Origin of the sequence: Shewanella inventionis, from assembly GCF_019931735.1 — a bacterium.
In the GTDB taxonomy this organism is placed as follows: Bacteria; Pseudomonadota; Gammaproteobacteria; order Enterobacterales; family Shewanellaceae; genus Shewanella; species Shewanella inventionis.
Window position 1 is genome coordinate 230,685 of sequence record NZ_CP082926.1, and the last position, 230,686, is coordinate 461,370.

Annotated in this window: 199 protein-coding genes, 1 tRNA gene, 3 rRNA genes and 5 pseudogenes (2 of these 208 only partly in view); 96 read left to right on the forward strand and 112 right to left on the reverse strand. The window is 42.6% G+C overall.

Annotated features, from left to right (window positions below):
- From K8B83_RS01110 to gorA, 3 genes are all read left to right on the forward strand, one after another.
- Window positions 1–3, forward strand: partial view of a hypothetical protein gene (locus K8B83_RS01110; RefSeq protein WP_188739067.1) — the end only. The gene continues 759 nt to the left of window position 1, outside the view; the window shows 3 of its 762 coding nt (coding positions 760–762); its start codon lies off the left edge, out of view; it ends in the stop codon at window positions 1–3.
- Window positions 4–61: 58 nt separating this feature from the next.
- Window positions 62–586, forward strand: a complete 525-nt coding sequence (locus K8B83_RS01115; RefSeq protein ID WP_188739066.1) for a hypothetical protein — start codon at window positions 62–64, stop codon at window positions 584–586.
- Between the two features lie 371 nt (window positions 587–957).
- Window positions 958–2,313 (forward strand): glutathione-disulfide reductase, encoded by a 1,356-nt coding sequence (gene gorA, locus K8B83_RS01120; protein WP_188739065.1) that lies wholly within the window; start codon window positions 958–960, stop codon window positions 2,311–2,313.
- Window positions 2,314–2,394: 81 nt separating this feature from the next.
- Here gorA and K8B83_RS01125 read toward each other — a convergent pair whose 3' ends face one another.
- Window positions 2,395–3,045: a TetR/AcrR family transcriptional regulator gene (locus K8B83_RS01125; RefSeq protein WP_188739064.1), complete on the reverse strand. Its 651-nt coding sequence runs from the start codon at window positions 3,043–3,045 to the stop codon at window positions 2,395–2,397.
- Window positions 3,046–3,164: 119 nt separating this feature from the next.
- On the opposite strand from K8B83_RS01125, the gene K8B83_RS01130 reads away from it, so the two are divergent.
- Window positions 3,165–4,031 carry a LysR family transcriptional regulator gene (locus K8B83_RS01130; protein WP_188739063.1) on the forward strand — a complete coding sequence of 289 codons (867 nt, stop codon included), beginning with the start codon at window positions 3,165–3,167 and terminating at the stop codon, window positions 4,029–4,031.
- 359 nt (window positions 4,032–4,390) lie between these two features.
- Here the strand turns inward: K8B83_RS01130 and K8B83_RS01135 are convergent, their stop codons facing one another.
- Entirely contained in the window at window positions 4,391–5,692 is a 1,302-nt protein-coding gene (locus K8B83_RS01135; protein ID WP_188739062.1) for an anaerobic C4-dicarboxylate transporter, read from the reverse strand.
- A 41-nt stretch (window positions 5,693–5,733) separates the two neighbouring features.
- Between K8B83_RS01135 and K8B83_RS01140 the strand changes: the two genes are divergently transcribed.
- Window positions 5,734–5,952: a hypothetical protein gene (locus tag K8B83_RS01140; RefSeq protein WP_223418981.1), complete on the forward strand. Its 219-nt coding sequence runs from the start codon at window positions 5,734–5,736 to the stop codon at window positions 5,950–5,952.
- On the opposite strand, the pseudogene K8B83_RS01145 reads toward K8B83_RS01140, so the two are convergent.
- Window positions 5,930–6,709: pseudogene (locus tag K8B83_RS01145) on the reverse strand (hypothetical protein); the annotation flags it as partial. The gene K8B83_RS01140 and the pseudogene K8B83_RS01145 overlap by 23 nt on opposite strands.
- A 114-nt stretch (window positions 6,710–6,823) precedes the next feature.
- On the opposite strand from K8B83_RS01145, the gene K8B83_RS01150 reads away from it, so the two are divergent.
- Window positions 6,824–7,945, forward strand: coding sequence for an ISAs1 family transposase (locus tag K8B83_RS01150; RefSeq protein WP_223418983.1), 1,122 nt, complete (start codon window positions 6,824–6,826; stop codon window positions 7,943–7,945).
- Here the strand turns inward: K8B83_RS01150 and K8B83_RS01155 are convergent.
- The 4 genes from K8B83_RS01155 to K8B83_RS01170 all read right to left on the reverse strand — a co-directional run bounded on the left by K8B83_RS01155 (window position 7,942) and on the right by K8B83_RS01170 (window position 11,730).
- Window positions 7,942–8,316, reverse strand: coding sequence for a hypothetical protein (locus K8B83_RS01155; protein WP_223418984.1), 375 nt, complete (start codon window positions 8,314–8,316; stop codon window positions 7,942–7,944). The genes K8B83_RS01150 and K8B83_RS01155 overlap by 4 nt on opposite strands.
- A 47-nt stretch (window positions 8,317–8,363) precedes the next feature.
- Entirely contained in the window at window positions 8,364–9,608 is a 1,245-nt protein-coding gene (locus K8B83_RS01160) for a cupin domain-containing protein (RefSeq protein WP_188739060.1), read from the reverse strand.
- Between the two features lie 219 nt (window positions 9,609–9,827).
- Entirely contained in the window at window positions 9,828–10,181 is a 354-nt protein-coding gene (locus K8B83_RS01165; RefSeq protein WP_188739059.1) for a cytochrome c3 family protein, read from the reverse strand.
- Between the two features lie 28 nt (window positions 10,182–10,209).
- Window positions 10,210–11,730: a flavocytochrome c gene (locus K8B83_RS01170; protein ID WP_188739058.1), complete on the reverse strand. Its 1,521-nt coding sequence runs from the start codon at window positions 11,728–11,730 to the stop codon at window positions 10,210–10,212.
- A 304-nt stretch (window positions 11,731–12,034) separates the two neighbouring features.
- Between K8B83_RS01170 and K8B83_RS01175 the strand changes: the two genes are divergently transcribed.
- Together K8B83_RS01175 and K8B83_RS01180 are read left to right on the forward strand one after the other, a co-directional pair.
- Window positions 12,035–12,859 carry a hypothetical protein gene (locus K8B83_RS01175; protein ID WP_223418986.1) on the forward strand — a complete coding sequence of 275 codons (825 nt, stop codon included), beginning with the start codon at window positions 12,035–12,037 and terminating at the stop codon, window positions 12,857–12,859.
- Window positions 12,856–13,506: a type 1 glutamine amidotransferase gene (locus K8B83_RS01180; protein WP_188739056.1), complete on the forward strand. Its 651-nt coding sequence runs from the start codon at window positions 12,856–12,858 to the stop codon at window positions 13,504–13,506. Before K8B83_RS01175 ends, K8B83_RS01180 begins: the two co-directional genes overlap by 4 nt.
- A 61-nt stretch (window positions 13,507–13,567) precedes the next feature.
- On the opposite strand, the gene K8B83_RS01185 is transcribed toward K8B83_RS01180, so the two are convergent.
- Complete coding sequence (locus K8B83_RS01185) at window positions 13,568–15,097, reverse strand: DUF3612 domain-containing protein (RefSeq protein ID WP_188739055.1); 1,530 nt, start codon at window positions 15,095–15,097, stop codon at window positions 13,568–13,570.
- Between the two features lie 151 nt (window positions 15,098–15,248).
- Here K8B83_RS01185 and K8B83_RS01190 point away from each other — a divergent pair, with 151 nt between their 5' ends.
- Window positions 15,249–15,761, forward strand: a complete 513-nt coding sequence (locus K8B83_RS01190) for an aldolase/citrate lyase/malate synthase family protein (RefSeq protein WP_223418988.1) — start codon at window positions 15,249–15,251, stop codon at window positions 15,759–15,761.
- Between the two features lie 93 nt (window positions 15,762–15,854).
- Here the strand turns inward: K8B83_RS01190 and ccoG (K8B83_RS01195) are convergent, their stop codons facing one another.
- From ccoG (K8B83_RS01195) to K8B83_RS01205, 3 genes are all read right to left on the reverse strand, one after another.
- On the reverse strand, window positions 15,855–17,312 hold the full coding sequence (gene ccoG, locus K8B83_RS01195; protein ID WP_188739053.1) for a cytochrome c oxidase accessory protein CcoG: 1,458 nt from the start codon (window positions 17,310–17,312) through the stop codon (window positions 15,855–15,857).
- A 172-nt stretch (window positions 17,313–17,484) separates the two neighbouring features.
- A complete protein-coding gene (locus tag K8B83_RS01200) occupies window positions 17,485–18,927 on the reverse strand; it encodes a sigma-54 interaction domain-containing protein (RefSeq protein ID WP_188739052.1) in 1,443 nt (480 codons plus the stop codon).
- A 414-nt stretch (window positions 18,928–19,341) separates the two neighbouring features.
- On the reverse strand, window positions 19,342–19,605 hold the full coding sequence (locus tag K8B83_RS01205; protein WP_223418192.1) for a LexA family protein: 264 nt from the start codon (window positions 19,603–19,605) through the stop codon (window positions 19,342–19,344).
- Window positions 19,606–19,657: 52 nt separating this feature from the next.
- Between K8B83_RS01205 and K8B83_RS01210 the strand changes: the two genes are divergently transcribed.
- From K8B83_RS01210 to K8B83_RS01230, 5 genes are all read left to right on the forward strand, one after another.
- Window positions 19,658–20,782 (forward strand): IS630 family transposase, encoded by a 1,125-nt coding sequence (locus K8B83_RS01210; RefSeq protein WP_223418185.1) that lies wholly within the window; start codon window positions 19,658–19,660, stop codon window positions 20,780–20,782.
- A 148-nt stretch (window positions 20,783–20,930) separates the two neighbouring features.
- Complete coding sequence (locus K8B83_RS01215; protein ID WP_188739051.1) at window positions 20,931–21,614, forward strand: cupredoxin domain-containing protein; 684 nt, start codon at window positions 20,931–20,933, stop codon at window positions 21,612–21,614.
- On the forward strand, window positions 21,604–23,931 hold the full coding sequence (locus K8B83_RS01220; protein ID WP_188739050.1) for a bifunctional diguanylate cyclase/phosphodiesterase: 2,328 nt from the start codon (window positions 21,604–21,606) through the stop codon (window positions 23,929–23,931). The genes K8B83_RS01215 and K8B83_RS01220 overlap by 11 nt, the downstream gene beginning before the upstream one ends.
- A 35-nt stretch (window positions 23,932–23,966) precedes the next feature.
- Window positions 23,967–24,767: a DUF3034 family protein gene (locus K8B83_RS01225; protein WP_373284899.1), complete on the forward strand. Its 801-nt coding sequence runs from the start codon at window positions 23,967–23,969 to the stop codon at window positions 24,765–24,767.
- On the forward strand, window positions 24,767–25,198 hold the full coding sequence (locus K8B83_RS01230) for a group I truncated hemoglobin (protein ID WP_188739048.1): 432 nt from the start codon (window positions 24,767–24,769) through the stop codon (window positions 25,196–25,198). Before K8B83_RS01225 ends, K8B83_RS01230 begins: the two co-directional genes overlap by 1 nt.
- Window positions 25,199–25,227: 29 nt before the next feature.
- On the opposite strand, the gene K8B83_RS01235 is transcribed toward K8B83_RS01230, so the two are convergent.
- Window positions 25,228–26,421: an HD-GYP domain-containing protein gene (locus K8B83_RS01235; RefSeq protein ID WP_188739047.1), complete on the reverse strand. Its 1,194-nt coding sequence runs from the start codon at window positions 26,419–26,421 to the stop codon at window positions 25,228–25,230.
- Between the two features lie 394 nt (window positions 26,422–26,815).
- Between K8B83_RS01235 and K8B83_RS01240 the strand changes: the two genes are divergently transcribed.
- The gene (locus K8B83_RS01240; protein WP_188739046.1) at window positions 26,816–28,171 is read left to right on the forward strand and encodes an isochorismate synthase; all 1,356 of its coding nucleotides are present in this window, start codon (window positions 26,816–26,818) and stop codon (window positions 28,169–28,171) included.
- 305 nt (window positions 28,172–28,476) lie between these two features.
- On the forward strand, window positions 28,477–29,157 hold the full coding sequence (locus K8B83_RS01245) for a 7-cyano-7-deazaguanine/7-aminomethyl-7-deazaguanine transporter (protein ID WP_188739045.1): 681 nt from the start codon (window positions 28,477–28,479) through the stop codon (window positions 29,155–29,157).
- Window positions 29,158–29,570: 413 nt separating this feature from the next.
- Here the strand turns inward: K8B83_RS01245 and K8B83_RS01250 are convergent, their stop codons facing one another.
- Window positions 29,571–31,706 carry a sensor histidine kinase gene (locus tag K8B83_RS01250; RefSeq protein ID WP_188739072.1) on the reverse strand — a complete coding sequence of 712 codons (2,136 nt, stop codon included), beginning with the start codon at window positions 31,704–31,706 and terminating at the stop codon, window positions 29,571–29,573.
- A gap of 5 nt (window positions 31,707–31,711) precedes the next feature.
- On the reverse strand, window positions 31,712–33,100 hold the full coding sequence (locus K8B83_RS01255; RefSeq protein WP_188739044.1) for a sigma-54-dependent transcriptional regulator: 1,389 nt from the start codon (window positions 33,098–33,100) through the stop codon (window positions 31,712–31,714).
- 286 nt (window positions 33,101–33,386) lie between these two features.
- On the opposite strand from K8B83_RS01255, the gene K8B83_RS01260 reads away from it, so the two are divergent.
- The 7 genes from K8B83_RS01260 to mutM all read left to right on the forward strand — a co-directional run bounded on the left by K8B83_RS01260 (window position 33,387) and on the right by mutM (window position 39,820).
- Entirely contained in the window at window positions 33,387–34,184 is a 798-nt protein-coding gene (locus tag K8B83_RS01260; protein ID WP_373284898.1) for a substrate-binding domain-containing protein, read from the forward strand.
- Window positions 34,181–34,888 carry an ABC transporter permease gene (locus K8B83_RS01265; RefSeq protein WP_188739042.1) on the forward strand — a complete coding sequence of 236 codons (708 nt, stop codon included), beginning with the start codon at window positions 34,181–34,183 and terminating at the stop codon, window positions 34,886–34,888. Before K8B83_RS01260 ends, K8B83_RS01265 begins: the two co-directional genes overlap by 4 nt.
- A gap of 1 nt (window position 34,889) precedes the next feature.
- Entirely contained in the window at window positions 34,890–35,642 is a 753-nt protein-coding gene (locus K8B83_RS01270; protein ID WP_373284897.1) for an energy-coupling factor ABC transporter ATP-binding protein, read from the forward strand.
- Complete coding sequence (mobA, locus tag K8B83_RS01275) at window positions 35,626–36,216, forward strand: molybdenum cofactor guanylyltransferase MobA (protein WP_188739041.1); 591 nt, start codon at window positions 35,626–35,628, stop codon at window positions 36,214–36,216. Before K8B83_RS01270 ends, mobA begins: the two co-directional genes overlap by 17 nt.
- 17 nt (window positions 36,217–36,233) lie before the next feature.
- Window positions 36,234–38,048: a bifunctional molybdopterin-guanine dinucleotide biosynthesis adaptor protein MobB/molybdopterin molybdotransferase MoeA gene (locus tag K8B83_RS01280; RefSeq protein WP_188739040.1), complete on the forward strand. Its 1,815-nt coding sequence runs from the start codon at window positions 36,234–36,236 to the stop codon at window positions 38,046–38,048.
- Between the two features lie 488 nt (window positions 38,049–38,536).
- Window positions 38,537–38,995, forward strand: a complete 459-nt coding sequence (locus K8B83_RS01285) for a hypothetical protein (RefSeq protein WP_188739039.1) — start codon at window positions 38,537–38,539, stop codon at window positions 38,993–38,995.
- Window positions 38,996–39,004: 9 nt separating this feature from the next.
- Window positions 39,005–39,820 (forward strand): bifunctional DNA-formamidopyrimidine glycosylase/DNA-(apurinic or apyrimidinic site) lyase, encoded by an 816-nt coding sequence (gene mutM / locus K8B83_RS01290; RefSeq protein WP_188739038.1) that lies wholly within the window; start codon window positions 39,005–39,007, stop codon window positions 39,818–39,820.
- A 55-nt stretch (window positions 39,821–39,875) separates the two neighbouring features.
- Here the strand turns inward: mutM and K8B83_RS01295 are convergent, their stop codons facing one another.
- Window positions 39,876–41,354 carry a capsule assembly Wzi family protein gene (locus tag K8B83_RS01295; protein WP_188739037.1) on the reverse strand — a complete coding sequence of 493 codons (1,479 nt, stop codon included), beginning with the start codon at window positions 41,352–41,354 and terminating at the stop codon, window positions 39,876–39,878.
- An 8-nt stretch (window positions 41,355–41,362) separates the two neighbouring features.
- The gene (gene coaD, locus K8B83_RS01300; protein WP_188739036.1) at window positions 41,363–41,857 is read right to left on the reverse strand and encodes a pantetheine-phosphate adenylyltransferase; all 495 of its coding nucleotides are present in this window, start codon (window positions 41,855–41,857) and stop codon (window positions 41,363–41,365) included.
- Between the two features lie 244 nt (window positions 41,858–42,101).
- Here coaD and K8B83_RS01305 point away from each other — a divergent pair, with 244 nt between their 5' ends.
- The 4 genes from K8B83_RS01305 to K8B83_RS01320 all read left to right on the forward strand — a co-directional run bounded on the left by K8B83_RS01305 (window position 42,102) and on the right by K8B83_RS01320 (window position 46,217).
- Window positions 42,102–42,434, forward strand: coding sequence for a hypothetical protein (locus tag K8B83_RS01305; protein ID WP_188739035.1), 333 nt, complete (start codon window positions 42,102–42,104; stop codon window positions 42,432–42,434).
- 92 nt (window positions 42,435–42,526) lie between these two features.
- On the forward strand, window positions 42,527–43,246 hold the full coding sequence (locus tag K8B83_RS01310; RefSeq protein ID WP_188739034.1) for a YjbF family lipoprotein: 720 nt from the start codon (window positions 42,527–42,529) through the stop codon (window positions 43,244–43,246).
- Entirely contained in the window at window positions 43,243–44,025 is a 783-nt protein-coding gene (locus K8B83_RS01315; protein WP_188739033.1) for a capsule biosynthesis GfcC family protein, read from the forward strand. Before K8B83_RS01310 ends, K8B83_RS01315 begins: the two co-directional genes overlap by 4 nt.
- Before the next feature lie 2 nt (window positions 44,026–44,027).
- Window positions 44,028–46,217: a YjbH domain-containing protein gene (locus tag K8B83_RS01320; protein WP_188739032.1), complete on the forward strand. Its 2,190-nt coding sequence runs from the start codon at window positions 44,028–44,030 to the stop codon at window positions 46,215–46,217.
- A gap of 411 nt (window positions 46,218–46,628) precedes the next feature.
- Here the strand turns inward: K8B83_RS01320 and K8B83_RS01325 are convergent, their stop codons facing one another.
- The 3 genes from K8B83_RS01325 to K8B83_RS01335 form a co-directional block, all read right to left on the reverse strand.
- Complete coding sequence (locus K8B83_RS01325; protein ID WP_188739031.1) at window positions 46,629–47,789, reverse strand: capsular polysaccharide export protein, LipB/KpsS family; 1,161 nt, start codon at window positions 47,787–47,789, stop codon at window positions 46,629–46,631.
- Window positions 47,790–48,009: 220 nt separating this feature from the next.
- Complete coding sequence (locus K8B83_RS01330) at window positions 48,010–49,062, reverse strand: CDP-glycerol glycerophosphotransferase family protein (RefSeq protein WP_188739030.1); 1,053 nt, start codon at window positions 49,060–49,062, stop codon at window positions 48,010–48,012.
- 108 nt (window positions 49,063–49,170) lie between these two features.
- On the reverse strand, window positions 49,171–50,214 hold the full coding sequence (locus K8B83_RS01335; protein ID WP_188739029.1) for a glycosyltransferase family 9 protein: 1,044 nt from the start codon (window positions 50,212–50,214) through the stop codon (window positions 49,171–49,173).
- A gap of 108 nt (window positions 50,215–50,322) precedes the next feature.
- On the opposite strand from K8B83_RS01335, the gene K8B83_RS01340 reads away from it, so the two are divergent.
- A complete protein-coding gene (locus K8B83_RS01340) occupies window positions 50,323–51,042 on the forward strand; it encodes a 3-deoxy-D-manno-octulosonic acid kinase (RefSeq protein WP_188739028.1) in 720 nt (239 codons plus the stop codon).
- On the opposite strand, the gene waaA is transcribed toward K8B83_RS01340, so the two are convergent.
- Window positions 51,037–52,311 carry a lipid IV(A) 3-deoxy-D-manno-octulosonic acid transferase gene (gene waaA, locus K8B83_RS01345; protein WP_188739027.1) on the reverse strand — a complete coding sequence of 425 codons (1,275 nt, stop codon included), beginning with the start codon at window positions 52,309–52,311 and terminating at the stop codon, window positions 51,037–51,039. The two genes, K8B83_RS01340 and waaA, sit on opposite strands and share 6 nt — an antisense overlap.
- 130 nt (window positions 52,312–52,441) lie before the next feature.
- Between waaA and K8B83_RS01350 the strand changes: the two genes are divergently transcribed.
- The 5 genes from K8B83_RS01350 (at window position 52,442) to glpG (ending at window position 57,009) form a co-directional block, all read left to right on the forward strand.
- Window positions 52,442–53,098, forward strand: coding sequence for a TetR/AcrR family transcriptional regulator (locus K8B83_RS01350; RefSeq protein WP_188739026.1), 657 nt, complete (start codon window positions 52,442–52,444; stop codon window positions 53,096–53,098).
- A gap of 333 nt (window positions 53,099–53,431) precedes the next feature.
- A complete protein-coding gene (locus K8B83_RS01355) occupies window positions 53,432–54,625 on the forward strand; it encodes a glycine C-acetyltransferase (RefSeq protein ID WP_188739025.1) in 1,194 nt (397 codons plus the stop codon).
- 42 nt (window positions 54,626–54,667) lie between these two features.
- On the forward strand, window positions 54,668–55,693 hold the full coding sequence (gene tdh, locus K8B83_RS01360) for an L-threonine 3-dehydrogenase (protein ID WP_188739024.1): 1,026 nt from the start codon (window positions 54,668–54,670) through the stop codon (window positions 55,691–55,693).
- A 168-nt stretch (window positions 55,694–55,861) separates the two neighbouring features.
- Window positions 55,862–56,170, forward strand: coding sequence for a thiosulfate sulfurtransferase GlpE (glpE, locus tag K8B83_RS01365; protein WP_188739023.1), 309 nt, complete (start codon window positions 55,862–55,864; stop codon window positions 56,168–56,170).
- A complete protein-coding gene (glpG, locus tag K8B83_RS01370) occupies window positions 56,167–57,009 on the forward strand; it encodes a rhomboid family intramembrane serine protease GlpG (RefSeq protein WP_188739022.1) in 843 nt (280 codons plus the stop codon). The genes glpE and glpG overlap by 4 nt, the downstream gene beginning before the upstream one ends.
- A gap of 34 nt (window positions 57,010–57,043) precedes the next feature.
- Here glpG and elbB read toward each other — a convergent pair whose 3' ends face one another.
- The gene (elbB, locus tag K8B83_RS01375) at window positions 57,044–57,700 is read right to left on the reverse strand and encodes an isoprenoid biosynthesis glyoxalase ElbB (protein WP_223418990.1); all 657 of its coding nucleotides are present in this window, start codon (window positions 57,698–57,700) and stop codon (window positions 57,044–57,046) included.
- Window positions 57,701–58,304: 604 nt separating this feature from the next.
- Between elbB and polA the strand changes: the two genes are divergently transcribed.
- The gene (gene polA / locus K8B83_RS01380) at window positions 58,305–61,061 is read left to right on the forward strand and encodes a DNA polymerase I (protein WP_188739020.1); all 2,757 of its coding nucleotides are present in this window, start codon (window positions 58,305–58,307) and stop codon (window positions 61,059–61,061) included.
- Between the two features lie 733 nt (window positions 61,062–61,794).
- On the opposite strand, the gene yihA is transcribed toward polA, so the two are convergent.
- Window positions 61,795–62,460, reverse strand: a complete 666-nt coding sequence (yihA, locus tag K8B83_RS01385; RefSeq protein WP_188739019.1) for a ribosome biogenesis GTP-binding protein YihA/YsxC — start codon at window positions 62,458–62,460, stop codon at window positions 61,795–61,797.
- A gap of 265 nt (window positions 62,461–62,725) precedes the next feature.
- Between yihA and K8B83_RS01390 the strand changes: the two genes are divergently transcribed.
- From K8B83_RS01390 to K8B83_RS01410, 5 genes are all read left to right on the forward strand, one after another.
- Window positions 62,726–63,349 carry a c-type cytochrome gene (locus tag K8B83_RS01390; protein WP_188739018.1) on the forward strand — a complete coding sequence of 208 codons (624 nt, stop codon included), beginning with the start codon at window positions 62,726–62,728 and terminating at the stop codon, window positions 63,347–63,349.
- An 853-nt stretch (window positions 63,350–64,202) separates the two neighbouring features.
- Window positions 64,203–64,865, forward strand: a complete 663-nt coding sequence (locus tag K8B83_RS01395) for a class I SAM-dependent methyltransferase (protein ID WP_188739017.1) — start codon at window positions 64,203–64,205, stop codon at window positions 64,863–64,865.
- Window positions 64,866–64,920: 55 nt separating this feature from the next.
- The gene (gene yihI / locus K8B83_RS01400; protein ID WP_188739016.1) at window positions 64,921–65,469 is read left to right on the forward strand and encodes a Der GTPase-activating protein YihI; all 549 of its coding nucleotides are present in this window, start codon (window positions 64,921–64,923) and stop codon (window positions 65,467–65,469) included.
- A 94-nt stretch (window positions 65,470–65,563) separates the two neighbouring features.
- Window positions 65,564–66,031, forward strand: a complete 468-nt coding sequence (locus K8B83_RS01405) for a DUF2489 domain-containing protein (RefSeq protein ID WP_188739015.1) — start codon at window positions 65,564–65,566, stop codon at window positions 66,029–66,031.
- A 184-nt stretch (window positions 66,032–66,215) separates the two neighbouring features.
- Window positions 66,216–66,788 (forward strand): lysophospholipid acyltransferase family protein, encoded by a 573-nt coding sequence (locus K8B83_RS01410; RefSeq protein ID WP_188739014.1) that lies wholly within the window; start codon window positions 66,216–66,218, stop codon window positions 66,786–66,788.
- A gap of 2 nt (window positions 66,789–66,790) precedes the next feature.
- On the opposite strand, the gene K8B83_RS01415 is transcribed toward K8B83_RS01410, so the two are convergent.
- The 5 genes from K8B83_RS01415 to hutC all read right to left on the reverse strand — a co-directional run bounded on the left by K8B83_RS01415 (window position 66,791) and on the right by hutC (window position 73,772).
- Window positions 66,791–68,236, reverse strand: coding sequence for an alpha/beta fold hydrolase (locus tag K8B83_RS01415; RefSeq protein WP_188739013.1), 1,446 nt, complete (start codon window positions 68,234–68,236; stop codon window positions 66,791–66,793).
- Between the two features lie 13 nt (window positions 68,237–68,249).
- Window positions 68,250–69,518 (reverse strand): mechanosensitive ion channel family protein, encoded by a 1,269-nt coding sequence (locus K8B83_RS01420; RefSeq protein WP_188739012.1) that lies wholly within the window; start codon window positions 69,516–69,518, stop codon window positions 68,250–68,252.
- A 237-nt stretch (window positions 69,519–69,755) separates the two neighbouring features.
- Window positions 69,756–71,294 carry a histidine ammonia-lyase gene (gene hutH / locus K8B83_RS01425; RefSeq protein ID WP_223418992.1) on the reverse strand — a complete coding sequence of 513 codons (1,539 nt, stop codon included), beginning with the start codon at window positions 71,292–71,294 and terminating at the stop codon, window positions 69,756–69,758.
- A 3-nt stretch (window positions 71,295–71,297) separates the two neighbouring features.
- Window positions 71,298–72,968 carry a urocanate hydratase gene (hutU, locus tag K8B83_RS01430; protein WP_223418994.1) on the reverse strand — a complete coding sequence of 557 codons (1,671 nt, stop codon included), beginning with the start codon at window positions 72,966–72,968 and terminating at the stop codon, window positions 71,298–71,300.
- Between the two features lie 99 nt (window positions 72,969–73,067).
- The gene (gene hutC / locus K8B83_RS01435) at window positions 73,068–73,772 is read right to left on the reverse strand and encodes a histidine utilization repressor (protein WP_223418996.1); all 705 of its coding nucleotides are present in this window, start codon (window positions 73,770–73,772) and stop codon (window positions 73,068–73,070) included.
- A 134-nt stretch (window positions 73,773–73,906) separates the two neighbouring features.
- Between hutC and hutI the strand changes: the two genes are divergently transcribed.
- The 5 genes from hutI to K8B83_RS01460 all read left to right on the forward strand — a co-directional run bounded on the left by hutI (window position 73,907) and on the right by K8B83_RS01460 (window position 78,792).
- Window positions 73,907–75,139: an imidazolonepropionase gene (gene hutI, locus K8B83_RS01440; protein WP_223418998.1), complete on the forward strand. Its 1,233-nt coding sequence runs from the start codon at window positions 73,907–73,909 to the stop codon at window positions 75,137–75,139.
- Between the two features lie 201 nt (window positions 75,140–75,340).
- Window positions 75,341–76,117: a haloacid dehalogenase type II gene (locus K8B83_RS01445; RefSeq protein WP_223419000.1), complete on the forward strand. Its 777-nt coding sequence runs from the start codon at window positions 75,341–75,343 to the stop codon at window positions 76,115–76,117.
- Window positions 76,118–76,248: 131 nt separating this feature from the next.
- Complete coding sequence (locus tag K8B83_RS01450; RefSeq protein ID WP_223419002.1) at window positions 76,249–77,916, forward strand: amidohydrolase; 1,668 nt, start codon at window positions 76,249–76,251, stop codon at window positions 77,914–77,916.
- A 109-nt stretch (window positions 77,917–78,025) separates the two neighbouring features.
- The gene (locus tag K8B83_RS01455) at window positions 78,026–78,298 is read left to right on the forward strand and encodes a type II toxin-antitoxin system TacA family antitoxin (RefSeq protein WP_223419003.1); all 273 of its coding nucleotides are present in this window, start codon (window positions 78,026–78,028) and stop codon (window positions 78,296–78,298) included.
- A complete protein-coding gene (locus K8B83_RS01460) occupies window positions 78,295–78,792 on the forward strand; it encodes a GNAT family N-acetyltransferase (protein ID WP_223419986.1) in 498 nt (165 codons plus the stop codon). The genes K8B83_RS01455 and K8B83_RS01460 overlap by 4 nt, the downstream gene beginning before the upstream one ends.
- A 374-nt stretch (window positions 78,793–79,166) precedes the next feature.
- Here K8B83_RS01460 and K8B83_RS01465 read toward each other — a convergent pair whose 3' ends face one another.
- Window positions 79,167–79,406: a YdcH family protein gene (locus K8B83_RS01465; protein ID WP_188739003.1), complete on the reverse strand. Its 240-nt coding sequence runs from the start codon at window positions 79,404–79,406 to the stop codon at window positions 79,167–79,169.
- Window positions 79,407–79,540: 134 nt separating this feature from the next.
- Window positions 79,541–80,752, reverse strand: a complete 1,212-nt coding sequence (locus tag K8B83_RS01470; protein ID WP_223419005.1) for an alpha/beta hydrolase-fold protein — start codon at window positions 80,750–80,752, stop codon at window positions 79,541–79,543.
- A gap of 201 nt (window positions 80,753–80,953) precedes the next feature.
- Here K8B83_RS01470 and mtnC point away from each other — a divergent pair, with 201 nt between their 5' ends.
- From mtnC to K8B83_RS01485, 3 genes are all read left to right on the forward strand, one after another.
- The gene (mtnC, locus tag K8B83_RS01475) at window positions 80,954–81,634 is read left to right on the forward strand and encodes an acireductone synthase (RefSeq protein ID WP_223419007.1); all 681 of its coding nucleotides are present in this window, start codon (window positions 80,954–80,956) and stop codon (window positions 81,632–81,634) included.
- 260 nt (window positions 81,635–81,894) lie between these two features.
- Entirely contained in the window at window positions 81,895–82,317 is a 423-nt protein-coding gene (locus K8B83_RS01480) for an acyl-CoA thioesterase (protein ID WP_223419009.1), read from the forward strand.
- A 45-nt stretch (window positions 82,318–82,362) separates the two neighbouring features.
- Window positions 82,363–82,620 (forward strand): GNAT family N-acetyltransferase, encoded by a 258-nt coding sequence (locus K8B83_RS01485; RefSeq protein ID WP_188739000.1) that lies wholly within the window; start codon window positions 82,363–82,365, stop codon window positions 82,618–82,620.
- Between the two features lie 19 nt (window positions 82,621–82,639).
- On the opposite strand, the gene K8B83_RS01490 is transcribed toward K8B83_RS01485, so the two are convergent.
- The 6 genes from K8B83_RS01490 to K8B83_RS01515 form a co-directional block, all read right to left on the reverse strand.
- Entirely contained in the window at window positions 82,640–83,047 is a 408-nt protein-coding gene (locus K8B83_RS01490) for an acyl-CoA thioesterase (protein WP_223419011.1), read from the reverse strand.
- A gap of 58 nt (window positions 83,048–83,105) precedes the next feature.
- Entirely contained in the window at window positions 83,106–83,894 is a 789-nt protein-coding gene (locus tag K8B83_RS01495) for a lipase family protein (protein WP_188738998.1), read from the reverse strand.
- Between the two features lie 114 nt (window positions 83,895–84,008).
- Complete coding sequence (locus tag K8B83_RS01500) at window positions 84,009–85,802, reverse strand: AMP-dependent synthetase/ligase (RefSeq protein WP_223419013.1); 1,794 nt, start codon at window positions 85,800–85,802, stop codon at window positions 84,009–84,011.
- A gap of 151 nt (window positions 85,803–85,953) precedes the next feature.
- A complete protein-coding gene (locus K8B83_RS01505; RefSeq protein WP_223419015.1) occupies window positions 85,954–87,246 on the reverse strand; it encodes an ABC transporter permease in 1,293 nt (430 codons plus the stop codon).
- Entirely contained in the window at window positions 87,243–88,112 is an 870-nt protein-coding gene (locus tag K8B83_RS01510) for an ABC transporter ATP-binding protein (RefSeq protein ID WP_223419017.1), read from the reverse strand. The genes K8B83_RS01505 and K8B83_RS01510 overlap by 4 nt, the downstream gene beginning before the upstream one ends.
- A gap of 37 nt (window positions 88,113–88,149) precedes the next feature.
- Complete coding sequence (locus tag K8B83_RS01515; RefSeq protein ID WP_188738994.1) at window positions 88,150–88,527, reverse strand: GntR family transcriptional regulator; 378 nt, start codon at window positions 88,525–88,527, stop codon at window positions 88,150–88,152.
- A 94-nt stretch (window positions 88,528–88,621) separates the two neighbouring features.
- Here K8B83_RS01515 and K8B83_RS01520 point away from each other — a divergent pair, with 94 nt between their 5' ends.
- From K8B83_RS01520 to K8B83_RS01535, 4 genes are all read left to right on the forward strand, one after another.
- Entirely contained in the window at window positions 88,622–90,226 is a 1,605-nt protein-coding gene (locus K8B83_RS01520) for an alpha/beta hydrolase (RefSeq protein WP_223419019.1), read from the forward strand.
- A 2-nt stretch (window positions 90,227–90,228) separates the two neighbouring features.
- A complete protein-coding gene (locus K8B83_RS01525; RefSeq protein WP_188738992.1) occupies window positions 90,229–90,963 on the forward strand; it encodes an ABC transporter ATP-binding protein in 735 nt (244 codons plus the stop codon).
- Window positions 90,963–92,096: an ABC transporter permease gene (locus tag K8B83_RS01530; RefSeq protein WP_188738991.1), complete on the forward strand. Its 1,134-nt coding sequence runs from the start codon at window positions 90,963–90,965 to the stop codon at window positions 92,094–92,096. The genes K8B83_RS01525 and K8B83_RS01530 overlap by 1 nt, the downstream gene beginning before the upstream one ends.
- A 104-nt stretch (window positions 92,097–92,200) precedes the next feature.
- Window positions 92,201–92,425: a hypothetical protein gene (locus K8B83_RS01535; RefSeq protein ID WP_188738990.1), complete on the forward strand. Its 225-nt coding sequence runs from the start codon at window positions 92,201–92,203 to the stop codon at window positions 92,423–92,425.
- A gap of 65 nt (window positions 92,426–92,490) precedes the next feature.
- Here K8B83_RS01535 and K8B83_RS01540 read toward each other — a convergent pair whose 3' ends face one another.
- Window positions 92,491–93,924, reverse strand: a complete 1,434-nt coding sequence (locus K8B83_RS01540) for a diguanylate cyclase (protein WP_223419021.1) — start codon at window positions 93,922–93,924, stop codon at window positions 92,491–92,493.
- A 315-nt stretch (window positions 93,925–94,239) separates the two neighbouring features.
- On the reverse strand, window positions 94,240–94,773 hold the full coding sequence (gene mog / locus K8B83_RS01545) for a molybdopterin adenylyltransferase (RefSeq protein WP_188738988.1): 534 nt from the start codon (window positions 94,771–94,773) through the stop codon (window positions 94,240–94,242).
- A gap of 122 nt (window positions 94,774–94,895) precedes the next feature.
- Between mog and K8B83_RS21685 the strand changes: the two genes are divergently transcribed.
- Entirely contained in the window at window positions 94,896–95,174 is a 279-nt protein-coding gene (locus K8B83_RS21685; protein WP_398410034.1) for a type II secretion system protein, read from the forward strand.
- Between the two features lie 39 nt (window positions 95,175–95,213).
- A complete protein-coding gene (locus tag K8B83_RS01555; RefSeq protein WP_223419023.1) occupies window positions 95,214–95,468 on the forward strand; it encodes a hypothetical protein in 255 nt (84 codons plus the stop codon).
- A gap of 165 nt (window positions 95,469–95,633) precedes the next feature.
- Here K8B83_RS01555 and K8B83_RS01560 read toward each other — a convergent pair whose 3' ends face one another.
- Entirely contained in the window at window positions 95,634–96,254 is a 621-nt protein-coding gene (locus K8B83_RS01560) for a TetR/AcrR family transcriptional regulator (protein WP_223419025.1), read from the reverse strand.
- 397 nt (window positions 96,255–96,651) lie between these two features.
- Here K8B83_RS01560 and K8B83_RS01565 point away from each other — a divergent pair.
- A pseudogene (locus tag K8B83_RS01565) lies at window positions 96,652–97,890 on the forward strand (efflux RND transporter periplasmic adaptor subunit).
- A gap of 11 nt (window positions 97,891–97,901) precedes the next feature.
- Window positions 97,902–101,042, forward strand: coding sequence for an efflux RND transporter permease subunit (locus K8B83_RS01570; protein WP_188739068.1), 3,141 nt, complete (start codon window positions 97,902–97,904; stop codon window positions 101,040–101,042).
- A 90-nt stretch (window positions 101,043–101,132) separates the two neighbouring features.
- Here the strand turns inward: K8B83_RS01570 and K8B83_RS01575 are convergent, their stop codons facing one another.
- The 3 genes from K8B83_RS01575 to K8B83_RS01585 all read right to left on the reverse strand — a co-directional run bounded on the left by K8B83_RS01575 (window position 101,133) and on the right by K8B83_RS01585 (window position 106,170).
- On the reverse strand, window positions 101,133–102,110 hold the full coding sequence (locus K8B83_RS01575; protein ID WP_188738985.1) for a carbohydrate kinase family protein: 978 nt from the start codon (window positions 102,108–102,110) through the stop codon (window positions 101,133–101,135).
- Window positions 102,111–102,191: 81 nt separating this feature from the next.
- Window positions 102,192–104,588 (reverse strand): TonB-dependent receptor domain-containing protein, encoded by a 2,397-nt coding sequence (locus tag K8B83_RS01580; protein WP_188738984.1) that lies wholly within the window; start codon window positions 104,586–104,588, stop codon window positions 102,192–102,194.
- A gap of 361 nt (window positions 104,589–104,949) precedes the next feature.
- Window positions 104,950–106,170, reverse strand: a complete 1,221-nt coding sequence (locus K8B83_RS01585; RefSeq protein WP_188738983.1) for an MFS transporter — start codon at window positions 106,168–106,170, stop codon at window positions 104,950–104,952.
- A gap of 188 nt (window positions 106,171–106,358) precedes the next feature.
- Here K8B83_RS01585 and gtfA point away from each other — a divergent pair, with 188 nt between their 5' ends.
- On the forward strand, window positions 106,359–107,840 hold the full coding sequence (gtfA, locus tag K8B83_RS01590; protein ID WP_188738982.1) for a sucrose phosphorylase: 1,482 nt from the start codon (window positions 106,359–106,361) through the stop codon (window positions 107,838–107,840).
- A gap of 56 nt (window positions 107,841–107,896) precedes the next feature.
- Here gtfA and K8B83_RS01595 read toward each other — a convergent pair whose 3' ends face one another.
- The 6 genes from K8B83_RS01595 to K8B83_RS01620 all read right to left on the reverse strand — a co-directional run bounded on the left by K8B83_RS01595 (window position 107,897) and on the right by K8B83_RS01620 (window position 112,186).
- Window positions 107,897–108,928: a LacI family DNA-binding transcriptional regulator gene (locus K8B83_RS01595; RefSeq protein ID WP_188738981.1), complete on the reverse strand. Its 1,032-nt coding sequence runs from the start codon at window positions 108,926–108,928 to the stop codon at window positions 107,897–107,899.
- Between the two features lie 154 nt (window positions 108,929–109,082).
- On the reverse strand, window positions 109,083–109,646 hold the full coding sequence (locus tag K8B83_RS01600) for an NlpC/P60 family protein (RefSeq protein ID WP_188738980.1): 564 nt from the start codon (window positions 109,644–109,646) through the stop codon (window positions 109,083–109,085).
- 110 nt (window positions 109,647–109,756) lie between these two features.
- The gene (locus tag K8B83_RS01605; RefSeq protein ID WP_223419027.1) at window positions 109,757–110,341 is read right to left on the reverse strand and encodes a TetR/AcrR family transcriptional regulator; all 585 of its coding nucleotides are present in this window, start codon (window positions 110,339–110,341) and stop codon (window positions 109,757–109,759) included.
- Window positions 110,342–110,612: 271 nt separating this feature from the next.
- Window positions 110,613–110,954, reverse strand: a complete 342-nt coding sequence (locus tag K8B83_RS01610) for a hypothetical protein (protein WP_223419028.1) — start codon at window positions 110,952–110,954, stop codon at window positions 110,613–110,615.
- Between the two features lie 6 nt (window positions 110,955–110,960).
- Window positions 110,961–111,518, reverse strand: coding sequence for a BON domain-containing protein (locus tag K8B83_RS01615; RefSeq protein ID WP_188738977.1), 558 nt, complete (start codon window positions 111,516–111,518; stop codon window positions 110,961–110,963).
- Window positions 111,519–111,691: 173 nt separating this feature from the next.
- Window positions 111,692–112,186: a ferritin family protein gene (locus K8B83_RS01620; RefSeq protein ID WP_223419030.1), complete on the reverse strand. Its 495-nt coding sequence runs from the start codon at window positions 112,184–112,186 to the stop codon at window positions 111,692–111,694.
- A 260-nt stretch (window positions 112,187–112,446) separates the two neighbouring features.
- Between K8B83_RS01620 and K8B83_RS01625 the strand changes: the two genes are divergently transcribed.
- Window positions 112,447–113,808, forward strand: coding sequence for a sigma-54 interaction domain-containing protein (locus K8B83_RS01625; protein ID WP_188738975.1), 1,362 nt, complete (start codon window positions 112,447–112,449; stop codon window positions 113,806–113,808).
- 912 nt (window positions 113,809–114,720) lie between these two features.
- Here the strand turns inward: K8B83_RS01625 and K8B83_RS01630 are convergent.
- The 9 genes from K8B83_RS01630 to K8B83_RS01670 form a co-directional block, all read right to left on the reverse strand.
- A protein-coding gene (locus tag K8B83_RS01630; protein WP_223419032.1) for an IS630 family transposase occupies window positions 114,721–115,756 on the reverse strand; the annotation gives its coding sequence in 2 pieces (ribosomal slippage) (window positions 114,721–115,297 and window positions 115,296–115,756; 1,038 coding nt in all).
- A 1,595-nt stretch (window positions 115,757–117,351) separates the two neighbouring features.
- Window positions 117,352–118,995, reverse strand: coding sequence for a diacylglycerol kinase family protein (locus K8B83_RS01635; protein WP_223419034.1), 1,644 nt, complete (start codon window positions 118,993–118,995; stop codon window positions 117,352–117,354).
- A 68-nt stretch (window positions 118,996–119,063) separates the two neighbouring features.
- On the reverse strand, window positions 119,064–119,258 hold the full coding sequence (locus tag K8B83_RS01640; RefSeq protein ID WP_188923183.1) for a hypothetical protein: 195 nt from the start codon (window positions 119,256–119,258) through the stop codon (window positions 119,064–119,066).
- 104 nt (window positions 119,259–119,362) lie between these two features.
- Complete coding sequence (locus tag K8B83_RS01645) at window positions 119,363–119,536, reverse strand: DUF1328 domain-containing protein (RefSeq protein WP_223419036.1); 174 nt, start codon at window positions 119,534–119,536, stop codon at window positions 119,363–119,365.
- Window positions 119,537–119,868: 332 nt separating this feature from the next.
- A complete protein-coding gene (gene arsJ, locus K8B83_RS01650) occupies window positions 119,869–121,080 on the reverse strand; it encodes an organoarsenical effux MFS transporter ArsJ (RefSeq protein ID WP_223419038.1) in 1,212 nt (403 codons plus the stop codon).
- 6 nt (window positions 121,081–121,086) lie between these two features.
- Window positions 121,087–122,097, reverse strand: coding sequence for an ArsJ-associated glyceraldehyde-3-phosphate dehydrogenase (locus K8B83_RS01655; protein ID WP_223419040.1), 1,011 nt, complete (start codon window positions 122,095–122,097; stop codon window positions 121,087–121,089).
- 58 nt (window positions 122,098–122,155) lie between these two features.
- On the reverse strand, window positions 122,156–122,662 hold the full coding sequence (locus tag K8B83_RS01660; RefSeq protein WP_223419042.1) for a phosphatase domain-containing protein: 507 nt from the start codon (window positions 122,660–122,662) through the stop codon (window positions 122,156–122,158).
- Window positions 122,663–122,700: 38 nt separating this feature from the next.
- Window positions 122,701–123,522: a metalloregulator ArsR/SmtB family transcription factor gene (locus tag K8B83_RS01665; RefSeq protein ID WP_223419044.1), complete on the reverse strand. Its 822-nt coding sequence runs from the start codon at window positions 123,520–123,522 to the stop codon at window positions 122,701–122,703.
- A gap of 128 nt (window positions 123,523–123,650) precedes the next feature.
- The gene (locus K8B83_RS01670) at window positions 123,651–124,514 is read right to left on the reverse strand and encodes an alpha/beta hydrolase family protein (RefSeq protein ID WP_188738967.1); all 864 of its coding nucleotides are present in this window, start codon (window positions 124,512–124,514) and stop codon (window positions 123,651–123,653) included.
- Between the two features lie 264 nt (window positions 124,515–124,778).
- Between K8B83_RS01670 and K8B83_RS01675 the strand changes: the two genes are divergently transcribed.
- Both K8B83_RS01675 and K8B83_RS01680 read left to right on the forward strand, forming a co-directional pair.
- The gene (locus K8B83_RS01675; protein WP_223419046.1) at window positions 124,779–125,834 is read left to right on the forward strand and encodes a cation diffusion facilitator family transporter; all 1,056 of its coding nucleotides are present in this window, start codon (window positions 124,779–124,781) and stop codon (window positions 125,832–125,834) included.
- 7 nt (window positions 125,835–125,841) lie between these two features.
- Window positions 125,842–126,249 (forward strand): MarR family winged helix-turn-helix transcriptional regulator, encoded by a 408-nt coding sequence (locus K8B83_RS01680; protein WP_188738965.1) that lies wholly within the window; start codon window positions 125,842–125,844, stop codon window positions 126,247–126,249.
- Between the two features lie 388 nt (window positions 126,250–126,637).
- On the opposite strand, the gene K8B83_RS01685 is transcribed toward K8B83_RS01680, so the two are convergent.
- Window positions 126,638–128,980 carry a TOTE conflict system archaeo-eukaryotic primase domain-containing protein gene (locus tag K8B83_RS01685; RefSeq protein ID WP_223419048.1) on the reverse strand — a complete coding sequence of 781 codons (2,343 nt, stop codon included), beginning with the start codon at window positions 128,978–128,980 and terminating at the stop codon, window positions 126,638–126,640.
- A gap of 125 nt (window positions 128,981–129,105) precedes the next feature.
- Here K8B83_RS01685 and K8B83_RS01690 point away from each other — a divergent pair, with 125 nt between their 5' ends.
- Window positions 129,106–129,729 (forward strand): DUF6088 family protein, encoded by a 624-nt coding sequence (locus tag K8B83_RS01690; protein ID WP_223419050.1) that lies wholly within the window; start codon window positions 129,106–129,108, stop codon window positions 129,727–129,729.
- Window positions 129,726–130,787: a nucleotidyl transferase AbiEii/AbiGii toxin family protein gene (locus K8B83_RS01695; protein ID WP_188738962.1), complete on the forward strand. Its 1,062-nt coding sequence runs from the start codon at window positions 129,726–129,728 to the stop codon at window positions 130,785–130,787. Before K8B83_RS01690 ends, K8B83_RS01695 begins: the two co-directional genes overlap by 4 nt.
- 461 nt (window positions 130,788–131,248) lie before the next feature.
- Here the strand turns inward: K8B83_RS01695 and K8B83_RS01700 are convergent, their stop codons facing one another.
- From K8B83_RS01700 to K8B83_RS01715, 4 genes are all read right to left on the reverse strand, one after another.
- Window positions 131,249–132,430 (reverse strand): BaiN/RdsA family NAD(P)/FAD-dependent oxidoreductase, encoded by a 1,182-nt coding sequence (locus K8B83_RS01700; protein ID WP_188740869.1) that lies wholly within the window; start codon window positions 132,428–132,430, stop codon window positions 131,249–131,251.
- Window positions 132,431–132,547: 117 nt separating this feature from the next.
- Window positions 132,548–133,564, reverse strand: a complete 1,017-nt coding sequence (gene gpsA / locus K8B83_RS01705; protein WP_188740868.1) for an NAD(P)H-dependent glycerol-3-phosphate dehydrogenase — start codon at window positions 133,562–133,564, stop codon at window positions 132,548–132,550.
- A gap of 3 nt (window positions 133,565–133,567) precedes the next feature.
- On the reverse strand, window positions 133,568–134,041 hold the full coding sequence (gene secB, locus K8B83_RS01710; protein WP_188740867.1) for a protein-export chaperone SecB: 474 nt from the start codon (window positions 134,039–134,041) through the stop codon (window positions 133,568–133,570).
- Between the two features lie 199 nt (window positions 134,042–134,240).
- Window positions 134,241–134,675, reverse strand: a complete 435-nt coding sequence (locus tag K8B83_RS01715; RefSeq protein ID WP_188740866.1) for a rhodanese-like domain-containing protein — start codon at window positions 134,673–134,675, stop codon at window positions 134,241–134,243.
- A gap of 240 nt (window positions 134,676–134,915) precedes the next feature.
- Between K8B83_RS01715 and gpmM the strand changes: the two genes are divergently transcribed.
- From gpmM to K8B83_RS01730, 3 genes are all read left to right on the forward strand, one after another.
- A complete protein-coding gene (gene gpmM, locus K8B83_RS01720) occupies window positions 134,916–136,457 on the forward strand; it encodes a 2,3-bisphosphoglycerate-independent phosphoglycerate mutase (RefSeq protein ID WP_188740865.1) in 1,542 nt (513 codons plus the stop codon).
- 10 nt (window positions 136,458–136,467) lie between these two features.
- Entirely contained in the window at window positions 136,468–137,601 is a 1,134-nt protein-coding gene (locus tag K8B83_RS01725; RefSeq protein WP_188740864.1) for a murein hydrolase activator EnvC family protein, read from the forward strand.
- Window positions 137,602–137,720: 119 nt separating this feature from the next.
- Window positions 137,721–138,479, forward strand: coding sequence for a divergent polysaccharide deacetylase family protein (locus tag K8B83_RS01730; protein WP_223419051.1), 759 nt, complete (start codon window positions 137,721–137,723; stop codon window positions 138,477–138,479).
- On the opposite strand, the gene K8B83_RS01735 is transcribed toward K8B83_RS01730, so the two are convergent.
- Together K8B83_RS01735 and K8B83_RS01740 are read right to left on the reverse strand one after the other, a co-directional pair.
- The gene (locus K8B83_RS01735) at window positions 138,454–138,909 is read right to left on the reverse strand and encodes an Rrf2 family transcriptional regulator (protein WP_188740862.1); all 456 of its coding nucleotides are present in this window, start codon (window positions 138,907–138,909) and stop codon (window positions 138,454–138,456) included. The genes K8B83_RS01730 and K8B83_RS01735 overlap by 26 nt on opposite strands.
- A gap of 35 nt (window positions 138,910–138,944) precedes the next feature.
- Window positions 138,945–139,196 (reverse strand): YkgJ family cysteine cluster protein, encoded by a 252-nt coding sequence (locus tag K8B83_RS01740; protein ID WP_188740861.1) that lies wholly within the window; start codon window positions 139,194–139,196, stop codon window positions 138,945–138,947.
- A 233-nt stretch (window positions 139,197–139,429) separates the two neighbouring features.
- Here K8B83_RS01740 and rihA point away from each other — a divergent pair, with 233 nt between their 5' ends.
- The 3 genes from rihA (at window position 139,430) to K8B83_RS01755 (ending at window position 142,056) form a co-directional block, all read left to right on the forward strand.
- A complete protein-coding gene (gene rihA, locus K8B83_RS01745; protein ID WP_223419053.1) occupies window positions 139,430–140,362 on the forward strand; it encodes a pyrimidine-specific ribonucleoside hydrolase RihA in 933 nt (310 codons plus the stop codon).
- Window positions 140,363–140,410: 48 nt separating this feature from the next.
- A complete protein-coding gene (gene rbsK / locus K8B83_RS01750; protein WP_223419055.1) occupies window positions 140,411–141,322 on the forward strand; it encodes a ribokinase in 912 nt (303 codons plus the stop codon).
- Window positions 141,323–141,813: 491 nt separating this feature from the next.
- Window positions 141,814–142,056, forward strand: coding sequence for a helix-turn-helix domain-containing protein (locus tag K8B83_RS01755; protein WP_188740858.1), 243 nt, complete (start codon window positions 141,814–141,816; stop codon window positions 142,054–142,056).
- A gap of 40 nt (window positions 142,057–142,096) precedes the next feature.
- Here K8B83_RS01755 and K8B83_RS01760 read toward each other — a convergent pair whose 3' ends face one another.
- The gene (locus K8B83_RS01760; protein ID WP_188740857.1) at window positions 142,097–142,432 is read right to left on the reverse strand and encodes a transposase; all 336 of its coding nucleotides are present in this window, start codon (window positions 142,430–142,432) and stop codon (window positions 142,097–142,099) included.
- Window positions 142,395–142,871, reverse strand: coding sequence for an IS630 family transposase (locus tag K8B83_RS01765; protein WP_223419057.1), 477 nt, complete (start codon window positions 142,869–142,871; stop codon window positions 142,395–142,397). Before K8B83_RS01765 ends, K8B83_RS01760 begins: the two co-directional genes overlap by 38 nt.
- 59 nt (window positions 142,872–142,930) lie before the next feature.
- Between K8B83_RS01765 and K8B83_RS01770 the strand changes: the two are divergent.
- From K8B83_RS01770 to K8B83_RS01780, 3 genes and pseudogenes are all read left to right on the forward strand, one after another.
- Window positions 142,931–143,035 (forward strand): annotated as a pseudogene (locus tag K8B83_RS01770) (IS630 family transposase); the annotation flags it as partial.
- 57 nt (window positions 143,036–143,092) lie between these two features.
- A protein-coding gene (locus tag K8B83_RS01775) for an IS630 family transposase (protein ID WP_188739841.1) occupies window positions 143,093–144,119 on the forward strand; the annotation gives its coding sequence in 2 pieces (ribosomal slippage) (window positions 143,093–143,548 and window positions 143,550–144,119; 1,026 coding nt in all).
- Between the two features lie 15 nt (window positions 144,120–144,134).
- A pseudogene (locus tag K8B83_RS01780) lies at window positions 144,135–144,314 on the forward strand (IS630 family transposase); the annotation flags it as partial.
- A gap of 143 nt (window positions 144,315–144,457) precedes the next feature.
- On the opposite strand, the gene K8B83_RS01785 reads toward K8B83_RS01780, so the two are convergent.
- From K8B83_RS01785 to ccoG (K8B83_RS01805), 5 genes are all read right to left on the reverse strand, one after another.
- Window positions 144,458–144,534, reverse strand: a tRNA-Asp gene (locus tag K8B83_RS01785).
- A gap of 103 nt (window positions 144,535–144,637) precedes the next feature.
- Window positions 144,638–144,753 (reverse strand): 5S ribosomal RNA (rrf, locus tag K8B83_RS01790).
- Between the two features lie 205 nt (window positions 144,754–144,958).
- A 23S ribosomal RNA gene (locus K8B83_RS01795) occupies window positions 144,959–147,862 on the reverse strand.
- Between the two features lie 395 nt (window positions 147,863–148,257).
- Window positions 148,258–149,800: ribosomal RNA gene (locus tag K8B83_RS01800) — 16S ribosomal RNA — on the reverse strand.
- The 16S, 23S and 5S rRNA genes sit together here with 1 tRNA gene alongside, the layout of an rRNA operon.
- 566 nt (window positions 149,801–150,366) lie before the next feature.
- Window positions 150,367–151,794: a cytochrome c oxidase accessory protein CcoG gene (ccoG, locus tag K8B83_RS01805; RefSeq protein WP_188739923.1), complete on the reverse strand. Its 1,428-nt coding sequence runs from the start codon at window positions 151,792–151,794 to the stop codon at window positions 150,367–150,369.
- Window positions 151,795–151,870: 76 nt separating this feature from the next.
- Between ccoG (K8B83_RS01805) and K8B83_RS01810 the strand changes: the two genes are divergently transcribed.
- The 3 genes from K8B83_RS01810 to K8B83_RS01820 all read left to right on the forward strand — a co-directional run bounded on the left by K8B83_RS01810 (window position 151,871) and on the right by K8B83_RS01820 (window position 153,623).
- Window positions 151,871–152,218 carry a hypothetical protein gene (locus tag K8B83_RS01810; RefSeq protein WP_223419059.1) on the forward strand — a complete coding sequence of 116 codons (348 nt, stop codon included), beginning with the start codon at window positions 151,871–151,873 and terminating at the stop codon, window positions 152,216–152,218.
- 91 nt (window positions 152,219–152,309) lie between these two features.
- Window positions 152,310–153,224, forward strand: a complete 915-nt coding sequence (locus K8B83_RS01815; RefSeq protein WP_223419061.1) for a 1,4-dihydroxy-2-naphthoyl-CoA synthase — start codon at window positions 152,310–152,312, stop codon at window positions 153,222–153,224.
- Window positions 153,225–153,401: 177 nt separating this feature from the next.
- The gene (locus tag K8B83_RS01820; RefSeq protein WP_223419063.1) at window positions 153,402–153,623 is read left to right on the forward strand and encodes a DUF2061 domain-containing protein; all 222 of its coding nucleotides are present in this window, start codon (window positions 153,402–153,404) and stop codon (window positions 153,621–153,623) included.
- Window positions 153,624–153,667: 44 nt separating this feature from the next.
- Here the strand turns inward: K8B83_RS01820 and K8B83_RS01825 are convergent, their stop codons facing one another.
- Window positions 153,668–155,632 carry a beta-galactosidase gene (locus tag K8B83_RS01825; protein ID WP_223419065.1) on the reverse strand — a complete coding sequence of 655 codons (1,965 nt, stop codon included), beginning with the start codon at window positions 155,630–155,632 and terminating at the stop codon, window positions 153,668–153,670.
- A 280-nt stretch (window positions 155,633–155,912) separates the two neighbouring features.
- Between K8B83_RS01825 and K8B83_RS01830 the strand changes: the two genes are divergently transcribed.
- Complete coding sequence (locus tag K8B83_RS01830; RefSeq protein ID WP_223419067.1) at window positions 155,913–158,048, forward strand: alpha-galactosidase; 2,136 nt, start codon at window positions 155,913–155,915, stop codon at window positions 158,046–158,048.
- An 85-nt stretch (window positions 158,049–158,133) separates the two neighbouring features.
- Here the strand turns inward: K8B83_RS01830 and K8B83_RS01835 are convergent, their stop codons facing one another.
- A complete protein-coding gene (locus K8B83_RS01835; protein ID WP_188739998.1) occupies window positions 158,134–158,832 on the reverse strand; it encodes a FadR/GntR family transcriptional regulator in 699 nt (232 codons plus the stop codon).
- 184 nt (window positions 158,833–159,016) lie between these two features.
- On the opposite strand from K8B83_RS01835, the gene K8B83_RS01840 reads away from it, so the two are divergent.
- The 3 genes from K8B83_RS01840 to K8B83_RS01850 are packed head-to-tail and all read left to right on the forward strand — an operon-like array spanning window position 159,017 to window position 161,658.
- Entirely contained in the window at window positions 159,017–159,784 is a 768-nt protein-coding gene (locus K8B83_RS01840) for an SDR family NAD(P)-dependent oxidoreductase (RefSeq protein ID WP_188739929.1), read from the forward strand.
- A gap of 1 nt (window position 159,785) precedes the next feature.
- Entirely contained in the window at window positions 159,786–160,748 is a 963-nt protein-coding gene (locus tag K8B83_RS01845) for a 2-dehydro-3-deoxygalactonokinase (RefSeq protein WP_188739930.1), read from the forward strand.
- Window positions 160,741–161,658, forward strand: a complete 918-nt coding sequence (locus K8B83_RS01850) for an SMP-30/gluconolactonase/LRE family protein (RefSeq protein ID WP_223419069.1) — start codon at window positions 160,741–160,743, stop codon at window positions 161,656–161,658. Before K8B83_RS01845 ends, K8B83_RS01850 begins: the two co-directional genes overlap by 8 nt.
- Before the next feature lie 51 nt (window positions 161,659–161,709).
- Here the strand turns inward: K8B83_RS01850 and glpD are convergent, their stop codons facing one another.
- Window positions 161,710–163,239: a glycerol-3-phosphate dehydrogenase gene (glpD, locus tag K8B83_RS01855; protein WP_223419070.1), complete on the reverse strand. Its 1,530-nt coding sequence runs from the start codon at window positions 163,237–163,239 to the stop codon at window positions 161,710–161,712.
- 241 nt (window positions 163,240–163,480) lie between these two features.
- Between glpD and K8B83_RS01860 the strand changes: the two genes are divergently transcribed.
- The 7 genes from K8B83_RS01860 to K8B83_RS01890 all read left to right on the forward strand — a co-directional run bounded on the left by K8B83_RS01860 (window position 163,481) and on the right by K8B83_RS01890 (window position 174,148).
- Window positions 163,481–164,530, forward strand: coding sequence for a UDP-glucose--hexose-1-phosphate uridylyltransferase (locus tag K8B83_RS01860; RefSeq protein ID WP_223419072.1), 1,050 nt, complete (start codon window positions 163,481–163,483; stop codon window positions 164,528–164,530).
- On the forward strand, window positions 164,523–165,671 hold the full coding sequence (galK, locus tag K8B83_RS01865) for a galactokinase (protein WP_223419074.1): 1,149 nt from the start codon (window positions 164,523–164,525) through the stop codon (window positions 165,669–165,671). The genes K8B83_RS01860 and galK overlap by 8 nt, the downstream gene beginning before the upstream one ends.
- Before the next feature lie 94 nt (window positions 165,672–165,765).
- Entirely contained in the window at window positions 165,766–167,106 is a 1,341-nt protein-coding gene (locus K8B83_RS01870) for an alpha/beta hydrolase family protein (protein ID WP_223419076.1), read from the forward strand.
- A 372-nt stretch (window positions 167,107–167,478) separates the two neighbouring features.
- Complete coding sequence (locus tag K8B83_RS01875) at window positions 167,479–170,241, forward strand: TonB-dependent receptor (RefSeq protein WP_223419077.1); 2,763 nt, start codon at window positions 167,479–167,481, stop codon at window positions 170,239–170,241.
- Between the two features lie 117 nt (window positions 170,242–170,358).
- On the forward strand, window positions 170,359–171,882 hold the full coding sequence (locus K8B83_RS01880) for a tryptophan halogenase family protein (protein ID WP_223419079.1): 1,524 nt from the start codon (window positions 170,359–170,361) through the stop codon (window positions 171,880–171,882).
- 9 nt (window positions 171,883–171,891) lie between these two features.
- On the forward strand, window positions 171,892–172,656 hold the full coding sequence (locus K8B83_RS01885; protein ID WP_223419081.1) for a SapC family protein: 765 nt from the start codon (window positions 171,892–171,894) through the stop codon (window positions 172,654–172,656).
- Window positions 172,657–172,690: 34 nt separating this feature from the next.
- On the forward strand, window positions 172,691–174,148 hold the full coding sequence (locus tag K8B83_RS01890; RefSeq protein WP_223419083.1) for an SLC5 family protein: 1,458 nt from the start codon (window positions 172,691–172,693) through the stop codon (window positions 174,146–174,148).
- A gap of 358 nt (window positions 174,149–174,506) precedes the next feature.
- On the opposite strand, the gene K8B83_RS01895 is transcribed toward K8B83_RS01890, so the two are convergent.
- From K8B83_RS01895 to K8B83_RS01905, 3 genes are all read right to left on the reverse strand, one after another.
- The gene (locus K8B83_RS01895) at window positions 174,507–175,220 is read right to left on the reverse strand and encodes a PepSY-associated TM helix domain-containing protein (protein ID WP_223419085.1); all 714 of its coding nucleotides are present in this window, start codon (window positions 175,218–175,220) and stop codon (window positions 174,507–174,509) included.
- 68 nt (window positions 175,221–175,288) lie between these two features.
- Entirely contained in the window at window positions 175,289–175,813 is a 525-nt protein-coding gene (locus K8B83_RS01900; RefSeq protein WP_223419087.1) for an FMN-binding protein, read from the reverse strand.
- Window positions 175,814–175,931: 118 nt separating this feature from the next.
- Window positions 175,932–177,107: a porin gene (locus K8B83_RS01905; protein ID WP_188739941.1), complete on the reverse strand. Its 1,176-nt coding sequence runs from the start codon at window positions 177,105–177,107 to the stop codon at window positions 175,932–175,934.
- Between the two features lie 417 nt (window positions 177,108–177,524).
- Here K8B83_RS01905 and K8B83_RS01910 point away from each other — a divergent pair, with 417 nt between their 5' ends.
- Entirely contained in the window at window positions 177,525–178,718 is a 1,194-nt protein-coding gene (locus tag K8B83_RS01910) for a class I SAM-dependent rRNA methyltransferase (protein ID WP_223419088.1), read from the forward strand.
- A gap of 37 nt (window positions 178,719–178,755) precedes the next feature.
- The gene (locus K8B83_RS01915; RefSeq protein ID WP_223419090.1) at window positions 178,756–179,820 is read left to right on the forward strand and encodes a CDP-glycerol glycerophosphotransferase family protein; all 1,065 of its coding nucleotides are present in this window, start codon (window positions 178,756–178,758) and stop codon (window positions 179,818–179,820) included.
- A 104-nt stretch (window positions 179,821–179,924) separates the two neighbouring features.
- Here K8B83_RS01915 and K8B83_RS01920 read toward each other — a convergent pair whose 3' ends face one another.
- From K8B83_RS01920 to K8B83_RS21605, 4 genes and pseudogenes are all read right to left on the reverse strand, one after another.
- Window positions 179,925–180,362, reverse strand: a complete 438-nt coding sequence (locus K8B83_RS01920) for a nucleotidyl transferase family protein (RefSeq protein WP_223419091.1) — start codon at window positions 180,360–180,362, stop codon at window positions 179,925–179,927.
- A gap of 539 nt (window positions 180,363–180,901) precedes the next feature.
- Window positions 180,902–181,573 (reverse strand): arylamine N-acetyltransferase, encoded by a 672-nt coding sequence (locus tag K8B83_RS01925; protein ID WP_223419093.1) that lies wholly within the window; start codon window positions 181,571–181,573, stop codon window positions 180,902–180,904.
- Window positions 181,570–181,965 (reverse strand): asparagine synthase C-terminal domain-containing protein, encoded by a 396-nt coding sequence (locus K8B83_RS01930; protein ID WP_263283593.1) that lies wholly within the window; start codon window positions 181,963–181,965, stop codon window positions 181,570–181,572. Before K8B83_RS01930 ends, K8B83_RS01925 begins: the two co-directional genes overlap by 4 nt.
- 48 nt (window positions 181,966–182,013) lie before the next feature.
- A pseudogene (locus K8B83_RS21605) lies at window positions 182,014–182,085 on the reverse strand (asparagine synthase-related protein); the annotation flags it as partial.
- A gap of 89 nt (window positions 182,086–182,174) precedes the next feature.
- Between K8B83_RS21605 and K8B83_RS01935 the strand changes: the two are divergent.
- Genes K8B83_RS01935 through tnpC form a run of 3 tightly spaced genes read left to right on the forward strand, consistent with a single transcriptional unit; the run spans window position 182,175 to window position 184,506 of the window.
- Window positions 182,175–182,534: a hypothetical protein gene (locus K8B83_RS01935; protein WP_086904927.1), complete on the forward strand. Its 360-nt coding sequence runs from the start codon at window positions 182,175–182,177 to the stop codon at window positions 182,532–182,534.
- A complete protein-coding gene (gene tnpB, locus K8B83_RS01940; protein WP_086904928.1) occupies window positions 182,531–182,848 on the forward strand; it encodes an IS66 family insertion sequence element accessory protein TnpB in 318 nt (105 codons plus the stop codon). The genes K8B83_RS01935 and tnpB overlap by 4 nt, the downstream gene beginning before the upstream one ends.
- Window positions 182,849–182,871: 23 nt before the next feature.
- A complete protein-coding gene (tnpC, locus tag K8B83_RS01945; RefSeq protein ID WP_223419095.1) occupies window positions 182,872–184,506 on the forward strand; it encodes an IS66 family transposase in 1,635 nt (544 codons plus the stop codon).
- A gap of 116 nt (window positions 184,507–184,622) precedes the next feature.
- On the opposite strand, the gene K8B83_RS01950 is transcribed toward tnpC, so the two are convergent.
- From K8B83_RS01950 to K8B83_RS01990, 9 genes are all read right to left on the reverse strand, one after another.
- Entirely contained in the window at window positions 184,623–185,453 is an 831-nt protein-coding gene (locus K8B83_RS01950) for an asparagine synthase-related protein (RefSeq protein WP_263283571.1), read from the reverse strand.
- A gap of 90 nt (window positions 185,454–185,543) precedes the next feature.
- Complete coding sequence (gene ribA, locus K8B83_RS01955; RefSeq protein ID WP_317846444.1) at window positions 185,544–186,623, reverse strand: GTP cyclohydrolase II RibA; 1,080 nt, start codon at window positions 186,621–186,623, stop codon at window positions 185,544–185,546.
- Window positions 186,604–190,032 (reverse strand): glycosyltransferase family 2 protein, encoded by a 3,429-nt coding sequence (locus K8B83_RS01960; protein ID WP_223419100.1) that lies wholly within the window; start codon window positions 190,030–190,032, stop codon window positions 186,604–186,606. The genes ribA and K8B83_RS01960 overlap by 20 nt, the downstream gene beginning before the upstream one ends.
- A 439-nt stretch (window positions 190,033–190,471) precedes the next feature.
- The gene (locus K8B83_RS01965; RefSeq protein ID WP_192116435.1) at window positions 190,472–190,708 is read right to left on the reverse strand and encodes an antitoxin Xre/MbcA/ParS toxin-binding domain-containing protein; all 237 of its coding nucleotides are present in this window, start codon (window positions 190,706–190,708) and stop codon (window positions 190,472–190,474) included.
- A 5-nt stretch (window positions 190,709–190,713) separates the two neighbouring features.
- Entirely contained in the window at window positions 190,714–191,733 is a 1,020-nt protein-coding gene (locus tag K8B83_RS01970; RefSeq protein ID WP_223419102.1) for a TnsD family Tn7-like transposition protein, read from the reverse strand.
- Between the two features lie 464 nt (window positions 191,734–192,197).
- Entirely contained in the window at window positions 192,198–193,682 is a 1,485-nt protein-coding gene (locus K8B83_RS01975; protein ID WP_223419104.1) for an AAA family ATPase, read from the reverse strand.
- Window positions 193,683–193,684: 2 nt separating this feature from the next.
- Entirely contained in the window at window positions 193,685–194,731 is a 1,047-nt protein-coding gene (locus K8B83_RS01980) for a hypothetical protein (RefSeq protein WP_223419106.1), read from the reverse strand.
- Between the two features lie 252 nt (window positions 194,732–194,983).
- A protein-coding gene (locus K8B83_RS01985) for an IS3 family transposase (protein WP_223417398.1) occupies window positions 194,984–196,515 on the reverse strand; the annotation gives its coding sequence in 2 pieces (ribosomal slippage) (window positions 194,984–196,053 and window positions 196,053–196,515; 1,533 coding nt in all).
- A complete protein-coding gene (locus K8B83_RS01990; protein WP_223419107.1) occupies window positions 196,490–197,419 on the reverse strand; it encodes a hypothetical protein in 930 nt (309 codons plus the stop codon). The genes K8B83_RS01985 and K8B83_RS01990 overlap by 26 nt, the downstream gene beginning before the upstream one ends.
- 120 nt (window positions 197,420–197,539) lie before the next feature.
- Between K8B83_RS01990 and K8B83_RS01995 the strand changes: the two genes are divergently transcribed.
- Window positions 197,540–198,301 carry an IS5 family transposase gene (locus tag K8B83_RS01995; RefSeq protein WP_223417353.1) on the forward strand — a complete coding sequence of 254 codons (762 nt, stop codon included), beginning with the start codon at window positions 197,540–197,542 and terminating at the stop codon, window positions 198,299–198,301.
- Here the strand turns inward: K8B83_RS01995 and K8B83_RS02000 are convergent.
- From K8B83_RS02000 to K8B83_RS02015, 4 genes are all read right to left on the reverse strand, one after another.
- Window positions 198,244–199,110 carry a TnsA endonuclease N-terminal domain-containing protein gene (locus K8B83_RS02000; RefSeq protein ID WP_223419109.1) on the reverse strand — a complete coding sequence of 289 codons (867 nt, stop codon included), beginning with the start codon at window positions 199,108–199,110 and terminating at the stop codon, window positions 198,244–198,246. The two genes, K8B83_RS01995 and K8B83_RS02000, sit on opposite strands and share 58 nt — an antisense overlap.
- A gap of 508 nt (window positions 199,111–199,618) precedes the next feature.
- Window positions 199,619–200,815, reverse strand: coding sequence for an ImmA/IrrE family metallo-endopeptidase (locus tag K8B83_RS02005; protein WP_223419111.1), 1,197 nt, complete (start codon window positions 200,813–200,815; stop codon window positions 199,619–199,621).
- A 9-nt stretch (window positions 200,816–200,824) separates the two neighbouring features.
- The gene (locus K8B83_RS02010) at window positions 200,825–201,109 is read right to left on the reverse strand and encodes a type II toxin-antitoxin system HigB family toxin (RefSeq protein ID WP_102036380.1); all 285 of its coding nucleotides are present in this window, start codon (window positions 201,107–201,109) and stop codon (window positions 200,825–200,827) included.
- Window positions 201,110–201,388: 279 nt separating this feature from the next.
- On the reverse strand, window positions 201,389–204,997 hold the full coding sequence (locus K8B83_RS02015) for a YobI family P-loop NTPase (RefSeq protein ID WP_192116438.1): 3,609 nt from the start codon (window positions 204,995–204,997) through the stop codon (window positions 201,389–201,391).
- A 317-nt stretch (window positions 204,998–205,314) separates the two neighbouring features.
- Here K8B83_RS02015 and K8B83_RS02020 point away from each other — a divergent pair, with 317 nt between their 5' ends.
- Together K8B83_RS02020 and K8B83_RS02025 are read left to right on the forward strand one after the other, a co-directional pair.
- Entirely contained in the window at window positions 205,315–209,385 is a 4,071-nt protein-coding gene (locus tag K8B83_RS02020) for an esterase/lipase family protein (RefSeq protein WP_223419113.1), read from the forward strand.
- Between the two features lie 345 nt (window positions 209,386–209,730).
- Window positions 209,731–210,387 carry a hypothetical protein gene (locus tag K8B83_RS02025; RefSeq protein ID WP_223419115.1) on the forward strand — a complete coding sequence of 219 codons (657 nt, stop codon included), beginning with the start codon at window positions 209,731–209,733 and terminating at the stop codon, window positions 210,385–210,387.
- 108 nt (window positions 210,388–210,495) lie between these two features.
- On the opposite strand, the gene K8B83_RS02030 is transcribed toward K8B83_RS02025, so the two are convergent.
- Together K8B83_RS02030 and K8B83_RS02035 are read right to left on the reverse strand one after the other, a co-directional pair.
- The gene (locus tag K8B83_RS02030) at window positions 210,496–211,563 is read right to left on the reverse strand and encodes a hypothetical protein (protein WP_223419117.1); all 1,068 of its coding nucleotides are present in this window, start codon (window positions 211,561–211,563) and stop codon (window positions 210,496–210,498) included.
- A 341-nt stretch (window positions 211,564–211,904) separates the two neighbouring features.
- Entirely contained in the window at window positions 211,905–212,108 is a 204-nt protein-coding gene (locus K8B83_RS02035; protein ID WP_223419118.1) for a hypothetical protein, read from the reverse strand.
- 294 nt (window positions 212,109–212,402) lie between these two features.
- On the opposite strand from K8B83_RS02035, the gene K8B83_RS02040 reads away from it, so the two are divergent.
- Window positions 212,403–212,780, forward strand: coding sequence for a hypothetical protein (locus K8B83_RS02040; protein WP_223419120.1), 378 nt, complete (start codon window positions 212,403–212,405; stop codon window positions 212,778–212,780).
- Here K8B83_RS02040 and K8B83_RS02045 read toward each other — a convergent pair.
- Window positions 212,730–214,052 (reverse strand): IS4 family transposase, encoded by a 1,323-nt coding sequence (locus tag K8B83_RS02045; protein WP_223417409.1) that lies wholly within the window; start codon window positions 214,050–214,052, stop codon window positions 212,730–212,732. The two genes, K8B83_RS02040 and K8B83_RS02045, sit on opposite strands and share 51 nt — an antisense overlap.
- 120 nt (window positions 214,053–214,172) lie before the next feature.
- On the opposite strand from K8B83_RS02045, the gene K8B83_RS02050 reads away from it, so the two are divergent.
- The 3 genes from K8B83_RS02050 (at window position 214,173) to K8B83_RS21610 (ending at window position 215,532) form a co-directional block, all read left to right on the forward strand.
- Window positions 214,173–214,889, forward strand: coding sequence for a hypothetical protein (locus tag K8B83_RS02050; RefSeq protein ID WP_223419122.1), 717 nt, complete (start codon window positions 214,173–214,175; stop codon window positions 214,887–214,889).
- Between the two features lie 336 nt (window positions 214,890–215,225).
- Entirely contained in the window at window positions 215,226–215,360 is a 135-nt protein-coding gene (locus K8B83_RS21710; RefSeq protein ID WP_102037445.1) for a zinc ribbon-containing protein, read from the forward strand.
- Window positions 215,361–215,400: 40 nt separating this feature from the next.
- On the forward strand, window positions 215,401–215,532 hold the full coding sequence (locus tag K8B83_RS21610) for a hypothetical protein (RefSeq protein WP_257984938.1): 132 nt from the start codon (window positions 215,401–215,403) through the stop codon (window positions 215,530–215,532).
- Window positions 215,533–215,766: 234 nt separating this feature from the next.
- Here the strand turns inward: K8B83_RS21610 and glmS are convergent, their stop codons facing one another.
- The 16 genes from glmS to mnmG all read right to left on the reverse strand — a co-directional run.
- Window positions 215,767–217,596: a glutamine--fructose-6-phosphate transaminase (isomerizing) gene (gene glmS / locus K8B83_RS02060; protein ID WP_223419124.1), complete on the reverse strand. Its 1,830-nt coding sequence runs from the start codon at window positions 217,594–217,596 to the stop codon at window positions 215,767–215,769.
- 29 nt (window positions 217,597–217,625) lie between these two features.
- Complete coding sequence (locus K8B83_RS02065) at window positions 217,626–218,396, reverse strand: DeoR/GlpR family DNA-binding transcription regulator (RefSeq protein ID WP_188739946.1); 771 nt, start codon at window positions 218,394–218,396, stop codon at window positions 217,626–217,628.
- A 160-nt stretch (window positions 218,397–218,556) separates the two neighbouring features.
- The gene (gene glmU / locus K8B83_RS02070) at window positions 218,557–219,921 is read right to left on the reverse strand and encodes a bifunctional UDP-N-acetylglucosamine diphosphorylase/glucosamine-1-phosphate N-acetyltransferase GlmU (protein ID WP_188739947.1); all 1,365 of its coding nucleotides are present in this window, start codon (window positions 219,919–219,921) and stop codon (window positions 218,557–218,559) included.
- 181 nt (window positions 219,922–220,102) lie between these two features.
- Window positions 220,103–220,531, reverse strand: a complete 429-nt coding sequence (locus K8B83_RS02075; protein WP_223419126.1) for a F0F1 ATP synthase subunit epsilon — start codon at window positions 220,529–220,531, stop codon at window positions 220,103–220,105.
- 36 nt (window positions 220,532–220,567) lie between these two features.
- Window positions 220,568–221,959, reverse strand: a complete 1,392-nt coding sequence (gene atpD, locus K8B83_RS02080; protein WP_188739949.1) for a F0F1 ATP synthase subunit beta — start codon at window positions 221,957–221,959, stop codon at window positions 220,568–220,570.
- A 34-nt stretch (window positions 221,960–221,993) separates the two neighbouring features.
- Window positions 221,994–222,854: a F0F1 ATP synthase subunit gamma gene (atpG, locus tag K8B83_RS02085; protein WP_223419128.1), complete on the reverse strand. Its 861-nt coding sequence runs from the start codon at window positions 222,852–222,854 to the stop codon at window positions 221,994–221,996.
- Between the two features lie 53 nt (window positions 222,855–222,907).
- Window positions 222,908–224,449, reverse strand: a complete 1,542-nt coding sequence (gene atpA / locus K8B83_RS02090) for a F0F1 ATP synthase subunit alpha (RefSeq protein ID WP_188739951.1) — start codon at window positions 224,447–224,449, stop codon at window positions 222,908–222,910.
- A 14-nt stretch (window positions 224,450–224,463) separates the two neighbouring features.
- Window positions 224,464–224,997: a F0F1 ATP synthase subunit delta gene (atpH, locus tag K8B83_RS02095; RefSeq protein ID WP_223419130.1), complete on the reverse strand. Its 534-nt coding sequence runs from the start codon at window positions 224,995–224,997 to the stop codon at window positions 224,464–224,466.
- Between the two features lie 14 nt (window positions 224,998–225,011).
- Window positions 225,012–225,482 (reverse strand): F0F1 ATP synthase subunit B, encoded by a 471-nt coding sequence (gene atpF / locus K8B83_RS02100; RefSeq protein WP_188739953.1) that lies wholly within the window; start codon window positions 225,480–225,482, stop codon window positions 225,012–225,014.
- 37 nt (window positions 225,483–225,519) lie between these two features.
- Window positions 225,520–225,771: a F0F1 ATP synthase subunit C gene (gene atpE, locus K8B83_RS02105; RefSeq protein ID WP_011639455.1), complete on the reverse strand. Its 252-nt coding sequence runs from the start codon at window positions 225,769–225,771 to the stop codon at window positions 225,520–225,522.
- A gap of 65 nt (window positions 225,772–225,836) precedes the next feature.
- The gene (gene atpB / locus K8B83_RS02110) at window positions 225,837–226,631 is read right to left on the reverse strand and encodes a F0F1 ATP synthase subunit A (protein WP_188739954.1); all 795 of its coding nucleotides are present in this window, start codon (window positions 226,629–226,631) and stop codon (window positions 225,837–225,839) included.
- A gap of 12 nt (window positions 226,632–226,643) precedes the next feature.
- Window positions 226,644–227,027: an ATP synthase subunit I gene (locus tag K8B83_RS02115; RefSeq protein ID WP_188740000.1), complete on the reverse strand. Its 384-nt coding sequence runs from the start codon at window positions 227,025–227,027 to the stop codon at window positions 226,644–226,646.
- Window positions 227,028–227,252: 225 nt separating this feature from the next.
- A complete protein-coding gene (locus tag K8B83_RS02120; RefSeq protein ID WP_188739955.1) occupies window positions 227,253–228,137 on the reverse strand; it encodes a ParB/RepB/Spo0J family partition protein in 885 nt (294 codons plus the stop codon).
- 9 nt (window positions 228,138–228,146) lie between these two features.
- Window positions 228,147–228,935 carry a ParA family protein gene (locus K8B83_RS02125; RefSeq protein WP_188739956.1) on the reverse strand — a complete coding sequence of 263 codons (789 nt, stop codon included), beginning with the start codon at window positions 228,933–228,935 and terminating at the stop codon, window positions 228,147–228,149.
- 62 nt (window positions 228,936–228,997) lie between these two features.
- Entirely contained in the window at window positions 228,998–229,618 is a 621-nt protein-coding gene (rsmG, locus tag K8B83_RS02130; protein WP_188739957.1) for a 16S rRNA (guanine(527)-N(7))-methyltransferase RsmG, read from the reverse strand.
- 111 nt (window positions 229,619–229,729) lie between these two features.
- Window positions 229,730–230,686, reverse strand: partial view of a tRNA uridine-5-carboxymethylaminomethyl(34) synthesis enzyme MnmG gene (mnmG, locus tag K8B83_RS02135; RefSeq protein WP_223419134.1) — the 3' portion only. It continues 933 nt past the right edge of the window; only the last 957 of its 1,890 coding nucleotides appear in the window; its start codon lies beyond the right edge, outside the window; the stop codon is at window positions 229,730–229,732.

Genomic DNA, 230,686 nt, shown 5'->3' on the forward strand with positions numbered 1-230,686 from the left:
TAGCGTTTTGATATTGAACGACTAGACTATGGGTTACTAATTCGTCGCACAAGGAGTGCACATGCTAACCCGTTTAACGCAAAAAGCCACTTTAAGGGGTGGATTGCCGCTCACTTTATTATGGATATTCTCGGTTGCTAGTGCCTCTGAGTTTAGCCAGCTAACTGCCAAACCTGCCAAGGACAACGCAGAACTCAACAACGATAACGCTAACCAGTTACCACAACAATATGCCACTGACAGCCAGGGGAATATCATTGCCATTCCCACAAAGGCTCAATCGGCTTTAGAATATAATGCTAACGACATTTTCATTAAACCTAGCTTACAAAAACACATCGACGCTAACAAAGCGATTACGTCTTCAGCACACCAAACTAGCACTAACATGGCTGACGACCCCAGTTGTCGCTGGCTACAAAGTCGCATAACACACTTACAAAAAAAGCAACGGCAAACCCAAAATAGTTCATTTAGTCATTACCAAGATGAAATTGATATTAGAGAAAGTGAATGGGACTGTCTTAAGTGCGCCACCAGTGGCCCTAACGACGTTGACCGTGGCGAATGCCAGCATAAACGTTAATATCCCAATTAGCCTGAAGATGCTCAATTTCAGCAAAAAATTACACGCGTTTAGACAAGGTATTGATTGTGGGTAATGGTTGTACCCTTTCCTAAATCAGCTAAAGCAACAAAATCAACAAATAGTATAAACGCATGAAAAACTTGCCCTTTGGGAGTTTCACCGTGTTCCCCTGATTTTTAAACAAGAGAATTGTTGCGTTAATTTAAAGGTGCCTACATTACCGCATGAACGCGCCTAGTATTGAACACCCGGTGAAGCTCTGAAATACGTATCTTCAAGCTCATTAGGTATATAACCTCAAATAGAACAACTAGATCGCAAAGCTAATCCCCCCTACAATGGATGCATTAACCCTAGTGGAGATTATCATGGCTCAACATTTTGACTATATCGCGCTTGGCGCTGGCAGTGGCGGCATCGCCTCAGCAAACCGTGCAGCAATGCGTGGCGCAAAAGTATTAATCATCGAAGCAAAACACGTTGGCGGTACTTGCGTTAACGTAGGCTGTGTGCCCAAAAAAGTGATGTGGTATGGCGCACATATTGCTGAAGCAATGAACCTCTACGCCAAAGATTATGGCTTTGATGTTAGCATCAACAAATTTGACTGGAATACCCTAGTTGAAAGCCGCGAAGCTTATATTGGTCGTATTCATGATGCCTATGGCCGTGGTTTTGCCAATAATAAAGTCACCCTATTAAATGGTTATGGCCGCTTTGTTAACAACAACACCATTGAAGTGAATGGTGAGCACTACACGGCAGATCATATTGTGGTTGCCACTGGAGGCGCACCAACAATACCTGACATTCCGGGCGCCGAATACGGTATCGACTCAGATGGTTTTTTCGAACTGCGTGAACAACCTAAACGAGTTGCAGTGGTCGGTGCAGGTTACATTGCTGTAGAAGTGGCAGGCGTTTTACACGCACTGGGCAGCGAAACCCATTTGTTGGTACGCAAACACGCACCTTTACGTAATTTTGACCCTATTTTAGTTGACGGGTTGGTTGAGGCCATGGCAACCGACGGCCCCACATTACACACTCATAGCGTGCCAAAGTCAGTCAGTAAAAATGCTGATGGCAGCTTAACCCTGGCGCTTGAAAACGGTAAAAGTTTAACCATAGACTGCCTCATTTGGGCCATAGGCCGCTCTCCTGCAACAGGTAATATTGGCCTTGAAAATACTGATGTGCAGTTAGACGCTAACGGCTATGTGATTACAGACGAGCAGCAAAATACTACCGCTAAAGGCATTTATTGTGTTGGCGATATTATGGCTGGCGGCGTTGAGTTAACCCCTGTCGCGGTTAAAGCGGGTCGTTTACTGTCTGAACGTTTATTTGGCAATATGCCAAACGCTAAAATGGATTACAGCTTAATTCCTACCGTGGTATTTAGCCACCCAGCGATTGGCACAATGGGACTCACCGAGCCAGAAGCTGCTGAGAAATACGGCCAAGACAACATCAAGGTGTACACCTCTACCTTTACCTCTATGTACACCGCGGTAACGAGCCACCGTCAGGCCTGCAAAATGAAGCTTGTTTGCGCGGGTGAAGACGAGGTGGTAGTGGGTGTTCATGGGATCGGTTTTGGTATGGACGAAATACTCCAGGGCTTTGGTGTAGCGATGAAAATGGGCGCAACTAAAGCAGATTTCGACTCAGTCGTGGCCATCCACCCAACTGGCGCCGAAGAATTTGTCACTATGAGATAAGTTATTAATTAATAAGTAAAAGCCGTGTTAAGGTTAACACGGCTTTTTTATTGCAAAACATTTGCTAATACATAACGCGTTTTACATTAACAGTGCTTTGCTGGCTTCTTTATCTTGTAACCACTGCAAAAATACTTTAATGCTTGGAGGACGCTTTTGTGAGTGCCCCATAAGCTGGGTCATCGCAAAACCATGTTGATAATACATTTCAGCATCGTTGTAATGTTTTTGCGCATCATCACTATTGATCATGGCGCCGCGTAAATAGTCACACAAAAGCTCACCGCGGTTAAAGCCACTGACTTCACCAATGGCCATTAATGTTTGTGCATTCCACTGCTTATATTGCTCAAGCACACGCTCAAAGCGCTCACGATAATAATCACTGGCTTGTGACAAAATAGCCTCGTTTGGCACTATCCTAGCGATAACAAATGCTTGCTCTGACAAAATACGATATAAACGTTGGCAGTGATGAAAAATAAACCGTAAATAAGGGTCACTGTATTGTGCAGTATCTTGCTCTGCTTGGTTCAACCACATTCGATAATCGGCACAGGCCACGGCGATAATTAAGTCGGCTTCGGAGGTGAAATGATTGTAAATTGTGCCTTTTGATATCTGGCTAGCGTCAACTAAATGCGAACGGCACAAGTCAAAGGTCTTGTGGCCTTTTAAGCAACGTTGTGACACTTCAATTAAATAATTCCCACGCTTTTCCCAGCTCGTCATGTCTTACTCCGATGAGGTTAAGATAAAAGCTTTGCAACTTCACAATTACATTATAGCAAGCTTTGTTGGTACTCAATATTGAGTAATACTGATGCCACTATGAACTTATTCAATAGCCCATGTTAAAGATTGAATTACTAGAAAGTTTTATTGCTGTGGCTGAGTGTGGCAACCTATCAAAAGCCGCCGATAAAATTTGCCGCACCCAATCAACGCTTAGCCTACAGGTTAAAAAGCTTGAAGAAAGTGTCGGCCAAACGTTATTAAACAGAGACAACAAAGGGGTTACCTTAACTGACTCTGGTGAAACGTTGCTTAATTATGCCTATAAAATGATCCAGCTAAACTCACAGGCACTGGGTGAATTAAAAGAGTGCCAAAACCGCGAAGTGATCCGCTTAGGTGTACCAACTGATTTTATAAAATGTTATTTAAGCAGTTGTTTATTGGAGTTTATTCGTGAATTCACTAATATCGAATTAGTGATCGATACCGATGTCAGCGGCAATTTATATAAAAAATTACACCAAGGCGAATTTGACGTCATTGTTGCAACCCATTGGCAGATCCCAACCAATGGCGAATTACTCTTTACTCGTCGTTTTAAATGGGTCGCCGCGGTAAACGGCAACGCCCATAAACGCAAAACCATTCCGATGGGGTTATACCCAGAAAACTGTCCTATTAGAGTGCAGGTATTTGCTAATCACCGGCTGTCTATGCGCCAAATTAACGTACTCTTATCAACCCCATCACCACAAGCATTGTGCATGGCAGTTGAAAACGACTTAGTGGTTGCACCTATTGCCGAATTTAGAATTACCGACAAAATGCAGGTACTAGACCCGCTTGAGCATGGATTACCCACACTGCCTACGTTTAATGAGTCTCTTTATATCAACCCCAATACCCAAACCGATGCTACAAAACAGTTAATTGACTTAATTAAAGCCAATGTGGAGCAAAAAGGTTATCAGCGCGATTAGCGTGTGTTTATTTTGCTTGTTGAATGTTGTTTGAGATAACACGGATTAAGCTCAGCGAGTAAATTGCCACCGAGCACTCTAAGTAACCTCAACTCTGGATAATAAATGCATTTCAAACAGTTCTTTGCACCGATAACGTTGTTAAATTCACTTGCAATAGACTAGCTATTGACGCGTAAATTTGCCTAGTTATCAGCGCAAATTTCAAGTTTGAATGTATCGTATGGAGTTATTGTTAGAATCGATGCTATTTATTCATCTCTTAACCAGAGTTAAGGTTAAGTAACCAACACCCTTCAGGCAGCATCTGCTGCAAAAATTCCCCCGAAATCTCAACACGCTATCGATTGCATAATGACTTACAGCAACACACCTCCCAATACAAAAGCCAGCACGACACTCAATGCGATTGTGACCACTCCGGGGATCAAAAACGGATGGTTAAATACCGCCTTGCCTATGCGCGTTGAGCCAGTGTCATCCATCTCAACAGCGGCTAAAAGCGTAGGATAAGTCGGCAGCACAAACAACGCGCTCACCGCAGCAAATGAGGCAATGGCCGTTAATGGACTCACACCGATGGCTAATGCTGCTGGCATCAATGCTTTAGTAGTCGCCCCTTGCGAATACAACAACATCGATGCAAAAAATAACGCCACCGATAACAACCAGGGTTGACTATCAAGTAACGAGCCAGCAACGGCTTTAATCTCGTCAATGTGGTTTGATACAAAGGTATCACCTAGCCATGCAACGCCTAGCACACAAATACAGGCCGACATGCCCGATTTAAAAGTCGATGCGTTAGAAATTTTGCTGGCATCTACACGACAAAACCAGGTGATTGCGGCCGCAGCCGATAACATAAACAGCATAATGGCGACATCGCGCGATAATACCGGGTTGGTGATTAAACCGACTTTGTCAGATATTGCCGTGGCATAAGACATTACCGCGACGATTGCCACTGAAAAAATAGCAACTGAACGCTTAGCGCCAGGTAATAAAGTGATTTGTGTTTCGCCACGAACCGTCACTAACCCGTCAGCTAAACGTTGTTGATAAATTGCATCCTCATGCAGTGGTTTACCCAGTAACGAAGCCACTGCGGCACCCATTAAACAGGCAATAAACGTTGATGGTATACACACGGATAACAGCACCAAGTAATCAACACCATAGGGCGCTAAAATCCCCGAGAAAAACACCACAGCGGCAGAAATTGGCGACGCGGTAATCGCCACTTGCGACGAAACAACGGCAATAGACAATGGCCGAGATGGCCGAATACCTTGCTCTTTTGCCACTTCAGCAATCACAGGTAGGGTTGAAAAAGCAGTATGGCCGGTGCCAGCAAATAACGTCATAAAATAGGTAACAATTGGCGCTAAAAAGGTAATATGCTTTGGGTGTTTGCGCAGTAATTTTTCAGCAATAGACACTAGAAAGTCCATTCCGCCCGCCTCTTGCATCGCTGCAATAGCCGTTATCACCGACATAATAATCAGCATCACATCGATAGGAATTGCACCTGGCGTTAATCCAAGCCCAGCAGTAAGAATCAACACCCCTACGCCACCAGCAAAGCCAATGCCTATGCTGCCCATTCTTGCGCCAAGGTATATTGCCCCTAGCACAATGATTAGTTCTAAAATCATCATATATCTTGTTAATGCCTTCGTGTCTTAAATGAAATCGCAGAGTGACTGCCATTGGGGTTGAGATACTACTCTGTTGTGATTTTTCGAATGTAGACACAGATCAATTAACGGCAACGCAATTGCAAAAATGCGGATTATCTGCAGGTTTAGTCGCCAAATCATTTGCAGCAAAAGGCATAAAACAAAACATGCCAATCAGTGATTGGCATGTTAAGGGAGATGGAGAAGAGTCAGAGTTTAAAAATAGTAACCAAAGTTAATATTGATACGCTGATCCCAACTGTCGCCAATTTCAGGTAAGCCCACATGGCCATTGTCTAGCGTTGAGGCATACATATTTTTACCCATAATATAGTCAATCATGGTGTAGGTTGGGCCAGACGACAATGCCACACCGGTAACATTTTGATAGCTGTTATCATAGGCTTCGTTATCAACATCAGGGGTGACTACACCAAAGTCATTATACACTTTGACACTGCCCCAGCTCGTGGTAAAGGTTTTAGCCACATTGACGCTATAGGCCTGTGCTTTAGATGCTATTTCGTATTGCCAAGCATAAGCTGCTACAGCAATCTTATTCTCATCTAACGCATCTGCAGCATTATACTCATACTGCATCGCTTGCAATTGTAGCGCCCAACCTTGATAACTTGCGTCAAGGTGCAATGCAACAGCATATCTATCACCATTATTGCCAGTATTACTATTGTAGATTTGTCCTACTTCAACCGACGCCCCCATAACGGCTTTACCACCTTCATACTCCATTGCATAGGTTTGGCGAAGGTTTAACTGGTTGGTTTCTTCATTATAATATTCAGTGCCATTTACCTCCCCTGAATACAAGTCAGTTGAGTAACGATCACTTCTACTCGCGCCGTATTCTGCATTTTTGTAAAACGCAAATTCTGTACCCCAACCACTATTGTTATATACGGCTTTTATACCTGCATCATAATCATCTTCAAATCCTAAATAATACGGTACGCCAAACCAGAAACTATTTGAAATAAACCCAGGGCAGGGTGAGATCGCGAACGTTTTTTAAACAAAATACGCTATCGATTAAATCTTATTTGACCTAATACAGCGTTCGTGATCTTATACTCTCTTTTCAGGAGTATAAGCATGTATATCGAAGCCTTCACAAGCCACTTTAGTAACATCATCGACCAGCGCCAAACGGCCAAGGTGACATATCCTTTAGAGGATATCTTATTTGTGAGCTTATGTGCCGTCATCGCAGGCGCTGAGGGTTGGGCAGATATACATTGTTATGCTGATGGTCATCTAGCGTGGTTTCAAAAGCACGGTTACTTAAAGGAAGGTGTACCTGCTGATGATACGATTGCTCGAATTATTTCTCGTATTGACCCAGATGAGTTTAGTGCATGTTTCATGCAATGGATGCAAGCCGTCCATAGTGCAAGTGATGGCCAACTTATTGCGATAGATGGAAAAACGTTAAAGCGTTCTTATCATCGTAATGACCGTTTATCAACGATACACATGGTCAACGCATTTGCTTGCGAAAATAAGTTAGTGCTGGGTCAGTTAAAGACCAGTGACAAATCTAACGAAATCACCGCCATTCCTGATTTGCTGCAACTCTTAGATATAAGAGAAAAACTTGTTTCCATCGATGCAATGGGATGTCAGAAGTCAATCGCCGCACAAATAGTTAAGCAAGATGGTGATTATCTACTTGCTGTAAAATCGAATCAAAAATCATTGCATGACGCGATAATGTCGGCTTTTTCCTCAGTCCGCAAAGCCCCTTTATCACCGCTAGCTATCGAGAACAAACACGGTAGAGTTGAAGCGCGAGCTTATCATGTACTTAGTGCAAATGAGCTTGAAGGTGACTTTAGTGAATGGCAGGGTTTACATTCAATTGGCATGGCGATGAGCTATAGACATTGCAATGGTAAGGGGGCATTAACCTATCGATACTATATAAGTTCGGCAGAATTACCAGAGCAGAAATTTGCAGATGCAGTGCGCTCTCACTGGTTTATCGAAAACAGTTTACACTGGGTTTTGGATGCTTCAATGGGTGAAGACCATTGCCAGATTTATCAAAATCATGCAGCAGAGAATTGGTCATTATTACGCAAACTATCGTTAAATATGCTCCGCTCAGAATCATCTAAAGGAAGTATCCCGATGAAACAAAAACGAGCATGGATGAAACCTGAGTATTTAGAAGAAGTGTTAAGGGCAGGATTTACCAGTTTGCTTGAAATTTAATCACTCATGCGGTCGCCCTGAAACCCAGGGTTACCAAATGGCACCTGATTTATACCAAATTGAACTTGCCATTGCGGTGAGTAATCATAAAAAACATAACCATATCTTAATGCTTCCCAACCATCATAAAAACGATATTCCGATGACAAACCCCAATCATCTAATTTACCATTAAATTTAATTGATGCCATTTCAAAAGTTAAGTCACCACTTTTATCTTTAGCGCTATCACTATATTCTTTATATGAGTAATTAGCTCTTAATGTGCCAGAAACATCAATTCCATCTTCAGCGTCTTGTGCTACAGAATAATTAGCAATAAAACACAGTGAAATCAAAGTTGATAATAAAGAAAGTTTTAATAATTTCATTATATATTCCAATTCAATTGTTAAGTATTAATTTATGTAAATGATATTTACCATTTCATTTTGGTTAAATCACATTGAATAACTTCATCTTTATGTGCTGGAGTGCCAGGGTTTTTAGCTGACTCGCATAATAAAGTTGTGCCGTAATCGTTACGCTTATCGTGGGCATTACTTCTTGCCCAAACCGATACAATTGCGCGCTCTTCAGGTTTAGCTTCGCAGCTACCATCTACATCAAAGGCATGGATGGTATTTTGATGGAAATACATTAGCGGATCGCGATCTGCACTGCTGGAAAGCCACATGGTATGGCCATTGTGTTGCCCAGCGTCAAATTGAACCTGTCTGACTTTGTCGTCTTCTTTAACGGTTTGGATCAGTGGTGAGTCTTCGCGTATTGCAAAGCTTTTAAATTCGTTAGCGCAGGCTGGAACACGCATGTTGTAATAGATTTCTGATATTGCATGGTTATGGTATGGATATAAGGTGTTAACGGACTGAACCGTCATGCCCACTTCGGCACCCACTTTTTCATCATTAATCGCATCGATACGTAATAAACCCCAATGCCCAAAGATTTCAGCATACGCATAACCACCACGTATATTGTTGTAATTTTTATCATTACGCTTACTTTCTTCTGCATACATAGGGTACCAACCTGCTGCAGCCCATAAGTTAGGTAAGGTGTTGGCGCTGATGTCGGTCGGGAACGCAGAAGGCATTTTTACCTCATTGCCTGTGACCATTTCAGTAAAGTGTTTAGTGAATTCTTTACCGAGTTTACGCACGTCTTTGTTAGTGACTTTAGTATCAAAAAAACTGTCGAATGTGGTGCGCTTTAGCCATTTAGCAACGGGGGAGTTTTGCGCTAGCTTTCCGCCAGGACTGTAAATCCAATCCACATTTTCGCGGGCACCAAAACACTTTTTAGCTTTGTCTGGATTATTAATCACTTGGTAAATATTTTTAACCAGCAGCTTCATATCACGGCGATCCATGATGCACATATTCTTACCGCCGTCGGTAGAGTCATACATGGCTTCGTCTGAGTTTAAACATGGGCCGTTTTCACTATTAGTTAATGCAACAGCGTAAGACTGTAAATATTGCAGGGTTTCATTCCATAAAATATCTACATATTTTTGATCATTCTTAGAATAGGTTTGCTCAGCTTCTAAACAACTAAATTCAGCATTGTTAATATCGTTAGCATCTAAAAAACTGGGTAACTCATTGGCTACACAAGAACCAGATAACAACATCGCCATTAATAGAACATTATATTTCATATTATTCATCTCGCTTTATTATTAAAATCTAGATGAATATTAATGATGGAATGCATTCCAAAAATGAACCGACAACACAATCAGAACAAGTAAAATATATGCATTAAAAATAAATAAATTTAATTAAAATAAATATATAAAAATAAATATATAAAAATAAATATATAAAAATAAAGCCGAACATTAAATATTCGGCTTTATTTAATCATATATCACTATTTATTTTTTATGCTTGTCATATTTAAACGTATGACAGTTACTGCATAATGGCTCTTTGGTTTTATGCTCTGCGTGACACTCTTGGCAAGGTAAGTCTTTACCGTAGTGAAGGTTGTTATGTGGGTTTTGCCACTTGTCTTCTTCACTTCTTGCCGTTTTGTTAGCCAACTCATCAACATCATGGCACTGCAAGCAAGACTGATCTGATGGGAACTGCTTGATGCCATTGTCATGACAAGCTTTACAATCTTTACCAATCACTTCTTTGTGGTAGTCGCGGATCTCAACGGCTTGTACTGATAAACTGGTTAGTCCGAGTAAAACCAGCCCAAGTATAATATTAAAGTTTTTCATTAATGATTCCTCTTGTTCACTGGTCTCGTTAGGCTTTCATGATGCTGCGCGCTGCTGTCATACCCATCACCATACATTCTGGGATAGAACAACTGCCTAAACGGCTGATACCATGGATACCACCACAAACCTCACCTGCGGCATATAGGCCACCAATAGGCTTACCGGTAAAGCTGTCTTTCACTTCTGCTTTAGTATTGATTTGTACGCCACCTTGGCAGTAATGCACTTTTGGCCATAAGCGAACCACGGTAAACGGCGCTTCAATGGTTTTATTTTTGGCTAAGGTCATGTCTTTACCAAATTGCACATCTTTGCCCGATTTAACGTAGCCGTTATATTCTTCAATTTGAGCTTTAAGCGCGTCTAACGGCACATTGAAGTGTTTAGCAAGATCTTCAACAGTGTCGAACTTCCAACCCACATTGTACTTAATCACTTTTTTAGTGTTTGGATGGTTTTTAGAATCTTTATAGCTTGAAATCAAGATTGGAGGGTACGGATTTCCTTTCTCATCACGACAGCTCAATTCGGCATCAGCACGAATTTTACGGTCAGCAATTTCATTCATAAAACGCTTACCGGTTAAACGGTTAACCGCTATTGAGTGAGGGAAGTTAAAGATGGCATAGTTAGACACATAACCAAAACCACCTTCGTCTGGCGATGCCCAAGGACCTGATTGGATGTGCGCTAAATGCACAGGTACTGCACCTAGGCGGAACATTTCAAACATGCCTTCGCCGGTAGCACCAGGCGCGTTAGTACAGCCAACTTCAGATGTTAATGTTGGGTCTTGTGCCATACGTAAATTAACGTTTTGCGCAAAACCACCGGTAGCCATAATCACACCTTTTTTGGCGCGAATATTTAACACTTTGCCGGGTTGGTCTTCACCAAAGTGGTAGTTGGTACGCATTTTAACACCAACCACTTCGCCATTTTTGCCGACTAAGAAGCCTTCAAATTTTGAACGATTGTGAGTGTGCACACCAATACGCTTACACTCTTTAAATAAAGGCTGAGTAATACCTGCGCCACAACTAACAGAGGTTTGGTAAGTACGTGCAACTGAGTGACCACCTAATTGTTGTAAGTATGGGTGGTATTCTGCACCTGCATCTAATGTCATTTGCAAAGCTTCAACGGCATGAGAGGCTACGTGTCTTAATAATGCTTCATCAGCGATACCGCGGCCTGACAACAATTGGTCATTCACCATTCTATCTACTGAGTCTTCTACGCCCTCTTTCTTTTGCATTGGCGTACCAGGTGCGGCAAATAAGCCACCGTTAATGGCTGAGTTACCACCAAAGTACGACATTTTTTCAAAAATATGGACATCTTTTGCGCCATGTTTGGTGGCTTCAATTGCAGCGGCTAAGCCTGCAAAACCAGAACCAATAATGACAATCTCAACTTCTTTGTCCCATTTAACACCGTCAGCCTTTTCAGACACTGCCATTGCAGGTGCTACCATTGCCGCACCAGCAGCAATACCTAGTCCAGCAATAAACTTACGGCGCCCTAACAAATCTACATTGCTCATAGGTCATCACCCCTTTTGTATAATTGACGATTTATCATATCGATGGAATCAATTCCAAAATGGGAACTATTGTTAATGTTTGTTGAAAAAACGCCTCAATGTTAACTAATCAATTATAGGTATTACTTTGCCCTCAATATGTTAGGTAGAAGTAATTTTGGAATAGAGTCCAATGTGTGAAGCTGGTTTTTTATCGTTCAAATCGTTAACATATTGAGCTGAGGACGACCTCAACCTAACCATAAGATTAGGTCTTCACCCGGGGACGGCCCCATCTGTTCAGTTTCAGACAGGAGCCAACACCATGCTGATTTATTCCAAACATACTGCTAATTTTTGTTCTTTTTTATATCAATTTATGCATATAAACTTGGTTATACCCTTGATTAAAAAAGTGTTTAACCCCGTAACTTACTTGCTTTTAGGGCTGAGTTTATTAAGCATAAATAGCCACGCAACAGAGCCTCAAGACCATAGCCAACATGCTAAGCACCCCGTCAAAATGGGCTTACATGGTATGCTGCTATTTGGCAGTCAGTACGGTCTTTTTGCGTCACATTTGCCTATGTTCCATCAACCGCACAATGCTCAGGTTGTGTTTAAATTGTCTTTTGCCGACCCTAAAATCCAGGCTGAGGTGATTAACGGCATTAACGTGTCTGCCAAAAGTGACGATCCTGTTTGGACCATAGTGCCTACCACTTTTGATTTATCTAGATTAGATCCCAAGCACTCTAATCACACTTCTCAGTTGACTGTAGATGTGGTGAAAGGACACTTTGAGCGTGGCGGTGAAATGCAATGGCAAGCGCAAACCATCAATGTCGATAAAATTGTGTTATTTAATCCATTACCTCTAGAAAGCGGCTTAAATAAATCGGCTAACAATGATTACCACACTCTGAATTATCACCCCGATGACAAGGTGCAATTTATTGTTAATACTCTTAGCGTTCGCCCAGATGCAGACCATATTGTTCGCATTGATAATGTGCAAACTCCACTACCAAGCCAATTAACACTTGCAGCAGACAAACGGCTATTTATCTCTGAAAAGCAGCTTTCATCAGCGTTATCTGGCAAGGAAAATGTCACACGGATTTACCTTGAATTAGGTGAACTAAAATGATCCAGCCGACCATTGCCGTCTTTCAGCATCATCCGGCTGAAGGGGTCGGACGCATTGAACTGTGGGCAGAACGTCGCAACATCACTCTTGAGTGCTTTTACGCCCCAGATGAATTGCCCGCATCGCTGATGAAATATCAGGGGCTAATTGTATTAGGTGGGCCAATGAATGTGGCTGATAACCCATTATGGATGCGAGCTGAATGTGCATTGATTAATCAAGCGCTTGAATTGCCACGCCCAATATTAGCCATATGTTTAGGGGCGCAGCTCCTGGCAACGCAACTGGGCGGCAAGGTCGTTGAGATGCCAGAGCCAGAGCTGGGTTGGCAACAAGTAAGCATTAATGGCAGCCAGGTGCTGGCGGTTCCGCAATGGCATTATCAAGCCATTGCCTTGCCACAACATATTGACGTATTGGCCTCTAGCGCCCTATGCCAGGTGCAAATGTTTCGCCACCAGCATGCTATCGGTTTGCAGTTTCATCCCGAATGGGACAGCAAGCAAATGACTCAGCTACAAGAGCATTTTGCAGATGAATGCCCTTTTAGTAATACGTTACCCCAAAATGCGCTGCACACCGAACAACAAAACCAACTGGAACAATTTTTGTTTGCACTACTCGATCAGCAATTCAAATCGGCCTAAATCTGTTGAGCTTTGCGGTTGAGCTTTGAATAAACCTCAACCTTAAAAGGCATCCAATGCTTTAATTATCTTCACACAGGTTTCGCCCTGCTGCATAACAACTTGGCTGACGCGGACATACAGCGCCACGCGAACAAATTAACCGTGCTTCGTTTTTAATTCCGCGTTCAATCCAATTAATATTAAGGATTTTCGCCACACTGGTGAGGTCTTTTTTAATGTGTCTAGGGATGTCAATTGAGCCACCATTACCCGCACAAGCTTGCTTTAAATCATTGGCAATCGACTGCGCATCTTTGCCTTGAGCCTCAATCGCCGGATTAAGATCGATACCAGCACACAACACATGTGGATTACCGGCAGAGTCATCGACTTTGATCGACTCACAACAATAAATCCGCGGCTCATTGCCGACATTTAATATCGATATCTGTGCTGACGTGCCTTCTGTGGGCTCGCTGATCATTCTAAATACCGCCCAATGCTGACACGGATCTTCCACCAAGCGCATATTGCCCCATGGCAGCGGGATACCATTGCCGCGATACACAGCTTTTAGTTTACCTGGCGCATAAGCATCAAAGTAATGCCAGTGAGTATATGGCGACACAACTGTCATGCGGCGCATGGCCACCGAGGCCGACACTTGTAATTGTTTATGCACGCTGATTTCATAACCGTGACGGTCAAGCAACTGCCGGTAAGGGACTTTAGGACACAATAGCGCGCCAGCAAAAAAGCTCGATTCAAAGTCACGCCAGGCATGCAAAATATCCTGTGCGTTTAATGTGTTAGATTGCGGAGCATAGGCATCTTCGGTGTCTTCTCTGCGTCCCGACATCATCACGCTTTTTAATCCGTCTTTGTTGTGTAATACACAATGGCCAATATGCACTGCTAAGTCATATTTAAGACGATTTGGTCTCGTTTTTAAAATATTACTAACGTAAATAGTGCCAGGCGGTTCAAAAAAGGAGGTGACTAATTGCTTGGAGCTCATCCCCCTTTCGTCCATCACTTCTTTTGGCGCACGATCAATCCACTTAATTTTTAACCCCATGCCTTTGGCAATATCCATAATGTCTTCAATGGCTAACGGCATGCGCTTTAAGCCCACCTCTTCTGCGGCGCGCTCCAGATCTGGAAAGTGGTTTTGGTGATGCTCCTGGTGTGCACGAATAAGCAAGTGAGCAAACTGACGACCACTGGTACCGGTTTGCGACAACATTTCAGGAATAGCGATTTGCAGAATGTCATTAGAAAACAAAAAGCTTGGTTCAAGCGGCATGCCGCTCACGCCACCTTTGTTGCCTTTTTCTGGCGTAATGGCTTCATCCTCTGGCACATCATCAAGAAACCATTCAACTTCTTTTTGAAATACAGCTGCCACAACGGCCAGCATATCGGCGCTCGGAACCCGTTTTCCGCGCTCTATCATCGATAAATATGACACCGAAGGCGCGTTACTCGAGTCAACACGTATACAACGCGCCGACAAGTCTTCCATTGTTAAGTTATTGCGTTTACGCAAGTTTCTTATCTTTGTGCCCAAAAAATGGGTCTTTCGCATTAAGCTTTTTTCATTTCTCATTTTGTATAATTCACAGTGTAAAATTTTTATTGTGAAATTCTTTGTAAAAATAGCATAGACTAAAAATCAAGCTGCTAACAAGGCTTAATACTAAACAAATAACAAAATTAATTTCTGACCTACTACACAAGAAGAGGATAAGGCGATGAATATGTCTACTCAAGCAAGCAACACAGCCACCCAAAACCTTAACCGCTTCATTGGCGAGCAATTTGTGGCGACAACGAACCAGCAAGATCGCAGCACAAATGCAAAAGACTTTTTGGATGCGCAATTCCCATTAGCCAATGGTTCACACCAAGATGTGTGCAGTTACGTGGTTTACTACAACCACTTGCTTGCCTTCTTAAAAGATGGCACCCAAAGTGGCTTACAAAATCCATGTCAATTTGTGGCGCTGACAGGCCATAAAACTGAGCCAACCTCTGTGGTATTAAAAAACAACGATACCCATGTAGAAATTTGTTTTGACCGCCTTGGCAAATTAGGTGCACAAGATTGTGCAAATATTGAAGACATTCAGGTATCGATGCCAATTAAAAATTTACCGACCCCTTACAAGCAGTGGATTAGTTTATTACACACTAGTTGCCAACCGACTGAAGGTAACTGCAAAGTGTTTACCGCAAAAGACGGTACCGATTACGCATTGCATCAACGTTAATGGGCTGTCGAGTTAACCCTCGCACCCATCACAAAAAAGGCTTCTCACATTATTAATGCGAGAAGCCTTTTTGTTATGCAGGCCAATCCACACTTAAGGCCAAAAGAAACGCGAATTTTGCATCACTTGGTTGATCGGCTCAAAGGGAATAGGGTTTGCCACGCTGTCTATTTGAGTCACGCTAAATTGCAATATGTGTTGCGAGCTATCACTTGTAAGTTGACTTAAATGCCCCCTGACAGTAACGGGGTAATCTAATTGCTCACCCGCCTTAATCATCACTACAGCATCGGTAACCAGAGTAAACGCTATCGCTTCACTGCTATTAATAGCAATGCGATACGCCGCTGCTTGTTGGGTTTTATTACGAATTTTAAGCTGATAGCTGTTTTCAACAATGTCATCACCGACCTCACGATATAAGGTTTGCCTGTCGCGGATCACGTTTAACTGAATATGACTTAACTGGCTCAAATCGATAATAATTAACCCAATCATTATCAGCAGTGCGCTGGCATACCCTAACGCCTTTAATGACAATTTACTCGGCTTTGGCTGGCCTTTTAGCTGGTTTTCGCTGGTAAAACTGATTAAATTTGGCGCATAACCAAACTTTGCCATGGTTTGATTACAGGCATCGACACAGGCACCACAATTAATGCACTCGTATTGCAGGCCATTACGAATATCTATCCCTGTTGGGCACACATCAACACATAAGTTGCAATCAACACAATCACCTAACTCGGTTTTTTCAGCGCGTTTACGTGGCCCACGAGACTCGCCGCGCACCGTATCATAGCTCACTGTTTTGGTATTTGCGTCAAACATCACCGCCTGAAAGCGTGAATACGGGCAACAATGCAAACACATCATTTCGCGCATCCAACCAGCATTTACATAAGTGCATATGGCAAAAAACCATACCCAGGCACCGGTCCAAAACCCGCTACTGAGCGTAAATATATCAATGTAGAGTTCACGCGCAGGCATAAAATAACCGATAAACCCACAACCTGTGAGTAAGGCAAACAGCATCCACGCTAGGTGTTTAGTGACTCGTTTACGTAATTTACTCAAAGACCATGGGGCATTATCTAATGCAGTACGGTGATGATGATTACCCTCAACTTTGGCTTCAACCCACATATACATAAACGTCCATGCCGTTTGCGGGCACAAAAAGCCGCACCACACCCGCCCCCAATATACTGTGACAAAAAACAGCGCAAATGCAGCCGCCATAAAAAACCATGCTAATACGGTAAAGTCCTGTGGCCATAACGTGATGTTAAAGAAAAAGAATTGCTGCTCGGTGACGTCAAATAAAATCGCCTGACGGCCCTGATAGTTAATAAAAGGCAGTAAAAAGAACAATACGATGAGTAAGGTATTGCTGTTCTGTCGCAAACGCTGAAAGACCCCTTTTTGTTCACGCACATGGATTTTTGCTGACGGCGTGGCGATTTGAACCACATCAATACGCTGTGAAGCTTTGAATTTATTACTTGATTGAGATGCTGACGTAACTTGAGCTGATGAGTTGGGCATAACGGGTTTCCTATAACGCGGTATTACCTTGCTATAGCAAAGACTAAGCCAACAAAAGAAAACGTTTAAGACTCTGATTTTATATGACTTTGTTTTGGATCGCCTATCAAAGTGTCACGATATATCGCTATAATGGCGATATATCGTGACTAATCGTGCATGAAAAAATATGTTATCGCTCAATGCCGAGCTTTTTCATACGAGACCGAAGGGTGCTGGCGGGCATGTCTAACATAGCAGCTGCACCTTGTGGACCAGAAATCCGCCAGTGCGTTGTGTTAAGCACTGCAACAATGTGCGCAGCTTCTGCTTGTGCCATGGTTAGCATTGCAGTGGTTGACGGCGCAGATCCCAGTGCCGGCAAAGTATTAAATGACAACTGACCGTTTGACGACAAAATAATTTCGCGTTCAATTAAGTTTTGTAACTCTCGCACATTACCCGGCCAGGTATATTGTTGGAGTTTTTTTAACCCTTGCGTGCTGACTTTGGTGATTTTTTTACCTAACTTATTACCTAGTGATGCCGCCAAATCGCTTACCAATTGAGGAATATCTTCACGGCGTTCGCGCAGCGGTGGCACTGTAATCGGAAATACATTTAAGCGATAATATAAATCCATGCGAAACAAGCCTTGTTCTACTCGCGCGGCTAAATCATGGTGCGTTGCCGCAATTAAGCGAATGTTCACGCTGATCGTTTCACTACTGCCGACCCGCTCAAAACGTTGCTCTTGAATCACCCGCAATAATTTAGATTGGGCAGATAAACTCAGCTCGGCAATTTCGTCTAAAAATAAGGTGCCATTGTGGGCTAATTCAAAACGCCCTTTACGGCGATGAGTTGCCCCCGTAAACGCGCCTTTTTCATGGCCAAAAAGTTCGCTTTCTAACAATGCGCTAGAAAATGCCGCGCAATTTACACTCACCATAGGCTGATCTTTACGATGACTTAATCGGTGCAAGCTGCGGGCTACAAGTTCTTTGCCTGTGCCATTTTCACCGCAAATAAGCACTGTGCTGTCGGTGTTTGCCACTAAATTAATTTGTTGGGCTAATTGCTTAATCGGCTGGCTGCTACCAGAAAACCCTAACGCACCTTGCTGGCCTTGTAACTCGGTGAGTAAATATTGATTTTCTGACGCGAGGCGCTCAGACAACGCCTGAACTTGAGCTAATGCCTGCCTTAGTGATTGCTCTGTATGCTTTTGCATACTCACATCACGAAATATCGCGATAACGCCAATCAGCTTTTGGTGATGATAAACCGGGGTTGAACTGTAATATACCGGAAAACTACTACCGTCTTTGCGCCAAAACACATCATCAGACACCTGACGCGGTATGGCGTCATGTAATGTGCGATAAATCGGGCAATCATGTTGCGGATAATGGCTGCCGTCTGCATGGCTATGATGATGGCAATCATGAATGTTTTTGCCAATTAACTCGGCGCTTTTCCAGCCGGTCATTTGCTCTGCGGCTGGGTTAATAAACACCGCATTACCCTCTAAATCAAAGCCATACACCCCTTCGGTCATGGCATTTAGCAGTAAGGTATTTTCTGGTAAAAAGTGACGCGATGAACTAGGTTTATCTAACGTAGAATGAGACATATTGTGGGCGTTGCTGCAAAATAATATCTACAGTATAGCCGACTCACGATATATCGCGAATTTATCACCCCATCTGTAATGACTTAGATGCTTTTTACACATGAATGTTTGTAGTAGATTGATAATATCGACAATAAATAGAGATAATAGCTCAGTAAAATAAGCTAAACTAATAAAAATAAAGCTTTTTAAGTCAATTGAGACTTACTGGTATCAGCACTTAAACACATTATTTTGCCATTTTCTGTTGCGTGTTGCGTGTTGAGGCGCATATTGAGATATTCAAGTTATTGCTACCCTATTACACCAATTTGGATAAATAATTGATCAGAGATTACGTAGAGAAAATCGTTTAGAATAAGGCAGAAATTGCAGCTAGCTAGTACCATTTCAATTTAGTTATGATCGATTGAGCTACCATTCCAATGGTAGCTCATCGGTCTTTATTAATACTTTCAAAGAACGACTTTCTCTCGGCGTTCGGCTGATCAATTTGTCTGTTTCTAACTTCAAAATTGTCTGATGAACTGTTGGGGCTGAAACACCAAAGTACTTCTGGATATCAGCCTGAGCTGGCGGATACCCATTCACTTTGCTGTAATAATAAATGAAAGCAAGGTATTGGCCTTGCTTCACACTAAATGCGGAATTAATTTTTTTCTCTGTGGGGATCGACATTTTTAAGGCTTTGTGATCAATTATCGTCTTTGATAGATGAGAGTATCATGCCATGAATATCACTTACCTTGTAGAGTTGACCCAAGAAGAACTGCACACCTTAAAGACTTTATTAAGCAAGGGCCTACACAATGCTCGCTTGTTAAAACGAGCCAACATACTGTTGCTTGCAAACCAACATCAACACAGTGATAAAGATATCAGCCAGTTACTCAATACCAGTACCTCTACTATTTACCGAACCAAAAAACGCTTCGTAGAAGAAGGACTGAAGGTCGCACTCGCCGAAGGAAAACGAACAGGGCAACCCAAATTACTCTCAGCTAATGATGATGCAACATTAGTTAGCATTGCTTGTAGCGAGCCACCAGATGGCCGCGCTCGCTGGACATTATCACTCATCGCAGACAGATTAATTACGCTGACAGAGCTTGAAAGCGTATCGCTGGAAACCGTCCGTCAACGGCTTAAAAACAATGAATTAAAACCATGGCAAAAGAAGATGTGGTGTATTGGCGAGTTAGATAGCGACTTCATTGCGCAGATGGAAGAGGTACTTGATATTTATGCAATGCCTGCGGATGAAAAACATCCTGTGGTTAATTTTGATGAAGCAATGAAACAACTGGTGTCACATGTGAAACCGCCCAAATTAGCTTCGCCAGGACACTTAGCTAAAGAAGATTACGAATACCGGCGTGAAGATGTGGCCAATATCTATCTGATGTACGATAGGCATAGAGGCTGGCGACATGCTAAAGCAACAGCAACCAAGAAACGAGAAGACTTTGCAGCGTGTATGCGGGATTTGGTTGATGTTCATTATCCTGATGCCGATAAAATCCACTTGGTTTTAGACAACTACACAACGCACTCCCCAGGCTCTTTATACAAAGCTTATCCAGCAGCAGAAGCTCGGCGTATCTTGAAGAAAATTGAATTTCACTACACCCCAAAACATGCCAGTTGGTTAAATATGGTAGAAATTGAGATAGGCGTGATGAACAGACAATGTTTGGATAGACGAATTGGCACGTGGAATGATCTGCGGCTTTCTCTTAAGGCTTGGGAAACAACCAGGAATAACGAGAAGGCTAGTATTAATTGGATGTTTGATGTAGATAACGCCCGGTCGAAACTCAACCGAGCTTATAAGTTTTTAAACAGTCAGAATTAAATGGAATTAGTACTAGTTGTTCTACCTTAAAAATTTTTAACGACGTGATAAGCAATGCAAACCAGTAAGAATGGTCACATTCTTGTGCTGATTGGTGTTAATGCCATAAGTAATTGAACTAACCCGTAGGTAATAAAAAGGCCAATACATGCCAGTAACGCGATTAATGCAACCTTTATTGTGTCTAGCTTATTTTATGGGCACGAGTGTAAGTGCCGGTACATTCACGGTAAACGTTACCGATAATGGCGGTGAACGTCTAGGCGATGCTGTAGTAGAGTTGATCCCAACGGCGAAAACCGCTGCCACTTTGCCTACAAATAAACACTATGAAATGCGTCAGCAAAACCGTGTGTTTTCACCTTTTGTATTGGCTGTACCGCAAGGCGCTCAAGTCGACTTTCCAAACTTAGATCGCACCCGACATCATGTGTATTCGTTTTCAGAAGCGAAGCAATTCGAACTTAAATTATACGTAGGCCAGGCTGAGTCTCCTATTTCATTTGAAAAACCAGGATTGGTCGCCATTGGCTGTAATATCCATGATTATATGCAAGCCTTTATCTATGTTGCTGCCAGCCCTTATTTTGCGGTTAGCAACGAGACAGGCTTAGCAAGCATCGACAATATACCCGATGGCGAATACCAAATCAGGCTTTGGCACCCTTGGCAGTTAGCTGATCCTGCGCCCACAACCATAATGATAAATGACGCTAACAATCACCTTACCGTTAACATTGATGTTAAACGTGAAGAAAAACCCTCTTCACCACCGAGTGGTTTTGGGGTTCAACATCACGTAAGTACTTACATGGGACAACATGCCAAATAGTTTTCGCAGTAGGCTAATTATTGCTTTTTTACTCATTTTAACGCTTATGCAGTTAACTACGGCTTTATTTGTGTTAACTGCCATGCAGCGTGATTACCGCCTGCAACAAACTCAAAACTTAAAGATTGGTTCAAATGTATTTGTAGAAATGCTGTCTAACCGCAGCGAACAGCTTAACCAAAGTTTATCTATTTTGAGTGCTGATTTTGGTTTCAAACGCGCCATTGCAACTGGCGAGCAAGACACTATTTCGTCGGTACTGGCAAATCATGGCAGGCGTATTAATGCCGATGCGGTGATGCTGTTATCTCCTGATGGCAAACTCTTATCATCGAGTTTACAAGGGCTGAGCGCTGCAGATATCAGTGAATTATTTGCGTTAACTAAAAACCGCTCCACAGGGTTTGAGATATTCAATTACAACCACAACAGCTACCAATTTGTATTGCAGCCTGTTAATGCGCCTCGGTTAATCGCCTGGGTGGGCATGGGCTTTTCAATGGACCATAATGTCGCTGAGCAGGCCAAAAGTATTACGGGGATTGATATTAGCTTCATTAATCAATCTGGTAGAGTTGATATCGTATCTACCCTACCAGCAACAGAGCAGCAACAAATACTGGCCAATATCACTCAAATAGCTCAAGCAGACGCTAGCGTAAATGACGATATCCCAACAGGGTACTTATCTACGTCGATTTCGTTAGACAAAAGTAATATTAATCAATGGGCTGTGTTACATCAGTCAAATATTAAGTGGCAGCAAAATTACGATGCGCTACGCAATAAAATGCTTATTGTATTTGCACTTACCTGCTTATTAACATTTTTAATTGCTGCATGGTTTGCTGGCAGTTTAAGCCGTCCTATTTATGCTTTAGCCAATTTTGCACGTAAAATTGGCCAAGGTGAAAACCCTCACCCGATTAAAGACGCACCAGCTGAATTGCAGGTATTGGTCGATACCTTATCTGTTATGCGCGACAACATTGAGTCTCGTGAAGAAGATTTAGTCTATCAATCACAACATGATAACCTCACCGGCTTATACAATCGTGCGGCAGCAAAACAGCAACTAGGCCCATTATTGACACAAATGCTCGGCAGCATTGTGATGATAGACATTAAAAATTTCCGCCATCTCAATAATATTATCGGTTTTGCTAATGCCGATAATTTGCTGGTTTTATTTGCAAGCCGACTAGAAAGTTTATCGCCTACTGCAGCGCTTATTTCCCGTTTAGACGGTGACTCGTTCCTATTATTATTCCAACCCAGCATCAGTAGCGCGCAGCTGGATGCTTATATACAACAGCTCACTAAACCTTTTTCGATTGAGGGCTCTAAAATTAGTGTCAGTGTTAGGGTTGGCATTGTTGAGCTATCAAGTGATTACGAAGCCAATGATATTGATACCATCATTCGCCATGCTGAAATTGCAGTCAATCAAGCTCGAACAGAATCTCTGGGGATTGCCATCTACCAACAAGGTGAAGACGAGCGTTACCTTCGCGAATTAATGATTATTCGCGATCTGCCAGTGGCCTTAAGTCATGGTCAATTTCATTTAGTGTATCAACCCAAGGTAGACATCCACACCAATCGGTGCGATAGCGCCGAAACCCTCATTCGCTGGCAACATCCGCAATTAGGCTTTATTCCACCAGACGAATTTATTCGCCTCGCCGAAAACTCAGGTAATATTTCGATAATAAGTGACTGGGTATTAAACACGGCTATCACCCAATTAGCACTATGGTGGGCTCAAGGTATTTGTATCAAAGTAGCCATTAACTTGTCGGCGCATGATCTGACCAATGCTCAATTACCTCAGGATATCAATAGGCTGTTAACTGATAACAATCTACCCATTGAAGCACTTTCTATTGAGGTCACTGAAGGTGCAGTCATGAAAGACGCACAAGCGGTTATCGCTGTATTACAGCAATTTAGGCAAATGGGTATCGCCATTGCTATTGATGACTTTGGAACAGGGCATTCGTCGTTAGCATATTTGAAGTTATTGCCCGTTAACGAGGTCAAAATCGATCGCAGTTTTATTAAAGATATACACACTGATGCCACTGATTTAATGATTGTCGACACCAGTATTCGACTCATTAAAGGGCTCAATTTATCAGTCGTCGCAGAAGGTGTTGAGTCCTTGAAAGGTATTGAGATTTTGCGTCAACTCGATTGCGATATTGTACAAGGTTATGTGTACTCAAAACCTCTTAAAGCCGCTGAGTTTATTGCCTGGCAGCACAATTTTAATCAATCCAGCGTAGCCGTTAACCCACAGGATAATGAGCATTAATGAGCCGACTTATATTGTTACTGAGCCTACTAGTAATGGCTAATCAATCTGTATTGGCAGACACAAGCAAAGTAATTGCTACTGGCGGCGCAACAACCATTGAAGGTTCTGCTGGCGGCGGTATTGTGCCGTGGGCTGTGATAAATGGTTACGCCAGTTCAGAACAATGGTCTCTGACCGCGATGCACTCTCAGGTAAGTGTTGACGACTTTAGCCTTCAAGCTATTGGCGCCTCATTAAGCATTAATAATCGCGTTGAAGTAAGTTTAGCTAAACAAACGTTCGACCTTGATACCATGGGCGGCAAACTTGGTCAGGACATAGTCGGTATAAAGTACAAATTGGCTGGCGAATTATTGTACAGCACGCTACCGCAAGTCAGCTTAGGGCTTCAGTACAAAAGAGTGGATGATTTTGGTTTACCTCAAGCTGTCGGTGCGCGCAGCGACTGGGGACTTGATGCTTACCTTGCTAGCAGTAAAGTCTTTTTCGATGCCATTGCTGGGCGCAACCTGGTAACCAACTTAACCTTAAGAGCAACTAAAGCGAATCAAACAGGGTTACTGGGATTTGGCAGTGCAACCAGCAATAACTATCAATTACTCGCCGAAGCCTCCATCGCGGTATTGCTAGCTGACAACATAGCACTGGGTTATGAATACAGACAAAAGCCCAATGAACTTAGCTTTGCTAAAGAAGATGACTGGCAAGACATTTTTGTAGCCTGGTTTATTAATAAGCACTGGTCTGTTGTAGGTGCTTATGTTGATTTAGGCAGCATTGCAGGGTTTGAGCAGCAACAAGGTTGGTATTTATCCATTGAGGGGACACTGTAATGTTAACCACTCGACCGTATTTTAGTACGCTAATGCTTGGGTTATTACTCATGCTGACAGCCTGTGCAAACTCACCGACTAGTTTATATCAGCAATTAGGAGGTAATGCCGGTATTAGCCAAATTACCGACCATTTTTTAGTGAATCTATCGCAAGATAAACGCATAGTGCATCACTTTGCACACACTGACATAGCGATATTTCGTCAACGCTTGATTGAACATTTATGTGTGGTCAGCGGTGGAAACTGCGAATACAAAGGCGCATCTATGTTTGATGCTCATATTGGTTTACACATTAGTCAGGCAGACTTTGATGCCGTTGTTGGCCATTTAATTGATGCGCTTAAACAACAACACGTGCCTATCGCAACGCGTAATGCATTATTGGCTAAGCTAGCACCTATGTATGAAGATATTACCTACCACTGATATCAGCTCGGCAGGCTCAAACAATAAGGTTAATAAAAAGGCGTTGGGTCGAGTTCTAGCGCACCTGGCGATATACCGCGCTCAATGTTTACATCTGCTTTTAGTAAATCCACCATGGTGACTTCGGTATAGCGTTTGTGCTTAAGCGAGTAAAAACATTTTACCACGGGGTGTAATGCATCACGCCCTTTTGAGTCCCATACAATACCCACTCGCTCATCCGACAATTGCACCAGAGACCCGACAGGATACACCCCCACACAACGAATAAATTCGTATACTAACTTTTGGTCTAAATGAAAGGGGGTCAAACTGAGTAAAATCTTAAATGCAGCCGCGGGACTCATGGCCTCTTTGTAACATCGAGTAGCAGTTAACGCATCAAAAATATCCACAATGCAACTCATGCGGCCATGTTGTGGGATTTGCTCTTCAGTTAAACCATTAGGGTAGCCTTTGCCATCAAGTTTTTCATGATGCATTAAACACACATCTTTACTCACCTGCGACAAGCCTTTAGTTTCGTTCATGATTTCTATTGCATAGACTTGATGCAACTTCATGTGTTCAAACTCTTCTGGCGTTAATCGCCCAGGTTTATTAAGCACTTCACTGTCGACTTTAATTTTGCCAATATCATGCAAAATACCACCCACAGCCATTTGCTTTAGCAATTCACGATCTAGCCCTAAATGCTTACCAAAAGTCACCAGTAAGAAAGCGACATTGATAGAGTGCTCAAGCAAATAGGCATCTTTAGTACGCAGCGCAGAAATACATTTAAACGCATCGGCATCGTCCATTACTGACTCAATCATTTTGTCGGCAACGTCTTCAATTTGGCCGACCTCGATGGGTTTACCCCCAAAGGTTTCTGACATCACTTTTTTGATTAAGCCCTTGGCTTCAGCAAGTAATTTTTTAGCTTGCGCCTGTTTTCCGTCCCGGGTGACAGTAGCTTTACGCGCTAAAGGGTTGGCTGGGTTATTAGTGCGATTGGCTTTTTTTAATCCACAGGTATCTGACGATCGCTCTATATCGACCCACACAACTGTAATATTGTTCTTTTTAAGCTTAACAATGGCATCGCGGTGCTTGATTTGGCCTGGGTTGCGAATATCAATTTTGTTTTGTTGGCGATCTATCGCCGTTACAAACATGCCTAGGGCAAGTTTATCAACAGGGATCTTAATGACATTACTTGATTCAACAGAATCACTCATGCACACACTCCGGGAAGAAAAACGTAAAATGTGGTTGCCTAACGCAATAACCACAACTAGTTTGAACGAACTTTGTTAATTCACCTAGTGTTTTTGCTCAACTATCGTAGTGGACTCACAGTAATTTTAGATTAATGCTAGCCCACAATCCATGAACAAAAATAACCTTTTTTTTCATTTTATGACAAGGATATTAAGCCAATCCCCCCCCAATGACACGCGTTAAGTAAGCGCTTACAAAATAATGCCCAGTGCAATGCATCAAAAATCATCCTCTTATCGCTTTAACGATTATATTAGTAATTCAGATCACACGATTTAACCTTGCTAATTGACACTATTTAACAGCTTTATTACCGTAACGAAGTTGCAGATTTACGTGGGGCATTTCTTATTGGATCACATCTTTTCATCACATCTGAATGAACTGATTACTAAGCTTAACCAGCTCAGTAAGGTACCTGTACGCGAATCGATTATTCAATTATCGGTAGACGCACCGGCATTGCCTTTACTTTCTTGGTTAGCCGCACAAAATCAATTCCCAAAATTGTATTGGCACGGCAGAGACAGAGACGAAGATGTTGCAGCTATTGGTGCCTGTAAAAGCTTCTTTGTTGAAGAGCATGCCGATGACAATGTTTTAGCACAAATTTATCAACAACAACGCAATAAAACCAACCAACAAGACATTCGTTATTACGGGGGCCTTGCCTTCGACCGCACAGTTGAAAGCTGGCCAGAATTTGGCCGAGCGCACTTTATATTACCGCGTATTGAATTACGCCGAAATGGCAATAAAATCAGGATACTGCTTAACCTTAATTTTGATGGCACAGATCCTCAGCAAGAAATTCAAGCCGCATTGACAACGATAAAGCAGGTGCAAAAACCAAGGCCGTTATCACCGCCTCATAAAATGTCATTAATGGGGCGTAGTGATTTGCCACGCTATGAACGCTGGAAAGAATTAGTAGAGCAAGTCACTCAAGATAAATTTAATCAAACTACGCCTAAAGTGGTGCTATCTCGCCATACTCAAATTGATGTTAACGATGACATTGATCCATGGACTGTATTAGCGTGCTGGCAGGGCCGAAACCCCAACAGCTTTCAATTTGGTTTTCAATTTAGTCAACAGCGCGCTTTTATTTCTTGCTCTCCAGAACGCTTATATTTACGTCGCCAACAGGAATTATTTACCGAGGCTTTGGCGGGTACCACAGTGCGTGGGCTAAATCCTGATGAAGACAATTTACTCGCACAAGCATTACTAGACGATATAAAAAATAGCAATGAAAATCAGCTTGTTAGGCAACACATTGTTAATGTGCTAACACCGTTAAGCCAATATGTCGGGGCAGACGAACACCCCAAAATTTTTAAACTCAACCATATTCAACATTTACACCGTTCAATTAGGGCTCAAATTAAACCAGGTGTTAGCGACTTTGAATTGCTGCGAGCATTGCACCCTACCCCCGCTGTTGGAGGATTACCACGAGAAGCCGCACTCAACTTTATCCGCCAGCGCGAAGGTTACACCAGAGGCTGGTATGCCGGAGCTTGTGGCTATTTTAATCGCAACGAATCTGAGTTTTCGGTGGCAATCCGCAGTGCATTAATCGAACCGAGACGAATCAATTTATTTGCCGGCGCAGGTATTGTGGCAGGATCAGATCCAATAGCCGAATGGCAAGAACTCGAAAATAAACTCGCCACGGTGCTGTCTATTTTAATCGACTTTTAACCCAGTATTCGCCGCTACTACAGCGCCATTTGTAACAAATAGCCCTGGCAATCTCTTTCGCTTGCTCAATACCCATGCTATTATCCTGCCCCCGCGTTTACCCCTGCTTTGAATATCGCCTAAATTTGGGTTGCAAAGCGGTAAAATAAAGTAAATGCACTCATAATGATAATATTCTCTGTCGCAATGATTGATTAGCGAGTGTGGTGGCAATAACGCTGCGCAACTCACACATATCAATACTGCTAAACACATAATTAGCGGGTTCCCTCACCCCGCGCTAACCCCATTAAAAAGGCCACAAGATGTTGCAATTATCCCAGGCGAAGTATCGCCGAGCACTGATGCTATTAGTCAGTTTTCATATCTTAATTATTTGTGCAAGTAACTACCTTGTTCAATTACCTTTCCAGTTGTTTAGCTACCACACCACTTGGGGTGCATTTAGCTTCCCGTTTGTGTATTTAGCCACCGATTTAACCGTAAGGATTTTTGGCCAACAAGCGGCTAGAGGCATTATTCTCAAAGCAATGATCCCTGCGTTATTAGTGTCATATTTAGTGGGAGTATTATTCCATCAGGGCCAATTACAAGATTTTGCAGCTTTAGCACAATGGAATAGCTTTGTATTTCGCATTGCCTTTGCCAGCTTTGTGGCCTATTTGATTGGTCAGCTAATGGACATTACTGTGTTTGCTAAGCTGCGCCGTGCTAAAGCATGGTGGGTGGCACCAGCGGCCTCAACGTTAATTGGTAACTTGGTCGATACCTTGGTGTTTTTCAGTGTGGCTTTTTACGCCTCAAGCGATGCTTTTATGGCAAGCCACTGGCCTGAAATCGCCACTGTCGACTACGGCTTTAAGTTGATCGTGAGTTTAGGATTATTTTTACCTGCTTATGGCGTGCTATTAAAAGTACTACAAGACAAAATTTTGTTCGATAGTCCTAAAGCCGAAGAACAAATCATTATAGAGGCAACTAAGTAACCTGAATTAGGTTAAGTAACCTCAACTCATCAAGCTTAGTGGCTCAATAACACTAAGCTTGATATTAAAGCCCAGACCATTTAGCTCAGCTTGCTCATAGTGTAATACCATTGTTTAACTTTGTGGTGTTATGCCAATCAAACACTTCCCTCTCAACACGGTGGACTATCGCCACCTAAGCCCTGAAAGAATATTTGAGTGAAACCATTACATTGTAAAGATCTAAACTTATTTTGGATAATTACTTGCAAACACAAATGAGAATGATTACTATTAACTTGCGTTCCAAAACTCAGTTTACTCAATAGAGACTTCATCACCTTTATGAGTTTGCAGAGTTCGCAAGCACGACATTGCTCACACACTCTTTGTGGCCGGGATTTTTTCCCGGCTTTTTTTTACCTGTTTTTTACCTAGGTTTTATCGCCAAAATGTAGGCCGTCATACGGCCCAAGTTGTTGATCATCTTTTGCTTTATGATAAAGACCAATAGTAAACACGGTACCGACATTGAGTGTAGATTTCACTTCAATTGTGCCACCTAGGCGCTTAATAATGCCGTAGCTTAGCGACAAACCTAAACCTGTTCCGTCTTTGCGGGTAGTGTAAAATGGATCAAAAATCCTGCTTAAATCTTCTTTTGAAATCCCAATGCCTTCGTCTTCAACCTCAATTTTAACCCCTAGAGATTGTTCATTTTCAATCCAATCGTAGGCACGAACCCAAATTCGGCCATCATTGTTAACCGCGTGAGCCGCATTAACCATAAGATTAATGAGCACCTGTAATAGTTGTGGACGATTCACCTCAACCATTGCGGTTGCAGTTAATTCCTTCACCAAGGTCACTTGCTGCTGTTCAATGGAATGTCGAGCCAATAGCAGTACTTCTTCGACAATCGGCGTAATGGCTTGGGATTCAATAGGTGCGTTAAACTCTCCCGGGCGGCTGTATTGCAATAAACTGCGGATAATTGTGGTGATGCGGCCTACTTGTTGGATCACCAGCTCAATTTCTTCTTCGACGGCTTTTGCACCATCGCCAAGCTCGTATTTTAGCAATTCCATGTTGCCCAAGATCACCGCGGTGGGGTTATTGATTTCATGGGCAATACCCGCAATTAACTCACCAAGTGCAGTAAGTTTTTCATTGGTGACCAGTTGCTGCCTAGTGGCATGAAGTAGCGCGACGTTTCGCTCAAGTTCTTCAGTTTTATCTTGTAAGCTACGGGTGCGTTGCTCAACTTTAACTTCAAGTTGCTCAGCTGCCGCCTGAATTTGTGCATTTCGTCGCTGTAACTGGTCAAGCATGCTATCAAACTGCTGTGCTAATTGTGCAAGCTCGTTTTCCTTGGTTAATTCCAGCTTACCAATGCGAATATTGCGCCCCGATTGCACAGCGGTTACCACCTGATGAATATACTCTATAGGTTGTAACAGGCTATTGGCGCCGCGATAAACCAAAAAGCCCGATAGAAAAAGCACTATGACTAAAATGGTTCCTAGTTCGATTATGTTCAACAAATAGTTGTGCAAAAATGGCGCTTCAGAAAACCCAGCGTATACCATCCCGACTCGCTTTCCACGAATATCATACAAAGGCGCATATGCCGATATATACCAATCGTTAAACACAAAAGCACGGTTTATCCAGTTTTGTCCTTCAACTAACACCTGCTGATAAACCTCATCTGACACTAATGTGCCAATGGCTCGGTTTTGTTGATTGGGGTGACTTGGAAATTGCTCCAGAGGCACATTTGTACTAACTCGAATGTTGTCTAAAAATAATGTCACAGTACCAATAGAGCGCTCTGGCAGCGTGCCAGGGGCATACACTAGATCGCGAATATGGTCGACTATGACTGTATTTCGATTAAACAACATTCCGCCGTCTAAATACCAAAATACATTACCAGACAGGTCGGCTATTGGCATTAATGTACGGCTGATTAAACCTCGGGTTTCAATGCTTTGCACTGGTTCGGATGCATACTTTGTGGCTACGATGTCAATTTTAGCCTGTTCAGCTAGGCCTACATTAATGTGAGCGAGCCGCGCATTAGGCAGCACCATTAAGCCTGATATAGCTTGTTGTTGGGTCTGGTATAACATTAAACGTAAATCAGGATCTGCCGCAGCATCGGCCACACTGATAAGCCGCAAAAAATCTAATCCTAGGCTTTGTTGTTTTTGGATCAGTAAAATATTGAGTGCGTTAATTGCTGCTTCATTTGGCTGTGGGTCGTTATGATTGAGCAATTGAAAAGCATGTTGAAAGTCCCACGATCCGCTTATGGTACTTAACTGATGCTGCTGCCGCTTTTGCACTTGAGATAAGGAACTTTGAGCAACAACGAGATCAGCGTTGACCTTCATAAACAATTGCTTGCCTGTGTATATCACATTCCAATAAATGGTGATAAAAACCAGGCTAATTAACGTTAATACGATCGGCAGTAAGGTTAAAAACAAAATACGATAACGAACCTTTGACTGCATTTGCTGCCAACTGATCCCAAAGACTCGAGTAAACACCCCCGAAAACATAGCCACTATGGCGTATCTCCGCCGTTGTCATCTTGATTGGCCCACTCTTTATATTTTCGGTCTAACGTTTTGCGCGATACACCCAAGTCACGGGCGGCGGCAGACTTATTGCCATCATGGGCATCAACAACCTGTGTAACATGCTGTTTTTCAACTTCTTTTAACGGCCAACTTAAAGGATACCCTAATGCTTCAGGGATGACGGTAACGACAGGCTTTTTCCAATATTCTGCAGGAGGTTTACCAAGTAAGATACAGCGTTCAATCATATTACGTAGTTCACGAATATTGCCCGGCCAGTCATATTGCTGAAGCACTTGTAAGTCTTCATGACTCCAAATAATGTCCTTGATCCCCAGCTCTTGTGACAACTGCAATGTAAAATAATGAGTCAGTTCAACCACATCTTCAGGTCGAGATCGCAACGAAGGGATAACAATATTGAGCACATTAAGGCGATAAAATAAGTCTCGACGAAAACGTCCCGCCTCAACCTCATCAATTAATAAACGGTTGGTGGCGGCAACCACACGCACATCAATATCAATTTCTTTTTCGCTACCAACAGGACGAATTGCACGCTCTTCAAGCACTCGTAATAGTGCGGTTTGCATGTTCATTGGCATTTCGCCAATTTCATCTAAAAATATCGTCCCACCAGATGCATAATTAAATAACCCTTCGCGGCTCCCTTTAGCACCCGTAAACGCCCCTGCGGTATGGCCAAATAACTCGCTGGCTAATAACTCTGGTGCAATCGCGCCACAATTTACAGGAACAAAAGGCCCACTGCGGCCACTGAGTTGGTGTAATTGCCTTGCAACCAGTTCTTTACCTGTCCCCGACTCGCCTTCGATTAATACCACAGCATTGGTCGGTGCAATACGCTCAATAACTTGTTTAACATCTCTAATGGCTTCGCTATTTCCAATAATGGTTGATGAGTGACCATGTTCTAATTCACGCCTTAGCATAAAGTTTTCACGTCTTAGCAAGCGTTTCTCTATACAGCGGTCAACTGCGGTCATCATTTGTTCAAGGTGAAATGGCTTCATGATAAAGTCACAAGCACCTGCACGAAGCGCTTTTATCGCCACGTCCATATCGGCATAACCCGTCATAAAAATAATATCGGATTGTCTATCTAAATCATTTAGCGCTTCATGCCACTCAATACCTGAACGATCAGGCAAACGAATATCAACAATGAGCAAGTCAAAATGGCCTTGGCTACGGATAGATTCTGCCTGAGCAATAGTCGATGCGGTTTCAACTAATGAAAACTTTTTGGAGAGCGCCTTCATTAAAAAACTGCGCATACCAGGCTCATCGTCAACGATTAACACTGACATTGTGGTTCGAGGTATTGAGGAAATTCGTTCTTCAGAACTCATAAATTGACTCTTACTTGGGACATTTTGACACGATTTGCAAATACTCTAGCATTGAATCTGAGCAACAGGGTCACTCTGAACCACAGAATAGTGATCGTGGGACAAATTGTCTTACACATTTAGCTCAAGCTTGGGATCCAGTTCACAATTTCGATTTTAGGCGTGAACTGTATTTGCATTAAAATCGTTTGGCATCTAACTTGCTTATGGCTTTGGTAATTAAGCAAAAATTCAGTTATTAATACAACAAGGAATGAAAATGTTAAAACTCAAAGCAAGTGTTAGCATGTTATTAGCCGCAACCGTGTTTAGTGGTGCAATGCTAAGCCCGGCCGCTTTAGCGGGTGAAGTCATTAAACTTGCTACAACAACGAGTACAGAAAACTCTGGTTTATTGGGTGCAATTTTGCCTAAATTTGAGGCTGAATCAGGTTACACAGTACAAGTTATTGCAACGGGCACTGGTCAGGCATTAAAACTGGGAAGTCAGGGTGATGTTGACGTAGTGATGACCCATGCTCCAGAGGCAGAAGCCAAATTTGTTGCAGATGGTTATGGCGTTGAACCTCGCGGAATTATGGAAAACGATTTTATTGTTCTTGGGCCTAAAAATGACCCAGCTGCAGTTAAAGCAAGCAAAGATGCCGTTGATGCATTTAACAAAATAGCCACTAAACCAAGCCAATTTATTTCACGTGGAGATAATTCAGGCACCCACATGAAAGAGCTTGAGATTTGGCAAGCAGCTGCAGTAACACCAGACTTTGCTGGTTACACATCGGTTGGCCAAGGTATGGGCAAAACGTTATTAATGGCGAACGAATTACAAGCTTATACTCTAGCAGACCGCGGGACGTTTATTGCCTATAAAGCCAAGCTTGATTTAACCATTAGTTATGAAGGCGGCGCGGCATTAGCAAACCCTTACCAAATTATTTTAATTAACTCAGAAAAATACCCAGATTTAAACCATAAAGGCGCAAAAGCATTAAGTGACTGGTTTATCAGCCCTGCAACACAAACGATGATCAATCAATTTACCGTGCAAGGAGAGCAATTGTTTAAGGCCACATATAAAAAATGAATGACGGCTGGTTAGCCCTATTGCAGCAAGCATTTAGCTTGCTGCTCTCTTTAAACCCTGATGTTTGGGCAATTATTAACATTTCTTTTTCGGTGTCGTTTGCGGCGCTGCTGATCACTGTTGTTCCATCCATTATTTTAGGTTTTATACTGGCATTTAGTCATTTTCGTGGCCGCTGGGTGGTGACCAATCTCATCCAGACACTGCAATCCATTCCAACTGTTGTGATTGGTTTGTTGGTGTATTTATTACTGACCCGCCAGGGAGTGCTTGGCGATTTGAAGTGGTTATTTACTCAGCAAGGTATGATTTTAGGCCAAATGCTTATTTGTGCGCCGGTTATGGTTGCTCTTTCTCAGGCTGCATTTTCAAGTGTCGATCGCCGTGCGTGGGAAACCTCGCGCACATTAGGCGCATCTTGGTTACGTGCAGTATGGACACTCTGCCGAGAGCTACGCGTCCCACTATTGTTGGCCATTATCGCCGCCTTTAGTCGTATTTTAACCGAGGTTGGCTGCTCTATGATGGTGGGGGGCAATATTATGAATGTAACACGCAATATTCCAACCGCCATCGCGCTGGAAACCAGCAAAGGGGATTTCGCACAGGCCATTGCATTAGGATTGGTACTACTAATTTTAGCCCTAGTGCTAAACTTCATCTTAGGTTCATTGCGAGGCAAAGCCCTCCCGAGGAGTCATTAAGATGGCCTTATCGCATCCTTCTGTCAGCAATGACGCTATACAGGTTCATGCACAAAATGTACTCATGAAGTATCAACAACATACTTTATTTAGCGTTGCGGACCTGACGTTTAAGCAGGGTGATGTTATCTATCTTCAAGGCGATAACGGCTCTGGAAAATCAACATTAATGAAAATCCTTGCAGGCTTGATTACCCCCACTCAAGGTCGAGTTGCTAGCCATGGGTTTGCGCGTAACCCCTGGTGGCAGATTGACAGCTTGCTAGGTAAAGCGGTTTATTTGCATCAACATCCTTATTTATTTGAAGGCTCGGTAAAGTACAACTTAACCTATGCCTTGAAACAACTCACGCTTACTGCAAAAGAGCGGCATCATAGGATCGAACAAGCAATTAATATGGCGCAACTTAATGACTTATTAGATCACCATGCCAGTGATTTATCGGGTGGTGAGCGCCAACGACTTGCGATTGCTAGAGCATGGATCGCCCAGCCCAAATTACTTATGCTCGACGAGCCGATTTCGAACATGGACAAACACTCACAACGTTTAGTGTTAGCGATGATCAACCAGTTAAAACAAGACGGAACAGGCTTATTAATCAGCAGCCACCAAACTTGCGGACTCACAGCGTTATGCAAACAGCATTGGCATATTAAGCAAGGTACAGTTCATACGAGTATGCATGTGCCTACAACAGAAACTGTGCATCAATCTAATACAACGGAATTACACTATGGCACCACAAATTGACGCTGTAATTTTAGCGGGCGGCATGGCAAGACGAATGGGCGGTAACGATAAAGGATTGGTCGACCTTAACGGACAAGCCATGATCTGTCACACCATCGACAAACTCAGCAAGCAAGTCGATCGCATTATGATTAACGCCAACCGTAACCAAGCAGAATATGAACAATGGGGTTATAGCGTATTTAGCGATCAGCAAAGTGGTTACCTTGGCCCACTTGCCGGTATGGTTACAGCATTAAAGCAAACTCAAGCAGAATATTTATTAGTGGTTCCTTGCGACTGCCCTATGCTACCAGAGGATTTGGTGCAAAGACTCTTAACCGCACTTATTGCTCAAAATGCCGATATTGCAGTTGCCAGTGATGGCGAGCGTGAGCAACCCGTGGTACTGCTACTAAAACCATATCTTGTAACATCCATGCAAGCATTTTTAGATGCGGGTGAGCGTAAAATCGATTTTTGGTATCGTCAGCATACAGTGGCGGTAGCCAGTTTTGCTGATCAGCCCAATGCCTTTGTTAACGTCAATACGCCAGAACAAAAACAACAACTTGCCCAGCACATTGCCAAGTAATAATTAAGAGGTTCACGATGACTGTAGTATTTAGTAATCCACTACCTATTCCCGTTTTAGGGTTTTGTGCATACAGCGGCACGGGTAAAACAACCTTATTGAAACAACTTATCCCTGAGCTTAATCAGCGCGGTATTCGGTTAGCGGTTATCAAACATGCACATCATAATTTTGATGTCGATATTCCTGGTAAAGACAGTTATGAAATGCGTAAAGCGGGCGCCAGACAAGTACTGGTTGCCTCTCATGTACGCTGGGCACTAATGACTGAAGATCCCGTTGAAAATGACCCTCAGCTACAACACTTACTTAGCCAAATTGAAGCCGATAAAGTCGATATCGTCCTAGTTGAAGGTTTTAAAAAGCTGGCTCTGCCTAAAATTGAATTGCACCGCGCGGCCCATAACAAACCGCTTATTCATGTGCACGATGACAACATTGTCGCGATTGCTTGCTGCGACGAAACCCAAGTGCCTGACACCTTAACCCGCTTAGACTTAAACAATATCAACCAAATTGCTGATTTTGTTCAGCACTACCAGCAAAACTGGCAAGCGCCTCAAGTAAGTTTACCTATTAATTTTGACAACCAAGCACTAAGTGAGCAGCCAGAATCTGAGTATGGCATTAGCGTCTCGCAAGGCATTAGCAAGGTGCTAAATCAGGTTAAACCTATTAATCAAACTGAGTTAGTTGATCTTATTGATATAGAAAACCGAGTGTTAGCCCACGATATCATTTCAGAAATCAACGTACCACAGCAAACAAACTCTGCAATGGACGGTTACGCTTTCGCCTTTGATAGCGTTAATAACTCACCTCTTAAAATAGTAGGCGAAGTACTTGCAGGGCATCATTATCCAAATATCCTGCAACAAGGTGAAGCCGTACGCATTATGACTGGCGCAACACTGCCTCAAGGTGCCGACACCATCCAAGCGCGTGAGTTAGCCGAAGAAAGCAATCAAACGGTGAGTCTACTTGAACCAAATTACATCATTAAAGGCCAACATGTACGGCTTGCTGGTGAAGACATTGCTCAGGGTGAAGTGGCTTTATCTGCCGGTACACGATTAGGCTCTGCAGAATTAGGATTAATGGCCTCACTTGGTTTTAATCGCTTGCCAATCTTTAAGCGTCCAGTGGTTGCGGTGTTCTCAACCGGTGATGAAGTGAGTCAACCTGGAGAAGAGTTAAAACCTAACTGTATCTTTGATGCTAACCGTTACACCATTTTATCGATGGCGAAGAAACTCGGCTGTCAGGTGATTGACCTCGGGATTATCGACGACAATGAACAAACCCTGACCAGCACATTACGCGATGCGGCGAGCAGAGCAGATGTTGTCATTAGCTCTGGCGGTGTGTCAGTTGGCAATGCCGATTACATCAAAATGGCACTGGCCAACGTAGGCAGTACTCACTTTTGGCGAATTAACATGCGCCCAGGCCGCCCATTAGCGGTAGGTAACATTAATCAAAGCCTGTTTTTTGGCTTACCTGGCAACCCTGTTGCTGTGATGGTGTCATTTATGCAATTTGTTCAACCCGCCATTCGAAAACTGGCTGGTGAAACACACTGGCAACCCCAATTTATACCGGCAATTGCAGCTCAACCGCTACGAAGCAAAACAGGGAGAACAGAGTTTTTGCGAGGTATTTATCACATAGCCAATGATGGCCAGATCCATGTCAGCACTACTGGTGCACAAGGCTCAGGAATGCTTAGCTCTATGGTCAATGCCAATTGCCTTATTGTCATTGGAGAAGAAACTGCCACAATCCCTAAAGGCGATCGTGTGTTTATTCAACCGTTTGCCGATTTGCTTTAAGCCCTCAACCTCGACAATCATTGCAACACGCAATGGTTGTCGAGTGACACTTTATTTTACCGCATTCAACGACCCTCTTTATTATATCAATCCGTATAAATCACTCAGAATGCGTCAAGTGTTTGTTGATTTAACCTCAACTCTGGATAAGAGATGTATTGATAACGATATAAATCAATAGATTGGCTAAAATCCACTGTCAAGCTTGTGATTGGTTTTGCCAACAAGGCGAATTAACGCGTCAATAGCTAGCCTATTGCAAGTTAATTCAACGCAGTGAGGAAGGCAAAGGACTGCTTGAAAGGCGTTTGTTATCCAGAGCTGAGGTTGATTTAGGCATCGCTATGGCGTTAATGGTTATTCCCTTGCAAATACCGATACCAATCACTTGATTAACTCCCTTTAGCATTGCTGTGCTAGATTCGTTTTTTATCATGTGGGTGGTACACTAAAAGCATACAGCTGCATCAAATAAAGAGGAATTTTATATGGCACTTTCTCGAAAGAACTGGAACTACATTATTATCGGTGCCAGTGTCTTTATGATTTCTGTGTTATCGTTTATTAATGATAAAACCGCCAACATCCCCGATGATGCAGTAGCCCTGTTTGACCCCCAACTACCTTTGGTGCAACTGAATCTCGATAATATGTGGTTGAGTAAACAAGGCGATGACTGGTGGTGTCATGATCGCGTTATCAATTGCCAACAATGGGCACAGGCGTGGCAAAATATCAGCGTATCGCCTTTAGCAACCCAACCAGAACATAGCTCTCGCGAACAAACGCTGACCATCGCCATCAACAACATTCACACAGCCCAGCAATGGCGGTATTTCCCCGAGGATGGCTTATTACAATCATCGAATCTCAATTGGTACCAAATACCACCAAGTTTGCGCGCAGGCTTGCAGCCAATTCTTGCTGAAGTATCACAATCAAAATAATGGATTTTTATGCCAGAACTACCAGAAGTTGAAGTGACCCGCCAGGGGATCAGCCCCTACCTTATAGAACAAACAGTGAGTGGCCTCATTGTCCGAAACAGTTCATTGCGCTGGCCTGTACCAGATGTGGCGCAAAATATTGTTGGCCAACGCATAAACAATGTGCGCCGTCGGGCCAAATATTTATTAATCGACACTGATGCCGGCATGACGATTGTACACCTGGGAATGTCTGGCAGTTTACGTATTTTACCGCGTAACACCCCTGCTGAAAAACACGATCATATTGATCTAGTTTTAGAAAATGGTCGCATGCTGCGCTTTAATGACCCCAGACGATTTGGCGCCTGGTTGTGGTATGAATTACCCGAGCAGGCTCATCCATTGCTGTCAAAATTAGGGCCTGAACCATTAAGCCCAGCGTTTACCCCGCAACAGCTACAGGCCGCTCTCGCGGGGAAGAAAAAGGCCATCAAACTGTGCTTAATGGACAATCATATCGTGGTTGGAGTAGGCAACATCTACGCTAACGAGGCTTTATTTGCCGCAGGAATTCATCCACAAGCTGAAGCCGGCAGCATTGATATTGAACGATTAACCGTATTAGTCAATGAAGTGAAACAGATTTTGGCTCACGCCATAAAACAAGGCGGCACCACCCTCAAAGACTTTACCAATGCCGATGGAAAGCCAGGCTATTTCGCCCAAAAACTCCATGTATATGGCCGAGGCCATGAAACCTGTACCGCCTGTGGGCATTTACTCAGCGAAATAAAGTTAGGGCAACGCACAACGGTATTTTGCAGCATGTGCCAGCAGAGGTAAAAGTAATTGAATAAAAAGGAGCCGTTATAGGCTCCTTCATAGATCTGCGATAATATTAAAATCGGTACTCAAAAGTAGAAAACACCGTCGCCTGCGTATCATCATCTTGTACTTCAAACTCAGAGTTAGCCACACTGCCGCCTAAGGTCAACATGCCATTAAACACAGGCATACGGTACGATAACTCTAGCATCAATAAATCTTCTTTCAACGTTTGCGGTGCCCATACAGTTGCAGTATTGCCCCCATCTTTATTAAGCTGAGCATAACGCAGGATAGAAGTAAAACCATGGCTATTTTCAAATTGACCTACAAGCCCTAAAACATAGGTTTGAGCATCACTCTCATAAGTACTTCCGTAAGTCCGGCCATAATAACGTGAACCACTTTGGTATGTTGAGTGCTCATAAAAACAGTTATATTCAGATCCCACATCACAATTGACCATAGTGTCTGAATATTCAAAAAAGACTTTATACTGCTGTTTTGAAAAGTTAAATCGTGAGTCTACACCAAACATCTGTCCACAATCGGACATACTCGATGCATTTGAAGCATTTTCGCAGGTTTGCTCTACATATAAACCGACAGGAACACCAAACCAGTCATCGCTATAACGTACATCAAAGCCAGTCATCTGATTGGTATTACTGCTGCAATCAGTGGAATTGCATTCTTGCGGGTCAGTAATGGCCTCAAAGGCACTATCGACACTGCACTCTTGCTCTTCGCCGCAAAACATCGCAGTCCACGACACGCCGACCTCAAGCTGTTTTAAGGGCTTTATCGCACTGCGAAATGACCACAACAACGCATTGGAGGCATAACGTTCTTGTTCAGTGAGACTGACGCCCGCAGTCAATGTCCAGGCACCTAACCAAGAAAGCAGAGGCGTTTCAAATGCCTGAGAGTTATTTCGACTTATCATTAACGAGGACATAGGTCTTGCATTTGTCGACATGTGCAAAGAAGAGTCAAACCCTGGGCCCCACCACTGCGCAACCGTTCCAAATGTGGTCACCCAATTCCCTAAAATTACCGCAATATAGTTATCGTCAAAACGAAAGTCTTTATCGTCATTCGGGTGGTAATTGGCTGACGCCGAAAGTTTATAAGCAAGATGCTGCCCCAAATACTCATGTGAGCCTTGTATTTGGCCTTTCTCTCGATAATCAGAACCAAAGTGCTGAAAACGCGCGGCATCAGTAGCCGCTGCAACTTTAACGCGCGTATTGCCTCGATTATTCACTGCGCCTTGATAGTAAAAATTGACTCGAGCGTAAGCTTCAACTAAGTCTTTACTCATTAGCGATGGTTCAGCTCGTGCTAAATCGACTCCAATACCTGACCACATTAATGGATAGGTATTAATAGGTGAGGTGATCACCCCAGCATCAGCAAGCGCCTGTATATCTGCACGCAAGTAAATATCACTGGTATCAACCCAAGGCGCGGCTTGAGTTGCTGAGCATAATAATGCCGAGCCAACTCCGAATGAGAGCACCAACTTGCTTAAGCAAAATCCCTTTAACATAGATAACATTATCCTTTATTTACTGCATTGATTTTTTGTTTCAATGCTGCGGCAACTTGTGGATGCACAAATTGGCTCACATCGCCCCCATGAAGTGCCACTTCTTTAACTAAAGTTGACGATATAAATGAGTTTTCTTCTGATGGTGTTAAAAAAACACTTTCGAGATCTGGGCTTAAGCGGCGATTCATATTGGCAAGTTGAAATTCGTATTCAAAATCTGACACTGCACGTAATCCACGCACTAACACACTGGCGTGCTGCTCTTTTGCAAAATCGACCAGCAGCCCCGTAAATCCCACCACCTCAACATTGTCTAAATGGGCCGTGACTAAATTAACCTGAGCCACACGCTCCTCAAGGGTAAACCTGGGTTGCTTTGAAGGGTTGGAGGCAATGCCTATAATTACATGCTTAAATAAACGTGCAGCTCGTTCAATAAGATCAGCGTGACCATTCGTCACAGGATCAAACGTGCCTGGGTAAATTGCTCTTCTATGCATTATTAAAGCCATCATTATGGTGTTTGAGAACTGATATTTTAACAGTTCAGACTGACTCAACACACCTGTAATTGATAATTAATTAAACTGTTTTTGTAAAAAAACCAAAAATCGTGTAAATTAGCGACTCGAGCATGCTGAATATTTTTTAAGCATTTGTGTCGAATTATATATGGAAGTGAGTCGATTATATGCTAATCTTCCATTTAGGTGTGTTTGAATAATTTACGGGAAGACTTTGAATATGAAAAAATCAGCTATCGCGTTAACTACTGCTTTATTAATGATCGGTTCAGCTTATGCTGCTGACCCTGCTGAAACCACTACAACCACTACAACTAGTGGTACTGGCGGTGCTGCTGGCGGCGCTGCTGCTGGTGCAGGAGTTGGTGGTGTTGCTGTTGGTGCTGCTGTTGTAGCTGGATCTGTTATTGTTGCTGCTGCTGCAACTGCTGCTAATGATAGTAGCACTGAAGACGGTTCTGGTACTGGTACTGGTACTGGTACTGGCACTGGCACGACGACTACAAGTACTGGCACAGGTACTGGTACTACTACGACTTCAGTGACAAACTAAATTCGTACCTTTTAAAAAAAGCACATTTTTTAATGTGCTTTTTTATTTTCTTTTTTTTGTCATTAAGCCAAAGCTTAAGGAACTGAGCTCATATGCCTTCAATTTTTCAAAATAAAAGCCTACTCCCTTTGCTTTTCTTCTTTATCTTAACAGGCTGTAGCAACACATTCGTACAAATTGGTGGCATGCTTAAAGAAAGCATCGTAGGCTTTCCTGATGATAATGTTACTGCCGCAGAGATTGAGAAAAGCCCTTATGCCAGCATCCACGTTAGAATCAATAATACACACAGATCATATATCGTACTTGCATATGCAGAAGCCCCACAAACGCTACCAATAACCCGCATTGATTCTAAAAACATTGAGCTTAAATGGCTCTCGGCTGACAATGGTATGCTAGTAACGCGTAATGGCCGTTTATTGAAATCGGTAAATTTATTTGTAGGTAATCGCCTTAACATTAACAGCGAACAAACTGATCCCGTCGCTTTAGGCTTGCATCTAAGTAGTACGCCAATGCAATGGGAAAATACGGTAGATTGGCAGCCAGGTTATCATGTCAGTTATCAACAACACTCCACCTTTAGTTTTGTTAGTGATGAAACGCTCACTATCAATGATAAAACCGTAACACTTAAAAAATTCAATGAGCATGTTGTCGTGGCTAATCTCGATATCGAATATGACAACCAATTTTGGGTTGATGAATCGACGGGTAACGTGATCAAAAGTTATCAAAAAATTGCCCCGAACTTACCTTATATCGAAATGACCCTTCTTAAGCCTTATGGATTTGAGGACGTGAAATGAAGCCGCTAATTCAACTCTGTTCAGCTTTAATACTATTGACATTTAATCAACAACTTAGTTATGCCGAAACTGAAGTGACTGTAGCTCAATCGGTATACAGTAACTCGACGGTATCATTAACATATGTGAGTCCACCTCGCTTAGTACAAGTCATCAAAGATAGTTTATCAAATGCACAGCTTTCTTCTGAACAATCGAACCCTTTACCCATTTATTGGTTAGGTGCGGGTTTGTATGATGCCAGTACAGAAGCGGCATTACTCACACAGCGACAACAGATTCTTAATACCCTTAAAACACAATATAGTGATATGGGTAAGCCAGATCATATTCAGGCGTTAAAAACACTAGCGACATGGATTGCAAATAACCAATTTCTTCAACGTCAGTTTATTCCACTTGATTATGATGTGATTCGATTAAAAGAAGAGCTAAACCCACTATTACAGGGGAAATACTTGCTCACTCTCCCTAGCAAGCCACAAGATGTATTGGTATTAGGAGCAGTGACTCAAAATGGTCCTCAGCCATTCGTTGTGAGGCAAAATGCGTCGCAATATATTGAAAATGCGATACCATTAAAAGCATCAGAAAATAGCTTCGCTTGGCTAATTCAACCTGATGGAAAAATAGAAAAATACCCTATTGCTTATTGGAATCAACAACATATCGATATCGCACCAGGGGCGATTATCTACCTTGATTTTGACGGTGTAAGAGATAACGAGCCAGCATTGAACCAACACATCCTAGAACTACTAAAACATTGGGTACGTTAACCATGAACCATGCAAAGCAGACAGCCTTTTCTCTTTTTGCCATTCCTATCATGGTAAGCAGTATTGTTATAAGCACTAGTGCCCACAGTGATGAATTATCCACACCTAAGCTCACGCCTTCACAGTATGATTTTGGTGGTGTAGGCCTGATTCAAATGCCTACAGGTAGAATGGCAGCTGAAGGTGAGTTTAGTGTAAGCGGGACTTTTAACGAAGATTATTATCATGGCGCATTATCACTGCAGTTATTTCCCTGGTTAGAAACCACGATTCGCTATACCCAAGTACCAGACGTACTCTACAGTAACGATCCAAGCTTCAGTGGTGACACTTACTACACCGACAAAGGCATCGACATAAAATTACGCTTATTAGAAGAAAGCTACTGGCTACCAGAAACCTCTATCGGCGTTAGAGATATCGGTGGCACTGGCTTATTTGACAGCGAATATATTGCCATGACCAAAGGCTTTGGCCCTTTTGATGCCACCGTTGGATTTGGTTGGGGTTATATCGGCAACCGTGGCAACTTCATTGATTCGGGCAAAGCATCTTCCGTAGATTGTAATCGAAACACTGGTTACAAAGGCACTGGTGGTGATGTTGACTTTGAACGTTGGTTTAAGGGTTGCAGTGCCATTTTTGCAGGTATTGAGTACCAAACACCCTGGGACCCATTACGTATAAAAGTGGAATATGATGGTAATGATTATAAATCAGACTTTGCAGCCTTACAGACCGGTAATGAACTAACACAAGACAGTCCTATCAACTATGGGATGCTATACCGTGTCAGTAATTGGGGCGACTTTAAACTCAGTTATGAGCGCGGTAATACCTGGACGCTGGGTTTTAGCATGGCGACTAACTTTAATACCTTAAAATCAAACTGGCGCGACACACCAAAGCAACCGATTGAAGATAAGCCGGATTTAGCCGACCGCAAAGTCGACTTACCGGAACTTAACAAGCAATTGGCTTTTGATGCTGGCTATAGAGGCGCCAAAATCTACATCAAAAATGATGAAGTCACAGTAGTTGCGACGCAAACGAAATACCGTGATAGAAAATATGCTCACGATCATGCTGGGCGAATTTTAGTTAATCATTTCCCACAAGCAAAAACCTTTAAAATTATTGAAGTGGCGGGCCATTTACCGACGACTGAAACCCACATTGATGCAAAAAGGTTTACCAATGCGGTACAACATAACTACATCCATGCAAAAGTAACAGATAGTACAACAGTTATAGAACCGACATTACCAACTGAAACACCTGATTGGGACACGCCTAATCAATGGAATTATGGTTTTGCGCCAAAACTAAACCAATCGTTTGGTGGTTCAGAAAACTTTTACTTATTTAATGTCGGCATCAATGGTGGCGCGAGTCGTTGGCTGACTGAGAATATTGAGATCAGCAGTTCGATGTATATCAACCTGTTTGATAACTATGACCAGTTTAAATACCAAACACCACCAGATGGCACCGATCTTAAACGCGTCAGAACCTTAGTGAGACAATATGTTTCTGACACCACCGTTCGTGTCGATAATTTGCAGTTAACCTGGCTCGATAAGCTTAGCGAAAACATCTATGCCCAGGCATACGTTGGTTACCTGGAAATGATGTTTGGTGGTGTTGGAACAGAAGTACTTTATCGCCCAATGAATAGCGAGTGGGCATTTGGTATTGACGCTAACTACGTCAAACAACGCGATCCTGACAACATATTCGGTTTCTTCGAAAATGAAATCAACTACGATCCTTTTTCAAACCGTTACTTCAGAGCACAAACGGGTACCTTTACAGGTCACGCCAGTGTGTATTACCAGCCAAAATGGTTTGATGATGTGCTGCTTAAAGTGAGCTATGGCCAGTATTTAGCAGAAGATCGCGGAGTAACAGTCGATTTCTCTAAACAATTTGATAGTGGTGTTATCGTAGGTGCATTTGCCTCTAAAACCAACCTGTCTGCGGATGAATTTGGCGAAGGTAGCTTCACTAAAGGCTTCTATATTTCAGTTCCATTCGACGCAATTTTACCGACGCCGGTATCAAATCGCGGTAGCCTAGCTTGGCAACCTTTAACACGAGATGGCGGCCAAAAACTGGGCCGTAAATTTGAGCTTTATGGCGGAACAGATGCCAGAGCGCCATGGCTGAACAAGTCCAATAGCGTGAAGTAAATCCGTTTATACAGTAAAAGGCAGAACCTAGTGGTTCTGCCTTTTTATTGACGGTGAAACAAACGTTTTCAGCAATACCTAAGTTTTATCGTACGCCTCAAGATAATCAACGATTCTTACCGACGCCATACCATCCGTTGATTGAGATAATAAAACACCAAAAATAAGTTATTTAGATAAAATTTTGAGCAGAATATGATTATAAAAATGAACGAAATGATCGAAGCATCATGAATTAAATCTAGAACAATCTAGCAATAACAACCATTTCGTATACATGATGGAATATGCGCTACGTAGAGCTAAAAAACAAAGCACCTAAATTCATTTATGTTTTACCAATAAAGGGAATCGATGAAGCCTCTGATAGCAAAATAATCTCACAGCTTTAGTCGTCGGCCTGTGTACATTTTATTTTGCATCCAAATATTTAAAAAACTCATCTCTGCCAGTAAAACGTGCTTCGATTGCTTTGATATGTTTGTCTTCTGTATGCTTCCAAACACCGGGGATAGAATATACGTGCTCAAGAAACTTAAAAAACTTATTTCGCAATTGTAGATTTGGTTCCCAGCCTTGCATTACAGCCTTAAGATTTTCACTTAACCGCTCAGCATTATCCGCATGTTTAACTAAACCTTCTATGTTGTAACAGGCTTGACCTACTGTTAAAACGCACTTATTAAGTAGAAGCGACTCTAACCCAACTGTTGAGTTTATAGTAACCACGGCCTCTGAGCATTGAATTAAATCACCGGTTTTATTGCCATTCGCAAATGTCGCAATTGGATCTTTATTGTAAAGATGGGAGTAATGTTTGTGCCATGACGGATGCTCTTTAAACACCACTTTTAGCGAGGGGTCATTCAAACTTTTAACGGCTTTAAGCACCTCATCGTAAAACATTTCCATTGAGTCTATCCAAGGAGAAAAACTTGCTATTTGCGTATCGTGAGGGACTTGAAAAGGGGCAAAAATATAACGTTCTGGTATTTCTGTTGAGTCAAACGCACAGCGCTTTTTATGGTCTTCCCTAGGAATTATTTTTGGTTCTGAAAACTCTAACACATTTTGCGGATCAAAATTAAGATAAAAAGACGGATCGCGACTCAACGATGCATTAAAGTTAATACCTCGAGGATCTAAGCTACTTGTGCCTGGCAGCAAACCATTCTCGTAATAAAATTGTTTTATACATAATGCTTTAGCAGCCATTGCAACGGTGATATTAGGTAGTTTATTACCATTCCAAATCACTATGAACTCTGGTTTAACTTCATTTAAAAGCGCTAAATACTTGGCATATCTTAAGCGTTCAAACAAAACCAGCACAAAACCGTACATAGCACTCACTACAGGGTTTGCCCAAAAAGGACTGCGCGCTTTTTTTCTTATTAATTGCGACTTTACAACATCTTTAAAATCCACATTAAAGGCATTTTTCAAATAATTAACTGCCGTTAATTTAGGCATTCCCATAATGTGTAATTGACAATCCATCGACACTTTTTTTATTATTTTTTTATAGTATTTCGCATGAACATTTTTACGGGAGATAAATAAATAAGTCATATAAATTGGGCTTGCCGACTGTTGTTTTTATATCATAATACTATGTGGACAATGTTCTAAAAGCAAGGTTCACAAAAACGTTTACAACCTTGCCGCTATAAGACTTTCCATCACACTATCGATAAAAATAGAAGCGCTTGTCCTAAAGTGATAAATAATAAACTAAGATTATGGAATGACATCATTTATAGCATTTAAAAGCCTGAAAAATAACGACTTCTCATAACTTCCAATAACCTAATATTTTCCTCATTTTATAATTTCTTATAATATTTAAAGGCTTACGCTTTAGCCCTACTAAGCCATTGTCTATTAACTTATCTGTTTCAGCCAATACTCGCTCACTAGAGCAGCCATCACGATTTGGATGCATACTCTCACAATAGTGTTCAATCTCTTTAAGCAGAGTCGGTGGATAAGTCAATGCTCGCTCAAGTGCGGATTCAATATCGTCAACCTTATTAATATTAATAAGGTGCGAACCACCAATCTTATTATCAAAAGTCACTACAGGCTTACCCTGCAAAAGAAACATAATAAGCACAGACGATGTATCACAAAGCATTACATCAGCCTCTTTTAACAAAGGCAGCACATCATCGGTTTCAACAAAAGATAAGTTGTCATTTTCTAATTGCTTGTATTTTTCAACAACATCACGATTCATTTTAGGGTGAAATTGCACTAACCATCGCCATTTATTATCCTGAGATAACTGCTTCACTTTATCATAAACAGCTGCAGCACATGAAAAACGCGGCGAAAAAGTAGAACAGAAAAGAATAACAGGCCTATCATCACGCTTTGTTATCACCGAGTCATCGGGCTTAAACAAAGGGTCCAATGTTGGCCAGCCTGTTTCAACTACCTTGAAGGTACCATGCTTTTCCGCCAAACGCTGAAATGGCTCAGTAGACTCAGGGCCTTGAGTACAATATAAATCAAAGCAGTGGCGTATGGTAAAATGTCCATTACGCCCTAACCCATCAATTTTTACCGTACCAAAACCATGGAATACACTCACCTTAACGCCTGGAATAAAGCTCGGTACGATATTGCCTGGCACAAACACTGCTTGTGGTTGCCACTGAATAGTTTCTTCAATTGTCATCAAGCGAGCCTCAGATGGCTTAAGGTACTTGTCGTCAACCTCATTACCAGCAAGAAACCATCTTACCTCGTCTCCACGCGCTAAAATGGTCTTTTGTAAAGGCCTTAGAATGGCGTAAGAATAATTTTGTGAAATGTAAAATAAATAACGTTTCTTACTCATATTAACTGTTGTTCCTGCGAAATGACTAAATTGCGAAAATTACCTATTTAAGGTATTAAATTATGTTCACTACCAACGAAAAGGTGAATTCGTTAATATGGTAAATGTCTAGTCTTGCTCGTTATCTTCGATAAGTTTTTTCATGCTTTTTATCACGTCATCAGTTTCAATCATCGCCATTAAATGCTCGCCTTTTGCTCGCTTCCCCCATTTAACGTCTCCGTCTACCTGCTGAGCAACTACCTCCTGGTAAACACTCACTGTGTAGTCACGATAACAATAGGGTCCAGTCCGCCCTGGGTTTGAGTGCGCATATAAGCCAATAACGGGAGTGCCTTGAGTCACAGCCATATGCAATGGCCCAGTATCTGGGGCAAGCACAAAACAGGCTTGTTTTAACAAGGCTAATAATTGGGTTAAGCTTGTTTTGCCCACTTGATTATCAAACGTGTGCTGACTGTGAGACTGAATCACATCTGCTAAATTTTTTTCAAGCACTGTTGGACCACCACACAACATCACCTTATAACCTTGCGATATCGCGTAATCAGCTGCGGCCGCATAACGCTCAGGCAACCAGTTACGCTCAGCTTTACTGGCTGCGGCACAAATCACCATCACTTTAGCGTCCCCAATAAGTTGAGAGGCAAAGTCGGTGTCACTTTGCGGTACCGGAATATCCCAACGAGGCGTTAAATCGGTCACACCAATGGCTTTTGCAAAACCCATAAAACCATCAAGAACATGGGGCGTTGCTAACGGTTCTACAGCATGATTAGTAACCAGCCACTGGCCTTCTTTAGCACGAGCTTTATCAAAACCAACTCGAACATCGGCCTTAATCATTAATGATGCCATCGTTGCACGTAATGCCACTTGCATATGCAATAACACATCAAAGCGTTGGCTTTTTAAATCACTACGCAATTGAGTATAACTGCGCCAACCTTTAGATTTATCAAAAATAACAAACTCAATCCCTGGCAAATGCTTAAGTAATTGGTACTCAACTTTACCGATCACCCAGGTGATAGCTAAATCTGGATAGTGCTTTTGAATAGCTTGTACCATGGCGACAGCGTGGCACACATCACCTATGGCAGATAATCGCAGTAAACATAATGAACGTATCGCACTAAAGTCAGCTTTCATTGAATATCCAATATGCTTAAATGAAAAGATAGAAGGAATGCAAGACAGTGATCTTAAGGTATAATGTTATTTCGATCCACAATCAAGCCCGTGCTATTTGATAATTAAATGCAAATAAAAACTACCCCGCTAGGCCACATTGCATGGTGCGAACCCAGTGCCGCAAACATAACGCCAGAAGAATTCTCTGTGGACATTTGGCAAAGCCAAAACGCCGTTGTAGGACAATCAACAGGTCGATATACCACCTGGTTTGTCAAAACAGACACGTCACAAACCTGGGTGTTACGTCATTATTGGCGCGGTGGCCTTGTGGGTAAAATTAACCGAGACAGCTACTTTTACACAGGCATTAAACAAACTCGAGCTGTAGCGGAGTTGACCTTACTTGAAACGCTCCATCAACAAGGTTTTGCCGTACCCAGGCCAATCGCGGCAAATGTGACACGGTGCGGTTTATGGTACAGAGCAGACATTATTATTGAACATGTAGCTGGCGCTAAAGACTTAGTTGCCCAATTAAGCTTGAACCCCATAACAGATCAACAATGGTATGAACTAGGGCAAGTCATTGCTAAATTTCATCTTGGCGGTGTCTACCATGCCGATCTTAATGCCAAAAATATTCTATTGGCTCAACAAACGTTTTATTTAATCGATTTTGACCGAGGCGAAATACGCCAACCTGATAAACGTTGGCAACAGGCTAATCTAAACAGGTTATTACGTTCGTTTAACAAAGAACACGGCAAGCAGCCTAAACTTGCATTTTCGGCTCAATGCTGGCAACAACTCCTTGATGGATACCGCAGCGTCAATCCGCTATAAAGAAGACGATTTCATCAACGAGTCAATTAATAAAAACTGTTTAGATAATGCGCCACGGTTTTGGGTAACTACGGCTGATGCTGCTGCTGATGCGCGTTGGTACTGATGCGCATCCTGCCATTTATCCACTAACATCTTGGCAAGATCGCTTGCTCCTGCAACAACCTGCAACCCTCCAGCATTTGCAAGTAGTTCGGTAATTTCTGCAAAATTCCAGTGATTAGGGCCAACATACACAGGGAGTGCCATCGCTGCAGGCTCAAGCGGATTGTGCCCGCCGCCTTCTATTAGTGTGCCGCCGACAAAAGCTTGGTCTGCTGTGCCATAGAGCATCAACAACTCACCCATAGTGTCACCTAATAACACCTGAACATCATGGCTTACTGCATCATTCATGCTTCGACGGGCCAGCTTAAAACCAGCTTGAGTAATGGTAATTGCGGCTAAATTAAACTGCTCTGGATGCCTTGGGGCCATAATCAATAATGCATCAGGACAATTAACTAGCACGCATTTATGTGCAGCCAAAATCGCATCAAACTCACCAGGATGCACACTGCCGGCAACCCAAATAGGTGTATTTTTACGTTGCCATTGCTCTCGCGTTTGCAAAGCCTGCTGTCGCTTACTTGAGTCAATTGTTAGGTCGAATTTAAGGCTGCCACAGACATTAAGCTTTTTTGGGGCAACCCCTAAGGCAGTAAAGCGTTCGGCCTCGGCTTGGGTTTGCACCAATATCGAATCTAGCTGTTGCAACATAGGTGTCGACAAACGTGGTTTGCTGGCATACTTGTCAGCTGATTTTTGTGACAAACGCGCATTAGCCAACACCGAGGTGACATTTTTTTGTTTTGCAAAATGGATTAAATTAGGCCACAACTCCGTTTCCATAATAATCAGATATTTGGGCTGTGTTTGGCGTAAAAAACGTTTAACCGCATAGGCAAAGTCAAAAGGCAGATAACAATGCTGCACCTTATCACCCAATGCTTTTATGACCTCAGCGGAGCCGGTTGGGCTGGTCGTGGTAACGGTAAATGTATATTGCGGATGCTCCGCCATAAGTTGTTTTATCAGCGGCAGGGCCGCCAGGGTTTCGCCCATTGACACACTGTGGATCACTACATCGGTAGGCTGTAACTTTGCAAAACCAAAACGTTCAGACCAACGACGACGATAATCAGCGCTTTTAATTGCTCTAAATAGCAAATACATTACAACCAAAGGCAATAAAAGATACAAAAATAAAGAATATAGGGTACGGTTCATGTATGAAGAGTCATCGATTTTTGCTTGTCAGATAAACACAATGTTAACATAATCATATTAAGTCGGCTTAATGAAATGTTATCGCTGTAATAAGCCAAAACCCTAAGCTAATAATGAATATGGACATCTTATGAAAACCCGCGACAAAATCGTTTTTGCCAGTATAGAGCTGTTTAACGAACACGGTGAGCGCAATATTACCACCAACCATATTGCCGCTCATTTAGGCATTAGTCCGGGTAACTTGTATTATCACTTTCGCAATAAAGAAGACATCATCAACTCTATTTTCGCTCTATATGAAAACCACCTTGAGTCTGGCTTTAAACCTTATGATGATGTACCCATTACTATCGAATTATTAATGGGTTACTTCGATGCCATGTTTTATACCTTGTGGCAGTTCCGTTTTATGTATGCAAATTTAGCCGATATACTCAGTCGCGATGACGCGCTTAAAAAGCGTTACTTACATGCACAACAACAAGTCCTTAACCGCTCAAGTAACATTTTGCTTAAACTAAAAAAAGATGGTTTTCTTGATGTTGACGACAACAAGGTTACCGCACTTGCTGACACCATAAAAATGATGGTCAGCTTTTGGATTAGCTATCAGCTTACACAGTCGAGTACATCGAGTATCACTAAAGCCACATTGTATGATGGACTATTACGTGTACTGATGATTTTTCAAGCGTATGAGACACCTGCATCGTCAGCAACGTTCAGTCGTTTAGAGCAACACTACCTCGACATTGCCAGCCAAGAACGCCATCAAGCGGCGTAATAAAAAACTGACGCCACCTGCTAAACCCTATCTTTTTAATGACTTTCAATCCGCCAATATCTGACTACAATTTAGCTCAGATATTGGCAGTGTTTGTTCCATTTTATATACGCAAAAAAATCCAACTAACGCACTTGTTAATGATTAGTTTTTTTAATGTGAACAAGCTCTAGCCCTAATCTAATTCATGTTGGTCAGGCGACTAAAAAAAACGCTGTGGAGCGGCAAAAATAAAGGTTAGAATGCCAACAACTCCAAAACACCCTATCAATTACAGCGGTGTTTTACTGCGTGATTTGGATAAGCATAATAACCATATTTAGGAGAACACAGGTGGCATCTACCTCTTTCTACGACCGAATTAATCAACAAATAGCTGATGTTAAAGCAGATGGTTTATATAAAAGTGAACGCGTTATTGCTTCAGCCCAACAGACAGCCATTGAAGTTAACCACGAGAAAGTGATTAACTTTTGCGCCAACAACTATTTAGGTCTAGCTAATCACCCAGAGCTGATTGCAGCAGCCAAAGCCGGTTTAGACAGCCACGGTTTTGGTATGGCATCTGTGCGCTTTATATGCGGCACTCAAGACACTCACAAACAACTAGAAGCAAGCCTGAGTGAATTTTTAGGTATGGAAGACACCATACTTTATTCGTCATGTTTTGACGCAAACGCTGGCTTATTTGAAACATTATTAGATGCCGAAGACGCGATTGTGTCTGATGCGTTAAACCATGCATCAATCATTGACGGTGTGCGTTTATGTAAAGCAAAACGTTTCCGTTACGCTAACAACGACATGGCCGATCTTGAAACACAATTAATTGCAGCCCAAGCTGCTGGCGCGCGCAACATACTCATTGCCACCGACGGTGTATTCTCAATGGACGGCGTTATCGCTAACCTCAAAGGTGTGTGCGATCTTGCCGATAAATACGGCGCACTCGTTATGGTTGATGACTCACACGCCGTGGGCTTTATTGGTCAAAACGGTCGTGGCACCCACGAATATTGTGACGTAATGGACCGAGTAGACATTATTACCGGCACATTAGGTAAAGCCCTAGGCGGCGCATCAGGTGGATTTACTGCCGGTAAAAAAGAAGTGGTTGAATGGTTACGTCAGCGCTCACGTCCTTACCTGTTCTCAAACTCGTTAGCACCATCGATCGTCAGCGCCTCAATTCGCGTGCTTGATATGCTAAAAACGGGGCATGCATTACGTGAAGCCGTATGGGAAAACAGCCGTTATTTCCGCGAACAAATGTCAGCAGCAGGCTTTACTTTGGGCGGCGCCGACCATGCCATTATCCCGGTAATGATTGGCGACGCCAAGTTAGCCAGTGATTTTGCCAATAAATTATTAGCAGAACACATTTATGTGATTGGCTTCTCGTTCCCGGTTGTACCTAAAGGCCAGGCGCGTATTCGTACCCAAATGTCAGCTGCGCACACTCGCGAACAACTGGATCATGCTATTGATGCCTTTACTCGTATTGGTAAAGAAATGGGCATTATCTAACTGGCTTAAGTTAACAAGACTCGGTAATCATAGGTTATTAAGATGAAAGCATTAAGTAAGTTAAAGCCTGAAGAAGGCATCTGGATGGTCGATGCACCAAAACCAGAAATGGGTCATAACGATCTGTTAATCAAAATCCGCAAAACAGCTATTTGTGGCACCGACGCACACATCTACAACTGGGATGAGTGGTCACAAAAAACCATACCAGTTCCTATGATTGCTGGTCATGAATATGTCGGTGAAGTCGTCGACATGGGTCAAGAAGTACGCGGTTTTGCCATTGGCGATCGCGTGTCTGGAGAAGGTCATATTACCTGTGGTTATTGCCGTAACTGCCGTGGTGGTCGTACTCATTTATGTCGAAATACCTCCGGCGTAGGCGTAAACCGCGATGGCGCCTTTGCTGAATACCTTGTATTGCCCGCATTTAACGCATTCAAAATTCCAGCAGATATTTCTGACGACCTAGCCGCTATTTTTGATCCATTTGGTAATGCTGTACATACTGCATTGTCATTCGATTTAGTTGGCGAAGATGTATTAATTACCGGTGCTGGCCCTATTGGTATCATGGCTGCTGCTGTGTGTAAGCATGTTGGCGCACGCCATGTTGTAATAACCGACGTTAACGAATATCGCTTAGATTTAGCCCGTAAAATGGGCGCGACTCGCGCAGTTAATGTTGCAAAAGAAAGCTTAAAAGATGTCATGAAAGAGCTGGGCATGACCGAAGGGTTCGACGTAGGCCTAGAAATGTCTGGCGTACCGTCAGCATTTCACGCCATGCTTGACACCATGAACCATGGCGGCAAAATTGCCATGCTCGGTATTCCAGGTGGCGATATGGCCATTGATTGGAGCAAAATCATTTTTAAAGGGTTAATCATCAAAGGTATTTACGGCCGTGAGATGTTTGAAACCTGGTATAAAATGGCCAGCTTAATCCAATCAGGTTTAGACTTAACCCCAATCATTACGCATCATTTTAATGTGGATGATTTCCAGCAAGGCTTCGACGCAATGCGCTCAGGCCAATCTGGCAAAGTGATTTTAAGCTGGGATTAATCCCCCACATTATTATCACGCTGCAATGACTCAAGGGGTTGTATTTATATACCCAATTGACCTTAAATGCATGTTTCAGAGCATATTTAGGTTGGTTGGGTATACAACCCCTTGTTGCAAACTGGCCGCCATACAAACGCTTTCCGTAAACTTTTTATAGGTAATACCATGTCTGGTTTTAAACACTTGTCTGTTAATGAATTAATCCATATGTCTGAGGCATCTACCGAGGTACAGGTTGTTGATATACGAGATTCGGCAAGCTTTGCGGCAGGCCATATTCCACATTCTATCAACTTAAATAACGAAAATTTAGCCCATTATATTGCCGGTGCAGATATGGATAAGCCTCTTGTCGTTGTGTGTTATCACGGCATGAGCAGCCAAAGTGCTGCCAGTTATTTAAATGAACAAGGCTTTGATGATGTCTACAGTCTTGACGGTGGATTTAGTGCATGGAGCCTCGCGCACTCATGATAGAAATAGGCCAACTTCCTAATGCACGTGCTGCGCAAGCATTTATTGATTACCTTAAAGGGTTGAACATTCAATGCCATGCAGTGCAACATGCCCAAGGTGTTGGCCTCATTATTAGCAATCCTGCAGATGAGCCACAAGCACGTGCTGAGCTCGAGCAATTTGCTAACAACCCCTACGACAGTAAATACTTACAAGCCTCATGGGACAATGGCGACACCGCTGCGCAATTCAACTACGGCCCTGGCACCAAGGGGTTAGTGCAGCAATTTTTAACAGGTGCAGGCCCGCTCACCCTAATCACATTCTTTGTCTGTGTCGCTGTTTTTGCAGGGATGAACCTAGGCTTCGCCGACGCAATATATAGTCAATTATCATTTTTTGGCGCAGTTCCCCAAAGTGACATAAACCAAATTTGGCGCTTATTTACACCGAGTTTAATGCACTTTTCGGCTATGCATATCATCTTTAACTTGCTGTGGTGGTGGTATTTAGGTGGCAAAATTGAAACCCGGTTAGGCATCAGACCTTTGTTATTTTTATTAGTTATTGCAGGTACGCTGCCCAGCGTTGTGCAATTTTACATGACCGGTCCCCATTTTGGCGGTATGTCTGGCGTGGTGTATGCGGTGGTGGGTTACACCTGGCTCATGGGGATAAGACAACCCAGCAGCGGCATTCACCTACCGCAAGCTTATATGGGTTTTATGTTGATATGGCTGGTACTTGGTTTTACTGATTTACTCGGCATGCCAATTGCTAATGGCGCTCATATTGGTGGTTTACTTGTTGGGCTTGCACAGGCCTTATTTGATAGCCGCACCTCAAAAACAGTATAATGACAAAAACCACTTGCTCAGGTGGTTCTTTAAATCAGTCAATCATATCAATGACTTTTGTAACCAATTTTTCAATACCAATGTGCGCTTCTAAAATCGAGGTTGCTAGCATATAAGCTGGCGTACTTACCACTTTGTGCACTTCATCAACCACAATGTCATCTACCTTAACAGCCTGATGCTTACCGCCCATTTCATTAAACGCCTGGGCAGTATCACTATCATTGCCAATAGTGCCAGTTACTCCTTGGTCATAAATTTTAGGGATCATCACAGGCGAAATACACACAAAACCAACTGGTTTACGTGCATTGGCAAAATCGGTAATAAAATTTTCCACAATTGGGTTAATGTGGCAATTACTGCCAGTCGTCGCAAAATTTGATAAGTTTTTAGCCGCGCCAAAACCACCAGGAATAACCAACGCATCGTACTCAGCCACATTTAAACTGCTGGCATTAAACACTTCTCCACGGGCAATGCGTGCAGACTCAACCAACACATTACGGGTTTCTTCAGTATTTACCTCACCGGTTAAATGGTTCACTACATGCATTTGCGCCACATCAGGAGCGAAACACTGGTACTGAGCACCGGCACGGGTAATAGCCAGTAAAGTCAAAACGGCTTCATGAATTTCGCTGCCATCAAACACACCGCAACCACTCAGTAATACTGCTATTTTTTTCATGATAATTACCTTCATCAATTATGAATTTTTTGGCTCTGTGGCTTAATGCCTCATCGAATAACATTTTTGATTGAGCATTGAGTTATACTTTTAAATGATAATGTAAAATTTACAACATAAATCCAACAAAACGGTTGATCTGATTAAAAATCGTGCTAACTTAGAACGTCGAATTTATCTAATGCACTTTTTTTAGTCGTAACACATGACATAAATTCATTGTGACTTAACTGACATCAATAAAAAAGTCCACAAATTAGTTATATTTTTTGAAATTAATAAATAGCTCACAAAATTTAAAATAACAATTAAAATTCAACAAGTTACTGATTTCGCCTCTAGCCGTAAGAAATTCTATCCAGCAACGTTGATTATTCCACTCACAGACTTATCCACAGGCTGAGAGGATTTTTGCATGGCTAAAATTCAATAAATTCACACGTATCAAATCCGCAAAACTCACCAACCGTGCGGCTTGTCGGACCTTTAAACTTATCCACACGCTGGTAGATAAATGCCTGACAATCTCACAAGTACCTTGAGGTGCTGTGGGTATAATGTCATCCTATCTATCTCGCAAAATACACAAAACGAAAAACACATTATGCCAACAATTCCTAACAATCCACTTATCCTGGTCGACGGATCTTCTTATCTTTATCGCGCTTACTATGCGCCGCCTCATTTAACAAACTCAAAAGGTGAAGCGACGGGTGCGGTTTATGGTGTTGTCAACATGCTGCGTAGTTTGTTAAGCCGCTATAGTCCAAGCCATATTGCTGTTGTTTTTGATGCTAAAGGTAAAACCTTCCGCAATGACATGTACGGCGAATATAAAGCACAACGCCCTCCAATGCCCGACGACCTTCGTAGCCAAATTGAACCATTACACCGCATTATTCATGCAATGGGGTTACCTTTAATCAGCATTCCCGGCGTAGAAGCTGACGATGTTATTGGCACCATAGCCTTGCAAGCGAGCAAAGAAGGCCGGGCCACGTTAATCAGTACTGGCGATAAAGACATGGCGCAGTTAGTCAACGACCATGTCACCTTAATTAACACCATGACAGACACCATCATGGGCCCAGAAGAAGTCAAAGCTAAGTTTGGTGTTGGCCCAGATCGCATTATTGATTTTTTAGCATTAATGGGTGACAAAGCCGATAACATTCCTGGCTTACCTGGTGTCGGTGAAAAAACCGCTTTAGCCATGCTAACTGGTGTTGGGAGCGTAGCGCAGTTACTGGCCGATCCACAAAGTGTGGTGGAACTTGGTTTTAGAGGCTCAAAAACCATGCCGGCGAAAATTATCGATAACGCCGACATGCTAAAACTCTCTTATGAGCTTGCTACCATCAAAACCGATGTCGAATTAGAACAAGACTGGCACGAGCTGAATGTTAAGCCGCAAAATCGCGATGAATTAATTAAATGCTTTGGTGAAATGGAGTTTAAACGTTGGTTAGCAGAAGTGTTAGACAACAAACAACCTACAGGCACGGTTAGCCAAGATAGCGACGAAGAAGTCACAGTTTCTGCCGCTATCGAAGCCGAATATGAAACCATTCTTAGCGAAGAAGCATTAGACAAATGGATTAATGAGCTAAGTAAAGCCGAGCTAATTGCCGTTGACACCGAAACAACAAGCCTTAATTACATGGAAGCACAGCTTGTCGGCTTATCCTTTGCCACTCAAGCAGGTAAAGCCGCATATCTGCCATTGGCCCACGATTATCCTGATGCGCCACAGCAACTCGAAAAAGCCGCAACGCTTGAAAAACTGCGCCCAATTTTAGAGGGTAAAACACCACAAAAAGTCGGCCAAAATCTAAAGTACGACATGAGTATTTTAGCCAATGCAGGCATTAAGCTTGGCGGTGTTCGCTTTGACACCATGCTTGAATCGTATGTGTTTAACTCGGTAGCATCACGCCATGACATGGATGGCTTAGCATTAAAATATTTAGGCCATAAAAATATCAGCTTTGAAGAAGTCGCAGGCAAAGGTGCCAAACAGCTGACCTTCAATCAAATAGACTTAGCCACAGCCGGACCTTACGCAGCAGAAGATGCCGATATCACCTTGCGATTACATGAGCACTTATGGCCGCGCGTAGAAAAAGAGTCAGCATTAGCTTCAGTATTTAACGAATTAGAACTGCCGTTAATTCAGGTATTATCAGACGTTGAGCGCCAGGGTGTGTTAATCGACTCTATGCTACTTAGCCAACAAAGTGGTGAGCTGGCCCAAAAACTCGACGATCTTGAAAATAAGGCCTACGAAATTGCCGGCGAGAAGTTTAACCTCGCATCGCCTAAGCAGCTGCAAACGCTCTTTTTTGAAAAGCTTAACTATCCAGTTAAAAAGAAAACCCCAAAAGGCGCGCCTTCAACCTCTGAAGAAGTGTTAGTCGAGCTAGCCTTAGACTATCCGCTGCCTAAAATTATTCTTGAGCACCGTAGCCTCGCTAAATTAAAAAGCACCTACACAGATAAATTGCCACTCATGGTCAATGCCACCACAGGCCGTGTTCACACCAGTTATCATCAAGCCAATGCTGCTACAGGGCGTTTGTCGTCAAGCGAGCCAAACTTACAAAATATTCCTATTCGTACCGAAGAAGGTCGACGCATTCGCCAGGCCTTTATTGCCCCAGCAGGCCGTAAAATTTTGGCCGCCGACTATTCGCAAATCGAATTACGCATTATGGCCCACTTATCTCAAGACAACGGCTTGTTAACTGCGTTTGCTGAAGGAAAAGATATTCATAGAGCCACTGCTGCAGAAGTGTTTGGCGTTCACTTTGAAGAAGTCACCACCGAACAGCGCCGCCGTGCTAAAGCGGTTAACTTTGGTTTGATATACGGCATGTCGGCGTTTGGTTTAGCTAAGCAATTAGATATCCCGCGTAACGAGGCACAAACTTACATCGACACTTATTTTGCTCGCTACCCTGGCGTATTAAAATACATGGAAGAAACCCGCGCAGCAGCTGCAGAGCAAGGCTATGTATCCACCCTATTTGGTCGCCGTTTGTACCTGCCCGAAATTAACGACCGCAACGCCATGCGCCGTCAAGCCGCTGAGCGTGCAGCCATTAACGCGCCAATGCAAGGAACCGCAGCCGATATCATCAAAAAGGCCATGATTGCGATTCACCAGTGGATTAACCAAGACACCCAAGGAGAAATTACCCTGATTATGCAAGTACACGATGAATTAGTATTTGAAGTTGATGAAGCAATGGCTGAAACTCTTAAAACCAAAGTGTGCGACCTAATGGCACAGGCTGCAGCACTTGATGTGCCATTGCTTGCAGAGGCAGGTATTGGCGATAACTGGGATGAAGCACACTAATATCGAGCAAGCTTATTAACCTGTTCCTCAACATTGCCGTATTTGATAATACGGCAATGTTGTTTATTGCACGGACGGATATCGGCACAGAGGTACCAATTAACACCGTCTTTGTTGTTTACATCTAAAGACCATAATAAATTTGACTCTACTTTTCTTGTCGCTATTTCTAAAAAATGATTTTCTCTAAAGACAAACCCACTGCAATCCTGCACAAACCATTAATGAGTCTATAAAACACTCAACACATATGGCGATTTGGTTAACAATTGAGCCAATTTTGCAGCAAAAATCACAGTTATTGTATCTTTTTATGAAAAACAGTTTTTCATTTTAAGGCGAATGCGCTATTATCTCGTTCGTAGGGTACAGAGGTTAAGATGTTCAATCTTTCAAACCTTTATTTCACTAGCAATAGTGACTAGCCAAATTCGGCGCCCCAGCAACCTAGGTTGCTGGGGCTTTTTTTTTGGCTTTTTTTCATACCTAAAAATATTTAGAGTAAATACTTTAACTTTACATAAAAAGCAGTTATTCTATGGTCATTGAGGGTTGTCAAATTGAGTTGATAACACTTGAGTCTTGTTGAATTTAGCTTCTCCCCAAAAGAGCTAATTTTTGTACCGATAGCCTCTTGGTTGTCGGTTTTTTTTTGCCTGATTTTAATGTCGACCACCTATAAAAAAACCGACTCAATGTCGGTTAATTCAATATGGTTGTTCAAACATCAACGCTATTCTGACTCAGTTTGCTCTTGCAACGCTTTTTGTTCAGCCAACCAAGTTGGATGACACCAGTCATTCAAAATACCCAGCACCTTGGGTTTGCCAGTTCCTTTTAGTGATGAAAACGGCTCAACGTGCACCTTATCACCAAACTCAGCTAAAGCCTTACGCACTTCATTAACCGTCTTAGTTTTTACACTCTGAGTCAATTTATCAGACTTTGTTAACAAGGCTAAAACAGGAATATGACTTAATACAGCCCACTCAATCATTTGCATATCAAGATCTTTAAGTGGATGTCGAATGTCCATGAGAACCACCACACCACTTAAGCAAGCACGCTTTTGTAAATACTCGCCTAATGCTTGCTGCCATTTATTTTTAAGTGCTAAAGGCACTTGTGCAAAACCATAGCCAGGTAAATCGACCAATCGACGATCTTCATCTAATTGAAACACATTGATAAGCTGCGTCCGTCCTGGCGTTTTACTGGTTCTGGCAAGGCTTTTTTGTTCTGTTAGTGCGTTCAAAGCACTCGATTTTCCGGCATTGGAACGTCCAGCAAATGCAATCTCAACGCCAACATCCCCAGGAAGATATTGATCTAAATGCGCGATATCTGGCGCACTGATTAAAAATTTTGCCTTACGGAAATCGATACGAGATTCGGTCACTAGTCACTCCAATTAAATTACTTTCAGTAAACGCTTTACCATAAATGTTCAACAATTGCTTACTTTTGCACGTTTTCGTGTAAAATATTAGCCTGATCACATTATATACCCAAGCAACGCTGATATGTGTGATGTAGTAATAATTGATCTCGTTCTACCTGAACGACGTACACTACATCAAAAGCGCTTGGAAAAAGTATTTTACCACGCTTGCGGGTCTTCCTAGTAAGCTCAGGACAATAAATTAACAAGAAGTTGGAACGCCATGAAAAAGTTAGCTCTTGCGCTGTCTGTAGTAGCCACTATGTCATCACCTGCTATGGCTGAAGGTAATGCTGAAGCCGGCAAAACTAAAGTAATCGTATGTTCTGCCTGTCACGGTGTTGACGGCAACAGCATGATTGATATGTATCCAAAGCTTGCAGGCCAACATCCTGCATACCTTGAGAAACAATTAAAAGAATTCCGCTCTGCCATGCAAACAGGTGGAAAAGAAGGCCGTATGGACCCAATCATGGGTGGCATGTCTATCGCGTTAACCGATACTGACATTGCAGACATTTCTGCATTCTTCGCTAGCCAAACTCAATCAGCTAACCCAGCGGTTGAAGGCACCGAAGCCGGCGAGAAACTATATCAAGGTGGCGATGCTGCTCGCGGTATAACATCATGTATTGCATGTCATGGTCCTGATGGTAGTGGTGCAGCTGCAGCTGGCTTCCCAATGATTGGTGGTCAACATGCTAATTACATCAAAATTCAGTTAACAAAGTTCCGCGACGGCACTCGTAACAACGATTTAAACGGCATGATGCAAGATGTTGCTAAAAAATTGTCAGATGCCGATATCGAAGCACTATCTAAATATATTTCAAATATTAAGAAATAATACGCTGGATAAGTGTTAATAAAAAAGGGCAATAATTTGCCCTTTTTTACGCCTCAAAGTTTACGCTTACGTCAACTGCACGCATTATTACTTGACATGCCTCACGGTTTTAGAGTTAAATACACCCCGTACCGAGGTAAACCCAGCTGTTTGAACCATAAATCAAATAACATCAAGCAGATTTCGGACAGACACATTTAAGATATAAGAATAAAGAAAACACATAACAATAATAATTTAAGGCCACTCAACAATAATAAAAATGAGTCGCGGTTTTAGTTTGAAACCCAGGTCGTAAAACTTGTAAGGAACAGACCGGCTGGTCAACTCGCTATTTAGCACTGCCTTACACAACAGAGTAATCCTTTTGGTATTATTTGAATGATTCAAATAATCGCAGAACAACATTTTGTTGGGGATGCATCCATAAGAAGCTTGCTCGAAGGTACAAAAAACAAGGATGGTTGGCTTTAAGTCATAGAAGACAAATAGGATAATGATGCGTCAATGAAGACCATCTACGGAAGCTGTAGTCAGGACGGCAACAGAATATAAAAAAGCGTCAGCGATGACCAATAACAACTACAAAAGCACGGAAAGCACAATAAAAGTTACGATCTGACCGGGATAGTCACATAGCAAGTACGGATACTTGGAATCAGAATAAAGTGCATTTAAGCACTATTTTATAAGGTGGCAGTTTACTGCCACCTTTTTTTTATGTGTTTTTATTCCATTCCTGCCGCGACAATGTTCACTGTCGTAAAAATATGGGTACAATGAGTCTCTAAATGAAAATTTGGATATTCGCATAATTTACTGTTTTCACTATGTATAGGTGCAGCTGCCGTTAATGAACCCATGCCCACTGTGTAGCCATCAAGCGGACTTTTTTTTACAAGATAAAAAAAGGGCATTTTATACATGCTCACAATGCGGTTTACTATTTGCTAACCCAAAATCGCACCTCATGCCAAGCCTAGAGCGTCAGCGTTATGGTCGGGCACAAAAATCATCGAAACAAAAACAATTATCACAATTTGTTTTGCCACTATTGGTGCAAATCGCCCAACAGCAAACAGGCCCGTTAAAAGGGTTAAACTTTGGCAGAGTACTTGATGAAAAAAGCCAACTAACGATTGTGGAAGCTGGCCACCAGGTTAATCAATACGACCCCTTCTTTGCTGCCGATCAGTCTGTTTTGAGTCAAAGCTATGATTTTGTGTGTTGTTATCGGGTCTTTGAGCATTTTAGGCACCCCATTCGCGAATGGAAATTATTGAATCAACTGATTAAACCTAATGGCTGGCTAGCAATTAGCACCCCTTTAATGACCGACAAAGCTTTGTTTGCTAAGTGGCATTATAAAAATAATCCGACTCACGTGAGCTTTTATCAGCAAGCAACCTTCGAATATTTAGCCTCCAATAGCGATTTTGAGCTATTATTTGCATCGAAAGATCTGGTTTTGATGCAAAAATCGTCAAAACCTGATATAAAGCGCATCCATATTTAGTGCCTTGTAGAAATTACTCTGCAAGGACGTGTTAAGAAAACCTAACGAGAACATCATGGCTCGCAGTAAAAAAACTCGCAAAGGCGGCGAAAACGGCCCTAAGTTTGCCCCAAGAGTAAAAAAAGCCGACCGTAAAGCGGTCGATGGTAAAAAATCAGAAACGGGTCGTAAATCTGGCAGTCGCCATAATGAAGCCTTGCTTAAACAAGCTTCAGGTAATGGCTCTTCGGTAAAAAAAGACGCGCGTCACGGCAGTAAAAAACCTGTGGCATTAACGTTACCAACATCAATAACTGAGCCGTTAGTGGTTAAGCCAAAACAGCCTAAATTATCTGACGAACAGAAGTTATTGAAACTGGAAGAAGATCCAAGACTGAACCAGCTACTTGACCAGCTTGAAGAAGGCCGTGACTTATCTGACACTGACCAAAAATGGTTAGACACTCAATTAGACAAAATTGAGCAGTTAATGCAGCGCTTAGGCTTAACAGACGGTGACGAAACAACTGTCGAAAGCCCTAAAAAGCAACTGTCTGACGATGAATTATTAAGTCGTTTCGAATCAGGTGCCGATCTGCTTAAAGATTACCAAAAACACGACTAAACCACTCAATGAATTTCATTTGAATGGAGTAAACTGGCGCACACCTAGTCGAATAGGTATAGGCGCCAGTTTTGTATTCAAAAAAGGATAAATTGTGCCTACTATTGTTATCGTCATTGCGTCACTCATTATTATTGCCCTAGCAAGTTACGCAGCCCACTTATTACTTACGCTTCAACGTCGCACTAAAGCCAATCAACAAGCGCAAGCTGAACGCCAAGCAAAGGCCGAAGAGCGCAGGCAACAAATTCTCACCGACATCCGCTATATTGCAGCCGCTATGTTAGAAGACCGTTGCGAGCTTTCTGAAGGCGTGGTGCGCATAGGCAAACTGTTTGATGCATTGTCGATGTCAGAACAAGTGATAGGCGATTTCCCTAACCTGTTTGCTCACTATGACATTATTAGAGAGCATCCCATCATGGAAGCACGCAAAGCACTACCCAAACAACAGCGGATGAAATTTGATTTTGAACGAATGAAGTCTGAAGCTGAGCTTGAGCAAGCAATATTAGATGAAGCCAAGCGTATCGCTCAATTTGACCAGCCTAAAACTCATTAATCTCCCCTTTTTGCGATAAACGACGAGTTTGCTTATAGCCTATGTGTTGGTTATGAATCATAAACTCGTCAACTTCTCCAACAAAACGCCATTGGCGAATAATGACTGATATGCTTTAATCAATGTACGCACTACTTTGGTGCTTTATAACAAGAAGCGTAAACGCTCAGATTAGGACCTCAATATGTTAAGTTCAATATGCTCAGGATTACTCCGTCTTATCGGTTGGAAATTTGAAGGCCAACTCGACAAAACTCAACCTTGCGTAATGATTGTTGGCCCTCACACCAGTAACTGGGATTTTGTTATTGGCATTATTGCCCGCAGCGCATTAGGCACCAACATTCACTTTTTAGGCAAACATCAATTATTTATTGCACCCTGGGGATGGTTGTTTCGTGCCATGGGTGGCAGCCCAGTAGATAGGCGCAAACACAATAACTTAGTGGATGGTGCGGCACAATTGTTTGAGCAACACCCTAATTATAAATTAGCCTTGGCTCCAGAAGGGACACGCAGCCCTGTTACACGCTGGAAAAGCGGGTTTTATCATATCGCAATGAAATCAAACGTAGACATAGTGCCGGTGGGGTTAGATTTTGGCCGCAAAACCATTGTGCTCTCACCACCAATGACGCCAACGGGTGATATTGAAGTTGAAATAAATCAACTCATGGATTTTTTTCGCTCAATTAAAGGTTATCGTACTAAAAACATTCCAGTGTACAAGGTGCAGCCCTCAAACGAACGCCTTTAATACTAAAGCGCACTCTCTAAGCTTTGTTCAGCCAACACATAGCTCCCACCTAATCGCGTTGATTGAGTGGGCGTTATCATTCTGGTTAACGATAGCACTAATCTTGTCGATGCTTGTGATACAAACATCGGCGACTCACCGTAAAAAGTCACGCCAGCAAAATCAAAACGACTATGTTGGCTGTACATACGTCCATGTATTTCGGTATCTGTTGCGTTAATCGCACTACGAGTAATTTGCAGAGTTTGCCCTGCACGTCCAACACGACTTTTCTCCATAGAGAGTATCGAATCTGTCATGGATAGTGATTCAGTATCGACACGATTAAAACGCACCAGCTTGCAGTCATTCAATATAATCTCTTTATACTGCCCACTAAAATGAGTTTTATCGTCTTGAAAGCAATGGCCAACTCGCTGACTTACATTGTTAGAAGGTTGCAAACGACTCACCACAGGGCCTTGTAAACTGGTCAGTAGCAATTGATTAAAAACATGTGGATGCGATTTCATCGGCACATGGCCAGCATCATTAATCACCTGTAATTGCGAAAGTGGAAGAACATGTTGTAACGCATTAGCTGTCCGCAATGGCGCGACGGTATCAAGAGCCCCCCAAATGAGTTGGGTTGCAGGCATTGTTTGATAATTAAGTACCGAAAAATTTTGCTCCATTAATGCTAATGCCGCATTCATGTTAGTTTTGTCGCCAATCGTCATATTTCGCAAAGACGAATCGCCACTAAAGAGCCTGGTTGGATCGAGTCCTGTGCCCGTTTTTTCGAGTATTTTATCGGCAAAGTTATCAACGCGCGCAATGACACGTCTTAGCCCTTGAGGTAAATCGGTTTGATCATTATCTCGGGTAGAAAGGTGCTTAATATAGGCGGTACGATCCAAAATCCCTGCGGCGTCAACTAAGACTAATCGTTCAATACGTCCTGGATATTGGTTGGCGTAATATAGGCTAATCGCGCCCCCCATTGAATGGCCCACTAAATGCACCCCATCAGAATGGCGATACTGCCCAATAACCCAATCGATCACTTTGGCATATTCTTTTGGCGAGTAGGTAAATACCGCCCCTTGAGACAAACCAAAGCCAGGTAAGTCAATTGCAACCACATGATATTGTTGGGCCAACGCAGGGATAACATTTAACCAGTCTTTAGAAGCCAAATCGCCTAAACCGTGGATCAATATCACGGTTTTTTGATGCTCAAGCCCAGCTTGCAAAACAAATAAGGGCGTATCATGAGTAGGAACCATTATGCGCTCATAATGATACTGAGTTGGATAGTCAGTCAATTCGAGCTCGGTTAGCGGATTAGCAACAGGCACTGGTTGCTCCCCCAGCGAGCGCACTTTTCTATTAATGTCGTTTAGCCAATTAGCCTCTACTGGCAATGCCCAAACCACCAGCAACATTAAAATTAATTGTTTACCCACGTTTAAACCTTTATCAATCCAGGTGTTCAATCTGTTTAATACTGCGGATATCATTGCCTGTTGGTGTTTGGAAGGCGCGTAAACCAAACTCAGGCAACACGGCAAAAATATGATCAAAAATATCAGCCTGAATTGCTTCGTAATAGGTCCAACGAATATCATTGGTAAAAATATACAATTCAATCGGCAAGCCCTCTGTGGTAGGTGCGAGCTGCCTAACCATCAAGGTCATGTCTTTATGCACCTTGTCATGGCGACGTAAATACTCTTGTAAATACGCTCTAAATGTTCCGATATTGGTTAGCCTTCTGCCGTTAACTTTCATGTCAATATCGCTCACATTGGCATTGGCTGCGCTTATTTCATTAAATATTTGCGGTAAATATTCTTTTAAATAATTCACTTTCCCTAAACGTATGCGCTCTTCATCGGTTAAAAACTGAATACTATTAACGTCTATATTGACTGAACGTTTAATCCGACGCCCACCAGACTCAGACATGCCCCGCCAGTTTTTAAAAGCGTCTGACACCAATGCATACGCGGGGATCATGGTGATGGTATTGTCCCAATTACGGACTTTTACGGTCGTTAATGTTACATCTTCCACCGCGCCGTCTGCGGCATACTTGTCCATTTGGATCCAATCGCCTTTACTGACCATACGGTTAGCGGCTAACTGAATACCAGCAACAAAGCCTAAAATGGTGTCGCGAAACACCAACATCACAAAACCAGTCGCAACACCTAAACCACTGAAAAAGTAAATAGGCGACTGGTCGGCTAGTATCGAAAAAACAACAATTAAGCCAATAAAAAATAAGAACAACTTGGTTAACTGTACAAAGCTTTTTACCGGTAAACGGCGATTGATATGGTTAACGTCGGCAATCTGATCAGCGGCATTAAGGGCACTGTAAATGGCGCGTAAAATAAAGACCACTAATAACGAACTTAGCAAGCGATCAATCACCGCACTGGCAAACTCGTGCGAGGTCAGCACTATCGGTATAAGCAAATCGAGAATACCGATCGGCACTAATAGCGCAAGACGCTCAAGGACATTAAAACGCATAAAAATATCGTCCCACGTTATCGACGAGCGACGAATAATGACATTAAGCACATTCACAACAAACCGATGCGCAATATAATAACCAATGCCCGCAATGATTAAACAAGCAAAAATTAATATGGAGGTGGCAAGTCCATCAGTAGGTTGGCTATTAATACCTAAGCGGGTTAACCAGTCCGCAATTTCAATCCGCACTTCAGTATTCACTCACAATTCCTTAGCAACATAGCCCTTAACAACATAGCGCTTTAAACAAAAGAACGCTTAACGACAAAACGCAATCAGAGGTTTCATTACCTACATTATGCATGCTATTGCATACATCAATTTAAAAAAGGTTCACTCAGCATACCATCAACGACGGTGCGGTAATGTGACAGTTTATCAAACAAAAAGGACCTTTTGGTAAAGTAAGTTTAACCCTCAAAAAGTGAAACGTTAAACTTAAAAGCTTGGCATTAGCTCTTTGGGCAACAAGCGATTAAAAGTTGCACTCAATAATAGTTCAACGGCGTTTTCGATATCTGGCGCAAAGTAGCGGTCTTGATCATAAAACGCCACAATTTCCCGTAGCTCAGCTTTTGCCATGGCCACCAATGGGCTGGGTTGTAATGGCGTTCTAAAATCAAGCCCTTGGGCTGCGGCCAGTAACTCTATTGCCAATACACCACGGGTGTTTTCGCTCATATCACGTAAACGACGCGCGGCAAACGTCGCCATCGACACATGGTCTTCTTGATTTGCCGATGTAGGTAAACTGTCTACCGAGGCTGGATGAGCATAGGTTTTGTTTTCAGACGCCAATGCCGCTGCTGTAACTTGAGCAATCATAAAGCCTGAATTCACCCCACCATTATTAACCAAAAATGGCGGTAATTTTGACAGGCTAGAGTCAATTAACAATGCCATACGACGCTCAGCAATAGCGCCTATCTCGGCAATGGCAATTGCCAGGTTATCTGCCGCCATGGCCACAGGTTCTGCATGAAAGTTACCGCCCGAAATGATGTCGCCAGTATCTTGAAACACTAACGGGTTATCGGTTACGCCATTTGCTTCAGCCCCTAGCACCTCGGCTGCTTGACGGATTTGGGTTAAACACGCACCCAATACTTGTGGCTGACAACGCAGCGAGTAAGGATCTTGTACTTTTTCACAATGCGTGTGGCTTAAGCTAATTTCAGACTCGTGAGTCAACAAATGACGAAAAATCGCCGCTGAATCGATTTGGCCTTTTTGGCCACGGGCAGCATGAATGCGCGCATCAAAAGGGCTACGACTGCCCATTGCCGCCTCAACACTCATGGCACCAATAACAGAGCTAGCGGCAAATAAATCTTCTGCATTAAACAAACCTTCTAATGCTAATGCTGTTGATGCTTGGGTACCATTTAGCAAGGCTAGCCCTTCTTTAGCTGCTAGTTCAATGGGTTTTAGCCCTGCAATCTCAAGCCCTTCGACCGCTGATATAATTTGCCCCTGATAACTCATTTCGCCTTCGCCTAATAACGGCAAACACATATGTGCTAATGGCGCTAAGTCGCCCGATGCACCCACTGAGCCTTTTTCAGGCACGCACGGATACACGCCAGCGTTAACCAACTGTATTAAAAACTCAATCACTTCTAAACGAATGCCCGAAAACCCGCGACTTAAAGAGTTAATCTTTAACACCATCATTAAACGCACTGTGGAATCTTGCATGTATTGTCCAATACCTGCCGCATGAGACAATACGATTGAACGTTGTAATAACTGTAAATCTTTTGGGGCAATTTTAGTGTTGGCTAACAAACCAAACCCGGTATTGATACCGTAAACAGTACGGCCTTCTCGTAGCACTTGTTGGACGATTTCAGCACTTTGATTAATCTCAGCGACCGCTTGCGGTGCTAAAGTTAATGCCACACTATTGCGGCTAATCGCACGTGCTTGCGCCAATGTTAAGGTACCTGGCACCAGTTCAAATGAATATGTCGACATGAATTAAGCTCCTAACATTGGTAGATCTAAGCCTTGCGCTTTGGCACAATCTTTAGCAAGCTCGTAACCCGCATCTGCATGACGCATCACCCCAGTTGCAGGGTCATTCCACAATACGCGCCCTAACCTAACAGCTGCCTCATCGCTACCATCGGCCACTATCACCACACCAGAATGCTGACTAAAACCCATCCCGACACCGCCACCATGATGCAACGACACCCAAGTGGCACCACTTGCTGTATTTAACAGCGCATTCATTAATGGCCAATCTGACACCGCATCTGAGCCATCTAGCATGGCTTCGGTTTCACGGTTAGGGCTGGCAACCGAGCCTGAGTCTAAATGATCTCGGCCAATCACTATCGGCGCCGACAACTCACCATTTTTAACCATTTCATTAAAGGCTAAGGCTAAACGGGCACGATCTTTAAGTCCAACCCAACAAATACGAGCAGGCAAACCTTGAAACGCAATGCGCTCACGTGCCATGTCTAACCAATTGTGTAGGTGTGGATTATCTGGAATAAGCTCTTTAACTTTGGCGTCAGTTTTATAGATATCTTCAGGATCGCCAGAGAGTGCAACCCAACGAAATGGACCAATACCTTCACAAAATAATGGCCGCACGTAAGCTGGCACAAAACCAGGGAAGTCAAAGGCATTAGTCACGCCTTCTTCCAAGGCCATTTGGCGAATATTATTGCCGTAATCGGTTGTTGCCGCACCCGCAGCTTGCAATGCAAGCATGGCCCTCACTTGCACCGCCATCGACTGTTTAGCGGCTTTAACCACTGCTGCCTCATCTGTTTTACGCATTTGAGCGGCATACTCTAAAGTCCAGCCTTGTGGTAAATAACCGTTTAAAGGATCGTGCGCCGAGGTTTGATCTGTCACCACATCTGGCGTAATACCACGGGTGACTAACTCACTAAACACATCTGCGGCATTTGCAAGCAAGCCCACCGATACCGGCTTACCGTTTTGATTAGCCTCATAAATCATCGCTAACGCTTGATCTAATGATGTGGCTTTTTTATCCACATAACCTGTACGCATGCGAAAATCGATACGGGTTTCATCCACTTCACAAGTTAACACTGAGTAACCTGCCATAGTACCAGCCAGAGGTTGCGCGCCGCCCATGCCGCCTAAGCCACCGGTTAAAATCCACTTACCTGCTGACGAGCCATTAAAATGCTGCTTTGCCATGGCCACAAAGGTTTCATAGGTGCCTTGCACAATGCCTTGCGAGCCGATATAAATCCAAGAACCCGCCGTCATTTGGCCGTACATTGCCAAGCCTTTTTTATCTAACTCATTAAAGTGTTCCCAGTTAGCCCAATGCGGTACCAGGTTTGAGTTAGCAATAATCACTCGCGGCGCATTAGCATGAGTAGTAAACACCCCAACAGGTTTACCAGACTGCACCAATAAGGTTTGGTCATCTTCAAGACGTTGCAGCACCTCAATAATTTTGTCGTAACTTTGCCAGTCACGCGCGGCGCGGCCAATGCCACCGTACACCACTAAATCTTCTGGGCGTTCGGCAACATCCGGGTGAAGGTTGTTCATTAACATCCGCATCGCAGCTTCTGTTAACCAGCTTTTACACTGCAATTGAGTGCCGTGTGGCGCAATAATGCGTCTACTTGGGTCGTGTCGTTTATCCATATTATCCTCTTCAACCAATTAATTTGGTTTGGTTTTTTGTTTTGTTTTTTGTCTTACCGTGATTACGGCCAGCTAATCAATAAAATTAACTGACATGCGTTATCTCTTAACCAGAGCTGAGGTGAGTTTAAATTTACTCCCTGGATGCACTAACCTTGCAAAACTCACCACCCCCTGGCGTGACCAGGTGCGGCGTAAAATTTGTAAACAGGGTTCTGTCGCATCTATTGCCAATCTTTGTTGCAACTGTTCGGTTGCCATAATCGCTTCAACGGTATGACGTGCTTCTGTTAACGGCGCAACGGCTGATAAGTATTCGTGAGGTGTCTGCGCAGTAAAATCTTGATGAAGATAATTAGGCACGAGTTTAGGGTTAACATAGCGCTCTTCGACTTGAAGAGGCATACCTTGTTCGCAATGCACCAGCACTGAATAAAACACCGTATTGCCCACTTCAAGCCCTAAGGCATTTGCCACAGCAACACTGGCTTCTATTGGCTGTAATTCAAGTTGCTTAACACTATAACCATGACCGCGATCTTTAATTTCATCAGCAATATTACGAATGGCGAGTAACGATGACTGCGACTTAAGCCCTGCCACAAAAGTGCCCACACCTTGAGTGCGCTCTAATACGCCTGAATCCACCAGCTCAGTTAATGCTCGCCTTGCCGTCATGCGGCTGCATGCAAACAAGTCTGTTAACTGATTTTCTGACGGCACGCGGTCATTTTCTTGCCATTGGCCTGTTTCAATACGCGACAAAATAAATTGTTTAATCTGAGCAAATTTTGCTTGGGCCATATCAAGAATTCCACGATCGCTAAAATAGAATGAATGCTTATTACTGCATTAACTCTACCTTGTATATACAAGATTAAACAAGTATTGTTGAATAAATAATAAATCGCGACATATTTTTCTTTTTAAGGGGATTCATGGTGTGGGATCAAGTATGGATAGATGTAAACGTGGCCACCATGGACCCGAGTGTGCATGGGGCTTACGGCGCCATACATCAAGCGGCTATCGCAATTAAAGACGGTAAAATAGCCTGGATAGGTCCTCGCAGTGAATTACCTGAATTCGATGTATTGGCAACACCCGTTTACAGAGGTAAAGGCGGCTGGATCACCCCTGGATTAATCGACTCACATACCCATTTAGTGTTTGCAGGTAATCGCGCCAATGAGTTTGAACAACGGCTCCAAGGCGCGAGTTATCAAGATATTGCCCGTGCCGGTGGCGGTATTATTTCAACCGTTAATGCCTGCCGCAACGCCGATGAAGCAGAGTTATTTGAGTTGGGTCGCCAACGCTTAAATGCCCTAGCCAGAGAAGGTGTCACCACGGTTGAGATTAAATCCGGATACGGCTTAAACACAGAGACCGAACTGAAACTATTGCGAGTTGCACGCGAGCTTGGCGAGCATCATCATATCGATGTTAGCACCACATTTCTGGGTGCCCATGCCATTCCGCCAGAATATCAGGACGATGTAGACAGCTATGTCGACCTTGTTATTAATGACATGCTGCCTGCAGTAATCGCAGAAGATTTAGCGGATGCAGTTGATGTATTTTGCGAAAACATCGCCTTTAATCTTGAGCAAACCGAACGAGTATTAAGTGCAGCCAAGCAAGCCGGTTTGCAGATAAAACTGCACGCTGAGCAGTTATCTAATATGGGTGGCAGTGCACTGGCGGCAAAACTGGGGGCCAAATCTGTCGACCATATTGAGTTTTTAGACGAAGCAGGTGTTAAGGCCATAAGCAAAAGTGGCACCTGTGCCACCTTACTACCTGGGGCTTTTTACTTTTTACGCGAAACCCAATTACCGCCCATCGATTTACTGCGTCAATACAAGGTGCCGATGGTGATTGCCAGCGATTTTAACCCGGGATCTTCTCCTATTTGCTCAACCTTATTAATGCTCAACATGGCGTGCACGTTATTTAGGCTCACCCCTGAAGAAGCCCTAAAAGGCGTAACCATCAATGCTGCTAAAGCATTAGGGATTGAGTTAAATGTTGGCCATCTTAGCGTGGGCATGCAGGCCGACTTTTGTTTATGGGATATCCACACCCCTGCACAACTGGCTTATGCTTACGGGGTTAATCCTTGTCAAAATGTGGTCAAAAATGGCCAAGTTGTAGCCTTACCCCGTTAATCGCATTTCAAACCTTCAAGCCGTATGTTGTTGGCTTTTATACACAACATATGGCTCTTTCTACTTCTATGCCTGTAAGGCCAGCAAGATAAAATCAATAATTGCGTGATTTTAAGAGCTATTTCATTTAGGCTTAGCCAATTATGAGCGATCGTTCAAAATCTTTTTATTGCTAACCTAACCCATATACACAGAGGTATTATGACAATCCGCACACTATTATCGATTGCAAGCGCATTTTTGCTGCTTAACAGTAGCCCAGTATTCGCCAATGAAACAACAGGTTCAGCCACCGAACTCACAAAACCTAAAGTCATTATTTTTGATGTAAATGAAACCCTGTTAGATCTTGAAAATATGCGTAAATCTGTTGGTACTGCGCTTAATGGGCGTGATGATTTATTGCCATTATGGTTCTCAACCATGTTGCATCACTCTTTAGTGGTTTCAGCCACTGGCGAGTATCAGTCGTTTGGCAATATTGGTGTGGCGTCATTAGAAATGGTGGCTGAGATTAACGGCATTACCATTACTCACGAGCAGGCCAAAACCGCGATTGTAACGCCTTTACGTTCATTACCCGCTCACCCAGATGTAGCAGAAGGCTTAGCGGCATTAAAAGCACAAGGTTATAAGCTAGTCACCTTAACTAACTCATCACTAGAAGGCGTGCAACTACAGCTTAAAAATGCCAACTTAAGCCAATATTTTGATGCCAACTTAAGCATCGAATCTGTTGGTGTATTTAAGCCGCATTTAAGCACGTACCAATGGGCAATCAAAGATTTAGGCGTTAACGCTAACGAAGCCCTAATGGTTGCTGCCCACGGCTGGGATATTGCCGGTGCAGAAAAAGCAGGTTTACAAACTGCATTTATCCGTCGACAGGGTAAAGTGTTGTTTCCACTGGCTGCAAAACCAGACTATAACGTGTTAGATGTGAATGACCTTGCCAAAACTCTGGCTACATTTAAATAAGTACACCCAGCATAATAAGAGGTTTCGCCTAGCCCGACTAAGCGATAACCTCTTTAACCAAGCCCTTGCCATTAACCATTATTTAACATTAAATAGGATGGATTAATGAGTCGCATAAAGGGATAAAAATAATGAAAAAAGGGTATTTAACACTGTTGATTACATTGGGTGTTTGCAGTTTAAGTGCAAGCACTTTCGCGCAAACCACATTGGTGCATGATGTTAACGGCTACACCTTAGTTAACGGTAAATTACACACCTTTAATGCAATTCAGTTCACCAACGATAAAATCGACCGACTTTTCACCAAAGACCAGGCTTTACCCACAACCAAAGATATCATTACCATTGACGGTAAAGGCAAAACCTTACTGCCAGGGTTAATCGACGCCCATGGGCATGTACTCAGTTATGGCTTAAGTTTATTAACCGCCGATTTAACAGGTAGCAAAAGCGAGCAAGATGCGGTTGCACGTGCGCAAGCTTTCATTAAAAAAAATCCAACAGACAGCTGGTTAATGGGCCGAGGTTGGAACCAAGAGTTGTGGGACAGCAAACAATTCCCAACAAAAGAAACGCTAGATAACGTTTTTACTGCTAATCCAGTATCATTTGGACGAGTTGACGGCCACGCTATTTGGGTTAACAGCAAAGCATTGGCACTTGCCGGTATTTCAGCCAGCACCGTCTCGCCAGAAGGCGGTGAAATCGTTAAGGACGAGCATGGCAACCCAACCGGAGTGTTAATCGACAATGCAATGAACTTAGTGTTTAGCATCATTCCCGATCTTAATCAGAAGCAGCTCGAGTCTACGTTAACTCTGGCGATGGACAGCTTAGCCTCATACGGTTTAACCAGCGTTCACGATGCGGGTATCAGCATTAACAACATTAGTGCCTATCAACAATTAGCAGCTAACAATGCTATGAGTGTACGCGTTAATGGTATGCTGTCGGTTGAAGACCCTCGTTTTGATACCATATTGAAGCAAGGCCATATCAACACTGCTGATAACATGTTTAAAGTCGACAGTGTAAAAATATCTGCCGATGGGGCGTTAGGTAGTCGCGGCGCAGCGTTAATTAAAGAGTACTCTGACCAACCCGGCCACAAAGGCTTAATGCTCTATTCAGATGAGCAATTAGGCAAACTGATTTTACAGGCAATGAAAGCCGGATTTCAGGTTAATACCCACGCCATCGGCGACAACGCCAACCAGGTAGTACTTAATAAATACCAAACGGCCATTGCCGCAACCGACTCCAAAGCATTGCGCCACCGTATCGAACATGCACAAATTCTTGATTTAGCCGATGTTCCACGCTTTGCTCAACTTGGGGTTATTGCCTCAGTGCAGGCTACTCACGCCACCAGCGACAAAAACATGGCTGAAAACCGTTTAGGCAAAGCGCGACTTGCAGGAGCTTATGCATGGCGCAAACTGTTAAATGCCAATGCTGTTGTTGCCAATGGCTCCGACTTCCCGATTGAATCCCCTAACCCATTCTTTGGCCTGCACGCATCGGTAACACGTCAAGATCATGCAAATCAACCACTCGACGGTTGGCTAGCAACTGAAAAGCTCTCCCGCATAGAGGCGCTTAAAAGCTTCACTATCGACGCAGCCTATGCCGGCCACCAAGAGCAGTTACTGGGTACACTAGAGTCAGGTAAAAAAGCAGATTTTATTTTGGTTGAGGACGATTACTTTGCAATAAACCCACAACAGATATGGCAAAACAAGGTTATTGCCACCTGGGTAAACGGCCGTCAGGTGTTTGTGAAAGGAGAGGAATAGAGCTTCTCAATCTATTTCCTTATGTGCCAAAGTGACACGCAGATTGCTTTTTGAGCAATTTAACCACATAATGCTTATGTGACACTTTGGCACAAATAGAGAGAATATTATGGCAGCTACGTTACCTCGCATCACCGCTAGAGTTGATGCTGACACCCAAGATTTATTATCGAAAGCCGCGGCGCTTACTGGCATGTCGAGCATTAATTCATTTATGTTAAATGCTGCAATCGAAAAGGCCAAACAAGTGATTGAACGTGAAGAAACGTTAAAGCTTAATCAAGCTGATGCCACTTTACTTATGGAAGCCCTAGACCGCCCAGCAACCGCAAACTCAAATCTACAAGCGGCTTCTGAACGTTATAAAAGCAAAAACCAATAATGAATACGGTACTGTTAGATAAGGCAAAACACGATAGAAACCGCTTTAACTGTGGCAGTGACGCACTTAATAACTACTTGAAAGTTATGGCGAGTCAGCAAGCTAAAAAAGACAACACCAGAACCTTTGTTTTAGAAGATGATATCAATAACGCTCATATTATCGGTTTTTATACATTAACAATGACCCCGATAGACATAAAAGCCCTGCCACATAAGCTACAAAAAAAATATCAATCTTCAACCTCAGGCGGCCTCATCGCCCGCTTAGCAGTAGATAAGCGTTACAAAGCCCAGGGGTTTGGTGAATGGTTACTTATTGATGCATTGCAAAAGTTGCTCACTGCGAGTGACAGCGTAGCATTCCCTGTGGTGATTGTTGACGCAAAAGATGGCGCAAAGCACTTCTATCAACGCTATGGTTTCCAGGCATTTCAAGATGCAGAACACAAACTGTTCATCACCATCGCAGATGTAAGAGCGAGTTTGAACTAGTTTGAGTGGCTTGAGATAGCTTGAAAAACTTAGAGCCAAGAATGTATCACTTCACGGATTAGACATGGCATAAGCTCTTTATAACAAGATGATCCAAGCAGGTTACAAACCGTCAACGCTTGCTCAAGCGTTGTTAAGAAATTATCGCCTCTATTATTCAATTTCAATCAATTGGAATAATGTAGTATTAGCGGTTGGGGCAATGCTTTTTTATAAAAGAAAGAGGAAACAGCCGCTGGTTTCCTCTTAGTCCGGTATGGGCAATGTGCCGCCATGATAATAATAACAAAACGACAAAAATTACATTTGGATCCAGGCTAACGCACACTGTCGGGAAGACGAAAAATACTATCGACAACACGCTGCAAAGAAACCTACGTATTAGAAAACTGTAAATAAAGTTTGTCTTTAAGCACTGCCCGCTCATGCTTAGCTTGATGCATAAACTCATCACTTGTCGGTGAGTTTCTCAATTCGAGCTTACGGATCTCTGTATCTAATTCATGGTAACGACGAGCATTTTCTGCAAACACAGTGTCATCAGCCGTCAACGTTAAAATGGTCAGCGTATACTCCGGAAAATCAACTAACAACGCATGGTTTTCACCTAACATATCTCACTCCTTTACAGTTAGCAGTATTAAGCAGTTCTAAGGGTAGACTATATTTATCCTTATGGTTATATCTGGGGCTAAACTCATAAAAATACTCAACACACCCAATTATTCTCAACTCTATTTGATGATTATCACTGCTGAAATACCGCTAATTGTTGAGTGTATTTGCGCTGATAAAAAGGATGGTCAGTATTAGCTAAGGCTTGTTTTTCAGCTTCAATCGCTTTTGCAAGTTCATCTGTACTGGCATAAACCATAGCTAACGCATGATACGCGGTATGAGCCTTAGGATAGGCGTTTAACGTGTCTTGATACACGGCTATTGCTTGCGCTGGGCTAGCGCTAACCAAACTATCACCCAGCGCTAATAACGAATCAATCGCTGGTACTTCAAAACCATAAACCTCATTAGTCAGGCGTTTATAATGAGCCAAAATTGACTTTGTGCCTTGTTTGGATACCTCAGAAGTTACCGGCAACACTGTATGTATGTCATTAAATATCATCTCGATACCTAACGCGGTAGCGATTATGGGCTGTGTCATATAATAGCTGCCATCAAAGCGTTTAATTTGATAGTCCAGTTTGCTATTGGCATGGGTCTTAATTATCTCTTCGAGTATCGCAAAAGACTCGAGCTGCCTTTGCTCAAAATCACTGTCACTGGTTGTCATAAATAAAAAGCGTGGCGTGCCTTGCATATTGGTAAGCTTTTTAGGTGCATCTGTAAGTACGTATGCAAAATCTTCTGATAACACAGGGCTGGCTGCAATATAGGCATTAAATAAGTGAGGTCGGTTAATAAGACTGTGTAGCACTAATCCAGCGTTGCCAGTAAAACCATTAAAAATTCGAAATCCATTGGTGCGGTAACGTTTATCAATGGCTGGCAATAAATCTTGTTCAAAGAAATCCAATAACGTTTGATCGCCTTGCTTTTCTATTGCTGCGACCTTCAGCTTACCTAAGCCCTCATGGCCATTTGGCGCGGTAACAATGATGGTTTCTAACCACGGCCAACCACCGTTATGGCTCATCCAATCGTGCATGCCGCTTAAATAAAGGTGACTTCGAGGATGGAGATCCAATAACACCACATACCGTTTATCAACAGACTCGCTATAACCATTAGGTAGGCTCACGACAAAGTCGGCATTGGCATTAAATGTGCTTGAGTTAACACTGAGAATATCGGTTTTAGGTTGCACAAATGCTGCTATGCGCGGCGCATCTACTGCATAGGCATTTACCACAACCATAGTCAGTAGCAGCGAACAGACAAACAGGATTCCTTTACATAAATTCAACCCCTTAGCCGTAAAGTCGTTAAGTACAGTTACCATATTTTCATCCTTGTTTTGTATACTTTATGAACCTAACAGAGCTAGCAGTACAAGGCAATTTAGCATTAACTAAATCTAGTTCACAACTTGTACTAAAAGTCGCCAAGCCTAGGCGTTATATCATCAATAGCACTAGCCTTAGTGGCCAATAAAGCATAGGATCATGGTAAGTTTATTTATTGTTTGGGAGTCACAAATCTTATGAGTATTAGAGCTATCATCGTTGATACCGCCGGTACCACTACCGATCTTAACTTTATTCAGGATGTGTTATTTCCATATTCACGCACTGCAATGGCCGAGTTTCTTGAGCAAAACCAGCACAATGTTTTGGTCGATTGCTGTATAAGCGATGTAAAAGATATCGCCCTTGAACCCGATGCCTCTTTGGCACGAGTGACTGAAATTTTACAACAATGGATTGATGAAGACCGTAAAGTGACGCCACTAAAAACCTTGCAAGGATTAATTTGGAAGCAAGGCTATAACCGCGTTGATTTTACTGGCCATATTTACCCAGACTTTATTGAGTCGATTGAACGCATTACCCAAAAAGGCATCCGCATTTACAGCTTTTCTTCTGGCTCTGTTGAAGCGCAAAAACTGCTGTTTAGTCATTCAGACTCTGGAGATTTAACCAGTGCATTTAGTGGCCACTTTGACACTCGCACAGGTAACAAATTAGACAAGCAAGCCTACTGCAATATTTGCAATACGATTAGCTTAAAGCCAAAACAAATTTTGTTTGTGTCTGATGTAGCAGAAGAGCTCAAAGCGGCGGCTTCTGCCGGAATGACAACCTGCCAAATGTTGCGTTTTCCTGAGCAGGTTAAAGCCAAATGCCAAACGGTGACCAGCTTTAACGAATTACAATTCGACTAATCTGTTTTGGCAACACTTTCCTATAAAAACGACCTTGATGGTCGTTTTTTATTTTCGCCAATAGCCAAGAATAACCCACAAACACCGCCTAGCAAGAAGAAAACCATACACCAGGTGCGCTAAGTCATGTCAGTTTTGGCAAAATAAATTCCTTTCTGGTTTACAGGCTAAACACTATAACCCTTGTTGTACCAGCCTGCGGCTGGTAAATTAACGATGATTTCAAACAAGTGTTTAACTTTTATTATACAGGGTATCCCATGGAAGACTTTTTAGCTACACACTCTATTAGCACCAATATACAAGTTGCCTGGGGAGAAATGGATGCACTGCAACACGTTAATAATGCTGTCTATTTTCGATATTTTGAAACCGCGCGTCTCGACTTTTTTAATCAAATAAACATGCTCGCCGACTTAAAAACCACAGGTGTTGGACCTGTGCTCAGTGAGACTAACGCCCGCTTTAAGCGCCCGCTAACATTCCCGGACTCAATCATTGTTGGCATTAAAATCAGCGACATCACACAAGACCGTTTTGTTATGCACTACACAGTGTTTAGCAAAGCACAGCAAGCGGTTACCACCATTGGCTGGGCTAAAGTGGTGATGTTTAATTTTAAAACCGGACAAAAGGCCAAACTCACGCCTGAATTACTTGCCGCCCTGTCAAAACATCAGTAAGTTTGAGCAATGAACATTTAAACCAAAACGCTTAGAGGGCACAAAATGAACAGCCAAGATACTGTCTCCGTAGCGCACCAGGCCGAACAACATCGTTTTGTAGTCAATATTAACGGTGCTCAAGCCCTGCTTGAATACCATTTAACGGGCAAAAATATAGATTTTCATCGCACCTTTGTGCCACCAGAGTTACGCGGTAAAGGCATTGCTGAAAAGTTAGTGCGTACTGGGCTGGCATGGGCTAAAAGCGAAGGCTTAACTATTAATGCCAGCTGCAGTTATGTGGTTAAATTTTTATCTTAATGAGTTACCCGCCCACACATTAAGCTGGCCCGGTTACCGCCGCTAATTGCTGGCGCACAAGATCACTTAATGGTTCGCTTTTTTCAGTGTTATAATTGTAATGCACCATGGTGGTGGTGGCTTCGGCGGTTTTTTTGCCGTTTTGCCAACAGCTTTGTAAAATATCAAAACTGCTATTACCCAAACGGCTAATGTGGGTTTTTACTGTCACTTCCGTGCCGTAGTAAGTTGGTGCAGTAAAGGCAATGGTAAAGCCAGCAATAATCATGTTCCACTTGGTTAAATCTTGCCCTGGATTAACAATATCAAAAATCGGCTCACGCGCCGCTTCAAACCACACCGGAATAACGGTGTTATTAATGTGTCCTAGTGCATCGGTTTCACAAAAACGTGGTTTAAGAGTCATGCTAAATTGAGTGTCTGCCACAATAAATCCTTTATTATTATAATGTATGGGTATTCATCCATTCTAACGACACATCTCGCTACAGGTCATCAAAAAAATCTTTATCGCGAATGTATTTGTGCATGTAATGCGAAGCAAATGGCGACAATAGCCAACTGGCAAAACTCAACAAAAAGCGTTTAACAGGCGAGATATTGTCGTATATACGCTCGTTATGTAACCAAAGCATCCGCCCAACGTGATGAAACATTCCCGGCAGTGGCGGTAAAAATGTCACTACATCAACGCCACAACAAATTCGATAGGTACGCCTGTGCAGTAAATATTGGCGCTGAAAACTACCAAAACCCGGTGCTGGCTGACCAAATGTCACTACGCGTTTTATTGATTTAGTGTATTGGCGCTCTAACCTGTCGGCGGCCAATATCGCCATGGCACCGCCCGATGAATGCCCCGTTAACGTGACCCTTTTACCCAATAAAATCAGTGGGCTGACAATAGCATGTAGCCGCTGAAAAATGCTTTGATCAGCTTGATAATTGGGCGCGGTAGGATTACTCATCTGCTCTAATAAATAATCGTAACCATAATGCACGTGGTAACGACAATGACTAAATTGCTTTACTTTAGGCATACACAGTAAGTTAATTAACCATTCATTTACCGTTTGTGACCCCCTAAACACCACCAGCACCTCTGGGTGATCATCGCGCCACAACACCCGCGCACAAATATGCCCCCAACGATTGGCTATTTCGGCATAATTATCAGTTGAGAACCCCAAACTTTGCGGATCAAAGTCGGTTTGATACGTTACCTTACAGAGCACTGCATAACGTTCATATTGGTAGCGCTTAAGCTTTTTCAAATCCTGTGGCCTGCCAGATAACACCGCATTGAGCATAAGACAAACAGATGACAATTCAGTGAAAAACAAAAAGAGCGCTCAACGGCGCTCTATTGTTAACGTTTTTCGCAATGATTAGTTGCTATACATGGCATTAATTTCATGGTGATATTTGCTGTAAATCATTTTACGACGTAGCTTTAATGTCGGCGTAATGAGTCCAGACTCCATCGAGAATGCTTCATGCAATAAGGTGAATTTTTTAATTTTTTCAAAGCCTGCTAATTCATGTTGCAGCTCGATTAAGCGCTGCTCAAAATGCGCGACCACTTGTGAGTGGCGTAGTAATTCAATCGGATTCTCAACATGGATACCTTGCGCGATTGCCCAAGCATTTAATGCTTCAAATGCCGGCACAATAAGGGCTGACACGTAATTGCGTGCATCGGCAATAATAGCCACCTGCTCGATAAAAGGACAACAAGCCACTTTACCTTCAACGCGCTGCGGGGCAATGTATTTACCGTTAGAGGTTTTCATTAACTCTTTAATGCGGTCGGTAATGTATAAGTTGCCTTGCTCATCGATACGCCCTGCATCACCGGTTTTTAACCAGCCGTCTTCAAAGGCTTCGGCGGTGTCATCGGGGCGATTGTAATACCCGCGCATTACGGTGTCGCCACGCACTAAAATCTCATCGTCTTTACCCAGCTTGATTTGCATGGCCTCTAACGGTTTACCATTTGAACCTGGCACACGATTGTCCAAAGTGTTACAGGTAACCGTCGCGCACGTTTCTGTCATGCCATACCCACACAACACTGGCACACCAATACTGTGAAAAAAGCCGCCAACATTTACATCCAACGCTGCGCCGCCCACAGGCATAAACTTTAGCCGGCCGCCAAGCACTTGCTGCAACTTGGTAAAAACCAATTTATTAGCCAACTGCCACTGGGCACTTAACCATAAACTTGGCTTAGCACGGCCCTGACTAACTTCAAATTGGCGCTTACCGACGTTAATCGCCCAAGCAAATAATGCTTGGCGTGTTTTAGGTGCTTTGCCGACTTTATCATGCACTGCACTGTAAATTTTTTCTAAAAAGCGCGGCACTGCACATAAAGTGTGCGGCTTAACCGCAACAAGCGCCTGTTTAATTTTATTGGTGTCGTTTAAATACACATTTCGACCGCCACGGCACAATACATACATGCTCCATCCACGCTCAAACACATGGCTTAACGGCAAAAAGGCTAATGACACATCGCCGGCGGTAAAAGGCAGTTTTTGATCATGTTGGCTAATCATTGAGGCAAAATTGCGGTAATCGATCATCACCCCTTTTGGGTTGCCTGTGGTACCTGAGGTGTAAATCAGCGTGAGCAAGTCATCCAAATCAGTATTGGCTAATCGGCTGGTTAATTCTTGGGTTACGCTTGGATTAAATTGTGCGGTTAATAGCGAGTCAAAATGCAGGTGATTGTCGGCTCGTAAGGTCACCTTAGCATCAAACACCACAATGTGTTGCACGCAGTCAGCTTGCGCAGCAATGTTACAAGCCATGTCATATTGCTGCTGATCGCCAGCAAAAATTAATTTAGCTTGAGCATCGTTAACAATAAACACCGCTTGTTCAAGTGTGCTGGTTGGGTAAACAGGTACCACGACATTACGCGCTTTAAGTGCACCAATATCGGCACACGTCCACTGCGGGCAGTTTTGCGACAATATCACGATTTTGTCTTGCACTTGTAAGCCAAACTCAATCAATAATTGCGCCACCGAGTCGGTCAATGCATTGAATTGATCCCAAGTCACTGAGTGCCATGGCGCAAGCATTTCAAAGCCTTCTAGGGCAATACTGCTACCTAAAGACTGACTTTGCTGTTGCAGAAGTTTTACAACGTGATATTGATTTAGTGACATTTAATCGTGACCTTTTAAGCTTACAGGTGTTCCGCTTTTTTGCATTCTACCTTAAGCTTAAAAAAATCATAAGAGCTTTTGCTCTATTTGTGCGATTAACATCACTTTTACAAACTAAACTTATTGAACACAAGTATCAGCAAACCGATATTTAAGCCACAGTAACGCCATACCTCCAAAGCTGTCGTTTACCCCAAATTAATGTCAATACACCCACTAAAGTAAGTGGAATATCCAACAATAGCCACGGGGTAACACTGTCGCCGTCTCTTAGCGCAGCAAAACTCATCGATACGATTATCGAGTGTGCAAACACCACTAACATTGCCGCAGTCGCTTGTTGGCTGTTGCGGCATGCGGAACCTGTTCCGAGCATAATCGCACAACCCCAAAAGGTGCTTAAACTTAAGTGAACTAAAAACATCAGGCTGAGTTGTTGCTCAAACAAAGATTTAAGCCCCCCAAAACAGGTAACTAGCAGTACCATTGCCACAATAAAACGATATTGACTGTGGAAAAAGGCCTCTTTCATCCCACTTAACCCGCTGTAACAAGGCAATAAAAATAAGGTTTCGGTGGCACGCCAGCGCTGAATACGGCTCCAATGAATAATCGCGCAGCTGATCACTGAAAATTGAGCAATTAAAAACACGGTAGGCAAATCGAAATCAAGCAACCACGAAAAGAGCATTAAGCCTATAGCGATAACAGGTAGAGCTAGCATCATCATGGTTAACACAGGGCCAATAAAGAAATTCATTGGATGAAACAGGCGCTCAAATTTACCCACCCACGCGACGCCTTTAATGCTTGGTAACCACATCCAGCCCATTTGTACGGCATTGAGGTACACCACCCGCGCATCGCTATTCCAGTGCAGTTGCCGACACAAGCTAATCACACGGAAAAACAGCATGGCAACAATCATTAAACTGGCCCATAGCGACAAACGAGAAGAGAGTTCATCTAAAAATGGCACCGCAATAAACAGCGCAAACGATAAATGAAAATAATGACTGCGCCACAAACAAAGCCACACAAATCCAAGCCCAACCGCAACGGCTAACCACAATTGCGCTATTACTTCATATGCTGCAAAAATCACACAAGCCGACACCTGAAACCCAATAACCGCCAGCGCTATAGTCAACGCCTGTTGCAATACATTTGCTTGATAACCTGGGATTAATTGGCTGGTCTCGGTCGCTACTAAACGATTTAACTGCCAGGCAATACTGGCTGCCGCTGAAACACTGGCCATTGAAAAAACCAGGCTAACCACCTCAGTTTTGCCGCTAATTAACAGCGCAAGCCCAAGCACTAACCCAAGCAGGCTCGTGCCCAAAAAACTGACACTACCTAAGTCATATAACCACATACGCAACATCCCCTGATAGGGTTTACGCCATGTGGCTTGTTTTCCTTGAGTTGGCAGCGCACTCATCGGTGCAGCTCCATAAATAACTGTTCTAAATTTAACGATTTTTCACTTTGCACACCTGCTATCACCTCCGAGTTACCCTGGGTGTCCACCAGCACGGTTTGGCCGGTTTGGCTTAATATTCTGTAGCTTGCAGGTAGTTTGGTCTCGTCGTTAAGAGTGAGTAATTTTACCTCTTCACGCAGGGCATCAATTTCTTTAAACAGCACTAAGTCGCCTTTTTTGATGAGTGCTACATGGCTGGCTACACGCTCTAAATCTGAAGTAATGTGCGATGAAAACAATACCGCCGAACCAGAGTCGAGCGCGAGATCAAACAGGTCTCCCATAAATTGGCGACGAGCAATTGGGTCGAGGCTAGCAACGGGTTCGTCGAGCAACAATAGCGTTGGTCGATACGCCATCGCCATGATCAAGGCTAACGATTGGCGCTGACCCACAGACAATTTTTGTACGGCTTGAGTCACATCTAAATCAAAGCGTTTTAGCCACTCTTGTTCTAAGGCGATGTCCCAATTGGGGTAAAAGCTGCGATGTAATTCTAATGCTTTATCTATGGTAAAACCTTCGTATCCAAAAGGCTGTTGTGGCACATAGCCAATGCACTGTTTTGCTTCAACAGAAAGGTTTTCTGGCGATTCGCCCAGAGTATTGATGTGACCACTATCGATACCCACAATGCCAAGCGCACAACGCATTAGAGTCGATTTACCCGCACCATTTTGGCCTAATAATCCCACCACCATGCCAGGGTAAAGTGTCATCGACAAATCACTCAATACTTTATGCCCAGCGGCAGCGTGATCTGTCGTGCTATAGATTTTATTAACTGAATTAAACTGTAAAACGGGTTGTTCTTCGGCTTCCATGTTCGATATTCCTACCAAAATTTAGCTTAAATGACGGCTATTCTTGATCCCAAGATTGCTTTAGCAGCTGCTGTAACTCGTCGTAATCAACACCTAATTGTTGTGCCTGTTCAACTAATGCTCTGAGCTGCGGCGCTAATAAACTGCTACCAGACGCTGTGTTTGCAGACGTTCTGGCGGCAACACATGACGGTTGACCACGACGCCGCTCAACCCAGCCTTGATCAACAAGTTGCTGCATTGCACGCGACACCGTCATGGGGTTGACCGCCAAATGCTCGGCCAATTGGCGCACTGAAGGGAGGACATCTTCAGGCTGCAATTGGCCACCAACAATTAAGCGCACAATTTGATCGTGCAATTGTCGATAAATGGGTTCACCACTACTGGGGTTGACATTTAGTAATTCTAACATTAGCCTTTAGCAACTGTATTAATACATTGATACACTCATACACTAAGTGTTAAGGTATCATAATCGTCATGAAATGCAAAAAGGAAACGTTCCGATGACAAACAGGAAGTGTGCCAATACCACCTCAATCGCACAATCAGGCGTATTAGGTTTATGCCAGTCGGCAACTCGAGTGAGTCGCTGGGTAGCGGTTGCTGCCGCGATATTAGTGGCTAATTACAGCAGTGCAGAACCCACAGACACGCCAGTGGCTGCGTCCGCTAAAACAGCAACGTGTTATTTAGACGGCATGGACGAACAGCTTCAGTGCGGCAAAATCACTGTACCTGAAAACCCCAAGCTAGCTGACGGTAAGCAAATCGATATTCACTTTGCAATATTGCCTGCAATTAAAAATACCCATCCAGATGAAGCTTTACTCGCCATATCTGGTGGTCCCGGCCAATCGGCAATTGAAAATGCCGCTGGATTTAACCGCATGCTGACTAAAGTGCGCCAAAACCGCGATATTTTACTGATTGATCAGCGCGGCACAGGCCAATCTAACCTATTGTCTTGTGACGATGAAAACATGTCATTTCTCAGCATTAATGATAGCGAACTCGACACAGTAGCGATGACCGAAGCCTGTCTCGCCTCAATTGAGGCCGATGTTACTCAATATGGTAGCAATAACGCGGTAAAAGACTTTGAGGCTGTACGCCAATTTTTAGGTTACAACAAACTGCATTTATATGGCATTTCATATGGGTCACGTATGGCACAGCTATACATGCGCCATTACCCTGAAGCACTAGCCACAGTCACCTTAGACGGAGTTGTGCCAATGCAACAAAGTTTAATCGCTATTGGTAGCTCCATTGAGCGCGGGCTCAATGTTTTGTGGCGTGACTGTCAAAGTAACCTAGAGTGTCAGCAACAGTTTCCTGATTTAGTCGACAAGTACAATAAAGTCGACCAACAACTTGCTAACGCCCCAATTAGCCAACAAGTGCGTGACCCACAAACTGATGAGTTAACGGAGTTTTTACTGACTCGCAGTAAATTTACTGGAGCAATTCGAATGGCAATGTACATGCCAAATATTCGAGCGCTTATCCCACATGCCATTCATCAAGCCGCAAATGGTAATTATCAGCCAATACTCGGTATTTACGCATTAACCGCCGACAGCACAGGCATCGCGCTAGGTATGCATTCAACAGTTGTCTGCGGTGAAGATATTCACCGCATCACTGAGCAAATGCGTAAAGACGCTAAAGAATCTTATATCGCAGGCAGCATGTTAGATGGCCTAGTTAAAACCTGCGAAGCCTGGCCAATACCAGCAGAAGATGACAGCTTTGGCCAGCCAATCGACAGTGATATCCCAACGCTATTACTCTCAGGAGAACTGGACCCAGCCACTCCCCCAAACTGGGGCGCAATGGCACAAGAAAAGCTCACAAAATCAAAGCATCTTATTGCCCCTTACGCCACTCACGGCGTGGCCTATCAAAGCTGCGGCAATGATTTAATCGCACAATTAGTTGATCAAGGCTCATTGAAGGACATAAACGGCGAGTGCCTACAAAAAGACGTACGCCGCAGCTTTTACCTTAATGCCAACACTGTAGAAGCATTACCGATTGTTAAAAACGACACCGAAATCAAAACCGACACAACAGCGCCAGCAAAAACAGCTGAAGATAAGGAATAGTCATGATTACTGTTACAAACTTAACCAAAAAAATTGGCGATGTGCAGGCGTTAGACAATTTAAGCTTTAGTGCTGAAAACGGCCAAATCACCGGATTACTTGGCCCAAATGGCGCCGGTAAAACTACCTGTTTACGCACTCTGTTTGGCTTACTAACGCCAGACTCAGGCACGGCAACGGTCGATGACATTGACGTCGCGATTGACCCAATAGGCGCTAAAAAGCAATTAGGGTTATTCCCAGATCCATTTGGGTTGTACGAACGCCTTACACCGCGCGAGTACATTAGTTTTTTTGCAGAGCTCAGCGGCATGTCACGCAAACAAGCTAAAGAGGCAACCGCCAAGGTCATCGCGCAATTAAAGCTTGAAGACATCAGCGACCGTCGCTGCAAAGGCTTCTCGCAAGGCCAACGGATGAAAACCGCATTGGCGCAAGCCATAGTACATCAGCCAAGTAACATCATTTTAGATGAACCCACCCGAGGGCTTGATGTGATGAGCACTCGTTTACTGCGCGACATTTTATTGCAACTAAAAGCACAGGGGCATTGCGTGTTGTTTTCAAGCCACGTCATGCAAGAAGTTGCCGCCTTATGTGACCGCGTAATTGTAATGGCAAACGGCAAGGTGGTCGCTATTGGTAGCCCTGACGAACTGTGTCAGCAAACGGGCAAAGACTCACTAGAAGATGCATTTATCGAACTTATCGGTACAGACGAAGGGATTGCAGCATAATGAAAATGATACTCACAATGGTGCGCAAAGAGCTTATCGATGCGGCACGCGACAAACGATCAGTCATGGCAGGCCTTTATTATGCCATAGGTACGCCACTAATTATGTGTGGCCTATTTATGGTGTTAATTGGTCAATTATCTAGCCCAGAAGACTTAAACATCAACATTAAAAACGCCAATAACGCCCCCGATCTCGTGCGTTATTTAAGCAATAACGGCATTAACCATGCTGACGATGAGCAAGCAAATAAAATCACCTTAACCATCAGTGACGATTACGCCACCAATATGGCAAAGGCCAAGCAGGCAGAAGTGCTATTAGTTGCAGATAATTCAGACGAAAAGCTGCAAAAATCGATTCAGCGACTCGAGCGCCAACTTCAAGCTTACGGTGCTGAAATGGGCAGTATTCGTCTTATTGCACGAGGCATTAATCCAAGCATTACTCAGCCAATCAAAATCAACGTACAAGACCAGGCCACAGCTGACTCAAAAGGCGGAATGATTTTAGGTTTGGCCATTTTCACCATGATGTATTCGGTGTTTATTTCAGGCATGAACCTGGCAATCGACACCAGCGCTGGAGAGCGTGAACGTAATTCGCTGGCGTTACTACTGAGTCACCCAATGAGCACCCGCCAATTAGTGTTAGGCAAAATTATCGCGGTGACCTGCTTTGCGCTGCTAGGGTTAGTCTTAATCTTGCTGGTATCTAAGGTGGCGTATCCGTTTGTACCTTGGCAACAAATCGGTTTTACCGTCAACATCAGCCAAGATTTTATGGGGTTAATGTTGTTAATCGGTATTCCGGTGGCGTTAATGGCAGCAACATTGCAATTGTATGTGTCGTTTATGGCCAAAACCTTTAAAGAGGCGCAGTCATACTTAACCATGGTGCTATTTGTACCGCTGGCACTGTCAATGGCCGCCAGTTACAACATTGCGCCAGATGTATTGCAATGGTTACCGGTATCGGGTCAGCAGCAAGCATTAATGGACTTTATTAAAGGCCGTGAAATTCCAATGATGCAGTTAATCGTATCATCGGTAGCCACGTTAATCATTGCCATAGCATTGGCAGTAGGATTAGAGAAATCATTAAAAAGTGAAAAAGTGGTCTTTGGTTTATAAGTGTTGTAACAACAGCTGATACAACCAGCTAAGAGTCATCCAGCCTTAGCCAACTAAGCGTTAAGGCTGGACATCATGCAAAGTTAGGCAATTAAGGAGTGATCATGAACGAAGATATGGCAATTATCGCATTGGTATTTATCATTGTTGTGGGCACCACAGCATCAGAAATGTTTAAACACTATTTAAGGCATAAACAAAAAGCTGAAGCCGATGGATTAGCAGACATTAAAGCGCAAAACCAGGCACTGATTGAACGCATTCAAGTGCTAGAAAAACTCGTGACCGAAAGCGACTTTGACTTAAAGCAACAGTTTAAAAAGCTGTGACGCTCGCAACCACGCTTATGCCATTACAAATATCAATCATTGGCCGAATACTTAACCTCATTCGGCTAATGATTCTTAATTGGCGCAAACAGCTGCAATTTAACGGTATTTCGCCCAGCCAGCTTAGCTAAATAAAGCTGCTCATCAGCTTGCTGCAACACATCACTAAAATGGTACTTTGCTGCATCAGCAACCAGAGTGTTAACCACCACACCCCCAATACTTACTGTTACCCAATGGCGATTACCGACTTTATTGGGAATATGCAATTGCTCAATGGCCTTGCATATGTTTTCAGCTATTTTCAATAGTGTGCCGGAGTCGTTCTCGGCAAAAATAATACAAAACTCTTCTCCGCCAAACCGAGCAACTAGCGCGTCATAACCTGCTACCTGCTCAGCAAGACTTGTCGCCACAGCAACCAAAGCATTGTCACCGGCTAAATGTCCGTATTGGTCATTAAAAGCCTTAAAGTGGTCTACATCTATCATCATAGTACTAAAGCCTTTTTGCTCTGTATGCCAACGTAACATAATGTCTTTAGCAAACGTCTCAAGTCCTCGGCGATTTGTTATACCGGTAAGCGCATCCTGCACGGTTAATGTTTCTAAATAATTTTGCTGGGCATTAAACTTTAGCAACAACTGATTGAATGAATAAGACATATTTTCTATTTCATCAATTAAATGATGGGAGGTTATTTTGCTCATTAATCCATCACTAGATGAGTCGTTAATACTCTGATTGAATCGAATTAAAGGCGATATTAACCATCTTGAAAGCATCATCATTGACAATGAGATGATCAATATCGCAGCCAGTACCAGCGAAATAACCGCTAACCAATCTAACTGAGGCAATGACGTTTTTTTATGCTTAAGAGTCACTTGGACCGCTTGATTATCAAACGCATTACTTATTAACCAACTGTGAGAAGGGCTGATGCTGTCAATTAGTTTTAAACTAAAAAAGTCATCTATTTCATTCGATGTTTTAAAGGCTGGCGTAATAGAAAAGCTCACCAAAGAATATCGGCTAATGTCATTAACCAGAGCCTTATCTAACAAACGTATCATGGTTAAACTGCCAACTATCTCCCCTGTTGCGGTAGAAGGTAAAATAGTCGTGTTACTATAGTAAATAAGCTGTCCATCAAGCACTAAATAACCGCTACGACTAGACACTTTTTGCAACGCTATCTCTGCCGATGAAGGCAATATATTAACAAGGCCAGTACTCCCTTGAGTGATCAAGTTTATTAACGATTGTCTCGAGTTAAGCAATGACTCGTGTTGATACTCCCACACAAGCTGGTTATTTAGATCAGTTAATAAAACCGCATCGATATTTGCCGCCTCAAATGCATTGTCGGGCATATTACTTTGTACAAATTCATCCGTCGGGTTGTGAACATATTCAACGAGGTCATCCCAAACTGCATAATCGTAGCAAAGCGTCGTTAGGCTATTTTTCGACAAAGACAATGCTGAATGCAACAAATTATACTCTTGCTGCTGTTGATCAAGAATTTCAGCCTTAATGCCTGGGAGGTAAAAAAAGTAATAAATGCTCGCCAACAAGAAACATATGGAGGCAAATAAAGAGGAGAGCAAAAAAAGCGAGAAGCGTTTTAATGTCATATAGCTAAGTCCCCGTTTACACCGATATCCACAGTGTAGTACCTAAATAGCCTAGATATGGTGAACATCTGTCAATCATCATAGCAAATAGGACCAGCTTTACCCAACTAAGAACCAGGCCATTAAAACTAAGAACTTAACTGAAGGCCTGGTTGAGTAACGTTAAATGAGCTTTTACTTCGCTTTAGGTCTAAACGGCTTAATCACCGCTTCATCGCACTCTAAAAAGGGACCATCCATTAGGTCGATGCAATACGGAATGGCGGGAAACACTGCATCTAAACATTCGCGGATAGACTTAGGTTTGCCCGGTAAATTCACAATTAACGAATCAGCTCGTAGTCCCGCAGTTTGGCGCGACAAAATTGCCGTTGGCACAAACTTTAATGACTCGGCGCGCATTAATTCACCAAAGCCAGGCATCATACGGTCGCACACAGCTTCTGTCGCTTCTGGAGTCACATCGCGTTTTGCCGGGCCAGTGCCGCCTGTAGTAACAATTAAGCAGCAATCTTGATTGTCGGCCAAATCAATTAAGGTCGCTTCAATCACATCTTGCTCATCTGGGATCACCTTATACACAGGTTCCCACTCTGAGGTTAAATACTCATTTAATACATCAATAATGGCCTTGCCTGATAAGTCTTCATAAATGCCAGCGCTGGCACGATCGCTTACTGTCACGATGCCGATTTTTGCTTTGCTCATGGTAATCTTTCCCTAATTGTGGGGTGATTAACCTCGGTTCGCGTTGAGGTTAAATCAGTAATGCTGTTATAGATGGCTAATCTACCAAAAAACATCGACATCACAAAATTGCAGCCCCATAAATGCAAACCGCCTCAAACAATGACATCAGCCAAGCAACTATTTATACTGACCGCAGCTATCAAACATTGGATTTTACTATGCAAAAACAACAACGTGGTTTTACCCTCATTGAATTAGTGGTAGTGATTATTATTTTAGGGATTTTAGCGGTAGTCGCCGCGCCTAAGTTTATAAACTTAAAAAGTGATGCGGTCATTGCCAATTTAAATGGCTTACAAGGTGCATTAAAGTCGGCTAATACCTTGGTGTATTCAAAAGCCGTATTGGCTGGTCAATAAAAACTCGAGCCAGGTTCGGTGACATTGAATGCTAGTGCTGTGAGTACAACTGTAGGATACATAACGCCTCTTGGGGCTAATGTTGCATTAGTGCTTGATGGATCATTTGAAGTAGTGGTTGATGCAAATGATACGATTACCGCAGATTGGGGAATATTCAACGTACTTGGCGGAAAATCTATGTACATTGTACCGAAAGGATTTGCTACCTTTGACAGCTGTAATTTGCTTTACAACGTTGACTCATCTCAAACTGAACCTGCCTTTTACAGCCTAACCACCAGCGGCTGTTAATCTCCCCGCAATATTGAACCGCAAAAAGCTTAAGCATTGATACTGCCAGCCATGACTCGTGCAGTATCAGTTCCAATGCTTATGTTGAGTTTACAACCATGCTTACGTTTAAGGCTTATAGGCGTTTAAAGCTTTAGACGTTTAAAGCTGAAAACTTATAAAACATTAGCGCTTAACGCAAACCGTTAAAATACCTTCAGCAGCCATGGCAGCAACCTGTTGCAACTCATCAACACTTGCACCTTCTGACGCCTGCATCGAAAATCCCTGAAACAAGGTGGTCATCAAACTTGCCAATACCTCTGGCTCACAACCGGCTTGTAATTCGCCGCTGGTTTTCGCTTGCGTAAATCGGTCCACTAACCGCTGTTTATGTTTGGCTTTACGCGCTAATACTGTTTGCTTAATTGACTCACTCGCCTCACTGCATGACAGGGTACTGTTAATGAGCGCACAACCTTGTGGATGGCTACAGTCGGTAAATTGAGTTGCTGCACCAAGCAATAATCCACGAATAACATCGGCAACATGCTCGTGCTGAAACGCAATATTAAATAGCGAGTCTGGTCGATTTTCATATAAGTCGATGGCTTTAAAAAATAACTGTTCTTTATTACCAAAGGCAGCATAAAGACTGGGCTTTTTAATGCCCATAGCTTCAGTGAGTTCGTTTAAAGAAGTCCCTTCGTAACCATTACGCCAAAACACATTAAGCGCTTGCTCTAACGCCAAGTCGATATCGAACCCACGTGGGCGACCAACACAAGCGGCTTTTGATGTTGTCATAAGTCGTACCTCATATATTAACGAACCCCTGATGATCTTAACATTGACTTAAGATACTCACTTTTGGGGCATTTCATAGCGCATTATTAAACCACAAGTCGTATTCATTGTTTGCAGAGTAATCACAAAATGAGTGATTCATCAACATTGTCGTTCTGCTGCAAAACACATCACTTTCTGCGCAATGACTCATCTTCACACTAAATGAATGTCTGGTCAAAATAATTTAATACCCATCGGTACAAAATACATTGACAGGGGTATTTTAATCTATATATTACCGTTCGGTACAGAACAATTTATACCAGTCGGTACAAAAACCTAGCCACAGACAAAAAAGTAACGCAACCAATAGCCTGTTAAATGACATAAACGCTATTGATTAGAGGACAGCAACATGACTATGTTTAAATCAATTCAATCTACTTTGTTAGTCAGCCTAACGGCAGTACTGCTAGTGGCTTGTGGGCAACAACCTGCAGCACAACAAGCTGGTGCTGCACCTGCCGCCCCTGAAGTGAATGTTGCTAACGTATTGCACGAGCGCATTACCGAATGAGATCAATTTACCGGACGCCTACAAGCGCCAGAAGAAGTCACCCTAGTACCGCGCGTATCGGGTTACATTGAGTCGGTAAACTTTACAGAAGGTGCACTCGTAAACAAAGGCGATGTGCTGTTTACCATTGACGCCAAAGTCTTTACTGCAGAAGTGGAGCGTCTTCAAGCTGAACTCACCAGTGCAAAATCGGCACATGAACTGGCTAAAAACGACTTTGACCGTGCCAATAAATTGTTTAGTCAACAAGCCGTGTCTGAAGAGCTAATTGACACTCGCCGTAGCACAATGCATCAAACCGCTGCAGCTGTAGCATCGGTAAAAGCGGCATTAACCAGCGCAAAATTAAACCTTGAATACGCTCAGGTTACCGCGCCCATTTCTGGCCGCGTGTCTTACGCCAACGAAACCGCAGGTAACTATGTAACAGCGGGACAAACCCAACTCACCAGCTTGGTTTCAACGGCAAATATGCATGCCTACTTTGATATCGACGAGCAAACGTACCTTAAATATGCTTCGTTATCGGGCGAAAATAAGCGCCAGGATCCACGCTCAGGTAACAACACAGTATTAATGGCTCTCGCCAATGAAACCGAGTTTACCCACTAGGGTGTGATCGACTTTGTTGATAACGCCGTTAACCAACAAACCGGTACTATTCGTGTACGAGCCAGCTTCGCCAACCCAAACAACATGTTAATGCCGGGCTTATTTGCACGTATTAGCATTGCAGGCAGCGCGTCTTATCAAGGTATTTTGGTTGACGACAAAGCCATTTTTACCGACCTAAGCAATAAATACGTTTTAGTGGTAAACGAGCAAAACACCCTTGAATACCGCGGTGTAACCTTAGGCGAAAAAATTCACGGTTTACGCATTATTACTAACGGCTTACAACCAGACGACAAAATTGTGGTTAACAGCCTGCAAAAAGTGCGTCCTAACGTAACCATTACCCCTAAATTGACCGATATGGCCGATAGCAGCCAAATAGAAGCGCTGCATCAAGCACAGTTACTATTTGATAATCAGCCGCTTACAGCACAAATTGCTGATGAAGCAACTCAAGGCTAAGGAATACCCCTATCATGTTGTCGCAATTTTTTATTAAAAGACCGATTTTTGCCGCAGTGCTGTCGCTATTGTTTTTTATCGCGGGCGCACTGGCAGTTTGGCAATTACCGATCACCGAATACCCAGAAGTGGTACCGCCAACGGTCGTAGTGACTGCAAACTACCCTGGTGCCAACCCAAAAGTGATCGCAGAAACCGTCGCATCACCATTAGAACAAGAGATCAACGGCGTTGAGAACATGCTTTACATGTCATCTCAAGCCACCTCTGATGGCCGCATGACATTAACGGTCACCTTTGCCATTGGTACCGATGTTGATTTAGCACAAACCCAGGTACAAAGCCGAGTTGAACGTGCAAAACCGCGTTTACCAGAAGAAGTACAACGTTTAGGGATTGTGACCGAAAAATCATCACCAGACTTAACCATGGTGGTGCATTTAACCTCGCCCGACAATCGTTATGACATGCTGTACCTGTCTAACTATGCGGTGTTAAAAGTTAAAGACGAACTTGCCCGTATTGAAGGCGTGGGCGCGGTGCGAGTATTTGGCGCCGGCGACTACAGCATGCGTGTGTGGTTAGACCCGAATAAAGTGGCCGCAATAGGTTTGTCACCTAGCGATGTAGTTGCGGCCATTCGTGAGCAAAACCAACAAGCAGCCGCAGGTAGCTTAGGCGCACAGCCTAGTGGCGACAGTGATTTCCAACTGCTTATCAATGTAAAAGGCCGTTTGGCCAACGTTGAAGAATTTGAAAACATTATTGTTAAAGTGGGCTCTCAAGGCCAAATCACCCGCTTAAAAGATGTTGCACGTGTTGAACTAGGCGCATCAACTTATGCACTGCGTTCAATGCTAGACAATAAAGATGCTGCGGCACTACCTGTGTTCCAAGCATCTGGCTCTAACGCGATTCAGATTTCTGATGACGTTCGCGCCAAAATGAAAGAAATATCAGCCACCTTCCCAGAAGGCTTAACCTACGATATCGTTTACGACCCAACGGTATTCGTACGCGGCTCGATTGAAGCTGTGGTAAAAACCTTACTAGAAGCCATTTTACTGGTGGTATTAGTGGTGGTGTTGTTTTTACAAACCTGGCGCGCCTCAATTATTCCATTAGTGGCAGTACCTGTATCACTTGTGGGTACCTTTGCCTTTATGCACTTGATGGGCTTCTCGCTTAATGCCTTGTCATTATTTGGCTTAGTATTGGCCATTGGTATTGTGGTCGACGACGCTATTGTTGTGGTGGAAAACGTTGAGCGTAATATCGAAGAAGGCTTATCACCTTTAGCGGCAACACAAAAAGCCATGAAAGAAGTGACCGGCCCCATTATCGCCACTACCTTAGTATTGGCCGCGGTATTTATTCCAACGGCATTTATGTCAGGTTTAACCGGCCAATTTTATAAACAGTTTGCCTTGACCATTACCATTTCGACCTTTATTTCGGCGATAAACTCGTTGACCTTAAGCCCTGCGTTATCGGCATTGTTACTTAAGAGTCATCACGACAAGCAAGACTTCCTTACCCGTGGCATGGACAAAATGCTGGGTGGTTGGTTATTTGCCCCGTTTAACCGTTTCTTTGCAAAACTGTCTGACGGTTACGGCTGGGTCGTGAAAAAAGTGACTCGCTTTGGTGTTGTTGTGGGTGTGTTGTATGTCGGCTTAGTCGGCGTAACAGGTTTACAATTTGCAAGCACACCAACAGGTTACGTACCAGGGCAAGACAAACAATACTTAATTGCCTTTGCACAATTACCCGACGCAGCATCGCTTGATCGCACCGAAGCCATCGTGAAGCAAATGTCATCCATTGCGCTAGAGCAACCGGGAGTCGCACATGCAGTGGCGTTTCCAGGCTTAAGCATTAACGGCTTTACTAACAGCACTAACAGCGCAATTTTGTTTACCCCGCTAGATGACTTTGCCGACCGTAAAGATCCATCGCTTTCAGCTGGGGCTATTGCCGCCGCGTTAAACCAAAAGTTTGCCGCCATTGATGGTGCATTTATTGCGATTTTTCCACCACCTCCGGTACAAGGTTTAGGCACAATCGGTGGTTTTAGATTGCAAATTCAAGACCGGGCAAACCACGGCTACGATGAGCTGTATAAAGTGACCATGCAGGTCATGCAAAAAGCTTGGGCAACGCCAGAATTAGCTGGTGTGTTCTCAAGTTATCAGGTTAATGTGCCACAACTTGAAGTAGAAGTTGACCGCACCAAAGCCAAGCAACAAGCCGTGTCGTTAGACGAATTGTTTGCCACGCTACAAGGTTATATGGGGTCGGTTTACGCCAACGACTTTAACCAGTTTGGCCGCACATACCAGGTTAACGTGCAAGCAGACGAGCAGTTTAGACAAACACCAGAGCAAATAGCTCAGCTCAAGGTACGCAACAACCAGGGTGAAATGGTGCCTATTGGCTCATTTATTAACGTGGCCAATGTGGCAGGTCCAGATCGCGTTATGCACTACAACGGCTTTACCACTGCCGAGCTTAATGGCGGTGCAGCACCTGGTTTTAGTAGTGGCGAGGCACAAGCTGCGATTGAAAAAATCCTGGCCGAAACCTTACCAAACGGCATGACTTACGAATGGACTGAAATTACTTACCAGCAAATATTGGCCGGTAATGCAGGCGTGTATATCTTCCCATTAATCATTTTATTAGTGTTTATGGTATTAGCCGCACAGTACGAAAGCTTAAGTTTACCGTTGGCGATTATCTTAATTATTCCGATGACGATTCTGTCGGCAATCAGTGGCGTATTAATATACGGCGGCGACAACAACATCTTTACCCAAATCGGACTGATTGTTTTGGTGGGGCTGGCAACCAAAAATGCCATCTTAATTGTTGAGTTTGCTAAAGAGCTGCAAGACAAAGGCATGGAGCCGTTACAAGCCATTCTTGAGGCTGGCCGCTTACGTTTACGCCCCATTTTAATGACATCTATCGCCTTTATTATGGGTGTAGTGCCTATGGTGTTCTCAAGTGGCCCAGGGGCAGAAATGCGTCAAGCCATTGGTGTAGCAGTGTTTGCCGGTATGATTGGTGTGACCATATTTGGTCTACTGCTCACACCACTGTTTTACTACGCCTTAGCAAAACGCGCTAAAACAGTCGAAGCAGACTAGCCTACAACTGAGTTATTCATACTTCAGGTTATTTAAACAGCAAAGAGGTAAGCCGCAAGGATTACCTCTTTTTTATCAATTGCGAAGCAATTACTTTTCAGACTTAATCAGTTCAACTAGGCTAGGTAACGCAGGAAACGCCCCCTTAACACTGCAGGTCATTGCACCACATTTTATCGCAAATTTAACAGCATGCTCCACTACTGCCCGGCTAGATAATACCTCAGTCACATTACCATAATCACCCGCACTCGCATGCTCAAAAGATTCACCTAGCTGCCACAATAGTCCAGCTACAAAACTGTCGCCTGCCGCGGTGGTATCTACCGGTTGAATGCACGGAACGGCCACTTCAAAAGAAAACGCCTGACTGAAACAGCGCACTGGCTCTGGGCCATTTGTGATTAAAATTAGGGTTACCCCCTGGTGTAAGCAATGCTGTAAGTACTCTTCAACATCAACACCACGAGCTCCAGCCAAAAATACGGCTTCCTCATGGCTCATTTTAAGAACATGTGTATACGGTAAGCACTGCTCAACGCGGCCGGCCAATAAGTTAACATCTGCCCATAAAGACAAGCGTAAGTTAACATCAAAACTGATTAGCTTTTTCTGGGCATAAGCTGTTTTTACTCCATGCATGCTACTGTTAAAAATAGCGGCCTCTGTAAAGGTGTTTGAGCACAAATGGAATATATCAACCACAGACCAATTTAAGGAATCAAAATGAGCCGCGCTATAAAGCATATCTGCCGTATCTTGACGATTAAAGCTAAATGAACGCTCGCCATTAGCATCCAAATTTACCAGCACTGTGGCCGTTGCTGCATTGGGCACTAATGCTAAATGACTGACATCGACCCCATGCCCAGCCAATTCTCGCGTTAACATGTGCCCATACTCATCGTCACTGATGCCACCAGCAAAATAGCTGCGACCACCTAATTTGGCGTACCCTACTGCCACGTTTGCTGGCGCGCCACCCGCGATAGGCTGGTGCATTAATGGCTGATCATCAACAGGCAGTAAATCAACCAGCACTTCACCAAAACTCAATAATGTCGTCATATTTGTTTCCAAAAAAAAAGCCCATTTTCATGGGCTTGTTAACAGGGGATTAATTATCAATGTTGCAGACTATGTCAGCAGTTAAAACTCATACTTAACTGTAGCGGTAGTTGTACGGCCATTGATGGTTCGTGCTCTGATAATATTGTTATCAGGAATTGAACCCTCTTCAGCTTCAGTAATACCCACAGTATCGAACAAGTTGTTAACGTTTAATGCTAGCGAAAGCGCATCAGTTAACTGATAAGATGCAAAGGCATTTACCTGAGTGTAACCGTCAAATTCAAGGTCGTTATTATCTTGTGCATAGGTGTCAGTTGTACCAATCAAGTTGACGCCAACAGAACCTTTATCAAAGTTATAGCGACCCATTAGCGAGTAAATAAAGTCTGCTTGACGACGTGGCGTATTGCCCACAACATCAGGATTTAATGCATCCGCCACAATTTCAGCATCTGTCCAGGTTACGTTACCGCGAAAATCAAAATCGCCAACGTAGTAAGCCCCTTCTAACTCAAGCCCTTTTGCCTCATATTTACGGTCAAAAAAGTTTTGGCTAGTCGCTTCAAAGTTTTGCTCTTCGGTTTCAGAATAAAACGCAGTCGCAAACACTGACAAACTGTCATAGCGATATTTAACACCCATTTCATACTGGTCAACTTCGTCGACAGAGTCTTCATCTGCAACAGAGCCATCGGCGCGCACTTTACCAAATAGCAAACGGTCAGCATTAGCACGACCGCCATGACTGATACGACCAAATGCGGCTAAATCTTCAGAGATTTGATAGTTAGCACCTAATGAGTAAGACATGTAGCCCCAATCGTAATTTACCAATTGCGGGTCCGCATTATCGATTGACGATACGCTCAGTTCTGGCTGAGAAATAGTACCGTCACGGTTCATGTCAACCTGAGACTGAACGCTACCAGCGTAATAGCCACTTGCATCACCAGAGTCATAACGCAAGCTACCATCTAATGATAAGTCACCAAACTTAGTTGATGCTGCAATGTACGGTGCTTTAATGGTGTAGTCAGAATCGTAATTACGTTGGCAACAGTTGCCCCAATATGGCACGCCGTAAGCGTACAAACCGTTGTCAGAATATGACGTGCCGTCAGCAGCAACCACATCAAGAAGTGCGGCATTATCACCTTTTACTTCCATTAAGTATGAGTTCCACATCCAGGTCATATTGATATTTTGCGTGGCGGTATAAAAACCAAATGTCACGTCAGAATCATCAAAACTTTTGGTTAGCTTCATATCATTCACAATCGAACCAAAATCATTCATGGTCACGTCGAATGAGTGAACTCGCATCGCTAAGTCGCTTTGAAAAACCTCACCAGCATTAGCGCCATTAGCGTAAAGTAACTGTGAACCTGCACCACCGATACTGTCAGCAATACTAGAGCTGCTTCCGACTTCGGCAGGGATCAACGACATAAAGTTGCCGCTAACGTCAGATACACGGAAACGGTTTTCAACCAACCAATCATCGCCTAAATCAAATGACGCCTCTAAACCCACAGAGTTGACAATAGGATTCATGCCATCACGCATGTCGCCACGACTGATATTGCCATCGGCATCTAACCGAAGCGTTGATAACAAATTAGCTGAGTGAACAGTATCTGATTTAGAATCAAAGCCGCTAATTGAACTTCCATCTGAGTACATTGGCATAGGTAAATAACCAATGCTCTTATCATCTAAATGTTTGAAGTATAAACGGACATAACCACTGTCAAACTCTTTTGTAATATTAGCTTTAATCTGGCCGCCTTTGTTAGCCGTGTAGCCTGGATCACGCGGGCCATCACCAGTACGCACAAAACCACCAATATGGAAACGCATTGAATCGTTAATGCTTGCGCCATATTCAAAATCAGTGCGTAACGTGTCGTAATCTAACCCTACAGTAGATGAAACACTACCTGCGTCGCTGGTACCCGTTTTGCTGATTACGTTAATAATGCCACCAGGCGCGTTACTGGCAGCAGTTGACGCTGAACCGCCACGGATTGATTCGATAGTTTGTGTTGTTGAATCAATACGTAAAAATATATCAGCGTTACCAAAGGCTATATCGCCAAACTGCAAAATAGGTAAACCATCTTCTTGGATTTGTAAAAATTTAGCACCACCAGAAGCAACAGGTAAACCGCGAACCGCGATGTTTGCATTGCCCTCACCACCAGTAGACTCAACTTTCATGCCCGGAATAATACGAAACGCTTCAGCCGACGAGCGCGGAGAGCTGATGGCCAAATCGTCTGGAGATACACTACTCACTGACACGCTCGAGTCCATAACTCGGGTACCACGAGCAACCCCCGTTACAGTGATACGTTCCAAACCAATGGCATCTTTTTGTGTGTCAGCCGTTTCAGCGTCAGCCGCCCAAAGGCTTGAGCTAACCATCACAGCAAGCGTACTTAATACAAACTTTGTCGATGTGCTATTTATCATTTTTATGTCCCCACATAGAGTATATTGATGTTGTCTAATCTCCCCATAACAACATCGTCTTTATCTTTTATATCAATCTATTAAGTCTGTTTGGTTATTTCGTGAGACTAGCTTACTAGCAAACCTAGCTCACTTCATCAAATGCAAAAACGCTACTCTCGTGTTTGAGATCAACCTATTAATTAACCCCAAACCAACCCGTTTACACGTTACCCAAAAATCAACTTAATCGATTAAGATACAATTTAGCAACTAAACTGTAAATTGCAAGTACAATTTATGTTCAATTAACAGCTAAATACTATTTTTTTACTTAAGTTAATGTTTATTAAATTAAATATAAATTTAACATTCGAGGTAATTATTCAACATTAGTAGATAAGAGATGACCAGAAGGGTCTTTAAACAGGTTATAAATAGCCATTAAGCACAACAAAAATGCAAAACCAGTGGCAAGATAGAAACCATATTTAACGTGACCAAAAATATCGCCCACAAACCCCATTAGCAATGGACCTAACGCAGCAGATAGTGCGGTAAAAAACAAAATAACACCCGCCACGGAACCATGCTGTTCAACAGGGAAACAGCTGATCCCCTTAGAGTTTAATGTTGGGTAAATCATTGACATAAATAATCCTGACAATGGCAGCAAAATAACCGCAGCAGCAATACCATAAATCATGGCGCCTAAATAACATAAGCTGATCGCCAAGCTAAACCAAAACATCACTTGCTGCCAACTAAACCGATTAAGTATCCAGCCCCCCAAAAAGCGACCAATTGCCCGTAAGGTAAAAAAGATGGTAAGTGCATAGGTGGCAATTAACACTAAATCACCTTCATAATTAAGCAGCAATGTCGGCATCCACACATAAATGGCCACCTCAGTTGCAACATACAACCCAATTGCAAGCGAATACCCTAATGCATAAGGGTTTTTCATCATTTTAAAGGTACTGGCAAGGTTAATTTCTTGAGTCGATGTGCGCTTAAGTTGTGGGTATGGCGCTCGATAAGCTAACCAACACAATACCAAGCAAAACACCCCCGCACCAAAATAAAGATATTTCCATGACACGCCTGTAATGAGTAAATAACTCACAATGGCAGGCCCCACCATTGCACCCACACCAAAAAAGCCTTCAACGGTATTCATGGTACTTGAGTGCTGTTTTGAACTCGTCGAAATATCGCCAATCAGCCCAAGCGCTCCTGTTTTAAATACACCAATGGCAATCCCGACTAACGCCAATAAAAACAAAAAATAATAAAACGATTCGCCCAGAGCAAACATAAAACTCGCTAGAGCAAACAATAGTAAGCCAATTAAAATCGTAGCCTTACGCCCTAGTTTATCGGCTAAAAAGCCCAAAAAGAGACCGCTTAATGCAATAAAAAGCATCGGCATATAATGAAATGCACTTGCCTGTGACATCGATAAATCAAACGTTGTAATTAATTCCGGAATAATCACCCCAACAGCATCTGAGGTCATTGCAAACATAAAAAACATCAAATATGTCAGCATTCTGATCCTAGAGTCGTCTCTATTTTCATGTGTATTCAACGTACTAGTCATACTATCCACCTTATTGTTATAAACTTTATTTGTGGTTTTTTGAGTCAACAACCTCATTCTCATCCGTCTTCTCCCACAGAAAACGAACTCAATTTTAAACAAAGCCCTTGAATAATGTTTCATCTTGGTTAAATATACAACTTAATCGATTAAGTTTTTTTTATAAATTTACTTTAAGAGTCACCAAAATGAAAAATAATGTTCAGCTGATTACATACGTAGACCGTATCGCGCACTCAGACTTAAAAGGACTCAAACAGGTTCTGAACACAGAACTACACGATCTTTTTGGTGGCGTGCATTTATTGCCATTTTATTACCCAATAGACGGAAGCGATGCCGGATTTGATCCCATTGACCACAGCAAAGTCGATGCGCGTCTAGGGGATTGGAACGACGTAAAAGCAATTGGTGAGCAATACGATATTATGGCCGACTTAATTGTTAACCATATGTCTGCCGAATCAACTGAGTTTAAAGACGTGTTAGCCAAGGGTAAGCAATCACCATATTGGGATTTGTTCTTAACCAAAGAAAGCGTATTCCCCAATGGGTTAAGTGCTGAAGACCAGGCAAAAATTTATCGTCCACGTCCAGGGAGTTGCTTCACAACATACCAACTTGCTGATGGCACTGAAGCAGAATTTTGGACAACATTTACATCAAACCAAATAGACATTAATGTTCACACCGAGGCAGGAAAAGCCCACCTCAATAATGTATTAATGCGCTTTCACGAAAGTAAAGTGAATCTAATTAGACTTGATGCCGCAGGCTACGCGATTAAAAAACCGGGTACCAGTTGCTTTATGATTGATGAATCTTTTGCATTTGTAGATGAATTAGCCAAAAAGGCCAATAGCCTTGGCATGACCACATTGGCAGAAATTCATTCTCATTATATGACGCAAATCGACATCGCTAAACGTGTAGACATGGTGTACGACTTTGCATTACCACCGCTACTTTTACACAGCTTGTTTAGCCATGACTCAAGCGCGTTAAGCCATTGGCTATCCATTGCCCCGCGTAACTGCGTGACGGTATTAGACACTCACGATGGCATTGGTATTATCGATGCGGGTCCTGTTGGCAATAAAGCAGGTTTATTAACGCCAGCTGAAATAGATAATTTAGTCAATAGTATCCACCGCAACAGCAACGGCGAAAGCTTGCAGGCAACAGGGGCGGCAGCAAGCAACGTTGACTTATACCAAGTCAACTGCACTTATTATGATGCTTTAGGACAAAATGACATAGACTACCTGATTGCACGCAGTGTACAGTTTTTTGCCCCGGGTATTCCACAGGTTTACTACACAGGCTTACTTGCAGAACCCAATGCCATGGAATTACTCAACAATACCAAGGTAGGTCGCGATATTAATCGTCCTTATTTGCAGGTGAGCGATATTCAGCAGTCTATGCAAAAGCCTGTTGTAAAAGCACTGTGTGAACTGATTACGCTTCGCAATACCATTAAGGCATTTAATGGCGAGTTTAGTATGCACAATCAAGATAACCAGCTTGAGCTAACATGGAGTTTAAACGACAGCAAAGCCACGCTTACTGTCGATTTTGCAACCAAACAAGCAAGAATCAATATTGTGGAAGCACAACAAACAACTGACATTGTGATTGCTGATTTACTGAAAAAACACAGTGCTTAAATTGTAAAAAATCAGGCGCCAATAGCGCCTGATTCTTATGTTTACAACGCATTACATCAACAACTGCCACCTATCGACAACTCATACCCCAATAATTCTGCATGATGGGCATCGGCAATAAACATTTCAGCGGCTTTACGCCCTTTTTGTTCAGAATGTTGGTAAACCGTCGTTAGCGCCGGCAACATTCGTGCGGCCTCATCAATGCCATCAAAACCCACCACGCGAATATCTTCAGGGATCCGTATTCCTTGTTGTATCGCTTCGCGCATTAAGCTCAAGGCGATTAAGTCACTCATACACAAGAATACGTTAGGCCGAGGAACACTATTTAATGCCTCTTTGGCTGCAATACTGGCAAAATCAGAGTTGCTTTCAGGAATATTCCAAATACGATCATCACCTAATTTAACGCCTGTATCACTAATTGCATCCAAATAACCTTGCAGGCGTTGATGTGCAACAGATGTGTCGATCTCCATCGAATGAATATCATAAACACGACAGGTTAAATGGGTGTCTAGCAAGCGTAGACCAAGAATTGCAACATGGTCATTTGGCGACTTAATTGCCAGTTTTGCAACCTCATAGGCACCGGCTTTGTTATCAATACTCACAGACGCGCTGCGGTGAATATTAAAGTCGACAGTAACAACTTTTTTACGAATTTTTTTTAACTGTTCGGCCAGCAAACGATTTCGTGGGCGGCCATAACAAATAAAACCATCAACAAAATCATTAATGCTATTTACACTGTCGGCACTGCCTGAAAACAATAATAGATTAATTTTATGTTGCTCAAAAACAGCGGCAACGCCTTTCATAAATCGGCTTGCAACAGGATCAGACACCATGTACTCAATACTGTCCGACAACACCAGTGCCACTGTATCAAACTTGCCACGCCTTAAAGACTGTGCTGCTTTGTTTGGGCCAAAATACCCTAGTTCTTTACAAGCCGCTAAAATCTCTGTGCGACGTTTTTCTGAGAGTTGGTCTGGGCGATTAAACGCATTAGACACTGTCGCATTCGACACGCCTAATTGTTTAGCAATACTTTTTAAGGTCCAATGCTTAGACTCTGACATGCGGGTCCACTCAAGTCGTTACGACGCTCTCTATGAGCAATAAGTACTATGAATATACCGATGACAGACACCGAAAACAATCAAAGCAAAGTAACAATGAGGATAAGACGTGCCCAAATAAAACTCAGGGCACGAAATAGGCAAAGATTAAGGGTTAATCTTGTAGATTGTATTGTTGAGCGTAGTTAACCAAACTGGCTAGTGACATATTTTGCTGCTCTGTCGGATTTGTTAAACGTTTTGCAAACCAATAACGCGGCTTCCAATAGACATTATTTAAGCTAGATATTTTCACGCCTTTTTTGGTCGAGGCATGTAAAAACTTATCCTGGCCCATGTAAATCCCCACATGACGGGTCGTGCGGCCAGTTTTAAAAAACACCAAATCACCAATATCAAGCTGATGCCTAGGGACTTCTTTCCCTAAAATCCGTTGTGCATTGACTGAGCGAGGTAACTTTTCACCCACAATATCAAGATAGGCTAAATACACAAAACCAGAGCAATCAATACCGTTACGGCTTAAGCCTCCTAACCGATACGGCGTGCCTTTCCATTGGTCATGAAAACTGAGTAAGCTTGACTCGCTCCACTTAGGCGGTTCAGGTTCAATTACTGGTGGAACCACCACAGGTTTTGGGGCAACCACAACAGGTGGATTAGACGCGCACGCAGACAGCAACACCACTAAACAAGCAAATACTATTCTTTTAGCCAATTCGACCCACTCCAAGACCCGAAAAAATCACCGAAATATAAAGATCTTTAAACAATTACACAATAAAAATACGCCATAACAGATGTTATAACGGTATTTAGTAACTTAATTTAACGGGTAATCAGCTGCATACATTGCACAATTGAACGTTTTGCTGCAGTTTTATCCGCTTTAATTTGACAGCGTAGCATAGTCCCTTGCCAATTTGACCAAAAAATGTTCGACAACACACTCGCGCTCATGTCTTTTTTAATAAACCCTTGCTGCTGCCCTTGTTCAATAAGCGCGTTAAACAGACTCAACCACTGGTCAAACAGTTGATTCAGTGTCTGATGTAACAAGGTCATCTGCGGATTCACTTCAACCATTAAGTTGCCCATTAAGCACCCACGGGGTTGGCTGTCGCTAAACAAAAGGTCGATAAGTTGATGGTAGCCACTCAATACCACTGTAACGTTAGTTTTAAAGTTAGCATTAAGATCCATGGCTATCGGTGCGATACGTTGGTCAAAATAATATTGCGCGACTTCAGCAGCAAAGGCTTCTTTACTGGCAAAGTAGTGATAAAACGAGCCTTTAGGAATGCCCACTTCATCCAATATAAGTTTAATCCCCACGGCGCTATATCCGTGTAAAGCAAATAGCTTTTCACCGACGGCGCAAATCGACTGTTTACTGGTGGTATTTTTGTTCATAAGCTCTCCCAATTTGGCGCTACGATAAACAAAAATAGACCAGTCGTCTATTTGTTTTCAGTTCATCGATAACATTGGAGCTCGTTGCAATTAATAAGCACTAAAAGGCAAAGACATTAGTGAGGTTAGCGTAAAGGGAGTTGACTTAAAAAGGAGCTAAATAACCTGAATTCAGGTTAAGTAAAAAAGTCGGCCAATGAGTTGTGGCTACACATTCATAACTGCTATGAGCAACACAGAAAGTAACAAAGAGTGAGCCGCGGGAGAATAATTAGTGGGTGTTTTGCTTAATAGACTCATCGAGCAGTTGTTGGGTATCTGCGCGCTGCTGGCGACGTTCATCATCGATGTGTTGATTAACCAATTGCTCACATTGTTTTTGCTGGTCATATTGGCTTAAAGGATCGGTCGCTTTATCTGTTTGCGCCTGGCATAACACGCTACTGCATCCGCTTAACAACACACTCATTGCCACAACTAGGCCGGGTAAATATCTCGATGATAGCGCCAAATAACCACGGCTTATTTTGTCATCATGCATATCATTGCTGCCCATTAAAAGTGACCCCATTAAAAAACCAGCCCGAAGGCTGGTTAATAATAAGCTAATCAATCACGATTACCCAGTAATGCGTAATTCATCGACAACCTTTTTAACGTCGTCGGTATTTTTAGCAATCGTTAAGGCTAAATCACGTTCAGCGTCACTCGATACTGTACCTTCTAAAGTAACTACGCCGTTTTCAACGTCAACATCAATTTCGGTACCCGAAATGTCAGTTGAAAATAATAAGCGAGTTTTCACCACAGTAGCCACTTTTGAGTCGGTTAAGGTTTCGGCTAACGTTTCGCTGTCATCGTCTTTATCATGGTGCTGTTTCATCACGGTTAATTCGTTATTAACCTCGTTGACACCGTCAACACTTTTGACTAATTCGCCAGCCAGTGCCCTATCAACGCTGCTGTTTACTTTACCGGTTAAGGTTACATTGCCGTCTGTTACGTCGGTATTAATATCAAAAGAGTTAAGGTTAGTGTTTAACAATAACGTGGTTTCAGCTTTACCATCAATCCATGCATCTTTTGCATCATTCTGCCAATCTTGAGCTGCGTTTGCAGTAAATGCCATTGAACCAAGAACAATGCTTGTTAATACTGATAATGTCGTCTTTTTCATAAAGATATTCTCCATTGTTAATGTTAATCCTGTATTACACCTTAGATAGTGCGTGAACTGTGCCAAGACTCTTAAGTTGCTGTTTTAAAATGATTTACTATTAATGTTTGTGCAAAGCCTTTCAATAATAGTGACTTACTTTCGGACTTTTTTACCGACTTGATGTAAAAATTTCATGGCGATTGGCTCGACTCGTTAAGTGATAAGTTTTTCATGCTGTCGCAACTGATTTGCAACGATGCAATGCTCTCTGCTAATTGCCTAGTAACACGTTGGCTATTCGCGCGCTTAGCGGCAAGCTTGAGGCGGCTTAACACATATTGCTCAGCGGTAATCAGCACCTTAATCGCTTTTGTCATGCGGTTGTGCGCGATGGCTTTTTCAGCCTCGGCATAATAGGGGGTCAATGACGGCCTTAACGTATCAATACTTTCAATTGTTTGCGGGTATCGCGGTTCAACTTGTTTAAACAATGCTGTGAGTCGGCTTAACATCGTTTTTCTGATCTCTGCCATATGCCTAAAAATCCGTTTTAAATTGTAGTCGTCAGCCCCTTCTGTTGCCTGGGTATAAAATTGTTGCCCCGCCTGGCATAAATCGATGGCTTCATTGATTAACCATAAGTCGCTACCGTCATGCATCACCTCGTGAGTTCGTTTGCTATTCAATGTCATATCTCCTTACGATCGAGTAACGCTTACTGTTAGCTTGTATCGTAACTTGCTAATAAATGTCATATTGAGTCATTATGATGACTTGCATAATTCATACACATTGACAAAGTTTAATTAAACTGTTGATTTTAAATTGTTATGCTGACATTTCACTTTCAGGACAAGCGTCGAATAGGAAAGAATTACCGCCTTTGATTGTCAAATTTACACCATTGACTGACATTGAGTATTAATAGACAGGGAGTAATATCGACATGGGTCGTCCAGTACTTTTTTACCATTTGCGCCAGCCGCAAACACAAGCCCAGCTTTTACAAGTTCCCGGCTGCCAGCATTTCAATAAAATAGCCAGTAGCGTCGATCAATCTTGGCTGGCTCAACTTGAAGACAACGCCGTCGATGTGGCCATTATCGAACTCGCCAATCTTAGCCAACAAGATTATGTTGATATCGCCAACAGTGAGTTAATGGCAGATATCGAATTTATCTTTTTAAGCGAAGGCAAACCCAACCCGAATCTCGATAAGCTGATGGCCACAGGCGCGGGTTATCATTTTCGCCAGCCTTACGACATGACTCTGATTGACGACACCTTACAAGACTTTGCCCAAGATCTGGCGACACTATCTGCTAAAAAACACCAGCCATTTTCAAGCGAGCTAGACCAATATGGTCTGCTTGTGGGCTCATCGCGCGCCATGCATAAACTGTATCGCACCACCCGTAAGGTGGCAGTAACCGAAAGCAATGTGCTTATTATTGGCGAAAGCGGAGCCGGTAAAGAGTTGGTGGCCAATACGATTCATTTAGCCAGCAGCCGAGTAAACGAGCCTTTTATTGCCATTAACTGTGGCGCATTAAGCCCAGAATTAGTCGACAGCGAGTTATTTGGTCATGTAAAAGGTGCCTTTACTGGGGCACACCGAGATCATGCAGGTGTATTTGAACAAGCTGAAGGTGGCACGCTATTTTTAGATGAAGTCACCGAAATGCCACTCGAGCATCAAGTGAAGTTGTTGCGGGTGCTTGAAAATAACGAATATCGACAAGTGGGCAGCCAAAAGGTCAAAAAGGCCAATGTACGCATCGTGGCCGCCACCAACCGCGACCCCGCCAAGGCTATTGAGCAAGGACAATTTCGCGAGGACTTATACTTTCGCTTAGCCCACTTTCCAATTCGCGTACCGCCATTACGTGACAGAGGTGACGACATAAGCGGCTTAGCTCAGCACTTTTTGGCCTATCGTAACTCGGCAGAAAAGCTCAGCAAAACCTTTACTGATGATGCTTTAGCCCTTATTCAACAACAAAAGTGGCCTGGTAATGTGCGAGAGTTAAAGCATGCAATCGAGCGCGCTTACATTCTTGCCGACAATATTATTGATGTAAACCATATCAATATTACCCCGTTAGAGCAGTCGGCCGAGTCAGTTGAAGACGATGTACAAATCCCCGCAGGCATGCGTTTAGATGAACTTGAAAAAGTGGCAATCTATCAAGCGTTAGATCAAACCGCCGGCAATAAAAATGACACCGCGAAGCAGCTCGGTATTAGTGTCAAAACCTTGTACAACAAACTGAGCAAATACGAAGATCAAACCAGCTCAGAAGATTAAGAAACTCATCATCCCAGAAGTGATTCTGAGTTGAAATCCACGAATCTAGCCATCCCGGCAATACTTTTGAGCCGGGACACACCAATATCGTCATCCCGGCAATGCTTTTGAGCCGGGATCCAGGTGTTAGCTTTGTGCTTATGGCCTTCGGCCACTAACGTCGTGGCGCTTCACCCCACAACAAAGAATGTATCTGTAACGTTTACTATTATGGCTTCATCATGGCATTCACGCACTGACACGCAGCAAGTACATCCATGTAGCTCGGCCGACCCGTCCATGGGTCGGACGGTCAGCTCGCAAATATCCATGATGCCCCTATCAATGTTTACTTAATCTGCAAACTTAAAAGAGTAGAGTTTGAATTAACATGATGAATAAGTAACCGAAAGCAGTATGGTTTAACAATGCGGTTGAATCTGAGATATTGATACAAATAAAGTTAAAACGTCGCCACGAAAATTGCTCAAAACGTTTCAAACACGGATAGATTTATTAATGAAACACAGAGATGACGAGGTATTTTGGATACTAGACGTTATTTGAAAACCAACCTTTGTCCGATCTTTATTTTATGGAAACATCCAGAAATGCATAGATCTTTCAATGACAAACAAGGTTAAATCGAAGATATCCATACGGCGGATGTAATCGCAGCTATGACCTTCGAAAACATGGATGTTTTCGCAGAGCGCCCATGGATGGGTTTACCGCGTGTCATAGAAGTGATTTCATTGAGTATCGTTGCCTAGCACCTCAATTTAGTCTGAGTTAAGTTTTATAAAATCTTCCGTTCAAAAGTGAGTTAGATAGCATCTAGTGTAGCGACTTACTTTCGTTGGCCACTCTAGATCTGGTGTGGCCGAAGGCCATAAGTAAACACAAAAGCAAACATAATACCATTCCGCATAACTAAGTGATCATTGTTGCCCATTGTCGATGGCACATTTTTTTCACACGCTCTTTATCTTCAATGAATGCATTCCACGCTTCACTACAGGCATCAACTATTGACTCGTAACCTTCAAAGCAACGATTAGCTAACTTATGCTGCCTTAACCAACTCCACACTTGCTCAATTGGGTTTAATTCCGGAGAATAAGGCGGTAGCTTTACGATAGATAGATTCTCAAAATCATCTGCAATATCATTAGCATGCCAACTCGCGCCATCCATAATCACGACAGCATAGCGCCCGCTTGATGTCGCCAAGGAAATTTGTCCTAAGTGTTGTCGCATTACCTCTTTATTGATGCAAGGTGAAATGAAGGCCTCAGTTGCTCCGTTTCTCGGACAAACCGCACCAAAAAGATGGACATACTCGAATTGCTGTTGCCTCACTGCGAGCGGACGGGTACCTTTTTCAGCCCAAAGTTTGGTGGTGGTATTTTGCTGACCAATACGCGCTTCATCTTGAAACCAGATATCTACATCAGCCGGCGACACAAAAACAGGGATGTCAACGATCGTTGACAAGGGGAAGTTTTTTAAAAGCCTCCATGACTTCAACATCTTGTTTCGGATGTTTAGAACGGCTAGAAAGCCAGCTAAATCCGAGTTTATAAAGTATTTTATAGACGTGATTGAGGTGAAACGAAATACCAAACTCGCTCAATATATAGCGTCGTATATCTTGACCAGTGAGTCTACCACCGGCCTCTGATTTGGCAGCCTCTGTCAACATCAGGGTTAACTGTTTGGCTTGCTCGTCTGTTAATCGCGGTGGTCTGCCTGAAGACTTTTTACTCTCAATACCACTTAGACCTTGGCTTAAATAATTGCTGATCCATTGATTCACAATCCGACGACTGACCTTGGCCATAGCAGCGACTTGAGTTCTATTCGCTCCCTCAAGAAAGTGTGCTACGGCCAATAATCGCAAACGCATTCGGGCATCTGCTGTTTGCTTGGATAGCCTGATTAATTCGAAACTGGTGTGTTGTTTCATTGCTAAAAAAGGTGAGTAACGGATATAGCAATTAGATCACATTTTTTCGCGGAATGGTATAACACCTGGGTCCCGGCTCAAAGCATTACCGGGACGACGTTAGTGGCCGTAGGCCATAAAATGAAAATTACCTCTGTGGAATCATCACAGACAACGACTTAGGTTTCACCTCAGAAGCATATCATCAGCTTCAAACAGCTCACCATCAATCACGTACTGTCGCTTTGCTTTAACAACAGTATGTGTTTAAGCTTTCAATAGAAATTAATTTCGAGTTAGATAAATCATATAATCTTCAAAATTTTAAGCTGATAAACGATAATCACGCAAATCATTAAGTAGTGAGTTAAAGCAAACAAGCGAACCGCGCCTGTCATAGCTGCTGTAGGTACAGCTGCTTTTAGGATCAGAATATTTATGAGAGGCCTGACGATAAATCTAAACTGGAAATATGAAAAGTCCTTTAAGTCAATATGCTTACCTTTCGCATCTCTTCTCAATATCAGCTCAAAATTCACAAATGCCAATAAGTGCACGATACAACAAACAATTATGACTACATCCATCAAGCTATTTACCTTTGCTAGGTGTTATTCCAAAATAAACCAAACTTAACATATGGCACCAAGCGTGCAATAAAAAACACATCAGCAACTCATAACGTTAGTGGCCGCAGGACATAAGTAAAATCAAAACAAACACCTGGATCCCGGCTCAAAAGCATTGCCGGGATGACGTTATAGTTGGGGCGATGAGATAGTAGCTAACAAGCTTCTGCCCAAAAACCAGTTGGTCTTAGCTTTCAAATGCCTAAATTCAACCCTGAACTTGAGGTCGTTGAAGACTCTTTATAAAAGAACACGTGAGCTGGCTAACGCATGCACCTCACTAAACTATTCTTTAAAACTTGCTGATAAAACAAACATTGACAGCTTCATCATGGTGGTTTGCGAGCCGACCGTCCGACCCATGGACGGGTCGGTCGAGCTACATGGATGTACTAGCGCGTGTCGGTAAGTGAATGCCATGTTGAAGCCAAATAAAACCTTACAGCTATATGTTTTGCAATGTGTGAAGCACCACGTCGTTAGTGGCCGCAGGCCATAAGTACAAAGCTAACACCTGGATCCCGGCTCAAAAACATTGCCGGGACGACAAATTTAAATAACCGAACCATATAGATATACTTGAGTTAAACTAACGTTTATTCACCCTGTCGTGGACGAAGCGCCACGACCTTAATGGCCGCAGGCCAGAGTTAAATTACCCCAGCAGAACCACCACACAAACTAGTTTAACATTTACAACAAATTCAACAATTTAAACCATGACACCAAAAACTTTTATTCTATGCTTTTAGCTTACCTTCAGACAACAAAGAGGCTAAATCGAAGAGAGATAATGACAGGTGCAGATGAGTCAGCGAGTATCTAAAACATGGATGTTTTGGTTAAGCCCACATGGATGTGCTTGCGGCGTCTCGCTTAATCATCTGCACGGAGCCTGCGGCAGGCAATTAATACCGATGAATCATTGGTATAGATTAAGCTGACTCAATACTAATTAGGCCAGACTATTCGAGCCCGTAAAAAGAATCACCCCTGTGGAATCATCACAGACAACGACTTAGGTTTCACCTCAATACGCATATCTTCAGCCTCAAACAGCTCACCATCAATCACGTACTGACACTGAGCATCCGTTGTTAAATAGACTTTTTTGGCCTGCTGATGATGAATCGCACTATTCTCAGCTTGTTGATCGCGACGGCCTGTTAACCCAGCAAACAATAACTCGGTCATACTGAGTAATTGCTGCGGCGAAGTGTCACTTGCCTCAATCCAGGTGATGTCTAGCAGACCATCATTAATAATAGGCTCACCATTACCCTGTGCTAACACGCTGGAAAATGGCGCGGCATTAGCAACCACTAAACTGGTGGTATCGACAATGTGGGTTTCACCATCATCAAGCTGCATGCGGATTGATAACGACTGATTTTCATCAATGGCCTCCCACAAACCCGTTAAATACGCTAACTGGCCCATGTCATTTTTGGTTTCGCGGTCGGCTTTTTGGATCATTTTATGCTCAAACCCTAAGCCCACCAGCAACAACATAATGCTGTCGTTACACACCGCGGTATCAATGCGTTGATGATGTCCTTGAATTACAATAGCTAACGCCTGCGACACAGGGATTAACTTGCTCGTAGCACCAAATAAGGTATGACTTAGCGCATTAGTTGTGCCCATGGGGATAATGCCTAAATAAATATCGCTGCCAACCAACACCGAGGCGACCTCGTTAACAGTGCCGTCGCCGCCGCAAGCAATGATGATATCGGCACCTTGCGCTTTAGCTTGTTCGGCCAATTGCACTGCCGATTTATCTTTGGTGGTGTACAACACCTTAAGCTGAAAATAACGCGAAAGGGTTTGTTTAATATGAGCAGCTTCGTTGTGCCACTTACCACCGCCCGATACCGGATTAACAATTAACCAGGCTTGCTTATGGATAGTAATTTGTTGCTGTTGATACATAGTTTCAACGCCAGCTAACTGCCATTTATTTAACCTGGCGGTTTGGCGAATTTCGTTAATGCTTTTAAGCACATCGCTAAACTGACGTTGTTTATCGCGGCACACTAAATACGCGGCCAACATAAGCACTGAGCGACCTCGGCCTAAGGCACAGTGCACCACGACATTGTTGCCTTTGCGAACTTGATTATGTAACCAGTTTACCGCCTGATTGACTTGCGCCACTGTGGGTACGCTATGGTCTAACACCGGAATATTTAAATACTCGATATTCTCATCGACCAAGGTCCATTCAAGTGCGTCAAACTCGGCGGTAACATCTAAAATAGCACCTATTTTTTCACGTTTAAGTTGCTCAACATCGCTTGGAAACAAGCGACACGCTAAATACAGTTGCTTGTCTATTTGTTGGATAGCAGGCACTTTGTCGTGCTTTCTAGCCCACGCGTTATACGCTTGACTGCCCATTAAAAAAGGCACAAAACTCCAGCTGATATACCAAGGAATGCTGCCGTCTTGGCTTTTACGAAAAATCCCTGCGCTATTAAACCAATAAGCAGAACTGACTAAAGCTAATGACAATGCCACCCAGCCAAACACCACTTGCAGCACTACATAAGGCAATGCGATGCATAGGCACAATGCGATAAAAGTACCAAGGGTGTAATAATATTTAATGTGGATTTGGGTCGGCATAATCTGTCCTCCTTAAGTGAAATAACAAAAGCGGCACTCATGCCTAATGCTTGAGTGCCGTGATATTATTAACAGTCAGGATCTTCGGCTTTCATGCCTTCTTTTACATCTTCACAAGCATCTTCAACCGCGTTACCCGCATCTTGCATCATCTCATCGACCTTCTCACCTGCATTTTCGGCTTTATTATCTGAACATGCTGATAAGCCCGCTGTAAGTAGTACCATTAAACTTGCCATTGTGATTAATTTTAATAATTTCATAATTCATCTCCTGATGATGGTAAAAAGCTCATTACGGTTAACGTGCCAATTAGCGTGACATACGCTTAATGAATCAATGTGCCGTGATTATTTTTTAGATTAATTTATCGAGGTGACTTACCACGCAATGCATTCGATACAAGTGAAATTAGCAACAACACCACAAAAATAAAGAAAATAACTTTAGCGATCCCCGCTGCTGCACCCGCAATACCGCTAAAACCTAATAAACCTGCAATAACGGCTATCACTAAAAACATTAATGTCCAGCCCAACATATAAACCTCCTTGGTGTACGGTTTGTCTTTAATGTACTGAATATAAATAGACGATATTCGTACATGGTATATTTCTCTTTGTTGGTATATTTACTAAAGCCAGCATCGTGCCAACTTCGAAAATAAAGCATAATATATTGATTAATATATATTTAATTATTATGAGTGTAATAGATACAATCTGCGGAGTACCACGAAGTGGGAAATATTTACCGACAACTCGGTAAGAGTTTCAGGCCCAAGCTAATAAGCAATAAACAGATATAAAAAAGGGCTACCAACAATGGCAACCCTATTTTTTTTATGGCGTTGATTTATGATTTAACGCATGTTTATCTTGGTAATTTAACGGATATCACCGCCGCTATTGTCACAAATGCGCTTGAGATCCATAAACATGCCTCAAGGCCATATTGCTGATATACCCAACCCGAAAGCACCGTACCAATTAAGCGTCCCATGGCATTGGCCATGTAGTAAAAACCGACATCGAGTGACACGCCATCATTACCGGCATAGCTCACAATTAGGTAACTATGCAGCGATGAGTTAATCGCAAACACCGCACCAAATAACAATAAACCGGCGATTAATGACTGCTGGATATAAAAGTCAAAATGCAGTGCTAATGCAATCGCAGCAGGAATGAGTAACAAGTAACCCGCCCACATAAAAGCGGCTTGCCCGCTAGGGACTTTGCCTTGTTTTTTACCGGTAAAATACGGTGCAAAAGATTGCACAATACCGTAACCAATGACCCAGCTAGCCATAAAGCCGCCAACCCACCAATGGTCCCATTGAAATGTAACCGCTAAAAACACAGGCAATGCCACCACAAACCACACGTCGCGAGCACCAAACAAAAACATCCGCGCCGCCGACAACATGTTAATCGCCGGGCTTTTTGAAAACATATCAGTAAATTTAGGCTTGTTTTTAGCTTTGCCCAAATCGGCTTTTAAAGTGAGCAAACTCATAAGCCACACTAGCGTCAACATAGCCGCCATTGCGATCACCGCGCCGCGAAACTCAAGTAGTGTCAGTAATAAGCCGCCTAAAAAGAAGCCAACACCTTTTAAGGCATTTTTAGACCCTGTAAGAATCGCGACCCACTGATACAACTTACCCTGAGCATCACTTGGCACCAGCATTTTAATCGCGCTTTTGGCACTCATTTTATTGAGATCTTTGGCGATACCAGACAAGGCCTGCGCCGCCATCACATACACAACAGTGAGCATATCCGCTGGCACGGTTAACATGGCAAGGGCGACAATTTGCAGCCCTAAACCAATATTCATGGTGTTATTTAACCCTAACCTTGCACCTAACCAGCCGCCAACTAGATTTGTTACCACGCCAAAGATTTCATAAAACAAAAACAACATGGCAATGTTAAGCGGGCTGTAACCAAGCTGATGAAAGTACAACACCACCAGCATCCGCAATGCGCCGTCGGTTAAGGTAAACGCCCAATAATTACCGGTAATGATCAGGTATTGTTTAATTTGTGGCGGCAATGCGCTCAGTGATAACAGCCCCATGCTGGGTTATTCCTTATCTGCTAGGCCGACTTTGCGGGCAAGCTCAGCGGTGCGGTTAGCGTATCCCCACTCATTGTCGTACCACACGTATAGCTTCACTTGGGTGTCGTTAACCACCATGGTCGACAAAGCATCAATAATGCTTGAGCGCGGATCTGTTTTATAATCCACTGATACAAGCGGGCGTTCTTCATAGCCCATAATGCCTTTTAGCTCAGTGTCTGCGGCTTGTTTAAGCAGTTGATTCACTTCTTCTACTGTGGTGCCGCGCGCCACTTCAAATACGCAGTCGGTAATTGAAGCATTGGCTAACGGTACACGTATCGCATGGCCATTAAGCTTGCCCTTAAGCTCAGGGAAAATATGGGTAATGGCGGTAGCTGACCCCGTTGTGGTGGGGATTAAGCTAATGCCACAAGCACGTGCACGGCGTAAGTCTTTGTGCGGTGCATCTAAAATGGTTTGAGTGTTAGTGATGTCGTGGATTGTGGTCATCGAACCATGTTTAATGCCGATTTTTTCGTGGATTACTTTTACCACTGGCGCTAAACAGTTAGTGGTACAAGACGCCGCCGTGACTATCGGGTGGATTGCTTTATCATAGAGGTCATCGTTCACGCCCATTACAATATTGAGCACGCCTTCTTCTTTAACCGGTGCGGTGACCACCACACGTTTAACGCCTTGATCTAAATAAGCTTGCAGTAACGCTTTGGTTTTAATTTTTCCCGACGCTTCAATCACCACATCGCACTTTGACCAATCAGTATCTTGAGTGGCTTTGTTTTGAGTGCATGGAATGGCTTTGCCGTTAATTACAATCGCATCGCCTTGGTGTGTCGCCTCGTGATGCCAACGGCCATGGACTGAGTCGAAAGTCATTAAGTGGGCTAACGTTGCGGCATCGCCAGCGGGATCGTTAATGTGCACAATTTCCACGTCGTCCCAATCGAATGCTGCGCGCATTGATAAACGTCCCATGCGGCCAAAGCCGTTAATACCTATTTTAATCGTCATAATATTGTCCTACATTGTGTTATTTGGCTTATTAACCAGCAGTCTTTTATAAAAAAGATCAAAGAGTAAACCCATCAAAATATTCGCGCTGTACTGGGTGCGCTAATGCTTTTGGCCTTAGTGCTTGCACAGCACTAACAACCTTGTTTTTTGGCCAACCTAAACTGGCTAAAATGAGCCCAATTACTAGCCCTGTACGGCCAGAGCCGCCTTTGCAATGCACGGCGATGGTGCCCTGGTTGTGCATCAAATCTAAGATTTGCGCTTTATGTTTAAGCCAGCTTGCTTCAAATTCATCTCCCGGTGCGGCGTCATCTAAAATGGGCAATTGCACCCAGGTAATGTGCTGTTTTGCACATTGCGCGGCCATATCACTCACATCATTACGCGCCATTTCTTCGTCAAACATCAGGGTAAGTAGCATTTGCGTGCCTGCCGCTTTTAATGTGCTGAGCGACTCAGCTAAGGCTTGCTCTTTGGTGCCTGGGCATGGGGTAAAAATTAACTTAGCGCCATTTTCATTAAGTGGGTCTATAGGCAAAATATCAAACGGGTGTAACTGCATTGTTAACTCCAAAAAGTCGGTTGTAATATGTAGCCAATCTAACGGCAAAAACTCGCTTTATCTGGGCGATTTTTCATGCTGTCTAGGCGTTCAAGGTTTGGCAAAATGAGGGCAATGTTGTTTTCGGTCGTTTGCGCAATCACCGACTTGGCCCACAAAGCCAAGCCTGGGTTAATGCGATAAAACACCCACTGACCATGTTTTCGGTCGCTAAGAATGTTGGCTTTTTTTAGTAAGGCTAAGTTACGCGACACTTTAGGCTGGCTATCTTCATCCAGCGCTTGCATTAACTCACACACACACAGCTCACCATGATAGTGGGTCAACATTAAGGTTTTTAGACGGATGTCGTCGGTTAAGCATTTATAAAATGCGATGGGATCAACATCGACCAGCCCTTCATCAGTAGATTGCAGCTCTTCTGTTGGCGCTTCAATTTTTGCCGTTGCTGATACTTTATTTTCGACCAGCAAAAACATAGACAAGCGATTGTTTAGCTCAGTTAAGGTACTAGAGAAAGGATGGTTTCCCTTGCGTGTTTTAGGATCAGGAAAATCCCAGGCAAGTTGTTTACCGGCACCGGGAAAGCTGCGGCATTCGGTATTGGCTTTATCGCAGAGCGTAATCACGTAGTCAAAATTTTGCCCTGCAAAATGTTGTACGCTTTTAGACGCTAGGTGACTGGTGTCGACACCAAACTTTTGTATCGCCTCAATCGCCCTTACGTCGATTTCCTCTGGCTGAGTACCCGCACTAAATACCTCAAATTGATCGGCGGCTTTACTTCTTAATAACGCTTCAGCCATTTGTGAACGGGCCGAATTCCCTGTGCATAAAAACAAAACGCTTTTCTTTTTCATAAATAATAAGCTCAGCTGATTTCTTAAAAATATTGTATATGTATTTTTTCATATATACAATCTAGTATACAAAAAAAGCCTATCCAAACTAATGAATAGGCTTAATGTCTTAATAGCTGTGCTAAAGGTTAATGTTTGTCTAGCCAATTCAAGGCTAGAGGCCATAATATTTTTGATTTACTGCTAAAAAACTTCATGTGGCCAATTTCAGTCAAACCGTGCTCACTGGGAGTAAGCGTGAGTGTTTGGCCTTTCAATTTTGGAAACACCGACATCATGTCTGCTACATTCATATTATTAGCAATGTCGTCATCAATAGCATTTACCCACATGGACGGCAATGTCAGTTCATCGTAGCAGTGCTGGTGCACGGTTCTACCAAACGCCGTTTTGACATAACCTTGGCCATTACACCATTGCTGCCATTGCTTAGCGACGGCCTTAGGTAAGGGCTGCCCCATTCCAACCCACTGAGATTTAGTGTGGCCAAACACGATATTGCTTAACGGAATAAAAAAATTCATAAAAAAATGCGCGGGTAGCTGATATCCCCGTCTCATATTACGTAACTGACCAGACGAACACGCCACGTTAAACATTGAACTAATATCCATTGCATTAGGCATTAACCCGATTAACTGTCCGCCAGCACTGTGGCCCAGCAAGTGATATTTTGTTTGTGGAAATTGCGACTTTAAATGCTCAAGCACGGCAGGCATGTCTTTTTCGCCCCAACACTGCAAAGACGCAGTATGACGCTTAATTGGGCCATACAAGGAGCCCCCAATGCCGCGATTATCAAAAGTGATCACCCCAAAGCCATTGTCAGCAAGATAACTGGCAAAATTAGCATAAAACTGCCTTTTAATGCCCGTTGCAGGCGCCATCATCACCGCCCCTTTTAACGAGGTGGTAGGCATGTAAATACTGGCGGCCAGTTGCACGCCATCACCGCAAGTTATTATTGTATCCGTTACATTTGGGTTGCTCATTGGCCGCCTCATCATCCTAATCGTAACTCAGTATTACCTACAATGTATTTGCTCGGCAACCTTGATTTAGTATTACTTTTTAACGCGTTATTGAACACTTTTATATCGTTAGCATGCATCTAAACACGCCACGCTCACCCACTAAAGCCTATTGCCTTTATTGAGTTAATGTCTCGCGGTACTCACAAAAGTAAACCATCGTTATTTACTTTGACAATCAAATAACATAAAGTCCAAATATCTTGATTATCAAACAAATTAATTATGACTAACTTTGCCTTTGCCAATAAGTATACCCACCAGCATAATTTCACCTCAGTTAATGCACAAAATGAACGCCGCACCTGGTATGTACTCGTTATAACCATTATTACCATGGTTATCGAGGTGATCGCCGGTACCATTTACGGCTCTATGGCGTTACTTGCCGACGGCTGGCACATGGGCACTCATGCAGCGGCATTTTGTATCACGTTATTTACTTATCACTATGCAAGAAAACACGCTAACAGTGACAGGTTTTCATTTGGTGTGGGCAAGGTTGGCGTACTTGGTGGATACACTAGTGCGATTGGCTTGGGTATTGTTGCACTCATTATGTTGGTTGAGTCAGTACATAGATTACTGTCGCCGGTTGATATCCAATTTAACCAATCTATTATGGTCGCGGTTATTGGTTTAGTGGTTAACGTGGCGAGTATGTTTATTTTAGGTCATGAACATCACCACCATGGTCACGATCATCACGATCACGACCACCATCATCATGACCATGCACACCATCACGATGACGACCATGGGCACGCTCACCATTTACATAGCCACGATGAGCATGCTCACCACCACGAGGATGACGGCCATACTCATGATCACAGCCTTCATGATCATAGCCACCATGGACACAGCGACCATAATCTCAAAGCAGCCTATTTTCACGTACTCGCAGACGCACTCACCTCTGTGTTAGCCATTTGCGCACTTTTAGTTGGTAAGTACCTTGGTTGGTATTGGTTAGATCCTATTATGGGGATTGTTGGCGCTATCGTTATCACCAAATGGGCATTAGGATTAATGAAACAAACAAGCCCAATTTTGTTAGATGAAAGCATCGACAAGCATTATCAAGCAGATATTATTAACGCACTTGAAAATGAGCAAACCAAAGTGACCGATATTCACATTTGGCGAATAAGCGCAGATCACTATTCGGCCGCCATTGCCATTTGCACCACAAGCGACACGAATGCTGAAACATTTAAACAATCCCTGAGTAAGTTTGGTAAGCTAAACCACTTAACAATTGAAGTGAATTACGCCTGAGGCTCTTATGCATTCTTTGAATAACCTGATCATCGAATTTTACGACAAACTGTCTTCTTGGGAGCAGTCTGTCGTTAAAGATACCGGTTACTCGTTAGCACAGGTGCATACCATTGAGGTATTGGGCTCGCACGGCCCAATGCGAATGAAAGAGTTAGCGGATAGGTTGGGCATTACCACCGGCACATTAACCGTGCAGGTAGAAAAGTTAGTGCAATTTGGTCTTATCGCACGCACTCCGCACGAAGTCGACCGCCGCTCAATATTGGTCGAATTAACCAGTGAAGGCACCGCGCTGCACAAGCACCATAACCGCATGCATTTACAACTAACACAAGACATCACCCGCCATTTAGACCCAGAGTCAATCAAAGTGCTCACCCAAAGCTTTGAAAAAATGAACCGCGAGTTTTGAACCTAACGTGTTAATTACTGATCAATGTAAAGGTGATTGCAGACTGATAAACGAAGACTATCTTTTAAGCTTAACAATCAATCACCTAGATTATTTTTAAGCCGTTTTCCCAAAAAGATTGTCTTCGTTGTAATTCCACGCTTACATCGTTGTAAGCGTGGAATTACAACGAAGACAAAGTTAGCCTACAACCCGCATTGTACTGTTAGCATTTTTCCTCGTTTAATGGAATTAAAACGAAGACAATCATAAGTAACTGTTAATAATGACAATTAACACATGTTTGTTGTTTTAGTGATTTACAAAGTGAAACGTTAACAAACTCGAGATGATTGAAATATTTACCTGCATATTCTTAAATTATGATGCTTACAGCTTACATTCCAGCCTATAAATCTAAAAGTAGTTTTGCCTGAAGTAACTCACCACTTTTCTCGGTAATGCTATACCCCAAAGCAGTATAACCTTTAGCTCTCTTTTGATACATTCTGTGCAGCATAGGTAAAGCAGAGTCAAGATAGTCAAACACTTCTACCTTATCTTTACCTGCAAACTGCCTTTGTATTCGACCGACATATTGAACAAGTGAACCTTTCCAAGAAATAGGTAATACAAGAAATAAAGTATCTAATTTTGGCAAATCAAACCCTTCACCAATATATTTTCCTGTTGCCACGATTACCTGAGAGTCATCTATCCTTGCCATTGCCAAACTGTTTTCTTTAGCACTCATTGCACCTCGCAGAAGCGTAACGCTAATCCCTTTATGTAACAATAATTCGCCTAAACGCTCTGCATGCTCTCTGCGCTCCGTTAAGATTATAGGATGCCTTTGTTGTGCAACAACAGTAAGAACATCAGAGATAATCAAGTCATTTCTTTTCTTATCATTCATTAACCAACGATAAACATCTGCTATATGTGGACGACTATCTTCACCTAATAGTTCTGATGGCAATTCTGATTGTAACTTTGTAAGTTTAACCTGTTGAATAAACTTATTACCTTCATTAGCCACTACATGCCTTATTGGCCCTGCTTGCATAAATATTATCGGTTGATGACCATCCTGACGATGTGGAGTAGCAGTGATCCCTAAGATGTATTTTGCATGAACTTCATTCAACAACCTTTCGTAGTTGGGTGCAGAAATATGATGGCACTCATCAATGATAATTTGCCCATAATCATACAGAAGTGAGTCAACACTGTTATCTTTTCGATTTATTAAGCTTTGATAAGTAGCAATATCTACTTGTCCTGTCGGCTTTCGTTTACCACCACCGATTAAGCCTACATCACAGCCATCAAGAAATGCAGTTAAACGTTCTTTCCATTGGTCTAACAAATGGCGACTATGAACCAAAATCAGAGTATTAACTTTACGATGATAGATCAGGCCAATCGCAACAACTGTTTTTCCAAATGCCGTAGGAGCATGTAACACGCCGGTATTATGCTGTGCCAATTCAGCGACTGCTTTCTTTTGGTCTTTCCTCAATTCTCCTTTAAACATTAGCCCATTTAAACGAGCCCCCGGTTTACGCTTATCATCTAACTCAATTGCAATTCTATTGTCTTCAAGCAAGCGGGATACCTCATCAAAGCAACCACGCGGTAATGATAAGTAACCTTTATCAACTTCAGCTAGACAAATAAAGCGCGGGATCCCTATGGTTGAAAATCTTAACGCCTGAGTCTTAAAAAAGACTGGGTTAGAAAAACTAGCAACCCGCTTAAGCCTTGCTAATAAAGACTGTGGCGATGCTGCAATATTCAGGTAAATTCGATTTGCAAAAACTAATATTAATTTGGTTGGACAATCCTTTATGACCTCACATTCTCTAACAAAGTTCAGTGCCCAAGGCTCTCTGTCGGAATCGTGCTTTACACCTTGATTGTTACTAATAATCAAGCCCAATTGTTGGCTAGTTAACTTCTTAGTCGATGCCAAATAGGCCCATTGATCAAAATAAGGCTGAAACCCTTCGTCAATAAATACGCTATTACCTTGCTGTCGAGGCGCATGCTGCAAAGGAAGTGCTATTAAATTACCAAATCCACCAATAGGTAAAATATCCTGATTAGGAAACAGTCGGTCATAAGACTCAAATGACAAACCAGCATGAAACTCCATTGCTTTATCGAGCAAGATAAAACCTAACAGCCTGGCTTCTTTAGCTAATACTGGAGACTCAAAAAACACCCAGATATGGGCTCCATTACCGGAGCGCGAACGTTCTACGCTGAAAGGAATTTTTAGCTCTCGACAAGCACGTCTAAAGGCCGACACTGCCTCTTGCCAATCTGACTTATCAAAGTCTGCCGCTAACAACCAACAACGGTTATCTTCCAAAAGTGGGTATAGACCTAAAATGTGACTGCCTGCGAGATGATCGTATATAGCTTGTTGGTCCAAAATCTTAAACGCTTGGTTTTCACATTCCGTGCACTTAACCTTAGGTTTATTGCATTTACCTTGTTGCCACTCATTATGGCAACTAACTGAATATCCGCTACGTCCTTGCTTATTCTGCCAGCGATTAGCATAAATATCCTGCCGACCACGAAACAGCTTCATATAGATCTCTATCTTCTGAGAAGAACTTAAGCGCAATACGGCAAGGTTAGAGTCAAGTAATGCAGAACGTCTAGCCAGTAAAATCTTCCGCTCATTTTCCAACTCACTCAATTTTGCTTCTATTGCTCTTAGTTCTATATCTGACGACATAAAGCTCTCCATCAATAACCTCAGGGTAATCAGCTTAGTCCTGACATAAATATAGCTACAAACGCTATATAATCTAGGTTATAATAAAACCACATAAACACCAACTCGTCAGAATCAGGTTAAATTTGTCAGTTTCAACGTTAGTTGCCAATAGATTATCTCGAATGAAACGAGGTGTCCCATTTTCCATAGAGAGTTTTTATTCTCTAGGCACAACGACATCTGTTCAAAAGGCGATGAGCCGATTAACCAAAGAGGGGAAAGTTGCTCGTGTAGCAAAAGGGATATACTCCCGTCCAAAACCCTTACCCAGTATCCCCTCGATAAAAATAACAGCAAAAGCTGAAGACGTCGCTCAAACATGGGCGCGGAATCACAAATATAAAATAACCCCTCAAGGGCTAGAAGCTGCTTATCGACTAGGTATGCAAACCCAAGCACCTGTTAAAACGGTATATTGGACGACAGGGCCATCCCGTGAGTTTCACGTCGGCAATGAAACCGTTCAAGTAAAACACACAACAGAAACCAAGTTGCAGTGGATAAACAAACCAGAGGGAACCTTATTTAGAGGGTTACTTTCACTTTCGCCTGAACATACTCCTGTATCAACCCTGCTTATGGCTATCAAACGCTTAAATTTACAAGAAAAAGAAGCTGTTAAGATGATCCGAAAATTGAGTAATAGTTCGGCATTAGTAATGTGGAAATCTAAACTAAATCAGTTAGAAAACAGTCTTCAATCATGAGCATTTTTGACCTTTACGCTAATAAATCTAAACATGAAGAACTCGCGGCCATGTTTTCATATGCCGCCCAACAGCATAAGCACGGTTTAGTTGCTAACTTTTTGGAGAAAGACGTCTGGGTTACTGAAATTCTCCGCCTACTATATGACGAAAAGTTACTCGGCGACTGCTCGGTAGCATTTAAAGGTGGAACAGCATTAAGTAAATGCTGGGGTGCTATTGAGCGCTTTTCCGAAGACATTGATTTATCTATCCATTGGGCCGATCTGTCAGGATTGTCAGAAGCTGATGAGCTTACTGCATGGGAAAAGAGCATTCAAAGTAATAGTCAAAATAAGAGGTTTAGGGATGCACAGCAGAAGCGTCTTGTGCAGTGGAGCAACGATTTAGTTGAAAAGCTTAATCATAAGCTTATGCAGTACAACATAGAAGGTCTGTCTGCACAACTTGAGCCTGATTCACATGGTGAGAAAATTGATATTTATTTCCCCCGCGTAACCCATAGCACACATGACTATCAACTTGATCATATATTATTGGAATTTGGCGGCAGAAACAGAGGCAAGCCAACTGAAATCATCGATATTGATTGCTATATGGATAGTATTCCTGATTTCACATCTTTAGCATTACCGAAAGCTAGCGTAATGGCATATCAGAGCGATTTTATTCTCTGGGAGAAATTAACAGCATTACACCAATTTACAACCCAAGAAAAAGACCCAAATCCAGATAGGCTTGCTCGACATTGGTACGATGTCGATTGTCTTCTAAAGATGAAGTTTGCCGACCCTTTCAATACGTCAGAGGCTATGTTAGCTGTCATCGAAATGAAAAAGCACCGCTGGGCCAGCCCTGGGGTTAATTACGAAGAGATCCTTAAAGGCGAGTTAAGACTGATACCAGAAAAGTCTAGGCTAGAAGGTATTGTAAAAGACCATGCAAAGGCTGTTACTGGAGGCATGTTTTTTACCACACCAGATCCATTCAACACAATACTTACAAGGCTTGAAGCAACACAAAAAGAATTCAATGAACATATCAAATCGCTGGGATAGAAGGCCGCATAGAATTTAGAGCACTCACACAACGAACTCAAAAATTGTTCTTCATACTGACAAACAATTTCAACTAACTCATCTCGCTCATTTCCCAACTCTGTATCTGGTTCTGCATTCCACAATTACTCAATCCGTTTCAAAGCTAGCTTATGCTCAGTAGAACTCGATATCTTTTTTGCTGTTAAAATTTCCCTGAGAACAACACATAACAGTGAAGCAATTGCCCACCTTTTTAGTATGTAACTAAATACAACTAGATTAAAATATCTAATCAATGTGAGAAACCGAAAATGATGACTTATGAGTTAGCCTTATTTAAGCGGATTCTCCTACCTAAATGTTCTAACTAAAACCGGACAAAAACGAAGACAATCTTTTAAGCTTAACAATCAATCACCTAGATTATTTTTAAGCCGTTTTCACAAAAAGATTGTCTTCGTTTAATTCCACAAAAACAACTAAACCGCTTGGCCTGCTGCAACGCCAGATGACCAGGCCCATTGAAAATTAAACCCACCTAACCAACCACTTACATCCATTACCTCACCAATAAAGTACAATCCAGGAACGTTTTTAGCTTCCATGGTTTTAGACGATAGCTCGTTGGTATCAACGCCACCGAGGGTGACTTCTGCGGTGCGATAACCTTCGGTGCCATTCATGATAATTGACCAGTTATTTAAACTTGCAGCGAGTTGTTCACGCTCGCCGTGGCCGAGTTGGTTTAAGGCTTTATCCAATTGTGTTTCTTCAAATAAGGCTTCAACTAAACGTTTAGGTAACCAATGGCTTAGGGTGTTGCGAAGGCTTTGTTTAGGGTGGTTTTTAAGCGCAAGTTCAATTTTTTCTAGCGCATTTTCACCTGGAAGTAGATTGATTGAAATGGCTTCACCAGCTTGCCAATAGTTTGAAATTTGCAGTACTGCTGGGCCAGATAAACCGCGATGGGTAAACAATAATGCTTCGCTAAATTGCGTGCCATCTTGTGCGGTGATAGTTGCAGGCACAGCGATACCCGATAATGCTTCAAACCGCACCTTTTGATCAGCATGCCAAGTAAAAGGCACTAAACCGGCACTGGTCGGTAATACGGTTAAACCAAATTGCTCTGCGAGTTTATAACCATAAGGTGTGGCACCAAGTTTAGGCATGGATAAACCGCCTGTCGCCACCACTAAAGACTGGCAGCTTAGCTCGCCATTACTGGTGGTTAACAAAAAGCCGTTGTCGGTTTTATTTACTGACAAAATCTCTGTACGCAGCTTAATCTTAACCCCTGCCCACTCGCATTCGGTCATTAACATAGTAACGATGTCTTTGGCTGAGTCGTTGCAAAATAACTGACCATGATCGCGTTCATGATATTCAATCCCATGGCGTTCAACTAACTCAATAAAATCGCTTGAGCGATAACGTGCTAGCGCCGATTTAACAAAATGCGGATTGCCGCAAATAAACTGGTGGGGTTCGACTTTTTGATTGGTGAAGTTACAACGCCCACCACCGCTGATCAAAATTTTGCGACCTGCCTGTTTTGCGTTATCTAGCACTAATACATCACGACCTCGATAGCCCGCGGTTGCAGCACACATTAACCCTGCCGCGCCGGCGCCGATGATGATTACGTCATGATGTTTCACGCTTTACTCCACACAAATTAAGTGACTCAATTATCTTTAAGAATACATGCAAAAAAGGATGCTATTTTAGCATCCTTTTGATTATGTATTCACAGTTTACTTTACCCTTTAGGCGCACTATTTCTTGAGTGTCTCAGACTTTTTGTCACGACTGAGTAGCTCTTTTGCTGCCTCAACGGGGGCTTTACCCTGGTATAGCACTTGATAGATTTGCTCAGTGATGGGCATTTCTACCCCTAGACGTTTGGCTAAAGTGAACACTTCTTTGGTATTACGATAACCTTCAACCACTTGGCCAATTTCTTCTTGTGCGGTGATCACGTCTTTGCCTTGGCCTAATGCCAAACCAAATCGGCGATTACGCGACTGATTGTCGGTACATGTTAGTACTAAATCACCTAAACCGGCCATACCGATAAAAGTTGAGGCATCAGCGCCTAGTGCTTCACCTAAGCGGCTCAACTCAACAAGTCCACGGGTAATTAATGCCGTACGCGCATTGGCACCAAAGCCGATACCATCAGACATACCTGCACCAATGGCAATCACGTTTTTAACGGCGCCGCCTAACTGTAAACCAGTAAAGTCGTCGTTGGCATAAACTCGCAATCGTTTTGGGCTGTGGAGCAACTCGACTAGGTCGTGAGTAAACTGAGGACAAGTACCTGCAACCGAAATGGCAGTAGGTAAACCCGCGGCTAATTCTTTAGCAAAAGTAGGTCCAGACAAGACCGCTAATGGGTATTGCTCACCTAACTGTTCACGTGCAACGTCTTGTAATAAGCGGCCGGTTTCAGGCTCTAGCCCTTTGGTGGCCCACACAATACGAGCGTCGTCGCGCAATAACGGTTTGGCCTGCTTGAGCACATCACCAAAAACATGGCTGGGCACTACCACTAAAATATTTTTACTGGCGGCAAGTGCTTTGCCTAAATCTGGTTCGATTGCCAAACAATCCGGAAACGAAATTCCCGGTAAAAACCGTTCGTTACAACGATTATCTGCCAACACTTTCATGCTTTGAGGATCGTGCCCCCAAAGTAAAGTCTTATGGCCGTTGCTCGCCAAAGAAATAGCAAGGGCGGTGCCATAAGACCCCGCCCCTAATACCGTAATTTCGGCAGTGCTACTCATAAATTATGCTGTAGCTTCTTCAGTTGCAGCAGCTTGGCGCTGTTGAACATACTGAGCAAATAGCGCGTCAAAGTTTACTGGCGCTAAGTTTAATTGCGGGAACGTACCGCGGCCTACTAAGTTGCTCACTAATTCACGTGCGTATGGAAACAACACGTTAGGGCAGTATGCACCTAAAGAATGAGCAAGTTGTGGCTCAGTTAAACCAGAGATAGAGAAGATACCAGCTTGTTGAACTTCACATAAGAATGCTGTTTCTTCGCCATTTTTAGCGGTAACAGTGAGTGATAAAATCACTTCAAATGTGTCGTCAGTTAGCTTGTTGCTACGAGTATCAAGATCTAATTTTACTTCTGGGTTCCATTCTTTTTGGAAAACAGCAGGGCTGTTTGGCGTTTCAAAAGACAAATCCTTTGTATAAATACGCTGAATGTTGAACTGTGGTGCTTGTGCTTCGTTGTTTGCGACTTCAGCCATAATTTCCTACCTATATGTGTTATTTAGCTTTTCTTTGCAGCTAATTGTGTTGGGCTTTCGCAACTAATAATCTATCGATTGACCTATCGTTAGTGCTATCCCGTAAAGTTGATTTTGCTAAAACCTCAACAAAATCTTGTTGATAAACAGTGTTAGCGCATTCCCAATTCGTTAACACTGTGTATATTTAGTAACGCATTTAACGCTTACTTTTAACTACGGGTAAATTTGCACCCTGCCATTCGCCCATGCCACCTTTTAGGTTAAACACGTTTTCAAAACCTTGTTTAATAAGGAGTTGAGCTGCTTGTGACGATGTCATACCTGAGTTACATACCATTATAATGGGGCTGTTTTTGTACTTTTCAAGGCTTGTGACTTGATTATTTTTAATTTCTGACAAGGTCACGTTTACAGCATCGACTATATGACCCTTCTTAAATTCTTCTTTGCCGCGAACATCAATCACTTTGGCATCTTGCTTGTTAACCATCATGGTTAATTCTTGATTACCGACGTTTTTAACTTTTGATGTACCCGATTTAATGACACTCACAACTAGCGCCACAAACAAACCTACCCACGCTAAACTTAACATTGGATTAGCTTTAAAAAATTCCATGTACTCTTGCATAATTACTGATTTCTCTGAAAATGACTAAGATGAGATGCCACCGAGTATATCGTTTTGCTTGGTAGTTTTCATTAGTGAAACACCTAAATAACGTGTTTATTCGTGAGCCGCACCACTTTAATGGATGCTTTAGTTATATCTTGAAAGCTATATGCCTTTTGCACGCTATCGATAAGTAGTAATATTCATACAATTGAAATTTTATAACACTTCTATTTTTAACTTAAAAGGTACTTGCAAATGACCAAAAAACGTCCTTTAGCATTACTTATCCTCGATGGCTGGGGTTACCGTGAAGAACCGCAAGACAATGCGGTTTTTCATGCAAACACGCCCGTTTTAGATAAGCTAAATGCCCAATATCCTCACAGCTTAATTTCAGGTTCTGGTATCGATGTGGGTTTACCAGACGGCCAAATGGGTAACTCTGAGGTTGGCCACATCAATATCGGATCTGGCCGTATTGTGTATCAAGAACTGACTCGCATTAGCAAAGCCATCGCTGATAATGAGTTTGAAAAAAACCAAGCGCTTTGTGACGCTGTAGACAAGGCTATTGCTGCTAGTGGCGCCGTTCACATCATGGGGTTATTGTCTCCAGGTGGCGTACACAGCCACGAAGAGCACATTGAGGCTATGTGCCGTATGGCTGTTGAGCGTGGCGCAACTAAAGTGTATTTACATGCATTTTTAGATGGTCGCGACACGCCGCCACGCAGTGCAAAAAACAGCTTAATACATTTTGATGAACTGTTCGCGTCATTGGGTCATGGCCGCACAGCCTCAATTATTGGTCGTTATTTTGCCATGGACCGAGATAACCGCTGGGATCGCGTGTCGCAAGCCTATGAATTAATCACAGAAGGCAAAGGCAAGTTTAGCTACAGCAGCGCCCCTGAAGCCCTAGAAGCGGCTTATGCTCGTGATGAAAACGATGAGTTTGTATCGGCGTCGACTATCACCGATGGCCAAGGTCAAGTTGCTGAATTAAACGACAACGATGCTCTGATCTTTATGAATTTCCGTGCCGACCGTGCTCGCCAAATTACCCGCTGCTTTGTCAACCCAGACTTTGATGGTTTTGTTCGTAATAAAACCCCAAAAGTCGATTTTGTGATGCTAACTGAATACGCCGGTGACATAAACGCAGCAGTAGCTTATCCATCTGAAGACTTAGTCAACACCTTTGGTGAAACACTTCAAAACCAAGGTAAAACTCAGCTACGTATTTCAGAAACAGAAAAGTACGCTCACGTAACGTTCTTTTTTAACGGTGGCAAAGAAGAGCCGTTTGAAGGTGAAGATCGAATTTTAATTCAATCGCCTAAAGTGGCAACATACGACTTACAGCCTGAAATGAGCTCAACAGAGCTTACCGATAAGCTCGTTGCCGCAATTGAGTCATGCAAATATGATGTGATTATTTGTAACTACCCAAATGGCGACATGGTTGGTCACACGGGTAATTTTGATGCTGCGGTTAAAGCTTGCGAGGCTGTAGATGCCTGTATTGGCCGTGTAGTTGATGCGTTAGCGAAAGTCGATGGTGAATGCTTAATTACAGCTGACCACGGTAACGCTGAACAGATGACAGATCCATCAACTGGACAAGCTCATACAGCACATACAAGCGAGTTAGTACCATTTATTTATGTAGGACGTGACGCCGCAATAAAAGATGGTGGACGCTTGAGCGATATCGCGCCAACTATGTTAACCTTGATGGGCCAAAGCATCCCGAAAGAAATGAGCGGGCGCTGTATCATTGACCTTAAAGAGTAAACATTAACTCGTGATAACTCGTTTATTTGTTAAAGCCAGCATTTTTGCTGGCTTTCTAATCCTATCATTTACAGCAAACAGTGCTGATTTGGCTTCTCGCCAATCGGCTTTAAAATCTATTCAAGCACAAATTAACCAACAGCAAAACTCACTAAAAGATACTGCAAAACAACGAGAAAAGTTAATTGCGCTACTAAAAAGTGACGAGCAAGCCATCGCTAAAGCTGCCCAAAAAGTGAATCAATCTCAAACATCACTTGCTGCCGTAAATAGCAAATTGCGCGAATTAGACAAACAACAAATTGAACTCGCAGCGCTCAAAAGTAGCCAACAAGAGACACTATCAAAACAACTTTCCAGTGCGTATCTTGCCGGAAATCATGATTACACAAAAATGATGTTAAGCCAGCAAAACCCTGCAACCGTTGAGCGTATGCTCGCTTATTATCAGTTTTTAAATAACGCTCGCATTAGCGCAATTAAACAACTAAAAAAGACCAGTGTTGATTTAGATAAAGTGAAGCAACAACAGGTGGCGTCACAACAAAAGCTCAATGCCTTAGTCATCGAGCAAAAAAAGCAAGCGCAACAACTGTCTAAAGAACAAGGACAACGTAAGCAAACACTCACCCAGCTGCAGCGTACATTATCAAGTAAAGGCGCTGAGCTCGAGCAACTCCAAATAGAAGAAGCCAGTTTAAAGCGGATTGTTCAGCAGGCCATGGTAACTGCTCAGGCGAACCCAACAATGGACGGATTAGCCAATCAACGCGGCAAGTTAAGGTGGCCAACTAAAGGCCGTATGAGTAAACGGTTTGGCAGTAGCCGTTCAGGACAAATCGTCTGGAAAGGTAGCGTATTAGCGGCTCCTGAAGGACAAAATATTCATGCAGTTGCATCTGGAAAAGTGATTTATGCTGACTGGCTTCGTGGGTTTGGTATGGTGTTGGTGATCGATCATGGTAAGGGTTACATGAGCCTTTACGGTCACGCACAAACCTTATTAAAACAACCTGGTGATATGGTTAAAAGTGGCGATTCAATCGCGTTAGTGGGCAGCTCGGGTGGGCAAAGCGAACCAGGCCTGTATTTTGAAATACGCAATAAAGGCAAAGCGGTCGACCCAGCCTATTATTGTCGCTAGTGGTACTATTAGTGACTTCTGGGTTTAAATAGCACTGTATCAAGCCTGTTAGGTGTGTCTATAATCGGTTTGTTAGCATGATATTAATAACTATAACTCTTAAAAAGATAAGCTAAATTGTGCGAATTCTATTAATTTCTTTCATTTACTTATGCGGTTTATTACCCGCAAATGCAGCCAAACTAGCCATTATTATCGACGATATTGGTTATAGACTCACTGACGAAGCAGCCTTAACATTGCCCGCAAATATCACCTTGTCAGTACTGCCTCATACACCACTCGGACAAAAGCTTGCCAGTGACGGCCATAAAAAAGGCCACGAAATCATGCTGCATCTGCCCATGCAAGCATTGAACGGTAAAGCTTTAGGCCCTGGAGGGTTAACCAATGACATGAGTGAGACACAAATAAAACAACAAATGCAATCCGCGTTTACAAGCATCCCTTTTGCCAAAGGGGCCAATAACCATATGGGAAGCCTATTAACCCAAATGGATGAGCCTATGCTTTGGGTTATGCAGAGTTTAAAACAACAACAATTATTTTTTGTCGACAGTGTGACAACTAAATACACCAAAGCAAGCGACACCGCCAATCAATTAGGGGTTCCGTTATTAAGAAGGCATGTGTTTTTAGATAATGACGTTAGCCAAAGAGGGTTAGAAAAACAATTCAACCTCATGATAGCGCGAACAAAACAGCAAGGTAAATTAGTTGCTATTGCTCACCCTTATCCTGAAACCATTCGATTTTTACGTACAAATTTGGCTCGTTTAGAAGCCAATGGCATAACTTTGGTTCAAACATCACAATTGTTTGATGACATCAACATTGCCAACTCGAGTCATGCTAATCCAGCTGCAACACTGAAATAGATAAATCTGGCAACGTAGCTAAAATATCTGAGCGGTTTTCGACAATATCAGCCAAAGTGTATTTGTCGAGCACAGCTAAATACGCAGCAACAGCCTGAGCTAATACACCTTTTAACTTACAAACAGGCGTAAAGCGGCAATATGGTGATTCACAATCAATGGGGGCCAGCGAATGCTCTAAGTCACGCACAAGTTGCCCTAAATTAAGCTCATTTGCCGTTTTTGCGAGCTTAAACCCACCACTTTTACCACGAATAGTCTGCAAATAGCCTAACTTGCCTAACTGATGAATTATTTTTGCTACGTGATTTGATGACAAATCAAATACGCTAGTCACTTCTGCAATTCTAAACAAACTTTCTCGCTCAGGTTGCACCGCGAGATACATTAAAATACGAATACCAAAATCAGTATAGCGAGTCAGTTGCATGGTTTTAAATCACTCAAATAGATAATAGGCAAAGATTAACATGTTGAAGACTCTAAATCAGTGATCAACCATAAAGCTTGCTCATTTGTCGTACCACAAACATCAATACTGGCAGCAAACTCTCCACACACGTCTGGTCGCTCTGGCTGACCGAAGATTTTACATAAATTGTCGTCATTTAATTGCGCACAACGCACACCAGCTGGTTTGCCATTTGGCATACCAGGTATGGGACTTGTAATAGAAGGCGCAATGCAACATGCACCACAGCCTAAACGGCAATTCATAACATACTCCGCAGGTTAAACAGTTCATTATATTTAAACTGCATTATAGATACACTTTTTATAATGTTGATCATCAAACATATTGAACCATCCTGCAACAGCAGATTATCTCAAATGATGGCTGAAACAAATTATATCGACGTATATTAGATCACACTTTTAGTTATCAAGCATTAAATCGCTGAGCGGCATAATGGTACATTACTCTCTACTATTGAATAAGGAAATCACCTATGAAACGTCCTGTCATTCTCGATTGCGATCCTGGCCATGATGATGCCATCTCACTCATTTTGGCATTAAGCTCAGACAAGCTTGATGTACTTGCTGTAACAACCAGTGCGGGTAACCAAACACCAGATAAAACCTTAAACAATGCCTTACGCGTACTCACCTTACTAGGCCGACATGATATACCCGTGGCAGGAGGAGCACCTAAACCTTTAGCGCGCGAATTAATTATTGCAGATAACGTCCACGGTGAATCAGGCCTTGATGGACCCAAATTACCCGACCCAGCATTTGAACCCGTCAAGCAAACGGCCATTGAATTAATGGCAGAAAAAGTGCGAAACAGCCCACAACCTGTCACGCTTGTACCAACAGGCCCTTTAACCAATATTGCGTTGTTTTTAGCAACAAATCCTGAGTTACACCATAATATTGATAGCATCGTACTAATGGGCGGAGCCGCTGGAGTCGGCAATTGGACCCCAGCAGCTGAGTTTAATATTTTTGTCGATCCAGAAGCGGCTGATATGGTGTTTAAAACAGGTATTCCTATCGTAATGTGTGGGCTTGATGTTACGCATGAAGCCCAAATCATGGATGAAGATATCGAACGTATAAGAGCCATTAGCAACCCTGTCGCTCAATGTGTTGCTGAGCTACTCGATTTCTTTATGATTTATCATCGTGATCCTAAATGGGGATTCACCGGAGCACCACTGCATGACCCATGCACAATAGCCTGGCTGTTAAATCCATCATTATTTACAACCGTTGATTGTTGGGTTGGCGTTGAAACCAAAGGTGAACACACTCAAGGTATGACGGTTGTAGACCGTTATCAATTAACAGGAAAACCTCATAATGCAAAAGTGTTGTTTAATATTAACCGCACAGGATTTGTCGATTTTATTGTTGAACGCCTAAACGATTACTAAGCCAATAATGTCATGTAGATACAAACACCTGCATAACAAAGGATAATCATGAGCATTTTATTAGTTGTCGGTAGCGCTAATGCCGATCATGTACTCACGTTTGATAAGTTGCCAAAGGCTGGTCAAACTCTCATTTGTCAACAATATCGGCTTGAACTAGGCGGTAAAGGAGCTAATCAAGCCGTCGCAGCGGCTCGACTTAGCAATGAAGGACAAAACATTAGCTTTATATCTTCACTCGGTGACGACGCAAACGCGTCAATGATGCGTAATGCCTGGGCTGTAGATGGTATCGATATTGAAGGATGCTACCAAATAGCGAATCAAAGCACAGGTACAGCGATGATTTTTGTTAATCAACAAGGTGAAAATAGCATTGGTGTTGTTCCCGGAGCCAATGCCAAGCTTTCTTCTGAACACTTTCAACAACAGCGGGCTAAATTTGAACAAGCAAATTATATGTTAATTCAGCTAGAAACTTCATTAGAAAGTGTTCAAGCGGCATTACAACTCGCAAGACAACATCAATGCATCAACATACTCAACCCTGCACCCGCAGCTGTATTGAGTAAAGAAATACTCAGCTTAGTCGACATTATTACGCCTAATGAAACAGAAGCATTTGCATTAACAGGAGTAGAGGTCATCGATCAATTAAGCGCTTCTAAAGCAGCAGACTATTTCCATCAACAAGGTATCGATAAAGTTGTTATTACTCTAGGAAGTAAAGGCGCCTATCTCAGTGATCAAGGTAAAGGGCAAATAATACCCGCACCGATAGTCAACGCTATAGATACTGTCGCTGCAGGAGATACATTTAATGGCGCATTAATGGTGGCATTAGATGAGGGTAAAAATCTACAAGAAGCAGTCATTTTTGCTAATAAAGCATCATCTATAGCGGTTACCCGCCATGGTGCGCAAAGCAGTATTCCATACCGAGATCAGCTGAATAATTGATATCAAGTTCGATACAACAAAGAGTCTCGCCAGAATGACGAGGCATTTTTTCATTGATTATCCTGAAAGTAGTCACCGGTAGTGAAGTATGACAAGCCGCCTGCGGTACGTATATAGTGCAGCAAACTGCATTTCCACGAAATGGATATTAAAATTTCTAATACGAAAAAGGCCTTTGCATTGCTGCAAAGGCCTTCATCTTAAGTTGGCGGAGCGGACGTTGCTTGCAATAAGAGTGAACCCGCGCCCCCCGGCGTGACAGGCCGCTATCTCTGTTAAAAAGCATTAACCAACTGAACTACCGCTCTATCTTTAGTCTTTTCGCCTGTGTTAAATACGAAAAAAGCCTTTGCATTGCTGCAAAGGCCTTCATCTTAAGTTGGCGGAGCGGACGTTGCTTGCAATAAGAGGGAACCCGCGCCCCCCGGCGTGATACCAATTATGATTGAAATGTGATCTAATAACAGCACAACATTCAACCCCGTTTATGCATGAAAACGTTAACCTACCAAGAAATACTCAATTACGCTAAACAAGAGAAAAAAGCTAATAAGAGGATCCGCTTATTAGCCGTTGCGATGTTTATGCAAATTAATAATCGCTCAGAAGTCGCCAGGCGCTTAAATGTCAGCCGTCGAAGTGTGAATGATTGGGTATCAAGCTTCTTGAACCAAGGTTTAGTGAGGAATGCTGTCGTGCATGGAATACATTCATTGAGTGCAAGGACAGGGTAAAAAGATTGTGTCACAGAGATTGGGCTAAACTGGGAAGTCTTTAATCGTAATTGGTATAACGGTCATTTACAGTGGCTTCTGATATTTGCTTCAAGTGCTGCCTCATTGCATCTTGATTAACAAAAGGCGTAACTAGGGCTTCTGTTGCACCGGTTGCGGGGCAAATTGCGCCAAAAAGATAAGCGTACTCAAATTGTTGTTGCCTCACCGATCTTGGTCGAGAGCCTTTTGGAGCCCAAAGTCTGGTTGTTGTATTTTGTTGGCCAAATCGCGCTTCGTCTTGAAACCAAATATCAACGCGATCAAAAGGAACATGGACTGGGAGTATATCGATCGCTTTATTTTGCAGTTTTTTTAAAGGTTTCTTGAGCCTCATCAGATTGCTTGGGATGCTTAGAACGACTGGTTATCCAACTAAACCCCAGCTTATGCAATAACCAATAAATATGTGAATGGCTATACGAGACATCGTATTTTGAGGTGATAAATTCCTGAATATCCCGTGCGGTTAAGCGGCCACCTTTGGTGGAATGTGCCGCATCCTTAACAAACAGGTACACTTGCTCTTTCTGCTTAGTGGTCAATCGACTCTTTTTACCTATGCGAGGCTTGTCATCTAGACCAGCTAAACCTTGGTTCAAGAAGCTTGATACCCAATCATTCACACTTCGACGGCTGACATTTAAGCGCCTGGCGACTTCTGAGCGATTATTAATTTGCATAAACATCGCAACGGCTAATAAGCGGATCCTCTTATTAGCTTTTTTCTCTTGTTTAGCGTAATTGAGTATTTCTTGGTAGGTTAACGTTTTCATGCATAAACGGGGTTGAATGTTGTGCTGTTATTAGATCACATTTCAATCATAATTGGTATTATGCGCTAGTGATCCTTGATGGTGCGGGTTGGCATACGAAAGACGTTGCCGCTGAGTTTGATAATCTCTGGATACTGAAGTTGCCACCCTATTCTCCAGAGTTATACCAATTACATTAAATATATGATCTAATTAATCGTCATTCTCTTATTTCAATATTTATGAATAATATCAATCTTACCGCATTAGCTAAATCCGAAAAAAGCGCTCGCAAACGTATGCGTTATCTCGCCTTACTCCACTTTACCGAAGGTCATTCCCGCACTGCGATTGCTAATATGTTGAAGGTCAGTAGAACAAGTGTAAATGCCTGGGTTACAAACTATTTAACTCATGGTATCAATGGCCTGGATGATAAGCCTAATCCTGGTAGACCCGCACAATTGTCAGCGAAACAACAGGCAAGTCTTAAAGAGTTTATACAAGCTCAAAGCTTATCTGAGAGTGGCGGTAGATTGATGGCTAGAGATGTCTGTCTTTATATTCAATCTGAATTTAACGTGACCTTTAAGCAGGCCAACATATACAGAATACTCCATCAACTAGGCTTTTCATGGATAACAACTCGCTCTCGTCATCCAAAACAGTCTCAAGATGTTCAGGACGCTTTTAAAAAACTTCCAACTGTCAACGATCCTTAACACCCCTGGTCATGTATCGTTAGATCGCATTGATGTATGGTTTCAAGATGAAGCCAGATTCGGCCAGCAAAATACCACCACTCATATTTGGGCATTAAAAGGAAGCCGCCCACGGTCAGTAAGGCAACAACAGTTTGAATCAGCCTATTTTTATGGTGCAGTGTGTCCTGCTACAGGCGCGACAGAGGCAATTATTGCTCCGTATGCCAATAGTGAATATATGTTAGAGCATTTGAAATTAATTTCAGAAGCGACTGAATTTGGGCGCTATGCTCTGATCATTATGGACGGTGCAGGTTGGCATCAACAAAAACTGACGGAGGGCTTTGATAACTTAAGTATCCTTAAACTTCCTCCCTATTCCCCAGAACTCAATCCTGTAGAACAAGTGTGGCAATGGCTTCGTCAAAATGAACTTGCCAATCGTTGTTTTAGTGGATATGACGATATTGTTGAACAATGCTCAATCGCATGGAATAACTTTATTGCAGAGCCTGAAAGGGTCATTAAATTATGCACTAGAAGCTGGACAAAACTGACCAGTTAATTAATGTAAATGGTATTAAATCCCATTGAACAGGTTTGGCAATGGCTACGCCAGCATTGTCTCGCTAATCGTAGTTTTAAAGATTTTAATGATATTGTTGAGGAATGCTGTCGTGCATGGAATACATTCATTGAGTGCAAGGACAGGGTAAAAAGATTGTGTCACAGAGATTGGGCTAAACTGGGAAGTCTTTAATCGTAATTGGTATTACCATGGAATTTTAAAAGGTAGGTGTAGATGCCCAGACGCTTACGAACTACCGCTCTATCTTTAGTCTTTTCGCCTGTGTTAAATACGAAAAAGGCCTTTGCATTGCTGCAAAGGCCTTCATCTTAAGTTGGCGGAGCGGACGGGACTCGAACCCGCGACCCCCGGCGTGACAGGCCGGTATTCTAACCAACTGAACTACCGCTCCTTTAGCAAGTTGCTTACGCAGAATGCTAAATGCTTTTTAAGTCGCTAGTGTGTCACCACCAGGAGACTTGCTCTTTCGAGCATCTCTGTTGAGATAATTAGGCGTCTGGAAATGACCTACTCTCACATGGGGAGACCCCACACTACCATCGGCGATACTGTGTTTCACTTCTGAGTTCGGAATGGGATCAGGTGGGACCACAGCTCTATGGTTTCCAGACAAAAAATTGTATGGAACAAATTTTTAACGCACTTTAGTGCGGCCCGTTAGGGTCAAATACACGGATGTATTTGATAAAATGTCCCTATTTAACACTCAGTTGAGCATTAAATAATAATTCGAAAAGCTGATTTTTTTGAGTATTCTCACACCATTTAAGTGCTTCATTCTAATACTAAGTATTAGTAAAACCCATCTGGGTTGTATGGTTAAGCCTCACGGGTCATTAGTACAAGTTAGCTCAACGCCTCACAACGCTTACACACCTTGCCTATCAACGTAGTAGTCTCCTACGGCCCTTTAGAGGTCTTAAAGACCTAGGGATGACTCATCTTAGGGCTCGCTTCCCGCTTAGATGCTTTCAGCGGTTATCGATTCCGAACGTAGCTACCGGGCAATGCCATTGGCATGACAACCCGAACACCAGCGGTTCGTCCACTCCGGTCCTCTCGTACTAGGAGCAGCTCCCTTCAATCATCCAACGCCCACGGCAGATAGGGACCGAACTGTCTCACGACGTTCTGAACCCAGCTCGCGTACCACTTTAAATGGCGAACAGCCATACCCTTGGGACCGACTTCAGCCCCAGGATGTGATGAGCCGACATCGAGGTGCCAAACACCGCCGTCGATATGAACTCTTGGGCGGTATCAGCCTGTTATCCCCGGAGTACCTTTTATCCGTTGAGCGATGGCCCTTCCATTCAGAACCACCGGATCACTATGACCTACTTTCGTACCTGCTCGACGTGTATGTCTCGCAGTTAAGCTGGCTTATGCCATTGCACTAACCGTACGATGTCCGACCGTACTTAGCCAACCTTCGTGCTCCTCCGTTACTCTTTGGGAGGAGACCGCCCCAGTCAAACTACCCACCAGGCACTGTCCTTACCCCCGATTAGGGGGCCAAGTTAGAACATCAAAACTACAAGGGTGGTATTTCAAGGACGACTCCACTCAGACTAGCGTCCAAGCTTCAAAGTCTCCCACCTATCCTACACATGTAGGTTCAATGTTCAGTGCCAAGCTATAGTAAAGGTTCACGGGGTCTTTCCGTCTAGCCGCGGGTATACGGCATCTTCACCGCAATTTCAACTTCACTGAGTCTCGGCTGGAGACAGCGTGGCCATCATTACGCCATTCGTGCAGGTCGGAACTTACCCGACAAGGAATTTCGCTACCTTAGGACCGTTATAGTTACGGCCGCCGTTTACCGGGGCTTCGATCATGAGCTTCTCTTGCGATAACCCAATCAATTAACCTTCCGGCACCGGGCAGGCGTCACACCGTATACGTCATCTTGCGATTTTGCACAGTGCTGTGTTTTTGATAAACAGTTGCAGCCACCTGGTATCTGCGACTCCCAGCAGCTTAGAGAGCAAGTCTCATCACCGCCAGGAGCGTACCTTCTCCCGAAGTTACGGTACCATTTTGCCTAGTTCCTTCAGCCGAGTTCTCTCAAGCGCCTTGGTATTCTCTACCCGACCACCTGTGTCGGTTTGGGGTACGATTCCTACTAACCTGAAGCTTAGAAGATTTTCCTGGAAGCATGGCATCAACTACTTCATCACCTTAGTGACTCGTCATCAGCTCTCAGCATTCTCATTAAAGAGGTGTTCCCGGATTTGCCTAAGAACACTGCTTACCACCTTAAACGCGGACTACCAACGCCGCGCTAGCCTAGCCTTCTCCGTCTCTCCATCGCAGTTAGCAGAAGTACAGAAATATTAATCTGTTTCCCATCGATTACGCCTTTCGGCCTCACCTTAGGGGTCGACTCACCCTGCCCCGATTAACGTTGGACAGGAACCCTTGGTCTTTCGGCGAGGGAGTTTTTCACTCCCTTTATCGTTACTCATGTCAGCATTCGCACTTCTGATACGTCCAGTGTGGGTTACCCCTTCACCTTCAACCGCTTACAGAACGCTCCTCTACCGCGCACTTCTAATGAAATGCACCCGTAGCTTCGGTGGTATGTTTAGCCCCGTTAAATCTTCCGCGCAGGCCGACTCGACTAGTGAGCTATTACGCTTTCTTTAAATGATGGCTGCTTCTAAGCCAACATCCTAGCTGTCTAAGCCTTCCCACATCGTTTCCCACTTAACATACACTTTGGGACCTTAGCTGACGGTCTGGGTTGTTTCCCTTTTGACGACGGACGTTAGCACCCGCCGTCTGTCTCCCGAGTAGTACTCATTGGTATTCGGAGTTTGCAAAGGGTTGGTAAGTCGGGATGACCCCCTAGCCTTAACAGTGCTCTACCCCCAATGGTATTCGCTCGAGGCGCTACCTAAATAGCTTTCGAGGAGAACCAGATATCTCCCGGTTTGATTGGCCTTTCACCCCCAGCCACAAGTCATCCGCTCATTTTTCAACATAAGTCGGTTCGGTCCTCCAGTTGATGTTACTCAACCTTCAACCTGCCCATGGCTAGATCACCGGGTTTCGGGTCTACGCCTTGCAACTAAACGCGCAGTTAACACTCGGTTTCCCTACGGCTCCGCTATTCGCTTAACCTCGCTACAAAACGTAAGTCGCTGACCCATTATACAAAAGGTACGCAGTCACGGTCTCAAGTACCGCTCCCACTGCTTGTACGTATACGGTTTCAGGTTCTATTTCACTCCCCTCACAGGGGTTCTTTTCGCCTTTCCCTCACGGTACTGGTTCACTATCGGTCAGTCAGGAGTATTTAGCCTTGGAGGATGGTCCCCCCATATTCAAACAGGATGTCACGTGTCCCGCCTTACTCGTTTTCATCTATGGTTAGTTTTCATGTACGGGGCTATCACCCTGTGCCGCTGTGCTTTCCAACACATTCCACTAACACCCCATAGACTTAAGGGCTAATCCCCGTTCGCTCGCCGCTACTAGGGGAATCTCGGTTGATTTCTTTTCCTCTGGGTACTTAGATGTTTCAGTTCCCCAGGTTTGCCTCTTAACGCTATGTATTCACGTTAAGATACTCACTTATGTGAGTGGGTTCCCCCATTCGGACATCGTTAGCTCAAATGCTTGTTACTAGCTCGCCAACGCTTTTCGCAAGTTACTACGTCCTTCATCGCCTCTGACTGCCAAGGCATCCACCGTATACGCTTAGTCACTTAACCATACAACCCAAATGAGTTTCACTTGAGCCATATTGCAACTAGCTGGTTTTTACTTTGATAATTCATGCACTTTCGCACACGAAATCGCCTTAGTTTTAGAATATTCAAGACACTTAAACAGTGTTTTGAGAACTCAATGTTTAATACACCACCTTATACAAAGTCATGCATCAAACGATTTGCAATTAATCACATGACAGACTCATGCAATTAACTACTATCAGCTTTCCAAATTGTTAAAGAACAACACTTAACCGGCTCGCGGTGTGTTTCACTCTACTTCCGAAGAAGTTAACAAGTAATCTGTGTGAACACTCAAGCACACGGATGTGCTGTGTGCAATAAACGCACGGATGCAGTTTATTGCCTACCAAGTATTGAGTTAGTCGTATAGGTAAGGAGGTGATCCAGCCCCAGGTTCCCCTAGGGCTACCTTGTTACGACTTCACCCCAGTCATGAACCACAAAGTGGTGAGCGTTCTCCCGAAGGTTAAACTACCCACTTCTTTTGCAGCCCACTCCCATGGTGTGACGGGCGGTGTGTACAAGGCCCGGGAACGTATTCACCGTAGCATTCTGATCTACGATTACTAGCGATTCCGACTTCATGGAGTCGAGTTGCAGACTCCAATCCGGACTACGACGAGCTTTGTGAGATTAGCTCCACCTCGCGGCTTTGCAACCCTCTGTACTCGCCATTGTAGCACGTGTGTAGCCCTACTCGTAAGGGCCATGATGACTTGACGTCGTCCCCACCTTCCTCCGGTTTATCACCGGCAGTCTCCCTAGAGTTCCCACCATTACGTGCTGGCAAATAAGGATAGGGGTTGCGCTCGTTGCGGGACTTAACCCAACATTTCACAACACGAGCTGACGACAGCCATGCAGCACCTGTCTTAGAGTTCCCGAAGGCACAATCGCATCTCTGCAATCTTCTCTAGATGTCAAGAGTAGGTAAGGTTCTTCGCGTTGCATCGAATTAAACCACATGCTCCACCGCTTGTGCGGGCCCCCGTCAATTCATTTGAGTTTTAACCTTGCGGCCGTACTCCCCAGGCGGTCTACTTAATGCGTTAGCTTGAGAGCCCAGTGTTCAAGACACCAAACTCCGAGTAGACATCGTTTACGGCGTGGACTACCAGGGTATCTAATCCTGTTTGCTCCCCACGCTTTCGTGCATGAGCGTCAGTCTTTGTCCAGGGGGCCGCCTTCGCCACCGGTATTCCTCCAGATCTCTACGCATTTCACCGCTACACCTGGAATTCTACCCCCCTCTACAAGACTCTAGTTCGCCAGTTCCAAATGCAATTCCCAGGTTGAGCCCGGGGATTTCACATCTGGCTTAACAAACCGCCTGCGCACGCTTTACGCCCAGTAATTCCGATTAACGCTCGGACCCTCCGTATTACCGCGGCTGCTGGCACGGAGTTAGCCGGTCCTTCTTCTGTAAGTAACGTCACAGCTAACGAGTATTAATCGTTAACCTTTCCTCCTTACTGAAAGTGCTTTACAACCCGAAGGCCTTCTTCACACACGCGGCATGGCTGCATCAGGGTTTCCCCCATTGTGCAATATTCCCCACTGCTGCCTCCCGTAGGAGTCTGGGCCGTGTCTCAGTCCCAGTGTGGCTGATCATCCTCTCAGAACAGCTAGGGATCGTCGCCTTGGTGAGCCATTACCTCACCAACTAGCTAATCCCACCTAGGTTCATCCAATCGCGAAAGGCCCGAAGGTCCCCTCCTTTCCCCCGTAGGGCGTATGCGGTATTAGCAGTCGTTTCCAACTGTTATCCCCCTCGACTGGGCAGATCCCTAGGCATTACTCACCCGTCCGCCGCTCGCCACCTCAGGAGCAAGCTCCCTTGTGCTGCCGCTCGACTTGCATGTGTTAGGCCTGCCGCCAGCGTTCAATCTGAGCCATGATCAAACTCTTCAATTAAAGTTTTTTTGAGACATCGTCTCGGCTCAATGAATTCTACTGTCATAATTCGCTTCGCTCATAAGAGCTGACGAATTACTCACTGCATTTCTGCAGTGTCATATTTCTATGAACATTCTCATCATTGAGTTAAATTTTTTGATTGCCTACATTCCGAAGAACAAGAAGACAATTTCGAATAACTCAATACCTGTGAATGTCCACACAGATTTCTTGTTTAGATTGTTAAAGAGCGTTACTAATACCAAAAGAATCAATCTTTCGCTTAGTGGCCGCTGACGCTAGGTCGTTGGCTTGGGCTGCGTATTCTACGCTTTCCCATCTTCGCGTCAAGTGTTTTTTCAAACTTTCTTTTCGCGCTGAAGATTTCATTTTGAACCTTCAGACTGACTCTTCATTGGCGTGAGCCGCTTGCCGTGTCAGTGGTTGCGCATTATAGGGAGCTAAAACTTTTGTGCAAGCATAAAATTCAGAAATATTGCAAAAACATGACCAAGAGGTGTTTTTTCAATCGAAAAGAACAAAAAAGGGACTATTCGTCCCTTTTTTGGCTATTTTGCTCGGTTTTACCCGCCAAAGAATCGAGTTTCTTGTTTTATCTCTACTGGATTGCCATCAATCACTGCGGTGATTTTAATGTCTATCTTGGTAATAGTTCTTTTCAGTTCAATGGGGTCTACTGCAATACTCACTGGTAACGTTAAAACCTCACCAGCTTCAATGGAGACATGTTGTGGTCCTATCCATTGCGCATTGGTCAACCCTTCAACACTTAATTCATATTCCTGGGGTTGCTCTGTTTTATTGAGGATTTTTAATGTAAATGTATTCTCGGTATTACCTTGGTTGTTTTCTCTAAATAATGAATTACGATCACGGATGACATCCATACGTACAGGAGCAATCGTTGCACTGGCATATATAAAGACGAGGATCATCACAGTAAGCACAACGCCATAACCAATAAGTTTAGGTCTAACGACTTTTTCTTCTATGTTGTCGAGTTTGTTTTCAGTGGTGTAACTAATTAGTCCTTTATCGTACCCCATACGCTCCATCGTGTTATCACATGCATCAATACATGCACCACAGTTAATACATTCGTATTGCAGGCCATTACGAATATCAATACCTGTTGGGCAAACCTGTACACATAAGTCACAGTCTATACAATCACCTAATCCCATCTCCTTGGGATCTTGTTTACGAGTTCGTGGACCTCTCGTTTCACCGCGCTTAGCATCATAACCCACTATATAGGTGTTTTTGTCGAACATTGCTGCTTGAAAACGAGCATACGGACACATGTGAATACACATAATTTCACGCATCCAACCAGCATTACCGTAGGTTGCTAACGTAAAAAAGATAACCCAAAAGTAAATTCCACCGCTGGCATTAAGTGTAATGAAATCGATGTAGAGTTCTCTACTTGGTACAAAATAAGAAACAAATGTGGTGGCTGTTAGTAATGATACTAGTATCCAGGAGGTGTGTTTTGCGGTTTTACGCCACAGCTTATCGAAACTCCATGGCATTTGATCTAACTTGATACGTTTATTACGCGCGCCTTCCAACTTCTCCTCAAACCAAATAAAGATAAAAGTCCATACTGTTTGTGGGCAGGTATAACCACACCACACTCGGCCAAGGTAAGTGGTTACAAAAAATAGCCCGAATGCGGCAATCATAAACAGTGCGGCAAGTAAGGTAAGATCTTGTGGCCAAATTGTTAAACCAAATACATGAAATTTTTGCTCGGCAAGATTAAACCACACAGCCTGACGTTCTCCCCAAGGTAACCAAGGAAGTAGCAGAAAAAATAACATTGCAATCCAACCCATTTGGCGACGTAATGTGGTCCACATACCATCAATAGCGCGTACGTAAATACGGTTGCGCGGATTGAAGCGGTCTGCTTTACTGGCATCAGGTTGATGGATTTTAATACGTTGTTGTTTTGAGAAATCCTTGGGGTTAGATTCTTTCGTCATTTTACAGCCTTACTGCTTTAATATTGAACGATAACTAGCTTATTATATAGGTAATAACACATTATTGGATAAAAAGATGAGAGGTTGGATAGGTTTAGCAATAATCGCGGGCGTTGTTTATTATTTCGCGACAGAAACTGACAAACTTGATAAGCCAATTAATGACATCAAAAGTATGTTTACTAAGGCTGACAAAAAGTTGGATTCGATGACGGGGACAAAAATCATCCGTGTCGATACACATATTCCGCAAGTTAAAGCAGAAATATACGAGCGATTATCAACGATAGAAATTCGTGAATTAGATGGCATATTTGTGAGTGATGAAAGTATTGCCGAGTTTAAAAATCAATACTGCCATAGCAGCGCCCGCCACCCAGTTTTTAGCAAAGAAAATCTGCAATTTATTTGCGATAAAATCTGAGTGAGTTAACGCTTTTACGGTAACAAATTGACCTAAGTATCAAATAAGCCTAGCCTTTGTGTAATATTTACAATAGAGGCTAGGTTTTTTTATGACGCAATCTCAACCTGAATCAGTATCAGACATCTTTGACCCAGCCTTGTGGGATGTTGTCACGGGATTTAACTTTGAAGACATTACTTATCACCGCGCAAAATCTCAGGGTACTGTTCGTATCGCAATTAATCGTCCAGATTGCCTAAATTCATTTCGCCCTAAAACGGTAGACGAACTCTTTATAGCATTAGACCATGCCAGACAATGGTCTGATGTGGGTTGCGTACTATTAACCGGAAACGGCCCTTCGGCAAAAGGACAGTATTCTTTCTGTGCCGGCGGCGATCAACGTATTCGCGGCAAAGATGGCTATAAATACGAAGGAGCTGAAGAAGGTCAACCTGATGTTGCCCGCATGGGCCGCTTACATATATTAGAAGTACAACGCATGATCCGCTTTATGCCTAAAGTTGTGATTGCTGTTGTACCAGGATGGGCTGTTGGCGGCGGCCACAGTTTACATGTTGTGTGTGATTTAACCTTAGCGTCTAAAGAACATGCGGTATTTAAACAAACGGACCCTGATGTAGGCAGTTTTGATTCAGGATATGGCAGTGCTTACTTAGCGAAGATGATTGGGCAGAAACGCGCTCGTGAAATTTTCTTCCTTGGTTTTAATTATTCAGCAGAAGAAGCCTTTAATATGGGCATGGTAAACCGCGCAGTTCCTCACAATGAGCTCGAAACTGAAGCGCTAGCCTGGGCCAAAGAGATTAACTCGAAATCACCTACTGCAATGCGCATGTTAAAGTACGGCTTTAATATGACGGACGATGGGTTAGTTGGTCAGCAGCTCTTTGCTGGTGAAGCCACACGATTAGCCTATGCGAGCGAAGAAGCAAGAGAAGGACGTGATGCCTTTTTAGAAAAACGCGACCAGGATTTTTCACGCTTTCCTTGGCATTATTAAGACAACAGCCACAATAGTTAATCTCATCAAATTTGAAGCCCTTTTTAAGGGCTTTATAATTTAAAGATTACAAAACAAATCCTAATCTAAATTACCATTTGAAACAATCGAATCAACCCCCTTTACATGATAATGAGAACTGTTATCATTTAATTAAATAAAACAGGGGGATTTATCATGAAAAAGACCATTAGCTTTGCCATATTGCACTTCAGTGTCGCGTTTTCGATTACTTACTTATTAACAGGTAGCATTGTTATCGGTGGTGCGATCGCCTTACTAGAACCCGCTGTGAATACCGTGGTGTTTTATTTTCATGACAAAGTTTGGAAAAACATTGAGTCTAAACAGGCTCAATCTGTGGCAATAGCAGCAGAGCCTGCTCAGCTTGCAAACTAGTGACATCATGGTTAACAACATAACCACGATGTCACCAAAAAAGCTTAATTGAGTTTAACAATGGCTACGTCATAAGCTGCAAGATTAGCACTGCCTAGCACGTATTGACCTTGTAACTCACTTGGTACTGTTTGTGAGTAACCCGCATAGTTAAACAGGTAAGCATACTGACCACGTTGTACAAGTCGCATATCTTTTGGAAGCGCAAATGTAACTAATCCCAACTCAGCGGATAACACGGTAAAATATTCACGTAAAAACGCATCACACGTCAGTGTGGCCACATAGCTAGTATTTTGATGACGTGCAACAGCAGGGCTGCCATCATGATAAGTCGCAACAACATCTACACCATCAGCAAGTGCTAACTCTTCTCGCCAGCACTGACTCTCAAATTGAATACCATTAAAATGCAATACTTCACTGCAATCAGGACGGATAGTTTCAGTCGACAACACTTTGACAGGCACCAATGCTTGTAATACACCAGGGGCTAGCGTTGGCACTAACGACAGCTCATCGGTTTTACTGCCAGATCGCGGGCCTATAACCAAGTGCACATCAGCTTGTTTGCATTTATCAACAAATGCTTGTGGCACAATAGGTAAACAAGGGGCTACCACAAGCGCATATTGAGCTAAATCATGGTCAACCGACACAAAATCAACAGCTAACCCTAACTGACGTAACGCTGAGTAGTATGCAAATTCAACCCGTTGATGATTATAACTGTCACCCTGGCGTTCAATTTCGGTCACCCACTGGCTATTAGCACCCGTTACAATCGCCACTTTCGCTTGCACTGGATCGCTAATAGTAAAATCGACCTTGGCCAACTCATCGCGCATTTGTTCAACTTCAGCCCAGGCCGCCGCTTTGGAGTTGTCATTACGTTTAATACCAGCGTGCATTTGCTCTTGCGCAAATGGCACTTGGCGCCAGCGGAAGTAACATACACAGTCTGCGCCATGAGCAAAAGCTTGCCACGACCACAATCTGACCATGCCTTTTTCTGGACGCGGATTATGATGTGCCCAGTTTACAGGCCCCGGTTGTTGCTCCATTACCCAAAAGTTTTTATTGCTTACGCCACGGCTTTGGTCAAAGGAATAGCTTGAAAAGTCAGGGTGACCCGTTCGCATATACGGTTTAAATTGCTCCGCTGGCATATGTTTAAAAAACATATCAGAGCGGCCTAACGGGTAATTGTCATAACTAACAAAATCGAGGTTTTTAGCCAGTGCAAAGTTATCGGTTTGCGTGTCCACCAGCGGGATAAAATTGTGTGTTATAAATCGATTTGGCGCATGAGCACGAATGATCTCAATCATGGCATCGTGAAACTTCACCACCTGATCTGAACTAAAACGACGATACGCCAGTTGATGTGCAGGATTAGTTTCGGTCACGGCTAAAATAGGCAATTCGATTTGCGCAAAGTCTTGATATTCCATCGACCAAAACACATTACCCCATGCCGTGTTTAGCTTTTCAATATCGTCTTGATAATAGTCTTTACACCACTGTTGGAATGCCAACTTGGCCACCAGTGAACCACTATGGGTTGTGTCATGGCACGCAATTTCGTTGTCGGTTTGCCAACCACACACGCTTGGATGATTACCGTAACGCTCTGCTATCACAGTTGAAATACGCATAGCTTCGCGAAAATAATTTTGGCTAGAAAAATCGTAATGACGACGCGAACCAAAGCCACGTGTAGTACCCGTGTTAATGTCGACAGGTAGAATGTCTGGGTATTTATCGATTAACCACTTAGGAGGTGTAGCTGTCGGGGTGCACATGATCACCTGCAGACCTTCACTGGCAAGAGTTTCAATCGCTCTGTCTAACCACTCAAAAGAATACTCTCCATCGCGAGCTTCAATTCTAGACCACGCAAACTCACCAATACGCACATACTGCAATCCGAGCTGACGCATTTCTTTTGCGTCTTGCTGCCACATAGATTCAGGCCAATGCTCTGGGTAATAGCAAACTCCTAACATGTTAATCTCCAATAAATAGCAGGTAAAACCTCAGGCTTGAACCTAGATATTTTTAACACAATACCCTACCGTTACAAGCAAAGTTACAAGGTGACTTGACGAATTTTTAATGATGAATAATATACTAACCCAGTATTTATATGATATATAGTATTTTAAATAAACTGAGTATAAATCATCGTATGTTGCCGGCGTTAGCAGTGGCTCAATCCACTGCCCTACAGTAATATTTTGCAGCTATGTTTGTTAAGTGATACTCCCAATCAAGGAATGTTAAATCATGTCGCATCATCCCAATTTCGTTTTACTTAATGGCCAACACACAAGCGTAGTGGTTGACTGCAGCAATAAAACGCCAGCTATTTTGTATTTTGGTAAAAAAATATCCTCTAAAACCACATACGACATGATGAAACAACTTAGCACTCGCCAAGAAGCAAAATGCTCAGTCGTTGTTGAGGCGCCCATATCACTATCGCCGTTAATGGGCGAAGGCTTTACCGGTGCTCCCGGTATTGAAATATTTGACAACAATATTGCCTGGTCTATTGGCGGTACATTAACCTCAGTCACGCAACCATCAGCTAATCAGGTCATTTTTGAGTCTATCGACAGTTTACGTAATTTGAGCGTAAAGCATCACTTAACCTTAGACCCGCATTCTGACGTGCTCAGTGCAACCACACAATTAACCAACTTAGGCAATAACGCGGTAAATGTGAACTGGTGTGCAGCACCAACAATCCCAATGCCACTTCATATTGATCAAATCATGTCATTTGAAGGCCGTTGGTCAAATGAGTTTCAACGTAAATCGTTCGACATGTTTTTAGGCAGCTTTGTACGTGAAAACCGCAAAGGGAAAACGTCACACGACAATTTCCCGGGGATGGTCATGCACAACAAACTCACTCATGAGCAAGGCGGTGAGTGTTATGGGTTTCATTTAGGCTGGAGCGGCAATCATAAAATGCGCGCAGAGTTACTCGCTGAAGGTCGCAGTTATGCGCAATTAGGTGAGTTATTGATGCCTGGTGAGTTAGTGTTAGCCCCTAATGAATCCTATACCAGCCCAACACTTTATAGCGCATACTCTAACCAGGGTTTTAGTGGTTTGTCGCATCATTTTCATCAGTTTGTTCGCCAATCACTGATCACCGATAAGGTACGCCAAAAGCCTCGACCTGTTCACTACAACACTTGGGAAGGCATTTATTTTGACCACGATGTTGCTGTACTACAGTCATTGGCTACACAAGCGGCAGACATTGGTGCAGAGCGATTTGTGCTCGATGATGGTTGGTTTAAAGGGCGACGCGGTGACTTTGCCGGTTTAGGCGACTGGACCGTTGACCGTGACATTTACCCCAACGGGTTACAACCATTAATTGATCATGTCAACAGCGTGGGCATGGAGTTTGGTTTGTGGTTTGAACCTGAAATGGTTAACCCAGACAGTGACTTATACCGTAACCACCCAGAATGGGCACTGCAAACGGCAGGTAACGAACAGCTTAGATTTAGAAAGCAGTTAGTGTTAGATATGACTAACCCAGCAGTAACCGATTACCTCTTTAATGCCATTAACGACATTTTGGTCGAGTACCCCAAAATTGTGTATATAAAATGGGACATGAACCGCGACCTTAATCATGCAGGTAACTTTGCCGGAAAACCTGCTGTGCACCAGCAAACACTCGCAGCATATGCGTTAATTGAACGCTTAAAGCAAGCACACCCCCATGTTGAAATAGAAAGTTGCTCATCTGGTGGAGCTAGGGTTGATTATGGCGTACTACGTTATACCGATCGCGTATGGACATCTGACTCAAACGACGCATTAGATCGACTCACTATTCAACGTGGTTGTTCGTTTTTCTTCCCGGCGGAGGTGATGGGCGCACACGTTGGTCCGCGTGATTGCCATATCACAGGGCGCAACATTAGTATTGCCATGCGCGCTGCGGTGGCCTTTTTTGGTCACATGGGCATAGAAATGGACCCGCGTGAATTAACCGATGACGAACGTCAGCAATTACAACAGATTATCAAACTGCACAAACAGCATCGTCAGCTGATCCACAGCGGTAAATTGGTGCGGCTAAATTCAGATGGCGACTCGATTAACTTTGGCATTGTTAACGCCGACCAAAGTCAGGCTTTGTTTGCATACAACAGTGTGAAAGAAACCCAGCGCACTAACCCGCCTAAATACCATTTTGCCGGATTAGATGCCGACAAAGATTACACCTTATCACTAGTATGGCCTGCTGGGTTCTCGTTTTACTCACCATCAGTGCTCAGTGTCATTGAAAAGCAAACCTATAGCGGCGAAGCATTAATGACCTTTGGTATGCAGTTACCTATTACGTTCCCACAGACGTCATTGATTTTTGAGTTAAACCAAGTGAAATAGCACAGTAAACCGTTCTTACTATCCCCATAAGCAAAAGAGCATCTAGGTTAGATGCTCTTTTTATTATTGGCTTATCTATTTACGATTATAATTTTGACTCAATCAACTCAAGTGCTTCTTCTAAAATCATTGATACCGCTGCACGCGTTTGCTGCGGGTTACGCGCTTTTATCGCCTCATAAATTTCAGCGTGTTTTTGCACATCGGCACCCGGTACGCCTTTTATTTTATTGGTATAACGAATACTCACTCTAAGCGCTGTACTGATAAACTCAGTTAATTGCACAAAAAAACGATTACCGCTGGCAATCAAAATACTGGTATGAAAAGCAATATCAGCCTCTAAAGGATCATCTAATCCTTGCTCAGCTTCTACCATGCGCTCAAGGGCTTTGGCAATTGATGCTATTTGCTCATCCGACGCATTCATGGCGGCCAGCGCGGCAGCTTGAGGTTCTAATGCAACACGCACCTGAGTAAATTCTTTCAACAAAGACAAAGAAGGCTTACTGCTTAAAATCCATTTTAATACGTCAGTATCGAACATATTCCAATTGCTTTCAGGCAACACCCGAATACCTTGCTTTGGTCGTGATGAAATCAGCCCTTTTGCAGAAAGCATTTTTACTGCTTCGCGGGTTGAGCTGCGGCTCACATCATACTCGATACATAAATCGGCTTCAGACGGCAATCCTTCGCCCACTGGGTAAACCCCTTTAACAATGGCAATGCCTAAATCATGGGTAAGTTGGTGGGTTAAATTTTGACGCGGTGAAGTGCTCATGCCTGTTGCTGTCCAGTCTTTAGTACATAAATCTGTTATATCATATTTAAACACAAAACCGATATAACTTTGTTTTCATCGTCGTTAATGTTAAAAATAACTTTTATTATTACGGATTAATCCGTTAATCCTCAAAATACCGCCAGTTAACCATAATCAAAATAATAGGTTTGGAGCGTTATCTGTGAGTCAGTCAACTCAATACCAAGACTTAACAAACAAAGTCATTTTTATTACCGGCGGAGCCAGTGGTATTGGTGCAGCAATGGTAGAAGCCTTTGCCCGCCAACATGCCAAAGTGGCCTTTATCGATATAGACCAACAAGCCGCCGACGCACTTAAGCAAAATCTGTCGCAATATGACCTTAATGCAATTTGGTTTCGCGCTGTCGATGCCACGGATTCAGAGTCGTTGCAATTAGCCATTAGAGATGTTGCTGAGCACTTTGGTCGTTTTGATGTGCTCATTAATAATGTGGCCAACGATGCACGCCAAGATGTCGAAACCATTTCGGCACACGACTGGCACAAATGCATGCAAATCAATTTAGACCCTGCTTTTTTTGCATCTCAAGCAGCCTACAGTCACATGAAACTCCAGCATTCGGGCAGTATTATTAATTTTAGCTCCATTACCGCACTACTTGGTTCGCAGCAGATGACAGGCTACGTAACCGCAAAAGCAGGCCTCATAGGCATGACACGGTCATTGTCGCGTGAGTTTGGTGAAGCCGGTATTCGGGTCAATGCCATTTTGCCGGGATGGGTGGCAACTGAAAAACAACTCGCCAGTTGGCTGACCGAACAAGAAGAGCAAAAGTGGACGGATGCAATGGCGTTAAAACGCCGCATTACACCAGAGGATGTCGCTAAACTGGCACTGTTTTTAGCGTCTGATAACAGTGAACTCATCACCGGGCAGTGCATTAATATCGACGGTGGGAGAGCCTAGCTTGTTTACTGAATACCAACATTTTATTGCTGTTGACTGGGGTACAAGTCATTTACGGGCATACCTGTGTTTAGCCGAAGCGAATAAACCGCTCACCGTGCTTGAACAAGTTAATAATGTCGGCGTAAAAAAAGTACTTACCGATTTTCAAACCACCTTAATGGACAGCATTGCACCATGGGCTAAACGTTTTGGTCATCTGCCTATTTTGATGATAGGTCAAATAGGCTCAAGCATCGGCTGGAAAGAAACCCAATACCTGCATTGCCCTATTTCGCCAACAGATGTGATTTCGGCCGGCACCCAGTTTAATTGTCAGGGGCATCAAATCACTATATTCCCAGGGTTACGTTGCCAACTGCATAATCATTTGCATGACTCAATGCGCGGTGAAGAGTTTCATTTACTTGGATGGCTTGCGATGGCTCCCCAACACCTTGTAGGTAAACACCTCGTGTGTTTGCCCGGCACTCACACAAAATGGGTCTTAATCGAAGATGGTAAAGTCGTACTATTTAAAACGGCGTTAACCGGTGAACTATATGACTTGTTGTCATCTAATAGCGTATTGATCCAAGAGAAAGTGTCCGATTTAGAATTTGATTTTGACGCCTTTATTCAAGGTGCTGACTTTAGCTTGTCATCCGCTACCGACAATTTCGCCCATGGCTTGTTCAGCGTAAGAAGCAAACAATTGTTTGAAGGTTTTACAACTAAGCAGGCACATGCTTATTTGTCTGGCATATTAATTGGTTGCGATGTAAGGGCTGCAAAACATGCAACAGAATGGGCCTTAAGCCAACTCAGCTCAATAGCCATAATAGGCCCACCCCATTTAAACCAATGTTTTGCCAAAGCGCTGAACCTCTGCAATGTGAAAACAACATTGTGGAACGTAACTGATGCCACATTAGCTGGGTTTAATGTGGTGTATCAACAAGGTATTCCATTAATCCATGAGTAATCATTCAGGCTGCATTGGTAAACTAATTAACGTTATCCCATCACAAAATCAACTAGGCGAAAATGCGTTGTGGCACGCCGAGCACCGCGCCATTTATTGGATTGATATTATGGCGTGTAACATTCATAAATACCGAGTAGACGACCAAAGCCACCAGCAATATCATTTACCCTATCGTATTGGTAGTTTTGCCTTTTTAGCAAACCAAGATACCTATCAAGTGATTGTGGCTTTTGAGCAAGGCTTTGCACTGTACCATCTTGAAACACACGCCATCACCTGGCTAAGCCAACCAGAAATAACACAGCTTGGAAATCGATTTAATGATGGTCGAACCGATCGCATCGGTCATTTTTGGGCTGGAACCATGGTAGAAACAAGGCATACGCCTGAGCAGCAAGGCAGCCTTTATCGAGTAGATAACCAAGGGCAACTCCATAAAACCTTTAGTAATATTAAGATATCGAACGGCTTATGCTGGAGCCCAGATGGCAGCATTATGTATCACGCAGACTCTGAACGTCATTGCATTTATCAGTACAATTATTGCCAACAGAGCAATACACTTACCAATAAAAAGGTGTTCGCAAACACAGAACAGCATGTATTCCCCGATGGTTCAACCGTTGATACCCAAGGTTATATCTGGAATGCCCAATGGGGCGATCATAGTGTCGTGCGTTATAACCCTGATGGGGAAATAGTTGAAAAGCTGATAATTCCAGCGGTGCAACCTTCAAGCGTTGCTATTGGTGGGCCTAATTTAGATTGGTTAATTGTCACCACATCTCGTATAGCGTTATCGCCACAACAATTACAAGACTACCCACTGTCTGGCAATGTATTTATATACCAACTACATAACATCACAGGTATCGTTGATACGCCATGTGGTTTAATACACACCTAAACAACGCCAATATCAGTAAAGGTACTGGCGCTCAACCTTGTTAGTGCTTAATTAACCCACCTGTTGCTGAGACTCAACATCAGAAGCTACAGCGTTAGCCGCCTGCATATAGTCACTCAAATGCTGTTGTTGCTCAGCAGAAAAATGTAACCCTAATTTGGTTCTACGCCACAGAACATCCTGGCTAGTGCAAGCCCACTCATTGGTCATAAGATAATCGACTTCAGCTTGATAAAGCCCGTGGCCAAAATCGATACCTAATGCATCTTCTGAGGTTGCATCATTTAAAATATATTGCGTCCTCGCACCGTACGTACGCAGTAAACGGCTAATGTATTTTGGCGCTAACCATTGATATTGCTGCTGATAAATACGAGTTAACTCTGTCAAATTGCTAAAGTCACCACCGGGCAATACCTGCTGCGCAGTCCAAGCCTTACCCATTTTAGGATGAAATGGCTTAAGGCGATTCACCGCGGCTTCGGCCAATTTACGATAAGTGGTAATTTTACCGCCAAACACCGATAACAATGCCGCTTTACCTTTTGGAGCATCAACGATAAAAGTGTAATCACGGGTTACTGACTGAGCCGACTCAGACTCATCATCCATTAAAGGTCTCACACCAGAAAAGGTATGAACAATGTCTTGCTCGCTTATTGCGGTATTAAAATAATGGTTGGTAATATTTACCAGATAATCAATTTCTTGTTGATCTATCTTCACTTCTTTTGGATCACCATTAAAATCAACATCTGTGGTACCAATCAATGAAAAATCATCTTCAAACGGGATCACAAATACAATCCGCTGATCTTCATTTTGTAAAATATAAGCTTGCGGTTGCTGGTGGATTTTAGGCACCACAATATGGCTGCCTTTCACTAAACGAATTTTTTGTGGCGAAGGCTGTTTAATCACATTACTAAATAAGCTCGACACCCAGGGGCCAGAAGCATTCACCACAGTGTTAGCGAGTACATCTCGCACCGATTGATCAGCTTGGTTTTGTAACGTTAAGCGCCATAACGCCCCCTCACGCTCAGCATTAATGCATCGTGTTTGGGTACAAATTTGCGCACCTAACTCTTTAGCGGCTAAAGCATTTAACACCACCAAACGAGAGTCATCAACCCAGGCATCAGAATATTCAAAACCTTGAATAAAACTAGGTTTTAACGGGCTATCTACACCAAAAGTGATTTTTTTTGAACCGCTTAACGTCACACGAGATGCTAAATTATCATATAAAAATAACCCTAAACGGATCATCCATGCGGGGCGCAAATGGGCCTGATGAGGGAGCCTAAAGGTTAATGGCGTAATTAAATGAGGGGCTTTTTTTAATAACACTTCACGCTCAGCTAACGCCTCTTTAACTAAACGAAACTCATAATGCTCTAGATAACGCAATCCGCCATGGATCAATTTACTGCTGTTTGATGACGTAGCAGAAGCCAAGTCATTTTGCTCACAAAGCAATACACTTAATCCACGCCCTACCGCATCGGCCGCTATTCCAACACCGTTTATGCCGCCACCTATCACGACAACATCAACAATTTCTATATCGGCTTCCATTTACTTACCCACCCACAAATAAATATGATAAATAATATATATTGAGCATATCATAGAGTGACTCACCTCTCGTTGACAAGCACATTTAGAAAGATCTTGTCGAAACTGATTACATCTTGTTAAATAAAAAACTTAATAGTAGTATTTATCATATAAATTGAGTTTGTATAATTTATCATCGTGTCAATGTGGCGATACACAACAGTAAAGCGACACCATAAACATAGATAAAAGGATCCCCATGAGCCAGTTTGAATTTACCCACAGACGCAAAAACCCGTTAACGGGTAACTGGGTATTAGTATCGCCGCACCGAAACAACCGACCATGGTTAGGTGCGACAGAAAAAAGTGCCCCTTCAAACCTAGCAGAACACGATGAGTCATGCCCTTTATGCCCAGGCAATCAGCGTGCAAATGACACCCACAACCCTGAATATGACAAGACATTTGTATTCACTAACGATTTTGGTGCACTTACTTCACAAGTGGCAGAGCAAGCAGCACAACTTGAAGCAAACCCATTATTTGAAATAGAAGCCGCCACCGGTGAATGTCGGGTGATTTGCTTTTCACCTAAACACAACAAAACCTTACCTGAGTTGTCAGTTAACGAAATAAAAGACGTGGTCGACACCTGGACGCAGCACTATGTAGAGCTATCAGCTCAGTACGCCTGCGTACATATTTTTGAAAACAAGGGCGCAGTAATGGGCTGTTCGCAGCCGCACCCACATGGCCAGGTATGGGCGCACAACCATTTATCAACAGAAATTCAACTAGAACAAGCCAGCCAGCACCAATACCAACAAACACACGGCAGCAATTTACTGGCTGATTATGTTAAACGTGAAATTGCCGACGACGTGCGCGTGGTATACCAAAATGATCACTGGCTTGTTGTCGTGCCATTTTGGGCTGCATGGCCATTTGAAACCTTATTAGTGAGTAAAGACGACGTACGTCATTTTGGACAATTAACTGAAGCTCAATCTACTGCTCTTGCCGACGCCATAAAAGTACTCACCACTCGGTATGACAACGTGTTTAATTGCAGCTTCCCGTATTCGATGGGTTGGCATTGTGCTCCAAGTGACCTAACTGATGATAGCCACTGGCGCATGCACGCACATTTTTACCCACCATTATTGCGCTCTGCTACGGTAAAAAAACACATGGTCGGCTATGAAATGCTTGCAGAAAGCCAACGCGATTTAAGCCCTGAAACCGCTGCAAAAATATTAAAAAATGCCAGCAACGTACACTACACCGAAGGAAATCAACATGACTAACAATGCGCTACAGGCCTTGTTTACCCAGCAATATGGATCCGATGCGCAAGGTGTGGTCAGCGCACCGGGTCGTGTTAATTTGATTGGTGAATTTACCGATTACAACCAAGGTTACGTTTTACCTTGTGCTTTAACATTTCGCACCCAAGTACTTTATCGTTTGCGCGACGACAATATTGTCAATGTCATTTCGACCATGTACCCAAACGAGCAAGAAAGCTTTGAAGTTAATCAAGCCATTACAGAAGGTAATTCTCAATGGGGTAACTACATTCGCGCAGTGGCTTTTGTGCTTAATCGTGCTGGCCACCAGCTAAAAGGGGTCGATTTACTGATTGAAAGTAATGTCCCACAAGGCAGCGGTTTGTCATCGTCTGCCGCCCTTGAGGTTGCCATTGCAGGGATGTTCAATCACGTTTGTGAATTGAACCTAAGCGAAGAGCAAATTGCATTATTGGGCCAAGAAGCAGAAAACGACTTTATGGATTGCCAATGCGGCATTATGGATCAGCTCATTTCTGCCAAAGGTCAACAAAACCAGGCATTATTGATTGACTGCCAAGATCTTCGCACCCAGGCGGTAACCATTCCAACTGATCTGTCTATCGTAATCGTTAACTCTAACTACCCGCGTAAATTAGTCGACAGCGAATACAACCAGCGCCGCATAGACTGTGAACAAGCCGCCAAAAAAATGGGGCTTAGCACATTACGCGACGCCAATTTGGCTTTACTAAGCCAAACAAAGCCACAACTAAGTGCAAATGAATTTGCTCGAGCTCACCATGTCATTACGGAAAACGACCGCGTTATTGCGGCCACCAAAGCACTGGCCAATAACGACATTGACCAGCTGCGCATCCTAATGACCGCATCGCACCAGTCGCTTAAACATGACTTCGAAGTTACTGTGCCAGCAACCGACGGCCTAGTACAAATTTGCCAACAAGCACTCGGTGATAGAGGTGCTGTTCGTATGACGGGTGGTGGCTTTGGTGGTGCTATTGTTTGCTTATGCCGTCACGAGGATGTGGCCGTGATTCAGCAAGCTGTTGAACAACATTATTTTACTCAATTCAATCTGCAAGCAGACATCTATGTGTGTACCGCAGGCAACGGGCTCACAGTGCAGCAATACTAAAGCCGTTGACACACTATGCGGGCGTTCACTCAATGCCCGCTATGTATTAGTCATTGATGTAGATGGAAATCACAACCGAAAAGGACAGCATTAAATGGATAACAAAACACTCAGCTGCGCAGCATTACTTTGGTTAAGCACTACCTCGGCCGTAATGGCAGACACACAAAAACCAAATCCCAATGCAACACCTCAACCTGAGCAACTTTATCCTACATTGCTGCCCAAAGAAGCTCTGCCCGAATTAGCTCAAGTAGGCCAATACCCTGTGGGTGTTAAAACGCTTCAGTTGGTAAATAAAAAACAGTTCAACCCAAATACCCAAACAGTAGAAGACCGCAAGCTCACAGTAGAAGTCTGGTATCCAACCAATAAAACCCCGGCGAATACCCCCAAAGCGACCTACGTTAACGAAACTCGTTTAGGGTTGCCTTTTGCCTTACAAGGTAATGCCACTCGCGATGCACAAGTGGTTAACTTAACCGGCCAACCGTTTCCATTAGTGGTGCTGTCTCATGGCTACACCGGCTATCGCACCATTATGTTTTACCTTGCAGAGCATTTAGCCTCCCATGGTTATGTGGTTGCAGCACTCGATCATACTGACTCAACCAATGCAGAAGTTGATATGGTTAATGCACCCTTTAGCGGATTTTTTAGCACCTTACTAAATCGATCACGCGATCAACAATTTACCCTTGACCACTTTAGTGGCACAGAAAACTTTGTTAGCAGCATAATCGACACTCAACGAGCAGGATTAATAGGTTACTCCATGGGCGGTTATGGCGCCGTAAATACTGTGGGCGGCTGTTATCAATTCAACCAACAAACTGCAGCCACGTTCACTGGTAGCCAAGATCTTAACGTGATTAATGGCGCAATTGAATTACTTAACACCTGCGCGGCTGGGCAAAAGGCTCCCGCAAAAGTAGATCCTAAATGGAAAGCCATGATAGCTATGGCCCCCTGGGGAGGAAACTATCAACTCTTTAGCGCTGAGTCGTTAGCCAAAATTACCACCCCAACATTATATGTCTCTGGTGATCTTGATGATATTTCAGGTTACAAAGGCATCCAGTCGCTATATCAACACACAGGTGGACAGAGCACCTATATGCTCACCTATCATAATGCGCGTCACAACATAGCACCTCACCCAGCACCACAGATAGCTTACAAAAATGAAATCGACCTTGGCCATTACTTTGAGCCAGCCTGGAGCAATACTCAGCTCAACACAATCAATAAACACTTTGCATTAGCCATGATGGATTGCCATGTTAAAAATCAACAGGATAAATGTGAATTTTTACAACTAGCAGGTCAATCAAACGAGCAAGACACCCAAGGCAACCCAACACCCGCCTGGAAAGGATTTGCTCATCGCTATGCTACAGGCATGTCATGGGATATGAAAACGCCTAAAAACTAAACCAAAAGCCAGTACACTTCTGAAAATAAACTGTCTGTTTTTGGCAGTTTATTTTTCAGAAATCACAGTTCTTAATTAACAAGTCATCAACAAGTGTTGGAGCGAGTCAAATTTAGTTTGTCTAGAGCGGATGATCACAAGGCTCTGAAAATTAAATATAAAAAAACCATTAAAAACAAATGCACCCGCAACGCTTATGCAATTAATGCTTAAAAACACATAAAAACAGTTAAAAAACACTAAGCGACCTGCATCACATTGTTAAGAAAAGGTTGATATTTAGCCTTAATTACTATATTTATAAGATAAATAAGCTTATTGAAAAAATAATAGATTTATAAAAAAGCAACAACATCAACTGGGGGAAGAGAAATGTCTACAAAAGGAATCGCGACTTTTGGCAAAAGGACGACGTTAGCACTTGCTATTGCTGGGGCAATTGGCAGTGTACACGGAGTTACTGCAGCAGAAGCTGATACACAAGCCAATGAGCAAATTGAAGTCATCGCAGTAAAAGGGATCCGTAGCAGTCTAAAAAACTCAATGGCCGACAAGAAAACTGCGTCAGTGGTTTCAGATGGTATTTCGGCAGAAGATCTGGGTAAATTTCCAGACTTAAACGTAGCAGAATCATTGCAACGTATCACAGGTGTTTCAATTGACCGTAGCGGTGGTGAAGGCCAGGCAGTTACTGTTCGTGGATTTGGTCCACAATTTAACACCGTACTGGTTAACGGCCGCCAAATGGCTACTGACAGTGCAGGTCGTGAGTTTAACTTCGACATCTTATCTGCCGAGCAAATCACTGGCGCCAACGTATATAAAACAACCAATGCTAGCATGCAAGAAGGCGGCATTGGCGGTACTATCGACCTCACAACAGCACGTCCGTTTGATTATAGCGGCTTGCAAATCGTCGGGTCAGTTAAAGGCATGTACGAAAGCCTTTCTGAAGAAGTATCTCCAGCAGTTTCAGGCTTAATCAGTAACACCTTTAATGATGAAACCATGGGTGTGTTATTGGCAGTGAGCCATCAAGAACGTGATGTTCAAATTAACCAAATTAACACTGCGGGTTGGCGCGGCGGCCAAACGATTTCTAACTCACGTGACGGCGTATTATTTACTAACGCATACATTCCACGTAACTGGGACCAAATCGTTGACGAACAAGAGCGTACTCGTACTAACGCTAGTTTAGTATTCCAATATGCACCCTCTGACGATGTCAGCATTACCTTAGACGGCTTTATTTCTAAGTTTGAAGTTGACTCACAAGTTACCGATTTAGCCTCTTGGTTTGAACCCGATCGCGTTGGCAGTGCCACAATTGACCCAGCAACCGGTACATTATTAACCTTCACTCAAGATGTGGGGTTACACCAAGGCAGTGGTGATCCAGCCACCGACTTTGTATCGCACACACGTAACTCTCGCGATGTCACCAACAGCGGTGTGGGTTTAAACGTAAAATGGGACGTAAACGACCAACTAAAAGCCAACTTTGATGTATCAAACTCAAATGCTGAAAACGACCGCGCTGGTCGTGACCGCTTTAACGTTGTGGGTATAATTAATAGTTACGCATTTGATGGTACCGGTGGCGTACCAACGGTTGTACATGATGGTTTCGATAATGGCAGCCTACCTGATGCCAGCCTAGCTCGCTTACATTACAATGAAAAAGGTAATCAATTTAGCGATGAAGACGAGATAACTGAATTCAAAGCGGATTTTGAATACACACCTGACTCATTAGTATTCACCAAAGCTAAATTCGGTGTTTATCGTCAAGAGCGTGAAAAATCGAGTTATCAAATTTTTGGTAACCAATGTCAGTTCTGTGGTTACGGCACCGAAGCACCTTTAGATGCGATTGATTTTAGACCTTATACCGCTAATAACTATTTCTCTGGTTTGATTGACACATTCTACACCTACGACGGTGATGCAATGGTCGACTACTTAGCCGCAGAAGGCTACCCAATCGTTCCAACATTGCAAAACAACCGTTATACCATTAACGAAGATATCAGCAGCTTATACATGAACTTTACCTTTGTGTATGACGTGGGTGATATGCCGTTAACAGTAGACTTTGGTGCTCGATATTCAAATACCAATGTCGACGTGAGTGCGGTACAGAGTTATATCTCTGACGTAGTACCAACTAGCGACGCGACCTTATTTGCTAACATCTATGGCCCAGCATCAGACATTACCCAAGGCACGTCTTACTCTAACTTATTACCAAGCTTAAACATTAAGTTAGATCTGCAAGATGACATGGTGTTGCGTTTTGCAGCATACGATTCATTAACGCGTCCAACAATGTCACAGCTTTCACCAGCAACGACATTTAACGAGCCGCGTCGTCAAAACTTAACAGCAAGTGGTGGTAATCCAGCACTAGAACCATTCCGCTCAGAAAACTGGGATGTGTCGTACGAATGGTATTACGATGATGCCAGCTTATTTAGTTTTGCATTTTTCAGCAAAGAAGTTGACGATTTCATCGTGAGCTTAACCGGTGAAGAAACGTACCAAATGACCGACCGTACAGGTCCTGACTATAGCTGTAGCACCACTAACTCTGATCTTTGTTCAAGTGATGTAGTGTCAACAACTGAAGAGTTAAATGGTCAGTCTGAAGTGTACACTGTGACACGTCCACAAAATGGTGAGTCCGCGCGTATTACCGGTTATGAAATAGCATTAACTCACGTTTTTGAAAACGGCTTTGGTTTTACAGCTAACGCAACCGTGGTAGACAGCAATGTTAAAGTTGATGCTAACTCAACACAAAGCTTTGCGCTTGAAGGGTTGGGCGACTCACAAAACTTAATCCTGTTTTATGAGCAAGATAACTGGCAAGCACGTGTTGCATTTAACAACCGCGAAGGCTTTTTACGTCAGTTAGATAACGGCTATAACGGTGAACCTATCAACACTGAAACGTTCGGTCAGTGGGATATTAGCGCGAGCTACGATATCAACGAAAACATCTCAGTATTTGTTGAAGGTATTAACATCACTGAAGAAGAGTTAGTGCAAACAGGCCGTTTCGCCAATCAGATATACTCGGTTGAAGACAACGGTTCTCGTTATGCAGTTGGGTTTAGAGGCAAGTTTTAATTTATAAACCGTAAAAAGACAGGTGCAACCGCGCCTGTCTTTTTGTTTATAACAAACCAACAACCCTCACCTTGTGATAGTGTCTAAACACTCAATTGCAAACAGGATGTTAACCCAATGGCAAAAGCAGTAAAAAAAATAATCATTGTGGGCGGCGGAACAGCAGGCTGGTTAACCGCGGCAATCATTGCATCGCATCATAAAAGTCAAACAGATCAGGCGATAAACATAAGCTTAATTGAGTCGTCAGATATTCCGACTGTTGGCGTAGGTGAAGGCACCTGGCCAACCATGAAAAATACCCTGCAACAGATAGGGCTAAACGAAAGCGAAGTATTCAGAAAGTGTCATGCCACATTTAAGCAAGGTGGCAAATTTGTCAGTTGGGTGTATGGCAATGGCGACTTTTATTATCATCCATTTACTGTCCCGTTGGGCTATGGACGCCTCGATTTAGCGCCGTATATTGATAATATTAAAGATTATGCCGAACAAACCAATTTTCAACATGCAATTTGTGAGTCAGGCCTTGCGCCGCGCAGTATGGCTGAGGGTGATTATCAAGGCACATGCAATTATGCCTACCACCTCGATGCTGGCGCTTTTGCCGACCTGCTCAAACAACACTGTAAAACACTGCTTAACGTTAATCACATTATTGGTACTGTCGACCAAGCCAATGTCGACAACCAAGGAAACATCAGCAGCGTAACACTGCTTGATCAAGCGCCAATTGAAGGTGACTTATTTATCGACTGCACCGGGTTTGCATCGTTGCTGCTCGGCAAAACCCTTAATGTCCCGTTTATTAAGCTTGACCACGTGTTATTTAATGACCGCGCAATCGCAATGCAAGTGCCATACGACAATGCCAACAGCCCCATCGCCTCGCACACCATTGCCACCGCACAAGACTCTGGTTGGATTTGGGATATTGGATTAACTCACCGTCGCGGTGTGGGCCATGTTTACTCAAGTCGCTTTATGAGCGATGAGCAAGCAGAAGCTAACTTACGACGCTACATTGGCCCTCAAGCAGAAGGCTTAATGGCAAAAAAAATCCGCTATGAAAGTGGCCACCGTGAACGTTTTTGGCAAAAAAACTGCGTTGCCGTGGGTATGGCAGCAGGATTTGTAGAACCACTTGAAGCAACCGCGATTATGTTGATTGAAATTTCAGCCCGCTACATCGCAGAAAATTTACCCGTTAACGACAGTGTAATGGCATTAACGGCCAAGCGTTTTAACCAGCAAATGGATTATCGTTGGAGCCGAATCGTCGACTTTTTAAAACTGCACTACATGCTTACCAAACGCCCAGAGCCATATTGGCAAGCACACTGCAACCCAGAGTCTATACCACAAAGTTTACAAGACGATTTAAGCATGTGGGCATTTAGAGGCCCAACAAGCAAAGACTTTAACGGCCCTAACGAGCTGTTCCCCGCTGCCAGTTATCAGTATGTGCTTTACGGCATGGAGTTTACGCCAGATTACACTCAGCACGCCCATCTTTACCAACAGCACGCGCAGGCGTCGCAAATTTTAAACCGCAATGTTCAACTCACGCAGCAAATGCTCAATACCTTGCCGCCTCATCGTGACTTTATAGAACAATGGTTATCTCACTCTCAACAGTAGAATAATAATATGAAAACACTGACAGAATTAACACCACAACAACATCAAGAATTACGCATAGCAGACGACTGTGCCATTCAGTTTGCCCAACAACAAAACATCATGAATTTACGTGTAACCGAAGTCAGCCAAGCGGCTTGTTGCATGCCTATTTTTTATGTGCGCAACAGCCAAAATGGCCAATGGGTGTTAACCGGTTTTACCAGTTTTGAGCAAGGCAGTAATTTGTTTATTGATCAAGGCCAATGGAGCGCATTGCACACACCCGCCAACATGCAAACATTTCCGTTTTTCTTGATGAAATCACCAGAAAACCCACAGCAATACACCATAGGGATAGATGAGGCACACCCTGTGTTTTCAACCACCAGCGGTCAGCCTATTTTTGAAACCAATGGCAAAGCATCACTGCATTTATCCAGAATAAAAACGTTACTTGAAGCCGACATCAAAAATGATATTCGCACCCAGGAATTTAGCCACTACATCAACCAACTCGGTTTATTACGCCCAATAAATATTTTAATCCAACAGCAAAATGGCAACACACCGAGTTTATCTGGCCTGTACACCATCGACGAAGACAAACTGCAATCGCTTAATAAAGACACCTTATTTGAGCTGCATCAAAAAGGCTATTTAGCACCAATACAATCAATGTTGATGTCGCTATTTCAACTAAACGCACTCATCAAAAAGCACAACAAGATCCAAACGTTAACGCCAATAAAAAGTATAAAACTAGAAGTCAGTAAAAACTCAACGGCAGCATAACAATACCCAACACCTTATTGGGAAAGGAAAAAAAATGTCTGAAAACATGATCCAATTATCGGTATTTGCCCTGGTCACGGCAATTATTGGTTTATTAACTTACATAAAATGTCGCGGAGCCAACCGCCAACAGAGTTCGCAAAATAAAGAATACTTTTTAGCTGGTGGAGGCTTAAGCTGGGTATTTGTTGCTGGCTCAATCACCTTAACTAACTTAAGTACTGACCAACTCGTGGGGATGAACGGTAACCAAATGGCATTACTTGCCTGGTGGGAATTTTCAGCTGTTATAGGCTTAATTATTTTAGCGAAAGTTTTTTTACCCGTTTACTACCGTTACAACTGTACTACCACCACCGAATTATTAGAAAAACGATACAACAACAAACACATAAGAGCCGTTATTGGCAGCATCTTTTTGCTTGGCAATGCCTTTATTTATATGCCTGCGGTGATTTACTCTGGGGCGCTATTTATGCAAACCATGTTTAACGTCAACATACCGCTAATGTACATCGCTGTCGGCTTTACTGTGTTAGGTGCAATATATGCTTTCTTTGGTGGATTAAGAGCAGTTGCGGTTTCTGACACTTATTCTGGCGTGTTGTTACTTAGCATGGCAATGTTGGTCGTGTTTTTATCGCTGCAAGCCATTAACTTTGACTTTAGCGACATTCCAGCAGAACGCTTAACTTTTATTGGTGACAATGACTCGCCTTTACCTTGGCATACATTGCTTACCGGCATGATTTTTATTCAAATGTATTATTGGGGCACAAACCAAACCATTACCCAACGCGCAATGGCAGCTCCCACACTAAAAGAAGCTCAAAAAGGGGTATTTGCAGCCGCTGGTATTCGTATTTTAATTGTACCGGCTATTGTGGTGATCCCAGGCATAGTGTCGTACAAACTCTACGGTGACATTGGTGATGCTGCCTATGGCCGTATTGTGGGTGATGTCATGCCAACCTGGTTAACTGGCGTATTTGCAGCAGCAATGGCAGCAGCCGTATTGTCGACTTACAATAGCTTGCTTAACTCAGCAACCGCCCTGTATGTATGTGATATTCACGAAACCTACATCAAAAAAGACCCTAACGTCGTTAAGCTAAGTGGTTGGGTTACATTATTATTAAGCACACTCACATTAGTATTAGTGCCTATTTACCAACAAGCTGAAAGTATCATCAACCTACTACAGCAATTAAATGGTTTACTCAGCATGCCAATTTTATCGATATTTATTGTGGGTTTACTGTTTAAAAATATTGATGCTCGTGCCGGTATTGCGGCGGTTATTATGGGCGTATTGTTATACGCTTCGATGACATTTGAATTTTCACCGTTTTTTGTAACCTTGCATTACATTCACTTAATGCCAGTTACATTAATTGCCTGTATCGGCTTTGCATTATTCACCAATCGGTTTGTGTTTAAAAAAACCGCCTCATTGGCTCGTAAAGGTGATGAAGCTATTCCTAGCGCTTAAAATTTAAATCAATAATATCCTTGCTCAAAAACAGGGTGATGCCAAAAACATCACCCTGTTTTATATTGGGGCCTGTTAAACTTTCAAGGTTGTGTTTACGAATTATTAGCCACTTATACAAGATGAGACTTTGAGGTGTAGTAAATCGATAACGCCGTAAAAAGGTCAACAAACGCAGCACGAAGAGTTCAACTAACACTAGTATGTTAAACGAAAAGCGCATAGGCAATTCAATTGCAATTTACGCTCTTTTTTAAGCTAGAGTTTTAGAGCGTGACATTTATATGAACAATTAACATTCAAGCTCAGCGTTTATTATTAACACTCAAAAGTATTGAACACCCGTTAATCATATTAACTACCTTGGCGGTTTTTGCTTAAGCCAAATCCAAAAACCGCTCAACGATACCATCAATAGTGCTAGGGCAAACAAGTCCCACAGCCATATTGTTAAATGACCAAACAAGCGCCCGCTGTGCAAATCAAGCATCACCCGTTGCCAGCTCAAGTTAGCACTACGGGCCAGATTAATGATATCGGTATCCAAAGTATCGCTTTTATTCAACCAGACAACAGGCGTTGTCAATGCGCTAACTTCTTGCCATTCAATGAGTTGATCGTCGGCTTTAAATACTCCACTTTCTGTATTTAGCCATACCCGGTCATCAATTATGGCCAGCGCGAATAACCCAGGCGGAAGACCTGTACTAGTATTTTGGGTTTCTTGTAATTGGCCGTGCTTATCAAATAAATATAACTGTTGGGCATCAATTGCTACCAGCATATTACTGGTGTAAGCGGCGCTGATCAGTGTGTCGGCCGCTTCTAAAATCATTTGTTGGTTTTGCCACAATAAGTTGTCGGTAATGTATAACGCGGAAGGGCCGTGACCAAATTGAGCAACATGCTTAGGTGCAGCAATGCCGTAATAATCCAGTAACCATGCCTGAGTCACCCCCGTTTTATCTAACCCCAGGTCGTCGCTGTGATTAATCGCCACACCCGTTAACGTTAACAATAAAATAAATAATGCACTCGCCAAGCCTAAACGGCGATGCCAAGGGCGAAGCATACGTAAAAATCTGATACGGAGTGTGTTTTTTCGATAGGGAGTTGTCACGCTAACCTGCTTAACATGGCTTATTGATTAATATGGGCATCAAGCAACAGCGCAATACGCGACAGTTTTGTTAATGCTCTTACCGACAAGGTTGCCCCTGTGATACCGTCAATGTGTTTATCGAGTTGATGTTGTTCAGTTAACTTGGCCGCTTTAAATTGATCGGTAAAAAAATCATGGCGAACTTCATCACCACGGCTTTCTCGGTACACCAATACTTTGGTTTGAGCAATTTGCTGATCTTTTACGTGAATACCAACAGTAATCGGCGATTCTTTACCAATTTCATCCATAATCCACACGGTTTCATTATTGTGCAGCCAATAACGTACGCGCATTTTATTAAATCGATGCGCTAAAATAGCCTCTACCGCTTGCTTTAAATCATCATCGAGCCATAACACCTTAGCCTCACCACTATTGCCGTTAAATGCCTGGCTTATAAATGCATCATTTGACTGATATTGAGTGGCAGCGTGTGCGGTCTGCGTTGGAAGATACCCTAAAAATAACAGTATAAAAAAGACTAAAGCGAAACGAAACATTAGCGCATACCATCCATAAACAATTAAAAATAAGGGTGCCGACAATATACACTGTTGGCACCCAAATTATTATCGATAATCAATTTTACCGATAAATGGCGTTAACACTTATCAGTATTTAGAACTGATAACCAACACCTAGGTTAAAGCCGTCCGAATCTGCTGCACCAGTGATTTTTTCAAAGTCAGCTTTAAAGACTACGTTTTCGTGTAACCAGTAGTTCACACCTACGTTAGTTTGCTTTTTCTTAGTTTCTGCACTGTTACCTGCATTGTTGTCCCACTCGTTGTATCGCGCAAATACACCAAACTGATCGTTAATGCGGTAAGCTGGTTCAATATAGAAACCATTTTGCTTATCGCGGCCTAATGCTTCAGCTTCTTGACCGTCGATGTCCCACTGCGCAAATAATGCTTTAACGGTAAAGTTTTCAATGCTGTAAATAGCATGTGCCGTTAATAAGGTTGCAGATGCAGTATCAACGCCCGCTTCACCTTGAGTTAAATCTGATTGGTATTGCACAGTAGCCGCTAGCTCTAAACCCGGTACGGCAGTGTATTTAACACGGCCGCTGTAAGCTAAATCTTCACCTTTGGCTTCAGACACTTTTTGACGACCATTACGGATTTTATAACCCGAGCTTTGGTCTAAATACAAACCAGAGGTTACGGCCGTATCAAACGCTAAACCTGGAGCGGCTTTCACATTAAGCGTTAAACCAGCCTCCCACCATGTTGCAGGGATAATGTCTTTTTCAACTGGGTTACGCTCAACACCATAAAACGTATTCGGCTCATGAGTTTCGTTGATAATACCCACTGGCATTAAAAATAGACCCGCTTTACCTGTGTACATCTCATTAAAGTCATGCTCAATATAAGCTTGCTCTAACTCAACTTCACCTTTTTTACCTTCACCCGCTAATGAATGTTCAACTTCTAGCTCAGAGAAAAAACGGGTTGTGCTATTAAACTCATGGCCAACAAATAATACAAAGCGGTGAAAGTCGAATTCTTTTTTATCGGTACCGGTTTTGTTATCAGTAATGTTGTTATAGTGCAATTCACCATAGCCACCAATAGTGGTAGCAGACTTGCTAGACGCGGTAGACTCAACAACATCAGCTGTGGTTTCTACGCGTTTTTCAGTTTGTTCAAGGCGCTTTTCAAGATCTTTCAACACTTTTTGTTGCTGTTCAATGATTTGGCGTAATTCGGTTGTTTCGTCAGATGCCGTAGCGTATTGGCTAGAAAACAGGCTTAATAAAGTTGCCGCAATTAACGTTTTTTTCATTTTTTATCCTGATAGGTCAATGTGAATAATATCGTAAATTTATGTAAAGCAGTGTAAATTTTATGGGGATTATACATAACGTTTATGTTAATGCAAATTATTACCATTTAGTTTACAGGGCCTGTATCACATAAAATGAATAAACTGATATTTGTCAGGATTAGCCAAACTAAAACTCAAATAACCGCAACAATGCCCAATCAACTTGAAGATACGTATTTCGCTTTGATTGGGAATTAAACCCTAACCGCAACAAAAAAACTCCACTTATTAATGATGATTTGTCAGGTTTTTAACCCCAAAACACGCTATGATCTGCACTCGTCGCAATAGGCTTATTTCATCACGCGTCACAAAGACAAAGATGAGTGGCATTGCGAAAACGTTATTCACTTTTTATCGACATTAGGCAACACCATGGCTATCAGAATTAAACTTAAACCCGGCCGCGAACGCTCACTCGATCGTCGTCACCCTTGGGTCTTTTCCAACGGCATACATAATGTGAATGGTGGTAAACCTCAAGCAGGTGATACCGTTGATGTAGTGGCACACGATGGACGCTGGTTAGGACGCGGAGCCTGGTCGCCCGAGTCGCAAATTCAAGTCAGGGTATGGACCTTCGATAAACAAGAAGAAATTAACGGCGACTTTTTTGCAAGACGCATTAAACGCGCTCAAGCTGGACGTGATGATTTAATCCGCGAACAAGGGTTAACCGGGTATCGCCTTATTGCGGCTGAGTCAGATGGGCTACCCGGTATCACCATTGACCGTTATGCCAATGTGCTTGTATGCCAACTTCTCAGTGCCGGTGCAGAAAAGTGGCGCGACACTATTGTTGAGCAACTCGTGCAGCAATATCCAGATTGCGCCGTGTATGAACGCTCAGATGTCGATTCTCGTAAAAAAGAAGGCTTAGCACCAGTAATGGGGCTACTGCACGGTGAACTACCACCAATGCCAGTCATCATTGAAGAAAACGGCATTAAAATCGCAGTCGATGTCGTAAAAGGCCATAAAACCGGTTTTTATTTAGACCAACGCGACAACCGCGCAATGGCGGCTCGTTTTGTTAAAGGTAAATCGGTACTTAACTGTTTTTGTTACACAGGCACCTTTGGTTTGTATGCAGCTAAAGCGGGGGCGGCCAGTATTGAAAACGTTGATGTGTCAGGTTTAGCACTGCAAACCGCGCGTGACAATATGGCCATTAACAACCTTAATGATGACCATGTAAATTACAACGAAGCCGACGTATTTAAACTACTGCGCCAATACCGCGATGAAGGTAAAACCTTCGATGTTATCGTACTCGATCCACCTAAATTTGCGGATAATAAATCACAGTTAGATGGTGCATGTCGTGGCTACAAAGACATCAATATGATTGCCATGCAGTTACTTAATCCAGGCGGCATACTACTCACCTTCTCATGTTCAGGCTTAATGCAGTCAGAGTTATTCCAGAAAGTCGTTGCTGATGCAGCATTAGATGCCAAACGAGAAGTGCAATTTGTTGAACGTATGCATCAAGCAAGCGATCACCCAATAAGTAGCGCATTCCCTGAGGGGTATTACCTTAAAGGCTTGGTTGCTCGCGTTTGGTAATAAGCAATTATTGTTACAGGCAATGTAGGATTAAAACATGTTAAATCAGGTAGATAATAACAGTAAGACAAATAATCAAATGCGCTATTTATTTTATGTAACCTTGTCATACTCTTTTAGCGTACTTAGACCATTAGAAAAAGCGATAAATAAACGCGGCGGTAAAGTGGCGTGGTTTATCCCTAAGGGTAGTGAAGCTGAAAAGTTTCTTAAGGCTGATGATCTGCGTTTACTCGATGTATACCAGGTGAAACAATTTAATCCTCACGCAACACTTGCACCGGGTAATTTTATACCTGACTTTTTCCCTGGAGTAAAAGTACAAGTTTTTCATGGTTTTGACTCCGGCAAAAAAGGCAAATTTAATATTCGAGGCTTTTTTGATTTATATTGCACTCAAGGGCCAAACATTACCCAAGGTTTTAGCTCAATCAATGATGGTACTTGTGAGATAGTTGAAACCGGTTGGTCAAAACTTGATCCATTATTTTCATTACACCCTGATACACATCAATTTAAATCAGATAAACCTGTTATTTTGTATGCGCCAACGTTTTCACCCAGCCTAACCAGCACTTATGCGTTATATCCTTATATAAAGCAATTGGCTCAAAGCAGAGATTGGCAATGGATTGTTAAACTGCATCCCAAAGCAACCGCTGAAGAAATTGAAATGTTTAAAGGCTTAACAAGTGACACGTTGCAGTTTATTGAAACCGGCGATGTGATACCGCTATTGCAAGCAGCAGATGTTTTATTGTCAGATACTTCGTCAATACTCGCTGAATTCGCATTACAAGAAAAAGTCGTTGTGGCGTTCAATAACCGCCGCCCAGAAGAGTGGATGATCAATTTTCAACAAGCAGACCAACTCGAAAACATGCTAGACAACGCATTTCAACGCAGTGAAATGCTTTTACAAAATATCACCACTCATTGTAATGCGATTCATCCCTACCAAGATGGTTTGTCGAGTGAAAGAACATTAGACGCGATTGATAAACTTGTCGCTTCAGGCACTGATCATTTAAAAGCAAAACCGTTTAATTTAATTCGCCGTTTAAAAATACGTAAAAAGTTAAAATACTATCGTTGGAGTTAGCACTCATAATATTGAATTTTCTATGAGGTTTGATGAGATATTCGCCCTTAAAGATAACACGACAAGGGCGTTGTATCACAAAATTGTCTGTCGGTTATTTGATTCTACTTAATACGTCTCGAAGTATAGAGCTTGAGGTATGAGCCGTATGTGATAAATACATAATGTCTACGCATAATTTTGCAAAACCTTTCAATTTCAATCCATTTGTCAGTACCTTTCCAATCATCACCAACAAACATTTTGTCAAACTTTAGGTTATTCCTTGCTGCTAGTTTGTCATAGCTCATTTGTGGTACAACTTCATCGACAAACTTTATTGCTTCTACAACTTCCAAGCGCTCTTGGAATGGAATAGCCGGCTTTTTATTTTTTGCCGACATAGATATTTCGTCACTTGTTACCCCAACAACAATAATCGCCAACATTGATGTAATAAAAGGGCTGGTATTCGCTACCATAAAAGCCATACCAAGCGTCGCACCAAAGCATATTTTCACTGCAGCATGCTTTTTTCGCCCAAGATTGTTTTTACATTTCAAGTTAACACTTCATCCGTTGAGTAGATTTATAAAAATCAAAAGTAACAACCAAACTTAGTCTAGCTGATAGCGATTGCAAAACGGTCACAAAGCAACAGTTAAATATAGATTATGGTGAGCTAGCGACATTAGAATACATGATTGATCAAGCAAAGCAGACTTCAACTAATAACCAACAAGATCCTTGCACTGTAGTGGCATACTGAATTCCAGCCATACTTACACAAGGTTTATTTCAATAAAAAAGCGACCACTCAATGAGTCAGTCGCTTTTTATTAGTTTCGAACATTTCACAGTAGCTAACTTGTTTAGTTTCTAACTTTTCAGTTAGTCGCTATATTTATGACTAACCCCGAACCCTCTCAACACACAATGTCGGTGAACAATAAAGATGTTAATAAGTATACCTATAAGCTATTGATTTTATTATAGTGATTCTTCACATAAATTAATAAAGTTGTTAACTTTTTGCACTATTAACTATTCCACATATCAAAGTCAATACAATAAAGTTGCTAACAAAAACCATACACAAGCTCTAGCCTGCAGCATGCTCTTCAAAATAAAAGCTGACATCAAACCCAAACTCTTTTTGTATTATATGTGGTATACCCTGCTCATTCAATTCTTGAACCGAAAAGCCGGAGTCTGAGTACCTCTCTAAGCGGTTGCCCCTTAGGAATAGGAATTCGTTTCCAACGATGAGTGAAAATCGCAAACTGTTAGAGAATGGGTAATTAATTCCCGAGGTATATCTGGAGCGGATTTGCTCTAGAATCTCTGTTTCAGAGCGTTTTGTGTTGTTTATGCTCATCTGCGGGCTTTCCATGCCTTGTTTCTCGTGAAAGACTCGCACCCAACCATTAGTTATCTCAGTACGATATTTCATGCCAAAGCATTCGAAAGAGATTTCTTCATCCATAGGAAATAGCTTAAGTGCAGGCCAACCATTGCCAATATCAGCATAGAAACTACGAGCGTTAATTTGCACTCTCACCAAGCGGTGGATCTCTGTTCCTCCTATATAAGCAGTATGCAAATGAGCATCGACACCTCGATCACGTACATCGGCAAGAAATGCCAGCGTTTTATCCGAGCAAGTTCCTCCAAGAATCTTATTTTCGCAGGGCTCTCCATATAGCAAACTCAAGTTATGGAAAGGAATGTGCCTGAAGTGCTCAAGCATCAACAGCTCAATTTGGTCAATCAACGGTGAACTTCTCCTCGAATATCGATGGCGGCATCGAATACTGGATATGAGTGAAAATAGCCCTCTACTGGATCAAATTTAAAATGAGTGCGCCAAATTTCTAACAACTCTTCGCGCTCTGATCGTCCATTTCGTCGCAAATAGCGGACAACCATACCTCGAATCCCACTCCCTACATCACAAGATGTTTTTGGGCGGTTGATAATGGCTTCAGGAAGGTACTCCGAGAAATACTGCCTCAAGGCAATTTTGTTGCTCTTAGCGCTATACAACTGGTCATAACCCAATTGATCACTAAAGGCTTTTACATCTCGATCCAAAAATGGGCACCTTGGCTCGATAGCGTTGGCCATACAGGAGAGATCGAGCCGTCTTAACTCAGTAAATTCCATATCATTGATAAGTTGATTTCTCGTTATTTGCCACGGGTTACTTTCTGCGAATTGGTGATATCCGCCAAAGAGTTCATCCGCTCCTTCTCCAGTTAACACCACTTTAATGCCCGCATCTTTAGCAGCTCTAGCGTGAGCTTACGGCAGCGTAGCTCAACTTATTTCAATTAACCTGATTTAATCATTGTAACTAAATCAACCCGGTCACAATGATGCCAGATAAACTCCTTAACACCCTCGCTAACTTTGAACAGTGGCGAAGCAATAAACCTTCTCGAGGTAGTGCAATCCCTGAAAATTTGCGCCAGCAAGCGATCGCCCTTTTACCGCATTACTCAAAAACAACCATTGTTAAAAAGTTGCGTATTAGTCATGAGCAATTCAATACTTGGCTTACCGCCAACTCATCAAGTGATGTATCAAATCACTTTATTTCACTACCCAATGCAACGCCGATAACCGAGTCGCTTTCTATCTCCCTGAAGTTCAACAATGGCAATTCTTTAGCCGTATCTGGCGAAGTCAGCGAAACACGGTTTGCTCAGTTAATTGAGGCCATAAAATCATGATCCATTTAACCCGTCATAGCGACATTTTGATTGCTACCCAGCCCGCTGATTTTCGTCAAGGCATTGATGGGTTAGCTACGCTGTGTAAACAACGCCTTCATTGTGAGCCTCGCTCTGGTACCTTGTTTGTTTTTATTAATCGTAACAAAACCATGGTGCGCGCACTCGCTTATGAAAATAACGGTTTTTGGTTGATGACAAAGCGTTTATCTAAGGGCAAGTTCTCTGGCTGGCCAACCATTAATAGTGCCATGACGTCCGTGGACGCCAAACATTTACGGCAATTGCTCAGCGGGAATTACCACCCATTATAAATAACCGCTTGATTTCATTTTAAATGGGATCATACTCCATCCTCTTTTTTATTCCCGCAGGCAAAAGGCTTATTGTGGCAAAACCTTTTAACGATATCGATGCACAATCTCTCGATGATTTAATCAAGCGAGTGATTGAAGCCAAAGAAAATAATCTTGCGCTTAGCGCTGATGATTATCAGTTATTGCTTGATGCGTTACTGACATTAACAACAACACAAAACAAGCTAGCTGACCACGGTATCACCGTGCATAAATTACGTAAGTTACTTGGGATTGAAAAATCATCAGAAAAACAAAGCGACCTGTGTAAAGCACAGAAAAAAACCAGCAAGAAAAGTAAAAAACTAAAAACACAGGATGAAGACTTTACACAGGTCAAACCGGTTATCATCAAACATGCGTTAAACGAAGTAAATAAAGGGGATAGCTGCCCAGAATGTTTGAAAGGTAAGGTCTATAAAGTCGAGCCTGGCAGTTTGTTGCGCATTACAGGGCAAACGCCTTTTACCCCAGAGCAACATATTATGGAGCGCTTGCGTTGCAATGCGTGTGGTGCCTATTTCACGGCAAACCTGCCCGATGAAGTATTACATGACGGTAATAGTCATCAAAAATATGGTTACTCTGCGCGTGCGTTAATGGCGATTTATAAATACTTTGCAGGGCTACCTTTTTATCGTCAAGGCAACATCCAAAAGCTATTGGGCGTCAACATCACTGCGTCGACGGTGTTTGACCAAGTAGAGCTTGTCTGTGATGCGATTTATCCTGTTTACCAGCACTTGTTTGAGTTGGCTGGCGATGCAAAGCACTATTACTTAGATGACACCACCCACCGTATTCTTGACGCCAAGCCAGTTGAAAAGAAAGTACGTAATAGCGAGAAAACACGCTTGCGCTCAGGTGTTTATACATCAGGAGTGATTGCCAGCTTAAAAACGGGCCATGATATTGTGTTATTTGAAACCAATATTGGGCACGCAGGTGAGTTTATCGACCGCATACTCTACAAACGACAAGTCACAGTCGCACCGATATTAATGAGTGATGCGCTCGCCAGTAATCAGCCAAGTACTTGCGAGGTTGAAACATCACTTTGTAATAGCCATGCAAGGCGCCAGTTTGTCGATGTCATTAATCATTTCCCCGAAGAGGTTGAAAATATACTCACACTCTATGGTGAAGTTTGGCGCAATGAACAGACAACCATTGAACGTGAACTCACCGCACGCGAGCGACTTGAGTACCATCAGCAACATTCATTACCCATACTTGAAGCGATTAAAAGTTGGGGTGAAAAGCACTTTACTAATGAAAGCATTGAAGAAAATAGCGGTCTAGGCAAAGCTATCCGTTATTTTTTAAAACACTATGACGGGCTGAGTTTATTTTGCCATCACGAAGGGGTAAAAATAGATAATAACCGCATAGAATCGATGTTAAAAATAGTGGTGCGAGATAGAAAAAATGCGATGTTTCGTAAAAGCTTACTCGGTGCGAACATTGGCGATGTTATCACGTCGATGATAGCAACAGGCAATGAAGCAGGCATCAATGTATTTGATTACTTTACGCGACTGCAACGAGATGCGGATGATGCAAAAAAGCATCCTGAAAAATACCTACCTTGGAATTATCTCGACCAATACCAATAATAAACCGCTCATAATCAAGCAATGCTTGGGCCAGTGGCCTAAGTATTGCCGTGCCTGAAATTTAAGAAACCAGATTTTTTGCTTTATTACTTATGTCACGCCATGCTGCCGTAAGCTCACGCTCTAGCTAACAAAAATGTTGACAGGCCATTGCTTATCACTGATGGGTTATAGCTCTCCGTTGCGTATACAACAGCGGATACTAACTCAGGAATTTCATCCTCGTGTGGCAATGAGATATAAGAAACGTTTTTTAATCCCAAATACTCTACGACTGTCTGAGCCGCGACTGAGTCCTGACTATCATGACATCCCAGAGTAAAGTATTTAATATCGTCTCTATAGGAAGAAGCAATACTGGCAATTAGTGAGCTATCAAGACCTCCGCTAAGGAAAACACCTAAGGGTTGATCAGGGCTAGGTAATCTCTTTCGAACTCCATCAACCAATGCACCTACCAACTGACTTTCACTAGCCAATTTTGGATTTTCTTTTAAGAACTCAACATGACCAGTTTTCAAATCCACCTTAGATACGCCTTTTGGCAAAGCTTTAAACCAATCTGCCGCTGGCAGAGCTTTAAGCTCACTCGTAATGAACACAGTTCCTTCGAATGAGCCCACAAATAGCGGCTTTTTCCCCATGGCGTCACGCAAACAAATTGCTGCTGTTCTTTCAGGGTTCACCAGAGCAGCAGCATAAAACCCATCTAATTCATCGATCACACTCTCTTTCATTTGCAAAAAAAGAGGCAAGATGACAGCAGTGTCGCATTGAGATTCAGGTAATTTATGCTTAGCAATTAGGTCGCGGTAATTGTAGATCTCACCATTTATGACTGCAGCCCAACCTTGGACTTCATAAGGTTGGCGTCCTTGTTCTTCATCGCCATTTATCACAAGCCTCTGAAAGCCCAGAGCAACCCCGTCAGCTTTCCAGATGCTCATACTATCTGGACCTCGGTGCCTAAGTCTCTTTGTACAATCCGAAATCAGTCCCTGGCTTTTGGGACCTGCTATTAATACCAAGCCACACATCTAGCTATGAGCAACCTGTAACGATGACAACTCCGCTTGCGACATCAGCTCTGAGCGTACCAGCATCAACAATTGACCAAGTCTGTTCTGACCTGAGCCGTCCCCAGGATCTCCCCAGTACTCATCGTTTGTTGTTCGTTCGACCAGCTGTCGACTCCCAGAGCTCAACAGCTTGGCAGCAAGATCTGGGTGCTGAGCAAACTTAGCACGCAAAGCTGATAACATGTTGCTTTCTCGAATATTCACCCAGTCAGCTCTGCCGAATTGATCCAATAAATGGTAGGCGGTTGATTTCGCAAGCATCGGGGTTGCCGCGCAGCGCACTTTCTCTTGATGTTCCTCATGCGTGAACTTTTGGGCTTGATAGTAATGCTCGGTAGTCGGCCAAATTAATCCATCGATAAAAACTGAGTGACGTGAAAAATTAGATAACTCACCCCAAGGTTGATCAGAGTGATAGAAGTAAACAGGCTCGGAATCAGAGGAGCCTGAAACGTCAAGGGGCAGTGTATGGCCTAACTTCTGGTTCTTCGTGAACAAATAAAGTCTATTTTCTGGGCGAACATTTGGGTTGGTATTAACCACTCCAGTTTGAATACCATGGTCATTCAGGTACTGGTGTTTCCTAGGATTATTCGAAACAAGACGAACCGCTGATATATTAAGCTTCTTTAAGAGCTCGACTGCCCCCTCATAAGTGCGAATATCCTGTTCAATACCAAGCTCTTCAAATGCCTGAACGGTATCTAATTTATCTCGTTCCATGGATCGTACAGCGGTTATCTTTATCGATAGACCATGCCCCCGGCCCTCTTGCTGCTGGTACATAATCAGCCCACGCCCTTCCATCGCAATGCTCTTCATTGTTTCCGTCAGTTGATCAGCACAATCACAATCTAGTGCACCAAACACTTCTGAGGCTCTGCAGGATGAATGAATCCGAAAGAGAGGAAGCTCACCTTGGCTTTGAATATCACCCATACAGATAACACTGATATTGTCATTCGAGGTGTCATACATGCGAAAGTCACCTATCGTCGTAGGTAATATGCACCAATTATCAATTCGTAGTTTCAACAATACACTCCATTAAATCATCACCTTCACTTCCAAACTCAAATTTATCCAGAGTGCCTCGACTAGCATCAGAAACGCGGCTATACGCTTCGGTTACCGGCACTAGCTGGCGAAGGAAGTGGGATATTTCATTTTTACTCATGCCCTTAACCGCGTTTTCAATTTCTCTGTATACGATAAGAGATAATTCTTTTTCAATGCAGCTTATTAAAGGCATGAGATCATCACTGAGTGACAAGCACTTTAAGTTATTCACCAAACCTTTAATTCGATAGGAACTTTGCCTTAATGCAGAAATTCTGATCGTCATCTGATCAATCGTCATTTCGTAAATGGCATCGACTTCTGCTGCTGAGAATCTCAACTGATGCTCCGGTTTATTTCGCAAGAAATCGGTTAGTCCGGCATAAAGCGCTGAGCCAACAATTTCACCTTGCACCTTACTTGTGTTAACCGAGGGCCTGTCTGAAAAACGGCCAACATGGTAAACAGGAAAAGAGACCGATTTGATTGTCATGCCACGATAGTAGCGATTGATGATTGCCCAGACCATATCCGAACGTCTCGCCTCCTTACCATTCAATGCAGGAATCAAATTAGGTGTGTGCAGTAAAGCCTCATGATTCAGTATGAAAGTGCATCCGCCACGATTCACAGAGTCTTTAGCCTCTTTCAAAGGATCGAGGCATTCGGGCACAACAATTGAGCGCGTTATCGGCGTACCATTCAAGATTCTCTCGGCACCGGAAATGAGCCGAGCACGAGCTTCTCTTACAGTCTCAAACTCATAACTTCGCTCTAGCCAAAGAGGTGACTCCAAGTGTGCAGTATGCTTGCGAGAAAGGTCATAGTAATAATCACTAAATTTTGATCGCAATAGGTCATTTTCACTGGAGCGATCTGGCAAAATGGATTCTTCCGGTAATTCAGCCATCCACGCTAAATTATGGACCAGATCCATTAGCTGAACTCGCAATCCATTTAGAGGCGGATTGGGCGACGAGCCTTCATAAGCGCCTAAAAGAATATCCACATCTTGATCACGGAATAAAGGAAGCCACTTGATGTAGTCACAAGCGCGTATGTCGAGCCGCATGTCATCATCGAGAATCCAACCAATTGAATCTGGTAATCTTGCGAGCCGCTCGCCTAAATAGCGTTGCAGCATTGTACGAGCCTTTGCTATACCAACCTGGCCCGTCGCCCTCAACATTATCTCTGGCCCGAAATAGCCACGACCGGCATCTTGGCTTTGCTGTTGCTCTGAAATGATTTTGAAGTTTGGTAGCTGCCAGCTTGTAGAATTGAGTAACTGTTTAAGGGCTAAAGCACTACACCCATTACAGAGCACGATAACAGAAAGCGAGCGAATGCTAGGGTGAGCGGCGAGGACTCGCAAGCTGCTAATCAACGGCAGCAGCATCAATGGGTCCGCAGTAATCACACCAATGATTAGTTCGAAAGGCTCTGCCTTAGATGCTGGCAGCAGTGTAAACTCACGCCTAGATGGGTTATGAACCGGATAATCTAGCTTTGCCCTAAACTCTGCAAAGCCTTCTAGCTCAGGCATATCTTCATCGTTCAAAGACTGCCGCATCAAGACTTTAAGATCCGGACTAGCTGCATACCAGCAACTCAGATATGCTCTGCGAGCCATGTGCTCAAAGCCTACCTCATTCCATGGCCTGATATCGGATCCATAATCGATGAGCTTCACTTCCTCATCCGTATGAATCAAATTTTTCGGATGAATGTTATTGCAGACGATTCCCGCTTGAGTGCACCCGTTGATGAGCTGGATGACTAACGCTTCATAACCACCACGATAAGGCTCACTTGCTTCATAAGAATAAGTGATAAGAACCCAAGAACCATCTTTAACGACGGAGTTAAGTGGGTAAAGCCCAGGAATGTGGCTCCATGTCGGGCCGCTGTCACGAAGGAACCCAAACAGTTCAATAGGCGTCCGGGTTTTCCAATAATCAATGCATTTAAAAACCGTCTGACCATCTGTGAATACGATGGCTTCCGAGCCATAACCTAAGACTCGCAAAGATTCAGATTTAAAATTCTGAGTAACACGATGTTTAGCAGAAGCAATCCGTAGTTCGTGAATATGCTTGTTAATTTCGTCAATATCTAACTTAGTGTAAACTTTTACCTGTTTTTCATATTCGGGTAGCTCAAGTGCCCCGCAGGATGACAAGTAAACCTCTGTATCACTGTATGCTTTTAGCGCTGAACCTATAAAACCATTAAGTGCTAACACTCTACTGCCTGGTCTCAGCTTAGAGACTTGCGAACCATATAGATGCAACAGCTCTACTGACTCGACAGGAAAGCATCCAACGCCCAAGTCACGCAAAACAATGGTGCTGGTATGAGCTTCTAAATCTTCCTTTCTAGCCTGGAAAACGATATCTAAACCAACCAAATCCAGTTGGCTAAAATACAGAAAGAATTCGATAAGTTTCTCTATCAGCTCTGCGCTCATCTGAACGTTCAAAATCAAGACGAGAGCTTTATTTTTAACTTCTACTAGCGGGTTACAAACATTGGCATCTGATGGCTCCCAACCAAAAAGATCTTGTGCCCGTTGAGAGAAACAACCTCTTTGATCAGCAGACATTCGGGAATGGTACTTCTGCCAGAATGCAGTCAAACCTGATTGCTTTTTTTCTGTGCCAGGGGAACTTAACCTTGACCGGCTAGCCTCTGCATAATGATTTACTAAATAGTCAGGAATGGCACGATAGCGAACAGTCTTCATCTCAGCCAAACGTATACAAAGATCGCGATCCGTTGAGCTGCTCAGAGATTCATCAAAACCTCCTGCTTCTAAAAAGGTGCTCAGGCGAAGAAATAAATTTGAGCCTTGTATGCCGGGATTACCGACAAGAAAAGATGATACCGTGAGCTTTTCTGGGGCCGGGTTCTGGATGAGATCTAAATGCTTACCTTCTATACGGTTTATACCACACGCTACCATGTCCAAGCTCTGTTCTTGCATTTCCCTCAGACAATACTCGAGATAATCAGGCGACCAAGTATCGTCATCATCAAGAAAAGCGATAGCTATTTCGCAGGGGCTCTCATCTTTAGCCAATAAAGCATTTACTGCCGAGTTCCATGTACCACTTGCCCCCCTTGTTCGACTGTTTTCCAAATAGAGAGTTTTGTAATCTGGCGAAGTAAATTGATTAACAGCCTCAAAATTAGCTTGGCGAAATACACTATCAGAGTCATCACAAACTATCAGATAGTTCGGTCTGCGCGTTTGATTCTTTATCGACTCTAACGCCCTAGAGATCAATAACTCACAGCGGTTTTTCGTGGCCACTATTACAGCTAACTTCAATGGTGATAACAATTTATTCTTATCCTGCAAACTCAATACTGCTACTAATATCATCTGATTCGGCTAATAGCCAAGACGACACTTACGAAGCACTAACACCATAATAATGTCGTTGGACAACAAAGATAAAAACTTTTCTCCTACACAGGGCTGATTACTACGTGATGTAACAGCCAAGAAGTGACAACAAGGTTTGAAACTCACTTTTGGACAAAACCTTCTCAGAGAAGAAGGCAAACTACGACAAAAAGCACCGAAAAGTTTCTCACTTTATTATCATAGTTCTAATCTTTATTGTCGAGTTTCGAAGTTTGTTGTCCACCGACAAATAAGGCGATGTGGAAGTTAAATAAAGTACGCAACTAAAGTCTAAACTAAATGTATGATCTTTATAATAAAGTACGATCCTGAAAATTAATAATGTTAGAAACTAAAAAGCCGTTAAAATAGTATGAGACTAGTGATATTGGAAACTGATATTTAAGCTCATTAATTAAGCAAAACCACCACGATTAATCCCAGCTAAATATACAATAAAGTCCTTGGATAACCCTTTTTCACAAACATCAATCGCAGTAATATTCCCAAATGCTGGAATTGGTTTTTCTAACCACGCAGAAATACCTTCATAGTCTCCCGCCCAAGGCAGTAGTAAAGAGAAAATATACGCTATATCTTGATCTGAAAAATAGCGGCTTAGTAATTTTTCTAATTTTTGTTGTTCGTTCATTTAATTTACTGTCCTCTTAAAGCCCAAAAATTTGTTAATAGGCTGTCTAAAAATTCACATGTCATTTGAGTCATCCGCTCGTCACTTAACCCTGACAATCTAAGTATCTGCCATCTAGGAAGTATATTTGGTCTAGTCATAATCATGACTTGAGTAATCCTTCTTATTTGATAATCAGTAATACTTTCAGAGTAACGGGCAAGATAGATTGAAGCCAAGGGCAGTTTATATAAATACTTCTCCACTGAAGTTCCAGTATCTAATTGAGAAACAAGCCATTTAATCGACAATCGAGGCCCAGAAACATCGTCAGAATGTTTGTTGATTATACGAATAAAAGCTCTAACAATTTCCATATCCCTGCTTTTCCAATCAACTCTATTGTTTACTACGGGAATAGGACGCTTGTATTTGTTATTAGTGTTAAGCAACCAATCTCTATTGTGGCGGTATAACCACATATATGTACTTTCATAGCCATTTTTCCTAGCGACTTTAGCCCCGAATTGTTTAACTTGATTTAGCCATATTTTTTGGTTTTCTCGCATTTTTGTTTTTGAGAAAGTCGTTAATTTAACTTTTTTGATATTTGATTTAACTAAAGACTTTCCTCTATCAATAACCTCAGAGAGCTTGATATCTTTTTGAATGGCATAAAGTGCGACTAGATGCTCTAAATAACTGAAGGATTTCCGATGTTTTCTGGTGATTTTATGTAACCAATCAGACTCAGTTTCATTTGGAAATAAATTCATCGAACGTAGCCATTCCTCTGACCAGACACTCTCAATTGCCTCTTTCAGTAATGGGTAATTACAATAACAACCTTTTGCGAATCCATTTTTAACAAGTAAATCTCTATACAGGTTTGTCCATTGTTCAAAACTGAGTGATTGCTGCTCTCCTCGGTTGAGCAGCCAACACACTTGCACGTCTAACCACTTAGGATTGGTTGCCGATATCTGAGGTGATAATGTTTCGATTTGTTGAGCTTGTAGAGGAAAATACTCATGCCTATGTTGCATTGAATGGTAGGGTTGAATATTTACTAGGGGAGTTCCGTGTATACAGCAATGATTTATGCCAACAATTTGATGTATTCTCCTCCAGTACGGTTCACCGACTGTATTCAGTTGTTCTTCAATACAATCCCGACAAGACCTCATCACATGATTTAGGTATTAGTGATGCGACATAACCAGAAGCTAGGTGAACCGAGCCAAAGCTCTTAAATTGCATATGGTTTAAACATTCTAACCTTCTATTTTCAGGTAGAAATGGACTATACAATGGGAATAAAGTGTGCCCATAAATAAGATCTATGGGCGAGGGTAAATTAAACGAATTCATGGAGGTGAAATCGTTAAGCCGAGAGGGGAAGTTTACTGAAGAAATAGCAGAGCGACTGCCAATAACACCACTGAGTAAACGTTTAGGACTTGTTACGCAAAAGCGTACTCTGGCCCGGCTCAATATGCCATACACTAACTCATCCGGGTAGGGCGCAGGGAAGTTCAACATAGTTAATCAAATCGCTCATAGACAAGATAAGCTTTTCATTTTTTAGAACGTGATAAAAACTGCCACTTTTATCTTGTGAGAATAAATACCTCAGGTCATCGAGAGGTAACTTAGACCAATCCTTTTTGCTGATGCGTTTAAAGTCATTACGCTGTAATTTTTCAGGATTTTTGGGCTTTGCTAGAGCTTGATTTGATTTGTTTTTTTGGGGTTTTACTCTTCTCTTTTCATGAGAATTTAGAAGACGCTCGAAGATCTTATTTTTATCTGACTTAATCACAGATAAAAACCCCTCTTTTAATCTAAACTCTTTTCTCCTAACGTCTTTCATCAAGCTAACCGTAATCTGCTCTACACCTGAATTAATTGCTTCAACCTGGCATGCTACAAAAAAATGGACGGCAAGACCGATAACCCCTTCGCATGCATCAAACCATTCCGAGCTTAACTCAGCAGAGAGCTCTGGTGATTGATTTTTTAAGCAATTCCGCTTCCAAAGTTTCTTGCTAAATAAAGACCACCGCTCGACGATTAGATCATCTTTACCCGAAAAACGCATTAGCGGATCCCAGTCAACACAACTCTGACTAATATCACTGAGCTCATATATCGCATTTGAATTACTTATCAGTAGCAATGGCACTAAATCACCCAAACCATCAATATGTTCGAGAAAAATAGTACGCTCTTCATATTTCCATTTTTCGATTACTTGAAGAGAGTCAATTACAACAAGTCCGATATTATAAGTAATTAACAAACTTCGTATTTTCAACAATGCGGCTCTCAGATTTGGAGAAACAATGACTTCGCTAGCATACTTTTGTTTCCCAATAGCGTTTTCCAGCGATTGCAAAAAAATACTGCAATACTCAATCGGGCTTGTGGCTCCTTTTAAATTGACTGACAGATAAACAATCTGAACTTGTTCAGATTTATTAGCATGCCAAATAACTTGTGGATACATTGACAAGCATTGCTGAACCACCAACGTTTTACCCGAACCTTTACATCCTATTATGGAAGTTACATTTCGAACAGGACGAGGTGCGCTTAAATCACGCCACGGAACAGTACCGGAACTTATAGCATAGTGCAGGTTTTTTCGCTGTTGATCATAGTTGTAAAGAGAGCTCTCTCTCGATAAATAACCACTTTTTATAGCTAAATCTATCTTGTCATACACATCTTGAAATTCGGGTACAAGAACCGTGTATTCATCTTTAAGAGAATAAACGCAACGTTTTCGCTCAATATCACTGTCACTAACGGATGCTTGTCGGTAATTTGTTTTATTAAAGCTCTCTTTTAATTGCGCTGCATTAAAAGTAGGCATAAGCGCATCAACAAATGGAACACCGCAAAACGAGGGATGCGCTTCATCAATATAACAAGCTTCAAATGCTTTTGGCGGTATTTCCGGTACTAATAACCGTTGATTACTAAATTCCATTTTTAATCCTCTTCATCCATGAAAAAATTTACTCGAGTATCAGAATGCACTCGTTCACATAACACGGGCTCATTTATGCGTGCATTACTAACAGCTAATTCGGGCTTTAATTGATTATAAACAGTTTGAGATTGCCTGCGTTGCTCACTTTTATCTCCCAAACTAGCTACTTGCTCTGATTTCGATAAGCCATCGATAGCTTCTTTTCGTTCATATGTAGCAACCTGAGTGATTTTTTTATTTTCAATAAAATCAGCGGTTCTTTTCACTTCATGAGAATGTTGTGCATTTGCATTACTATGTTTACGTTGTTTAAGATCATCGATAACATCAGCCCATGGCAGACCTTTAAACCGTCGAAAATGTGGTTCAAGCTCGCATCGAAGATACTCATGTGCCCCTTCTTTGGGTACAATAAAAATAGCAGACGCATCACTTTTATCGCGTACAACAATCTGCTTTTGCTGAGTTTTATTGACTTTAACTCGAAGACCAGATAACTCTGAATACACATATTTAACACCATCGATTGTTAAAATATTTCCATTTGAAATTGTCGCTGTTTCTTGTTCAAGTAATGAAAACCAGAAGAACTCTTCATTGATTGATCGCAGAGCACCAGTTCGATGAGCAATCCCCCATTTCCAAATATTATTGGGTGTCGTAGCTAATTCAGCCGGAAAGTCGTTATCACTATCCCACTTATCTAACGGCTTGTTATTGAGTACAAGAATAGCTTTCAAGATGATTTTATTTAACTCATCAAGGAACATTGTGTAGTCTTTTTGACTGCTCATTCCACCTGATTTTTTTGAAGTATATTGAGATACTAATCCCGGTAATTGATACCTTAACTCAGCATGTATCCGACCAAAAACACGCTCGCCATTCCCCCTTTTATTCGGTTGTCCAGCGCCACTATTTTTTATTGAAATATTGTGCATAGATGTCGCAGCCTCAATATTTTTAGTGCTAAAGTCGGAGCCCAAATCCGCAAAAAAAGCTTTTGGAATGCCTTCCATTGGCCATTCGTTCTGTTGAATATCCATTCCATGCTTTGCACATAACTTTACTTTGTTAGAAATAGCACTCGTCATTGCATTAACTACGTTGAAGTATGATGCAGGTGTTAATACTAATAAAAAGCCAGTAATTGCAGATGAGTAATCATCAACACATAAGTATAAAACCGGTCGACCGAGCAACAGTCGATCATCACCTGCGGCTCCAATATCAAATGGCGTAGAATCTATGGAATAAGATGATCCCGGCGTTTTTCAAGGTAGTTGTCGCCTAAGCTGTTAAGCTGCTTCTTTTTTGTTCTCTGGGTTTAACTCCACCTCACCGATTTCATCCCAGTTTCTGGTGCCATTTGACCAGCGGTTAGGGTTAATTTTTTGCGCTTTTTTGTATAACTCACGGCGTTTTGCCAATATTGCTTTATCTTCACCATGATGACGTTGTGCGGGTGTCACGAATTTGATACGACTATGTCTGTGCTCATTGTTGTACCAATTCGCGAAGTCTTTCACCCAAGTTCTTGCATCTTCAAGGCTTTTAAAGCCTTCACTTGGCCAGCGGTGGCTGTATTTGACCGTGCGAAACAGTGATTCCGAGTACGGATTATCATTGCTGACACCTGGACGACTACGAGAGCCTATTACTCCCATTTCAAGCATCTTGGACTGCATCGTTAAGCATTTCATCGGACTGCCGTTATCTGAGTGCAATACCACGTTTTGTTTAACGCATTTCTCAGCCCAGAGAGTTCGCTCAAGCAACTTTGCAGCATAGTCACCTGATTCACTATCATGAACTTCCCAACCCACAATTTTACGACTGAAAATGTCGATTATCATGTAAAGGTAGAAAAACCGTCCAATCACTGTTGAAGGACAGTAGCTGATATCCCAGGTCCACACTTGATTTGGTCCTGTCGCTGTGTACCCCCTAGGCTTAGCTCGGCTACCTTTAGGTTTTTCTTTTCCTCGATGAGTGAGTTGGTTGTTGGCCTTCAGCACACGATAAAAGCTTGATTCAGAAGCGATATATTGCCCATTATCTGCCAGCATTGGTACTATCTGGCTTGGCCCTAAATTAGCGTATTCTTCTTGATTACTGATAGCTAATATGGCTTGCTGTTCTTCCTCTGTTAGCTTATTTGGGGGCTGGGGTCTATCCGCTATAGGTCTTTTATCACCGATGATTTCACCGCCTTCTTGCCAGCGCTGTAACGTCCGTATAGACAAACCAATTTCTTCACAGGCTTTCTCTTTTCTTGCGCCTGAGGTAACGGCATTATCAATCAAGGATGTGTAATGCAGCCTATCTGAGAGTGAGGTTAACTGTCCTCGTCTTCCCCCCAGTAGGCATTTAACTTTTTTCTTAACACCAATAATGCCGCGGTTTCAGCTAGGGCTGCATCCTTACGTTTTAACTCTTTTTCTAGCTCTTTAATTCGCTTACGGTCGGCTTTTCGCTCTTGGGCTAATTGCTTACGCTGCTGGGCTTGTGTTTGATTGCCTGCAATACAGCTTTGCTTCCATTCTTTAACTTGTTCAGGGTAAAGCCCTTTTTCACGGCAATACTCACTTAACTCAATTTCGCTTAATGCTGACGTTTCTAAAACAATTGAGAACTTTTGCTCTGGTGACCAACCATCTAAATTATTACTCTCTGCCAAACTAGAACCTACTTTTAAATACTTATCTCGCCATGAATACAAAGTAGATAAGTTGATACTTTCTAGCTTTGCGAATTGGCCTAATGATAAGCCACTTTCAAGGAGCTTTCTAATGACGGCTTGCTTATGCTCTTCTGGATAATGCTTCATTCATAACTAACTTACCGCTCCCTGTTTTATTTTTATGAAAAACTGAGGCGACAACTATCCTGACACAGGGGGATCCGGGGCCCACCATATCTTTTCTGACACTCGATGTTAGCCGACTATGGTTAGCTTTAAAGTAGATTTCACCATGTTTTGCCTGCGCTCTTCGCTCAACAGTAAAACGACTGTTGTAATAAGCTTTCAACATAGATTTACTGGGTTTTTCACTGCTCAGCCGGCTGATATCGCCATTACAAAATCGCGCTAATAAGTCAGTATATGCAGCATTTAAATCACAACTGTTAACCTTTTTTCCTTTTTTATCAATCAAATAACGCCCTGAAAAAATGCTACTTAAGAGTGCAGAATGCATCATTCTTTCTAACTCTGGTGACCAAAGTGAATTAGGTAAATCACCGAATTCTTTAGGACGCCCGAGACGAATACCACTTCGTGTCTTTTTCTTGCCTCTTCCACCGCTATTGCAATAATCTGGCAATAAAGTATTTATGCTTTGTCCGCGCTGCCAATATCGACGAGCATATCTGTATATCGTACTTTTGGAACCAAAACCTTGAGCAGTTAATATCTCAACAATTGAGCTTCTAACATTTTTGTCGTAAAACTCATCATTTTGAATCAGTGGTATTATTCTTTCATAATTGCTGTCTCTCTTACTTAAGTAAACGCTACCTGCAATATATGCCCGATTGATAATTTCAATCCATGGATCATCAATTTCAACAATTTCGTCATATAAGTCGATATCTTCGGCATCGACTTTAAAGGGAAGAGCACTAGTGCTTTCTATATCAATAAAAATACAGCAATAGTCTAAATTTTTTAAAAGACGACAAGGACGTTCATTCCACAAATAAACAGCATTGGGGTGCAGAAACTCAATCATGATTTCGCCTCAAACAATATATCTTGCCCTAGGGTCTGTTGATCTTTCGTGATGGCTTTTTAAGCAGCATGGTAAGGCGTTATAATTTGTTTCGCCAAAAATAAACGATAACTCCATACCATGCCGAGACTAATGCTAACTGATAAGTGGTGGCAAAAGCTACTTCAACTGATGAAGAACACTGGCCGCATCTATAATAAATCTGAACATAGAATGACCTTTGAAGGAATTCTTTACCGCTTGCGAACAGGAGTTCCATGGCGTGATCTTCCAACAGAGTTTGGGGACTGGAGCACTGTTTATCGTCGCTTTAATCTGTGGTCTAAAAAAGGCCTGTTAGATATACTATTCAAAGAGTTATCAAAACTTTCCGATTATGATTGGGTGTTTGCAGACGGCTCAATAGTCAAAGCTCATCAGCATAGCGCAGGAGCTGCGACACCAGATAATGAGTGTATTGGAAAGAGTCGCGGCGGTAACTCAACGAAAATTCATTTGGTCGTGGATAGCGGTGGATTACCAATCTATTTCGAGCTATCAGAAGGCCAGAGAAATGATATTGCTCGTGCCGAGAGTCTTGTTGACCACCTTAAGGAGGTCAACGTATTTATCGCTGATAAAGGCTATGACAGCGACGCTTTAAGGGCATATGTCAATTCTAAAGGTGGCAAAACCGTTATACCGAAGCGAAATTATGGGCAAGATATCGACAAAGAAAGCATGGATTGGTGTCTCTACAAGTATCGACATTTGGTTGAGAATGCTTTCGCGAGGATAAAGCACTTCCGAGCAATATCAACAAGATATGATAAGTTAGCAAGAAATTACGCCAGTATGGTATCACTGGCGTTTACTATAATGTGGCTGCCGATGTATTGTTGAATAAAATGTGTACAGCAAAGATCAACAGACCCTAGGAATTCATGAAATTCTTTGTTTAAGTCAAAATGTAAAAATCCGAGTTGCAATAAGCATTTCAACTCGTTTAAGTGCGTCCCCGCAGGCAGTTGATTCTCGTCATCGAAACGAGCTAGAATTTGTGTCAGTTTCTCTGATGATGAAGCTTGAAGTTGCTCATAGATATTCGATGATCTCGATTCAGCATCATCTAATTGATATTGTGACGCATCAGCAGTTAGAAACCACTCAATATTTCTCAAGACATTAGTATCGATGTCTTTTTCAGTAATCACTAGAAGCGGGATATTTCTTTTTGCTAGTGTTTCTTTCTCAAGCAACAATTTTTCTACTGTTCTGTAGTTATTAAGATCTTTAGCATATTTAACATATATACCAATCTGCTTAGCCTCAACCCCTTGGTAAACAACAACAAAATCTGTCGTCAAAGGTAATTTTTCTTGATTATTTTGCGGTGGGTGATTAATGCCAAGCTCAAAAGCTACTTTAAGTGACAACGGTAAGTCGTGTGAATATTGTTCTTTGATTTCAATGATATTCGGGTGAATATCTAAAAGAAGAAACACTTGATACTCAAGCTTAGATAAAAGATGACATACACGGCCTGTCGTTCTACTTTTAATACGCCACATCTGCCCCTGTGACGAACAGGATTGTATCGTGACGCCAGGCTTGTATTCATCTATTGAATTATTTTCACTGTTGCATCCATCGTATAAGTCCATTTGTGTTGGCCCCTCATGAACAGCACAACCAAAATTTTTACTCAACATCGTCAAACTCCATTTCGACATTTATATCGCATCATCCTGTGCGATTACTTCTAAAACAATCTTAGCACAAAAAACAAACCGCGAAAGATAAGCTATTGATAACAAATAACAAAACTGGACATCATAACAAAGCAAAAAACAATCTGGATAAATGAGATCTATATTATTCAAGAAGTTAGATATTTATTTTTTAATAAAAAAAGTGAAAATAAATGCAAAAAACTTAGTTTTGTTACTAAATTTGACTCATGATTTTTGGTTTTTTTCTGAAAATAACGGGGGAATATTTTGGGCTTAGCGAGTGATGTTGATATTGCTTTATAAAAATTAGCGTGTGATTGCCATTATAAAATACTGGCTAAAATAGTGAGGGATACTTCAAAGCGCAAACGCAGTTAAAGGCTATTCCAGTGCTTTGTGGATACGAGAACGAGCTTACAACTCGATGCGATGTCAGAGCTAAGAATCATTTTTAAAACTAACTTCAATCAAACACGAAACTTACATACTAAAAGTGACTTCTTACCTTATCTCGGAACGCTTTACCAAATGTAGAGTGATCATTACGCTCATAACGGATTCTACCAGCAACAATGCATGGTGATATGTGTAACTTACTTGCAAGTTTTTGCACGCAATCAACATCTTTCACTTCGGGTAAACTCGAAGAACCTGATGGAATTAAGCTTTCCTGAGCTAATGCATCGGCCTCTTGTTCAATTTCGTCGGCGCCTTCAGCATCTAAGTTATCCAAGAACCATGTTTCATTACCATCAACATGCAACGCAATATGTGCTAACTCATGCATCAACGAAAACCAAAAGTTATCTAATTTATCGTAGCGTAATGTAAGTGCAACGACAGGGTTACCGCTAGCAGAAATGCATACCGCGCCATCTAAATAAGTTTTTGGTAAATGAGCTTCAATAATTAAATGAATGCCATGGCGATTTAAAAACTCTTTCGCTAACTTAGGCCCTTGATCAGACCATGATAACTGAGCCAACGTTTTCATCCAGTTAGCATCAACAGTACCTTTTACGTATTTAGCAGGTAGCAGCTCTTCTTGCGCCTTCTGTAAAATCCTGACTTGCCACGCCCATAAAGCATAACTATTAGTCTCTTTGTCATTTGAACGTAAATGCGCAGTGGTTCTTAGTAATGCTGGTTTTAGAGAAAAACCATTGGGAACAGACGTTAAAAACAGATTGAGCTTTTCAATTGAATACTCTTTCAATTCCTTTATTGAGCCATTAAAACCTTCGAAATAACCCCGGGTGCGCATTTCTGATATAGGGAAAGCATCCCAATCAACATCTTTGGAAATGGTATCTTTTTGGCAAGGCTCTTTTATCAAGACATCAGCAGATATCCCTAAACCAGGGCTTAATTTGCGGATCATCTTAAGGCTTAAACTTCGCGTGCCGTTCAGTACTTCTGTTACTTTTGACGCAGAGCCAAAATATGGAACTAAATCTTTTTTAATCAACCCCTGTTGCTCCATTCGAAACTTAATCGCTTCAATAGGGTCAGGAGACTCAATAGGAAAGGCCTCTTCTTCATACTTTTCGATCAAGAATGCAAGTAAATCCAACTCATCATTTTCTGCTGTGTCCGGAGCAGAATCGAGATCCATTAATAGCATCAAGCGAGCTAACGCTTGCTCATGATCTTGAGTTGATTTAATTAACTTAATGTGGCCCATAATACCTCCCTAAAAGCTTTGCTTATCATACTCCGAATGAGTTCCAACCCATTCAATAACAGCAATGCCATTTTGATATCTAACTTTCACAACTAATCTGTAATGGTTACCTTTCACATTAAAGATAACCTTATTATCAGCTAAGAAATCAGCGCTTCGATATCTATTCTTTATATCTTGTGGGGTTTTCCAGTCAGCAGCACTCGCTTCTGAAAACCAAGCTTCAAGTGCCTTTTTTGCATCAGCATGCTTTTGACTAAACTTTGTAAGTTTGTCTCTTCCTAAGACTTTCATTACACCTCAAAGTTCCCACTAAGGGAATTATAGTTACTACCACCAAAAAGGGAAGTTAATTATCACAATGGATACAAATTTACAGTCCAAATTCCGAGTGATAGCCTTCCCATCCAAGTTTAGTGTATTAAAGAGAGATACAAAAGATTGAGTATCTTCCTCTAATGGAGAGAATAGAATCAGTACCGCCTCAATCCGATCAGGGCATAAAAAACTGTTTTTAATAACTAAATATATTTTTAAAAACAATTCCTGAGCCTCTTAATACCATTTAAATTATTAACGCCGATAAAGATTAACTCTTATATCGTCAGTGAAAAAATCTTCTTTCCATGACGAAATAATGTTTTTTGAATCAAGCCATCTGACCAAATCCTTATTCTCGAGAGTGTTTTGTAATCTCGGCGTATTGTACCCAGTTTTAATTTCGGAAAATGGTTTAGGTAGATTGACTAAAACATTACGTACTTCGCTATCAGTCATAAGAAAGTGGTATTTGTTAAACAGTGAAATTTGTGTCGCTATGGGCGAAGAATACCTTATCAAGGATTGCATAATACTCCCATTAAGGTTTGATATCTTACCGTCGGCGTTGTCAATAATCGGGCCGATGAGAGCCGACCGTTTAGGAAGACTCTCTAGTGATTTTAAGTCCATCAACTCAACTATCCTAAGCTTATCTACAATATCAATTTGTGATCGAAGAAGCTCCTCGAGGAAGTAATCGTCGAGTGAAAAGTTGTCTGGGTCCTTAAGATATATATCGATGTTGGCAGCGACGAACAGAACCTGTAAATCACTGTAGTCAGCTAGCGCATCGAGACTCTCCTTAGTGAAGGCGATTTTTCCCTCATCGATCAGGATGCTAAGCTTGTTGGGCTCGAGTTCATTTGGTGGGTTCTTAAACGGATTAGGCAGGGCGTGAGCATATTCTCTGTAGGCTACATCAGACAGCGAACTCGAATTAACGAGGAACAGACGCAGCTTTAGTGAAGCCGAATCACTAGGCATAGGTTGTTCCAAGATAACTTTACGAACAGCATCTCGATCAAGATATCCGATTAGGCTATTTGGTTCGAACATTTTACTATCGATAAAAGTAAGACAGTTCGCCCAAGTTGGTTCGAGCGTACCTAACTGAAACAGCATCGAGTGTAACCTCTCGGGCACAACCTCTAAGGCTGGAAGTTGGGTAGTTTGCCGTGCAAGAAACACCTGAATATCATCTTGTTCAAACGTATCGCATTGAATCACCTCGAGGATAGCTGAAGTATTCTCGTTAGAATTTTCTTCAAGCTCTAAGAGTATATTTGTAAAGTAGCAGTCGAAATCACGCTCGATTCGCTTCATCAAGGTTACATTATTCGTCGAACGTATGGCCGAGAAGTTCCTCGTGCGTAATGGCTCAAGATCGCTCTCTCCCAAAATCGCTTGCCAGACATATTCTAGGTTAGCCATTGTGAGTGCGAAAAGTCCTTTTCCGAACATCATGCGTACAATTTCAGAGTGTTCTTTGATGGAGTCTAGATCTTTGACTTCAAAGTTGAGGTGTACAAGGCGTTCCGGTGTTAGTTCAGGTGAATTTACAAGAATTGAAGGAAGGTTCGCTGAAACAAATTCTGGTAGCTCGACAAAATCCTTTGCTAGTTTTTTGAGCGAGTTTTCAGACAGGTTCGCGAGCAATTGTGTGACGTGGATTATATTGTTAGGGCTGGTTATGACAGCTGGAATAAGACCATCCCATGTATTGGTTAGTCCTGAAATAAGTCCGGCAACATCGCTGCCACTGGTGTAATAAGCATCGAAAAAGTCCTCACAATTCTCAAACTTCGACGAGATGTACAGGAAAAGCTTCTGCAATTGGGCGCAGTAACTGTTCGAGTCACTCAGAAGGCTATCGACAAGCTTGACGTTCAAGACATAGCTTTGGCTGAAGTCTTCATTTCGCATAGCAGCAATAACTTCTTGTGGATTATCGATCGGAAAATCTGGGTCTGGTGTGACAAATGCCCTTATCTGGATCAGAAACTTGTTGTCATTAGGCGACAAGCGCCCCGAGTGAAAGAGTGAGGTGTATTGATAGTAGGAATCGTCAATATGACCTTCTAGAAGCAGAAACCGGGCAAGCTCTCCGTTTTCCCCAAAGGTTACGAAATGATCCTGCAGGCTGTTGGGGTTAAAACGCAACAGCTCGTTGAGCTTAGTAGTGCGTAGCGTTGCAATCTTTGATCTGAGCTCACTTATTCTACGCAGGCTTTTATTCTTATTATCAGCCTCCTTACTTTCTATCTCCACTTTGCGTTGCAGGTAAGATCTCTGCGTATCTACCTCTCTTTGTAATTTAGAAGCATCGAACTGCCCTTGGTGACTATACTCGCTGCGGTAGAACAGACTTGAAGTCTCAAACAGTTTCTCGAATGCATCATGGCTGACCAATTGAGGAAGTAAGCTCCATGTCTGCTGATCATGACTAACGCGGTTAGCATTCGCTGGAAGCTTCTCAATCAGAGCCATAGCGTAGATTTGCCGCAACTCTCTAAGGTCCGAAGGTGTCTGCCGCTCCGCGATTTCAAGCTGCTCTTCAAGTCCCGTGATCTCGGTTCTATACGTCACTTCAGCAGGCTTAATAAGTTCGTCTTTTAAGTTCAATATTTTAGCGAGATTACCCTCGCCACGGTGTAGTTGTTCAAAGTCACTTGGATAAACATTTTTATAGATCAAGAGCGCAAGAAGCTTGTTGGCATCAAGCAGATTCTCTCCAGTTGTTTCCAAATTAGCCACATAAATAGCGTATTCATTAAAGATGTTTCGAATTAATCTCAGGTCGTTCAGGTAACGTGAAACCTCTCTCAGAAACTGCCGTTCAAGGCTCCCATCGAGCTCAAGTCTCCTTCCCTCATCCAATACCATGTCGATAGAATTCGATGCGTTGATGATAGGTATGACGGGAATGATGAACTCGAAGAACTTGGTTCGCTCAGTATTGACAAACATATCGTCACGCAGGGCGTAGAGGAACCTAATAGTACGTTTCACACCAGCGTTCTCGTTCACGAGATTATTAATTTCGCGCAGTGTGACGAAAATATCCGCATTATTAAATCGGTCTAAATCCTCAATGATGACAAGATCGTATTTAGTTGATTGGAAGAAATAGACGATTTCGTCTAGATGTCGGTTCAATATGGACGCCTGATCATCAGATGCTGGTTTAATCTCAACGTCCTTCAACGAAATGCTCTTGAGTGACAGACCAAAACTCGCCACATAAAAGTGATGTAGTGTCGCCCAGAGGAATGTTGCTGCGAGCAAAAATATCCCCATATGAAACCAATTGCTGAGCTCGAACGGAACAAAAAATTTACCGCTGATGATATCTTCTCGCTGACGGAACACGTACCAAAGCGCGAGGATGCCAAGCATTATGTAAAAAGACTTAAGAAATGACCAAACACCGGGCGACTGAATTCTTTTGAAGCGCGATAGAGGAAGTTTGTTTGCGTCAGCACCGTACAATATTTGCTGAAGGATGCTTCTCTCAATCTCTTGACGGCTTACCTTATCCCCCACAGAATCAGCCTCGGGAACGAAGGAAGCTAGAGATATTTGAAGCGCAGGTCGCCGATACTTCTTCAAGAAGGATTGGATGATGCTGCTCTTTCCCGAACCATAGGGTCCAGTTAGGGCAATGTTGAAGACCTTGGCATTATTAGTTGCATACAGAATCGCTTCGGAGTACACGCCAGCTTTGTCGGCTTCATCAGTTGGCGCGAGATCCACGTATTTTGATTTATTTTTATACGAATGGTCAAAGCTTTCAAGCCATGAAATAATATAACTGAGCCAATTTGAAAGTAATTTTATAAAAGACGTGGGAATTTTTATCATACAATGCCTGAACGCACTAAACCTAAAAGCGACTGATTTCTATGAACACTTTGTAGTATTACCTCATTCTGGTCAATAGTTAAACACGAGAACCAATGTTAGTATCTTATACACTTTGTGCCATTACTGGATAAAACTTTCTTAAAGCAGAAGTCCTAAGAAAGTTAGCGTGGATAAGAAACATCACCTTGAATAGCACAATCAAACTTAATTCACTCCGACGCTAGTCATCCAAACTGACTTGATTCAATGGAATCAAAATTAAAGAGGTGAGCACATCCGCGTTTACCTCTTACTTATTACAAGGAAAAGTACAGATGGCTGAGTTGCATCTAATGTCTAAATCTGATGGCGATATCAAGACTCACGTTGTCTTTATACATGGGTTAGGTGGGCACTACGAAAACACTTGGATTTCCTCTACTCAAGATAAAGGCTTCTGGCCTAACTGGCTTAGTGAAGACGTTGATAATATTGCCATTTGGTCTATTGGATACTTAAACCCAATATCTCGTTGGGGAAGCCAAAAAGCTATGCACTTTACCGACAGAGCAAAAGATATTCTGCACAGATTAAACCAAGAGCCATTATTCAGAGATGGAGAAATAATCTTTGTTGGTCATAGCATGGGAGGGCTGATGATCAAGCAAATGTTCCACTATGCGGATAGAAGCTCAGAATTACAAAGCATTATAGGGCGTGTAAACAAAGTTTGCTTTCTTGCCACTCCACACCGTGGTTCAGACGGCGCTGACCTGATCGATTGGCTAAGAGTTATTATCTTGCCATCCGCAGCGACAGCCTCTCTACTTAAAAATGACCCTAACCTCCGCGAGTTGAATGAATGGTATAGAGCTTCTGTACGCAATCGCGATGTTGACCACCTGATACTCATGGAGAACCAGCCCTGCAAACGCCTCATAACGATAGTTACGCCGGATAGTGCAGATCCCGGCTTAAACACTGAGGCTCTCCTAGTGGATGCTGACCACCTCAGCATTACTAAACTTGCCAACAAGCAATCCCAAATCTATCGATACATAAAGGATTTCGTTACCAAAGAAAGCAAGCCACCACAATTGCAGTGGCTAGACTCCAAATACCCAAAGGGAAGCCATGGCTGGCAAGGTTATTCAAACTGGTCCAACTCCCCAAAGGGGGTTGAGGAAGCGTATATTGTTGACGAACAAGTCCGCCTTTTCGACGTTTCCTCTAGTGATAAAGAAGGCAAAACTGGTCTTGAGGCAATTCAATCACTCAGAAGTAAACTAGGGGCACCAGGTACTTCAACCCGACTTGTCGGCCTTTCTGGAGTGGGGAAAACTCGACTAGTCCAAGCTCTATTTGACGAGCGCGTGGGCGAACATCAGCTTCCCGTAGAGCAGGTGCTTTATACTGATATGGGACACGCTCCAATCCCTACTCCAAGAGCTGTGATAGAGAAGCTGGTGGCTGAAGACAAGAAGGCAATTGTCATAATCGACAACTGTCCACCTGAACTACATCGGGATTTGTCTCCAAGCTGCAAGAAGAGTATCAGCTTACTAACCATTGAGTATGACATCCGCGAAGATCAGCCGGAAGGAACTGGTGTACTCTCTTTGGAGCCAGCATCCGATACCCTAGTCACCAATTTACTCAAAGCTAGGTTCACGAATTTAAGCGAACAAGACGCAAGTAAAATAGCTGATTTTTCAGGTGGTAATGCTCGAATTGCTATCGCGTTAGCATCAACAGTGGAACAATCAGAAAGCATCTCTCATCTAAAGGACGACCAGCTTTTCAAGAGACTGTTCCACCAGCGTCATCAGGAAGAGCACTCTTTGATGCAAGCTGCGCAGGCTTTATCACTTGTCTACTCATTTCAATATAAAGATGATGAGAGTCCGTACTCTAGCGAGTTAGAACTTCTCAGTTCTGTATCCAGCACTCCCACGAAAACTCTTTACGAAAGCGCTCAAGAACTAAAGCGCCGTAACCTCATTCAGCAACGAGGGATATGGATGGCAGTACTTCCACATCCTATTGCAAACAGGCTAGCAAAAGTCGCGATGCAAAATATTCCAGCTAACTTATTTGTTAGTTTCTTCAATGAGAATACGGACAGACGTATCCTTAAGTCAGTATCCCGCCGAATTAGCTATCTAGATAACTGTACCGAAGCGCAAGATGTAGTAGCGAACTGGTTAAGACAGGATGGGACTATCAGTAAACTTCTGGCTAATGACGAACAAGAACTAGCTTTAACCATTTTGACAAACTCAGCTCCAATAGCCCCTCAGGAAACGTTAGATTTCCTGATGAAACTCTCCGAGAATGACGCTAATTTCCTTACAAGAAAAAACCAAGAATTATCACAATTGGCCGAGCTACTTAGAAGCTTAGCTTATGAGCCTGAACTTTTTCTTCAAAGCACTAAGTTACTAGCTGAGATTGCCACAGCTGAAAAGAAAGATGAGAACTACAATTCCGTTAGAGATACTCTTAAGTCACTGTTTTACCTTTACTTATCAGGCACGCATGCGAGTAAAGAACAAAGATTAGAAACCATCAGCGAACTTATTGAATCCGGCGATGAATGCAAAATTGAAATCGGCTTTGAATTGCTTAACGCGTCGCTAGAGTCTTCACATTTCTCATCGCATCATAGTTTCGACTTTGGTGCTCGCTCTAGAGACTATGGGTATCACCCTTCATCAAATCAAGAATGCACCGAGTGGTGTCAATTTTTTATTGAGTACACCACGTCATTAGCGAGACGTAATGACCCGCTTTGTAAACATGCAAAGTCCACTCTAGCGGTCCATCTTAGTGAGCTATTCCATAGCAAAACCCTCTGGAAAATTTTAGAAGATGCTATAGAAGTAGTTTTATCTACTGGTGAATGGAGTGAAGGGTGGCTGCGACTAGGCTCATTTTTGCGATTCAACGCTAAGGATCTAGAACACTCTGAAAAAATCAGAATCGAAGGGATTCTAGAAAGACTGCGCCCTACCTCTCTAGATGAAAAAATACACATGTATTTGCTATCAACCCACAATGATTTTTATTTCTTGGATACCATTGGTGAAGATGGCGAAAGTGAATTCAATGGTTTGGAAATAGCAGAAGAAAAAGCAGAAAAACTAGGTAATGATTTATCTAAGTCACACCTGCAATACCTTATATCAAAACTGTGTGAAGTATTGTCTACTCAGGAAAGTTTCACCCGACGCTATGCTTTTGGCATTGGGTGTGCAAAAGGTGTAGATGACCACTTACACTTCTGGGAAAAGCTTCTCGCCAGCTTATCAGAAATCCCGTTTAAAAAGCAGGAAGTCAATGTTATGTGTGGGTTTATTCGCCACCTAAGCCAAATAAATCCTAAGCTGACTAACTCGATTCTCGATAGTCTTTTGCATGATAAACGCGGAAATAAATGGTTTCCACATATACAGTTCAACGCAACTCTCGATACCAATGCTGTAACTAGGCTAATACAGGCTATTGAAATGCAACAATCGCCAATTCATTTTTATCAGTCTCTTGGGTATGGAAGAGTCCATGAAGCACTATCTGATACCGATCTTGGTGAAATACTGCGTCGAATCAACAAGCAACCTGATGGAGTAAAGGTTTCAGTTGAAATCCTGTCTATGCGATTCCACGGGTTAAGAACTGAAAGTACATATACACCTTCAAATGAAATAAAAGAACTGGCACTACAAACCCTCATCCTTTCTGATTTTTCTACAGAAGACTTCAATGGCCATAAAGATTACGCTTTGCATAATATCGCGAGAGCCGCACTTTCAATCTCAATAAATTATGAGGCAACTCGGACTATTCTCGAACACATGATAGAGAAACAGCCTATATTTAGTTTCCGATATAAACTTCCAAGAACACTTGAAGTAGTAGTAAATTCCAACCATAAGGCTGTTTTCGACAGCTTGCTAGATGAAGAAGGTAATTGTCAGGAACGTGCAGTCGCATTTTTTAAATGCAGCCACCCCCCATTGATACCCCTTGATCTTATTTCTGAATGGTGTGGAGTCAACCCATCCAAACGATGCCCTATCGTTGCTCAGATCATATCACCGTACAGCAAAGAAAACGAAGTGTACCAACTGAGCAAAGAAGCAAGAATGCTTTTGGACATCAGCCCCAATCCCATAGATGTTCTGGACAAAATGGATATAACTCACAGGCCTAGCGTGATTTCTGGGTCGTATGCGAATTTCCTTGAGACGCGCATCGCCATATATGCTGAACTAGAGAGTTTTGGTGATTCACAAGTTCAACAATGGGCCTGCTCAAAGAAGGCATCTCTACAAAGCAGGATTGACGCAGAAAGAAAATGGGAAGAAGAACGAAATCGAGATACAGATGAAAGGTTTGAATGGTGACGTTTCAGCAAGTATTTGAGTCAATATCAAATAATGTTAACTGTATTTATTGATGATAGTTAACACTTCGCCAAGTTCAGAATTACATTGACCATATCTTTGATGAGCATTCACTAGGATAAATTTTAGTCAAAGTGACAGAGTATACACAAGTGTTTATTCTAACCCGTTACTGGACAGAACCTTCTTAGAGTTAATGTTCAAAATTAACCAACTCACATTACTTTTAGAATCCGGTATGGGTAAGTTTGAACTACAGGGGAACCATTGTGGCTAGCATTTACTTTGGGGATAATTTATGGAACGCTATCAGCATCTAACATTATGTATTTGTGAAGAAACCTTATGATAGGTATTTGTTTAACTCGATATATGTCTATTTCACACGCTATGTCAGCAGCTCACTTCTCTCGATGTGCATTTGAAGTAGACCTTGATAATAAAAATATCCTCTGTGCCAATGTAAGTGCAGCTATATTCTGCTCTGTTGCATTCATGGAAGCTGCAATCAATGAATGGTCTTCCAACGAAGAATCATTTATTGATTCTTGGTTAAAAAAACAAAAAGTGTCTAAAAAATTTAAGGCTACAGATTTCAAATCATTTGATAGGGAGGGAATACTTAATAAATATGATATTGGCCTATTATCTAAAGGCAGAAAAAAAATCGACCGAGGTAGTAAACTAATCCAGCATGCTGAAGCATTGATCAAGTTGAGAAATAACCTGACGCATTATAAAGGTGATTGGCTAGATTCAGGTACACCAGAAATGCTTGGCTCTGGTAGTTCTCACCTTACCCAATATTGGCCTGTTCTGAACTTGATGGTTTTCAGGAAAAAAGGCCTCAAAGGGACTTGGGAACAAAAAGAGTATGCTGAATGGGCAACTATAACTGCAATTAATTTGGTCGATAACTTTTTTGCAGAGCTAGGCAAGCCTTCAATAGTAGAGCATGTTCAAAAAGAACTTAAAACTCGTCGTGACACCTTAGCTCCCTAATGTCCTTGTGTCACATCATCTTCCAGCTAACTATGAAAGCATAAATGGACAGGAATGACTTAGATTTTAAGCTCAGCACTAGGCTCCGAATCACTTTTAGACAATTTGTTATGCCATGCCTGTCAATTTATCTCGAATTCGATTAGCACATTCAATTGGAGACGTTGCAATGTCTCGACCACAAATTCTCATGCTAGTAATACCAATTTTATTAAGCTTTATGTCTATAGCTTTATCTTTGGCTACCGCTTCGACTGACGAATGATACGCAATTGAATCACAGAATACGGCTAACTTTTTATCAGAAAAGTAATAGTCAGCATCTGTAATTGTTTTTAAGCGACGACGTGATTTGGCATTTTCCCATAACTTATGAAATCCAGGAACAGTGAAGCCATCTTCACAGATTATCGTTTGTAACTCTGGGTACAAGCCAATAGAGTCCATTGCTTGTAACAAAAACAATTCGATAGGTGAATCGCAACCCCAAATTCGCTTCGGTTTAACTTTTTTAAATGGTTTAAAGTACCAATTTTTTCGATACTTTTCGTAGTCCTGACGTACTTGTTTATTGCCTCGTAAAGGCTCCGGTACTCCAGGAGATAGAACCTCACTATGTTTAAACGGCATAGCAAGTGCGTAGGTGCCAACAACAAACCCTATCATATCAGACTCAATGCCTGTGTAATCGGTGTACCCCATCATATGTAAACCACAAGCGCCCGAAAACGGGTTAAATCCATTATAGATTTTCGGAACCAAATTTTGCTCTTCGAAATCAATATGCTCAATCCACTCAGGGGTAGTAACGGATAGTTCACCTCGCTTACTAGCTGGTTGTAACGAAATATTGTAAGGCTTGCCAACTAAAACACCGTCTACCTCTTTAAATCCATATGCATTAACTACGATAAAGACTAACTGAAAAGTCACTTTTTCCTTTTTATATATTTCAATTGATTTTTCAGACGGATTAACACTAACCACACGATCATTGGCAATCATATGTCTTAGTTCGAGTGGCTGGACACCATCTAAGTCGAACAAATCAAATTCTAGAAATTTGCCAATACTTCCCGACATATCAACCGTTACGGGCAAGTCAGGTAATTCTCTATAATATGGAAGTTCAAATAGCTCTTCGGGACGATTTTCAATATTTGTTGGTTCTGCCATAACTGAGACTTACTCCCTTGACATAATAATGTATTAACCGGACTTCTAATAAAAACGAACCAAAGCAATAGGTTTACTGATATAAATACGATAATAGTTAAGTTTTGGCAAAAACTTAACATTGAATATTGTGTTGTGACAACAGTTAAACTCTCAAAGAATGAGAGACTTCGAATACCGAGAATGATTTGGTATCCAAAGGGTAATATGAGGGTTAACATTAGTTTAGGTATTGATAGTCCAGTATAGATGCATTGCAAATGGTACTAACACTAACTCGGAATGGGGCAGATTTGTGCCAACCTAGGGGAAGCCGGTTAGCAAGTCATTGATTAGATATACTATTTGGGGTTAAGCTTACCTTCAGCTACAAGCTCGTCGCAACGTAACCTGGCTATAGCTTTACGTTCTCCCCTGTCTTTAATAGCAGTGAACTGGGAATACATGGCATCAACACAACCGTCATACGTTTTCAAACTATCGTCAATAAAGAACGACCATGCGACATATCCTATTATCGCGGTGACAATAATTTTCTTAACCATAATTCCAACCTGTAATTAGCTGTGTTTAACCAATTTCTACTCTTTGAGAGATGCTCCCTCAACACCAGATATTGAAACACATTAATGGTATGAGGAAAAGTAAGTCAAATGAAGTTCTACTGAACTGAATGGGCAATAGCCCCTAACATTGAAAGGGGGGCAACAGAGTGTTAAAACTGAGATAGAAAAGCACTTTTCCAAAGATGTGGTAGTGATGTTTTATGATTTAGTAATGAAGTGTGTAAAATGCTTAACAATCAATATCTCCATAGCTAGATACATAGGGAAGAAAATATGTGGTTAGAGCAAATGCCTGGATATTCACTACCGACTTTAGCAGTATGGCCACAACCATGGTATGAAGCTGGTATATGGCAAATGTATGATCTAAAACTTCGCAAAGACGGCTCTTTAAAGTGGTATAAAGCATTCGTTGAGCTTGAAACAAAGCACGTGAAATCTGAAGTCTATGACTCATATGAATTAGCGGTAGAAGCCGCTATAAAAAGAAATACCGTGCTATCAGAAGAACTTGCTAATCTTGATTTATCTATCAGTGAAAAAGAGTCTTTACTTCTAAAAATTGAAAAAGATGTAACCAGACAAAGTAATGCCGCTCGCTTAACAGTGAGCGGCTCTTTTCTTATAGGGGTAACGTGGTGCTTTATATAGCACTTGTCTTGGAAATGGTTTTCGCTTTCTTTTTTTTGGTAGGATTAATCGCTTTCCATTCTCCCTAAGGTTTTGCAGCTTTTTAGGGATCGTTCCAGGTGTCCGTCCTGAGCACCATAGGAACTCATCTTGAATGAGTCTTAATGCATTGATAAAGCTTATTCTTAATGGCTCTACGTCATGAGATTCTGCCATCCTTTTCATTTCTAATCGAACTAGGTTATAAGAAATTAAGATTCCCCATAGTTCTTGATAAATACCTTCGACTTTTTGGCTTCTAAGAATGGCTTGATTATTCAGTTGACCTTGCTTGAGTTCACCATAACTCTGCTCTATTTCCCAGCGTTCCCAATAAACGTTAATGATATCTTTCAATGGGTAGGTAATCGGGCATTCTAGTGAGGTTATAAACCCTTTGATTTCTCCTTTAGGCACAGGAATAAGCACCAAACGAGCTTGCCAACTATCCCTAAGGTGAGGATATTTTCTTTTTGCATCAGGTGACACAGGCATTTTTATCAGTTTATCGTGCTCTGAGTATTCTTCTAAAACTTCGTACCTAAATTTGCTTTTTATTGGTGTGAGCCAGTGAGTATTCGCTCCTGCTCCACGCCATGATTCAAAAAGCTCTGCAGACATGAAACCACGGTCAAAAAGAGTCAAAGAATTATCTGGGGCTGAGCCTACAAGTTGTTGAGCATAAGATATTTCACTGTTTGTTATGGGGCCGAAGGCGGCATCAGAAATGAGGTGCGTTCGTGTTGACATGAGCGTCACAGCAAGGACCGAGGGGAATGTTGATTTACCTCTGGCGTAGCCTAACTTTTTATTATCTTCAGTTTCTGGCGTTTTAAATTGAGTGCCATCAACGCTAAGAAGCTTAAGACCGCAGACTGAGTCTGACTGTCCTTCAGCTTCCCAGTGAGTTGCCGTGGTGTGAAATAGGTACCGCAATGGTTCATAACCAATGCGCTGTCTAGCTTTAACAATGCTGCTCGTGGCTAAGGGGGGCAAATCGCCTTTTGAATCAGGAAAAGCCAATTCCAATTTATCGCAAACATCGCTAATAGAACGATTACGCATCAAACCAATCCCAAGTACCAACCAAACGGCTTGTTCAGCAGGGAATCTTCTCTTTCTGACGGCGGCACGGCCTGTTTGATTAACGGCTTCCGATACCCATTCGATAGGGATATTTTTGCGAAATGAGTCGATTGACTCTGGAAAATGCAATTCAGCAGTCGCTTGTAACTCTAAAGAAAATTCAGACATAAAAAATCGGCCTCAGAAATAAATCTAAGACCGATTATGAAGCCTAGAAAAGATCGTTCAAGTCGCTTAAACGATCGGCATTAAACCAGACAAAGCCGACTATTTGGTGAAGAACAGCTTATGCTTTCTGAAGCTATCCGTAGGCATCAAGAAACCCCAAGGCCCTCTGTCAATGAAATTGTCTTACCAGATAATTGCGAAAGTATTCTAGATTCATTAATGGAAATATTGAACGAAACTCCATATATAAATTTTGTGCGACTTAAAAAATATGGAATTAGTTTACTAAGGGACAAAGGGCATGACTGGTCAACTAGAGCAAAACACACTAAGCAAACAGCCAAGTATTTCTATAGAGAAAGAATTGCTGCTGCATTCGGCTTAAATGGAGCAGAACACTGGGGGAAAACCAAATCTAATATTCGAGAAATCTTACTCCCAAGAGCAAATCAATTACTTCAATTGGCTAGCGTTAAGCGAATGCTCGACGAAGCAGAGCAGCAAGGAAAAAAGGTCGTAGTGGCATCAGGGTTTGTATTCTGGTTTGAAGAAAGCGGCAATGTTGGTTGGGTAGTAAAAGAGGTTAGTTATTCTGATGCTGAAAAGTCAGGAAATACACTTTGGAAAAAAGGAACTATTCTATCTAAAAACCACGGACGCATCGTTGTACTACCTTATGTCAAAGAAAACGGGGATTTAGTTCAAGGTCACACAAAGAATGCGCCACATGATGGCAAAGCCAAACCAAGACATTCTAAAGAATATGTAGAACTTCCATATGAGATTCTAGAGGATGACCTGATGATTGGATTGTTTGGAGAGCTAAAATATGAGTAGTTACAAATAAAAATCATTACGGTATAGCTATAAAGGGAAAATGTTAACTGTTCTTCCCTCTTCCTTGTAAACAATATTGACATTAAAAAAACTAAGTCAAAGTGCATTTCTCCAAAGCTGGCAGTCATTCAGTCGTAACTAATATTGGGGCAAAAACGTTTTAACAAAGTTTAGTATCAAACGAAATATGATGATGCCCTTAATGCATAATCATTAGAATGATTTCTATTAAGAATCTGCTTAAAAATAACTCTTGCATTGTTCTTTTTTTTACCCAATATAGGATTCAATAATACATTTTGTATTATTGAATCCAGTTATCAAGGAGATATATTTATGTCGAGCACAGGCGAAAAACCAGGGAAAGGTGTTTATACATGCACAAAATGTGGGCAAAAAGTCATTTTAGATGATAACTCCGATACACTTCCTCCTTGCCCTAAATGCGAAGCAACAAACTACACGCCTTAAAATAATGGCCTTATATAAACTTATAAATGAGGTGAGCGTCATGAGCATAAAACCAGGCCCCAAGCCAAAAGCTGAATCAACGGGTAAAACAGACCAAAGACGTAGTGTTACCCCTGAGAATAAATCTAAACATCCAAGTTTAGACACTCATAAACATAAACCGGGTAAATAGTTTTGCATTACAAACGCTATCGTCCTGGAGTTTAACTACCCATGACTATTGCATTAACATAACTTTTTATCTTAAAAAGAAAAAGCGACCACTCAATGAGTCAGTCGCTTTTTTTTAGTTTCGAACATTTCACAGTAGCGAACTTGTTTAGTTTCTAACTTTTCAGTTAGTCGCTATCTTTATGACTAGTTTCGAACTCTATTTAACTCCCACAGGCGATACGGTTACTTGTAACTATTCTACCGTAACTGACTTGGCTAGGTTACGTGGTTGGTCTACATCGGTACCTTTAATTAATGCCACATGGTATGACAATAATTGTAATGGAATGGTGTAAATCAGTGGTGCCATAAACTCATCACAATGTGGTACTTGGATGACTTTCATGGTGTCGTCTGATTCAAACTCAGCATCGACATCAGCAAATACATACATTAAGCCGCCGCGGGCGCGCACTTCTTCAACGTTTGATTTAAGCTTTTCAAGCAGTTCGTTGTTTGGTGCAACCACAATCACTGGCATGTCGGCATCAATTAGTGCTAATGGGCCGTGTTTTAACTCGCCAGAGGCGTACGCTTCTGCGTGAATGTACGAAATCTCTTTCAGCTTTAACGCGCCTTCCATTGCGATGGGGTATTGATCGCCACGGCCTAAGAATAACGCGTGGTGCTTGTCGGCGAAATCTTCTGCTAATTCAGCAATCGCATCGTCTAACCCTAGTGCTTGCTCAACCTTAGCGGGCATTGACAGTAAGCTTTGAGTAATTGCAGCTTCCATTTCGCTAGACATGCCATTATGACGACCAATAACTGTGGTCAACATTAACAAACCTGCAAGTTGCACGGTAAAGGCTTTGGTTGAGGCTACGCCAATTTCAGCGCCGGCTTTCATCATATACGCCATGTCTGATTCGCGTACTAATGACGAACCTTGTGAGTTACAGATGGTTAATGTGGCTTTGTAACCCATCTCTTTTGCTAAGCGCATTGCTGCTAATGTGTCGGCTGTTTCACCCGATTGCGAAATGGTCACTAATAGGCTGTTTGGGAATAAATGCGATTTGCGGTAACGGAATTCTGATGCAATTTCAACGTTACACGATACACCTGCCCAGTCTTCTAACCAGTAGCGCGCTGCCATACCTGCATGGTAACTGGTACCACAGGCAATAATTTGTACGTGTTTAATGTCTTTTAACAATTCTGCGGCGTTTTCACCAAATGCAGAATCTAGTACTTTTCCGCCCGCTATACGGCCTTCTAAAGTGTGGGCAATAGCGGTTGGCTGCTCGTAAATCTCTTTTAGCATATAGTGACGGTATTCGCCTTTATCACCGGCGTCATGGGTCACTTCAGATTCTTTTACTTCACGCTTAACAGGGCTGCCGTTAAGGTCAAAAATGTTGACTTCGCGACGCGTAACTTCAGCGACATCGCCCTCTTCTAAAAAGGCAAATGAGCGAGTTACAGGCAGTAAGGCTAATTGATCTGAGGCAACAAAGTTTTCACCTAAACCAAAACCAATCACTAGCGGGCTACCACTTCGAGCCACAACCATACGTTCACTGTCACGACGGTCGATAACCACTGTGCCGTATGCGCCTTCGAGTTGTTTTACGGTAGCCTGCACTGCGGCCAATAAACTGCCTGCTGTTTTAAGCTCGTGATGTACTAAGTGACATATAACTTCGGTGTCGGTGTCTGATGAAAACACATAACCTAAGTCTTTAAGCATTTCACGTAGCTTGTTGTGGTTTTCAATAATACCGTTGTGTACTACGGCAATGTCACCCTCAGATAAATGCGGGTGAGCATTACGCTCACTTGGTTCACCATGAGTTGCCCAACGAGTGTGAGCAATACCTGTGCCGCCAGCCAGTGGCGCGGCGTCTAACGCTGATGATAACTCTTGTACTTTGCCTAAACGGCGAGTGCGGCTTAATTCACCTTGATTAATGACAGCAACACCCGCAGAGTCATAACCGCGGTATTCAAGGCGACGAAGGCCTTCTACTAAAATTTCTGCAACATCCCTTTGCGCAACAGCGCCTACGATTCCACACATGTTATTTTCCTTTACGATATTAAATTAATTTAGTTTGCATATGGCGCAAGTATCACTTTTACGCCATGTGCAGAAATAGTTTCTACGGCTTGCGGGCTAATGTTGTCGTCAGTAACTAACACATTCACCACATCCCACGGCAGTTCCAGGTTGGGGATCCGCCGGCCTATTTTGGTCGACTCTAATAGCACCACCACTTCACGTGACATTTCGGCCATGACTTTACTGAGGCCGGTGAGTTCATTAAATGTAGTGGTTCCACGATCAAGATCGATGCCGTCTGCACCGATAAATAATTGGTCGAAGTTATATGAGCGTAATACTTGCTCTGCCACCTGGCCCTGAAAAGACTCTGAATGCGGATCCCAGGTGCCACCGGTCATCAATAATGTCGGTTCGTTTTCAAGTTCGTGTATGGCATTGGCTAGTTGCAATGAGTTTGTCATCACCACTAGGCCACGCTTATCATTAAGCTGTTGCACTATCCCCGATGTGGTACTGCCACTGTCTATTATGATTCGGTTATGATCGCGAATGAGCTCAGCGGCTTTTGCTGCAATGGCTTGTTTGTTCAACGACAATGTTTCGTTTGCTATTTGGGTCATTTCTTGAGGAACAGGAACGGCCCCACCATAACGACGTAGCAATAAACCATGAGTTTCAAGCATGGCTAAATCTTTACGAATAGTGACTTCTGAGGTCGCGAACAAACTGGCCAGTTCATCGACACTGACTTCACCTTGCTCGTTAACCAATTTAATGATCGAATGGCGACGTTGTTGGGTATTACGTTTGGTCATTTGATTAAAAATCTTTCACATAAGTTTCGAAACGAAAGATATTTTAACATCAAATGAAACTTTATCTAGATCTGAATGATTCAAATTGAAATAAAAGTACAAAAAAACCTCTGTGATAAGCAGAGGTTCTTATGGTTACATTTTAGAAGGGTTTAAAATGTTACTTTTTAATTTTTACAGGACGTTGCCAACCTGTGATATGACGTTGTTTTACCCGGGTAATAACCAGTTCATCTGCTGCAACATCTTTAGTGATAGTAGAACCGGCACCTAATGTCGCGTTTTTACCTATGGTGACTGGCGCGACTAATTGGGTATCACTGCCGACAAATACGCCATCTTCTATGGTGGTAACAAACTTGTTAGCGCCGTCGTAGTTACAGGTAATGGTACCAGCTCCTATGTTGACACCGGCGCCAATAACAGCATCGCCAAGATAGGCTAAATGGCCTGCTTTGGAGCCAACACCTAATACGCTCTTTTTAATTTCAACAAAATTACCAATGTGTGCATCTTGTTTAAGCTCTGCACCAGGGCGCAAACGGGCAAAAGGCCCTGCACTTGCTGCTTGGCCAAGTTTTGCGCCTTCAACAATGGTATAAGGTTTAATTTCTGCGTTATCGGCAATGTCACAATCAATTAAAATAGCGCCTGCGCCAATGGTAACGTTATTACCTAAAGTAACCTTACCTTGAAAAATGACATTAACATCAATCATCACATCCATACCCACGCTGACATCACCGCGAATATCAATACGGGCAGGATCGCGTAAATTAGCACCTTCTAACATGAGTTTTTCAGCGGCGCGCGCTTGGTACGCTCGCTCTAATTGTGCTAATTGCACACGGTTATTGGCACCTTCTACTTCAATTGCCGATTGTGGTTGTGAGGTTGTAATATCAACACCATCTGCATTCGCCATTGCAATAATATCGGTTAAGTAATATTCGCCTTGCGCGTTGTTGTTTGATAACCGGCTCAACCAGGCTTTTAGCTGCTTGCCAGGTACGGCCATAATACCTGTGTTAACTTCAGTGATGGTGAGCTGTTCTGCGTTAGCATCTTTTTGCTCTACGATGCCAACCACTTTACCTGACTCTCTCACAATACGGCCGTAACCGGTTGGGTTAGGCAAATTGACCGTTAAAATGGCTAATCCATTTGCTGAGCGAGCCGCTAGTAGTGTCTCTAATGTTGATTGTTGAATAAGTGGAACATCACCGTAAAGAATAAGCACGGTATCGTCGTCGTTGATGTTTGAGTTGGCTTGAGCGACAGCGTGCCCGGTACCGAGCTGCTCTGCTTGTAACACCCAATTAAGTGCTTGTTCACCGAGTGTAGCCTTTAATTTGTCGGCGCCGTAGCCATACACTAGTTGAATGGCTTGCGCTCCTAATGAGTTAGCAGTGTCGATAACATGCTGAACCATACTTTTATGGGCAATAGGATGCAGCACTTTAGGTAAATCTGAGCGCATGCGTGTTCCTTTGCCTGCGGCTAAGATAACAACATTTAACGACATAATTAGTCCCTTCAAACAAGATGAATTCAAATTGGCGCTATTTTAGCTTAATCCCATGCTAATACCAATCAGCACTCTCTGATCACTTATTTATCTAAATAAAAAAGCTCTCAATATGGTATTTAAGCAATAAAAAAGGCGACTCATAACGAGTCGCCTTTTATTGCGTCAAATAATCAGATTATCTGGTGATATTTTTCTTGATGGTTTCAACTACTTTTAATTGAGCCAAAGACTTGGCCAATTCAATAGCTGCGGCTTCGTAGTTAAAGTCGGCGCCAGCATTAGCAATAGCTTGCTCTGCACGTTCTTTCGCTTCTAAAGCGGCTTTTACATCAATATCATCGGCACGTAATGCTACATCAGCAAGTACTGAGATTGCAGTAGGTTGCACTTCTAGTAAACCACCAGAAAGGTACAACACTTCTTCACTACCATCTTGCTTGATAAAGCGCGCCATACCAGGCTTGATTTTTGTTAGTAGAGCAACGTGGTTAGGCATAATACCTAACTCACCTTCAGCGCCGTTCACTTCAAAAAAGCTCACTTCGCCGTGGTAGATGCTGTCTTCTGCACTAACAATATCAAGTTGGACTGTTTTGGCTGCCATCAAGTTCTCCTTAAAGAACTAAGCTTTACGGCCTAGTTATTTCTTTTTGTTCGCTTTCTCGATAGCTTCATCGATTGAGCCAACCATGTAGAACGCTTGCTCTGGAATGTGATCGAATTCACCGTCCAAAATACCCTTAAAGCCACGGATGGTGTCTTTTAGAGAAACGTACTTACCTGGAGAACCTGTAAACACTTCTGCTACGAAGAAAGGTTGAGATAAGAAACGCTCAATCTTACGTGCACGGAATACAGTTGTTTTGTCGTCATCTGACAATTCATCCATACCCAAAATAGCAATAATGTCTTTCAGCTCTTTATAACGCTGTAATACAGTTTGTACACCGTTTGCAACATCATAATGCTCTTGACCAACAACCTGTGGATCTAACTGACGTGAAGTCGAGTCCAATGGGTCAACGGCTGGGTAAATACCCAATGAAGCAATTTGACGAGACAATACAACAGTCGCATCTAAGTGAGCGAAGGTTGTTGCTGGTGACGGATCGGTTAAGTCATCCGCAGGTACATATACTGCTTGAACAGAAGTAATCGAACCTGTTTTAGTTGAAGTAATACGTTCTTGTAGAACACCCATTTCTTCAGCTAGTGTTGGCTGATAACCTACCGCAGAAGGCATACGACCTAACAGTGCAGATACTTCAGTACCAGCTAAGGTATAACGGTAGATGTTGTCAACGAACAACAGTACGTCACGACCTTCGTCACGGAACTTTTCAGCCATAGTCAAACCAGTTAACGCTACGCGTAAACGGTTTCCTGGAGGCTCGTTCATCTGACCATATACCATGGCAACTTTGTCTAATACGCCTGAATCTTCCATCTCGTAGTAGAAGTCGTTACCCTCACGAGTACGCTCACCTACACCAGCGAATACAGAAAGACCTGAGTGAGCTTTAGCGATGTTGTTAATCAGTTCCATCATGTTAACTGTTTTACCAACACCCGCACCACCGAACAGACCTACTTTACCACCTTTAGCGAAAGGACATACAAGGTCGATAACCTTGATACCAGTCTCTAAAAGTTCAGTCGTGTTTGATTGATCTTCGTATGAAGGTGCTGCACGGTGAATTTCATAACGCTCTTCTTCACCGATTTCGCCCGCTTCATCAATTGGCTCACCTAATACGTTCATGATACGGCCAAGAGTTTTCACTCCAACCGGAACAGAAATTGGTGAACCTGAGTTTGCTACCTCTAGACCACGACGCAGACCATCAGAAGAACCCATAGCGATGGTACGAACTACACCACCACCTAGCTGTTGCTGAACTTCCAGCACCAAACCATTACAGGCGCCTTCACCTGTGATCTTCAGAGCGTCATATACCCGAGGTACAGAATCTTGTGGAAACTCGACGTCCACAACCGCGCCAATTACTTGGACAACAGTACCTGTGCTCATGATTAATCCTCTAAACTTGAATTCGTTACCTAACCTAAACCGCTGCAGCGCCTGATACAATTTCCGACAGTTCTTGCGTAATCGCAGCCTGACGGGCTTTGTTATAGACTAATTGCAAATCATCGATCATTTCGCCAGCGTTGTCTGTTGCCGCCTTCATCGCTACCATACGGGCAGCCTGTTCAGAGGCAAGGTTTTCAACAACACCTTGATACACTTGTGACTCAACATAACGAGTTAACAGTACATCCAAAATTTCTTTTGGATCTGGCTCGTATATATAATCCCAAGGGTAACTCGCTACTTCTTCATCTGACTTAGGTAAAGGTAGCAGCTGTTCGATCACAGGAGTCTGGGCCATTGTATTAACAAATTTGTTAAACACAATGTACAGACGATCCAGTTTACCTTCGTTGTAAGCTTTTAACATGACACGCACTGTGCCAATCAAGTCAGCAAGCTTTGGCGAATCGCCTAAACCTGATGCATGGGCAGTAACATTACCACCAAAGCTTTTGAAGAATTGAACAGAACGAGCACCAACTGGACAAAAGTCTATTTCAGCACCTTGCTCTTTCCATTTCTTCACGTCTGACACAACCTTTTTGAATAGGTTGACGTTCAAACCACCACAAAGGCCACGGTCGGTTGCTACAACTATGTAACCAACCCGCTTGGCATCTCTCACCTCTAAATAGGGGTGTTTATACTCGAGAGTACCTTGCGCTACGTGACCGATCACCTTACGCATATTTTCTGCATATGGACGGCTCGCTGCCATGCGTTCTTGCGCTTTGCGCATTTTGCTGGCTGCAACCATTTCCATAGCTGAAGTGATCTTCTGAGTGTTTTTAACACTCGCGATCTTGGTTTTAATCTCTTTAGCGCCGGCCATCTCTACTCTCCAATCTGGGACCTGAGGTGCCTAATGACACCTCTTGTTCATTATTACCAGGTTTGGGTTTCAATGAACTTGTCCATGCCTGCTTTCAGCTCACCTTCGATATCAGCGTTATAATCGCCAGTAGCGTTGATGGTTTTGATTAGCTCAGCATGTTGACTGTTCATGTATGAAAGCAGAGCGGCTTCGAAGCGACCGATTTCATTTAAAGCAACACCTTTTAGGTAGCCTTTTTCAGCTGCGAAAATAGACACAGCCTGGGCAGCAACGCTCATAGGAGCATATTGCTTTTGCTTCATTAATTCGGTTACACGCTCACCATGCTCAAGTTGAGCACGTGTTGCATCATCTAAATCAGATGCAAACTGTGAGAACGCTGCAAGCTCTCGATACTGTGCAAGTGCAGTACGGATACCGCCAGACAGTTTCTTGATGATCTTAGTCTGCGCTGCACCACCAACACGAGAAACAGAAATACCTGGGTTAACTGCTGGACGTAAGCCCGAGTTAAACAAGTCAGTCTCAAGGAAGATCTGACCATCTGTAATAGAAATTACGTTGGTCGGTACGAACGCTGATACGTCACCAGCTTGGGTTTCAATAATAGGTAACGCGGTTAACGAACCGGTTTGACCTTTTACTGCACCGTTTGTGAACTTTTCTACATAGTTCACGTTTACGCGTGATGCACGCTCTAATAAACGCGAGTGTAGATAGAATACGTCACCTGGGTATGCTTCACGTCCTGGTGGACGCTTCAATAGCAATGAAATTTGACGGTAAGCAACTGCTTGCTTAGACAAATCATCATATACGATTAAAGAATCTTCACCGCGGTCACGGAAGTATTCACCCATTGAACAACCAGAATATGGTGCTAAGAATTGCAGTGCGGCAGCTTCAGAAGCTGATGCAACAACAACGATAGTGTTAGCTAGTGCGCCATGTTCTTCAAGTTTACGTACTACGTTAGCGATGGTAGAAGCTTTCTGACCAACAGCAACATAGACACATTTAATACCTGAATCTTTCTGGTTGATAATTGCATCGATAGCCATCGCTGTTTTACCAGTCTGACGGTCACCAATGATCAATTCACGTTGACCACGACCGATTGGGATCATGGCATCAACGGCTTTATAACCAGTTTGGATTGGTTGATCTACTGATTTACGCTCAATAACACCAGGAGCAATCACTTCAACAGGAGAGAAACCATCGTTGTCGATAGGTCCTTTACCGTCGATTGGCTCACCAAGGGTGTTAACAACACGACCAAGTAGTCCACGACCCACTGGTACTTCAAGAATACGACCAGTGGTTCTTACTTTTGCACCTTCTGCTAAATTAGCATAAGGGCCCATTACTACGGCGCCTACAGAATCACGTTCTAAGTTCAACGCGATTGCAAAACGGCCACCAGGCAGTTCGATCATTTCACCTTGCATTACATCGGCAAGGCCGTTAATGCGAATGATGCCGTCACTTACTGCAACGATAGTACCTTCGTTGCGAGCTTCACTAACGACGTCGAACTGCTCGATCCGCTGCTTAATCAGATCGCTGATTTCAGTGGAATTCAGTTGCATGCTCAAACTCCCAATTACGACTGCAGCTTATCAGACAAGCGCGATAACTTACCGCTTACCGAGCCATCAATGACTAGGTCGCCTGATTTAATAATCACACCGCCAATAAGCGATGCGTCGATGCTGCAATTCAGCTTAACTTTGCGTGCGAGACGTTTCTCTAGAGAAACACTAATTTGCTGCTGTTGCTCAGAGCTTAGCTCAGTTGCAGAAACCACTGTGGCTTCAACTTCTTTTGCCCACTCATTACGGTATTCAACAAAAAGTAGCGATACTGCTGGCAGTATCCCTAAACGACCGTTTTCAGCCATTACCTTTATCAGGTTCTGACCTTGCTCGTTGACTTGTTCACCGCAAACTTTAATAAACAGTGAGGCAAGTTCTGTACTCGCAAGAGTACCGTTAAGCAGTGGTTTCATTGATTCGTTTTCACTTACCAATGAGGCGAAAGCTAACATTTCTGTCCAACTATCGACTGCTTTGTGTTCAACAGCAAAATCAAAAGCTGCCTTTGCGTAAGGGCGAGCGATGGTGGTTAATTCAGCCATAACTCAACTCCTTATCAAATTTCAGCAACAAGTTTATCAACTATGTCACTGTGGGCGGCTGGATCAATCGAACGCTCAAGAATCTTCTCTGCGCCGATAACGGCTAGAGTAGCAACTTGCTTACGCAAGTCATCTTTCACGCGATTACGTTCGTTTTCAATTTCTGCATTACCTTGAGCGATAATTTTTGCACGCTCAATTTGTGCTTCAGCTTTAGCTTCTTCAACGATTTGAGCTTTACGCTTGTTAGCTTGCTCAATGATCTCGTTGGCAGTTACTTTTGCTTCTTTTAGTTGCTCAGTAGCTTTAATTTGCGCTAACTCTAGATCTTTTGCTGCACGGCCGGCATCTGCCAGACCATCAGCAATTTTCTTCTGGCGTTCTTCGATGGCATTCATCAACGGAGGCCATACAAACTTCATGCAAAACCACACGAAGAGAATAAAGGCAACCGTCTGACCGAATAGGGTAGCGTTGAAATTCACAACAGCCTCCTAGTTAGATTAAAGACAGAAGCGTTAATTAAAGCATTGCACCCAATGGGTTAGTAAATAGCATAAATAGCGCAATACCTACACCAATCATAGTTACGGCATCTAGTAGACCCGCTACGATGAACATTTTAACTTGTAACATAGGCGCCATTTCTGGCTGACGAGCTGCACCTTCCAAAAACTTTCCACCTAAAAGGCCGAAACCGATAGCTGTTCCTAATGCACCCATACCAATAAGTAGAGCAACAGCAATAGCCGTCATTCCTAATACAGTTTCCATATCTATCTCCAATATTCTAAATCGTTGTTATTAATGATTTAGGTCAAAAAAATTTTCGGTTACCCTTAGTGATCTTCATGCGCCATGCTTAAATAAACAATGGTCAACATCATGAAAATAAATGCTTGTAAAGTAATAACTAAAATATGGAAAATTAACCAACCTAGTTGTAATCCTACACCTAGAGCAGATAACGCCACGTTAGAACCATACATCAATGCAATAAGGATAAAAATCAACTCACCAGCATACAAGTTACCAAATAGTCGTAGTGCCAATGAAATTGGCTTAGCAACTAAGGTTACTGTTTCTAATAATAAGTTGACGGGTATCATTGCCCAATGGTTAAAAGGCTGAAATGTTAGTTCTTTAACAAAACCTGAAACACCTTTGACTTTAATGCTGTAGTAAATAATCAGCACAAACACACCAATAGCTAAGCTAAAAGTGATGTTTACGTCAGTAGTCGGAACCACTTTAAGGTATGGCACGCCTGCTAAACTTGCTGCCCATGGCAACCAATCTACAGGGATCATATCCATGAAGTTCATCATGAAAATCCATACAAAAATAGTCAGAGCTAAAGGCGCAATAACAGGATTGCGGCCGTGAAAAGTTTCTTTCACACTGCTATCAACAAACTCAACAATCATCTCGACAAAACATTGAAATTTGCCAGGAACGCCTGTTGTCGCTTTTTTGCCAGCACTGTAAAACAGCCATAAGAACAACACACCAAGCCCAACCGAAAAGAGCAACGAATCAATGTGCCATGTCCAAAACCCTTCACCAACACTTAAGTTGGTAAGGTGATGTTGGATATAGCCCTGCGGTGTTAACGCTTCACCAGTTGCAGCCATGATTCATCCCACTTAACTTTGCTTGAAATATAAAGGTGCTATCCAGTGCACAACTAACGCTAACGAATAACAAGTAAAAAGCGGCATAAATCCGACTTCCATGTTGATAAACACTAACGTAAACAATGCAATGGTCAACAGCATCTTTACCGCTTCCCCCCAGTAAAAGCTTTTAACCACTTTTGCTGCAGAGCTTGCCCCACTATGTGAGAAAGCTAGGGTTGCGAATACAAAATTAGGAAGTACAGCGATAATCGCGCCTGCTAAAGCAGACTGACCATACTGCGCTCCCCACATTACGAAAAATAGTATTGAAATAATGCTCGCTACTATCGCTTGTACCAGCACTAATTTATAGGCTGCTAACCTACCACGACGCGCTAAAACATTACCCAACTTCATATCTCCGCATTAATGCCTTTCGCGGTCCTAATGTTAAATTTAATATATTAAACTAGCCTTAAGATACAAAAAGCCTGCAAAGTATACCTTTTCGCGCTTTGTTTGCAACTTTGATGATAGGAAAACAACGATTTAATGAGTGAAATAGCGCTAAATATACAAAAGTAAAAATTAGCGCTATGTCACAAAATTACTACATGAAATGGTTTAGTCAGATTTTTAACGAATTTTACTTAAAATACCGTCTAATTCAGCAAGATTTTGGTAGTTTATTACAATTTTCCCTTTACCTTTAGTACCATGATTAATGGCAACTTTGGCGCCGAGCCGTTCAATTAACTCTTGTTCTAATCGGCTAACATCATGATCTTTAGCTTGAGTTTCGACGGTTTTAGCCGGATTTAAGGCTTTATTAATTAATCGTTCAGTTTCTCGAACAGTCATTTCTTTTGATGCAACTAATCGGGCTAAATTAGTCTGTTCATCACCTTCTATGGCCAATAAAGCACGGGCGTGTCCCATGTCAATGTCACCATATTCTAACAAACGCTTAACAGGCTCATTGAGGCTATTTAAGCGCAGTAAGTTAGATACACTAGCTCGAGATTTACCTACTGCATCAGCGACTTGTTGATGGGTTAATTCAAACTCTTCTAATAAACGCTGTAAGGCAATTGCTTCTTCCATTGCATTGAGGTCTTCGCGCTGAATATTCTCAATCAGCGCAATAGCCACAGCCGCTTCATCTGCCACTTGTTTAACAATACACGGGACTTTATCAAGCTTAGCAAGTTGTGCTGCACGCCAACGACGTTCACCCGCGATAATTTCATAATTACCATTTGATACTTTACGCACCACAATTGGCTGAATAACACCTTGGGAGCGAATAGACTCAGCAAGCTCTTCTAATGCCTCTGGAGACATATCTTTACGTGGCTGATATTTACCAGGTTGGAGTTTGTCCAGATCAAGATGAATAAGATCGCTTGCTACAGGGTGTGATTGAGTTTCTTCTGGTTGCTCGTTTTTACGAGTCGCCGCATTGCTATGGCTTAATAAGGCATCCAGGCCTTTACCTAAACCGCGTTTTTTTAACGTCATTTTTATATCCTACGCTTGTTTGGGTTGTGTTTGTTGCTCTGCACGACGGATAATTTCACCCGCTAGGGCTAAGTATGCTTTTGCTCCAGCGCTCGATTTATCGTAGTACATGGCTGGCGCACCAAAACTAGGAGCTTCTGCCAACCTAATGTTTCGCGGAATAACAGTGCGATAAACTTTATCACCAAAATGTTGTTTTAATTGATCAGACACATCATTTGATAGGCGGTTACGCGGGTCATACATGGTACGCAAAATACCTTCAATGGTTAATGTTGGATTGACCATGGCACCAAGTTTAGTAATGGTATCAATGAGTGCTGTAAGCCCTTCTAGGGCATAATATTCACATTGCATTGGTACTAATACAGAATCTGCTGCCGACATGGCATTGACCGTTAACATGTTCAAAGAAGGTGGGCAATCAATAAAGATGTAGTCGTAGTCATCTTTTATTGGGGCAAGTGCATTACGTAAGCGGATCTCACGGGCAAAAAACTCCATTAATTTAATTTCTGCAGCTGTCACATCACCATTACCTGCGATCAGATCAAATTTACCGACGGTATTTTTAATCACAATATCGGCAAAGGGCTTTTCTTCTACGAGTAACTCATAGGCGGTGTTATCTACATCGTACTTGTCGACTCCGCTGCCCATAGTTGCATTGCCTTGAGGATCTAAATCGATCAACAACACTTTACGCTTTGTGGCGGCAAGTGATGCGGCTAGGTTTACGCAAGTTGTTGTTTTTCCTACGCCACCTTTTTGGTTGGCTACGGCAATGATTTTACCCACAATGTCATCCTGTCTTAAAATTATTGATGTCCGGTTAGATTAATTAGCGAAAGAAATGCAGTTTATTGCTTAGCAATTTTTAATAAATGTCGCTGTTCGTCTAGCTTTGGTACATGCAATACAATGGTTTCAACCAGCGAAAATCCTGCTGGCATTTGCTGTAATTCTTGTTGGTTTAACTGACCTTTTAGGGCGTAATAGATGCCATTTTCAGTTGGTAAATGATGACACCAGCTGAGCATATCCTGTATCGATGCAAATGCTCTACTTAACACGCCATCAAATTTGTCATCGGGTTGGTAAGCCTCGACCCGGCTTTCTACTGAGGTGATATTATTAATTTTCAGCTCAAATTGAACCTGTTTTTGAAAGCGGATCCGTTTACCTAAACTGTCTAATAATACAAATTGTTTGTCTGGATTCATAATGGCTAATGGGATCCCAGGTAAACCAGGACCTGTGCCCACATCAATAAATCGCTGTCCTTCAAGATAAGGAGAAACGGCCAAACTGTCCATAATATGTCTAATTAACATTTGTTCAGGATCGCGTACCGAGGTGAGGTTATAGGCTTTATTCCATTTAGCGAGCATTTCAACAAAACCGACGAGTTGTTTTTGTTGTAATTCAGTGGCTGATATTTTCATTTCAGCTAAATAGGTTTGGAGTTGCACAGATAACACAGAAAACCTCGTAAATTGCATGAACAGAAGGCAGTTATTATGAAGCCGTAAAAGCACTAAGGGAAGCCTTATGGCTTCCCTTGTGTTACTGAGTCGAAAAAATATTTGAAATTATGCGCTTTTTCTCAATAAACCACGTTTTTTCAAGTGTACTAGCAAAATAGAGATGGCTGCTGGAGTAATTCCAGAGATCCGAGATGCTTGTCCTACCGTTTCAGGTTTGTGATTATTAAGCTTTGCGATCACCTCATTTGAAAGTCCTGGTACTTCTTGATAATCGAGATCAAGAGGTAACAATGAGCTTTCATGACGAATAGCTTTGTCTATTTCATCCTGTTGGCGTTGAATATAACCTGAGTATTTCACTTGAATTTGCACTTGTTCAGCCGCTTGTGGATCGTCAAGACCTGGGCCAAAACCTTCTAGTTTCATTAATTTACTGTAATCCATTTCTGGGCGACGCAGTAAATCTTCAAATGATGCTTCACGCGAAATTGGTGTATTTAATTGAGGATTTAATACATCTAATAACGGTGAATTAGGGTGTACCCATTGGCTACGTAAACGCTGTAATTCCAGTTCGATCGATTCTTTTTTCTTACTGAATAATTCCCAACGATTATCGTCTACTAAGCCCAGTTCACGGCCTTTTTCGGTTAAGCGCAGATCAGCGTTGTCTTCACGTAGTAATAAACGGTATTCAGCACGGCTGGTAAACATGCGGTAGGGTTCTTTGGTACCAAGGGTTGATAAATCATCAACCAATACACCAAGGTAAGCCTCGTCGCGGCGTGGACACCAGCTTTCTTTACCTTGTACTTGTAAAGATGCGTTCATACCTGCCAATAATCCTTGCGCAGCGGCTTCTTCGTAACCTGTAGTGCCGTTAATTTGCCCTGCAAAAAATAAACCTGCAATGGTTTTGGTTTCTAATGAGTTTTTAAGATCACGTGGATCAAAGTAATCATATTCAATTGCATAACCAGGACGCACGATCTCAGCATTTTCCATGCCTTTGATCGAACGCACTAAATTAAGTTGCACATCAAATGGCAAGCTGGTTGAAAT

Excerpts from the sequence above, each read along its gene's own strand:
- K8B83_RS01115 (WP_188739066.1), top strand. The coding sequence starts at position 62 with ATGCTAACCCGTTTAACGCAAAAAGCCACTTTAAGGGGTGGATTGCCG.
- gorA (WP_188739065.1), top strand. The coding sequence starts at position 958 with ATGGCTCAACATTTTGACTATATCGCGCTTGGCGCTGGCAGTGGCGGC.
- K8B83_RS01125 (WP_188739064.1), bottom strand. The coding sequence starts at position 3,045 with ATGACGAGCTGGGAAAAGCGTGGGAATTATTTAATTGAAGTGTCACAA.
- K8B83_RS01130 (WP_188739063.1), top strand. The coding sequence starts at position 3,165 with ATGTTAAAGATTGAATTACTAGAAAGTTTTATTGCTGTGGCTGAGTGT.
- K8B83_RS01135 (WP_188739062.1), bottom strand. The coding sequence starts at position 5,692 with ATGATGATTTTAGAACTAATCATTGTGCTAGGGGCAATATACCTTGGC.
- K8B83_RS01150 (WP_223418983.1), top strand. The coding sequence starts at position 6,824 with ATGTATATCGAAGCCTTCACAAGCCACTTTAGTAACATCATCGACCAG.
- K8B83_RS01155 (WP_223418984.1), bottom strand. The coding sequence starts at position 8,316 with ATGAAATTATTAAAACTTTCTTTATTATCAACTTTGATTTCACTGTGT.
- K8B83_RS01160 (WP_188739060.1), bottom strand. The coding sequence starts at position 9,608 with ATGAAATATAATGTTCTATTAATGGCGATGTTGTTATCTGGTTCTTGT.
- K8B83_RS01165 (WP_188739059.1), bottom strand. The coding sequence starts at position 10,181 with ATGAAAAACTTTAATATTATACTTGGGCTGGTTTTACTCGGACTAACC.
- K8B83_RS01170 (WP_188739058.1), bottom strand. The coding sequence starts at position 11,730 with ATGAGCAATGTAGATTTGTTAGGGCGCCGTAAGTTTATTGCTGGACTA.
- K8B83_RS01175 (WP_223418986.1), top strand. The coding sequence starts at position 12,035 with ATGCTGATTTATTCCAAACATACTGCTAATTTTTGTTCTTTTTTATAT.
- K8B83_RS01180 (WP_188739056.1), top strand. The coding sequence starts at position 12,856 with ATGATCCAGCCGACCATTGCCGTCTTTCAGCATCATCCGGCTGAAGGG.
- K8B83_RS01185 (WP_188739055.1), bottom strand. The coding sequence starts at position 15,097 with ATGAGAAATGAAAAAAGCTTAATGCGAAAGACCCATTTTTTGGGCACA.
- K8B83_RS01190 (WP_223418988.1), top strand. The coding sequence starts at position 15,249 with ATGTCTACTCAAGCAAGCAACACAGCCACCCAAAACCTTAACCGCTTC.
- ccoG (WP_188739053.1), bottom strand. The coding sequence starts at position 17,312 with ATGCCCAACTCATCAGCTCAAGTTACGTCAGCATCTCAATCAAGTAAT.
- K8B83_RS01200 (WP_188739052.1), bottom strand. The coding sequence starts at position 18,927 with ATGTCTCATTCTACGTTAGATAAACCTAGTTCATCGCGTCACTTTTTA.
- K8B83_RS01205 (WP_223418192.1), bottom strand. The coding sequence starts at position 19,605 with ATGTCGATCCCCACAGAGAAAAAAATTAATTCCGCATTTAGTGTGAAG.
- K8B83_RS01210 (WP_223418185.1), top strand. The coding sequence starts at position 19,658 with ATGAATATCACTTACCTTGTAGAGTTGACCCAAGAAGAACTGCACACC.
- K8B83_RS01215 (WP_188739051.1), top strand. The coding sequence starts at position 20,931 with ATGCCAGTAACGCGATTAATGCAACCTTTATTGTGTCTAGCTTATTTT.
- K8B83_RS01220 (WP_188739050.1), top strand. The coding sequence starts at position 21,604 with ATGCCAAATAGTTTTCGCAGTAGGCTAATTATTGCTTTTTTACTCATT.
- K8B83_RS01225 (WP_373284899.1), top strand. The coding sequence starts at position 23,967 with ATGGCTAATCAATCTGTATTGGCAGACACAAGCAAAGTAATTGCTACT.
- K8B83_RS01230 (WP_188739048.1), top strand. The coding sequence starts at position 24,767 with ATGTTAACCACTCGACCGTATTTTAGTACGCTAATGCTTGGGTTATTA.
- K8B83_RS01235 (WP_188739047.1), bottom strand. The coding sequence starts at position 26,421 with ATGAGTGATTCTGTTGAATCAAGTAATGTCATTAAGATCCCTGTTGAT.
- K8B83_RS01245 (WP_188739045.1), top strand. The coding sequence starts at position 28,477 with ATGTTGCAATTATCCCAGGCGAAGTATCGCCGAGCACTGATGCTATTA.
- K8B83_RS01250 (WP_188739072.1), bottom strand. The coding sequence starts at position 31,706 with ATGTTTTCGGGGGTGTTTACTCGAGTCTTTGGGATCAGTTGGCAGCAA.
- K8B83_RS01255 (WP_188739044.1), bottom strand. The coding sequence starts at position 33,100 with ATGAGTTCTGAAGAACGAATTTCCTCAATACCTCGAACCACAATGTCA.
- K8B83_RS01260 (WP_373284898.1), top strand. The coding sequence starts at position 33,387 with ATGTTATTAGCCGCAACCGTGTTTAGTGGTGCAATGCTAAGCCCGGCC.
- K8B83_RS01265 (WP_188739042.1), top strand. The coding sequence starts at position 34,181 with ATGAATGACGGCTGGTTAGCCCTATTGCAGCAAGCATTTAGCTTGCTG.
- K8B83_RS01270 (WP_373284897.1), top strand. The coding sequence starts at position 34,890 with ATGGCCTTATCGCATCCTTCTGTCAGCAATGACGCTATACAGGTTCAT.
- mobA (WP_188739041.1), top strand. The coding sequence starts at position 35,626 with ATGGCACCACAAATTGACGCTGTAATTTTAGCGGGCGGCATGGCAAGA.
- K8B83_RS01280 (WP_188739040.1), top strand. The coding sequence starts at position 36,234 with ATGACTGTAGTATTTAGTAATCCACTACCTATTCCCGTTTTAGGGTTT.
- K8B83_RS01285 (WP_188739039.1), top strand. The coding sequence starts at position 38,537 with ATGGCACTTTCTCGAAAGAACTGGAACTACATTATTATCGGTGCCAGT.
- mutM (WP_188739038.1), top strand. The coding sequence starts at position 39,005 with ATGCCAGAACTACCAGAAGTTGAAGTGACCCGCCAGGGGATCAGCCCC.
- K8B83_RS01295 (WP_188739037.1), bottom strand. The coding sequence starts at position 41,354 with ATGTTAAAGGGATTTTGCTTAAGCAAGTTGGTGCTCTCATTCGGAGTT.
- coaD (WP_188739036.1), bottom strand. The coding sequence starts at position 41,857 with ATGCATAGAAGAGCAATTTACCCAGGCACGTTTGATCCTGTGACGAAT.
- K8B83_RS01305 (WP_188739035.1), top strand. The coding sequence starts at position 42,102 with ATGAAAAAATCAGCTATCGCGTTAACTACTGCTTTATTAATGATCGGT.
- K8B83_RS01310 (WP_188739034.1), top strand. The coding sequence starts at position 42,527 with ATGCCTTCAATTTTTCAAAATAAAAGCCTACTCCCTTTGCTTTTCTTC.
- K8B83_RS01315 (WP_188739033.1), top strand. The coding sequence starts at position 43,243 with ATGAAGCCGCTAATTCAACTCTGTTCAGCTTTAATACTATTGACATTT.
- K8B83_RS01320 (WP_188739032.1), top strand. The coding sequence starts at position 44,028 with ATGAACCATGCAAAGCAGACAGCCTTTTCTCTTTTTGCCATTCCTATC.
- K8B83_RS01325 (WP_188739031.1), bottom strand. The coding sequence starts at position 47,789 with ATGACTTATTTATTTATCTCCCGTAAAAATGTTCATGCGAAATACTAT.
- K8B83_RS01330 (WP_188739030.1), bottom strand. The coding sequence starts at position 49,062 with ATGAGTAAGAAACGTTATTTATTTTACATTTCACAAAATTATTCTTAC.
- K8B83_RS01335 (WP_188739029.1), bottom strand. The coding sequence starts at position 50,214 with ATGAAAGCTGACTTTAGTGCGATACGTTCATTATGTTTACTGCGATTA.
- K8B83_RS01340 (WP_188739028.1), top strand. The coding sequence starts at position 50,323 with ATGCAAATAAAAACTACCCCGCTAGGCCACATTGCATGGTGCGAACCC.
- waaA (WP_188739027.1), bottom strand. The coding sequence starts at position 52,311 with ATGAACCGTACCCTATATTCTTTATTTTTGTATCTTTTATTGCCTTTG.
- K8B83_RS01350 (WP_188739026.1), top strand. The coding sequence starts at position 52,442 with ATGAAAACCCGCGACAAAATCGTTTTTGCCAGTATAGAGCTGTTTAAC.
- tdh (WP_188739024.1), top strand. The coding sequence starts at position 54,668 with ATGAAAGCATTAAGTAAGTTAAAGCCTGAAGAAGGCATCTGGATGGTC.
- glpE (WP_188739023.1), top strand. The coding sequence starts at position 55,862 with ATGTCTGGTTTTAAACACTTGTCTGTTAATGAATTAATCCATATGTCT.
- glpG (WP_188739022.1), top strand. The coding sequence starts at position 56,167 with ATGATAGAAATAGGCCAACTTCCTAATGCACGTGCTGCGCAAGCATTT.
- elbB (WP_223418990.1), bottom strand. The coding sequence starts at position 57,700 with ATGAAAAAAATAGCAGTATTACTGAGTGGTTGCGGTGTGTTTGATGGC.
- polA (WP_188739020.1), top strand. The coding sequence starts at position 58,305 with ATGCCAACAATTCCTAACAATCCACTTATCCTGGTCGACGGATCTTCT.
- K8B83_RS01390 (WP_188739018.1), top strand. The coding sequence starts at position 62,726 with ATGAAAAAGTTAGCTCTTGCGCTGTCTGTAGTAGCCACTATGTCATCA.
- K8B83_RS01395 (WP_188739017.1), top strand. The coding sequence starts at position 64,203 with ATGAACCCATGCCCACTGTGTAGCCATCAAGCGGACTTTTTTTTACAA.
- yihI (WP_188739016.1), top strand. The coding sequence starts at position 64,921 with ATGGCTCGCAGTAAAAAAACTCGCAAAGGCGGCGAAAACGGCCCTAAG.
- K8B83_RS01410 (WP_188739014.1), top strand. The coding sequence starts at position 66,216 with ATGTTAAGTTCAATATGCTCAGGATTACTCCGTCTTATCGGTTGGAAA.
- hutH (WP_223418992.1), bottom strand. The coding sequence starts at position 71,294 with ATGTCGACATATTCATTTGAACTGGTGCCAGGTACCTTAACATTGGCG.
- hutU (WP_223418994.1), bottom strand. The coding sequence starts at position 72,968 with ATGGATAAACGACACGACCCAAGTAGACGCATTATTGCGCCACACGGC.
- hutC (WP_223418996.1), bottom strand. The coding sequence starts at position 73,772 with ATGGCCCAAGCAAAATTTGCTCAGATTAAACAATTTATTTTGTCGCGT.
- hutI (WP_223418998.1), top strand. The coding sequence starts at position 73,907 with ATGGTGTGGGATCAAGTATGGATAGATGTAAACGTGGCCACCATGGAC.
- K8B83_RS01445 (WP_223419000.1), top strand. The coding sequence starts at position 75,341 with ATGACAATCCGCACACTATTATCGATTGCAAGCGCATTTTTGCTGCTT.
- K8B83_RS01450 (WP_223419002.1), top strand. The coding sequence starts at position 76,249 with ATGAAAAAAGGGTATTTAACACTGTTGATTACATTGGGTGTTTGCAGT.
- K8B83_RS01455 (WP_223419003.1), top strand. The coding sequence starts at position 78,026 with ATGGCAGCTACGTTACCTCGCATCACCGCTAGAGTTGATGCTGACACC.
- K8B83_RS01465 (WP_188739003.1), bottom strand. The coding sequence starts at position 79,406 with ATGTTAGGTGAAAACCATGCGTTGTTAGTTGATTTTCCGGAGTATACG.
- K8B83_RS01470 (WP_223419005.1), bottom strand. The coding sequence starts at position 80,752 with ATGGTAACTGTACTTAACGACTTTACGGCTAAGGGGTTGAATTTATGT.
- mtnC (WP_223419007.1), top strand. The coding sequence starts at position 80,954 with ATGAGTATTAGAGCTATCATCGTTGATACCGCCGGTACCACTACCGAT.
- K8B83_RS01480 (WP_223419009.1), top strand. The coding sequence starts at position 81,895 with ATGGAAGACTTTTTAGCTACACACTCTATTAGCACCAATATACAAGTT.
- K8B83_RS01485 (WP_188739000.1), top strand. The coding sequence starts at position 82,363 with ATGAACAGCCAAGATACTGTCTCCGTAGCGCACCAGGCCGAACAACAT.
- K8B83_RS01500 (WP_223419013.1), bottom strand. The coding sequence starts at position 85,802 with ATGTCACTAAATCAATATCACGTTGTAAAACTTCTGCAACAGCAAAGT.
- K8B83_RS01505 (WP_223419015.1), bottom strand. The coding sequence starts at position 87,246 with ATGAGTGCGCTGCCAACTCAAGGAAAACAAGCCACATGGCGTAAACCC.
- K8B83_RS01510 (WP_223419017.1), bottom strand. The coding sequence starts at position 88,112 with ATGGAAGCCGAAGAACAACCCGTTTTACAGTTTAATTCAGTTAATAAA.
- K8B83_RS01515 (WP_188738994.1), bottom strand. The coding sequence starts at position 88,527 with ATGTTAGAATTACTAAATGTCAACCCCAGTAGTGGTGAACCCATTTAT.
- K8B83_RS01520 (WP_223419019.1), top strand. The coding sequence starts at position 88,622 with ATGACAAACAGGAAGTGTGCCAATACCACCTCAATCGCACAATCAGGC.
- K8B83_RS01525 (WP_188738992.1), top strand. The coding sequence starts at position 90,229 with ATGATTACTGTTACAAACTTAACCAAAAAAATTGGCGATGTGCAGGCG.
- K8B83_RS01530 (WP_188738991.1), top strand. The coding sequence starts at position 90,963 with ATGAAAATGATACTCACAATGGTGCGCAAAGAGCTTATCGATGCGGCA.
- K8B83_RS01535 (WP_188738990.1), top strand. The coding sequence starts at position 92,201 with ATGAACGAAGATATGGCAATTATCGCATTGGTATTTATCATTGTTGTG.
- mog (WP_188738988.1), bottom strand. The coding sequence starts at position 94,773 with ATGAGCAAAGCAAAAATCGGCATCGTGACAGTAAGCGATCGTGCCAGC.
- K8B83_RS21685 (WP_398410034.1), top strand. The coding sequence starts at position 94,896 with ATGCAAACCGCCTCAAACAATGACATCAGCCAAGCAACTATTTATACT.
- K8B83_RS01560 (WP_223419025.1), bottom strand. The coding sequence starts at position 96,254 with ATGACAACATCAAAAGCCGCTTGTGTTGGTCGCCCACGTGGGTTCGAT.
- K8B83_RS01575 (WP_188738985.1), bottom strand. The coding sequence starts at position 102,110 with ATGACGACATTATTGAGTTTTGGTGAAGTGCTGGTTGATTTACTGCCT.
- K8B83_RS01580 (WP_188738984.1), bottom strand. The coding sequence starts at position 104,588 with ATGATAAATAGCACATCGACAAAGTTTGTATTAAGTACGCTTGCTGTG.
- K8B83_RS01585 (WP_188738983.1), bottom strand. The coding sequence starts at position 106,170 with ATGACTAGTACGTTGAATACACATGAAAATAGAGACGACTCTAGGATC.
- gtfA (WP_188738982.1), top strand. The coding sequence starts at position 106,359 with ATGAAAAATAATGTTCAGCTGATTACATACGTAGACCGTATCGCGCAC.
- K8B83_RS01595 (WP_188738981.1), bottom strand. The coding sequence starts at position 108,928 with ATGTCAGAGTCTAAGCATTGGACCTTAAAAAGTATTGCTAAACAATTA.
- K8B83_RS01605 (WP_223419027.1), bottom strand. The coding sequence starts at position 110,341 with ATGAACAAAAATACCACCAGTAAACAGTCGATTTGCGCCGTCGGTGAA.
- K8B83_RS01615 (WP_188738977.1), bottom strand. The coding sequence starts at position 111,518 with ATGAAAAAGACGACATTATCAGTATTAACAAGCATTGTTCTTGGTTCA.
- K8B83_RS01625 (WP_188738975.1), top strand. The coding sequence starts at position 112,447 with ATGGGTCGTCCAGTACTTTTTTACCATTTGCGCCAGCCGCAAACACAA.
- K8B83_RS01635 (WP_223419034.1), bottom strand. The coding sequence starts at position 118,995 with ATGCCGACCCAAATCCACATTAAATATTATTACACCCTTGGTACTTTT.
- K8B83_RS01640 (WP_188923183.1), bottom strand. The coding sequence starts at position 119,258 with ATGAAATTATTAAAATTAATCACAATGGCAAGTTTAATGGTACTACTT.
- K8B83_RS01645 (WP_223419036.1), bottom strand. The coding sequence starts at position 119,536 with ATGTTGGGCTGGACATTAATGTTTTTAGTGATAGCCGTTATTGCAGGT.
- arsJ (WP_223419038.1), bottom strand. The coding sequence starts at position 121,080 with ATGGGGCTGTTATCACTGAGCGCATTGCCGCCACAAATTAAACAATAC.
- K8B83_RS01655 (WP_223419040.1), bottom strand. The coding sequence starts at position 122,097 with ATGACGATTAAAATAGGTATTAACGGCTTTGGCCGCATGGGACGTTTA.
- K8B83_RS01660 (WP_223419042.1), bottom strand. The coding sequence starts at position 122,662 with ATGCAGTTACACCCGTTTGATATTTTGCCTATAGACCCACTTAATGAA.
- K8B83_RS01665 (WP_223419044.1), bottom strand. The coding sequence starts at position 123,522 with ATGAAAAAGAAAAGCGTTTTGTTTTTATGCACAGGGAATTCGGCCCGT.
- K8B83_RS01670 (WP_188738967.1), bottom strand. The coding sequence starts at position 124,514 with ATGAGCAACCCAAATGTAACGGATACAATAATAACTTGCGGTGATGGC.
- K8B83_RS01675 (WP_223419046.1), top strand. The coding sequence starts at position 124,779 with ATGACTAACTTTGCCTTTGCCAATAAGTATACCCACCAGCATAATTTC.
- K8B83_RS01680 (WP_188738965.1), top strand. The coding sequence starts at position 125,842 with ATGCATTCTTTGAATAACCTGATCATCGAATTTTACGACAAACTGTCT.
- K8B83_RS01685 (WP_223419048.1), bottom strand. The coding sequence starts at position 128,980 with ATGTCGTCAGATATAGAACTAAGAGCAATAGAAGCAAAATTGAGTGAG.
- K8B83_RS01695 (WP_188738962.1), top strand. The coding sequence starts at position 129,726 with ATGAGCATTTTTGACCTTTACGCTAATAAATCTAAACATGAAGAACTC.
- gpsA (WP_188740868.1), bottom strand. The coding sequence starts at position 133,564 with ATGAGTAGCACTGCCGAAATTACGGTATTAGGGGCGGGGTCTTATGGC.
- secB (WP_188740867.1), bottom strand. The coding sequence starts at position 134,041 with ATGGCTGAAGTCGCAAACAACGAAGCACAAGCACCACAGTTCAACATT.
- K8B83_RS01715 (WP_188740866.1), bottom strand. The coding sequence starts at position 134,675 with ATGCAAGAGTACATGGAATTTTTTAAAGCTAATCCAATGTTAAGTTTA.
- gpmM (WP_188740865.1), top strand. The coding sequence starts at position 134,916 with ATGACCAAAAAACGTCCTTTAGCATTACTTATCCTCGATGGCTGGGGT.
- K8B83_RS01735 (WP_188740862.1), bottom strand. The coding sequence starts at position 138,909 with ATGCAACTGACTCGCTATACTGATTTTGGTATTCGTATTTTAATGTAT.
- K8B83_RS01740 (WP_188740861.1), bottom strand. The coding sequence starts at position 139,196 with ATGAATTGCCGTTTAGGCTGTGGTGCATGTTGCATTGCGCCTTCTATT.
- rihA (WP_223419053.1), top strand. The coding sequence starts at position 139,430 with ATGAAACGTCCTGTCATTCTCGATTGCGATCCTGGCCATGATGATGCC.
- rbsK (WP_223419055.1), top strand. The coding sequence starts at position 140,411 with ATGAGCATTTTATTAGTTGTCGGTAGCGCTAATGCCGATCATGTACTC.
- K8B83_RS01755 (WP_188740858.1), top strand. The coding sequence starts at position 141,814 with ATGAAAACGTTAACCTACCAAGAAATACTCAATTACGCTAAACAAGAG.
- K8B83_RS01760 (WP_188740857.1), bottom strand. The coding sequence starts at position 142,432 with ATGAGGCTCAAGAAACCTTTAAAAAAACTGCAAAATAAAGCGATCGAT.
- K8B83_RS01765 (WP_223419057.1), bottom strand. The coding sequence starts at position 142,871 with ATGAAAACGTTAACCTACCAAGAAATACTCAATTACGCTAAACAAGAG.
- ccoG (WP_188739923.1), bottom strand. The coding sequence starts at position 151,794 with ATGACGAAAGAATCTAACCCCAAGGATTTCTCAAAACAACAACGTATT.
- K8B83_RS01810 (WP_223419059.1), top strand. The coding sequence starts at position 151,871 with ATGAGAGGTTGGATAGGTTTAGCAATAATCGCGGGCGTTGTTTATTAT.
- K8B83_RS01815 (WP_223419061.1), top strand. The coding sequence starts at position 152,310 with ATGACGCAATCTCAACCTGAATCAGTATCAGACATCTTTGACCCAGCC.
- K8B83_RS01820 (WP_223419063.1), top strand. The coding sequence starts at position 153,402 with ATGAAAAAGACCATTAGCTTTGCCATATTGCACTTCAGTGTCGCGTTT.
- K8B83_RS01825 (WP_223419065.1), bottom strand. The coding sequence starts at position 155,632 with ATGTTAGGAGTTTGCTATTACCCAGAGCATTGGCCTGAATCTATGTGG.
- K8B83_RS01830 (WP_223419067.1), top strand. The coding sequence starts at position 155,913 with ATGTCGCATCATCCCAATTTCGTTTTACTTAATGGCCAACACACAAGC.
- K8B83_RS01835 (WP_188739998.1), bottom strand. The coding sequence starts at position 158,832 with ATGAGCACTTCACCGCGTCAAAATTTAACCCACCAACTTACCCATGAT.
- K8B83_RS01850 (WP_223419069.1), top strand. The coding sequence starts at position 160,741 with ATGAGTAATCATTCAGGCTGCATTGGTAAACTAATTAACGTTATCCCA.
- glpD (WP_223419070.1), bottom strand. The coding sequence starts at position 163,239 with ATGGAAGCCGATATAGAAATTGTTGATGTTGTCGTGATAGGTGGCGGC.
- K8B83_RS01860 (WP_223419072.1), top strand. The coding sequence starts at position 163,481 with ATGAGCCAGTTTGAATTTACCCACAGACGCAAAAACCCGTTAACGGGT.
- galK (WP_223419074.1), top strand. The coding sequence starts at position 164,523 with ATGACTAACAATGCGCTACAGGCCTTGTTTACCCAGCAATATGGATCC.
- K8B83_RS01870 (WP_223419076.1), top strand. The coding sequence starts at position 165,766 with ATGGATAACAAAACACTCAGCTGCGCAGCATTACTTTGGTTAAGCACT.
- K8B83_RS01875 (WP_223419077.1), top strand. The coding sequence starts at position 167,479 with ATGTCTACAAAAGGAATCGCGACTTTTGGCAAAAGGACGACGTTAGCA.
- K8B83_RS01880 (WP_223419079.1), top strand. The coding sequence starts at position 170,359 with ATGGCAAAAGCAGTAAAAAAAATAATCATTGTGGGCGGCGGAACAGCA.
- K8B83_RS01885 (WP_223419081.1), top strand. The coding sequence starts at position 171,892 with ATGAAAACACTGACAGAATTAACACCACAACAACATCAAGAATTACGC.
- K8B83_RS01890 (WP_223419083.1), top strand. The coding sequence starts at position 172,691 with ATGTCTGAAAACATGATCCAATTATCGGTATTTGCCCTGGTCACGGCA.
- K8B83_RS01895 (WP_223419085.1), bottom strand. The coding sequence starts at position 175,220 with ATGCTTCGCCCTTGGCATCGCCGTTTAGGCTTGGCGAGTGCATTATTT.
- K8B83_RS01900 (WP_223419087.1), bottom strand. The coding sequence starts at position 175,813 with ATGTTTCGTTTCGCTTTAGTCTTTTTTATACTGTTATTTTTAGGGTAT.
- K8B83_RS01905 (WP_188739941.1), bottom strand. The coding sequence starts at position 177,107 with ATGAAAAAAACGTTAATTGCGGCAACTTTATTAAGCCTGTTTTCTAGC.
- K8B83_RS01910 (WP_223419088.1), top strand. The coding sequence starts at position 177,525 with ATGGCTATCAGAATTAAACTTAAACCCGGCCGCGAACGCTCACTCGAT.
- K8B83_RS01915 (WP_223419090.1), top strand. The coding sequence starts at position 178,756 with ATGTTAAATCAGGTAGATAATAACAGTAAGACAAATAATCAAATGCGC.
- K8B83_RS01930 (WP_263283593.1), bottom strand. The coding sequence starts at position 181,965 with ATGGAATTTACTGAGTTAAGACGGCTCGATCTCTCCTGTATGGCCAAC.
- K8B83_RS01935 (WP_086904927.1), top strand. The coding sequence starts at position 182,175 with ATGATGCCAGATAAACTCCTTAACACCCTCGCTAACTTTGAACAGTGG.
- tnpB (WP_086904928.1), top strand. The coding sequence starts at position 182,531 with ATGATCCATTTAACCCGTCATAGCGACATTTTGATTGCTACCCAGCCC.
- tnpC (WP_223419095.1), top strand. The coding sequence starts at position 182,872 with ATGGGATCATACTCCATCCTCTTTTTTATTCCCGCAGGCAAAAGGCTT.
- K8B83_RS01950 (WP_263283571.1), bottom strand. The coding sequence starts at position 185,453 with ATGAGCATCTGGAAAGCTGACGGGGTTGCTCTGGGCTTTCAGAGGCTT.
- K8B83_RS01960 (WP_223419100.1), bottom strand. The coding sequence starts at position 190,032 with ATGATATTAGTAGCAGTATTGAGTTTGCAGGATAAGAATAAATTGTTA.
- K8B83_RS01965 (WP_192116435.1), bottom strand. The coding sequence starts at position 190,708 with ATGAACGAACAACAAAAATTAGAAAAATTACTAAGCCGCTATTTTTCA.
- K8B83_RS01970 (WP_223419102.1), bottom strand. The coding sequence starts at position 191,733 with ATGCAACATAGGCATGAGTATTTTCCTCTACAAGCTCAACAAATCGAA.
- K8B83_RS01975 (WP_223419104.1), bottom strand. The coding sequence starts at position 193,682 with ATGGAATTTAGTAATCAACGGTTATTAGTACCGGAAATACCGCCAAAA.
- K8B83_RS01980 (WP_223419106.1), bottom strand. The coding sequence starts at position 194,731 with ATGGATATTCAACAGAACGAATGGCCAATGGAAGGCATTCCAAAAGCT.
- K8B83_RS01990 (WP_223419107.1), bottom strand. The coding sequence starts at position 197,419 with ATGATTGAGTTTCTGCACCCCAATGCTGTTTATTTGTGGAATGAACGT.
- K8B83_RS01995 (WP_223417353.1), top strand. The coding sequence starts at position 197,540 with ATGCCGAGACTAATGCTAACTGATAAGTGGTGGCAAAAGCTACTTCAA.
- K8B83_RS02000 (WP_223419109.1), bottom strand. The coding sequence starts at position 199,110 with ATGTTGAGTAAAAATTTTGGTTGTGCTGTTCATGAGGGGCCAACACAA.
- K8B83_RS02005 (WP_223419111.1), bottom strand. The coding sequence starts at position 200,815 with ATGGGCCACATTAAGTTAATTAAATCAACTCAAGATCATGAGCAAGCG.
- K8B83_RS02010 (WP_102036380.1), bottom strand. The coding sequence starts at position 201,109 with ATGAAAGTCTTAGGAAGAGACAAACTTACAAAGTTTAGTCAAAAGCAT.
- K8B83_RS02015 (WP_192116438.1), bottom strand. The coding sequence starts at position 204,997 with ATGATAAAAATTCCCACGTCTTTTATAAAATTACTTTCAAATTGGCTC.
- K8B83_RS02020 (WP_223419113.1), top strand. The coding sequence starts at position 205,315 with ATGGCTGAGTTGCATCTAATGTCTAAATCTGATGGCGATATCAAGACT.
- K8B83_RS02025 (WP_223419115.1), top strand. The coding sequence starts at position 209,731 with ATGATAGGTATTTGTTTAACTCGATATATGTCTATTTCACACGCTATG.
- K8B83_RS02030 (WP_223419117.1), bottom strand. The coding sequence starts at position 211,563 with ATGGCAGAACCAACAAATATTGAAAATCGTCCCGAAGAGCTATTTGAA.
- K8B83_RS02035 (WP_223419118.1), bottom strand. The coding sequence starts at position 212,108 with ATGGTTAAGAAAATTATTGTCACCGCGATAATAGGATATGTCGCATGG.
- K8B83_RS02040 (WP_223419120.1), top strand. The coding sequence starts at position 212,403 with ATGTGGTTAGAGCAAATGCCTGGATATTCACTACCGACTTTAGCAGTA.
- K8B83_RS02045 (WP_223417409.1), bottom strand. The coding sequence starts at position 214,052 with ATGTCTGAATTTTCTTTAGAGTTACAAGCGACTGCTGAATTGCATTTT.
- K8B83_RS02050 (WP_223419122.1), top strand. The coding sequence starts at position 214,173 with ATGCTTTCTGAAGCTATCCGTAGGCATCAAGAAACCCCAAGGCCCTCT.
- K8B83_RS21710 (WP_102037445.1), top strand. The coding sequence starts at position 215,226 with ATGTCGAGCACAGGCGAAAAACCAGGGAAAGGTGTTTATACATGCACA.
- K8B83_RS21610 (WP_257984938.1), top strand. The coding sequence starts at position 215,401 with ATGAGCATAAAACCAGGCCCCAAGCCAAAAGCTGAATCAACGGGTAAA.
- glmS (WP_223419124.1), bottom strand. The coding sequence starts at position 217,596 with ATGTGTGGAATCGTAGGCGCTGTTGCGCAAAGGGATGTTGCAGAAATT.
- K8B83_RS02065 (WP_188739946.1), bottom strand. The coding sequence starts at position 218,396 with ATGACCAAACGTAATACCCAACAACGTCGCCATTCGATCATTAAATTG.
- glmU (WP_188739947.1), bottom strand. The coding sequence starts at position 219,921 with ATGTCGTTAAATGTTGTTATCTTAGCCGCAGGCAAAGGAACACGCATG.
- K8B83_RS02075 (WP_223419126.1), bottom strand. The coding sequence starts at position 220,531 with ATGGCAGCCAAAACAGTCCAACTTGATATTGTTAGTGCAGAAGACAGC.
- atpD (WP_188739949.1), bottom strand. The coding sequence starts at position 221,959 with ATGAGCACAGGTACTGTTGTCCAAGTAATTGGCGCGGTTGTGGACGTC.
- atpG (WP_223419128.1), bottom strand. The coding sequence starts at position 222,854 with ATGGCCGGCGCTAAAGAGATTAAAACCAAGATCGCGAGTGTTAAAAAC.
- atpA (WP_188739951.1), bottom strand. The coding sequence starts at position 224,449 with ATGCAACTGAATTCCACTGAAATCAGCGATCTGATTAAGCAGCGGATC.
- atpH (WP_223419130.1), bottom strand. The coding sequence starts at position 224,997 with ATGGCTGAATTAACCACCATCGCTCGCCCTTACGCAAAGGCAGCTTTT.
- atpE (WP_011639455.1), bottom strand. The coding sequence starts at position 225,771 with ATGGAAACTGTATTAGGAATGACGGCTATTGCTGTTGCTCTACTTATT.
- atpB (WP_188739954.1), bottom strand. The coding sequence starts at position 226,631 with ATGGCTGCAACTGGTGAAGCGTTAACACCGCAGGGCTATATCCAACAT.
- K8B83_RS02120 (WP_188739955.1), bottom strand. The coding sequence starts at position 228,137 with ATGACGTTAAAAAAACGCGGTTTAGGTAAAGGCCTGGATGCCTTATTA.